A 200,210-nucleotide genomic window follows, 5' to 3' on the forward strand; every position below is an offset into this window, starting at 1 on the left:
CGCGGGACGCGACACGTCGCCGTAGATCACCGGCGGCTTCACGCAACGCGAGCCGTAGCTCTGTACCCAGCCGTTCTTCGTGAAGGCGAAGCCGTCCAGCTGTTCGCCGAAGTATTCCACCATGTCGTTGCGCTCGAATTCGCCGTGCACCAGCACGTCGATGCCGATCGCTTCCTGGATGCGCACGCAGCGCTCGGTCTCCTCGCGCAGGAACACCTCGTAGTCGGCATCGGACAACTTGCCGCCCTTGTTGCGTGCGCGCGCATCGCGCACCTCGTGGGTCTGCGGGAACGAACCGATGGTGGTGGTCGGATACGCGGGCAGCCCCAACAGTTCCGCCTGCGCGATGCGCCGCTGCGGATACGGCGAATCGCGGTCGACGTCGCCCGCCTCCGGCGACGCCAGCCGCGCCGCGACTTCGGGACGATGCACGCGCGCGGACTGTCGACGCGATTCGATGCGGTCGCGGGCCAGCGCGAGTCCGGCATCGGCGGCGCGCGGATCCTGCAACGCGTCGGCCAGCAGGCGCAGTTCTTCGATCTTCTGGCGCGCGAAGGCCAGCCACGACTTCAGGTCGATCGGCAGTGCCTTCTCGCCCGCGAGGTCCACCGGCACGTGCAGCAGCGAGCACGACGGCGCCAGCCACAGGGCGTTGTCGCCCACATGTCCTTGTGCGTACTTCGCCAGGATCAGCGCATTGTCGAGATTGGTCCGCCAGATGTTGCGGCCATCCACCAGCCCCGCCGACAGCACGCGTCCCTTCGGCAGCTGCTTCAGCACCTCGTCCAGCTGTTCCTTGCCGCGCACCAGGTCGACGTGCAGGCCGTCGACCGGCAGCGCGCAGGCCAGCGGCAGGTTGTCGCCGAGGCGGCCGAAGTAGGTGGCGAGCAACAACGACGGCCGCGTGCCTTTCGCGAGCGTGGCGTACGCGCGCAGGTAGGCATCGCGCGCAGCATCGTCCAGGTCGAGCACCAGGCAGGGCTCGTCGATCTGCACCCAGTCGGCACCGGCGTCATGCAGCTTCGCCAGCAGCTCCGTGTACACCGGCAGCAGGCGGTCGAGCAGGGCGAGTCGGTCACTGCCGTCCACCGTCTTCGCCAGCAGCAGGAAGCTCGCCGGCCCCAGCAGGACCGGCCGTGCGGCGTGGCCGGCGGCGCGCGCTTCCAGGAATTCCGCGACCGGCTTGTCGCCGCGCAGGCGGAAGTCCTGGCCGGCGTGCAGTTCCGGTACCAGGTAGTGGTAGTTGGTGTCGAACCACTTGGTCATTTCCAGCGCGCGCAGGTCGGTGCCGTCGCGCTGCACGCCGCGCGCCAGCGCGAAGTAGCTGGCGAGCGGGTCGGCATCCGCCAGCGCGCGATAGGCGTCGGGGATGGCATCGAACAGGAAGGCGGTGTCCAGCACGTGGTCGTACAGCGAGAAGTCGTTGCACGGCACGACGTCGGCGCCGGCGTCGCGCTGCAGCTGCCAGTGGCGATGGCGCAGGTCGCGTGCGGTGGCTTGCAGGTCGTCGGCGGTGGTGTCGCCGCGCCAGTAGCTTTCCACGGCGGATTTCAGTTCGCGCTTCGCGCCGATGCGCGGGAAGCCGAGGGTGGTAACGGTGGTCATGGTGCGTGTCCTCATGCGTGGCGGATGAGGAACGAAGGAACCGCGCGCCGGACCGGAGCCCGCCACGCCAGCGACCTTCGCCCCCGCGGGCGAGCCGGAGTGCCGAAGTCGGGCGCAGGAGGACGCATCCGGGCGGGCGGGCGCGGACACGGGCTCCGGCCACCTCCCCTCGGAAGCTCCAGGTCAGTCGGAGGACGGTCGTGTCCTCCGGCCAGGGCAGGTCTTCGGGCTCATGGACGGGCGCGGGTGCGCGGGCCTACTTCCCGCCGCTTCCCGGTCCGCGTGGACCAGTGCTGTTGGCGAGGTTCGTTTCCAAATACCGCTGCGGGGCAGCGCCGGAATAGGCCCATGGAACAGGCCGCACCGGCTTCCCTTTTAATTCCATCGCTTCATTGGGATGAAGCGATGGAAACCTTGACGGGGCGAACGTTACGCCCGGGCCAGCGGGGCGTCAAGCGACAGGTCGGTGACGGTCTCAGCGTTCGGCGATCGAATAGACGGCAATGATCCGGTAGGGGCCGGGCTCTGCGTTCTTGAACCCACCACCCTCCAATACGTTGACCGCCGCTTCAAACGTCGGCAGCAGGCAGTGCGGATTGGTTGCGATGTCGGCGGCGAGACCATTGCAAGAAAGTGGGGAGCACTCCGGGCCAGCACCCGCCCAGAACGAGATGACATCGAATCCTTCCAAGGTCGCGTTAGCCGGCAGCTCGACGTTGACGTCATCGTGAAAGGGACCGAACGGTTTCCATGTTCCGGTCTCGCCATCGAACTCGAGGTCGTGCGCCTCGTAGTAGAAGAGCCGCAGGCCCTCCAGCGGGATCACCTGCTCGTCCGCCAGTGCGCGCATGATCGCGGGAGCATCGAACAGGAAGTAGCCGTTGTGCTTCCAGAAATCGATGTAGTCGGTGAAGTTGTCGTTGACGCACGCGCCCAGCGAATAGATGTCCGACACACCTGGCAGTTCGAAGCCCACAGGAGCCTCGACCCGCTTGTACATGTAGCCGATGGGTCGCATGAAACACCTGTCATTCCTAGAAGGCGGGAGGATACTTCGGATACCTCGTGTTTCCCTGGGCTGGGCGGGATCGACCTGACTTGTTCGTCCTGAGGGATCAATGCTTCGTCGACGCAGGCCCATGATGACCCTCGTGACACCGCCCGAGTCCCCCTCACGACGTCGTTGGATGGCGACTGCCGCCGCCGCGCCCCTTGCCGCCGCCGCATGGCCACGCCTCGCTTCCGCCGCCGCATGCGACGACGCGGCGAACTGGATCCCGCCCGACGCCTTCCTCGCCGACCTGCCCCGCCTGATGCAGGCATTGCGCGTGCCCGCCATCGGCATGGCCGTGGTCGAGCGTGGCGAAGTGGTGTGGTCGCGCAACCTCGGCGTGACGAATGCGGAAACGCGGAAGCCGGTGGCGGACGACACGCTGTTCGAAGACGCCTCGCTCAGCAAGCCGGTGTTCGCTTACCTGGTGCTGCAACTGGCCGACCAGGGCGTGATCGATCTCGATGCACCGCTGGTGCGCTACCGCAGGATGGATTACCTGGCCGACCACCCGTGGGTGGACCTGGTCACCGCGCGCGACGTGCTGCGCCATTCCACCGGCATGCCGAACTGGCGCAAGGATCCGGCCAACGAAGAGCTCGTGCCGGCGGTGAAGCCAGGCACGCGCATCGACTACTCGGGCGAAGCGATCTTCTGGCTGCAGCTGGTGGTCGAGACGCTCACCGGCGAGAGCCTGGACGCATCGATGCAGCGCCTGCTGTTCGGCCCGGCCGGCCTGCGCGACAGCAGCTACACGTGGAGCAGGGATCTCGCCGCGCGCTCGGTGTACGGCCACCGCGCCGTCGAGGATGAAGAGACCGGCATCCCACCACAGATGCTCCGCGACACCTGGAACGCGGCGCAGATCGTGGCGGACCGCTGGGGCAAGCCGCTCGCCGCGTGGCGATGGGAGGACGCCGTGCGTGCGCTGCCCGAGGTGCAGGCCATCACGCCGAAAGGTCTAGTGAACTGGCCCGGCGACCTCCTCGCCAATGCCGCCGCCAGCCTGCGCACCACGCCGGCCGACTACGCCCGCTTCATGGCGCTGATGGTGCGTACGCCGCGCGCGCCGTGGCAGATCACCGGGGCGACGCGCACCGCGATGCTGACGAAGCAGATCGACGTTCCCGGTCGCTGGACCGACAAGGGCCTGGGCTGGAACCTCGAAGCCACGCCGCGCGGCCCGGTGTTCTACCATTCGGGCAGCAACGGCGGCATCTTCAAGAACTTCGCCCTCGGCGACGCGCGCGGCCAGCGCGCGCTGGTGGCGCTGACCAACGCCGGCAGCGGCAACGTGCTGTACCGGCGCGTGGTGCGCGCCGCCACCGGCCACGACCTGCTGGCGTTCGACCTGTGAACGCCGCAAGCGCGCAGCGCGCTCGTCGGCAGATGTGTTAAACAGCGATCCTGCCCCGCATCAGGATCCGCTGCCATGGCCTTGACCCGTCCCTACTGCCGTCCGTCGCTTCGTTGCCTCGGTATCATCGCCACCACAATCGCGCTCTCCGCCTGCGTCAGCACGCCGGGCCCGCAGGTCGCGGGCAGCGGGACCTGCAAGGACGCCTCGCTGGGCTGGGCCGTGGGGCAACCGGCGGACGAAGCGAACCTGCGGCGGCTGTCGAGCGAAAGCGGCGCCGGACTGGTCAATCCGATCGGCCCGACGACTGCGGTGAAGCACGACGCGCGCAGCGACCGCCTGCGCGTCTACATCGACACGCAGAACCGCATCACCGCCGCCCGCTGCGAATAGTCCCGTCCTCTCCGATGCGTCGCGACCACATCCTCACGCTGTCCTGCCCGGACCGCACCGGCATCGTCTACCGCGTCACCGGCCTGCTATTCGATGCCGGCTGCAACATCCTCGATGCCCAGCAGTTCGGCGACGACGAATCCGGCCGCTTCTTCCTGCGCGTGCACTTCGACCTGCCCGCGACGGTCACCGCCGACGGACTGCGGGCGCTGTTCGCGCCGCTGGCCGACGCGTTCGCGATGGAGTGGCAACTGCACGATGCGCGCCGCAAGGCGCGGCTGATGGTGCTGGTCAGCAAACAGGGCCACTGCCTCAACGACCTGCTGTTCCGCGTGCACAGCCGGCAGCTGCCGGTGGAGATCGCCTGCGTGGCGTCGAACCACGACGACTTCGCGGCGCTGTCGCAGTCCTACGGCGTGGCGTTCCACCATCTGCCGGTGTCGGGCGACAACCGCGGCGAGCAGGAGCAGCGCATCGTCGACCTGGTCGAGCGCGAGAACATCGACCTCGTCGTGCTGGCGCGCTACATGCAGATCCTCTCGCCTGACCTGTGCGATGCGCTGGCCGGCCGCGCCATCAACATCCACCACAGCTTCCTGCCCAGCTTCAAGGGCGCCAAGCCGTACCACCAGGCGCACCAGCGCGGGGTCAAGATCATTGGCGCCACCGCGCACTACGTGACGCGCGACCTCGACGAAGGCCCGATCATCGAGCAGGACGTCGCCCGCGTGGACCACGCGATGACGCCGAAGGACCTGGTGCGCATGGGCAGCGACATCGAATCGCTGGTGCTGGCGCGCGCCGTGCGCCGGCACGTGGAGCACCGCATCCTGTTGAACGGGCACCGCACGGTGGTGTTCCGGTAAGTGGCGCTTGTTGTAGGAGCGACGTGAGTCGCGACCGGATGAATGCCGGACAAGCCAACAAGACATCACCCGCATCAACGATGCCGGCGCGCTCCACCTGAATGCCGCGAGTGCAAGACGTGCGGTCGCGACTCACGTCGCTCCTACAATCAGGCCACCCATCGCTGCCTTGCTCAGGCGCTGCCGCGCCGCCGCAGCCCGACCAGCACCGCGTACACGACCGCCAGCACCACGACGGCCACGCCGATCGCCGTCCATTCGCGCGGGCTCAGCGTGGTGAGGATGGCGAGCATGCCGACGACCGCCAGACCCGGCACCAGCGGACCGCCGCGCAGCACGAACGGCTCGCCGCGCTCGCGCAGGTCGGTGCGCTGTGCGCGCCAGGCCGCAATACCCACCATCACGTAGACCAGGCAGACGGCGCCGCCGGAGATCAGCACCAGCGCTTCGAAATTGCCCAGCACCGCCAGCACGCAGGCGATGCCGGCATGCGCGGCCAGCGACAGCAGCGGCACGCGGTGGGTCGCACTGACCCGCCCGAACGCCTGCGGCAGGTACCCGTCGCGGCCCAGCGCGAACAGCAGCCGCGACGAACCCAGCAGGTTGCCGAGCAGGAAGCCCGCCATCGACAGGCAGGCGGTGACCAGCAGCGCGATGCGCGCGGGGTCCCAGATACGGCCTGCGGCTTCGGCGATCGGCACGCTGCTGCTGGCCAGTGCCGGACCGAGCACGCCCTGGCAGACGATCTGCAGGCCCAGGTACAGCAGCACCACCAGCAGGACGGCGCTCATCGCCGCGCGCGGCACGCTGCGCGAGGGGTCGCGCACTTCGCCACCGGGAATCAGCGCCGTCTCCACGCCGGAATAGGCAAACACCACCATCACCATCGCCGCGCCCAGCGCCGTCCACGACGGTACCCCCGCGAAGGCGAAACTGACCTGGGTGGTATCGACGAAGGCGAGCCCCACGATCACCAGCAGGAACAGCGGCACCAGCTTCAGCGTGGCCAGCGCCATCACCGCGCGCGCGCCCAGCTTCACGCCGAACGCGTTGAGCGCGTAGATGGCGGCGTACACGCCGGCCAGCAGCAGCGCGCGCGGCAGCGGCGCAGCGAAGGCCGGCCACAGGCTGGCGACCTGCAACGACAACGCCGCCGCCACGCCCGCGCTGGAGGCCACGTTGCAGATCCACATCAATGCGCCGGCCAGGAAGCCCGGCAGCGTGCCGAACACCGCGCTGACGTAGGTGTAGGGGCCACCGGTCGCGGACGCGCGACTGCCGATGGCGGCGAAGCACAGCGCCACCGGCACCATCACCACCGCACCGGCGAGCAGGGCCAGCGGCGCGGCCGCACCGACCTGTGCCGACAGCGCGGCCGGCATCTTGAAGATGCCGCCGCCGACGATGATGTTGATGACCGCCGCCGCCAGCGCCAGGCTGCCGACCGCGCGCAGCAGCGCCGCATCGCCCTGCAGCGGGCGGGAAGGAGCGGGGTCGGCGTCGTGGGTCATCGGTGCAAGCATCCTGGAAGGAGTGCGAGCCTGCCACGCGACGACCGCGAAGGCGAGCCGCGGCCCCGCATGCGCTCATGGCGATTCGCCATTGGACGCGCATGCCTCGCGGGCTAGCATCGGCTTCCGCTCCCCGGATACCTCACCCTCGATGCCAACGCGCTCCGTCCGGCCCCTGCGCCACGCCTGCCTGCTCGCCCTGTTCGGCGTCCTCGCCTTGCCCGCCCAGGCCGCCGGGTCATCCGCGTTCGCCGCGCTGGAACAGGCGCAGCCCAAGCTGGTGCAGTGGCGCCGCGACATCCACCAGCACCCCGAACTCGGCGAGCGGGAAACACGCACCGCGAAGCTCGTCGCGGACCACCTGCGCTCGCTCGGCCTGACCGTGCGCACCCGCGTCGGCAAGACCGGCGTGGTCGCGGTGCTGAAGGGCGGCAAGCCCGGTCCGCGCATCGCGCTGCGCGCCGACATGGACGCGCTGCCGGTCACCGAGCAGACCGGCCTGCCGTTCGCGTCGACGGTGAAGGCCGAGTACCGCGGCCAGCCGGTCGGCGTGATGCACGCCTGCGGCCACGACGCGCATGTCGCCATCCTGATGGGCGTGGCGCAGGCGCTGGTCGCCGCGAAGGACGAACTGCCGGGCGAGGTGATGTTCGTGTTCCAGCCGGCCGAGGAAGGCCCGCCGGTCGCCGGCGAAGTGTTCGGCGCGGCGCTGATGCTGAAGGACGGCGTGTTCAAGGACTTCACGCCCGAGGCGGTGTTCGGCCTGCATGTCTGGGCCGGCCTGCCGGTCGGCACGGTGGGTTACCGCAGCGGTCCGCTGATGGCGGCGGCGGACGAATGGACGCTGGTGGTGCGCGGCAAGCAGACGCACGGCTCGCGGCCGTGGGACGGCGTGGACCCGATCACGCTCGGCGCGCAGATCCTGCTGGGCACGCAGAGCATGATCGCCCGGCAGGTGAACATCGCCGCCAATCCCGTCGTCCTGACCGCAGGCCAGTTCAACAGCGGCGTGCGCTTCAACATCATTCCCGACGAAGCGACCCTGGTCGGCACGCTGCGCACCTTCGAGCCCGCCGTCCGCGAGGACGTGATCGCCCGCTTCCGCCGTATCGCCGGCGACTATGCACATGCCAGCGAGGGCAGCGCCGACCTGCACGTGGTCAACAATGCGCCCGCGACCATCAACCAGCCGGCCCTGGCGCAGCGGGTGCGGCCATCGCTGGCGCGCGCGGTCGGCGAAGACAAGGTGGTCGACGTGGCGCCGGTGACCATCGCCGAGGACTTCTCCCAGTTCGCCAATACCGTGCCGGGCTTCTATTTCTTCGTCGGCTCGACCGCGGCCGGCATCGACCCCGCCACCGCGCCGATCAACCACTCGCCGCAGTTCCTGCTCGACGAGCAGGCGCTGGAGACCGGCAGCAAGGCGATGCTGCAGGTGGCGTGGGATTACCTCTCCTCGACGCCTTGAAGCTGATGGCTTCTCTGTAGGAGCGACGTCAGTCGCGACCGCACGAATGCCGCTCGGTCCGGGAGTCTGTGATCGCGCATGAGCGATGGAGGCGCGAGCCCCGGAAGCTTGCGAGTGCAAGCCGTGCGGTCGCGACTCACGTCGCTCCTACAACAGCGCGATCAGAATGACGCGATCCACACCCGCAACGGATGCTGCGGATCCGCCAGCAGGCGGATCGCCAGCGCGATCGACACCGTCACCAGCAGCGGCTTGATGATGCGCGCGCCCTGCTTCATCGCGAAGCGCGAGCCGAGTTGCGCGCCGAGGAACTGGCCGGCGCCCATCAGCAGGCCGACCTTCCACAGCACCGCGCCGTGCGCGAGGAACACCGCGAACGCGCCGAGGTTGGAGCCGAAGTTGAGGAACTTGGTGTGCGCGGTCGCCTTGAGGATGCCGAAGCCCGCCAGCGCCACGAAGCCCAGCATCAGGAACGAGCCGGTGCCCGGGCCGAACACGCCGTCGTAGAAGCCGATCGCCGGCACGAAGGTCAGCGCGAACACCTGCGGGCGCATGCGCTGGTGACGGTCCACGTGGCCGATGTCGGGCTTCAGCCCGAAGTAGATGGCGATGCCGACCAGCAGGAACGGCAGCGCCCACTTCAGCCACTCGACCGGGATCACCGTCGCCAGCAGCGCGCCGCCGACCGCGCCCAGCGCGGCGGTCAGCACCATCGGCAGCTGGCCCTTCAGGTCCACGTGCCCGTGCCGCGCGTACGCCCAGCTCGCCGATCCGGAGCCGAACAGCGATTGCAGTTTGTTGGTGCCGAGCACCTGCAGCGGAGGAATACCCGCCAGCAACATGGCAGGGATCGTCACCATGCCGCCGCCGCCCGCGATGGCGTCGATGAAGCCGGCCAGCATGGCGGCGAGAAACAGCAGCAGGAGCACCTGCAGGGCGAGGTCGGGCATGGGGGGTTCCGGCAGGGAATGAGGCACTTCCGCCGATACGGTGGCGGCTATGAAGCGCGCCTATTCTAGAAGTCACGATGCGGTTGTAGGAGGGGCTTTAGCCCCGACGCTTTGCGAGGAAGCCCGGTCGGGGCTGAAGCCCCTCCTACAGTTCGTGACCATCATCCCGTCGCCATTGCGGTTAGCATCGCCCTATCCCGTCCGGAGTCCGACACGATGCGCCATGCACGCCTGCTCGCCGTTTCCCTGCTGACCACCGCGCTGGCGGCCGCGCTGCCCGCCGCGGCCCAGGACGCCACCGCGCAACGTCCCGAGGTCGCCGCCGCCGGCAAGGCCGCGCAGCAGCAGGTGATCGACTGGCGCCGGCATTTCCACCAGTACCCGGAACTGTCGAACCGCGAGGAGCAGACGGCGAAGCGCGTGGCCGAGGAGCTTCGCAAGCTCGGCCTGCAGCCGCGCACCGGCATCGCGCACCACGGCGTCACCGCCGTCATCAAAGGCGGCAAGCCGGGGCCGCGCATCGCGCTGCGCGCCGACATGGACGCGTTGCCGGTCACCGAGCGCAATAATCTGTCGTTCGCGTCGAAGGCGACGTCGACCTACCGCGGCGAAACCGTCGGCGTCATGCATGCCTGCGGCCACGATGCGCATACCGGCATCCTGCTGGGCGTGGCGAAATCGCTGGTGGCGATGAAGGACCAGCTGCCCGGCGAGGTCTTGCTGGTGTTCCAGCCCGCCGAGGAAGGCGCGCCCGCCGGCGAGGAAGGCGGTGCGGAGCTGATGCTGAAGGAAGGCGTGTTCAAGGACTTCAAGCCGGAAGCGGTGTTCGGCCTGCACGTGTTCTCGTCGATTCCGGTCGGCCAGATCGGCGTGCGCCAAGGGCCGCTGATGGCCGCCTCCGACGCCTTCACCCTGAAGGTCATCGGCCGGCAGACGCACGGCTCGCGGCCGTGGGGCGGCATCGACCCGATCGTGGCGATGGCCGACATCATCGGCACCACCCAGACCATCGTCAGCCGCCGCACCGACATCTCCAAGCTGCCGGCGGTGGTCAGCTTCGGCGCGATCAAGGGCGGCATCCGCTACAACATCATTCCCGACGACGTCGAAGTGGTGGGCACCATCCGCACCTTCGACGACGGCATGCGGCAGAAGATCTTCGCCGACCTGAAGAACGTCGCCACGCACGTGGCCGCCGCGCATGGCGCGAAGGTGGAAGCCAGCGTGCCCGACAACGACGGCAACCCGGTGACCGTCAACAACCCCGAACTCACTGCGCGCATGCTGCCCAGCCTGCAGGCCGTGGTCGGCGCGGACAACGTCATCACGCCGTCGCTGCAGATGGGCGCCGAGGACTTCTCGTTCTACGCGCGCGAAGTGCCGTCGATGTTCTTCTTCGTCGGCAGCACGGCCAAGGGCACCGATCCGGTCACCGCACCGAGCAACCACTCGCCGGAATTCATGCTGGACGAGGGCTCGCTCGACGTCGGCCTGCGCGCGTTGCTTCAGGTCACGCTGGACTATCTGAACGCCCCGCGGGGCTGATCTCCGGCACATTGCCGGCGGTCGGGCGCGGGGCCACAATGCCGCGCGCATGGCCAGCCTTTTCCGACCGTCGTCCATCGCCGAGTACGCCATCGCGGCGTACGGGCGGGGCATGTGCGCTTCTGACGGCCGGACGCCATGAGCCAGGCCTTCGCCCGTGCGCTGGCGCTGTTCGACGACTGCGTGGCGATGCCGCCCGCCGAACGTGCCGCCTACCTGGCCGATCTGGCCGACCGTGATGCGGAGACCCACCGCGCCCTGACGGCGCTGCTGGCATCGGACGGCGCATTGCAGGACGCCGGCGAGCACGATCCGTTGCCGTTCGCATCGCTCGACGCGCTGCATGTGCGGGACATCGCGCCCGACGACCACGACGTCTTCTCGTACGGTGCCGATTCGGACGCGCGGGTCGGCCGCAGGCTGGGTCCATGGCGGATCGACCGGCTGCTCGAGTCCGGTGGCATGGGCTCGGTGTACGAAGCCTGGCGCGACGACGGCCAGTACCAGCAACGCGTCGCGCTGAAGTGCATGCGCAGCGAACTGACCTCGCCGCGCATGATCGAGAGCTTCCGCCGCGAGCGGGAGGCGCTCGCGGCGCTCGACCATCCCGGCATCGCCACGCTGTTCGACGGCGGTATCGAGGCCGACGGACATCCGTGGTTCGCGATGCGCTACGTGCAGGGCGCGCAGATCGATGCCTGGTGCGACGCGCGCCGGACCGGCCTGCGCCAGCGCGTCGAACTGCTGGTGCAGGCCTGCGATGCGCTGGCCTACGCGCATCAGCGGCGGGTGCTGCACCAGGACATCAAGCCCTCCAACCTGATGGTCACCGAGGACGGGCAGCTGCAGGTGCTCGACTTCGGCCTCACCGCATCGCTCGCCGCCACCGAGACGGTGCCGCGGCTCGCCGCGTCCGATGGCTACACGGCGCCCGAAGCGTTGTCCGGCACGCTGCCGGCGGTGACGATGGACGTGTGGTCGATGGGCGTGCTGATGTACCGGCTGCTCGGCGGCGTGCTGCCGCATGCCTCCACGCGCCTGCTGTCGACGGTGCTGACGCAGGATGCAGGCGAGGCGCCGCCGGTTTCGCAATTGGCGGCACGCGGAACACCGGCGCAGGCGCAGTGCCGCGGCTTCGACACGCCACGTGCGCTCTCGCGTGCGCTGTCGGGCGACCTCGACGCCATCGCGGCGCGCTGCATCGCCCGCGACCCCGGGCGGCGCTATCGCTCGATCGCCGCGCTGCGCGACGATCTGAGTGCGTGGCTGCAACGGCGACCGGTCGAGGCCCGCAACGGCGGCGCGGTCTATCGCGGCGTGCGCCTGTTGGCCCGCCATCGCCTGGCCGCATCGCTGATCGCGCTGACGCTGCTGGTGGCCGTGGGCAGCCTGGGCGCGCTGGTCTGGCAGGAACGCCGCGCAGCACGCGAGACGGCATCCCGCCTCGCGCTTTCGCAGGTGTTCGAACGGATGCTCGGCCATGCCACGCTGTCCGGCCTCGGCGATACGCCGATGTCATCGCGCACGCTGCTGCAGGACACCGAGCGGCAGGTCCGCGCCCTGCCACTGCAGGAGCATCCGGCGGTGCTGGCAGGCGGCCTGTCGATGCTGGCCCGCAATTACGCGGTCGTCGGCGATTACGACCGCGCCACCCGGCTGGCGCAGGAAGCCGCCGAGATGCAGGGGGACGACCCGCAGGCCGGGGCCGCAGCACAGGCGACGCTCGCCGCCCTGCTCAACCTGCGAGGCAAGCCCCGCGAGGCCCAGGCCGTCGCGCGCGAAGGGCTGGCCGCGCCGGCGAGCGACGATACCGCGGCGGCCCGCCTGCAATTGCTGACCGAACTGGCACGCAGCCAGTGGGAACTCGCCGATCCGGACGGCGCGCAGCGCACGCTGGATACCGCGCTCGCGCTCGCCGAGCGCAGCGACGCCGACACCGCCATCGCCGAACTGAGATTGCTTCGTGGCCAGTGGTCCGTACGGCGCCTGCGCTTCAAGGACGCGCATGCGGACTTCGACCAGGTGATCGCCGCCACGCGGCACACGCATCCGTTGATCGCCAACGAGGCGCGACAACAGTCGGTCTGGAGCCTGGTCATCGAGAATCGCGTGCCCGAAGGGCTGGCGCTGGCAAACGAGATGCTGACGGCACAACGGGCCACGCAGGGCGACGAACATCCGCAGACCGGCTCGGCCTTGATCACGCTGGCCAGCCTTCAATGCGCGGCCGGAAAGCCGGACGAATGCAGCGCTTCATTGCACCGCGCAGAGCCGCTGATCCGGCGCTACTTCGGTGACGGTCATCCCGAATACGCACGCCTGCTGCAGGTCCGCTCGCTGCTCTCGCCGCTGGGCAACGCGATTTCGCAGGAAGAGGGCATCGCGCTGATGCGGCGCGCGCTGGACATCACGCGTGCGAACTATCCCGATGACCACGAGCGCGTGCTGGTGATGACCTCCATGCTCGCCCGGCGGCTGGTCATCCAGAGCAATCCGCTGGCCCGGCAGACCCCGGGGCCGCGCAGCGACGAGGCCATCGGCATGTTCGAGCGCAGCTTCGCACAGTGGGAACGCGCAAACCTGCCCGTCCCCCCGCACTACCGCATCAGCCTGGCGCAGGCGTATTTCCAGCGCCGTGCCGAGGGCGACGACGCGCGCGCCCGGGTACAGCTGGAAACGAACCTCGTGACGCTGCGCCAGTTCGCACCCACGTTCAACGGCCGCTTCCACAATGCGTTGGGGCTGGCGCAACTGGATGCGCGCGCTGGCGATCTCGGCCGCGCCGCCAGCACGCTGGAATCGATGATGGCCCCGCTGGACAGCGAACGTGCATCGCTCAACAACCGTATCGTCCTGGTCCATGCGATGCTGCTGCGCGCCGCGGTCGCGCAGCGCGCGGGTGACCGCAGGCTGGCGCGCGACTGGCTGTCGCGCGCACTCGCGCAGGCGAAGACCTCGCTCAAGCCAGGCAGCGAACTGTCGAAGATCGCCCAGGCCCGGCTGCAGTCGCTCGACCGTACTGGCCGCTATCGCTCCGAACTCGACTGAGCGGTGGCGTGCCGCTCAGCGGTGTTCGCCATCCACGTAGTACCAGCGACCCTCGATGCGAACGAACCGGCTGCGTTCCTGCATGCGTACCGCGCTGCCGCCGCCGACGCGGTAGCGCGCGACGAACTCGACCTCGGCGGTGTCCGGCCCGGTGATCTTGTGTTCCTTCACGCTCAGGCCCAGCCAGGTGGTGCGCGCTGCGCCCGGCGTATCCAGTCCGAGTTCATCGGGACGCGTGTCCGGATGCCAAGTGGCGCGCAGGTAGCCGGCGTCGCCGAGCACGTAGGCGCTGTAGCGCGAACGCATCAGGGCCTCGGCATCGGGCGCCGCTTCACCGGTGTGGTAACGCCCGCAGCAGGCGGCGTAGTCGCGGCTGTTGCCGCAGGGGCAGGGGCTCATGAGCACGCGCCCCCTGTAGGAGCGACGTCAGTCGCGACCGGAGACTGTACGTGCCGATCCACCGAGGACAGCGCGCGATTCATGACCTCACTCCAGGATGGCATGCGGTCGCGACTGACGTCGCTCCTACAGTCGCCACCACCATCAGCGGCGGTTGTGGCCGGTCTCGATGAACCGCAGGAACTCGGCGCGGGTGCGTGCGTCCTCGCGGAAGGTGCCCAGCATCTTGCTGGTGATCATGCTGACGCCGCGCTTGTGCACGCCGCGCGTGGTCATGCACTCGTGCGCGCCGTCGACCACCACCGCCACACCGCGCGGCTGCAGTACGTCCTGGATGCACTGCGCGATCTGCGCGGTCATCTTCTCCTGCACCTGGAAGCGGCGCGCGTACACGTCGACCACGCGCGCCAGCTTGCTGATGCCGACCACCTTGCCGTCGGGCAGGTAGCCCACGTGCGCGCGGCCGATGATCGGCGCCATGTGGTGCTCGCAATGGCTTTCGAACTCGATGTCGCGCAGCACGATCATCTCGTCGTAGCCGGCGACTTCCTCGAAGGTGCGCGCCAGGTATTCGCGCGGATCCATCTGGTAGCCGCTGAACCAGTCGCGGTAGGCCTTGGCGACGCGCTTGGGCGTATCCAGCAGGCCCTCGCGCGTCGGATCCTCGCCCGCCCATTCGAGCAGCACGCGCACGGCGTCCTCGGCCTGCGCCTGGCTCACCTTGACGGATTTGTCGTCGGACTGGCTCATCGGGGGGATTCCTGCGGGGGGCGTGGAGGATAACGCATCTGTCTTGCCGGCCCTCTACGGCGCAGGTCGCCCTGCGGATGCGGGCCGGGCCTTGCCGGATGCGGCGGATGGCCGCACCGCAGTCGCCCGCCCGCCGTCCGGCACTCGCCAAGCCGCGCGCGCGGGCGCACCCTATGCGCCGGTCCCCCCCGTGACGGGCGCTCCCGTCGAAGTCCCTGTCGTCCCGTTCCGGAGCCTCTCCATGCTGCGTACGCTGTTGCTCTCCTCCGCCATCGCCGTCGCCCTGTCCGCCTGCGGCGACCGCCCCGCTGCCGAATCCGCCATGCCCGCCACCGCCGCCACATCCGCCGAAAGCGCGAATCCCCTGCTCACCGCCAGCGCGCTGCCGTTCCAGGCGCCGCCGTTCGACAAGATCAAGGACGCCGACTACCAGCCGGCCATCGAGGAAGGCATGCGCCAGCACCTCGCCGAGGTGCGCAAGATCGCCGACAACGCCGAACCGGCCACCTTCGCCAACACCTTCGAGGCGCTGGAGCGCAGCGGCGCGCTGCTGACCCGCGCGACCACGGTGTTCTTCGCGATGACCGGCGCCAACACCAATCCCGCGCTGCAGGCCGCCGAAGAGGCGCTGGCACCGAAGCTGGCCGAGCACGGCGACAGCATCCACCTGGATCCCAAGCTGTTCGCCCGCGTGAAGTCGGTCTACGACCAGCGCGACACGCTCGGGCTGACGCCGGAGCAGAAGACCGTCGTCGAGCACACCTACGACGACTTCGTGCGCGCCGGCGCGCAGCTCTCCGACACCGACAAGGCCGAACTGCGCACGCTCAACAGCGAGGAGTCCTCGCTGACCACCGCGTTCGGCAACAAGCTGCTGGCCGCCGGCAATGCCGGTGGCGTGTTCGTCACCGACAAGGCAAAGCTCGACGGCATGGACGAGGGCGCGATCGCTGCCGCGGCCGATGCGGCCAAGGCCGCCGGCAAGGATGGCCAATGGCTGCTGAGCCTGCAGAACACCACCCAGCAGCCGTCGCTGGGCTCGCTGAAGGACCGCGCGCTGCGCGAACAACTGATGGCCGCGTCGCTGGGCCGCGCCGAGAAGGGCGACGCCAACGACACCCGTGCGACCATCCAGCGCCTGGCCGAACTGCGCGCGCGCAAGGCGCAGCTGCTGGGCTTCCCGAACTACGCCGCCTACAGCATCGCCGACCAGATGGCCGGCACGCCCGAGGTCGCGCTGAAGCTGCTCACCGACACCGTGCCCGCCGCCACCGCGCGCGCGCGCGCCGAGCTGGCCAAGATCCAGGGCGTGGTCGATGCGCAGAAGGGCGGCTTCACCGCCGGCGCCGCCGACTGGGACTTCTACGCCGAGCAGGTGCGCAAGGCCGAATTCGACCTGGACGAGTCGCAGATCAAGCCCTACTTCGAGCTGGACCGCGTGCTGAAGGACGGCGTGTTCTTCGCCGCGCACGCGCTGTACGGCATCACCGCGAAGGAGCGCAAGGACATCCCGGTCTACCACCCGGACGTGCGCGTGTTCGACATCATGGATGCCGACGGCAAGCAGCTGGCGCTGTTCTACCTGGATCCGTTCAAGCGCGAGAGCAAGCAGGGCGGCGCGTGGATGGGCAACTTCGTCGAGCAGAACGGCCTGACCGGCGACATCCCGGTGGTCTACAACGTGGAGAACTTCACCAAGCCCGCCGCCGGCCAGCCCGCGCTGCTGAGCTTCGACGACGTGACCACGCTGTTCCACGAGTTCGGCCATGCGCTGCACGGCTTCTTCTCGAAGACGCAGTACCCCAGCGTGGCCGGCACCAACGTGCCGCGCGACTTCGTCGAGTTCCCGTCGCAGTTCAACGAGCACTGGGCGCTGGACCCGAAGGTGTTCGCCAACTACGCCAAGCACCACCAGACCGGCGAGGCGATGCCGCAGGCGCTGGTCGACAAGATCGTCAAGGCGCGCACCTTCAACCAGGGCTATGCGACCACCGAGTACCTGTCCGCCGCGCTGCTCGACCTCGCCTGGCACCTGCAACCCGCGGGCGCCGGCAAGCAGGACGTGGACGCGTTCGAGAAGCAGGCACTGGCGAAGTACAAGGTGGACCTGGCCGCGGTGCCGCCGCGCTACCGCACCAGCTACTTCAGCCACATCTGGGGCGGTGGCTACGCGGCCGGCTACTACGCCTACTTCGGCGCGGAAGTGCTGGACCACGACGCCTTCCAGTGGTTCCGCGAGCACGGCGGCCTGAGCCGCGAGAACGGCCAGATCTTCCGCGACAAGGTGCTGTCGATCGGCCATTCGCGCGACCTGGCGACGGCCTACCGCGAATTCCGCGGCAAGGATCCCAGCGTCGAACCGCTGCTGGAGCATCGCGGCCTGAAGTAGGCCGCACGCGATACCGTCCGAACACGAAGGCCCGCGCATGCGGGCCTTCGTCTTTCCGGGAACCGCGTGGCATCCGGCATCGACACCGCGCACGTATCCTGCACGCATGAAGCTGCTGATCATCACCTACGGCACCGAGGGCGATACCCGCCCGCTGGCCGCGCTGGGCCATGCACTGATGCTGGCCGGACACGTGGTCGAGCTGCTCGGGGACGCCAGCACGCTCGGCATCGCGCGGACGCTCGGCGTGCCGTCACGGGCGCTGGCCGGCGACATCCGCGCGACGATCGCCGCCGATGGCGCGATGCGCGACATCACCCGCAACCTGTCCCGGCTCACCATCGCGCACAGCGCCGACTGGCTGCGCCAGGCCATCGAGGCCGGACGCGGCTGCGATGCGGTCGTCGTCTCCGGGCTGGCCGCCTTCGTCGGCCTGTCGGCAGCCGAAGCGCTGCGCGTGCCGGCGATCGGCGCGATGCTGATCCCGATCTCGCCGACCGCGGCATTCGCCTCGCCGTTCCTGCCGTTCAAGCCGCCGCGCCTGTTCCACCATGCCAGCCACACCCTGTTCGGCACGCTGAGCTGGCAGCTGTTCCGCAAGGCCACCAACCGCGCGCGCACGCAGATCGGCCTGCCGCCACGGCGCGCGCTGTGGACGACGCACCCGATGCTTTACGGCGTCTCGCCCGCGCTGCTGCCGCGCCCGGCGGACTGGCCGGACAATGCGCATGTCTGCGGCCAGTGGGTGCCGCCGCTGGCGTCGACGTTCACGCCCTCCGAGGCGCTGCTCGCCTTCCTCGACGCCGGCGAACCACCGGTCTACGTCGGCTTCGGGAGCATGGCCGGCTTCGACAACGCGCGGCTGGTGGACGCGGTGGTCGGCGCGCTCGGCGAGCGCCGTGCACTGTTCAATGCCGGCTGGAGTGGCATCGACACGGCGCGGCTGCCGCCCAACGTCCATCCCGTCGGCCAGGTGCCGCACGACTGGCTGCTGCCGCGCTGCGCGCTGGCGATCCACCACGGCGGTTCCGGCACTACGCACTCCGCGTGCCGCGCCGGCGTTCCCTCGGTCATCGTGCCGTTCGCCGGCGACCAGTTCTTCTGGAATGCCCGCCTGCGCGACGCAGGCGTGATGGGCCACACGCTGCGAGGCGCCTCGATCACGGCCGGCAAGCTCCGCGAAGCGGTCGCCTTCGCCGGCAGCGACGGCGCGCGCCGCCGATCCGCGGACCTCGGTAGCCAGATGCAGGGTGAAGACGGCTGCGCTAACGCCATCGCCCAGGTGGAACGCTACGCCCGCCGATGACGACGGCGTACGGCCTCAGTCCGCCGCGACCGGCGCGCCCATGTTGCCCTTGCTGTACATGCCGGAGCGGTCGAAGCAGCAGGCGCGGCGCTTGCCGGAGGCGAGCATGTCGCAGGCGGAGGCAATGCGCTTCACGCGCGTCTCGGCCTTCTTGCCCGAGGTCATCCAGTGGATCCAGTCGCGACGCGCCACCGCTGTCAGGCTGGTCCAGACCGCTTTCGCCTCGGGCGCGGCGGTGAGCGCCTTGCGGAGGTCGGGTGGCACCGTGGGCTCGGGTTCTTCCTTCACCGGCGCGATCGCCAGGTCGACCTGGTCGCCGGCGGCGACACCCGCGGCCTCACGCAGCGCCTTCTCGACCTTCAGCCAGTGGCTGCCCTCGCCATCGGGCTCCAGCGTGGCCTGGAACGGATGGCCCGCGAACGTGCCCTCCACCGTCGTCATGCTGCGGGCGGGCAGCTTCGCACTGGCGGTCTTCGGCAGCACCAGGAAGGTCCACGTGGCGGCCTTCGGTTCGGCCGGACGGTGCAGCGTGGCGCTGAAACGGATCGGGGACGTGGTCGGGCTCATGGCGGCCGATGGTAACGCCGACGGGGCGGGCGCGTTGTGCAGGGTTCCGGCTTGTGAACACGGCGCATCGGTAGCCGTCACGCGATGTTTCCGCCCGCCTGCCTAGAACGGACATCTCCCCCGACGAACCGAGGAGCCGGTCATGCCCCAGACCCAGCGGTACGACGACATGCCCCGCCACGTGATCGATGTGGTCGCGGTCGATCCCGCCCTGCTGAACTTCGGCATCGATGTGTTCCAGGCGGTGATGAACGGCGCGATGCCGGTCGGCGAGTACGAAGGGGACGATCTCGCCTGCACCGGCATGAACGTCATCGCGCGCCAGATCGGCGGACACGGCCTGACGCTGGAGGAAGAAGCCTCGGTGGTGTTGCGCGTGGTCGCGTTCGGCGACCTGGTCAGCCAGGCTGAGGGCGACAGCCGCATCGCCGCGCACATCGGCCTCTCGGCCGACGGCTACCAGATCACCCCGGCCTTCCTGCACGCCGCCGCCAGCGCCGACATCGTGCGTCGCCTCGACGGCGGCTTCGGTTACGACCTCGACAGCGTGGCGGCGCGACTGGTGCATTGACGCAGGCTCACGGCCTTCCTGCGGATCGCTCGTCGCCGTCGGCGGTGTAGGCCGGCAGCGAATAGAAGTTCACCGTTTTCAGGGGTGCTCGGCCGGTCGCACGGATCTCGTGCCGCTCGCCGTGCAACACGGGCCCGCGTCGCGAGCGCCATGCAGATACGGTCTTCACGCGCCTGACCACACCATGGGCCTACCCCCACGTCGGCAGGCCAGGTGTCTGATGAGTTCGCGCGCACGGATCGCAAGTCGTTTCCTAGTTCTTTCCGCCTTCGCGTCCGCGGGCGCCTTCGCCGCCGACCAGTGCGAACGCCGCACCGATCTCCCGCCGACGGTCAACTTCCGCGTCGACAACGACCTGTTCGGCAACCAGGACCAGGGCTACAGCAACGGCGTGCAGCTGACGCTGGTCTCGCCCAACCTGACCGACTACACCGACGATCCCTGCCTGCCGCGGCTGGCGCGCTGGGTGAACGGCTATCTCAATGCGCTCACGCCGGAAGGCTTCGAGCAGCAGAACATGGTGGGCACGTTCGCGCATGCCATCTTCACGCCGACCGACTTCACCCGCAGCGACTTGATCGTCGACGATCGACCCTACGCGGCCGCGTTGCTGGTCGGGCTGGGCTACAACGCGCGCAATGGCGACCACCTGCGCACCACCCAGCTGCAGTTCGGCATCGTCGGTCCGTCCGCCCGCGGCGAACAGATCCAGAACGAAGTGCACAAGATGCTCGGCGACGAACCCTTCCAGGGGTGGGACAACCAGCTGCGCGACGAGCCGGTGTTCCGCCTCGTGCACGAACGCATGCGCCGCTTCTCGCCGGAGGAGAAGGGCATCTGGGGCTGGGATGCGATCACGCACTATGGCGGCAGCGTCGGCAACCTGGCCACCTATGCCAACGTCGGCGGTGAAGTGCGCTTCGGCCGCCACCTGCCCGACGACTTCGGCAGCACGCCGTTGCGCCCGGCCGGCGAGAACACCGCGCCCACGCGCAGCCGCTCGCCCGGCGGGCCGCTCGGCGCGCATCTCTTCCTGACCACCGATGCGCGCTGGGTGCTGCGCGACATCACCCTCGACGGCAACACCTGGAAGGACAGCCACCGCGTGGACAAGAAGTCCTTCGTGGGCGAAGTCGGCGTGGGCCTGGCGGTCACCAAGGGCCGCTGGAAGTTCGCGCTGGCGCGCTACTACCGCAGCCGCGAATTCGAAGGCCAGCAGGAAGCGCCCGTGTTCGGCAGCTTCACGATCAGCCGGGCGCTGTAGCGCCGCGACTGGACAGCATCGGCACGGCGGTGGCATCGTCGCCCGCGCCGGTATCGTCCTGTCCACACGGAGGTCGCATGAAGACGAAGCTCGTCGCCCTGTTCGCGCTGCTGGTCCTGCACGCCGCACCGGCCTTCGCGGCCTCGCCGCTGGTCGGTCGCTGGACGCTGGACATCGCCTCGCTGCCGATGCCGCCGGAGGCACGACCGAGAAGCGTCACGCTGACGTTCGCGCAGCCGGACAGCGGCACGTGGCAGACCGACATCGAGATCGTCGCGCCCGATGGCGGAAAGATGGATTCCGCCGCCACACTGTCGCTCGACGGCACGGCGGGCAAGGTCACCGGCAGCTACTGGGCCGACGTGGGCACGGCGAAGATGCCGGCGCCGAACGTGGTGGTGGTGCAGCTCGCCTACCAGGGCACGCCCTCGTCCACCCGCATCTACTCGGTGGACGCCGCCGGTACCACGCTGACCGAAACCAAGGCCTTCTTCAGCAAGGACGGCCAGCCGATGCTGCAGACGACGACGTTCAAGCGGTTGCCTTGAACTGGCGTCGTTTCTTCAGGCGGTCCAAGCCCGCCATCGCGGTGTCCGACCCTCCGAGGTCGACGCTGGAGTCGCGACTGGTTGCGGGCGTGGCATGGCTGACGCCGGCAGGCACGGAACACGGACCAGAAGCGGCCCGTGGCTTCCTTCGCGCCCTGCCGCCGCAAGCACTGTTCGACGTCGACGAACGTCTGCGCTCCTGGGCCAGTCCGGTCTCCCTCGACTGGCCCGACGGGCTGGTCGAGCAACTCGCCTCGGCGGACATCGATGCACCATTGCGGCATGCGTTGCTGTTCCTGTCCGCCGGCCACCACGACGGGCACGTCCGCGAAGTAGCGGTGCGCACCCTGTGCGACCATCCGGGATACCTGACGCTCGCCGCGGCGCTGATCCGCTGCTCGGACTGGGTCGGCCAGGTCAGGGAGGTGGCCGAGGCCGCCACGTCCTATCTGTTGGCGCACACCGATGGCCGTGATGTCGTGGCGTTGTGGCCACTGGTCCTGCGACTGCGCACGCGCGAGCGCGTGTCGGCGACCTGGTTCGCCGCGTGCGTCGAAAGCTGGATGCTGCAACCCTCGTCCAGCGCATGGTTTCGCGAGCTGCTGGACAGCCGCCACGCACCGGTGCGCGCGTGGGCGTTCCAACGCGGGCTGGAGCACGGCATCGATGTCGGCACCGATCTGCTGCCGGCCGCGATACGCGATCCGGACCCCCGCATCGGCCTGCACGCGCTGCGTTTCGCCGCCCGCGAGGGGGATGAGCGCCTGCACGCGCTGGCCACGGCGGGACTGGAGGCGGCGCATCCGGTGATCCGCCGCACATCGCTGTACCTGCTGTCGGAACACGAAGGTGGCGTTTCCCGCGATCAGCTGCGCGGCCGACTATGCGACACCGCTGCCGGGGTCCGCTCTCTGGCGGTCTATCTGTTGCGGGAGCGCCATGCGGAGGATGCCGCCGCCACTTGGCGCGATGCGCTGGATGCCGCGCCCTGCCGTGCGCCCCTCGGCGCCCTGAACGCATTGGCGGACCACGCCCAGCCACAGGACGCAGAGCGCTTCCGGCGCTGGCTCGCCAATGACAACAGCATGGTGCGGGCCTCGGCGCTGCGTGGCCTGCTCAAAGCAGGCGTCGCGCCAAACGATCGCGAGCTCGTGGGCCTCATCGTGCAGGGAGGCAACCGCGTGCGAGTGGTGCTGCGTCGGCATGTAGGCCTTGGCGACATCGAGCTGGATCCCACGCGCATTGCCTGCCTGGTCGCCGATCCTTCGCTCTCGCAACAAGCACGAAACGATATACGCGACCTGATGCTCTCTCTCGGGCATTGGGCATCGCTTACCGGGTTGTTGCAGTTCTCCGATGCGGGCGACGACAGGCTGCGTGCCTGGTGGCATTCCGCTGTAGCTGCCTGGGTGCGCACCAGCAACACCTACGCCCCACTGGGGGCACAGACGGGTGCGAAGCTCCTGTTGGCGCTCGATGCACGCCGTGGCGACCTGTCGGCCGGTGACTACGACACGATCAGGTCCGCGATCGAACGGCACTGAGTGCACCGCCCAGGCTATCTGCCTGCTTCCAGTTCCCTCTGCGTCAGATACAACCGCAGGTCGAACTCCAGCTGGTGGTAGTCCGGTTCCATGTGCGTGCACAGCTGGTAGAAGGCCTTGTTGTGGTCGGCTTCCTTCAGGTGGGCGAGTTCGTGCACAGCGATCATCTTGAGGAAGTCGGCCGGCGCGTCGCGGAACACCGTGGCGATGCGGATCTCGCGGCTGGCCTTGAGCCGGCCGCCATGCACGCGGGAGATCGCCGTGTGCGTGCCCAGCGCGTGCTTCATCACCTGCAGCGTGCTGTCGTAGACCACCTTGCCCAGCGGCACCGAGCGACGCAAGTACTGCTCCTTCAGCCCCTGCACGTACGCGTACAGCTGACCGTCGCTGCGCACCGCGTGCGGCTCGGCGTACTTCTTCGCCAGCATCGGCCGCAGCCCGTCCTGCGCGATCAGCGCACGCACCTGCGCCTGCAGGTGCTCGGGATAACCGGCGAGGTACTTCAGCGGTTCCATCGACTGGCGGGACACGGGCGGTGGCGGGACGGCGGGTATGATGGACCCTCGGACTCCAGCACGAAACCGCGACATGGCGAAGGGAAACCCGCTCCAGGAACAACTGCTCAAGGCCGGCCTGGTCAAGAAATCCAAGCTGGCCGAGGTCGCGCGCGAACAGAACAAGGCCCGCCACGGCAAGGGCCCGGTGGCGCCCAGCGAGAGCCAGCGCGACGCCGAACGCGCCCGCGCCGAGAAGGCCGACCGCGACCGCGCCCTGGACGCCGAGCGCAAGGCGCAGGCCCGGACCGCGGAGCTGCGCGCGCAGGCGCGGCAGATCGTCGCCGACCGCAAGGTCCCGCGCAGCGGCGAGATCGAGTACCGCTTCACCGTCGACGGCGCCATCCGCACCGTGCTGGTCAATGACGACCTGAAGAAGAAGCTGGTCACCGGCGCGCTGGTCATCGCCCGCGTCGACGACCGCTACGAACTGCTGCCGCGCGTGGCCGCCGACAAGGTACGCGAGCGCGATGCCGGCATGATCGTGCTCGACCACGGCCAGGGCACGGACACTGCCGCGACCACCTCCGAGGACGACGACTATTACGCGCAGTTCAAGGTCCCCGACGACCTGATGTGGTGACGGCCGGCCGGGCTTGACGGCTCCTGTAGGGTGGAATGAGACCCCCTGCGGAGACCGCCATGCAGCAGCACGAACTCGATGCCCTCTTCGACCAGCAGGCCGCCGGCTACGACGCCCGCTGGGTGCGCATGGCGCCGATCCGCGAGAGCCTGCTGTTCCTGATGGAGACGGTGTTCGCGGACCTGCCGGAGGACGCGCACCTGCTGTGCGTCGGCGCCGGCACCGGCGCGGAGATCGGGCACCTGGCGCGACGCTTCCCGCGCTGGACCTTCCTCGCCCTCGACCCCTCCACGCAGATGATCGCCGCCTGCCGCGAACGCGCCGAGCGCGAGGGCTTCGCCGACCGCTGCAGCTTCCATGCCGACGTGGTCGACACGCTGCCGGACGCGGCCGCGTTCGATGGCGCCACCTGCCTGCTGGTCTCGCAGTTCCTGCTCGATCCCGCCGTGCGCACCGCGTTCTTCGCGTCGATCGCGCGCCGCCTGCGTCCCGGCGGCACGCTCGCCTGGGCCGACCTCGCCTGGGACACCGAGGCGGCCGACTACCCAGCCATGCTGAAGCTGTGGATGGAAACGATGTCGGGCGCCGGCCTCGATGCCGCCGCGCTCGAGCAGATCCGCGCCAACTACGCCCGCGACGTCGCCATCCTGCCGCCCGACCGCGTCGCCGCGCTGGCGAAGGCCGGCGGCTTCCTGCCGCCGCTGCGCATCCACCAGGCCGGCATGATCCATGGCTGGTGCGCCCGCACGGCGCGGTAGGCTTGCGTCTCCATCCCGTTCCCCGACGCCAAGGAAAACCGCATGCGCCTGACCTGCCTGTCGTTCGCGTTGTGCCTCGCCGTGTCGCCCGTCTTCGCGCAGGACGCCTCCACCGCGGTATCGCCGCCGGTCGAAGACACCGGCACGCTGGCCGGCGCGCCCTACCGCATCGACATCCCGGCCGACTGGAACGGCGAACTCGTCGTGCTGGCGCACGGCTTCGAGCCGGTCGGCGTGCCGCGCGAGACGCCCTGGCCGGCCGATCCCGCCACGCCGATGTTCACCTCGGGACGTTACGCGGTGGCGCAGAGCGGCTACGCCACGCAGGGCTGGGCGGTGCGCGACGGCATCGCCGACAGCGAGCGCCTGCGCGCGCATTTTGTGCAGCGGCACGGGTATCCGAAGAAGACGTGGATGGTCGGCATGTCGATGGGCGGCGGCATCGCCATCGCCAGCCTCGAGCAGCAGGCCGCGCACTACGACGGCGCGCTGTCGCTGTGCGGCGCCAACCTGCCGGGCGAGGTGCTGGCGGAGGAATTGTTCACCTCGCTGGTCGCGTTCGATGCGCTGTTCACCTCGGGCGACGGTGCCGCGGCGCAGCGCCTGTCCGATCCCACGGCACCGGTCCTCGACCAGGGCGTGGTGATGGACCGTGTCGACGCCGCCCTGCCGCGCGATCCGGCGGCGGCGCAGCGGCTCGCGGCCAAGCTGGAAGTACCGGTCGACGCGCTTGCGGGCACGATCAGCCTGCATTACCTGGTCATCCGCGACCTGATGGCGCGCGGCGGCGGCATGCCGGTGGACAACCGGCTGGTGCGCTACACCGGGTTCGGCGACGACGAAGCGTTCAACCGTCGCGTGCCGCGCTATGTCGGGGATGTGGCGGCGATGGATTACGTGGCCGCAGCGCCGGCGCTTTCAGGTCGGCCGCAGAAGCCACTGGTGCTGCAGTACAACGCCGACGACCCGACCATCAACCCGCGCTTCCGCCCGGTGTATGCGCAGAAGGCGCAGGGCGCCGCCGTTGCGCCGCTGACGCTGCCCGACGTGCCCGGCGGGCATTGCCGGTTTTCGGAGGCGCAGGTCCGCGACGCGTTCCGCGTGCTGACGGAGTGGGTGGAGACGGGGACGCGGCCGGGCGGCTGATCGCGACGTCGTGAAGGTCACATCGATGCGTCGATCGACCGCTTTGCACATCGCGGTGACATGGTTACCGCTCTACTGGGCTCCGACTCGCTGCGGAGAGACGACATGCCGGACAGCAACAAGGCGACGCTGGAACAGGCGAACGCCGCCATCGTGAGCGGCGACAACGAAGGCTTTCTCGCGCTCTGCGACGATGACATCGTCTGGACGACGGTGGGCGAAGGCAGCCTGGTCGGCAAGGCCGCCGTTCGTGAGTGGATGCGCACGAACTACGCCGAGCCGCCGACGTTCACCGTCGAACGCATGGTCGTGGACGGCGACTTCGTGGTCGCCCTCGGCACCCTGAACGTCGTGGTGGACGGCGTCGCCATCCCGCACCCCTATAGCGACGTTTGGCGGTTCAAGGACGGCAGAATGATCGAACTGCGCGCCTTCGTCGTTCCCGGAACTAGGAGAGCGGGCTGATTCGCCGAATGTCGTTCGCGAGCGCAGAACGCGCCTAGCCCGCGCTTCGATAGAGGAAGACATCCGTGATGACGACCGTGTAGCTGGGGTCTGCGTCTGAGCTCGGGATGAAGTCCGACGCAGGGTCCAGCAGGAAGATGCCCTTCTGCTCGACGAAGAACTCGTAGGTATAGAGGTAGACGCCCCGTTCGTTACGGTAGACCCGTTCCGGCTTCAACCGGGTCACGGCCTCGGGCCACGCCGCCGGCGCAATGTCGCCGACGGGATGCCGCATCAGATCGTCGCGCACGGCGACAAGCGCCTCGGCTTCTACACGCGAGACCGACGGCGTGCAGCCGCACAGCAGGGTCAGCAGAAGCAGGACGAGGCCCGCTAGCCACGGATGACGTCGCATCCCCATCGCCTTGAGGTGTCTAGGATCGGATCGTACGAGGGCGCGAGGCGTGCGGACAAGCAGTTCATAGGTTGGGGTGAGCCTGCGAAGCCCAACATCACCGCGCCTAGGAGATTGGTGTTGGAGTTCACTTCGTTCATCCAAACCTATGCGCTAAGTCTCGCTCTCGGGGTTACAGAGGATGATGTACGTTTCACCATCCTCTCCCGTGCGATGAAACTTGAGCGAGACGTTGGCGCCACCCAGCTATGAAAACGCAACCAGTGCAACACCGTCTTCATTGCGTTCGATGCGGACATCTATCTCGTACCCCTGCAAACAGGAAACGCAGAGCACCCCCAAAACATCTCCGCTGTCCGCGAGTTGTTCCGCCGCACCATCACCGCCTCGCACTTCGGACAACTCGGCACTTCAGAATTCCTCGTGGCATCGCTGCCCAGAACGGGCTCGACTCTCGGCGAAGCCGACACAGGCGCAGCGCCCTTGGACTGCACCTCCCGGATCATCCCCAGCAACGCCGCGCCATCGATCAACTCGATCGGCTTGCCATCAGCAAATTTTGCGGCATCCGCCGTAAACCCACCCAGTGCTGCGATACGGACCGCATCCGCGCGGTGATGCGCCAGCAGGCCGTACATCTCGCGTACCACGTTGACCGGCACCTTCTCCCTTCGCCACTGCTTGCACTGCACCAGCGTGCGCTTGCTGTCGCGACGCAACACCAAGTCGATGCCGCCATCCGCACCGCCCAGCCCCGTCTCTTCCACCGTATAGCCGCGACGGCGGAACGCCTCGCCGACCAGCCGCTCGAAATCGCGCGAGCCCAGCGCCGCGAGGCTCTCCAGCCCCGAGCGCGTATCCAGCAGGCGACGCCTGCGCCGCGCCGCCAGGAAAGACGCTAGCGCCGCGAACGCGCACAGCCCGAAGAACACCCACGCCAGCGGCATGAACGGATTGGTGTCGCGGAAGGCCGTGCCCAGCGTATCGGCGCGCGAGAACAGCAACGGAATGCCGTGCGCGATGGCGAGATAGCCGCACGCGCCCACGCCCAGGCCGACCGGCCACGGCAGCGCCGCGATGGCATCGAAGAATGTCGTACGACCACGTCCCATGTGGATCCCCTCTCACCCCGTGGCGGACCATAACGCGATCCAAGGGCGATGCGCATGCTGCCCCGCACCGTTCGTCGGCAGCGGCACGTCAGTAGCGCTTACGTTAGCGGTGGCGTGCTTGAGGTCAGCGAGGACATTGCCCTTGTCACGGCCTTTCCGACCGTCGGCCGCTGCACACGGCCCCCACGCGGCTCGACGACATCACCGACGCCTACCAATGGCGGAGCACGCGACAGTTGCCGAAGGCTTGCGTACGAGCATGGCGACGCATCCGGGCGAGCCACGTGGACGATGCCGCTGACGAACCGTGATGCTGCAGGAATCAAGCGCGCGTTGGCTGCTCGGCCACCGCGCGTATCAGCGCCGACTGCCGTTCCAGCATCCAGCGCGTCGCCCAGCCGGTGCCCGCGTCGAGCGAGCGCACTGCCACCTGGTCCTTCCTGACGCCCTTGCCACTGATCAGGATTTTCGCGATCCATCCCTGCCGCTCGGGACCGATCTCCACGATGGGGTGGCCGTGGCAGACCAGCGTCCTGCGCCGGTCGCCGATGTCCCAGACGAAGCCTTCAGGCAGCGGGGCTGGGGTACGTGTGCTCACGGCGAACTCCCACGAAGACGGACTTCACCCTCACACACGCATCGTGCTCGTCGCGTGACGGATGGTGCGATGCTTCGTGCGCTTTCGCGCAATGTTGCGTAGTGCTTAACACGATTCACGCAGATGATCGCCACGCGACGATGACACGCACACTGCACTCACGTGGCGGGGCGCAGCGTGACCTCACCTCGGCATGTGGTCGAGCTGGAGAAGCACCGATGGGCAACAACACCAATCCGCAGAATCAGCAGAATCCGCAGCAGCAGAAGCGCAACCCGCAGCAGGACCAGGAACAGCAGAAACAGCAGACCCAGAACAAGGATCCGGGCCAGCAGCACGACCAGGACCGTCAGCGCGCGCCGCAGCAGGAGCAGGACCGCAAGCAGGACCAGAAGCACTGATCCGCCTGGCGACCTGATGATGGAGAGCCCCGCGAAGGGGCTCTCTTCGTTTGCGGCGCAGGCTGCGCAGCGCGTCGCCTGCGCGGGAAGACTTCAGCGCCAGCTCGCCTTGCGCGACGGCGGTGGCGGCACGGGCGAGGCATCGATCGTGGGTACCAGCAGCGACAGCCGCGTCTTGGTGTAGTCGCCGCTGCCGTCCACGTCCAGCTTGCCTGCACTGTTGGCGTTGATGAGCCCGGTGTCGAGGAACACCTCTTCGCCGACCGCCACCCGATGGCGCGCACTGCACAGCTTCACCGGCACCTGCAGCACGCTGATGCCGTCGCGCTGCCACTTGGTATCCGGCACCAGCCGCCGGACGATGGAACCGTCCACCCACACGTCCACCGAATCAGATTGCACCGACCGGCACTTGCCGATCCCGACATCAAAAGTCATGCACCCTCCTACAGGGCGGTATGCGTCAGCGTGAAAAGAAAGCCCCGTGCTTCGAGCAGTGCGCGAAGGCGTCGTTCGGCCGGTACCCGATGGAACTGGTGACCGGCCAACAGGCTGAAACTGGGACGATGGGTATCGAAGCCGCTCGCCGACGGGCGACGTGCGACCGCGATGTCCACCGACTCGCAGGCCGTCGCCCAGATCACCCGCAGCGTATCGGGACTGATGGACTGCCGCGTCCCCAGATGAAGAATGAAAACCTGCACGTGCCGGTTGGCCACACACATCTCCTGGTCGCGACACCGCGTCGCGTGGATGAAGCCGATAGGAGAGAGGTCGGCCGGCGGAAGCGGCGTGGAAGACTGCCAGTCAGCCGGAACAGGTATACGCGCTTGCGGACGGGACCGCAAACGCGTGGAAGACATCACATCGTGGGGGTGACGACATGACGAGGGTGTCCGACACAGCTCAGCGCGTGAAAGCCGGATCGCGCAAGCGCCAGCCCAGCCCCGACCAGCGGCTCGCATGCCGCGCAAGCGCGTCGCGGATCACCGCGTCGCTACCGGCGATATGCAACTCACGGCGGGCGCGGGTGATGCCGGTGTAGACCAGTTCGCGCGAGAGCACGCGGTTGCCGCGGGCGGGCAGCAGCAGCCATACCGTGTCGAATTCCGAGCCCTGCGCCTTGTGCACGGTCATGGCGAACGCCGACTCGTGCGCGGGCAGCGCGGCGGGATGGAAGGCGCGCGGCTGCAGCGGATCCTCGCCGGGGAACCAGGCGACCAGCGCACCCCGCTCGTCGCGCAGGCAGATGCCGATGTCGCCGTTGAACAGGCGGTGGCGATAACTGTTCTCGGTGACGATCAGCAGCTGCCCGTGGAAATGAGCGGGACCACCGCGCGGCGTACCCGCACCGGTGTCCACCAGCAGGCGCTCGATGCGCGCATTGAGCGTGCGTGCGCCCTGCGGGCCTTCGCGCACGGCGGTAAGCAGGCGCAGGCGCGTGGATTGCGCGAGCGCATCGGCCGGCGTGGCCGCATGGGCGAGCGAACGCCAGTGCGCGAGCAAGGCATCGCGCTGGGTTTCCAGCGGATCGGCGAGGCCTTCGTGGAAGTGCACGTTCGACAGCGTGTCATTGCGCAGCAGGTCGAGCGCGGTGTCGGCATCGCCGTCGCGCACCGCAGCGGCCAGCGGTGCGAGCTGCAGCGCTTCGCTCTGGCGCCAGCCGCGTTGCAGCTGCACGCGGGCGCCCGGGAACATCGTGCGATCCTCCGTGGGCGGGCCGGCATCGTCGGTTGCACCGGAAGGCGCTGGGTCCCCGCCTTCGCGGGGATGACGGCTGGAGGGTTCGCCGAGCAGTGGATGCAGCGCGACCGCGTCGTCGTGCGCGACCACGTCGCCGTCGCCGGCGGCGCCGAGGATCGCGGCCAGCACGTCGCCGGCTTCGACCGACGGCAGCTGGTCGGGATCGCCCAGCAGCACCAGGCGCGTGCCGTCGGCGACGGCGTCGACCAGCTTGGCCATCAGCGGCAGGTCGATCATCGAGGCTTCGTCGACCACCACCACGTCGAACGGCAGCGGGTTGTCGCGCGTGTGGCGGAAGCGCGGCGAATCGGGAATCGTGCCGAGCAGGCGGTGCAGCGTGGTGCCGGTGGCAGGTAGCGCGGCGAGCAGGTCGGCGTCGATGCCGGACGCGGCCAGCGCCTGCGCCGCATGCCGCACGCTTTCGGCCATGCGCTCGGCGGCACGTCCCGTCGGCGCCGCCAGCGCGATGCGCGGCGGTGCACGCCCCGCGTGCCGTGCCTGCGCCGCCAGCAGCACCAGCAGGCGCGCGGTGGTGGTGGTCTTGCCGGTGCCGGGACCGCCGGTGACCAGCAGCAGCGCATGCCGCAGCGCCAGTGCGGCCGCGCGCGCCTGGTGGTCGTCGTGCGTGGCCTGCGGGAACAGCGTGGCGAACAGCGGCGCGAGCAGTTCGATTCCTATTTCCGGCACCGTGCGCCGTGCGATGCGATGCAGGCCCAGCGCCAGCGCGCGTTCGTATTCGCGGTAACGGCGCAGATAGAGCAAGCCGCCCTCGAGCACCAGCGGCTTCTGCGCGTCGGACGTCGCGATGGCGTCGCGCGGCGTGGCGACCCAGCGCGAATCGGCGAGCTGGGCAAGCCAGTCCTCGCCATCAGGCCAGGCGATCTCCGCGTCCGCATCCAGCAGCGCCTGCGGCGATGCCAGCGACACGCCGGCATGGCCCTTGGCCACCGCCAGCGAGGCGAGGGCAGCGGCGGCGAGCACCGTGTCCGGCGTGTCGCGGTCCAGCCGGCGCAGGCTCTGTGCGAGCGCATGGTCCAGTGTGCGCAGATGGCCACCGCGATAGAGCGCGTCGAGCAGGCTCATGCGGCCGCTCCCTGCGCGGCGCCGGCGAACAGCGCGTCCAGCGCATGCACCAGGTCCGGCGCGAAGCGCTGCGCGTGCACGCCCGGCGATGCCTCGCGCGTCAGGTCCAGGCCGCGGCAGAACAGGTAGCGGATGCCGCCGAAGTCGCGTGCGTAGTCGTAGGCATCGCCGAGACGGAAGCGCAGCCAGCGGTGCAGGGCCAGCGTATAGATCAGCGCCTGCAGGTCGTACTCGCTGTGCGCCATCGCACGCTGCATCGCTGCGGCGTCGTAGGCGGGCAACTGGTTCGACTTGTAGTCGAGCACGTACCAGCGACCGTCATGCGCGTAGGTGAGATCGATCAGGCCGGTCATCAGGCCTTCCAGCCGCTGCCGCGCATCGAAGGCGGTGCGATGGCGCAGCAGGCCGTGGCGGTGCAGCAATGCGAGCAGCGCGGGCACGCCAGTCGGCTGCATGGCGAAATGGAACTCGATTTCCGCACGGCGCCATTCCGCCGGCAGGTCGGCCAGGCGCACGCCTTCGGGCAGCACGGTGCCGAGCGTGTGGCCGACCAGCGGCACCAGCACGCCCAGGCCGTCGGCGACCTCGGCGTCCGCATAGCCGCCTTCGCGCAGGGCATCGGCGATGACGAGATCCTGCCCGTCGGGCGCGGCGTCGCCGGGCCGCCAGTCGCGCCACGCGGCGAAGTCGGCGTGCTCCAGCGCCGCGTGCATCACCACGCCGAAACGGCTGCCGGCGAAGCGCGGATCGACGACGACAGGCAGCGCAGCATCGCGTGGCGCCTCGTCGATGTCCGACGCCGGCGCTTCGTCCTCGCCGCCGGGATCGGCCTGGGTAGCCGCAGCCAGCGGATCGGCGCCGCCGTCGGCATGCGCGAGCTGGGTGAAGCTGTAGACCCACCAGTCCGGCGCGATCCGGCGCGTGGCGATGCGCGCGGGCGCGACGGCGGCCTCGCGTTCGGGCGGCAGGCGCGGCGGCGGCGGTTCGGCCGGGCCTTCGATGATGCACACGTCGGCATGCGTGCCGAGCAGGGCGAGGTCGGCGATCAGCGGTGCCAGCCGGCTCTTGCCGAGATCGGCGACATCGCCGGCGGCGATCCACAGCGCGTGTTCGGCGCGGGTCAGGCCGACATAGAGCAGGCGCGCGTCTTCGGCGATGGACTCGCGGCGCGCGGCATCGCCGGCGGCCTTCCAGGCGGGATCGTCCTTGTCGAGCTTCCAGTGCAGCACGCGTCGGGTTCCGTCGTGGACCACGCGATGGCGGCCGCTGTCGGGACGTGAGGTGCCCAGGCCGGCGAACGGCAGGTACACCAGCGGATATTCCAGGCCCTTGCTCTTGTGCAGGGTGACGATCTGCACGCGCAGGGCGTCGGATTCCAGCCGCAGCAGCTGCGTCTCGTCGTCCGCGTCGGCCTCGGCCATGCGCGCCTGCAGCCAGTCGAGCAGCCCGTGCAGGCCCAGCGTGCGGGCAGCGGCTTCCTGCAGCTGCTCGCCGAGCTGCAGGTAATTGGTCAGGCGACGCTCGCCATCGAGCAGGCCGAGCAGGCGTTCGGCCTGCGCGGCGCACAGCTCGGACACCAGCGCGAACGGCCCGCCGCGCTGCCAGCGGTCGCGCCAGTGCAAAAGCCGCGCCTGGTGCTGGCGTTGCGCCTCGCCGTCCTCGTCCAGTGCGGCGAGCGCGGTCGCGTCTTCGCCCAGCAGCACGGTGGCGAGCGCGGTACGCAGGCGGCCGTTGTCGGCGGGATGCAGCAATGCCAGCAGCAGCGTGCGCAGTTCGGCCGCCTCAGGGCTGGCGAACAGGCTCTGCTTGCCGGCCGCGACCGCCGGCACGCCGGCGCGGGCGAGCGCCTGCTGCACGCGCGTGGCTTCCTTGTGGTTGCGCACCAGCACGGCGATGTCGCCGGGGCGCACGGGACGGCCGTCGATGCGCGCGCGGCCGGCACGCGCATCTTTCAGCACGCGATGGATGTCGGCGACGCAGGCAGCGGTGGCGGCTTCGCGCGAGCCATCGGCGTCGAGCGCGCCGCCTGCTTCGTTGCGCAGCAAGCGCAGGGTCAGCGCGGGCGCGGCACCGTCGTCATGGCGATAGTCGTCATCGCCGCGCTTGCCGCCGGGTTCGACCGGTTCGAAGCGGATGTCGGGATGCGCGAAGGCGTCCTGCCCGCTCGCCGACGCGCCTTCGTACAGCGCGCGCACCGCGCGCAGCACCGACGGGCGCGAACGGAAGTTGTGCGCCAGCCGCGGCGCCTCGTCGGCCACGCCGCGCGCGAGCAGATAGGTCGCGACATCGCCGCCACGGAAGCCGTAGATGGCCTGCTTGGGATCGCCGATCAGGAACAGCGCGGGGGTCTCGTCCAGCGCGCGCACCTCGTCGGAATCGCCGAACACGCGCGCGAAGATCCGCCACTGGCGCTCGTCGGTGTCCTGGAATTCGTCCACCAGCGCGACGCGGTACTGCGCTCGCAGGGCGGCGACGAGCGCCTGCCGGCGCGGACCGTCGAGCGCGACGGCGACACGTTCGATCAGATCGTCGTAGGTCTGCACGCGGCGCGTGCGCTTGAGGTCGTCGAGCCGGCGGCGGGCGTCGTCGCGCAGGCGGTGCAGCAGGCCGGCACGCAGGCGCAGCTGCAGCTGCTGCCAGGCGTCGTCGGCCTCGCACCAGTCGCGCCATGCATCGAACAGCGGCGAGACGGGCACGCGCGCGTCGCCGGCATCCTTGCAGAACCCGCGCAGCGCGTCCGGCAACAGCTTCTGTGCGTGCGTCTTGTCGGAGCGTGGCCAGTCGGCGAGCGCCGCACCCGCCTGCAGTTCCTCGAACGCCTTATCGAAGCTCGGGCGACGCGCGCGGCGGCCGTCGAAGACCTTCTGGTCGAACGCGGCGGCGATCGCGGCCTGCGCATCGGCGAGATGCAGGCCGAGGACATCGACCAGGTGCGCGGCGCGACCGGCGCGCGTGGCATGCACGGCGACCTGGCGTTCGCCATCGTCGCCGGCCGGTGCCGGAGGCAGCAGCGGCAAGGGTCCGCAGAGTGCGGGCAGATCGTCGGCCAATGCCTCGGGCCCGCTCCACAGCCCGGTCAAGGCGTCGACCGTCGCCGGATCGACGGCGTAGGTACGCCACAGGTCGGCCGCGAGGTCGGCATACAGCGCGCCCGCGTTGCCGAGCAGCTCGCCGGCCTCGAAGCCCTGCCCCGCCTCCAGCGCATGTTCGCGCAGCACGCGCGCGCAGAAGCCATGGATGGTGAAGATGGCGGCGAGATCGGTTTCCTCGGCGGCGGTACGCAGGCGGCGCGCGAGCTGCGCCGGTGTTTCCTCGCCGAGTGCGAGGTGGCGGTCGATGACGAATCGTGTCAGCGCGGCCTCGTGCGTCTCGTCATCCGGCGACGGCGTGCCGACCAGGCCGGCCGCCAGCGCCAGGCGCTCGCGGATGCGCTTGCGCAGCTCCTGCGTGGCGGCCTCGGTATAGGTCACCGCCAGCACTTCGCCCATGCGCAGGCGCCGTTCGACGATCAGGCGGGTGAACAGCGTGGCCAGCGTGTACGTCTTGCCGGTGCCGGCGCTGGCCTCGATCAGCTGTACGCCGTCGAGCGCGCGCACCACGTAGGGTTCGCGGGTGGGATCGAACGCGCTCATGCCGCGTCCTCCCCGCGTTGTCCCCGCAGTGCCCCGTAGACCTGCAGGCTGGTACCGATGAAGGCGGCGAGGCCGTCGGTATCCGCCAGCGGATCGCGACCGCGGAACGCGAGCTGGATCGCCTCGCCCGTGCTTTCGCCCCAGCGGTAGTCGCCCGGATACCAGGCGTCGCGCGCGGCGGACTCGCGCAGCGCAGGCTCGGCGGTGTGGATGGCCCAACCGGTCGCCGGTGCGAACGGCAGCGGCATGCGCAGGCCGTCGCGGCGCAGCGCCAGCAACGTGCGCAATGCGTCCTGCGCCTCGTCGAGCGGACGCGCGGGGGTGACGTAGGCGCGGATGCCCTCGTCGCCGTCGTGGATCTGCACCAGCGGGATAGACAGGCCCGCCGCATTGAGCAGCAGCGCATCCAGCCCATGGCGGATGACCGCCGCGCCGTTGAGCGCACCGATCTGCACGCGCGCCAGGCCATGCGGATACACGTCGGCGATGCGGCCGTGCACGCGCACGCCATTGATCGTCGCTTCGACGCGCGGCGCGCCGAGGTCGTCGGCCGCGACCAGGCCGCGCCATTCCACCTGCTCGCGCCACTGCGGCTGCAGGCGTGCGTACTGCTCGGCTTCGTGCACCAGCAACATCAGGCGACGCAACTCAGCGTCCGGCCCCGGTGCGCGGCCATGTCCGCGTTGCCACGGAAACAGCCGGTGTTCCACCAGCCGTGCACGCAGCGTGTCGACATCGACGGCCTCGCCTGCCATTACCGCGGCGAGCACCGCCTGGCCATCCGGCTCGGCCAACGCCTCATGCTGGCGATGACGGCGGTCATGGCTGATCCAGTCGGCGAACGCCTGCGCGTAAGGCTCGACCTCGGCGAACACCTGTTCGGCCGCATGTTCGCCCAGCGGCCCGCTCGGCACCTGGCCGCGCGCGCGCAGCCGAGGGTAGAGCGCGGACGGTGTGCGCGCCTCCTGTGGGCGCGCGGTGTCGAGCAGCCAGTCGAACACCTCGCGGCGCAGGCGTGCGCGTTCGCGGCCGCGCACCGGCGCGACCAGCGGCTCGGTGTCCTCGGCGATATCGATCGGGTCGGGCAGGCGCAGGCCGAGGCGATGCGCGAGGAAAGCGCCGGCGGGGTCGAGCAGGAAGCGCCGCAGCGTGTCGAGCGGCAGGTCGTGTTCGTCTTCCGCTGCAGGCAACGGCGCGTCCGCCCATGGCGACAGCGCAACGCGGGCGGCATCCACGCGATCGGCGGCCGGACGCCAGGCCGCGCGGTAGCTGAAGCGGCGCGGTTCATCGGCGCTACCGAACGCGGCCGGCGCGAACGGCTGCAAGGTATGGCGGACGACGAGCGCCGTCTTCGCGGCCGGATCGGCGTGGTAGCGCGCGGCGACGTCGAGCAGTTCGCTGACCAGCACCGACGGTTCGCGCACGCTGCCGTCGCGCGGATCGGCGCCGAGGTAGCTGACGTAGAACACATCCTGCGCGGCGGCGAACAGCTGCAGGAACAGGAAACGGTCGTCCTCGCGCGTGGAGCGGTCGCCGGGCTTGCGCCGGCCGGCGTGCAGCTCGGCGGTCAGCTTGTTGAGGCCGGCGGCGGGATCGCGGCGCGGGAAGTCGCCGTCGTTCATGCCGAGCAGGCAGATGGCGCGGAACGGCAGCAGGCGCATCGGCACCATGCGGCCGACGCTGATGCCGCCGGTCAGCAGCGGCGCGCGCGTGTCGGCCTGCGAGAGCAGGTCGGCGAAATGCGCGCGCACGACCTCGGGCGGCACCGGGCCGTCGTAACCGGCGGCGTCCGCATCGCGGTCGAAGCGGTCGATCAGCGTACGCAGGCGATCCAGCGTGCGTTGCGCGCGCGGCGCGCTGGGCTGTTCCGGCAGCAGCACGGCGATCAGCTGCAGCAGGCGTTCGCGCCACTGCGCGGGCGTCGCCGCCTCGCCGAGCACGCGGCGCTGGCGCGCCAGGTCGCGCAGCAGGCGAACGAGCGTATCCAGCGCATCGAGCGCGCCGCCTTCCAGTTCCGGCCAGGGCGCGACGCCGGCGATGGCGTCGTCGGCGCCGCTGGCATGGCCGAGCAGCAGGCGGTCGAGCGCGAACTGCCAGGTGTAGGCATCGTCGGCGGGCGCATCGGACGCGGCGCGGTGGCTGGCATCCAGGCCCCAGCGCGCGCCGGCCTCGCGCAGCCAGCCGTGCAGCCGGTCGATGGCATCGGTGTCGAGGCCCGCCGCTTCGGCCACGGGCGCGCTGGCGAGCAGGTCCAGTACCTCGTCCAGGCCGAAGCGCGACAGCGGCAGGTCGAGCAGGCGCAGGAACACCTCGACCAGCGGCTCGCTCGCCAGCGGACTGGTATCCGCCAGCGCCCACGGCAGCGCATCGTCGTGGCCGCTGCCGCCGAACACGGCATCCAGATACGGCACGTAAGGGTCGATGTCCGGCGCGAGCACGGCGATGTCGCGCGGCTGCAGCGGCGGATCGAAGCGCGGGTCTTCCAGCAGTGCGCGCAGCTGGTCGTGCAGCACCTGCAGTTCGCGCAGGCGCGTATGGCAGGCGTGTACCTGCAGGCTGGTATCGGCCAGGTCGGGCGTGCGGCGCGGCGGCGGCGATGCGGGCGGGCGGCGATGGAACAGGTCCGATTGCAGCCGGTGCAGCAGCGTGTCGGGGCCGTCGCCGGCGAGCGGATCGGCGTAGACGTCGATCTCGGCGCGCGGGTGCACCACTTCGTAATCGCCGAGCAGCGCCATGAAATCGCGGCCGGCGGCGCCCCAGGCCTGCAGCAGCGGGTTTTCCTGCACGTCGTCGGCGAACAGCTCGGCCTCGCCTTCGCGGCGGCGCTCGCGCAGCGTCTGCAGGTCGCCCCAGTAGCCCTGCGCGGGCGTCGGCAGGTAGAAGTGCAGGGTGCCGACGCGCGCCTGGGTGGCCAGCACGCGCAGCACGTCGGGCGAGATGTTGAGCGTGGCGAAGACGAGCAGGCGTTTCGGCAGGCCCTGCGGTAGCGGGCCGTCGTCGCGGCCGAAGCGCGCGAGGTAGGCGTCGATGCGGCGGGCGCGATAGTCGCGTCCGGCGGCGACGGCGCGCCACAGCCGCGCCTGCGGGTCGTCGCGGTCGGCGCCCGCCTCCCAGCGCAGCAGCCAGTCGCGCCGCCACGCCTGGTACTTCTCGTACACGCCGGCCAGTTCACCGGCCAACTGCCACGGCTTCAGCGGATCGCCATCGGCCAGCCAGCCGTCGAGTGTGGCCAGCGCGGGATCGCGGCGGACGGCGGGTTCGTCGAGTGCTGCATACAGGCGCCACTGCAGCGAGGCGGCATCGAGATCGTCGCCGCCGGCGGGCCCGAGGTTGGCGTCGAGCGCGCGGGCGACGAATTCGCCGGGGGTGAGGAAGTCCAGGTTCGCGGCGATGCCGTATTCGGCGGCCAGCGTGGCCTGCAGCCAGCGGCGCATGGCGACCTGCGGGATCAGCACGATGTCCGGCGCCAGCAGCGCCTGTCCCGGCACCGGCCGGCGCAGTTCGTCGGCCAGCAGCGCGGCCAGCAACTCCAGCGTGTTGGACGGATACAGGCGGAAGTCGGGCGTGGCGGGCGTCGTCATCGTCGCCGGCATTGTGCCGGATACGGGCCGTGGTCCTGCGGCGGCGCCGTTTGGGCCACAGCATCCCGCGCGGATCCCGCACGTGGATACGACATAGGCGCGACATGGGTGCGACAATAATCAAACTGCGCGGTACGGTTTATGTTCAGCCGCCGGCCGCGAAGCTACGTCGTTGTTTTTCCGTTAATCCTCCTGCTGGTCCGCCGACGACGCCCATGACGCCTGCCGACGCCCCTGCCGTGCATCTCTCCGGTCTCCGCCTCGATCGCGGCGGCCGCACGATCCTGCGCGGCATCGACCTGACCGTGCCGCGCGGCAGCATCGCCGCCGTGCTCGGTCCGTCCGGCAGCGGCAAGTCGACCATGCTCGCCGCGCTGACCGGCGAGCTGCCACCGGCGGCGGGCACGGTGGAGGTGTTCGGCCAGCCCGTGCCGCACCGCAGCCGTGCGCTGCTGGAGATGCGCAAGGGCGTCGGCGTGTTGCTGCAGGGCAACGGCCTGCTGACCGACCTGACGGTGGCGGAGAACGTGGCGCTGCCGCTGCGCACGCACACGACGCTGGCCGACGCGCTGATCCGCCGGCTGGTCGAATTCAAGTTGAACGCGGTCGGCCTGCGCGCCGCCGCCGATGCGTATCCGCGCGAGCTCTCCGGCGGCATGGCGCGCCGCGTGGCGCTGGCCCGCGCACTGGCGCTGGACCCGCCGCTGATGATCTACGACGAGCCGCTGACCGGGCTGGACCCGATCGCGTCCGGCGTGATCATGAGCCTGATCCAGCGCCTCAACGACACGCTCGGGCTGACCAGCATCATCGTCACCCACCACGTACACGAGACGCTGCCGATCGCCGACCAGGCGGTCGTCATCGCCAACGGCGGCCTGGTGTTCTCGGGCACGCCGGCGGAACTGGAAGCGTCGTCGGACCCGCTGGTGCAGCAGTTCCTGCGCGGCGAGCCGGATGGCCCGATCGCGTTCGATGCGGTGAAGCGGACGGAGGTGGCCTGATGGGACATGTCGACGCGCTCCCGATGCGCCCCCTCCCCTGCGAAGCGGGGGAGGGCTGGGGTGGGGGCAAGCGCGATGCCCGCGCCTCCGCGCTCGCCCCCCTCCCAACCTCCCCCCGCATGCGGGGGGAGGGGCAGAACACTTCGTGTGGGGAGGCGTGCTGATGCCCTTCGTCGCCGCCACCCGTTCGCTGGGCCGTGCCGGGCTGTTCTCGCTGTCGGTGCTGCGCGCCTCGACGCCGACCCGCGACTTCTTCGCCGAACTGACCCGCGAGATCTACAAGATCGGCGGGCGCTCACTGCCGATCATCGCCGTGGGCGGCGCGTTCGTGGGCCTGGTGCTGACCCTGCAGGGCTATCGCACGCTGACCACGTTCGGCGCCAGCGATGCGCTGTCCACGCTGCTGGGCCTGTCGCTGTATCGCGAACTGGGCCCGGTGCTGACCGCGCTGCTGTTCATCGGCCGCGCCGGCAGCTCCATCGCCGCCGAACTCGGCCTGATGCGCGCCACCGACCAGATCAAGGCGCTGGAACTGATGGCCATCGACCCGGTCGCCAAGGCCGTGGCGCCGCGCTTCTGGGCGGCGGTGCTGACAGTGCCGCTGCTGACCGGCTTCTTCTGCTCGCTGGCGATCAGCGCCAGCTACTTCGAAGCCGTGCACGTGCTCGGCCTCGACAACGGCACGTTCTGGTCGGCGCTGCAGAACAGCGTCGACTTCTGGGACGACTTCGGCGTGGCGCTGCTGAAGTCGGCCGTGTTCGGCGGCACCAGCGCGCTGGTGGCGGCCTACGTGGGCTTCCACGCCGAGCCGACCATCGAAGGCACCTCGGTGGCCACCACCCGCGCGGTGGTGAACGCCTCGCTGCTGGTGCTGATGTTCAATTTCGTCATGTCTGCATTGCTGTTCAGGAGCTGACCCCATGTCCGTCCGTGGACCCCGCCTCGAATTCGCCGTCGGCGCCTTCCTGCTGCTGGCCCTGGCCTCGCTGCTGGTGCTGGCGCTGGCCTCCACCAACAAGCGCTTCGGCGTGGGCGGCGGCAGCTACGAGCTGACCGCGCGCTTCTCCAACCTGGGCCAGCTGCGCAAGCAGGCGCCGGTGAAGATCGGCGGCGTGGTGATCGGGCAGGTGTCCGACATCCGGCTGGACCCGGTGAAGTTCGACTCGCTGGTCACGCTGTCCATCGACAGCCAGTACAAGGACCTGCCGGCCGACACCGCCGCCGGCATCTTCACCAGTGGCCTGCTGGGCGAGAACTATGTCGGGCTGTCGCCGGGCGGCGACCCGGAAGTCCTGAAGCCGGGCGAAGAGATCGCCTTCACCCAGCCGGCGGTGGACCTGCTGCAGCTGGCCGGCAAGTACATGTTCAGCGGCGGCGCCAACAATGCCGACGCAGGCTCCGGGGAGACCCCGGCCAGCGGCGAGACCGCCGCTCCCCCCGTTAAGGAAGAACCCACGCCATGAAGACGCTCAAGCCCTCCCTCCTTTCCGCCGTGCTGTCGGCCGCCCTGCTGGCCGCCGCCCCGCTCGCCGTGTCGGCGCAGACCGCCGCCGCACCGGCCGCCGCGGCCAAGCAGAACAGCGCCAGCCAGGTCGTGCTGGCCAGCAGCACGCGCATCCTGACCACGCTCGACCAGCGCCGCGCCGAGTTCAAGTCGAACCCGGCCGCGCTGCGCCAGTTCGTCACCGGCGAGTTCAACACGCTGTTCGACGGCGACTACGCCGCCCGCCTGGTGCTGGGCGTGCACGGCCGCGGCGCCTCCGATGCCGACGTGAAGCTGTTCGGCCAGGCCCTGACCGAGCGCCTGCTGTCCGCCTACGGCGCGCGCCTGGCAGACTTCAACGCGCGCCTGAAGGTGCGGGTGAAGTCCGAAACCCCGCTGCCTGGCGGCCGTGGCGTGAAGGTCGACACCGAGTTCGTGCAGGCCGACCAGACCGTCACCCCGATCACCTTCTACGCGCGCAACGTGGGCGGCCAGTGGAAGGTGTTCGACGTGCTGCCGGAAGGCGTGTCCTTCGTGCAGACGTTCAAGACCCAGTTCGACACGCCGCTGCGGCAGAAGTCCATCGCCCAGGTGGCGGCGGACCTGAAGTCCGGCAAGCTGCAGGTCAACGGCAGTGCCGGCGGCAACTGACGCCGGCCTCCGCCGCGACGGCGACGCGCTCGTGTTCACGGGCGCGCTGGACCGCGCGGCCGCCGCCGCGCTGTGGCCGCAGGCCTCGGCGCAGCTGGCCGGCGTGCAACGCCTCGTGCTGACCAACGTCACTACCGTCGACAGTGCCGGGCTGGCACTGTTGGCGGAGCTGGCCGCGCGCCTGCGCGCCGCCGGCACCGCGCCCCGTTTCGAAGGACAGCCCGCCGGTCTTGCCGACCTGCAGGCCGCCTACCGTCTGACGCCGGAACTGGATTTCCCGGCGTAACCCCCACCCCCCGCCGTTTCCCAGGAATCAGGATGAATCTGTTCCGCCTCAGCACCGTGGTCCTGCTGGCCGCCTTGGCGACCGCCTGCGCATCGGCGCCCACGCCGTCGGCGAATGCGCCGGCCGAGGCGGTGGTGATCGACAGCACCGCCACCGCCGCGGCTCCGTTGCCGCCCGAGCCGCCGATCGACCCCGCCAGCATCGACGCCCCCGCGCCGGCCACGGACGTCGCCACCGCATCGGAAGGTGAAGACGACTTCGCCGCGATCTATGGCCAGGGCGCCTACGACCCGGTCGCCGATCCGACCCTGCCGGCGCCCGTGCAGGGCCCGATCGCCTACGATCCGTGGGAGAAGTTCAACCGCAAGGTGCACACCTTCAACAACGCGGTCGACCGTGCCGTGGCGCGGCCGCTGGCGCGCGCCTACGTGGCGGTGATTCCGCGGCCGGTGCGGCTGGGCGTGGGCAACTTCTTCGACAACCTGCGCCAGCCGCTGACGATGGTGAACCAGCTGCTGCAGGGACGTCCGCGCGACGCCACGCAGACGTTCGGCCGTTTCCTGCTGAACTCCACGGTGGGCATCGGCGGCATCTTCGACCCCGCCAGCGACCTCAAGATGAAGCGCCGCAGCGAGGATTTCGGGCAGACGCTCGGCACCTGGGGCTGGAAGCGCTCGCGCTACGTGGAACTGCCGTTCTTCGGCCCGCGCACCGTGCGCGACGTGCTCGGCCTGGCCGGCGACATGCCGCTCAGCCCGACCCGTTACGTGGAAGACGACAAGACGCGGATCTTCCTGCAGGGCCTGAACCTGGTGGACACGCGCGCGCAGCTGCTGTCGCTGGACAGCCTGCGCGAAGGCGCGGTGGACGATTACGCGCTGGTCCGCGATTCGTGGCTGCAGCGCCGCAACTACCAGATCGAGAGCCACCGCAGCTCGAAGCAGCAGACCGAAGACGAGCTGCCGGAATACCTGCAGGACGAGAACACCCCGACCGTACCGGCCGACGCCATGCCGATGCCGGAGATCAGCGGCGGCGGTTGAGGCTGCACTGAATCCGCAACCAAAACGGCGCCGCAAGGCGCCGTTTTGCTTTTGGGCTGCCCCCCTCGCCCCGCCTGCGGGGAGAAGGGTTCAGGGCCCGCGATCGTCGAGATTCCGCGTACTCACTCCGCCTCGTCGCCACCCAGCAGTTTCTGGCTTTCCTCGCCCGGCAGCGCTTCGACGCCGCGCAGCTGGCGCTCGATCGCGCGCGTGCGCACGCCGGCCTGCTTGATGCTGTTCTGCACGGTATCCAGCTGCGTGTGCGCCTTCTCCAGCACCGTGGCGAACTTGCCGAACTCGGTCTTCACCGCGCCGAGCAGCACGCGCACCTCGCTGGACCGCTTCTCGATGGCCAGCGTACGGAAGCCCATCTGCAGGCTGTTGAGCAGCGCCGCCAGCGTGGTCGGGCCGGCGACGACGATGCGGTGGTCGCGCTGCAGCGCATCGACCAGGCCGGGACGGCGGATGGCTTCCGCGTAAAGCCCTTCGGTGGCGAGGAACAGCACGGCGAAGTCGGTGGTATGCGGCGGCACCACGTACTTCTCGTTGATCGACTTGGCCTGCACCTTGATCGCCCGTTCCAGCTGCGTGGCGGCCGTGCGCATCGCCTCGGTGTCGCCGCGCTCCTGCGCGTCCAGCAGGCGTTCGTAGTCCTCGCGCGGGAACTTGGCGTCGATCGGCAGCCACACCGGCACGTCGCCGTCCTGGCGACCGGGCAGGCGGATGGCGAAGTCCACCGCCTCGTTGCCGTCCGGACGCACCTTCACGCTGCGCGCGAACTGCTCGGCGGTCAGCACCTGCTCCAGCAGGTTCTCCAGCTGCACTTCGCCCCAGCCGCCCCGGTCCTTGACGTTGGTCAGGACGCGCTTGAGGTCGCCGACGCCGGTGGCGAGCTGCTGCATCTCGCCGAGGCCGCGCTGCACCTGTTCCAGCCGCTCGGAGACCAGTTTGAACGACGCGCCGAGGCGCGCCTCCAGCGTGGTCTGCAGTTTTTCGTCGACGGTGGCGCGCATCTGCTCCAGCTTCTGCGCGTTGTCGGCCTGCAGCTCCTTCAGGCGGCCTTCCAGCGTGGTGCGCATCTCGCCGATGCGCTGCTCGTTGCGCTGGGTCAGTTCGTTGAGCCGCTGGCTGAGCGTGTCGGCGAAACGCTGCTGCGACTCGGCGCCCTCCAGCCGCCCCTTGCGCGCGTCTTCGCTCAGCGTGTCGCGCAGCACGTCCAGGCGCTGGTCGGTGCGCGTGCTCAGGTCGGCGAGATTGCGGGCGAACCCGTCGATACGCGCATCCTGCGCCCGCGACAGGCCTTCCAGCTGCTCGCGCAACTCGCCCCGCCCCTCGCGCTGCTCGTCACGCAGCGCGCGCTCCAGCAGGTCGCCGATGCGCGCCTCCGGCCGGCGCAACACCAGCACCGCCAGCAGCACGACGGCGATGGCCACGAGGATCAGGAGGACGATCAGCAGGGTCTGGGAATCCATGCGGACAGTGTAGCCGCTGGCGTCTCAGCAGCTGAGGCGGCAAGGACGCGAACGGTCTCGCAACGCAAGCGCGCGCGGCGTCACGGATGCGGACATGCGCCTTGACCCCCTACTTCCCACCCGCGCACAGTCACCGCGCACCGACCGCCTGGGGAAAGCCGGCTTGCTGCAACGCCTCCGCACACTGATGGGCGCCGCGCCCGATCCGCTGCCCGCCCTTGCGGCCGCGCGTGCCGCGGCATTGCGCGATGCGCTGGGCGGACCAGAACGCGTCGACCACGACGACGACCGCCGCCATCCCGTCGATGTCCATGTCTATGCCCGCACCTTCCCCGGCGACGACCGGCCCGGCTACGTGCTGGCGACCTGTGGCATGAGCGACCGGCTGATGACGTTGCCGCGCGGCTACGACGGCGACGAGTCGGCGGCGCGCGAGCTGTTCTGGTACGTGCGCGAGCCGGATCCGGCCTTCATCGCGCAACTGCGCTGGCTGGCGAAGCTGCCTTTCGCCGAAGACAGCTGGCTGGGCTACGGCCATACCGTGCCGATGCCGGCGCCTCCGCTGGAGGCGTCGCCGTTCTCGACCTTCCTGCTGCTGCCGCCATCGCTGGCCGGCGACCGCCACCTGTTCGACAACCTGCACCTGCAGGGGCATGGCGTGGAAGCGCTGGTGGTGCACCTGTTGTCGGATGCGGAGTACGACCTGGTGCGCTCGGACGAGGGACTGGACGTGTTCCTCGACCTGCTCGACGTGCACCGCTACCCGCCGGTGTTCGATCCCGCGCGGCCTTCGTATCTCTGAGTTCCGGCACCGTCGCGTGGTGCGCCGCCGATTGCCAGCGCGGGCCCGGGCCGCTTAGGCTGCGGGCGGTCGCGGGCGGCACGCCGCGGATCATTCCCCCATCCCGCCTGCGCTGGCGCATCGCCCGCGCGCTGTTCCGTTGACGCATCCCGAGGAGTTCCCATGACCTGGCTACGGCGTAAATCCATCGACCGGATCACCGAGCACGAAGAAGGCCGGCGACTGGTCCCCACGCTGAGCTGGCCACACCTGGTGGCGCTGGGCATCGGCGCGATCGTCGGTACCGGCATCTACACGCTGATCGGCGTGGGCGCCGAGAAGGCAGGTCCCGCGGTGCTGATCTCGTTCGTCGTCGCCGGCGTGGTCTGCGCCTGCGCAGCGCTGGCGTATGCCGAACTGTCGACGATGATGCCGGCCGCCGGCAGCGCCTATACGTACAGCTACGGCGTACTGGGCGAGTCCATCGCCTGGATCGTCGGCTGGAGCCTGATCCTCGAATACTCACTGGTCGTCAGCACGGTGGCGGTGGGCTGGTCCGGCTATTTCGTCGGCTTCCTGGAATGGGTGCAGCTGACCTTCGGCTGGCACGTCACCCTGCCCGCGGCGCTGTCCGCCGGTCCGCACGCCGGCGGCGTGATCAACCTGCCGGCCATCGTCATCACCTTCGCCGTCGCCGGCCTGCTGATCGCCGGTACCCGCGAGAGCGCCACGCTCAACGCGATCCTGGTGGTGTTCAAGCTGATCGCGCTGGCGGTGTTCATCGCCGTCGCACTGCCCGCGTTCAATGCGGACAACCTGCAGCCGTTCATGCCGTACGGCTTTCCGAAGTCGATCGGGCCCGACGGCGTCGAGCGCGGCGTGATGGCGGCGGCGGCGATCATCTTCTTCGCCTTCTACGGCTTCGATGCGATCTCCACCGCTGCCGAGGAAACCAAGAATCCCGGCCGCGACCTGTCCATCGGCATCATCGGCTCCATGGTCGGCTGCACGCTGATCTACCTGGTAGTCGCGGTGGCCGCCGTCGGCGCGCTGAGCTACACGGTGTTTGGCCAGAGCGCCGAGCCGCTGGCGCTGATCATGCGCGAACTCGGCCACGGCACCGCCGCGCTGGTGATCGGCATCGTGGCGATCGTCGCGCTGCCGACCGTGCTGCTGGCGTTCTTCTACGGACAGAGCCGCATCTTCTTCGTCATGTCGCGCGATGGCCTGTTGCCGCGTGGCCTGTCTAAGGTCAATGCGCGCACCGGCACACCGGTGGCGATCACCGTGTTCACCGCCGTGCTGGTCGCGGCGCTGGCCGGCGTCGCGCGGCTGGACGAAATCGCCGCACTCGCCAATGCCGGCACGCTGGCTGCGTTCGTCGCCGTCGGCGTCTGCCTGCTGGTGCTGCGCACGCGCGAGCCCGACCGTCCGCGCGTGTTCCGTACGCCGATGGCGTGGCTGGTCGGTCCGGTCGCCATCCTCGGCTGCCTGTACCTGTTCTGGAGCCTGCCGCACCGCACGCAGCTGTGGTTCCTCATCTGGAACGTGGTCGGCATCGTCGTCTACCTGGCCTACAGCCGTCGCAACAGCATGCTGGCGAAGGGCGGCGACGCGTAAGCGCGTTGCCATCCGCAGAACGAAGAGGCGGGCTTCGGCCCGCTTCTTCTTTGCCTGCGCGTCACCGCGCCGCGCGCGCCATACGCAGGCGTGTGCAGGTCCGGCGCTTCATTCCCGGCGCCTGCGGCACTAAGATGCCGCGCAGGCACACCATCCCCCGGGTTACGACGTTGATCATCCATCCGAAAGTCCGCGGCTTCATCTGCACCACCACCCATCCGCTCGGCTGCGAGCTCAACGTGCGCGACCAGATCGCCGCGACGCGCGCGCAGGGCACGCGCAGCGATGGGCCGAAGAAGGTGCTGGTGATCGGTGCATCCAGCGGCTACGGCCTGGCGGCGCGCATCAGCGCGGCGTTCGGCTTCGGCGCGGACACCCTGGGCGTGTTCTTCGAAAAGCCCGGCAACGAGAAGAAGGCCGGCACCGCCGGCTGGTACAACTCCGCCGCGTTCGACAAGGCGGCGAAGGACGCCGGCCTGTACAGCCGCTCGATCAACGGCGACGCGTTCTCCGACGAGGCGCGCGCCAAGGTCATCGAGCTGATCAAGGAAGAAATGGGCGGCCAGGTCGACCTGGTGATCTATTCGCTGGCCTCGCCGGTGCGCAAACTGCCGTCGACCGGTGAAGTGAAGCGCTCGGCGCTGAAGCCGATCGGTGCGCCGTACACCTCCACCGCGGTCGACACCAACAAGGACGTCATCACCCACGCCACCATCGAGCCGGCCACCGAGCAGGAGATCAAGGACACGGTCACCGTGATGGGCGGCCAGGACTGGGAACTGTGGATCGACGCGCTGGCCACCGCCGGCGTGCTGGCCGACGGCGCACGCACGGTCGCCTTCAGCTACATCGGCACCGACATCACCTGGCCGATCTACTGGCACGGTGCGCTCGGCCGCGCCAAGGTCGACCTGGACCAGACCGCGCAGCGCCTGGACAAGCGCCTGAAGAAGACCGGCGGCACCGCGAATGTCGCCGTGCTGAAGTCGGTGGTGACGCAGGCCAGCTCCGCGATCCCGGTGATGCCGCTGTACATCAGCATCGTCTTCAAGGTGATGAAGGAACTGGGCCTGCACGAAGGCACCATCGAGCAGCTCGACCGCCTGTTCCGCGACCGCATGTATCGCGCCGACGGCGCGCCGGCCGAGACCGACGACGAGAACCGCCTGCGCCTGGACGACTGGGAACTGAAGCCCGAGGTGCAGGAGCAGGCCAAGGCGCTGTGGCCGCAGGTCACCAGCGAGAACCTGTTCGAGCTGACCGACTACGCCAACTACAAGCACGAGTTCCTGAAGCTGTTCGGCTTCGAACGCAGCGACGTGGACTACGACGCCGACGTGAACCCGGACGTGCAGTTCGACTGCATCGAGCTGTCGCCGGAGGGGTGATCCTCCGAATCGCGCGTTAGAAAGGCGGGCTTCGGCCCGCCTTTTTCATGGATTGCTCATGGGTTGTGGGAGCGACGTAAGTCGCGATGGCAGATCGTTGCGCAGGTTCATCGCGACTTACGTCGCTCCCACAGCGAACCTTACAGGCAACCCGGACCCAGCGCGCGGATACGCATGCCACGGATATGCACGGCATTGCCGTGGTCCTGCAGCGCGAGATGGCCGCGGCGCGCCTTCGCGAACTCCGCCTGTCCGGCGAACTTGCTGGACGCTACGCGGCGCTGCCAGTCGGCGCTGTCCACGTCGTAGGCGGCGACGCGCACGCCATTGAGCCAGTGCTCCACGCGCGGACCGCAGGCGACGATGCGCGCGTGGTTGTACTGGTCGATGGGGCGCAGCACGTCGCGCTCCGGCACGATCAGGTCGTACACCGCACCGGCGCGATGGCTGGGGACGACGCGGTCTTCGGCCTCACGGTCGTCGAGCAACTGGTACTCCACCGCACGCGCCCAGACCGGCGATGCATCGACGGCGCGGTAGAACAGCCCGCTGTTGCCGCCGGGCGGCAGGCGCCATTCCAGTTCCAGCTCGAAATCGCCGTACGTGGCGACGCTGAGGATGTCGCCGCCACCGGCTTCTGTCAGCGCGAGTTCGCCGTCGCGGACCTGCCAGCGCGGATCCAGCGGAGAACCGCCGACACTGCGCCATTGCGATGCATCGACGAGCGATTGCCAGAGCGATGCCGGCGTGGACGCGCAGCCGGCCAGCAACGCGGCGAGCAGGACCGGGACGATCCACCCGCCGCATGCGCGCATGCTCAGTCCACCACGCGGCAGAACACCGCCTTCAGGTAGCGCGATTCCTGTACGTGCGCCATGAACGGATGGTCGGGGCCGGCGCCGGCGACCTTCAGGATCTGGATGGTGCGGCCGGAGAAATAGGCCGCACGGCGCAGCATGTCGAGGAACTGCTCCTCGCTGACCAGGCCGGTGCACGAGAACGTGGCGAACAGGCCACCGGGCTTCACCACGCCCAGCGCCAGCTTGTTCATGTCGAGGTACTTCTTCAGCGCGGCGATCACCTGTTCGCGGTCGCGCGTCATCTTGGCCGGATCGAGGATCACCACGTCGTACTGCTCGCCGCGGTTCGCCGCGTCGCGCAGGTACGGGAAGATGTCGGCCTGCACGAATTTCGGCCGCGCGTTGTTGAGCTTGGCGTTGCCCTTGGCGATCTGGATCACATCCTGGTCGATGTCGACGCCGACCACCTCGCTGGCGCCACGCGCCGCCGCGTACACCGCGAAGCCGCCGGTGTTGCAGCAGAGGTCGAGCACGCTCTTGCCTTCGACCTGCTGGCTCAGCCACTGGCGGTTCTCGCGCTGGTCGGCGAAGAAGCCGGTCTTGTGCGCGCCGGCCGGATCGGCGCGGAACTTCACCCCGTATTCGGTGATGACCGCGGCCTCGGTCGTGGTATTGCCGTGGAACTCGAAGCTCTCCTGCTTCTGCACGTGCTCGTCGGCGAAGCTGTGGAAGCGGCAGCCGGGGAACTGCTCGCGCAGCGCCTCGTAGATCCATTCTCGGTGGCGGAACATGCCGGCGGCGAAGAACTCGACCACGATCAGGTCGCCGTAGCGGTCCACGACCAGGCCCGACAGGCCATCGCCTTCGGCATGCACCACGCGCCAGGCGTCGGTGACGCCGTCCAGCTTCAGCACGTCGCGGCGCAGCGAGACGGCGTCGGCGATCTTGCGCGAGAACCAGCCGGCATCCACCGGGATGTCGGGATGGGTCTCCAGGATGCGCACGGCGATGCGCGAATGCCCGTTGTAGAAGCCGCGGCCGATCCATTCGCCGTCCACGCCGACCACCTCGACGAGGCTGCCGGGCTTGGGCTTCTGGGCGGGTTTCTCGACCAGTTTCTGGAAGATCCACGGGTGGCTGGAACGCCAGGCGTTCTTCAGGCGTACGGTCGGGTTGGGCGTGTTCATGAACGGCATTTTACCTGCGCGGTTGACCCGGCCGCGTGCCATCCGGACAATTCGCGGCAGAAGGGGAGTAGCTCCCAACGTGCCGGCCGTCATTTCGAGCAGCGATGCTCCGGTCCCACGGCAGCCCACCGGGCTGTGAGCGAGACCTTCGCCGCGATGGCGAAGGCATACCCCGGATCCCCGTTTCCCGGTTCCGAGATGTCCGCGCCCGCGGCCGTCCTCCACTTTATTTCGGGAATCTCGATGGAAACGATTGGCAACCCCTGGTTGTGGGCCGGCTTCGGCGGCCTGGTGGTGATCGCGCTGCTGGTGGACCTGGTGCTGATGCGCCACGGCGGGCCGCACAAGGTCACGTTCAAGGAAGCGATGTGGTGGAGCCTGGGCTGGGTGGCCCTGGCCATGGTCTTCAACGGCGCGCTGTGGTGGTACGTCAACGAGACTGCGGGGCTGGTCGAAGCCAACCGCGTGGGCCTGGAGTTCCTGACCGGCTATCTGGTCGAGAAGGCGCTGGCCGTCGACAACATCTTCGTGTTCCTGATGGTGATGACCTATTTCGCCGTGCCGGAGGAACAGCGCCAGCGCGTGCTGGTCATCGGCATCCTGGGCGCGATCGTCCTGCGCAGCATCCTGATCTTCGCCGGTGCGGCGCTGCTGGCGAAGTTCCACTGGCTGCTCTATATCTTCGGCGCGTTCCTGCTGCTGACCGGCATCAAGATGTGGTTCGCCGCCGGCAAGGAGCCGGATCTGGAGAAGAACCCGGCGCTGCGCTGGATGCGCGGGCACCTGAAGCTCACCGATGGCTACCGCGGCGACAAGCTGAGCGTGCGCGAGAACGGCACACGCTGGTTCACCCCGCTGTTCGTGGTGCTGGTGCTGATCGGCGTGACGGACGTGATCTTCGCGGTGGACAGCATCCCGGCGATCTTCGCGATCACCTCGGACCCGTTCATCGTGCTGACCTCGAACGTGTTCGCGGTGCTGGGCCTGCGCGCGATGTTCTTCCTGCTGGCCGGCATGGCCGACCGCTTCCACCTGCTGCCCTACGGCCTGGCGGTGGTGCTGGGCTTCATCGGCATCAAGATGCTGCTGATCGACGTCTACAAGATCCCGGTGCCGTGGGCGCTGGGGACGGTGGCGGCGATCCTGGCGGTGACGGTGGCGCTGAGCCTGGCGCGGCCGCAGAAGACCGATCCGGCCGCCTGACGCAGGCAGCGGCAGACCATCCCGTCCGCGGGATGGTCTGTCCATCCTGGCCCGGGCTTGCATTCGCGCCGGGCGCCGCCAGAACTGGATCATGGACCTGCATCCCGACGATCCGGCGTTCGACCCGGAATCCCAGCAGCGCTACGACCGCAAGCGCCTGCTGCGCGCGCTCAACCTCAGCCTGGCCTTCGTGCTGGTGCTGGCGATGGTGTACTCCGCGCAGAACACGTTCGACGTGCGGCCGTTCACCATCTCGCCGCTGTCGGTGGAGGGCCTGCTCGGCATCCTGACCGCGCCGCTGCTGCACGGGTCGCTCGAGCACATCGCCGCGAACGCGTCGGCGCTGCTGATCCTCGGCACGCTGGCCGGCGCGGTCTACCCGCGCGCGACGCTGTGGGCGATCCCGCTGGTCTGGCTCGGTTCGGGCCTGGGGCCATGGCTGCTGGCCGATCCCGGCACGCATACGCTGGGCGCCAGCGGGCTTACGCACGGCCTGATGTTCATGGTCTTCATGCTCGGCCTGCTGCGCCGCGACCGCGCTGCGATCGCAGCCGGCATGATCGCGTTCCTGTTCTACGGCGGCATGGTGCTGACGGTGCTGCCGCGCGAAGCCGGCGTGTCGTGGCAGGCGCATCTCGGTGGCGCCATCGCAGGCCTGGTCGCCGCCTTCCTGTTCCGTCGCCTCGATCCCGAACTGCCGCGCAAGAAGTACAGCTGGGAGATCGAGGAAGAGGAAGCCGCCGCGCGTGGCGACGACGAGCTCGAACTGCCCGCCCCGCGCGAAGTGCCGCTGCTGTGGGTGCGCCCGGAGCATCCGGAAGAAGAACAGCGCGGTGTGGTGCTGCACTTTACCCGTCGTCCGGCGGATGAAGGTCCACCGCACAAGCCCGAATGAACGCGCGGCTATAGTGGCGGTCCCGCCTGCGTGGCGACGACCGTGGAGTGCCCGTGTCCCGCTTCGCCACCTGCCTGTTGGCGCTGATCGCGCTGTTCCCGTTCGCCGCCGGACACGCTGCACCACCGCCGGCACATCGCCCCATCGTGATCGGCTACGTGATGGACGGGGCGACGCTGCCGGCCATAGACGCGCGCAAGCTGGACGCGATCAATTTCGCCTTCGCGCACGTCGATGAAGCCCACGGCATCTTCCTGCGCGGCGACACCGCGACGGACGCGCTCGCCGGTCTCAATGCGTTGAAGGCAGACAATCCCGATCTGAAGTTGCTGCTCTCGATCGGTGGTTGGGGCTCCGGCAACTTCTCCGAAGCCGCGGCAACCGACGCGGCGCGCACGGCATTCGCCGAGAGCGCCGCGCGCCTCGTCGTGCAGCACAAGCTGGATGGCATCGACATCGACTGGGAGTACCCCACCCTGCCCGGCCCCGGCATCAGCCACAGCCCGGCCGACCGCGACAACTTCACCAAGATGCTGCGGGCCGTGCGCGACCGGCTCGATGCGCTAGGCAAGGCCGATGGACGTCACTACCTGCTGACCATCGCCGCCGCGGACGGCGAAGCCGCGCGCGGGCTCGACCTGCCGCGCATCGCACCGCTGCTGGACTGGATCAACCTGATGACCTACGACTTCTTCGGCAGCCTGACGACGACGACGGGCCATCACGCGGCGCTCGGCACGTCCGCGTCCGCGCCGGCGGATGCGCGCACGACGGTGGCCGCCGTCGACGAGTTCCTCGCGGGTGGCGTGCCGCCGGCCAAGCTCAATGTCGGCGCCGCGTTCTACGGGCGCAAGTTCGTGCGCGTGCAGCGCGCGAATCATGGCCTGCACCAGGCGTATGGCGAACACGCGGCCTTCCTGTCGTGGCGCGACCTGCAGGCGGACTACCTCGGCCGCAACGGCTACGTGCGCCATTGGGACACGGACGCGCAAGCAGCGTGGCTGTGGAACGAGGCCGAAGCGAGTTTCGTCACCTACGAGGACCCACAGGCGCTGCGCGCCAAGGCGGCCTTCGTGCGCGAACGCGGGCTCGGCGGCGTGATGTACTGGGAGCACCGCCAGGACGACGGCACGCTGCTCGACGCCGTGCGCGACGGCCTGTACGGCCACTGACGAAAAAGGCGCCACCCGCGAGGGTGGCGCCTTCCGTGTTGCAGGGTTCCCGCTGACGGGAACCGATGGATCAGAACTTCGCGCTGAACTCCACGCCCACCGTGCGCGGCTCGTTGATGAAGCCGGTCAGGTTGTTGAAGTCGATACCGCCGACGATGCGGGTCTGGTCGGTGATGTTGCGGCCGAACAGCGCCACTTCGTAATCGCCGTAGTTCCACGCATAGCCGATGCGCAGGCCGCCTTCCAGCGACGACTTGCCGCGGAATTCCGGCGACTCGTACAGGAAGAAGTTCACCTCGCTGCGGTAGGCCCAGTCGGTGTAGATGTACAGCTCCGCGCCGTCGCCCATGCCGATGCCGTAGCGCGCGGTCAGGTTGTGCACCCACTTCGGCGCCTGCGGCAGCGGGTTGCCGTCGATCGAGTAGCCGGCCGGCGTGAGCGGATCGGTGACGGTGCAACCGCCGCCGCAACCCGGCACGGTGAGGTTGGCGTCCTTGATCTCGGTGTCGTTGTAGCTGCTTCCCAGCGTCACCAGCAGGCTGTCGGTCAGGTAGGCCTCCAGGTCCAGCTCGAAACCCTGGCCCACGCTCTTGTCGGCGTTGAGCAGGGTGGCGATGTTGGAGCCGCCACCGACGGCGATGATCTGCTGGTCGTCGACGTTGTAGCGGAAGACGTTGAAGCCCAGGCGCGCGCGCTTGTCCCACAGGTCGGCCTTGACGCCCACTTCGTAGGAGATCACTTCTTCCGAATCGGCAGTCGACACGCCGCCGTTCGGCGCGCCCGCGGCCGCGAACAGCAGGCGGCCCTGGATGGACGGCGCCCGGAAACCCTTGGCGACGCGGCCGTAGACGTTGATGTCCTCGTTGAGCGCGTACACCGCGCTCAGGTCCCAGCTGACGTCGTTGACGTCGGTGCTGACGCGGTACGGTCCGCCGACCGGGGCGCCGAACGGCGCGGCTTCCAGCACGCTGGCGCTGAAGTCCTTCTTGTCCTGCGTGTAGCGCACGCCGCCGCGCAGCTTGAGCTGTTCGGTGACGTCATATTCGCCGGACGCGAATGCGGCCCACGCGGTGTTCTCCTGCTCCTGCACGGCGTAGCCGGCGCGCGGGTTGCCCGGCGCCAGCGAGTCGTAGTTGAAGCTGTCGATGGTGATGTCTTCCTTGAAGTAGAAGACGCCCGCCTGCCAGTTGAACTTGCCGGCGTAGTCGGATTCCAGGCGGAACTCCTGGGTGACCTGCTTGTGGTCGGGCAGGCCGTCGGCCGATTCGGACGCGAACGGGATCACGCCGGGGCCGGAGACCGGCAGGAACACCGCGCCGTAGCCGCCGTCGATGTCGCCGCGATTCAGCGATTCGGCGGTCTCGTAGCCGGTGATCGAGTACAGGCTCAGGTCGCCGAAGTCCCAGCTCAGGCGCGCGCTGCCGCCCCAGGTATCCAGCCACGAGAAGTTCTGGCCGTCGACCGAGACCTTGTCCTTATCGAAGCCCGGCACGAAGTTGTTGGTGCCGGGATCGATGATGTTCGCGCGGAACAGGCGCGCGGTGCCGTTGAGGTGGCGCTTGTGCAGGTTGAACAGCGCTTCGAAGCCGTCGCCTTCGTACAGGAACTGCACGCGCGCGGCGGACTCGTCGTAGCCCTCGAAGCCGTCGCTGGTGCCGGCGGTGTAGGTGTTGTCCACCCAGTCGTCCTTGCGCTGGTACAGCGCGGAGACGCGGGCCGACCAGCGCTCGCTCAGCGGACCGCCGACGGCGCCCTCGAAGTTCCACATGTTGTCGGTGCCGTACGCGAGCTGGGCGTAGCCGCTCAGTTCGCGGGTCGGCTTGGCCGATTCGAACTTCACCACACCGGCCGGCGTGTTGCGGCCGAACAGCGTGCCCTGCGGGCCGCGCAGCACTTCGATGCGCTCCAGGTCGAACACCGGGAAGCCCTTCAGCAAGGGGCTTTCCTGCACGACTTCGTCGTAGATCAGCGAGACCGGCTGCGAGGCGTTGAGGTCGAAGTCGGTGTTGCCGAGGCCGCGAATGTAGAAGCGCGGGAACGCACGACCGTAGGAAGATTCGATGTTCAGGCTCGGCACGCGGCCGGACAGGAAGCGCACGTCGTTGCCGCCCGAACCCAGCACGTCCAGCTTCTCGGCGCTGACGCTGGAGATCGACACCGGCACGTCCTGGATGTTCTCGACCTTGCGCTGCGCGGTGACCTGCACGGTGTCGAGCGTGGCGGCCTCCGTGGCCGGGGCGGCATCCTGGGCGAAGGCGGTGCCGAAGGGCAGCAGCGCGGCGATGGCAAAGGCGAGGCGATGCGGCCGGACGGCGGCCGGGCGGACTGGGGACATGGCGGTGGCTTTTCCGAGTGGGTGGGGTTCGGGGCGCCTGGCGGCGCTAGCACGCGAATGTTGCATTACAGCAACAGGGGGAGCAATGGCCGGAAGTCCCGCTTCGGACGAAGGGAACGGCGATTGCCCGAACCGGGTCGGGATTCCGTACCCCGGCCGACCTTCCGGTACGTTCAGCGATAAGCCGCAGCCGTGCTCCGGGCGTTGGCGAGCTCCCCATTCTCAGGGCCGTGGTTGGTCCCGGTTGCGGCAGCGGCCTGTATGCTCCGCCGCTGGTCGCCCCATCCTCCCCTGCCCTCATGCGCCTGATCCGCCGTTCGCGTCCCTTCCTGTTCGCCTGCTGTGCCGTCCTGCTCGCCGCCTGCGGTGGCGACAACGTCAGGCCGACGCCGCCGCCCGTGCCGGTCGCGACGGTGCCGCCGGCGCCGAAGCTCAAGGTCGGCATCGCCCTCGGCGGCGGCGCGGCGAAAGGCTTCGCGCACATCGGCGTGATCAAGATGCTGGAAGCCAACGGCATCGAGCCGGTGGTGGTCTCCGGCACCAGCGCCGGCAGCGTGGTCGGCGCGCTGTACGCCAGCGGCATGGACCCGTTCCAGATGCAGAAGCAGGCGTTTTCGCTGGATGAAGCCAGCATCCGCGACGTGCGCCTGTTCTCGGGCGGCCTGGTGCAGGGCCAGAAGCTGCAGGACTACGTCAACGACCTGGTCGGCAAGCGCACCATCCAGCAACTGAAGAAGCCGTTCGCCGCCGTGTCCACGCAACTGGAGAACGGCGAGCGCGCGGTGTTCGTGCGTGGCAACACCGGCCAGGCGGTGCGCGCGTCCAGCAGCATCCCCGGCGTGTTCGAGCCGGTGGTGATCGGCAAGGCCAGCTACGTGGACGGCGGCGTGGTCAGCCCGGTGCCGGTGGACGCGGCGCGCCAGCTGGGCGCGGACTTCGTCATCGCCGTGGATATCTCCACCAAGGCGCCCGGTACCAAGCCCGGCAGCATGCTCGGCATCGTCAACCAGTCCATCGGCATCATGGGCCAGCGTCTTGGCGAACAGGAGCTGGCGCGCGCGGACATCGTCATCCGGCCGAAGGTCAACGACATCGGCCCGGCCGACTTCGAGCAGAAGAACAACGCCATCCTCGAAGGCGAACGCGCCGCGCTGGCGGCGATGCCGCAGATCAAGGCCAAGCTCGCCGAGCTGCAGCGCACGCGCACCGCCGCGCACGCGGCCAAACACGCGCCGCCGAAACCGGACCCGCGCTGCCTGGAAGAACCGTCGCGACTGGGCAAGCTGTTCGGCCGCGACGTGAAGTGCGATGCCACCGGCCAGCCGGTGAAGCCGTAACCGGCTAGGACGTCACGCGACGCAGGTTGTCGCGCGCCCTCGCCTCCAGCGCGTCGTGGAAGTGCGGCGTGCTGTAGATCGCCGGCCGGTCGAGGAAGCCCTTCAGGATTTCGCGGCGTTTGCGGCGGAACAGGAAGCCCGGCACGTAGGCGTATTCCTGGCGGATCTGCTGCTCGTAGTCGTCGAAGCGCGTTCGCTCGGCCCCGAGGATCGACAGGTCGATGTCGACCAGCAGCTGCTCGTCCTGTCCCGACGGTACGGCGGTATGCCGCGTCGCCATGATCAGGTCATGCACGCGTTGCGCCGGGCTTGCGTCGACACCCGCATCGCGGAGAGCATCGCGCGCCCAGCCCGCGCTGCGCAACTCGTTGTCGTGGCCCTTGATGTCGTAGACGGCGTCATGGAACCACAGCGCGAGTTCCACTTCGTGCGGATGCTCCGCCTGGGCGCGCACCGCGTCGAACGCGGAGAGGCATTCGCCGAGATGTTGCAGCGTGTGGTAATGGCGCTGGGGCTCGGCATAGGCCGCCTTCAGTCGTTCGAACGACGCAGTGCCCTCGCCCGCCGCGCCGATGCCGGCCCAGGCGCGTTGCCAGGAGGTGAGGAAGCTATCCATGGAGGTAGTCCGGGCCGGGGCGATGCTCCCATTGTAGGAGCGACGTAAGTCGCGACCGCACACCCACTCTGTCAGGACGTGTAGGACAGACGCAATCCTGGAGCGACGACTGCATGGTCGCTCATGTGCTTCATGGCGCTCATGCCGTGCGGTCGCGACTTACGTCGCTCCTACAAAGAAGGAGCCAACCCATGCCCGCCCACCGGCACCGTCTCGACATGGCGGTCGAAGCCGGCGATCAGCGGGCGCGCCTTGGCGATGGCCTGCTGCACGGCCGGCAGCGACAGCGAAGCCTGGTGGCTGGCCGCGTCGGTCCAGACTTCGGTGATCCAGATCGCGTCCGCGTCGGCGGGATCCTGCGCGATGACGTAACTCAGGCAGCCGGGCATGGCGTCGGTGCCGTCGAGCAGGATCGCGAGCAGCGCATCGCGCTGGCCCGGTGTGGCGCGCATCTTGCCGATCAGTCCGTACATGGGGTTCATCCGAAAGGGGGCGAGCGCGTTGTAGCACACGACGCGGACAGGCGATGTCCTCGTTCAGGCCTTCGGCAACGGCAGGCCCGCATCGGTCTTCACCGCGCGCAGCACGAAGCTGGAATTCACGTCGGCCACGCCGCTGGCATTGAGCAACCCGTCCAGCAGGAAGCGCGAGAAGTGCTCCAGGTCCTGCACCACCACGTGCAGCAGGTAGTCCATGTCGCCGGTCAGTGCGTAACAGGCCACCACTTCATCCCAGGCCCGCACACCGTCACCGAACAGCTGGACGCTGGCCGGGTCGTGCTTCTCCAGTTGCACACGGACGAACGCCTGCAGGCCCATGCCGATCGCCTTGGGGTCGACGCGGGCCGCGTAACCGGCAATCACCCCAGTCGCCTCCAGCCGCTGGATGCGGCGCAGGCAGGCCGACGGCGACAGGTTCACCTGCGCAGCGATGTCGGCGTTGGTGGCGCGGCCGTCCCGCTGCAGCAGGGCCAGCAGGCGCAGGTCGGTGCGGTCCAGTGTGGTCGATTCGGTCATTTGATGCAGAGCATAGCCTGTTCATGCACGATCATTGCGCCGCAGGTCGGTACAGACGCAACTTTGCAAGCCTGTTGCGCGGGTCTGCAGCTAGCATCGTTCCTTCATCAGTCCGTCGAGGGAATCACCATGAACGAGCCGCGCCGCGTCGAGCACCAGCAGACCGACAAAGGCTATGTGCCGGTCTATACGACCGCCCTCGTGGACCAGCCCGCCGACTACCCGGCCGACGACCACGCCACTTGGGGCGCCCTGTACGAGCGCCAGCGCGCCCTGCTGGGGGGCCGCGCCTGCGACGAGTTCCTGCAGGCGCAGGACGCCATGGGCATGAGCCCGGACCGCATCCCGCGCTTTGACGAATTGAACGAGGTGCTGCGCGCCACGACGGGCTGGACGCTGGTCGGCGTGGAGGGTCTGCTGCCGGAGCTGGAGTTCTTCGACCACCTGGCCAACCGCCGCTTCCCGGTGACCTGGTGGATCCGCCGCCCGGACCAGATCGACTACATCGCCGAACCGGACCTCTTCCACGACCTGTTCGGCCACGTGCCGCTGCTGATGAATCCCGTGTTCGCGGATTACATGGAGGCCTACGGCAAGGGCGGCGTGAAGGCGCACGGCATCGGCGCCGACGCGCTGCAGCACCTGACCCGCCTGTACTGGTACACCGTGGAGTTCGGCCTGATCAACACGCCCGATGGCCTGCGCATCTACGGCGCCGGCATCGTGTCGTCGAAGGGCGAGTCGCTGTACTCGCTGGAATCGGATGCGCCCAACCGCATCGGTTTCGACCTGGAGCGGATCATGCGCACGCGCTACCGCATCGACACGTTCCAGAAGACCTACTTCGTCATCGACAGCTTCGAGCAGCTGATGAACGCGACCGCGCCGGACTTCACGCCGATCTATGCGCGACTGGAACCGCAGGACGCGATCCCGGCCGGCGACGTGCGCGACGACGACACGGTCTACACCCGCGGCACCGGCGAAGGTTGGGCGGACGGCGGCGACGTCTGACGCACCGCTACAATCGCGGGCATCCCCGATCCGCTGGATGCCCATGCTTCGACGCTTGTTGCCGCTGGTCGCGCTCTGCGCGCTGCTCTCCGTCTCCCATGCCGTCTTCGCCCGCAACTGCGCGGTGACGATCGAGGCGACGGACATGATGACCTTCAACCTGAAGACCATCCGCCTACCGGGCGACTGCGCGCAGCTGCGGGTGATACTGAAGCACACAGGCCGCATGCCGGCGCAGGCGATGGGGCACAACTGGGTGCTGACCGAAACGCGGCACCACCGCGAAGTCGGGCTGGCGGGCGGCCGCATGACGCTGGCCGATGCTTACCTGCCGCGCAACGATGCGCGCGTGATCGCGCATACGCCGGTGATCGGTGGCGGACAGACGACCGAGGTAGTGTTCCCGACATCGCGCCTGCGCAAGGGCGGCGACTACACTTTCTTCTGCTCGTTCCCGGGGCACTGGAACATGATGAAGGGCCGCCTCGTCTTCGAGTGAGCCGAGCGACGCGCGCTCGCGGCGGACTGCCGTTGGTATGATGCGCGCCGATTCCGTGACGGAGTTCTCGTGATGGCCTCTGCCGAAGCACTGTGGCGCTGGCTGCGCCAGTGGCGACGCGAACACCTGCAGGTCGACCGGGTCGCGGTGCTCCGCAATGTCGACGAAGGGGGGCAGCTCGGCCCGCGCTACGCGTTCATGACGGTGATGGCCTGCGGCATCGCCACGCTGGGCCTGCTGCAGAACTCGGTGGCCGTCATCATCGGCGCGATGCTGATCTCCCCGCTGATGGGGCCGATCGTCGAACTGGGCATGTCGCTGGCCACGTTCGATTTCCGCAGCCTGCGCGAGTCGCTGAAGACGCTCGCGGTGGGAACCGCGGTCGCCCTGGTCACCGCGACCGCGATCGTGCTGGTCTCACCGCTGCAGGAAGCCACGCCGGAAATCCTGGCACGCACCGAGCCGACCCTGTTCGACCTGCTCGTCGCGGTGTTCTCCGGCCTGGCCGGCGCCTACGCCACCATCACCCGCAAGGGCGAGACCATCGTCGGCGTCGCCATCGCGACCGCGCTGATGCCGCCGCTGGCGGTCGTGGGGTTCGGCATCGCCACCCTCAACGCCAGCATCGCCGGCGGCGCGCTGTTCCTGTTCATGACCAACCTGCTGGCGATCGCGCTGTCGGTCACCATCATGGCCCGCTGGTACAACTTCGGCGGGGCCGATTCGCCCAAGCAGACCGCATGGCAGGCCGCCATGATCGTGGGAACGTTCCTGCTGCTGTCGATCCCGCTGGGACTGGCCCTGCGCGACATCGCGGCGCGCGGCGTCGCCGACCGCACCATCCGCAACGCCATGGACGAAGCCGCCCGGGAGCACGGCGGACAGCTCACCACGTTGCGCGTGGAACGCAACGACGACGTACTCCGCGTCGACGCCGTGATGCTCCTTCCGCAGCACCTGCCGCAGCTGGACCGGCAACTCGAACGCAAGCTCGAATCCGTCCTCGCCAAGCCGGTCGAGGTGTCCCTGCGCGAACTGCTGACCGCCGACGAGGCGGCGCTGGCGAACGAGCAGGCATCGCTCGCCCAGCTCCGCGAAAGCGTGATGCGCCTGCAGAGCGTGGCCGAGCGCGATGCGGCCCAGCGCAGTGCCGGCACGCGCGCGAGCGAAGCGATGCATCAGCGCGTGCTGGCGCATTTCGGGCAGCTGGAAATCCTGGAAGGCGGGCAACGGGCGCGCTGGCAGCTCAGCGGCACGGCAGGACTCGACATCGTCGAGGCGCGCCGCCTCGAACAGGCGCTGGCGACCGACGACCCCGGCGCACTGCAGGTGCAGGTGGTGCCGGCGCTGCAGGCGCTGCCGCCGGTGGCCTTCGGCAACGACCAGTCGGCACTGGATGCCGCGGGTACCGCACAGGTGGAGGCGATCGCGTGGGCACTCCGGCGCTGGGGCGTGAACCAGGTATCCGTCGACGGATACGCCGGCAACGACACCGCCTTGGCGCTCGCCCGCGCCGAAAGCGTCGTCGCCGCGCTCGACGGACAGGAGATCCGAGGGGCCACGGCGCGGGCGGTACCGGGCACCGATGCACGAAGCGTCGCCGCCGCCGAGGGAGCGACGGTGTTGCGCGAAGCCCGCGTCCGGCTCGGGTCGCCCTAGCGGCACCTCTCGCGCGCCATGTGCCTCACCACGGGCGCGCGCATGTTGACGAAGACCGTCAACCGGTCGGGAAAATACGCGGCGATGTCCGGCACGCAGGCGGGTGTGCGCGGATGCGGCGCGCATAATGGCCGTCATCGCGCACATCGCGCCTCGTTCACCGCTGACGGCAGGCCATGAATACCGACTTCCGCACCTCGCTCCCGGGCACCACGCTCGACTACTACGACGCGCGCGCCGCGGTCGACGCCCTGCAGCCGGGCGCCTGGGCGTCGCTGTCGTACACCGCCCGCGTCCACGCCGAGAACATCGTTCGCCGCGCCGATCCCGCGCGCCGCGACGACTACCTGCGCCAGCTGGTCGAGCGTCGCCGCGACCTGGACTTCCCGTGGTTTCCGGCGCGCGTGGTCTGCCACGACATCCTCGGCCAGACGGCCCTGGTGGATCTGGCCGGCCTGCGCGATGCCATCGCCGACCAGGGTGGCGATCCGGCGAAGGTGAACCCGGTCGTGCCGGTGCAGCTGATCGTCGACCACTCGCTGGCGGTGGAATGCGGCGGCTACGACCCGGATGCGTTCGCGAAGAACCGCGCCATCGAGGACCGCCGCAACGAGGACCGGTTCCACTTCATCGACTGGACGAAGCTCGCGTTCAAGAACGTCGACGTGATCCCGCCGGGCAACGGGATCATGCACCAGATCAACCTGGAGAAGATGTCGCCGGTGATCTACACGCAGGACGGCGTCGCGTTCCCCGACACCTGCGTGGGCACCGACAGCCACACACCGCACGTGGATGCGCTGGGCGTCATCGCCGTCGGCGTGGGCGGCCTGGAGGCGGAGAACGTCATGCTCGGCCGCGCGTCGTGGATGCGCACGCCGGACATCGTCGGCGTGGAGCTCGGCGGCAAGCCGCAGCCGGGCATCACCGCGACCGACGTGGTGCTGGCGCTGACCGAATTCCTGCGCAAGGAAAAGGTGGTCGGCGCCTACCTCGAGTTCCGGGGCGAAGGCGCGGCAGCGCTGACCATCGGCGACCGCGCGACGATTTCCAACATGGCGCCCGAATACGGCGCGACCGCGGCGATGTTCTTCATCGACGACAACACGCTGGACTATCTGCGCCTGACCGGCCGCAGCGACGAACAGGTCGCGCTGGTCGAGACCTATGCGAAGACCGCCGGCCTGTGGGCCGACGACCTGGCAACCGCGCAATACGAGCGCACGCTGCACTTCGACCTGTCCACCGTCGTGCGCAACATGGCCGGCCCGTCCAACCCGCACAAGCGCCTGCCGACCAGCGCGCTGGCCGAGCGCGGCATCGCCGACGAGGCCAAGCTGGAAGCCGGCAAGGTCGAGGAAGCGCAAGGCCTGATGCCGGACGGCGCGGTGATCATCGCCGCCATCACCTCGTGCACCAACACCAGCAACCCGCGCAACGTCATCGCCGCTGCACTGCTGGCGCGCAATGCCAATGCGAAGGGCCTGGTGCGCAAGCCGTGGGTGAAGTCGTCGCTCGCGCCCGGTTCCAAGGCCGTGCAGCTGTACCTTGAGGAATCCGGCCTGCTGCCCGACCTGGAGAAGCTCGGCTTCGGCATCGTCGCGTTCGCCTGTACCACCTGCAACGGCATGAGCGGTGCGCTGGATCCGGCGATCCAGCAGGAGATCATCGACCGCGACCTGTATGCGACCGCCGTGCTGTCGGGCAACCGCAACTTCGACGGCCGTATCCATCCGTACGCGAAGCAGGCCTTCCTCGCCTCGCCGCCGCTGGTGATCGCCTATGCGATCGCCGGCACCGTGCGCTTCGACATCGAGAAGGATGCGCTGGGCTTCGATGCCGACGGCAACGCCATCACGCTGAAGGACCTCTGGCCCAGCGACGAGGAGATCGATGCCATCGTCAAGGCCAGCGTGAAGCCGGCGCAGTTCCGCAAGGTCTACGAACCGATGTTCAACGTGCGGGTGGAGCACGGCGGCAAGGTCGATCCGCTGTACGCATGGCGCCCGCAGAGCACCTACATCCGCCGTCCGCCATACTGGGAAGGCGCACTGGCCGGCGAGCGCACGCTGCGCGGCATGCGGCCGCTGGCGGTGCTCGGCGACAACATCACCACCGACCACCTGTCGCCGTCGAACGCGATCCTCGCCTCGAGTGCCGCGGGCGAGTACCTGGCGAAGATGGGCCTGCCCGAAGAGGACTTCAATTCCTACGCGACCCACCGCGGCGACCACCTGACCGCGCAGCGCGCGACCTTCGCCAATCCGCAGCTGCTCAACGAGATGGCGGTGATCGATGGCGAGGTGAAGAAGGGTTCGCTGGCCCGCATCGAGCCGGACGGGCAGGTCGTGCGCATGTGGGAAGCCATCGAGACCTACATGGACCGCAAGCAGCCGCTGGTCATCATCGCCGGCGCCGACTACGGGCAGGGCAGTTCGCGCGACTGGGCGGCGAAGGGCGTGCGGCTGGCCGGCGTGGAAGCGATCGTGGCGGAAGGCTTCGAGCGCATCCACCGCACCAACCTGATCGGCATGGGCGTGCTGCCGCTGGAGTTCAAGACCGGTGAAACCCGCAAGACCTACGCCATCGACGGCACCGAGACGTTCGACGTCATCGGTGAACGCAAGCCGCGCGCCGAGTTGACGCTGGTGATCCACCGCGCCAGCGGCGAGACGGTGCAGGTACCGGTGATCTGCCGCCTGGACTCGGACGAGGAAGTGTCGATCTACGAGGCGGGCGGGGTGCTGCAGCGGTTCGCGCAGGATTTCCTCGACGCGTCGAAAGCGGCCTGACCCGTTCGTCGTATCGGGTCACCCAACCACAGGAGTCCGATCATGTCCGACAAAACGCCCGGTACCGTCCGCCTGCACCGCGTGCTGCGCGCACCGCCGTCGCGGGTCTACCGCGCCTTCCTCGATCCGGACGCGATGGTGAAGTGGCTGCCGCCGCACGGCTTCACCGGCAAGGTCCATTCGATGGACGCCCGCGTGGGCGGCGGCTACACGATGTCGTTCACCAACTTCGGTACCGGCTCCAGCCATTCCTTCGGCGGCACCTACGTGGAACTGGTGGAGAACGAGTTGCTGCGCTACACGGACCAGTTCGACAATCCCGGCCTGCCCGGCCAGATGCAGATCACGGTGACGCTGAAGCAGAGCATCGCCGGCACCGAACTGAATGTCGTGCAGGAAGGCATTCCGGCCGCTATCCCGGTCGACTTCTGTTACCAGGGCTGGCAGGAATCGCTGGAGCTGCTGGCGAAGCTGGTGGAGCCGGAGATTCCGGACGGGGCCTGAGTACATGACCGACGGACTGATCCTGTTGGCTATGCCGGCTCGCGATATCCAAGAGCAGATCTATGGTGAGATCGCATTTCATGGTTTGCCAGATGTTCGCGGTAATGCGTTATGTCCTATGGATCGCCTTCATCAGTCGCTCTCGCACAAGTATCCGCCAGATGCGCTGCAAGCGATGCTGCGTGCGGGCCGATGCATCTCTGCTCCAGGCGTGAAGCTGGTATTCAACCGGATAGTCAGTTCAGGTGAAGTCGCCGGATCAATCCATTGGGTGCTGAAGATAGAAGGATCAGATCCTGAAGACTTCACAGGGCTTGTCAATGCAGCAGCTCTCTGTTTGCGAGCGCATGGCCTCTATGAGCCTTCCGGACATAGCGCGCACATTACGTTGAGCTACTTCGCCGAGATTGGCTTGTCAAAATCGCTTTTCCTGAAGAGGAGGATCGTATGGCCGATTGATCGCATAGTGCTGGCAAGAGCTGGTGGTCGCCCCTACCGCTACGAAGTTATTGAAGAATGGCCACTGTTGCCTCTTCGACAAGCAGAACTATTTCCTTCCTGATACTTATGTTCCGGCAAGTTCGAGAAATCATCCATGAGTAACGTACCCCAGATCCGCATCCCCGCCACCTACATGCGCGGCGGCACGTCGAAAGGCGTGTTCTTCCGTCTGCAGGATCTTCCGGGGCGCGCGCAGTCACCGGGCCCGGTGCGTGATGCGCTGCTGAGCCGTGTGATCGGTTCACCCGACCCGTACGGCAAGCACACCGACGGCATGGGCGGGGCGACGTCGAGCACCAGCAAGGTGGTGATCATCGCGCCGAGCACGCAGCCGGGACATGACGTGGATTACCTGTACGGCCAGGTGCCGATCAACGAGTCCTTCATCGACTGGAGCGGCAACTGCGGCAACCTGTCGTCGGCGGTCGGTCCGTTCGCCATCGCCAATGGCTTCATCGACAAGGCACGCATTCCCGAGAACGGCACGGTGACGGTCCGCATCTGGCAGGCCAATATCCACAAGACCATCGTTGCGCACGTGCAGGTGACCAACGGCGAAGTCCAGGAAACCGGCGACTTCGAGCTGGATGGCGTGACGTTCCCCGCCGCGGAAGTGCAACTCGAGTTCATCGATCCCGCGGATGAGGGCGATGGGGATGGTGGCGGCGCGATGTTCCCGACCGGCCAGCTCGTCGATGAGCTCGACGTCCCGGGCGTGGGCGTGTTCAAGGCCACGCTGATCAACGCCGGCGTGCCGGTGGTGTTCGTCGAGGCGGCCGCGCTGGGCTACGACGGCACCGAACTGCAAGGCGCGATCAACGAGGACAAGGCGGCGCTGGAGAAGCTGGAAGCCATCCGCGCGCATGGCGCCGTGCGCATGGGTCTGGTCCCCGATGTCGCGGCGGCAGCGAAGCGCCCGCTGACGCCGAAGGTGGCCTTCGTCGCGCCGCCGAAGGACTACGTCTCGTCGAGCGGCAAGCCGGTGCAGGCCGGCGACATCGACCTGCTGGCGCGCGCCATGTCGATGGGCAAGCTGCACCACGCGATGATGGGCACGGCGTCGGTCGCCATCGCCACGGCGGCGGCAGTGCCAGGAACGCTGGTGAACGCCGCGGCCGGTGGCGGCACGCGCGAGGTGCTGGTGTTCGGGCATCCGTCCGGCACGCTGCGCGTCGGTGCGGACGTGAAGCAGGTGGACGGAACGTGGGTGGTGACCAAGGCAGTGATGAGCCGTAGCGCGCGTGTGCTGATGGAAGGCGCGGTGCGCATCCCGGGCGACGCGTTCTGACCACCGCCGGCTGACCTGCCGGAAGTCACCACTTTCGCCAGAACCATTGCCTCGGCGCAGCGCGCACGACAGCATGGGCGCATGTGGACGTCCCTGACCCGACTTCGCGAACCCATGACGCTGGCGGGCGTGTTCACGCTCGCCGCCGTCGCACTCGGCCTGCGCTTCCTGCCACCCGACGTATTGCCTGCCGCGGCGGCCGCACTGGCGGGTTACGCGGCCGGCTTCCTGTTCTTCGCCGTCGGACCCGAGAACTGGCACCGCCGCCGCTTGTTGGCCTTGGCCGCCATGGCGGGCCTGTGCCTGCTGCTGGCCTGGCTGACGCCGCGCCTGGGAACGGCGCAGGTGCTGCTGGTCGTCTGGGTCGCCTGCGCCACGAACCTGCTGCCGCCGCGGTGGCTGATCGCTGCGGCCGCGCTGTTGAACGTCGCGTTCTACCTGATGATGGTGCATCACGAATTCGGCGCGCCGTTCACGATGACGCTGATCAACATCGGCTTCCAGGCGCTCGCCGGCCTGTGCGTGCACTACGCCCGCCGGGCCGAGGAGTCCCGCGACGCGCTCGCGCGCGTCAACGCCGACTTGCTGGCCACGCGCGCCCTGCTGGCCGACAGCGCGCGCGATGCAGAACGCTTGCGCGTGGCGCGCGAACTGCATGATGTCGCCGGCCACAAGCTCACCGCGATGAAGCTCAACCTGCGTGCGCTCGCCAGCGATCCGCTGCTGGCGGATCGCGAGGAAGTCCGTATCGCGCAGCAGCTGTCCACCGAACTGCTCGACGACATCCGCAGCGTCGTGCAGGCCATGCGCGACTCGCGGGGACTGGACCTGCAGACCGCGATCCGCGCCCTCGCCGCGCCGCTGCCGCGCCCCGCGCTGGCGCTGCATATCGAGGAAGGCGTGAAGGTCGACGATCCCGTCGTGGCCGAATCGCTGCTGCGCATCGTGCAGGAATGCCTGACCAACGCGGCGCGCCATGCCAGTGCGGAGACGCTGACCGTGTCATTGAAGAACGAGGAGACCGGCATGCACCTGCAGATCGAGGACGATGGACGCATGAAGGGCGGCATGCGGGAAGGCAACGGCATCTCGGGCATCCGCGAGCGCGTCGCGGCGCTGGGCGGTGCGCTGCAGTTCGGCACCAGTGCGACCGGCGGCCTGCGCCTGGACGTGAGGCTGCCCGCATGAGCGTGCGCGTGGCGCTGGCCGATGACCAGGCGCTGGTACGCGCCGGCCTGCGTGCCTTGCTGAAGGCGCAGCAGGTGGAGGTGGTGTTCGAGGCGGACGACGGCGCCGATCTGCTGGCCAAGCTGGAATCCCAACCGGTGGACGTGGTGCTGAGCGACATCCGCATGCCTGGCGTGGACGGCATCGACGCGCTGATCAAGCTGCGCGAACGCGGCGACCGCACGCCGTTCCTGCTGCTCACCACGTTCGACGACAGCGACCTGCTGCTGCGCGCGACCGACGCCGGCGCGCAGGGTTTCCTGCTGAAGGACGCTGCGCCGGAAGACCTGCACGACGCCATCCAGCGCGTCGCCAGTGGCGAAACACTGTTACAGCCGGTCAGCACGGATCCGGTGCGTGCGCGTTTCCGTTTCCGCGACGAAGCACCGCCCACTGACACCTTCAGCGAGCGCGAGGTCGCGATCCTGCGGTTGCTGGCCGGCGGCTATTCGAACAAGGAAATCGCGCGCACGCTGTTCCTGGCCGAAGGCACGGTGAAGAACTACGTCTCCACCATCCTCGACAAGCTCGGCACCCGCGACCGTACCCGCGCCGTACTGAAGGCGATCACGCTGCGGATCATTTGAGGGGACGCTGGCTCTATGTACGAGCGACGTGAGTCGCGACCGCACGCCTCGGTCGCTCGTGCTACGCGACTGATTCCTCTGCGCGACTCTCAAAGCGCAATGGCATGTTGGTCTCATGGTCGCGACTCACGTCGCTCCTACAGAGAAGCGGCGGTCAGAACACCCACACCGTCGCCGCGCCCGCCACCAGCGCCAGCATCAGGCCGGCGGACACGCGCAGCCCGTAGGCCGCACCGCCGCTGACCCAGGCGATCACCGACTTCGCGGTGAGGCTGGCGGCGAGCAGGGCCAGCATCCACCAGCGCGCCTCGGCCGCTTCAAGTCCGCCGCGCGAGAACTGGTTGGCCAGCGTGGCGACGGCGGCATGCAGTTCGGCCATCGCCGACAGCGCCGCGGCCGCCATCGCGCCACGTGGACCGACCCAGGAGGCCAGCGCCGCCGCGACGAAGGTCAGCACGGCGACCAGCAACGCGAAGCCCAGCGCCTGGCCGAACCGGAACATGCGACTCTCCGACGTCGGCGGCTTCACCGTTTCCTCGCGACCCGCGCGCAGGCCGAGCAGGCCACCGCCCAGCAACACCACGCCGATCGCGCACAGCTCCGGCAGTAGGTCACGCACCAGCGGCGGTGACACCGCCCACAGGATCGGCACACACAGCGAGAGCGACGCGAGATTGGACAGCAGGGCCGCGGCGACCGCCGAGCGCATCAGCGCCGGCGTCTCCTTCGCCCGCTGGCCGAAGCCGATCGTCGCCGCGGTCGACGACACGTAGCCGGCGAAGAAGCCCGCCGCCGCCAGGCCCCAGCGGTTGCCGACCACGCGCAGCACGATGTGGCCCAGCGCGCTGACCGCCATCACCAGCACCACCAGTTTCCAGATGGTCGCCAGGTTGATCGCCTCGAACGGACCGATGGGACGGTCCGGCAGGATCGGCAGGATCACCAGCGCGGATGCCAATAGCAGCAGGCCGTCGAAGACCTCGCGCTCGCTGAAGGTCTCGCGGGTCAGCTCATGCAGCGGCTGCTTGGCGTACAGCAGCACGGCGACCACCACCGCCAGGCCGGTGGCCAGCGCCGGAAACCGCAGGGCCAGCGCGCCCAACAGGAAGGTCAGCACCAGCGTCACTTCGCTGGTCAGTCCCGGGTCGTCCTGCTGCGTGGCCCGGTAGGCCATGGCGGCCAGCACACCGACCACGCCCAGCCCGACCAGCACCACCATCGATCCCAGCATCGCCGCGACCGCCGCCATCAACGCCACCAGCGCGTGCGTGCGCAGGCCGGCGATCCGGTGCCCACGGCCGCCGCTGCGTTCGCGCACCAGCCCGATCAGCAGGCCCAGGCCCAGCGCCGAGGACAGGGCCAGCCAGGTCTGCGGGGTCGCTTCGTCCATCCATCCCTCCTCGTCCAGGGCCGCGAGCATAACGAATGGTCTTGCATTGGTCTCGTCAACCCGGACAATGCGCGCCACCTTCGCCGTGGACCCCATCATGCCCGCTCCCGCTCCGTCCGCCGTCTCGCTGAGCCGCTACCTGATCGAGGAACAACGCGCCGGCCGCATCAGCGCCGACCTGCGCCAGCTGATCGCGGTGGTGGCCCGCGCCTGCACCAGCATCTCCATCGCGGTCAGCAAGGGTGCGCTGGGCGGCGTGCTGGGCGACGCCGGCACCGGCAACGTGCAAGGCGAGGCGCAGAAGAAGCTGGACGTGCTGAGCAACGACATCCTGCTGGAAGCCAACGCCTGGGGCGGCCACCTGGCGGCCTGCGCCTCGGAGGAAATGGACCACAGCCAGCCGATCCCGGACGCCTACCCGCGCGGCGGCTTCCTGCTGCTGTTCGATCCGCTGGACGGCAGCTCCAACATCGACGTCAACGTCTCGGTCGGCACCATCTTCTCGGTGCTGCGCTGCCCGGACGGCGTGACGAAGCCGGGCGACGAGCACTTCCTGCAGCCGGGCCGCGAGCAGGTCGCGGCCGGCTACTGCATCTACGGACCCAGCACGATGCTGGTGCTGACGACGGGCAACGGCACCCATGCCTTCACCCTGGACCGCGAGCAGGGCGCGTTCGTCCTGACCCAACGCGACATGCGGATCCCCGAGGAAACGAAGGAGTTCGCCATCAACATGTCCAACCAGCGCCACTGGGAAGCGCCGATGCAGGGCTACGTCACCGACCTGCTCGCCGGCAAGGAAGGACCGCGCGGCAAGGACTTCAACATGCGCTGGATCGCCAGCATGGTCGCCGACGTGCACCGCATCCTGACCCGCGGCGGCATCTTCATCTACCCGTGGGACCGCAAGGACCCGGGCAAGACCGGCAAGCTGCGTCTGATGTACGAAGCCAATCCCATGGGCATGCTGGTGGAGCAGGCCGGCGGCGCCGCCAGCACCGGCCGCGAGGACATCCTGTCGCTGCGCCCCACCCAGCTTCACCAGCGCGTGCCGGTGTTCCTGGGCTCCAAGAAAGAAGTGGAAGCAGCGGTCGGTTACCACCGGGCGCACGACACCGTGGCGGCGTGACGAAGGCGGATCCGGTGGCGGCTAGAATCCTTCGATGACCGCCACCCACGCCGACTTCATCGAGGTCTATCCCGACGCGCTGGACGCGGACACCTGCCGCGCCATCGTCGCACGCTTCGATGCCAGCGGGCAGGACCAGCCCGGTCGCGTCGGCGGCGGCCACTACCCCGAGCTCAAGCACAGCCGCGACATCAGCATCAGCGGCCAGGCCGATTGGCGCGACGTGGAACAGCGCCTCAACCTGGCCGTGCTGGCCGGCCTGCAGCAGTACCTGCGCAAGTATCCCTTCAGCCTGATCGCACCGCTGATGCTGCAGCAGCCTGACGAAGCGGGCATGTTGCGCCGCCTGCGCTACGACGATGTGGCGGGCATGGACGAAGCCGCGCTGATGAAGCTGGTGATGAAGGTCTTCGTGCCCGGGAAGATCAACCTGCAACGCTACGCCGCCGGCGAAGGCGGTTATCCGTACTGGCACTGCGAGCTGTTCCCGAAGGCGCCGGATGCCGAGACGCTGCACCGCCACGTGCTGTGGACGATCTACCTCAACGACGGCTTCGGGGCCGGCGAAACCGAGTTCTTCCACCAGCAGCGCAAGATCGTGCCGCGCACCGGCAGCCTGCTGATCGCCCCGACGGCATTCACCCACACGCACCGCGGCAATCGGCCGCTGCACGGCGACAAGTACATCGCGACGAGCTGGGTGCTGTTCCAGCGGGCGGAACGCTTGTACGCAAGCGGCTGAGCGACTTCAGAACAGTTCGCCCTGCGGCGACGGCGCACGCGGCGGCACGAAACGGGTGCAGTCGAACGGTGGATGCCGCCGGCCCTCAAAGCCGGAGCGCTTCAACGCCAGCGCGAACCGTCGCGCCAGCAGGTCCGCGTACACGCCTTCACCGCGCAGCCGCTGGCCGAAGCGGCTGTCGTAATCCTTGCCGCCGCGCAACTGCTGGATGGTGCTCATCACGTGCGCCGCGCGATCCGGCAGATGCGTCTGCAGCCAGTCGCGGAACAGCGGTGCCACTTCATGCGGCAGGCGCAGCAGCACATAGCCGGCAGCGGTCGCGCCGGCGCCGCGCGCGGCATCAAGCACCGCTTCCAGCTCGTGGTCGTTCACCCACGGGATCACCGGCGCGAACATCACGCCCACCGGCACGCCGGCCTCGCTTAGCTGCTTCACGGCGCGCAACCGGCTGTGCGGCGCCGATGCACGAGGTTCCAACCTGGACGACAGCGCGTTGTCCAGCGTGGTGATGGAGACGTAGACGTGCACCAGGTTCTCGCGCGCCATCGGCGCCAGCAGGTCGAGGTCGCGCTCGATCAGGGCGTTCTTGGTGATCAGCGAGAACGGATGCTTCGTCTCCGCCAGCACCTCGATCAGACGACGGGTCAGCTGCAGCTTCCGCTCCGTCGGCTGGTAGGCGTCGGTGTTGATGCCCAGCGAGATCGGTCTGGGTTCGTAATCCCGCTTCGACAACTCGCGCCGCAATACCTCCGGTGCATTGGTCTTTGCGAAGATCCTGGTTTCGAAATCCAGGCCCGGCGACAGGTCGAGGTAGGCATGCGAGGGACGTGCGAAGCAGTAACTGCACCCGTGCTCGCACCCGCGGTACGGATTCAGCGACTGGTCGAACGGGATGTCGGGCGACTGGTTGCGGGTGATGACGCTGCGTGCGACCTCTTCGATGACGTCGGTCCGCGGCGACGAGATGATGCCGCCTTCGGTGTCGGCCTCGTGCCAGCCGTCGTCGATCGTTTCGGGCGTGGTCACGGCGAACCGGCCCGGCAGGTAGCCGGTGGAGCCTCGTCCCTTGATGCCGGGTCGACCCGTCGTCGTCATGCCGGCAGCTTACGCCCGCGCCGTCGCATGTAACGCGACACCGCATAGAATCCCCCCATGCACGACATGCTTGGCGCCCTGGGCGATCTGTTCTCTTCTCTCCCCCATCTCAAATGGTGGGTAACGCTGGCGTGGCTGCTGTACCTGGTACCGCTGAGCGCCTGGATCGTCCTGCAGAAGCGCGAGCCGGTGGCCACGCTCAGCTGGCTGCTCTCGCTGGCGCTGCTGCCCTATGTGGGCTACCTGATCTACTTCCTGCTCGGCCCGCAACGGATCAAGCGGCACCAGTTGCGCCGCACACGCTCGCGGGAAGGCGTGGAAAGCTACGAGGTCTTCGCGCCCGCCGACGGCAACAGTCCCGAATTGTCCATGCTGGCGCAGAAGACGACCGGACTGCCGCCCTCCACCGCGACGTCGGTGCAGCAACTGGTCGACGGCTGCGCCACGTACCAGGCGATCCTCGACGCCATCGCCGCGGCGGAGAACCACATCCATCTGGAGTACTACATCTTCAACGGTGACCGCACCGGCCAGCGTATTCTCGAAGCGCTCACGCTGAAGGCGTGCGAGGGCGTCAAGGTCCGGCTGTTGCTGGATGCGGTGGGTTCCAACCGGTTGAAGAGCCGCGCACTGCGCGCATTGATCGACGCGGGCGGCGAGCACGCGTGGTTCCACCCCACGCGCTTCCGACCCTTCACCCGTCCTTGGCTGAACCTGCGCACGCACCGCAAGATCGTGGTGGTCGACGGACGCATTGCGTTCACCGGCGGCATCAACGTCACCGACGACGAGGACGAGTCGCTGTGCGACGACGCCTTTCGCGACCTGCATCTGCGCCTGGAAGGCGAGATCGTGCGCAGCGTCCAGCAGGTGTTCGTCGAGGACTGGGTGTATGCGACCGGCCAGCAGCGCAAGGATTTCCAGGGCACGCGCCTGTGGAGTGCGAGCGAGGCGAATGTCCGCGGCGGAATCGCCGTACAGGCGCTCGTATCAGGGCCGGACTCCGCCTGGGAGCCGATCCATCGCGCCAAGGTCGCCGCGATTCACGAAGCGAAGCAGCGCGTGTGGCTGGTGACACCCTACTTCGTCCCCGGCGAGGCCGCCCGGATGGCGCTGACGTCGGCCGCGCTGGGCGGGCTCGACGTGCGGCTGGTGGTGCCCAAGGTCAGCGACTCGCGCCTGGCGACGCTGGCGGCGCGCTCCTATTTCGAGGAACTGCTGGCGGCGGGCGTGAAGGTGTACGAGTACGGGCCGCGGATGATGCACAGCAAGGCGCTGCTGTGCGACGACGCGCTGGCCGTCATTGGCAGCGCGAACTTCGACCACCGCAGCTTCCGCCTGAATTTCGAGATCTCCATGATGTTCCGCGATCGCGGTGTCGCCGGAACGCTGGCGCAATGGCTGGAAGGCGAGATCGCCGCCAGCGAGCCGGTCCGGTTGCAGCTCCACCGCTCACTGTGGCGCCACCGGCTGCCCGAGGCGTTGGCGCGGCTGATGTCGCCGCTGCTGTGAAGCACGGCCGTTTTTGCGCCTGAGGGGAAGCGGTAAGATGCGACCACCAAGCCCCGGGGGTGGACGATGCACTGGCTTTTCCTGTTGATGGCGATCGGCTGCATGTTCATGGCCTTGCGCACGACATCGATGCCGTTGATGGTCGTCCTGATGCTGGCGGCGCTCGGGCTGTTCGTGGCCTGGATCATGGGCCGGCATGCGCGCCGCCTGGGCGAGACCAGCCGCGACCCGTCGATGATGATCGATCCCACCGAACTGCGGCGCCTGCGCGAACTCGCGGAAGCGCGCCGCAACGCCGTACCACCACCGACGGAGCCGCCGGCCCCGTGACCCTGCTCAGCGTCAACGTCAACAAGATCGCGGTCCTGAGGAACTCCCGTGGCGGTGCCGAACCCGATGTCGTCCGTGCCGCGCAGGCCTGCCTGGACGCCGGCGCGCACGGCATCACCGTGCACCCCCGTCCCGACCAGCGCCACATCCGTCCCCACGACGTCCGTGCGCTGTCCTCGCTGGCGCGCGCCCGCGGCGTCGAGCTCAATGTGGAAGGCAATCCGTTCGCACCACCACGGGGTAGCTATCCCGGCTTTCTCGCGTTGTGCGATGAAGTGCGACCGGCACAGGCGACGCTGGTGCCGGATGGCGACGGGCAGATCACCTCGGACCATGGTTTCGATTTTTCACGCGACACCGAGCGCCTGAAGCCACTGGTCGCCGCGCTCAAGGCGATGGGATGCCGCGTCAGCCTGTTCGTCGACGCCGGCTGCGAACGGCTGGACGAAGCCGCGCGCATCGGCGCGGACCGCATCGAGATCTACACCGGACCGTTTGCCGAAGCCGTCGATCATGGCGACGCGTCCGACGCATTGGCACGCTGCGTACGAACTGCGGAGGAAGCCCGGGTGTTGGGTCTGGGCGTCAACGCCGGGCACGACCTGAGCCAGGACAACCTGGGCCTGTTCCTGACGACCGTGCCCGATGTGCTGGAGGTCTCCATCGGTCACGCGCTGGTAGGCGAGGCGCTTTACGCCGGGCTGGAAACCACGGTCGGCCGCTACGTCGATATCCTGGCCTCGTCGACCGTCGGCCGGGGCTGACCGTACAGCCCCGGCCGCGAAGCGATCAGTTGCGCATCACGATATTGCGGATGCCACTGGCATCGGCCTGCGCCAGCGCGCTGACCAGGTGCTGGTAGTCGGCACCGTCCGCCGCTTCCACCTGCAGCACTGTGCGCGGATCGGCGATGCTCGCATCCTCGAGCCGGGCACGCAGCTCGCCCAAGGTGATGGGCCGATCGTCCAATGTGTAGAGGCCTGCCAGCCCGACCTTGAGCACCAGGTCGTTGGGAGGGTCGGTCGGTTGTCCGTCGATGCGCTGCGGCAGCATGGCGTCGATGGGCCGCGACAGGATCGGGGCCGTGACCATGAAGATCACCAGCAGGACCAGCATCACGTCCACCAGCGGGGTGATGTTGATGTCGGCGAGTTGAGAACGGCTTGCGGGAGCGGAGAACGCCATGGCACACCTCCATCTGTCGGAACCGTGAGCCTGACGCTACGCCCGTGCCCGGCACTCCGCAAGCGGCCGGGCGGATCCGCAAAGAAAAACGCCGCCCCTGCGGGCGGCGTTCAAAGGTGTGTTGCGCGTCAGGATTACTGCACGAAACCGATCTTCAGCATCTGCGCGTTCTTGGCGGCGGCCAGGACCTTGGCCATCACCTCGTAGTGCGCTTCCGAGTTCGCCTCGATGCGCAGCTCCGGCTGGTTGGTCGGGTCGCGCTGGACCTCGTTCTCCATCCGGGTCTGCAGGTCCGCCACGTTCACCGGACTGTTGTTCCAGTAGACCGTGCCGTCGGCGTTGATCTTCAACTCGATCGGCGGCGGCGGTTCCTTGATCTGCGGCGGCGGGTTGATCACGCGCTGCGGCAGGGCGACCTCGATCGGATACGTCATGATCGGGGCGGTCACGATGAAGATGATCAGGAGCACCAGCATCACGTCCACGAGGGGCGTGACGTTGATGTCGGCCATGGGGCCCTTGCTACCACCACTGCTGAATGCCATGGCTTACTGCCCCTTCTCTTTCGTGGCCACGTAGCCGATATCCAGCATGCCCTGGCCCTGCGCGATCTTGGTCACGTCGGCAATGACGCCCATCTTGGTCGTCTTGTCGCCACGCAGGTTGAGCTTCGGCTGGGGTTGCAGCTGGGCGGCGCTGGACAGGCGCGACTCGAGGATTTCCTTGCTGACCGGCTCGTCGCCCCAGTACAGGTCACCGTTCTCCTTGACGGAGATGGTGATCGGAGGGCTCTTGGGACCTTCCGGATCTTCCTTGGCGATCTGGACCGTTTCCGGCAGATCGATCTTCACTTTGTGCGACATCAGCGGCGCGGTGATGATGAAGATGATCAGCAGCACCAACATCACGTCCACGAGGGGCGTGACGTTGATCTCGGCCATCGGGCCACCGCTATTACCACTACTGAAAGCCATGACGGGCTCCGTCTAGAACGTTGCGTTGACTGCTTGTACCGCCGGCTCAGCGAACGCGCGAGCCGGTGGCGAAGAAGTCGTGCAGGTCGTGCGCGAACGTGTCGAACTTGGCGATGACGGCCGCGTTCGTCTTGCTGAAGAAGTTGTAGGCGAACACCGCCGGGATGGCGACGAACAGACCGATGGCGGTCATGATCAGCGCTTCGCCCACCGGGCCGGCGACGGCGTCGATCGAGGCCTGGCCGGTCGCGCCGATGCGGATCAGGGCGCCGTAGATGCCCCACACCGTACCCAGCAGACCCACGAACGGCGCGGTCGCACCGACGGTGGCGAGCAGCGTCATGCCGCCCTGCAGGTTGGTGCTCTCACGGGTCACGGCCTGGCGCAGCGCACGGTCCACGAACTCCGAACGGCTCAGGGTCTCGCCCGAACCTTCCGAACGCTGGTGGTGGGCAGCGGCCTGGGCAGCGTCGAGGGCGATCTTGGAGAACGGCTCGTTCTTCGGCTGTTCTTCCATCAGGCGGATGGCATCCTGCGCGTTCGGGGTTTCCCAGAACGAGCTGGTCACGCGGTCGGCCTGGCCCTTGAGACGGCTGCTGCGCAGCACGTTGATGACGGTCCAGTACCAGGACATAGCGGACATGATGACCAGGGTGAGCAGCACGACCCAGGAGACGATGAACTCGCCGGGCTTGCTGACCATCTCGGAGATCATGTGCTCGAAGCCCATCTGCGACAGGGCATTCGCGGCGTTGTTGCCCCCGGCGGCGGCGGCGAAAAGGGTTTCCTGCAGCATGACGCTTACCTTTATATAAGTGTTGATTGAGAGTGTTGCGGGTTACGTTGAAAACGATCGATGCCCGAGGGCATCAGCCGCCCATGTTGAAGTCCACCGGCACGCGGACGCGGCCGGCGGCCTTCTGGCCATTGACGACGGACGCATTGAAGCGCCACTTGCGGGCTGCGTCCATGGCAGCGCGATCGAGATCGCGGTTGCGGCTGGACTTTTCCACGGACACGTTGGTCACGTTGCCGTTGGCGTCCACGTCGATGATCAGGATGACCGTGCCTTCGATACCGGCGCGCGCGGCGGCGGGCGGGTAGCGGGGCGGGTTCATGTTCTTCGACGAGATGTCGACGCTGGCACCGATGTCGGCGATCTGGGCAGGCGGCGACGGCGGCGACGGCGGCGTCACGATGTCGGTCGGACGCGGCTCGGCGATGTCGACCGGCGGGGCCTCCGGCGGCGGCGGCAGCGGCGTGGTACGCGGCGGCGCCAGGTTCTTGACCGGCGGCGGCGGCGTATCCTGCGGCGGCGGCGGCGGCGGCGGCGGGGGAGGCGGCGGCGGGGCATCGACGATGACGACCGAGGTCCGACGCTCCTTTTCCTTTTCAGCCGGAGGAGCGACTGCCGGGATCAACAACGCAAGCAGGGCCGCTGCGTGCAACGCGATCACGAAGGCAATACCGATGATACGCGGCCAGTTGAGGCTGTTGTCCTCTTCCTGTTCCCGGTACCTGTTGATGACCAGTTGTTCAGCCATGCGCCAATTAACTCAAGGTTGATTCGGGCACCGAGGCGCCTCGTTGATTCTGGACCCTGCCGGTGGTTTTTACCGGCGGAACCCCCAGCTTATACCAATCCGACGCCCCGGTGCCATTATCCGTATGGATTTTTGGCCTTCGGTGTCAGCGGATCGCGTTATGGCAGCGCGATGATCTTCTTCGCGTCTTCCGGCTTCTTCAGTCCCTTCTCCAGAGCGGCACGCGCGGCGGTCTTGGCCTCCGGAATACGGTCTTCCTGCCACAGCACGCGCGCGAGGTTGAGGTAGGTGTCGCCGTTGGGCGCCAGCGGCGCAGCCTTCTGCCAGGCCTCGATCGCCTGCGGGATCTGCTCGGAGTAGTAGTACGCCTGCGCCAGCGCCAGCTGGGTCTGGTAATCCGGCTTCAGCACGCCCTTCTGGAGGCCTTCGTTGACGACCGAAATGACCTCCTTCTCCTTGCCATCCATATTGGCGTAGGTGACGTAGAGCTGGCGGTATTCCTTCTCTTCCGAGAGCTGCCCGGCGGCGCGCAGCTTTTCCAACGTTGCGGCTGCCTTGTCGAACTGGTCAGCCTGCTGGTAGGTCGCCACCAGGTTGAGCTGGGCCTTCTTGTCGGCCGGGGTCTTGGCGGCGATCTGCTCCGCGATCTTCACCGCTTCGGCGGGACGGTCGGCGCCGACCAGCGAGGCGAGCAGCAGGCTGTACCAGCTGTCCTTGGGCTCCGGGGTCGCGGCGATGGCCTTTTCCAGTACCGGAATGGCCTCGGCGAACTTCTCCATCTGGTAGAGCGCTTGGCCCTTCTGGATCAGGTCTTCCGGCTTGTTGGACTTGGTCTCGGCCAGGTACCGGTCGAGGTTGGCCATGCCTGGCTGGAACTCGTCGTCCTGCAACTGCAGCTGCGCCAGCATCAGCATCGACTGGTAGTGGCCATTGTTGTCCAGCGCGTTGAGCTCGACGGCCTGCTGCAGCAGTTGCTTGGCGGTCGCCATGTCGTCGAGGTTGTAGGCGGCCTGTGCGCCCAGCTGCGCGGCCATCGCCTTGTCGTATTCGTTCGCGTTGCCGTCGGCCAGCAATTCCTTGGCGAGGGCGAGGGTTTCGGCTTCGTTGTCTTCCTTCTCGTACGCCTTGAACAGCTTGCTCAGCTTGCCCTGCGCCTTGCTGGAACCCTTGGCCTTCGGCTCCTCGCGCGTCGCGTCGGGATAACGCACTTCCGGCTTGCCGCTGTTCTTGCGGCCGCCGCGGTCGGCCGAGCGGGCGTCGTACGCCACGGCATCTGCGACGACGGCGCCACCGAAAGCGGCCAGCAACATCAGGCTGAGAAGGGTCTTCTTGGGCGTACGGTGTTTCATGTCTGAACCTCGTGGGGACATGCAGAAGGAGGTGCGTCCTTCCCGTCTGCGTGCGGGGCCGGCAAAACTAACAGAAACCAGGGGAAGGCGGATACCGTTTCAGGTGCTGCTACGCAGCAATACTTGGGCGTGTGTCAGCCGCATTTCGGTGCATTTCCGGCCTTCCTGGCCGCCTCGTAGGTGGGTACGAGGGAGGGTGCATCACGTTCGAGCTCGCGGATGCGGTTCGCGGGATCGGGATGGGTCGACAGCCATTGCGGTGAACGACCGCCGCTGGCGGCCATCATGTTCTGCCAGAGGCCGACCGCTTGGCGCGGGTCGAAACCCGCCTGCGCCATCAGGCGCTGGCCGACGACATCGGCCTCGCTTTCCTGCGTGCGCGAACCCGGCAGCAGGAACGCCGCCTGCGCGGTCATGCCACCGAGCTGGTTCACCGTGCTGGCGGCACCTTCGCCATACCGCGCGCCAGCCAGCGCACCCAGTACACCGAGGCCAGCCTGCGCGCCCATTTGGCGCGTGATGCGTTCCTCATGGTGGCGCGCGATCACATGGCCGATTTCATGTCCCAGCACTGCCGCCAGCTGATCCTGATTCTTGGCGACGGTGAAGATGCCGGTGTTCACACCGACCTTGCCCCCGGGCAACGCGAACGCATTGGGCTCGTTGTCGGTGAAAACGGCAGTTTCCCACGCGACGCTGCGCTGTTCCGGAGGGAGCTGCCGCACCAGCGCATTGACCACGCAAGTGACGTAGGCATTCTGCTTCGCGTCGCGGTTGAGGGTTTCCTTCGCCTTGGTTTCGGCGAAGGCCTGCGCACCCAGTTGGTCCAGTTGCGCCTGCGAGACGCCGCCCACCATCTGCGTGCGTCCCGTCGGCGAGGTAGTGGTGGCGCAGGCCGTGAGGCCCAGCACCATGGCGGTTCCGAGGATCCGGAGTTTCATGCTCGCCCCCTGCGACATTGCGTGACACCAGAGTCTGGGCAAGCGTGTCTTAAACTTTCGTCAATCACATTAAACCGGCGCGCCGCCGTAAACCTGCAGGACAGCCAGCGCTATCGCATTGTTCAGGATGTGGGCCGCGATGGGCGCCCACAGGGTTCCGGTCCGGCGATAGACCCAGGCAAAGATCCCGCCCATGCCCGCGTAGACCAGGATCAGGAACACCGTGCCGCCGATCGGCTTGCCGTTGAGGCCTGGCAGTTCGTGCACCAGCGCGAATACCAGGCTGCTGAGGACCAGACCCAACACCGGCCAGCCTGCCTGCCACAGACGTCCGAACAGGACGCGCCGGAACAGCAGTTCTTCGTACAGCGGCGCGAGCACGACGGCGAACAGCGTCAGGAACACCGGGAAGCGGGCGAAGCCGTCCCGGATCAGATCCAGATTGCTGGGTTCGAGATCGAGCCCGAGTGCGCGCCCACCGGCGCTCATCATCGAACTGAAAAGGAACGTCACCAGTCCTGCCAGCACCGTCCAGCCCCACGTCCGGGGAAGTCGTAGTCGACGGAGGGAGTCGCGTCGTTCCACCGCTGTCGCACGTCGGCGCCAGACGTACATCACAAGGGCTGTTCCGCCCGTGCTGACCAGTGTCATGACGATCAGGAACAGCACCGGCGGCGTGCCGAGCTGCGCCTCAAGCGCCTGTGCGTCCGGCGCGCCGCCGGCTTGTTGCGCAAGCTGGATACCCCGCCACGCCGCCCACCCGAACAGACCGAGCATCAGTGTCGAGAACGACAGCGTGATCGCAAGCGCGACGTCGATAGCAAAGGCAGGCAGCGCACTGCGCAAGGGCAGGGCAGGCGTCGTCGCGTTCGCGGCGGCGGGCAATGGAGTCGCTTCGCTCATGCCCGCGGCGTCAGACGTCGAGGTTGGATACCTTCAGTGCGTTGTCTTCGATGAACTCGCGTCGCGGTTCGACGACATCGCCCATCAGCGTGCTGAAGATCTGGTCGGCGGCGACCGCGTCCTCGATGCGTACCTGCAACAGGCGGCGCGTATCGGGATTCACCGTGGTGTCCCACAGCTGTTCCGGGTTCATTTCGCCCAAGCCCTTGAAGCGCTGGATGCTTCGGCCCTTCTTGGCCTCTTCCAGCAGCCACGCCTGCGCGTCGGCGAACGTCGCCACCGGCTGCGCCTTGTTGCCACGGACGACCTGCGCGCCATCACGCACCAGGCCGTGCAAAAGCGCCGCCGCTTCGCGCAGCGGGCGAAGTTCGCCGCTCTCGAACGCCGAGAGCGACAGCACCTGCACCAGTTCCTCGCCCATGTGCCGGCGCGTGGCGAGCAGCGCGGCGGGACGCTGTTCCGTCGCGGGCTGCAGCGTCAGCGCGTAGCGCGCACTCCCGAGACTGCCGCGATTGAGCTTGGCTTCCAGTGCATCGAGTTCGTGCCGCTCGTCGATGTTCTGCTCCAGGTGTTCCGCGTCCAGCGGCGTGAAGTCGATCAGCGACTCCAGCAGCACCGGATCGTAGCGGTGCGCGTTGCGCGCGATCGCATCGCGGGCGGTGGTGAACGCCAACAGCAACTTCTCCAACGCCTCGCCTGAAATCGGCGGCTCGCCATCGGCGGGAATCAGCGCCGCGCCTTCCACCGCGTTGTTCGCGAGGTAGACGTTGAGCGCGGCGTCATCCTTCAGGTACAGCTCCTGTTTGCCCTGCTTGAGCTTGTACAGCGGCGGCAGGCCGATGTAGACGTGGCCGCGCTCGATCAGCTCCGGCATCTGCCGGTAGAAGAACGTCAGCAGCAGCGTGCGGATGTGCGAGCCGTCGACGTCGGCGTCGGTCATGATGATGATGCGGTGGTAGCGCAGCTTGTCCGGGTTGTACTCGTCCTTGCCGATGCCGGTGCCGAGCGCGGTGATCAGCGTGCCGACTTCGGCGCTGGCCAGCATGCGGTCGAAGCGCGCGCGTTCCACGTTGAGGATCTTGCCGCGCAGCGGCAGCACCGCCTGGTTCTTGCGGTTGCGACCCTGCTTGGCGGAACCGCCGGCCGAGTCGCCCTCGACGATGAACAGTTCCGACAGCGCCGGATCCTTCTCCTGGCAGTCGGCCAGCTTGCCGGGCAGGCCGGCGATGTCGAGCGCGCCCTTGCGGCGGGTCAGGTCGCGCGCCTTGCGTGCTGCCTCGCGGGCACGGGCCGCGTCGACGATCTTGCTGGCGATGGCGCGGGCTTCATGGGGGTGTTCCTGCAGGAACTCCTCCAAACGTGCACCGAACGTGCTCTCAACGACCGGCCTAACCTCCGAACTGACCAGTTTTTCCTTGGTCTGCGAGGAGAAGCTCGGATCCGGCACCTTCACCGACAGCACGGCGATCATGCCTTCGCGCATGTCGTCGCCGGACAGATTGACCTTCGCCTGCTTGGCGATGCCGTTCTGTTCGATGTAGTTCGTCAGCGTGCGCGTCAGCGCGGCGCGGAAGCCGATCAGATGGGTGCCGCCATCCTTCTGCGGGATGTTGTTGGTGAAGCAGAACATCGTCTCCTGGTAGGCGTCGGTCCACTGCAGCGCGACGTCCACCACGATGCCGCTGGCTTCGCCGGTGACCGAGATGACGTTCGGATGCAGCGGCGTCTTCAATTGGGCCAGATGCTCCACGAAGCTGCGGATACCGCCTTCGTAGTGGAAATCGTCGTGACGGCCTTCGCCACGCTCGTCGGCCAGCACGATCTTGACGCCGGAGTTGAGGAACGACAGCTCGCGCAGGCGACGGGCCAGGATGTCGTAGTGGAACTCGACGTTGCCGTGGAAGGCCGTCACCGAGGGCCAGAAGCGCAGCGTCGTACCGCGCTTCGTGGTGCTTTCGACCTGGGTCAACGGACCGAGGGCCGCGCCATTGCTGTATTCCTGGCGGTAATGGGAACCGCCCTGGAAGATGTCCAGCTGCAGTTTCTCGGACAGCGCGTTGACCACGCTGACGCCCACGCCGTGCAGGCCGCCGGACACCTTGTAGCTGTTGTCGTCGAACTTGCCGCCGGCATGCAGGACGGTCATGACGACTTCCGCTGCGGAGACTTCACGACCCAGCTTGGCGCTCATCTGCGCATGCTTGCCGACCGGAATACCGCGGCCGTTGTCGGAAACGGAGACCGAGCCATCCGCGTGGATCGTCACTGCCACATGGTCGGCGTGGCCGGCCAGGGCTTCGTCGATCGAGTTGTCGACGACTTCGAACACCATGTGGTGCAGGCCCGTGCCGTCGTGCACGTCGCCGATGTACATGCCGGGGCGCTTGCGGACCGCTTCCAGACCTTCCAGGGCGGTGATGCTGTTGGCGTCGTACGTGTTGCCGTTCGGTGCAGAAGAGGTCGTTTCGTCGGTCATTCGCTTCGTGTCGGCTGCATGGCGGACGCCGCGCCACCGGTTCGGTAGGCGCACTGCGCGGGCCAAAGGATCAATGCGGAATTATAGCACTGGTGGGCACTTAGCCCCCGGTTCAGGCATCTGCGACGGGCTGGATCGCCCCCTGTTCCACGTGGAACAGGGTTGGACGGATGCCAGTTTCGGCCAGCCCCACCGGGCGCTCGGTTCCCGTGATGAAGACCTGCGCGCCGCTGGCGAGCAGGCGCTCCAGGATGCGGCGCTGATGATGCCGATCCAGTTCGGACGCCAGATCGTCCAGCGCGACCACCGGCCACTCCCCCCGACGACGGGCGAAATCCTGCGCTTGTGCCAACAGGCATGACAGGGCCGTCAGCTTGGCCTGGCCACGCGACAGGGTCTCGCGCTGCGGCAGGGTGGAGTAGTCGATGCGCCAGTCAGCCCGATGGGGTCCGACGGTCGTGTAACCAGCAGCACGATCACGCTCGCGGGACAGGAGGAGGGCATCCGCCAATGACAGCTCGTGGCGGCGCCATCCCGGCTGGAACTGGAGCGTTGCAGCACCCAGCGATGGAGCGAGTTCGCGGACGACGAGGGCCAGGTCATCCTGGAGCGCGTCCAGGTAGCCCTGGCGATGGCTGCTCAGCGGTTCGCCGGCTTCAGCCAGTTCGTGGTCCCAGGCATCCAGCTGGGCACCGGCGATGCCGGCTTTGAGCAGGCTGTTCCGCTGCTTCAGGGCACGCGCATACCGCCGCCAAAGTGGGAGAAACCCACCTTCACGCCCCTGTTCCACGTGGAACAAGCCCCAATCCATGAACCGGCGACGCGGTTCGCCCCCGCCAGTAACCAGTGCGTGGCTACCCGGCTCGAAGCTGACAACGGCCAATGCGGCACAGAGATCCCCCAGCTGGGCCACGTTTTCGCCGTCGAGCCGTCCCGCCCACGATTGGCCGCTGTGCCGGAGACCGGCTCTGCGGTGGCGCCCCTGCGCCGACTCGCGCCACTCGACGAAAACCTCGACCGCCTCGCTTCCGGTCCGCACCAGTCCATCCCGCACGCGGCCACGAAAACTCCGGCCATACGCCATCAGGTGCAGGGCCTCCAGCAAGCTGGTCTTGCCCGCACCGTTGTCGCCGGTGATCAGGTTCAGGCCGGCTGCCGGCATCAGGGAAACCTGCGGAAAGCGCCGCAGTCCGCTGGCCTCCAGTCGGGTTACCTGCATGGCAGACGCCTCGCGCGCTCGGAAAAGCGCGAGCCAGCACGGGCCAGGATGGAAGCAGGGCAGGGAACCAACGGTTTCATAGGCCAAATTCTAGCGTGCGAGCTATCCACGCCATGGCCTTCGCCATCTAATGGGATCCCAAACGACATCGCCCGGCCGGAGCCGGGCGATGCATCGTGTTCCACGTGGAACCGAAGTGTCAGAGTCGCAGCGGCATCACCACGTGACGGGACTTCTCGCTGCTGGCCTCACGGACCAGTGCCGAGGAGTTGGCGTCGCGCAGCTGCAGAACGATGTGCTCGTCGCGCAGTGCCGAGAGCGCATCCAGCAGGTAGTTCACGTTGAAACCGATCGCCAGGCCATCGACCTTGGTGTCGGCCTCGATCTCTTCCTGCGCCTCTTCCTGCTCCGGATTGTGGGCGCTGATCTTCAACTGACCAGGGGAGACCTCGACGCGGACCCCGCGGTACTTCTCGTTCGACAGAATCGCAGCACGCTGGAGCGCAGCGCGCAGCACTTCACGATCCAGCAGCACTTCGCGGTCTGCGCCGATCGGGATCACCGCCGCATAGTCCGGGAAGCGGCCATCGATCAGCTTGGAGGTGAAGGTGACATCGTCGCGCTTCACGCGGATGTGGCTGCGGCCCACTTCCAGTTCCAGCGCGCGGTCGCCACCTTCCAGCAGGCGCTGCAGCTCGGTTACACCCTTGCGCGGCACGATGATCTGCCGTTTGCCGACCGGAGCGCCTTCCAGCTGCGACTCGCACATCGCCAGGCGGTGACCATCAGTAGCCACGCAGCGCAGGGTCCGCTCGCTCAGGTCGAAAAGAAGACCGTTGAGGTAATAACGGACGTCCTGCTGGGCCATCGCGAACGACGTGCGTTCGATCAGCTCCTTCAGTGTCGCTTCCGGCACCTCGATGCGCTCGGTGGCCTCGACCTCATCCACCGACGGGAAGTCGTTGGCAGGCAACGTCGCCAGCGTGAAACGGCTACGACCTGCCTGCACCGTGACTTTGTCGCCCGTCTGGCTGACCGTGACTTTGCTGCCGTCGGGCAGGGCGCGAATGATATCGAACAGCTTGCGCGCCGGAATGGTGGTTTCCCCGTCCTGAGCGTCGTCGACAGCACTGCGCGAAATCATCTCGACTTCCAGGTCGGTGCCCGTCAGCGAGAGCTGTCCGTTCTGGACCTGCACCAGGAAATTCGCCAGGACCGGCAACGTCTGCCGGCGTTCGACCACGTTGACCACCTGGGCCAAGGGTTTGAGGAAAGCTTCGCGCTGAAGACTGAAACGCATGAGTGTTGGAGCCCCTTCGCTTTGGATTTTTAAGACTAAAAGCTTAAAAGCTGGTGGTGGTGGTAGGCCTGAAAAGCCGGGAAAACCTACTTAACCCCATGAATTCGTTTAATTTTTTCTTCTTCCAACCCGGTGGACAGGGCCGGTCGTAGCTGTGCTGGATCCTGTGGACAACTTTCGAGCCCGAAAACACACACATCTTATCCACAGAAGCGGCGCCCAGTTGCCCACGGAGTTGTCCGTTGCCTGCCGTGAACGCCTTGCCTACAGTAGCCACACAGCTTGCGACGGCGGGCTGAGGCAACGTCACCACAGCAGTGCTGGCGATGCCGCCGCTCGACTACCCGGGCTACGGGAAGCACCGCACCAGAACGGGCGAGTGCGTGCGCTGATGGAAGGCGCGTCGCTTACTCGCTGAGTTTCCGGATCAGCTTGTCCCAGTCCTCGCGCAGCTTGCCGTCCGTTTCCATGAGGGTGCGGATCTGTCGGCACGCGTGCAGCACGGTCGTGTGGTCACGGCCGGCGAACGCATCGCCGATTTCGGGCAGGCTGTGTTCGGTCAGTTCCTTGGCCAAGGCCATCGCCACCTGCCGCGGGCGCGCCAACGAGCGCGTGCGTCGCTTGGACAGCAGGTCCTTGACTTGCAGACCGTAGTAGTCTGCCACGGTCTTCTGGATATTGGGGATGCTGATCGCCTGTTGCTGCGCGCGCAGCAGGTCGCGCAGCGTTTCCTGCGCGAACTCGGTGGTGATGGCGCGTCCGGTGAAGTTGGCGCGGGCGGCCAGCGTGTTGAGTGCGCCTTCCAGGTCGCGCACATTGCTGCGCATCTTCTTGGCCAGCAGGAAGGCCACGTCGTCGGGGATCTGGGCGCCGCGTTCGTGCGCCTTGGCCAGCACGATCGCCGCGCGTGTCTCGAAGTCCGGCGGATCGATCGCCACGCTCAGGCCCCAGGCCAGGCGCGACTTCAACCGGGGCTCCAGGCCCTCCACCTCGCGCGGATAACGGTCGCAGGTCAGGATGATCTGTTGGCGGCCGTCGAACAGCGCATTGAAGGTGTGGAAGAACTCTTCCTGCGTGCGGTCCTTGCCAGCGAAGAACTGGATGTCGTCGATCAGCAGCGCATCGACCTGCTGGAAGCGGCGCTTGAACTGGTCCATCGACTTTTCGATCAGCGCCTTGGTCATGGCACTGAAGAACTGCTCGCTGCGCAGGTACAGCACGCGCGCGCTCGGATTCTGCCGTCGCATCTCGTTGCCGGCGGCGAACATCAGGTGGGTCTTGCCCAGGCCGGTGCCCCCGTACAACAGCAGCGGGTTGTGCGCACGGTCGCCCGGCTTCTGCGCGGCCTGCCAAGCGGCGGCGCGGCCGAGCTGGTTGCTGCGGCCTTCGACGAAGTTGTCGAAGGTGTAATGCGTGTCCATGTTGCCGGCGAACGGCTCGACGGGCGCGGCGGCGCTGGCGGTCGCCGAGGAAGAAACGGTTGCCGTCGCGCCCACCGGCTTGCTGCGCGAGCCGATCTCCAGCGAGACGTCATCGTGGCCGGCGAAGTAGTCCAGCAGTTCGCGGATACGGCCGAGATAGCGCTCGCGGACCTGTTCCACGATGAAGGCGTTGGGTGCGTACAGCACCATCGCGTTGCTGCGCTGCTCCGCCTGCAAGGGCTTCAGCCAGGTGTGTACATCCTCGGCCGGCAATTCGGCTTCCAGGCGTTCGAGGCAACGGGGCCAGGCATCCATCAGGTGGAACGACTCGCGTGTGGGGGGCGACAGGCCATCCCGCATTGCCGGGGGGCAGCGCGGGGCGGAATCCATGGGGTCGGCCAGACTACCACCGGTGCCGGGACCCGCCAACGATCCTGTGCATAAGATGTGGATGAAAGGACGAACGGCAGCGGGATCACCTACTTGCGCGGGAACGCAGATCGAAAGCACGCGGGGAGTTGACCGTAACCCGGCGGTTCCTATAGAATTTCCGGTTCTTTCCACCCGAACACGCCCGAGGGCCCCATGGCCACCAAGCGCACTTACCAACCCAGCAACCTCAAGCGCAAGCGCGATCACGGTTTCCGTGCCCGCATGGCCACGGCCGACGGCCGCAAGATCCTGGCCCGTCGCCGCGCCAAGGGCCGCAAGCGCCTGACCGCCTGATGGCCTGGCCGCATCGCGGCCATGCTTCCATGCGTTCCCTGCATCAAAAGGAGCCCGCCCGTTCACGAGCGGGCTTCTTGCTGAGATGAGCACGGCATTCCCGCGCAGCGCGCGGGTACGCGCAAGCGCCGACTACGCGCGCGTGTTCGAACAGGCGCGCCGCACCTCCGATCCGTTGATGAGCCTGCACTGGCTGCCGGGCGACGGCCCTGCGCGCCTGGGACTGGCGGTGTCCCGCAAGGTCGATACGCGGGCTGTCGGCCGCAACCGCATCAAGCGCCAGCTGCGCGAACACTTCCGTCGCCTGCGCACCACGCTGCCCGGTGGCGACTACGTCGTGGTCGCCCGTCCACCGGCGGCGAAAGCCGATTCCGGGCAGCTGCGCGCGACCTTCGAGCGCGTGCTGACACGTGCCGGCGCATTGCCGGCACCGGCACCGGGCGGCACAATGCCGCCGGGCTTGAATTCCCCCGCGCCGCCTCCCACTCCTTCTTCTCCGACCAAACCGGTTTCCGACGCCGGTTGAGACTGCCTGCCTGATGAACCAGACCCGTGTATTCCTGATCTTCGCCTGGCTGATGGTGGCGACCCTGTTGTGGCTGGAGTGGAACAAGGACAAGGCGGCACCCGCCGCGCCCGCCGTTGCCGCGCAGACGGCCACGGCGCCCGGCAGCACCGTGCCCGCCGCGGTCGCACCGGCCACGCCCTCATCGGGCACGGTCCCCAGCGCGCCGACCGTGGCGCCCATGCCCACCGCGTCCGCGAAGAACGCCGCGACCGCGCGCGTCACCGTGAATACCGACGTGCTGCGCCTGGTGCTGGACGGCGGCAGCGTGCTGCAGGCCGATCTGCTCCACTATCCGCAGAGCAAGACGCCGGGCAGCGGTCCCGTCCGCCTCTTCAGTGAAGAGCCGCAGCATTTCTATGCGGCGGAAAGCGGTTGGGTCAGCAGTGGCTCGAAGGCGCCGGACCACCATTCCTTCGTTCCTGAAAATGGCGCGGGCGACGTGGTGCTGGCGCAGGGCGCCGACAGCGTCAGCGTGCCCTTCGTGTGGCAGGGTCCGGACGGCGTCACCATCCGCCGCATCTACACCTTCAAGCGCGCCAGCTACGAAATCGCCGTCAGCGACCAGGTCGTCAATGCCGGCGCGGGCTTGTGGCAGGGCACGGTGTATCGCCAGCTGCTGCGCACGCCGCCGCAGGTCAAGAGCGGCATGACCAATCCGGAATCCTTCAGCTTCAACGGCGCCACCTGGTGGGACGGCAGCTACCAGCGCCGCAAGTTCAACGAGGACTACCTGGAAGACGGTCGCGTCAACGCGCAGGTGAAGGGTGGCTGGATCGCGATTCCGCAGCACCACTTCTTCAGTGCGTGGATTCCGCAGGCGGACGACACCACCACCATCTCGCTCGACAACCCCGACAACGGCACGCGTGCGCTGATCCGCGAGATGGGCCCGGGCGTCAACGTCGGTCCCGGCCAGCAGGCCACCACCACCGCACGCCTGTGGGTGGGCCCGAAGCTGGTCGACAAGATCCATGCGATCAAGGCGCCGGGCATCGACCGCGTGGTCGACTACAGCCAGTTCGCCATCCTCGCCCTGCTGGGTCAGGGCCTGTTCTGGGTGCTGAACTTCCTGCACGGCTTCATCGGCAACTGGGGCTGGTCGATCATCGGCCTGGTGATCCTGGTGAAGCTGGCGCTATATCCGCTGTCCGCGGCGCAGTACAAGAGCTTCGCCAAGATGCGCAAGTTCCAGCCGCGCATCCAGCAGTTGAAGGAGCGTTACGGCGACGACAAGCAGAAGTTCCAGGTCGCCATGATGGAGCTGTACAAGAAGGAGAAGATCAACCCGATGGGCGGCTGCCTGCCGATCCTCGTGCAGATGCCGGTGTTCCTGGCGCTGTACTGGGTATTGGTGGAAACCGTCGAGCTGCGCCAGGCGCCGTGGTTCGCGTGGATCCAGGACCTGACCGCGCGCGATCCGTACTTCATCCTGCCGGTGCTCAACATGCTGGTGATGTGGCTGACGCAGAAGCTGACGCCGGCGCCGGGCATGGATCCGATGCAGCAGAAGATGATGCAGTTCATGCCGCTGGTGTTCGGCGTGATGATGGCCTTCTTCCCGTCGGGCCTGGTGCTGTACTGGGTCACCAACGGTGCGCTGGGCCTGCTGCAGCAGTGGTGGATGACCAAGCGCCATGGCGAATCCGCCACGCCGCCGAAGGCTGCGACCGCGAAGTAATCCGCACCCGCCGCGACGCCACGAAGCCCGCCCTCCGGCGGGCTTCGTGTTTCCGCTACCCTGAAACCTCTTCCGCGGATCCGCACCCATGACGCCAGCCCAGGACACCATCGTCGCCATCGCCACCGCTTCCGGTGCGGGCGGCGTCGGCATCGTGCGGTTGTCGGGACCGGCGGCGCAGGCGATCGCGAAGATGATCTGCGCACGCGCGCTGTCGCCGCGCCGTGCATACCACGCGCGTTTCCGCGATGCCGAGGGCGGCACGATCGACGACGGCATCGCGCTGTCGTTTCCCGGACCGGCGAGCTTCACCGGCGAGGACGTGGTCGAACTGCAGGCGCATGGCAGTCCCGTCGTGCTGCAGCAGCTGGTCGCGCGCGCCTGCTCGCTCGGTGCACGCATGGCGCGGCCCGGCGAATTCTCCGAGCGCGCCTTCCTCAACCACAAGCTCGACCTCGCCCAGGCCGAGGCCATCGCCGACCTGATCGCCGCCGCCGACGCACGCGCGGCGCGGGCGGCACGACGCTCGCTCGACGGCGTGTTCTCGGAACGCGTCGACAGCATCGGCCAGTCGCTGCTGGCCTTGCGCGTGCACGTCGAAGCGGCGATCGACTTCGCCGACGAATCGATCGACACGCTGGGCGGCGAGCAGGTGCGCGCACGGCTGGCGGATGCGCAACAACGCCTGGATGCGCTGATCGCCGATGCCGAACGCGGACGCAAGCTGCGCGATGGCGTGCACGCGGTCATCGTCGGCCCGCCGAACGCCGGCAAGAGCTCGTTGCTCAATGCGCTGGCCGGCAGCGACCGTGCCATCGTCACCGACGTGGCCGGCACCACGCGCGATACGCTGCGCGAGACGATCCGCCTGGACGGACTGGAACTGCACCTGGTGGATACCGCCGGCCTGCGCGACGGCGGCGACGCGATCGAACGCGAAGGCATGCGTCGTGCGCGTGCCGAGCTTGCCCGCGCCGACGTGGCGCTGGCGGTGGTCGATGCGCGCGATCCGGAAGCAGGGCGTGCGGCGGTCGCCTACGGCATCGAGGGTGTCGACACCCTCCTGTGGATCCACAACAAGGCCGACCTGCTGGCCGACGTGCCGCCGGATGATGGCGACCGGGTGTACGTGTCGGCCGCCCAGGGGTTCGGTCTGGACCGCCTGCATGTGCGCCTGCGGGCGCTGGCAGGGGGGGCCGCCAACGACGGTGGCGACGGCGAGTTCTCCGCGCGCACGCGCCACGTGGACGCGCTGCACCGTGCCGCCGCCCATGCCTCCGTGGCCTGCGACCAGCTGCGCTACGAGCAGCTGGAACTGGCGGCCGAGGAGCTACGGCTGGCGCATGACGCTTTGGGGGAGATCACCGGCCGCCTCAGTGCGGACGACATGCTGGGCCACATCTTTTCCACGTTCTGCATCGGCAAATGACCTCGGCGGCCTCCAGTCCGCTAAAAATGTGACAGCCGTCAAGTGTCGCGCCCGATGCGCCGACGTACTCTGGCGTCCGGGTAGGGGTACCCGGAAGGCATCGCGCCATTCCAGCCCGGACGGGGCCTGGCAGGTGGCGGGCCCGTGCTGATTCGCGACACCCGGTCCCGCGTTGCCACGTGGGTCGACGGGCGGTCGACACCATTAGAAACGTACTTGGGGGAGTTGAAACGATGTCCTTGATCCAGACCACCGGGCGCCTGCGCTACGCCGCACCGCTGCTGCTCATCGTCGCGCTGGCGGCATGCTCCAAGCAGGACGAGGCCGCCGCACCCGCGTCAACGCCTGCCGCCACGCCCGCCGCGCCGCCACCGCCCGCCGTGTCGGCACAGGTCCAGGCGATGGACGCCGACGCACTGCGCGACGCCGCCACCAAGGCGCTGCGCGAAAACCGCATCTATGCGCCGGGTGGCGACAACGCCATGGAGTACTACCTGGCCCTGCGCGACAAGCTGCCGAACGATCCGGGCGTCACCAGCGCACTGACCGATCTGATGCCGTACACGCTGATCGCCGCCGAGCAGAGCATCGCGCGCGAAGAGTTCACCGAGGCCCAGCGCCTGTCGGCGATCATCCAGAAGGCGGATCCGAAGGCGCCGGCGTTGCCGCGCCTGCAGCAGAGCATCGCCGCCGCGCAGCAGGCGGTCGCCCAGCGCAGCGTGACCGACGAAGAGAACAAGACGAAGGCCGCCGAGGATGCACGGCTGAAAGAACAGCAGCGCCTGGCCCAGCAGGCCGAACAGCAGCGCGCCACCGAGGCCGCCGCCGCCCAGCAGCTGGCCCAGCAGCAGGAAGCGGCACGTGCGGAAGCGGCGCGCCAGGAGACCGAGCGCCAGGCCACGGCCCAGCGCGAGGCCGCCGAACGCCAGGCCGCTGCGGCCCGCGCCGCCGTTCCCGCGGCCGCCCAGGCGCAGTCCCTGCGCGCGGTCAGCACGCCGGCACCGCGCTATCCGCCGGAAGCATTGCGTTCGGGCACGAGCGGTGAAGTGCTGGTGGAGATCACCGTCGGCACCGACGGCTCCGTGACCAACGCCCGCGTGGTGCGCGCCAACCCGGCGCGTGTGTTCGATCGCGAGGCGCTCAATGCGGTGCGCCGTTGGCGCTTCGAACCGGTCGATGCACCGGTCACCACGCGCCGTACGATCGGCTTCAGCCCGGGCTGATCGCAGAGAAGCGGGAAGACGCGAAACGCCGGCCTCGTGCCGGCGTTTCCTTTTTGCGTCGGCGATCTCGACTAACAGAAGACGATCAGCACTGGACGTCGGCAGGGACGACGCTTACTGTGCCGCCGCCCGCACGACGGGCGAACACCACAACAACACGGAAGGATTCCATGAAGCGATTCACTGTTGCCGGCGCGGTTGCGCTGGCGTGCCTCAGCCTCTCGTCCACCGCCGCCGCCACCGAGGCGGGTCAATGGTACGGACGCTTCGAGATCGGCCACAGCGATCTGAAGATCGAGGTCGACGGGTTCAGCGCCGACGATACCGATACCGTCTACGGCCTGCGCATCGGCCACTACTTCACCCCCAATGTCGCGATGGAAGGCTTCTATTCCATCCTCGGCGACCGCTCGGTCGAGGGCGTGTCGCACGACATGGACGTCGCCGGCCTCGGCGTCGTCGGCAAGAAGAACTTCGGCGCCGACAACACCGGCTTCTTCATCGCCGGTCGCGCGGGCGCGCAGAGCGTCAACACCAAGCTGAGCGCGGGCGGCTACCGTCTGCGCGAGCGCTCGACCAAGCCGTACGTCGGCGTGGGCGCGGGCTACGACTTCGACCACCACAACGGCCTGAGCCTGAACTACGACTACAACACCGGCGACCTGTTCAACGCCGACGTCACCGCGCATACGCTGACGCTGGGATACGAATACCGCTTCTGAGTGAAAAAAAACGGCCACCGCGAGGTGGCCGTTTCCGTTGTGGCAATCGACGACGGTCAGCCGGCGATGGCCAGCTTCTCCTGGTGGTAGCGGCGCACGGCCGCGAACCACAGCAGCGCCGCCACGCCGAACGCCGCGGCGATGTAGATGCCCCAGGTCTGCGGGCCGATGTACTCGTTGCGGATGACCTTCAGCAGCAGCTGGTTCTGCGCCAGGAACGGCACGGCGAACTGCCACGGCTGGCTCTTCAGCGGATTGGCCATCAGCGCGAAGGTCGGGATCATCGGCAGCAGCATCAACCAGGTCATGTGGCTCTGGGCTTCCTTCATGCTCTTGGCCGACGCCGCCAGGTAGGTCAGCAGCGAGGTGCCGATGAACAGCATCGGCAGCAGGATCAGCAGCATCTTCGCCATCGACAGGAACGACACGTTCAACTGCCGGCCCAGCGTGCCCGCGAACTGCGCGCTGAACTTGAACGCCAGCAGCGTCAGCAGCAGCGTGGTCAGGCCGATCACGCACGCGGCGGCGATCTTGCCGCTGACCACGGCGCTGCGTGGCGCCGGCGTGGCCAGCAACGGCTCCAGCGATTGCCGTTCGCGTTCGCCTGCCGTTGCATCGAGGATCAGGTAGGCGCCACCGATGAAGGACGTCAGGATCAGCAGGTAGGGCAGCAGCACCGACAGCAGCATGCCCTGCTTGGCTTCGGGCGTGGCCAGGTCCTGCATGCCGACGTTCACCGGCCGCGCGACCGACGCATCCACACCGCGCGCGAGCAGGCGCAGCGCGCCGACCTGCTGGCTGTAGGCCGACAGCGCGGCGTTGACGCGCTGGGTGGGGATGTCGGCATCGCGGCGCGTGCTGTCGCGCAGGATCTCGACCAGCGCGGGACGGCCATTGCGCCAGTCGTCCGCGTAGCCGGGATCGATGCGCAGCGCCACGTCGATCTCCTGCGAGCGGATCGCGGCATCCAGGTTGTCCGGCGCCTTGCCGGCGGTGATGCCGTTGGTGGCGAGGAACTTCACCAGGTTCGGCGCGTGTTCGGCGCCCACCATCGGGATCTCCAGCGTCTTGTCGACCTGGGTGCGGATGCGGTTCTCGGTCAGGTAGCCCATGCCCAGCATCAGCGCCGGATAGAGCAGCGGGCCGAGGAACAGCGCCAGTGCCAGCGTGCGGCGGTCGCGCGACAGGTCGCGCAGCTCCTTGCGCATCACCGTGAAGACAGTACGGAACATGTTCATGCCAGCAGGCCCTCCTCCGACCCGATCACCTTGACGAAGGCATCCTCCAGATTGTCCTCGCCCGCCTGCGCACGCAGTTCGTCGGCGGTACCCGCGGCGACCACGGTACCCTTGGCGATGATGACGATGCGGTCACACAGCGCCGCGACCTCCTGCATGATGTGGCTGGAGAAGATCACGCAGCGGCCCTCGTCGCGCAGCTGGCGCAGGAAGCCGCGCATCGCGCGCGTCGTCATCACGTCCAGGCCGTTGGTGGGTTCGTCGAGGATGACGTTGCGCGGGTCGTGCACCAGCGCGCGCGCGATCGCGGTCTTGGTGCGCTGGCCCTGGCTGAAGCCTTCGGTCTGGCGGTCGAGGATGTCGCCCATGTCCAGCGCTTCCGACAGCGCCTTCGTACGGTCGGTGATCTGTTTCGACGACAGCCCGTGCAGCTCGCCGAAGTAGGCGATGTTCTCGCGTGCGGTCAGGCGCTTGTACACGCCGCGCGCGTCGGGCAGCACGCCCAGCGCACGGCGTACCGCGACGGGTTCGCGCGCGGTATCCAGGCCGTCCACGCGGACTTCGCCACGGTCGGGCGTCATCAGCGTGTAGAGCATGCGCATGGTGGTGGTCTTGCCGGCGCCGTTGGGGCCGAGCAGGCCGGTGATCTGGCCGTCGTGGGCGGTGAAGCTGACGCCGTCCACGGCGGTGACCGTTCCGGTCTTGGTCTTGAAGGACTTGTGCAGGTCGTTGGCGATGATCATTCGGTCATGTCCATTGAAAGTGGCGGGCGCGCGGTGCGCGGCTCACGGCTCCCAGCCGTTGAAGCTGGTGAAGGGCGGCACGTAGTCCAGGCTGTCGAGGCAGGTCGCGTCGAGGTCCTTGGCGTTCGCCGTTTCCAGGAAGCGGCCCAGCAGCTTGGGCATGCAACCGACGGCGAACGTGCCGTGGCCCTGGCCCTTCAGCGTCAGATGGCGGCCGTTGGACAGCGTGCGCAACACCTGCTCGCCGTAGCGCGGCGGCGTGACCGGATCCAGCTCGCCGGAGGTGACCAGCGTGGGGATGTCGGACGTCCACGCGGTATGGAAGTCGGCCGGGCGCTTGCCGGTCGGCCACGCGGTGCACTGCGTCTTCAGCGTGTCGCCCAGCAGGCTGCCCAGCACGGTGTCGGTGTCGGCGGGATCGGCCTTCAGCAGGTCGGCATCCTCCGCGCAGATCACAGACAACTGCATGCCATGCATGAACTGGTCGCCGACCTGGGTCTCCAGCAGCTTGGCCAGCGACATCAGCGAACCGTAGCGGCCCTGCTGCGCTTCGTTGAGGACCAGCGGCAACAGCGCCGCGCCCTGCGGGTAGTACGAGTACATGCGGGTGATGCCGGCGACCGTGCCCGCGGTCACCTGGCCGGTGACCAGCTCGCCGGTCGAAGGATCGCGGTACTCGGTGTCCACGGGCGTCGCAGCCAAACGTGTCATCAACGCGCGCAGCTGGCCGCGCAGGTCGTCGCCGAAGCGGTCCTTGCAGGTCGGCGTCGCCTGGCAGCGCTGGAACTGCAAGGCCAGCGCCGCGTCCAGGTTGCGCGCATGCTCGCTGCCGAGCACCAGTTCGTTCGGCACCACGCCATCGATCACCACCGCGCGCGTGCTGTCGGGATGGCGCATCGCGTACTGCTGCGCCACGCGCGTGCCATAGGAACCGCCAACCAGGTTGATCTTCGCCGCGCCCAGCGCCTTGCGCACGCTGTCCAGGTCGCGCACGGCATCGGTGGTGGTGTAGAAGCGCGGATCGGCCTGCAGCGACGCAGCGCAGTCGCGGGCGAACGCGACCGCCGCGGCCTCGCTGGCGTCATCCGCATCCGCGTAGGTATTGCGACCTGCTTCGTCCTTGCACGCCAGCGGGTTCGACTTGCCGGTGCCGCGCTGGTCGACCAGCACGATGTGCCGTGACTTGCGCACCTCGCGGAAGGCCGCGTCGATGGCCGGCCAGACCTGCACGGCCGCCTGTCCCGGGCCGCCGGCGAGGAAGAACACCGGGTCTTCGGTCGCCGCGCCTTCGTTGGTGGCCGGCAGCCACGCGATGTTCAATGCGACCTTGCGGCCCTCGGGCTTGGCCGGATCCTCGGCCACGTCGTAGGTTGCGCACTGCGCTTCCACGGTCGTGGTCAGGTAGGGCGCGGTCAGCGTGCAGGGCTTGAAGGCGATGTCGCCGTAGTGACGCACGGCCTGCTGGTCGGGGCCGGTGGCGGTGCCGTTGCAGCCGGCCAGCAGCAGCGCGCCCAGCGCGGTCGCGAGTGATCGATGAAGAAGTGCCATGTATCAGTTCCGTTGGAGGCGGGTCCCAGCATGCCATGACGATGCTGCGGGACGGATGTGACCAACGGTCTGTATGAGGCGTGGCCCCGAGGCCTATTTGCTGGAGACGTATTTCTCGCGCCGGATCTGGGGCACCGGCAGGCCGTGTCCCTTCAGCGCCTCGAAGCAGGCATCGACCATGTCGGGATTGCCGCACAGGTAGGCGATGTCGCGCGCGGCATCCGGCAAGAATTCGGCCAGGTGCTGCTGCACATAGCCCTGGCGGACGTCGGCATGCGGATCGGCCGGCAGCTCGCGCGACAGGCAGGGCACGTAGCGGAAGCCGGGGTGCGCGTCGGCGAAGGCCCGGAAGTCGTCGCCGTACAGCAGCTCGGTCGGCGTGCGCGCGCCCTGCAGCAGCACGACCTCTACGCCGCGCTCGGCCATCAGTGCTTCCAGTTGCGGCAGCATCGAACGGTATGGCGTGACGCCGGTGCCGGTGGCGATCAGCAGGTAGCGCGCATTGCGGTCGCCCGGCATCAGGCAGAAGCGGCCGAACGGGCCGCTGGCTTCCACGTGGCCGCCGTCGGGCAGGCCCTCGAACAGCGCGGTCGCCGCACCACCGGGCACGTAGCTGACCGCGATCTCCACCGCTTCGCCCGGGCCCATCGCATGGTCGTGGATCGTGGCCAGCGAATAGCTGCGCTTGGTGGCGGTGCCGTCCGCGTAGCTGAAATGCACCTGGATGAACTGGCCGGGGATGAAGTCCAGCGGCAGGCCATCGTCGCGCACGAAGCTGTAGTGACCCACGCTGGGCGCCAGCATGCGGCGGCCGACGAGCTTCAGGGGAAAGGGAGCGATGGCCAAAGCGACTGGAACACTGTGTGGCCCGGGGCGGCCCCGGCGAGGCGCCTATAATAAGCGCTCGCCCTCCCACCGCGCCCCCGCGCGCATCGCAAGGCTCCCATGGCGTCTCCTTCCGCGGCCTCCGCCGCACCCCCCGCGCTGGCCATCACCGACCTGCGCAAGGTCTACGACACCGGCGTGCAGGCCCTCAAGGGCGTGTCGCTGCAGGTCGAACCCGGCGACTTCTTCGCCCTGCTCGGCCCGAATGGCGCCGGCAAGTCCACGCTCATCGGCATCGTCAGCTCGCTGGTCAACAAGAGCAGCGGCCAGGTCGGCGTATTCGGCGTGGACATCGACCAGGACCGCGACGGCGCCATGCGCCTGCTGGGCCTGGTGCCGCAGGAGATCAACTTCAACATGTTCGAGAAGCCGCTGGACATCTGCGTGAACTACGCGGGGTTCTACGGCATCCCGCGCGCCGAGGCGCTGCTGCGCGCCGAAGAGGAGCTCAAGCGCGCGCAGCTGTGGGAAAAGGCCCACGTGATGAGCCGCACGCTCTCCGGCGGCATGAAGCGCCGGCTGATGATCGCCCGCGCCATGATGACCCGGCCGAAGCTGCTGATCCTCGACGAGCCCACCGCCGGCGTCGACATCGAGATCCGCCGCGGCATGTGGAAGACGCTGAAGGACATCAACGCCGCCGGCACCACCATCATCCTGACCACGCATTACCTGGAGGAGGCCGAGAGCCTCTGCCGCAACCTCGCCATCATCGACCACGGCGTGATCGTGGAGCAGGGCCCGATGCGTGCGCTGCTGGCCAAGCTGGACGTGGAAGGCTTCCTGTTCGACATCGACGGCGACCTGCCGGCGCAGCTGCCGGTGATCGAGGGCACGACCTTGGTCGCCAACGACGCGCATACGCTGGACCTGGACATGCCGCGTGCGATGGACCTCAACCGCGTGTTCGCCGCGCTCAACGAGGCCGGCATCCGCGTGCGCTCGATGCGTACCAAGAGCAACCGCCTGGAGGAACTGTTCGTGCGCATGACGGGCAATGGCGACGCCAACAAGGAGAAGGCGGCATGAGTTCCCCGAACATGGTCGCCCTCGGCACCATCGTCCGCCGCGAGGTCGCCCGCATCCTGCGCATCTGGGGCCAGACCCTGGTGCCGCCGGCCATCACCATGACCCTGTACTTCCTGATCTTCGGCGGCCTGATCGGACGGCAGATCGGCGACATGGGCGGCTACACCTACATGGAGTTCATCGTGCCGGGCCTGGTGATGATGAGCATCATCCAGAACAGCTACGGCAACATCTCGTCCTCGTTCTTCGGCGCCAAGTTCGGCCGCCACGTCGAGGAACTGCTGGTCAGCCCGATGCCGAACTGGGTGATCCTGCTCGGCTACGTCACCGGCGCCGTGCTGCGCGGCCTGATGGTCGGCGCCATCGTGCTGGTCATCGCGATGTTCTTCACCCAGGTGCGCATCCCGCATCCGCTGGTGACCATCACCACCGTGCTGCTGGGCGCGACGATCTTCTCGCTGGCCGGCTTCGTCAACGCGGCCTATGCGAAGAAGTTCGACGACATCGCCATCGTGCCGACCTTCATCCTGACCCCGCTGACCTACCTGGGCGGCGTGTTCTATTCGGTCAAGCTGCTGCCGCCATGGGCGGAAGCGCTGACCCACGCCAACCCGATCTTCTACATGGTCAACGCGTTCCGCTACGGCCTGCTGGGCAGCAGCGACGTGCCGCTGTGGATCGCCTACGCGCTGATGCTGGCGTTCGTCGTCGGCCTGGCCGCGCTCGGTCTGTGGCTGCTGAAGAAGGGCGTGGGGCTGCGCAGCTGATGCGGCTGCTCGTGCTGGGCGCCGGTGGCACCGGCGGGTATTTCGGCGGCCGGCTCGCGCAGGCCGGCGCCGACGTGACGTTCCTTGTCCGTCCCGCGCGCGCGGCGCTGCTGCGCGAGCGCGGCCTGCGCATCCGCAGCCCGCTCGGTGATGCCGACCTGCCGGTGCAGATAACGACAGCAGACGAGCTGGCCCAGGCCGCACCGTTCGACCTGGTGCTGCTGAGTGCCAAGGCCTACGACCTGGACAGCGCAATGGACGCCATCGCGCCGGCCGTCGATGCGGGAGCGGCCGTGCTGCCGCTGCTCAACGGCCTGCGCCACTACGACGCGCTGGATGCACGCTTCGGTTTCGACCACGTGTTGGGCGGTCTCTGCTTCATCAGTGCGGCGCTGGGCGCCGACGGCGAAATCCTGCACCTGGGCAAGCCGGCCTCGGTGACGTTCGGCGAACGCGCGGACCAGGCGCCGGACGCGCGCCTGCAGGCGCTGGCCGCGGCTTGTGCGCAGGCCGGCATCGACCACGCGCACACAGCGGACATCGCGCAGGCGCAGTGGGTGAAGTACAGCTTCCTCACCGCGCTGGCGGCGGGCACCTGCGCGATGCGTGCGCCGATCGGCACCATCGTGGCGGGCGAGGGCGGTTCGGAGTTCATGGACGCGCTGTACGGGGAATGCCTGGCCGTGGCGGCCGCATCCGGCCAGCCGGTGCCTGCACCCGCGCAGGCGACCGCGCGCGAGACGCTCACCACCGCCGGCTCGCCGATGAAGGCTTCGATGCTGCGCGACCTGGAAGCCGGCCAGCGCGTCGAAGCCGCGCACATCGTCGGCGACATGTGCCATCGTGCCGCCGCGCACGGGATCGCCACCCCGCGCCTGCGCGCAGCTTGGGTGCATCTGCAGGCGTACGAAGCACAACGCGCAGCGTGACGGGGACGTTCACGCCGCCCTGACGGCGTGTGCCTCCATGCTGCGCCACCTCTCCGGTGGCGCCGCCATGAAGCACCTGCACAAGATCTTCCTCGCCGGCCACCTGGCCATCATCGCCCTGTTCTTCGCCGCCGCCGTCGCGCTGATCGTGCTGGCCGCGAGCGAACTCTGGCATGGCGTCGTGGTCGCCGGCAGCGACGCCGGCCTGCGTGGCCGCTTCGACAACATCCTCGAGAGCATCGGCATGCTGACCATCGCGCTGGTGGCGCTGGAGCTGGCGCAGACGGTGTTCGAGGAAGAGGTGCAGCGCGACGTCAAGGTCAGCGGACCCACCCGCGTGCGCCGCTACCTGTCGCGCTTCCTCGTCGTCATCGTCATCGCACTGTCGATCGAGACGCTGGTCGCGACGTTCGAACTGATGCACGAGGATCCACGCCAGTTGCCGTACGTCATCGCGATCGGCGGTTCGGCCGCCTTGCTGCTGGTGGCCTGGGGCGTGTTCGTCCACCTCAACCGCAGTGCGGAAGAGCTCGAACCGGAGGCCATGCAGCAGGCAAAGTCCGAGGACAGCAAGGTCGAGTGAGCACGCCGGGCCTCAGCCCGCCGCCGGCAGCCGGAAGAACGCGCGCGCCGTCGCCGTCGTCGCTGCGGCGGTGACCTCGATGTCCTCGCCGCGGTCGCGCGCCAGCTCGGCGACGATGTGGGCCAGGTACATCGGCTCGTTGCGGCGGTGCGAGGGCTGCGGCTTCACCGTGCGGGGCAGCAGGTAGGGCGCGTCGGTCTCGATCATCAGCCGGTTGGCCGGGATGTTCTTCACCAGCTCGCGCAGGTGCAGGCCGCGGCGCTCGTCGCACAGCCAGCCGGTGATGCCGATATGCCAGTCCTGGTCGAGACAGTCGAACAGCTCCTTCCTCGTGCCGGTGAAGCAGTGCACGACGGCCGGCCCCAGCTTGCCGTCGAAGTTCTTCATCATCGCCACGAAATCGTCGTGCGCGTCGCGCTGATGCAGGAATAGGGGCTTGCCGGTGTCCACCGCAATCTGCAGCTGACGCTCGAACGCCCTGCGCTGCGCGGGGCGCGGCGAGAAGTCGCGGAAATAGTCCAGCCCGCATTCGCCCACCGCCACGACCTCCGGGTGCGCATGCAACGCGCGCATCTCGGCATCGCATTCGTCGGTGTACTCGGTGGCGTGGTGCGGGTGCACGCCGGCCGTGGCGAACAGCTCGCCCGCATGCGCCTGCGCCAGCCGCAGCGCGGTCGGCGAGTGCTCGCGGCTGGCGCCGGTGACCACCTGCTGGACCACACCGGCCTCGCGTGCGCGCTGAAGCACCGCGTTGCGGTCGTGGTCGAAGCTTTCGTGGGTGAGGTTGGCGCCGATGTCGATCAAGTCCATGCGCGCATTTTACCGTCCGCCCGTTCACTTGTAGGAGCGCCCTCGGGCGCGATGCTCTTGGGGCGGATTCCGTTGAAGAGCATCGCGCCCGACGGCGCTCCTACAAGGATGGGGTGCAAGCTTTATCCTTGCAGGGCATGCCGTCGCCCATCTTCCCGATCACCCCGCTGCTGCCGGACATCGTCCGCAGCCTGTCCGAGCATCCGCGCCTGGTGCTGGAAGCGCCGCCCGGCGCCGGCAAGACCACGCAGGTGCCGCTGGCGCTGCTGGATCAGCCGTGGCTGCAGGGCCGCAAGATCGTGATGCTGGAACCGCGCCGCGTCGCCGCGCGCGCGGCCGCCGGTTTCATGGCGAAGCAGCGCGGCGAGGCCGTCGGCGGCACGGTCGGTTATCGCATCCGCTTCGAGAACAAGATCGGTCCCGATACGCGGATCGAGGTGGTCACCGAGGGCATCCTGACCCGGATGATCCAGGACGATCCGATGCTCGAGGCCGTCGGCGCGATCCTGTTCGACGAATTCCACGAACGCCACCTCGCCGGCGACCTCGGCCTGGCGCTGGCACTGGACGTACAGGCACAGCTGCGCGAGGACCTGCGCCTCGTCGTCATGTCCGCAACGCTCGATGGCGAGAAGCTGGCGCGCTTCCTCGACGCGCCGCGGCTGAGCAGCGAAGGCCGTGGCTTCCCCGTGCAGGTGGCGCATTTCCCGGCGCGCCGCGACGAGACGCTGGAAGTCCAGGTGCGCCGCGCCGTTGAGCATGCGGAGCAGTCGCACCCCGGCGATGTGCTGGTGTTCCTGCCGGGCCAGCGCGAGATCGCGCGCGTGGAGGCGATGCTGGCCGATGCGCTGCCGCGCGATATCGCGTTGCTCGCATTGCACGGCGAACTGCCTGTCGAAAAGCAGTCCGAAGCATTGCAGCCTGATCCGCAGGGCCGGCGCCGCGTGGTGCTGGCCACCAACGTGGCCGAGTCGTCGGTGACCCTGCCTGGGGTGCGCGTGGTGATCGACAGCGGCCTGGCGCGCGAGCCGTCCTACGATCCGAACAGCGGCTTCTCGCGGCTGGAAGTGGCCAACATCTCGCAGGCCTCCGCCGACCAGCGTGCCGGTCGCGCCGGTCGTGTCGCTGATGGCTGGGCCTACCGCTTGTGGCCACAGTCGCAGCGGCTGGACCCGCAACGGCGGCCGGAGATCGCGCTGGTCGAACTCGGTGCGCTGGCGCTGGAACTGGCCGCCTGGGGCAGCGACGCGCTGCGCTTCGTCGACACGCCGCCGCCCGGTGCGATGAACGCGGCCCGAGACCTGCTGCGCCGCCTCGGCGCGCTGACCACGACGAACGCCATCACCCCGCTCGGTAAACGCATGCTCGCCCTGGGCACGCATCCGCGCCTGGCCGCGATGCTGCTGTCGGCAGGCGAGGGCGACGATCGCGCGCTGGCCTGCGATCTCGCTGCCCTGGTCGAAGCGCGCGATCCGCTGCGCATGGGCGGCGACGCACTGGCCGCGCGCTGGCGCGCGCTGGCCGCGTTCCGTACGGGACGCGCGCCGGGCGACGCGAATCGCTCCGGGCTGGCGGCCATCGACGCCGCCGCCAAGCAATGGCGACGCCGCGTGCGTGAGTCCGTATCGCCGCCTTCTTCGGTCGAGGCGCACCGGCTCGGCGACGTGCTGATGCATGCCTTCCCGGACCGCATCGGCTTCCAGCATCCACAGGACGCACGCCGCTATCTGCTGGCGAACGGTCGCAGTGCGCGGCTGTTCGACGACAGCGCACTGGTCGGCGAACCGTGGATCGTCGTCAGCGAGCTGCGCCACGAGAACCGCGACGCGCTGGTGCAACGTGGCGCGCCGGTGGACGAGCAGCGGTTGCGTCGCGAGTTTACCGACAGCTTCGTCACCGAGGACACCGTGCGCTGGGATGCGGCGCGCCGGGCATTGTCCGCGCAGCGCGAATCGCGCTTCGACCAGATCGTGTTCGATGCCCGCCCCGCCGGCCGCGTCGATCCCGCGCTCGCCGCCGCTGCGTTGACCGATGCCGTGCGCGATCTCGGCCTGGACGCGCTGGCATGGCCCGAGTCGCTGCAGCAATGGCGCGAGCGCGTGCGCTGTCTGCGAGAGTGGATGCCGGATCTCGGCCTGCCCGACCTGTCCGACGACGCGCTGATGGCCACGCTCGACGACTGGCTGAAGCCCGCGTTCGCCGGCAAGACCCGGCTGGAGGCGCTGGGCGAGGACGACCTCGCCAATGCGCTGAAGTCGGGCATGGACTGGTCGCTCCGGCAGCGCATCGACCAGCTCGCGCCCGTGCGCATCACCGTGCCGTCGGGCATGGAGCGACGCATCGAATACGCGCACGGGCAGCCGCCGGTGCTGGCGGTGAAGCTGCAGGAGCTGTTCGGCCTGGCCGATACGCCGCGCGTCGCGGACGGCCGCGTGCCGCTGCTGCTGCACCTGCTGTCCCCGGGCGGCAAGCCACTGCAGGTGACCTCGGACCTGCGCAACTTCTGGAACTCGACCTATGCCGAGGTGAAGAAGGAGATGAAGGGACGGTATCCGAGGCATCCGTGGCCCGACGATCCCTGGAGCGCCCAGGCAACGCATCGGGCGAAACCTCGTGGCACGTAGTGCTTCGTCGAGCGTCGTTCAGCCCGCGGCCAGCGCGCGGTCGCGGAACTAACACCACGTAAACATCCCCGCCCGGACACTGACACCCTACCCACATTCCTACAGGGAAGGTCCCATGAGCAAGCTGACCACCATCACCGACCGTGCGCTGGAACTGGCCAGCCAAGCGGGCACCAGCCTCAAGCACGCCGTGCCGAGCGCGGACAAGTTGCTGCAGACCGGTGCGGCGCTGGGCGTGGCCAAGACCGGTGGCCGCCTCGCGGTAGGTTTCGTGCGCCGCAACCCCGCAGTCGCCGTGGCGACGGGTATCGGCGTCGGCCTGCTGGCGCTGGTGGCCTACCGCAAGCGCAAGCGCGATGAAGCGAACGGCACTATCGAAGGCAAGTCGCGCCGCGTGGAGGCCCGCAAGGTCAACGGCAAGGCGTCCAGCACCGCGCGCAAGACCGGCACGCCGCGCAAGCCGCGCAGCACCGCCCGTTCCGCCGAGAGCTGATCGGGTAGAGGCGCGCGCCCTGCGTCAGAGCGCGTGCCATTCGCCGGGCGATAAGTCTGCCAAGCGCGTGTCGCCCATGGCGACGCGCACCAGCCGCAGGGTAGGCAGTCCGACCGCCGCCGTCATTCGACGGACCTGGCGGTTGCGCCCTTCGGTGATCGTCACCGACAGCCACGCATCCGGCACCGTCTTGCGGAAGCGGACCGGCGGATCGCGCGGCCACAGCGCCGGCGCAGGATCCAGCCGTTCCACTGACGCAGGCCGCGTCGGTCCGTCGTTCAACACCACGCCGCGCCGCAGCGCATCCAGTTGCTGATCCGTCGGCGTGCCTTCCACCTGCACCCAGTACGTTTTCGGTTGCTTGTGGCGCGGATCGGTCAGCCGGTTCGCCAGCGATCCGTCGTCGGTCAGCAGCAGCAAGCCTTCGCTGTCGTAGTCCAGCCGCCCCGCCGCGTAAACGTCCGGCGGAAGGCCAAACTCCGCCAGCGTGCGCCGTGGCGGATCGCTGCGGTCGGTGAACTGGCAGAGCACGTTGAACGGCTTGTTGAACGCGATCAGCATGGACGGGCGGTGCGTTGCGCCACGTTCCCTGCGGAACGTGGCGCCGTCGGGCGCAGGATCAGTGGTGCGGCTTCACGAACCGCAGCGTCATGCGGTCACTCTCGCCGATGGCCTGGTACTTGGCGCGCTCGGCTTCCGGGTGGTTGTTCGACGGCGGCAGCGTCCACACGCCGTTCGCGTAATCCTTGGTGTCCTTGGGATTCGCATTGACCTCGCTCTTCGCGTCGAGGCGGAAACCGGCCGATTCCGCCAGCGCGATGACCTGCGCCTCGCTGACGTAGCCGGTGTCGTCGTCGGCCGCGACGTCCTTGTTCGCGCGGTGTTCCACCACGCCCAGTACGCCGCCCGGCTTCAGCACGGCGAAGAAGCCCTTGAACATGCCTTCAGCCTGGCTCGCCTTGCGCCAGTTGTGCACGTTGCGGAACGTCAGCACCACATCGGCGGAGGCCGGCGCACCGAACACCGGCGCCGCGGGGTCGTACTTCACGGTCGTCGCCTTGTCGTACTGCGCGGCACCGTCGGTGAACTTCTTCTGCAGGCCGTCGGCACTGCGCTGGTAATAGTTGCGGCTCTTCTCGGCCACGCTCGCCGGATCGACGACGGCGGCGACGTAGCTGCCGCCGGTCTTCAGGTACGGTGCGAGGACTTCGGCGTACCAGCCGCCACCGGGGGTGATCTCAACCACCGTCTGCGTCGGCTTCACGCCGAAGAACGACAGCGTCTCCTTCGGGTGGCGGTAGACGTCGCGCGCCGTATTCTTCGGATCCCGCCAGCCGCCCTTCAGCGCGGTGTCGAGTGCCGTGGCATCCGCAGCCGACAGTGCGTGGGCGGGTGCGGCCTGCTTGGCCGGCGATGCGGCGAGCACGGGGTGCGCGGCGGCCAGCGCCGCGACGAGTGCCAGGGACAGCGGAATGCGGTTCGTCATGTGTCAGCCCTCCAGAAAGGTGCGCGGAGCCTAGCACGCAGCATGTTCAGCCCGCATGGCGGCTGCCGCATGGCAGGCACGCTTCGTCGCATCCGAGTACTTCGTCGCTAGACTGCAGGTCACTGATGACTCGGGAGCGACGACATGGGCGTCCACGACACAGACCGCAACACCCGCATCGTGCTGGCCGCGCGCCCGCAAGGCGAACCGGAACCCGACGACTTCCTCATCGAGCAGGTGGATCTGCCGGTACCCGCCGACGGCCAGGTACTGCTGCGCAACCGCTACCTGTCGCTGGACCCGTACATGCGTGGGCGCATGAATGCTGGGCGCTCGTATGCGAAACCGGTCGAGATCGGCGAGGTGATGGAGGGCGGCACGGTGTCGGAGGTGATCGACTCGCGCCATCCCGACCTGCAGGTCGGCGACGTCGTGCTGGCGCACGGCGGCTGGCAGACGCATGCCGTCGCTGACGGCCGCACGCTGAAGCGCAAGCTGGACGCGAGCGTCGCGCCGCTGACCACCGCACTGGGCGTGTACGGCATGCCTGGGTTCACCGCCTACGTGGGCCTGCACGAGATCGGCCAGCCGAAGCCCGGCGAAACCGTCGTGGTCGCCGCGGCCAGCGGGCCGGTCGGCGCGACCGTCGGCCAGATCGCGAAGCTGCAGGGTGCGCGCGCCGTCGGCATCGCCGGCGGCGAGCGCAAGCGCGCCTACCTGCAGGACGAACTCGGCTTCGATGTCGCGCTCGACCACCGTGCGCCGGAGTTCGCTGCGCAGCTGCGTGCCGCCTGTCCCGACGGCATCGATGTCTACTTCGAGAATGTCGGTGGCCCCGTATTCGATGCGGTGGTGCCGCTGCTCAACGATTTCGCCCGTGTCCCGGTCTGCGGCCTGGTCGCGCACTACAACGACAGGGCGTTGCCGGCCGGGCCAGATCGTATGGCCTGGCTGATGAGCCAGATCCTCACCCGCCACCTGACGGTACGCGGGTTCATCCAGCATGATTTCATCGCGCTGTATCCGCAGTTCCTGCGCGAGATGGGCGGCTGGCTAAAGGAAGGCAGGATCCGCTGGCGCGAGGATCTCGTCGACGGCCTCGAGAACGCACCGCGCGCGCTGATCGGCCTGCTGCGCGGTGAGAATTTCGGCAAGGTGGTGGTGAAGCTCTGAGCGCGGCGGCTCAGCGCTCGATGCCGTGCTCGGCTTCGTACTTCTGCATCGTCGCGATGGCGTCCAGCATGTACGCGTACCACGCTTCCTCGGTATCGCCGAGCGGACCAATCAGGCGCTCGAAGTCTGGCGTCGATGCGCCACGGGCAAGCAGCTGCTTGTAGGCGGCTGCATGCCTTCCGTTCTGGTAGTGGAACAGGAAGTGGGTCAGGCCCCAGTAGTGCAGGTAGTAGAGGTTGACGTGCCCGTCGATGCCTGGACCGCCACCGTCCAGCAGGTCGCGCAACGGGATGAAGCGAAGGGCGTCGACCTCCGCCTGCCGGTTGCCCGTCAGCTCCATCCGCGACAGCCACCAGATCGGATAGGTCGCCGGATCGCTGCGACCCGGGGTCAGCACGCCGTCCTCCAGCCAGCTCGCACCCAGGTAACCCGCGACACCCTCGTTGGCCCATGCGGGCAATCGCCAGCCGGCGACCTCGGTGTTCAACTGATGCACAGCCTCATGCAGCATCCAGTGGTACGGGTTCGGTCGTCCGTCGCCGTAGTACGCATAGCAGGCCGGGCGCAGGTAGTAAGCCTCCGCCCAGGGGCGGCTGCGGTTGTTGCGCCGAAACTCCTCGCGATCGGCATACAGCACCAGCGTGAGTGGTCGAGGAGAGGGTCGGATATCGTCGGCGAACAGTTGCATGTACGCCGCATGCAGGTTCTCGACCGCGTCCGCGACCTGTCGCGTCTGATCCGGTGTCGCCGTACTGTGGACACGGTAATGCGACGTCTCCAGCAGTGTCGCGCCTGCGGGAATCCGTGCCGCCGATGCTGGTGCAGGAGCGGCCGCAGGCTCGGGGGCGCGAGCGCTGCCACGCCATGCTGCCGGCGACCAGCGCCAGTGCGGCCAGCGCCGCTGAGACCATGACGACACGGCGCGTCATGCCGCCGGCGGCACCGGCAAACGGACATTCATCAGCGTGGGATCGTCGGGATCCAGCTTCACCGCGAAGCCGAGGCTTTCGCACATCGCCAGCATGGTGCGGTTCTCGCGCAGCACCTGGCCTTCGATGATCTTCAGGCCCTGCCACTGCGCGTACTCGATCATGATCTGCATCAGCTTCCAGCCGATGCCGTGGCCCTTGAGGTCGGAGCGCACCAGGATGCCGTACTCGCCCTTCTCGTAGTTGGCGTCGGCGTGCAGGCGCACCGCGCCCAGCATCTCGTGCGTGCCGGGATGCACGGCGACCAGTGCGATCGAGCGTGCGTAGTCCAGCTGGGTGAGGCGGGCGATGAACTCGTGGCTGAAGTGGCGCACCGACTGGAAGAAGCGCAGGCGCAGGTCTTCGTCGGTGATGTGGGTGAAGAACTCGCGGAACATCGCGTCGTCTTCCGGGCGCACCGGGCGCACCAGCGCGGGTTGGCCGTCGCCGAGCAGGATCGTGCGTTCCCACTCGGTCGGATACGGGAAGATCGCGAAGCGCGGATGGCCGCGGCCCTTGTGCAGTGCGCGGCCGCGCGCCACCGCGATGCGCGCATCGACGGCCACCACGCCATCGCGGTCAGCCAGCAGCGGATTGATGTCGAGCTGCTGGATCTCAGGAATGTCGGCGGCGAGCTGCGCCAGCTTCACCAGCACCAGCGCGACCGCGGGCTCGTCGGCCGCCGGCACGTCGCGGTACGCCTTCAGCACGCGCGAGACGCGGGTGCGCGCGATCAGCTCATGCGCCAGTCGCAGATCCAATGGTGGCAGCGCGACCGCTTGGTCGTTGATGACTTCCACGGCTGTGCCGCCGCGCCCGAACGCGATGACCGGGCCGAATACCGGATCGTCGGCGATGCCGACGATCAGTTCACGCGCTTTCGGCCGCAGCAGCGTGGGCTGCACCAGCACGCCTTCGATGCGGGCGTCCGGCCGGCGTTCGCGCGCGCGCTGCAGGATGCCGGCGGCGGCCTCGCGCACGGCGTTCGCATTGGGCAGGTTGAGCCGTACGCCATCGACGTCGGACTTGTGCGGGATGTCGGGCGACAGGATCTTGACCGCCACCGTCGCGCCTTCGGCCAGCAAGGGCGCGGCGATGCGGGCCGCGTCGTCGGCACCCTCCGCGCGCCAGACCGGCGCCATCGGGATGCCGTAGGCCGCCAGCAGCTGCATGGTGGCGAGCGGATCCAGCCAGGTCTGGCCGGCGTCCAAGGCCGCATCGACCAGCGCACGCGCCGTATCGACATCGGGGCTGAAGTCCTCCGGCAGGCTGGGCGGCGTTTCCATCAGCGCGGCCTGCACTTCGCGGTGACGGACCAGGTGCATGAAGCCGGCGACCGCGTCGGATTCGTTCGGATAGCGCGGAATCTGCGCGGCATCGAGCACCGCTTCGGCCTGCGGATCGTTACCCAGCCAGACGGTGAAAACGGGTTTGCGCGCGCCATGCGCGGGCCGTTGCGACAAGACGCGGGTGACCGCATGCGCGGCCTCCGACGACGACGACAGCACGGTCGGCACGTTGACCGCGAGCAGCGCATCGTTCTCAGGATCGGCGAGCAGCGCTTCGATCGTGGCGGCGTAGCGGTCGGCGTCGATGTCGGTCAGCAGGTCGACCGGGTTGGTCCGCGACCAGCCCACGGGCAGGATGCGGTCCAGCGCATCGCGGGTGGTCTCCGACAAGGCCGCGAGCGTGCCGCCCTGTTCGTACAGGTGATCGACCGACAGCGCACCGACGCCGCCACCGTTGGTGAGGATCGCCAGGCGGCGGCCCTGGAATGGTCGCACCTGGCCCAAGGTGCGCGCGGCGGCGAACAGCTCGTGCAGCGAGCGCACGCGCAGCAGGCCGGCGCGCCGGAAGGCGGCGCCGTAGACGGCGTTCGGCTTCGCCAGGTTCTGCGTATGCGTGCTGCCGGCCGGCGTGACCCGGGCCGGCACGCCATGTCCGGACTTCACCACGACGACGGGCTTGGTGCGCGCCGCGGCACGCGCCGCCGACATGAACTTGCGTGCATCGCGGATGGTTTCCACGTACAGCAGGATCGCGCGCGTGCGGTGGTCGGTGGCGAAGTAGTCCAGCAGGTCGGCGAAGTCGACATCCAGCGCATCGCCCAGCGACACCACGGCGGAGAAACCGACCGGCTGGCTCATGCTCCATTCGACCAGGCCACCCGAGATGGCGCCCGACTGCGAGATCAGCGCGAGGTCGCCGGCCTTCGGGAAGCGGCTCGCCAGGCTGGCGTTGAGGCGTGCGTGCGGCGCGATCACGCCCAGGCAGTTCGGGCCGAGCACGCGCAGGCCCTTCTCTCGCGTCAGTGCTTCCAGCTGCGCGGCGGGCGAACCGGGGCCGCTGCCCATCGCGGCGGTCAGTACCACCACTGCGCCAGCGCCTTTCTCCACCGCTTCCGCCGCGAGCTGCGGCACGGTCGCCGCAGGCGTGGCGATGACGACCAGGTCCGGCGTCCACGGCAGGTCGCGCAGCTGGCGCGCGATGGCAACGCCGTCCATCGGCGTCGGATGCCTGTTCACCAGCCCGATCCTTCCATCGAAGCCGGCCGCCAGCAGGTTCTCGATCACCGCGCGGCCGACCGAACGGGGGCGCGACTGGCTGCCTACCACCGCGACGGCGCGTGGACGGAAGATCGAATCGAGGCGGTACGTGCTCATGACGGGACAGCGTTCTCCGGATGCCGGCAAGGGTAGCGCGACGTGCGTTGCGCCCGCATGCGCGCCATCACGCCAGCTTCAACGCATCCGGATACGGGGCAGTATCCGGGTATTCGCCGGCGGCGAGATGCGACTGGAGGTCGCGCCACCACGCCGGCCGGAACAGGTCGCCATGCGCGGCCTTAAGCGCCTTCGCCTGCGCGTCGGGCAAGCCGAGGAACTGCGGGAAACGTTCGGGGAAGACGTCGCCGGCATCCACATGGAACCACGGGCCATCGGCCATCTGCTCCTCGTACGTGGTCGGCTGCGGCCAGTCGCGGAATCGACAGTCGGCGACCAGCCGCAGTTCGTCGTAGTCGTAGAACACGACGCGGCCGTGGCGCGACACGCCGAAGTTCTTCAGCAGCATGTCGCCCGGGAAGATGTTGTTGCGCGCCATGTCCTTGATCGCCTGGCCGTAGTCGAGCGCGGCGGTGCGCGCCGCGTCGGGTTTCTGCTCGCGCAGGTACAGGTTCAGCGGTCGTAGGCGTCGCTGCACGTAGCAGAGGTGGATCACCACGTCGTCGCCGTCCTCGCTGAGGCTCTGTCCGCAGCTCTCGCGCAGTTCCTGCAGCAGTGCTGGCGAGAAACGGGCGCGCGGGAAGCGCAGGAAGCGGAACGCCTGCGTATCCAGCAGCCGGCCGACGCGATCGAGGTGGAACACCAGGTCGTACTTGTCCTCCACGTCCTGCCGGCTCATCGCCTTGGGATAGGCGAAGCGGTCGCGGATCACCTTGAACACCAGCGGATAGCTGGGCAGGGTGAACACCGCCATCACCATGCCGGGCGTGCCCTCGGCATGTACCAGCCGTTCGTCCGGATGCGCGTGGAAGTGGTGGAAGAAGGTGCGGTAACGCTCGGTCTTGCCCTGCTTGGCGCGGCCGAGCACGGTGTAGATCTCGTCGATCGGCTTGCCCGGCAGCAGCGAGCGCAGGAACACCACCGCGTCGCCGACCGTCGCCAGGTCGGCGTGGAAGTAGCTGCGCGAGGTGCCGAACAGGTGCGCGACGTCGCCGCGGTGGGTCAGCACGGCTTCCGCCTTCAGCTGGCCGCCGTCGTTGACCAGGGCGATGACGCAGGGCGAGAACCGGTGCTCGCCGAACACGCGCCCGACCAGGTAGGCACGCCGTTCGCGATAGAACACTGTATCCAGCAGCTCGATGCCGCGGACCGGGTTCGCGCCCCAGTGCGCCAGGTCGTCCTGCAGGCGCACGGCGATGGCCGCGGCGCAGCGGGTGCGGTGGGCGTAGGGCACGTCGAACCCGTAGTCGCCGAGCACGCGCGCGAACGTATCCGTCGGCCGCTGTTCTGACACGGCATAGCTGTGGCGCGCGACCGGATGGGTGATCGCATCCGTAGGCTCGACGTCGAGCGCGACGAACTCCAGCGCGGGGTCCACGCCACGGATACGCAGGAAACGGCGGCAGAGGGTGTTGTAGAACGTCTTGTACAGCTCGCGGTCGATCTGTCCCGCGACCAGCGTTTCGAACGCCGCCCGTGCCGTGACCCACAGCGTCCGGTCGTGAGCCTGGCCCAGCAGCGCCGATTGCAGTCGCAGCGCGCATTCGGCGATGCACTGGTCGTACAGCTCGATGCGTTCGACGGCGTCGGCGCGTGCGCCGGCCCAGTCCATCGTCTCGAACCGGCCCTTCGCGCGCTGCGTGATCTCCGCGAACCGCGCGTGGTAGTCCGCGAAAGCGTCGTGGATCAGGCGGGCGATGGCATCGTCGTGGACCATGCGTCCGATGTTAGCCGGCGCGCGCTGGAGTCATCGCGCCACCGCGATGCCGGCCTGCTCCAGCAGCCAGCCGCGCACCTTGCGGAAGCCGGGGTGCGACAGGCTGCGCTCGGGATAGACCAGGTAATGCGCGAAATCGGCCTGCAGCCGCTTCTTCGTCAGCGTCACCAGCCGGCCGGCCTTCACCAGCGGCTCGGCCAGCGTCCAGCGCGCCAGCGCCACGCCAACGCCCTGCGCCGCGGCCTGGTGCAGGGTCTCGGTGTCGTCGAACTGCGCCACATAGCGTGCCGGTGCTTGTCCGCCGAAATGCTCGAACCAGTCCTTCCAGCGGTTGGCCGGGTCGCCGAGCAGCGGCAGCTTCGCCATCTGGTCCGGGGCCGGCTTGCCGTGCTGCTTCACCAGCGCCGGACTGGCCACCGGCGTGATCCATTCGTGGAACAGGAACTCGGCGTGCACGTTCGGCCAGCGGCCACCGCCGAGGCGGAGCGCCAGGTCGACCGGCTCGCGCTCGAAATCGACGACGTGCGTGCTCGACTGCAGGTTGAGGCCGAGCTCGGGATGCGCGGCGAGGAACGCCGGCAGGCGCGGCACCAGCCAGGCCGTGGCCATCGACGGGATCAGGCTGAGCGTCACGGTGTGGTCGTTGCGCAACGTGGCGCGCCGCAGCGCGTGCTCGATGGTATCGAGCGGACCGGAGATCGCGTCGAACAGGCGCTGGCCGTCCGGGGTCAGCTCCACGCCGCGTGGACCGCGCGCCAGCAGCTTGTGGCCCAGCCGCTGCTCCAGCAGCCGCATGCGGTGGCTCAGCGCGCTGACGGTCAGGTGCATGGCTTCCGCCGCACGCGTCAGGTTGCGCAGGCGGGCGGCGGTGACGAACGCATCCACCTGGTCCAGCGGCAGCCGGCTCATCTTGAATCCACCTCAAGGCTGGGTTGCGGAGCTTTCGCTTTTTCGGGAGGAATGATGCGCCTAGCTTGGTAGTCCTTCAAGCCGGACACCGGCGCAACGGAGCAGTCCCATGCAGACCGAAACCAGGAAGCAGTGGTGGCAGCAGCTGGGTGGCATGAGCCAGGGCATGTTGTTCCTGCACGGCCATGTCGCGCATCCCATCGACGACGCGACGCGGATACGGGAAGAGCGCCGCCACCATGCCCATGACGCGGCAGGCAAGGCCAGGCACCAGCGCGCGGTGCAGCGCCTGGGCGAACGCCGGCTGCGCGCGATGACGTCGTTGTCGCTGTTCCGCTGAGCGGCAACGATGCAACGAGGTCTCCGTGTGGGAGCGACGTCAGTCGCGATCGGCCACCGCGGCGGTTCATCGCGACTGACGTCGCTCCCACATCGGCCTGGATGCTGCCGTCAGGCCTTCACGTAGACCCAGGCGTCGCGGCCGGATTTCAGGCGCACCTGCACCCGCGCGTAGTCGGCGACTTCGTAGCGGTCCGCCGCCGCGAGTTCGTCGGCGCTGATGCGGAACACCGTGCCGGCGACTTCGTCGGACGGATCGTCGCTGGGACTGACGATGGGATGGAAGCGTTCGCCGCTGGCGGCGAGCACGTCGGGATCGGTGATCTCCACCATCGTTCGCGCGTAGCCGGTCATCGCATCGGGTTCGCCGTCGAGCCGGCGGCCGAACGAGGACAGCTGCACGCTTTCCAGCTGCAGCGTGCCGTAGGAGAACAGCAGGATGTCGGTGGCGTCGGCCATGGCGGGAGGAATCGGATAGCGGCGGCACGCACGATGGTCGCCGAAAACACAACGCCCGGCACGAGACCGGGCGTTGGAGTCGGCAGCAAAGCGATCAGCGTCAGGCCGACAGCGTCGCCAATGCGTCGTTGAACGTCTTGCTGGGACGCATCGCGGCCGCGGTCTTCGCCAGGTCCGGATGGTAGTAACCGCCGATATCGAGCGCCTTGCCCTGCGCGCCGTTCAACTCGCCGAGGATGGCGGCTTCGTTGTCGGCCAGCGCCTTCGCCAGCGGCGCGAACGTCGCCTTCAGCTCCGCGTTCTCGTCCTGCGCGGCGAGCGCCTGCGCCCAGTACAGGGCCAGGTAGAAGTGGCTGCCGCGGTTGTCGAGCTCGCCGACCTTGCGCGCGGGCGAGCGGTTCTCATCGAGGATGCGGCCGTTGGCCACGTCCAGCGCGTTGGCCAGCACCTTGGCCGGCGTGTTGAGGTAGCGCTGGCCCAGGTGTTCCAGCGACGCCGCCAGCGCGAGGAACTCGCCCAGCGAATCCCAGCGCAGGTAGTCCTCTTCGAGGAACTGCTGCACGTGCTTCGGCGCGGAACCGCCGGCGCCGGTCTCGAACAGGCCGCCGCCGGCCATCAGCGGCACGATCGACAGCATCTTGGCGCTGGTGCCCAGCTCCATGATCGGGAACAGGTCGGTCAGGTAGTCGCGCAGCACGTTGCCGGTCACCGAAATGGTGTCCTCGCCCTTGCGGATGCGTTCCAGCGACACCTTCATCGCCTCGACCGGCGGCAGGATGCGGATGTCCAGCGCATCGATGGTGTAGTCCTTCAGGTACTGCTCGACCTTCGCGATCACCTGCGCATCGTGCGCGCGATCCTTGTCCAGCCAGAACACCGCCGGCGTCTTGCTCAGGCGCGCGCGGCCGACGGCCAGCTTCACCCAGTCCTGGATCGGCGCGTCCTTGGTCTGGCACATGCGCCAGATATCGCCGGCCTCGACCTGCTGCTCGAACACGACCTTGCCGGCGTCGTCGGTGACGCGCACGGTGCCGTCGGCCGGGATCTGGAACGTCTTGTCGTGGCTGCCGTATTCCTCGGCCTTCTGCGCCATCAGGCCGACGTTGGGCACGCTGCCCATCGTCGCCGGGTCGAATGCGCCGTTCGCCTTGCAGTCCTCGATTACCGCCTGGTAGATGCCGGCGTAGCAGCGGTCCGGAATGACGGCCTTGGTGTCCTGCAGCTTGCCTTCTGCGTTCCACATCTTGCCGGAGTCGCGGATCATCGCCGGCATCGAGGCGTCGACGATTACGTCGCTCGGCACGTGCAGGTTGGTGATGCCCTTGTCGGAGTTCACCATCGCCACCGCGGTGCCGTCGGCGTAGACGGCCTGCAGGTCGGCCTTGATCGCGTCCTGCAGGTCGGCCGGCAGCGAGCCGAGGCGCGCGTACAGGTCGCCGATGCCGTTGTTGGCGTCGAAGCCGATCTGCTCCAGCACGGCGGCATGCTTGGCCAGCGCGGCCTTGTAGAACTCGTTGACCACCACGCCGAACATGATGGGGTCGGAGACCTTCATCATCGTGGCCTTGAGGTGCAGCGAGAACAGCACGCCCTTGGCCTTGGCGTCGGCGATCTCGGCGGCGACGAACGCAGCCAGCGCCTTGCGGCTCATCGAAGCCACGTCGACGATCTCGCCGGCCTTCACCTTCACCTTGTCCTTCAGCACAGTGACCGCGCCGTCGTTGCCGACCAGCTCGATCTTCAGCGCGCCGTCGGCGGCCAGCGTGGCGGACTGTTCGCTGCCGAAGAAATCACCGGCGGCCATGTGCGCGACGTGCGATTTGGAATCCGCGCTCCACGCGCCCATGCGGTGCGGGTGCTTGCGGGCGAAGTTCTTCACCGACAGCGGGGCGCGACGGTCGGAGTTGCCTTCGCGCAGCACCGGGTTCACCGCGCTGCCCTTGACCTTGTCGTAGCGCGCCTTGGCGTCCTTCTCCTTGTCGTCCTTCGGCTCGTCCGGGTAGTCCGGCAGCGGGTAGCCCTGCGCCTGCAGTTCCTTGATGGCAGCCTTCAGCTGCGGCACCGAGGCGCTGATGTTCGGCAGCTTGATGATGTTGGCTTCCGGCTGCGTGGCCAGCTGGCCCAGTTCGGCCAGGTCGTCGCTGATCTTCTGCGACTCGCCCAGGTATTCGGGGAACTGCGACAGGAGGCGGCCGGCCAGCGAGATGTCGCGGGTTTCCACGGCGATGCCGGCGGGAGCGGTGAACGCTTCGACGATCGGCAGCAGCGACTGGGTGGCGAGGAACGGGGCTTCGTCGGTGAGGGTGTAGATGATGCGGGGCGTATCCGACATGGGGATCAGGACTCTCGACAAGGGGCGATGGGGAATTCAGCGCGCCATTGTCGCGCGCCATCGCACGCAGGGCAAAACGAGGGGGTATGGATACGGCTGTCCGGGGACAGGGGCCTGCACGAAGCGCTTGCAGGTGGAACGATCAGCCGGCGGGTGCTGCAAAAAAGCGGGCGTGGATTTCTCCACGCCCGAGCTTGCCCCACACACGTGGGAGAGAGCCTTGGTACTACGGGATTACTTGACCTCGATTTCCTGTGTCATGCCGACCGGCTGGCCATTCAAGGTCACGTCGACTTTGTACTTGCCGGCGGGCCAGTCCTTCGTGTTGGTGAACTCGATGTTGGTGGTGCCGGCATCTTCGGCCTTGATCGCCTGGGTCTTCTGACCGGCCACCTGACCGTCCTGGAAGGTCAGCTTCGCGTCGACAGTGGCGTCAGCGGGCGTCGTGGCGTCGGTCTTCACCGAAACGATGATCTTGTCCTTTACACCGAACATGCCGACGGCAGCGACGGATTTGTCTGCGGCGGCCGTATTGCCGACGGTGACGCTGGTTGCGCTGACCGGCATGGGAGCCGGAACGGGTTCGGCCGGTGCCGGCGCCGGTTCGACCGCAGCCGGCGGTGCGACAACCGGTTCCTCTTTCTTCTTGCAGCCCACCAGAGCAACGGTGCCGACCAGGGCGGCGGCGAGGGCATAGGAAATGCGGGTCTGCTTCATGGTCTCGATCCTTGTCATGGAATGGTGGGGCGATCAGGCGTCGGCAGGCTTTGGCGGCAGCTTGATGACCTGCCCGGGGAATATGCGGTCCGGATCATCGATCGTGTCGCGGTTGGCCTCGAAGATCTGTTTCCACGCGTTCGCGCTGCCAAGCTGTTCCTTGGCGATCTTGGAGAGGGTGTCGCCCTTCTCGACGGTGTATGTCTGCTCGCCGACGAGTTCTTCCGTGCTGTCGACACGGGCCGTGACGCCAGAGAAATCCGCCTTCTCGACAAGTTGCTCCGTCGAGTCGACTTTGGCGGTGACGCCAGAGAAATCCGCTTTCTTTTCTGTGCTCATTGCAACCACCCTTCCTGGCGGGCCGTTGGGATGGGCAAAGCGTTGCACGCGCGCTGTTAAGAAACCATAGCGCGCACGTGAAATCGGCTCTATTGTTACGTGAGTAACCTTACTGTCGTACGTCGCGCTTCATGAGCGGGACATTCATGTCGGCGGTCGCACGCCACGGATTGATGTCCAGGCCGCCGCGACGCGTGTAGCGCGCCTCGACCGACAGCGAGGCAGGACGGCAGTGCGCCAGCAGATCGTGAAAAATCCGTTCGACGCACTGCTCGTGGAACTCGGCGTGGTCACGGAAGCTCACCAGGTAGCGCAACAGCTCGACGCGATCGATGCGCGGGCCTCGGTAATGGATCACGACGGTCGCCCAGTCCGGCTGGCCGGTGACCGGGCAGTTCGACTTCAGCAGTTCGGACGACAGCGTTTCCTCGACGTCCTCTTCCGGATCGGCGGCAAGGAACTCGGCGCGTGGCGGGCCGTAATGGTCGATCTCGACGTCCAGCCCGTCGATCGACTCGCCTTCCGTCGCGTCCGTCATCGGCGGCAGGCCGAACACCACCTGCACGTCCGCGCCGGCGCGCGCCGACAGGTCGGTGGCGATGCGTTCGAGCACGGCGGCATCGCTGTTGAAGCGCGTGCTGTTGAGCGAGTTGAGGTAGAGCTTGAGCGACTTCGATTCGATCAGGCAGGGCGACGTGCAGGGCACGGTCAGCGTGGCCGTGGCGACACGCGGCTTGCCGCGGGCATCCAGCCAGCTCAGCTCGTAGCCGTGCCAGCGGTCGTGGCCGACGAAGGGCAGGGCATCGGCGGCGATGCCGATCTCGTCGCGCGCGCCCTGGCGCGGGATCGGGAACAGCAGGGTCGGGTCGTAGTGCGCGGGATACGCGACCTCGCGACCCAGCGAGGAATCCTGGGGGGTGTTGTTCATGCCGTCATTTTACGGACGGGCCGCAGGGCCTGATACCGCTTATGACCCCTACCGCACCGATCCCGCGTGCGCAGCAAGGAAGAGCGATGGCGGGTATGTCGCTACGCAACGGAGCGATGACGCTGCAGCGCGCGTTCGCAGGATCGGCCCGATGGGTGGCGTTCCGATGGCCGCCATGCGGCGCCGCGTGGCTTGGCCTGACGGCCAGTCAGGCGCTGCGCCACGCAGCACCCCTGACGGCCATCGGAACGCCATGCGGTAGGGGTCATAAGCGGTATCAGGCCCTGAAGCCGGGGTGTATAACGGCGTCGTCTCCAGGGAGGACGCGACCATGCGATCACTGCTGCTGCCCGGCCTGTGCGTGCTGCTGTCGGCCTGCGCCAGTGGCCCCGCCATCGGCAGCGGACCGCCGCCGGCCACCTTGCCGGACGACGGGCTGGTCCGCCCGCAGGGCGAGGGGCCGGTGTCGATGCGCGTGGGCCAGGTGCTGGAGATCGCCCTGATGTCCAACGCCAGCACCGGCTTCCAGTGGGAATTCACCTCGGACGGCGCCCCGGTGCTGGCCCGGACCACCGGCCCGGCGACCCCTCCGCCGATGGACACTCAGCCGCCGATGCCGGGCGCGCCGTCGATCGCGCGCTGGTGGTTCCGTGCAGAGAAGCCGGGCGAGACAACCGTGCGGATGGTCTACCGGCGGTCGTGGGAAACCGTGCCGCCGGCGAAGGTGGTGGAGTATCGAATCCAGGTCGAATGAGGGAGATGACGATGACGGCGGGAAAAGGACTTCTGGCAACGGCCTGTCTGCTGCTGGCGCTTCCGATGTCCGCGTTCGCAGCCGACAGGACGCCGGCAGAATGCGCGGAGACGACGTTGCGAAGTGAATTGTTGCAGCGCCGAGATGCAGATCAGTCCGCGCGCAATGACGTGACGGCATCGCCCGAGTCCGGGGAGGCGTTGGACAAGGTGCTGGAGGTCGATGCCGACAATACGAAGTTCATGCGGAGCATCCTCGCCCAGTGCGGGTGGCCCGAGCGCTCGACGGTGGGCGAAGACGCAGCGAAGGCCGCATGGCTGTTGAGCCAGCATGCCGACATGGATCCGCAGCATCAGGCGATGGCGGCCCAGCACATGAAGCAGGCCGTGCTTGCAGGTGAGGCCGACGCCAGGCAACTGGCGTCACTGGTGGACAGGAACCGGCGCCTGACGGATCAGCCGCAGGTGTATGGCATGCAGTACTTCCGGAGTCCGCAGGGTTTCATCGAGTTCTACGACATCGTGACGCCCGCGAAGCTGGATGAGCGCAGGCAGGAAATCGGGCTGGAACCCTTCTACTGCTGGGTGCAGCAGCTCTCATCAAGCGGCAACGGCGTCAAGTTGGCATGGCCCGCTGGCGTGCTGTTCGCGCCGTCATCGTGCAGGACCGATTGAATGTCCTAGTCGATGCACGTGATCCGTGCCGATGGGGCGCCACCTGCTCCGACTTGGCTTCATCCGTCCCGCGAGGCAAAGTGAGCCCTCCCCCCAAAGGCCAGGGAGGCCACCATGATCCTGCGCGCATCCGTTCTCTGGCTGACCCTGATGGCCGCGATTCCTGCGGCAGCACAGGCTCCATCGACCGCGCCGCCCGTCGTCGCTTCGCCGGTTGCGGCCGACCCCGTCTTCACCACCTGCATGACCAGCCTGCGTGGTGTCGCCGAGAAGCAGGGCGTCGCCACGGCCACGTTCGATACGTACACGAAAGACCTGGTCGCCGACATGAGCGTGCTGGACCTGCTCGACGCGCAGCCCGAATTCACCACGCCGCTGTGGGATTACCTGGCGGCCCTGGTCGACGACCAGCGCGTGAGCGACGGGCAGGCCATGCGGACCACGCATGCCGAGTTGCTGGGCCGGGTATCGCAGGCGTACAGCGTGGATCCCGCCACCGTCGTCGCGGTGTGGGGCGTGGAGAGCGACTACGGGCGTGTGTTCGGCAAGCGGCCGCTGCTGGTGTCGCTATCCACGCTGTCGTGCTTCGGTCGGCGCCAGGCGTTCTTCCGCGGCGAGTTCCTGACCACGCTGAAGCTGCTGCAGGCGGGCGACGTGCGCGTGGACGGTCTGAACGGCTCTTGGGCCGGTGCGTTCGGCCACACCCAGTTCATGCCCAGTACCTACCAGCGCATCGCGGTCGACTTCGATGGCGATGGGCGCCGCAACCTGATCGACAGCATTCCCGATGCGCTGGCCTCGACCGCGAACTACCTGGTGAAGTCCGGCTGGCGCACGGGTGAGCCATGGGGCTACGAGGTGAAGCTGCCGGCCGGCTTCGACCTCGCGCAGGCCGGGCGTACCAACCGCAAGCCTCTGACCCAGTGGGTGTCGCAAGGCATCGCCCGCGTCGACGGCCAACCGTTGCCGACCGACGACCGCAACGCCGCGGTGCTGATGCCGACGGGCGTCAATGGCCCCGCCTTTGTCGTGTTCAAGAACTACGACGCGATCTATTCCTACAACGCCGCCGAGAGTTACGCGCTGGCCATCGCGCTGCTCGCCGATCGCCTGCGTGGCGGCACGGGACTGGTCGCTGCGTGGCCCACCGACGATCCCGGGATCGGGCGCCCGCAGCGACGCGAGCTGCAGACCCTGCTGCTCGCCCGCGGCCATGCCATCGGCACCGCGGACGGCATGATCGGGACGCAGACCCGGCGCGCCATCGTCGTCGAACAGCAACGCCTAGGGTTGCTGCCGGCGGATGGCCGCGCCGGGGCGAAGATCCTCGCCGCCCTGAAGACGGACGGTCCGCCGGTGGCGTTGCCGGAGACGTCCCGGCCATGACGGTCCTGCCCGAAGGTGTGACCCGCGAACGCTGGCGGGACATCGACGTACTGCGCGTGGAAACGCCGTTCTCCGTCGCGCGCATCAGCCTGCACGGCGGGCAGGTGCTGTCGTTCGTGCCGACCGGTTTCGATGACCTGCTATGGGTATCGCCGACGACGTCGATGCCGCCGAAGGCGATCCGCGGCGGTGTTCCCGTCTGCTGGCCGTACTTCGGCAAGCAGGGACAGCCGGACGATGCCGTCCAGCACGGTCACGCACGTATCTCGCGCTGGCCGTTGACCGAGGTGAAGCGTGAAGCCGATGGCACTGCCGTGCTGAAGCTGGCGCTTCCGCTGCGCGACGGCGTGCCGCTGGAGCTGCAGATGTCGCTGCATGTCGGGCGCGAATTGCGGCAGAGCATCGACACGCTGCGTCGTGGCGATGCGCCGTACCGGCTGACACAGGCACTGCATACCTACTTCCGCGTCGCCGACGCCATGCAGGTACGGGTCACCGGCCTGGATGGGCTTCGCTACGACGACAAGTACGACGGCGGCACGCATGTGCAGTCCGGCGACTGGTCGCTGCACGATCCGAGCGATCCCGGCCGCAGCGATCGCATCTATGCGGGCACGGGGCACCGGTTCGACCTGCTCGATCCGGCGGGCGGTCGCCGTATCCGGCTGGACACCTTCGGCAGCCGGTCGCTGGTGGTGTGGAACCCGGGCGAGGCCGGGGCCGCGGCCATTGGTGACATGCCGGACGACGGCTGGCGAAGCTTCGTCTGCCTGGAGGCGGCGAACGCCAGCGGCGATGCGATCGAACTGGAGCCGGGCCAGCGGCACCGGTTAAGCCAGGTGATCTCGGTAAGCTCACTGTAGGAGCGCCCTCGGGCGCGATGCTTCTGGTTCTGAAACATGGCGACAAGAGCATCGCGCCCAAGGGCGCTCCTACAAGGTGGCAGGCGTGGGTGGCCGGCCGATGCCCTACACTTGCGCACCTCTCTGCGGTTCCACGCCTGTGAGCGCCGAAATCCCCGCCATCCCCGGCCGTCGCGCGGCCCTGATCTTCATCTTCATCACGGTGCTGATCGACATCCTGTCGTTCGGCGTGATCATTCCGGTGTTGCCGGGGCTGGTGCGCCAGTTCACCGGGGGCGACTTCGTGCAGGCCGCGTGGTGGGTTGGAACGTTCGGCATGCTGTTCGCCGCCATCCAGTTCGTCTGCACGCCGATCCAGGGCGCGCTGTCGGACCGATTCGGCCGCCGCCCGGTGATCCTGCTGTCGTGCCTGGGCCTGGGCATCGACTTCGTGCTGATGGCGCTGGCGCAGTCGCTGCCGTGGTTGCTGGTCGCGCGCATCTTCTCCGGCGTGTTCTCGGCCAGCTTCACCACGGCCAATGCCTACATCGCCGACATCACCGCGCCGGAAAAGCGCGCGCAGGCGTTCGGCATGATCGGGGCGGCGTTCGGCCTCGGCTTCATCCTCGGCCCGCTGCTTGGCGGCCAGTTGAGCAAGATCGATCCGCGCGCGCCATTCTGGTTCGCGGCAGCTCTGGCGCTGCTCAACTTCCTTTACGGCCTGCTGGTATTGCCGGAATCACTACCGAAGGAACGGCGCAGCGTGCGTTTCGACTGGAAGCACGCCAACCCCATCGGTTCGATGGCCCTGCTCAAGCGCTATCCGCAGGTCTTCGGCCTGGCGACGGTGGTGCTGATCGCCAATCTGGCGCACTACGTCTATCCCAGCGTGTTCGTACTGTTCGCCGAGTACCAGTACCAGTGGGACGCAGACCAGGTCGGCATGGTACTGGCGATGGTCGGCGTCTTCAGCGTGATCGTGCAGGCGGGTCTGGTCGGTCGTGTGGTGCCGAAGTTCGGCGAGCGTCGTGCGCTGCTGTTCGGACTGGCCTGCGGCGTGATCGGCTTCTTCATCTACGGCATCGCCGACGTCGGTTGGGTATTCCTCATTGGCTTGCCGATCAGCGCGCTGTGGGGCCTTGCCGGCCCGGCGACGCAGGCGCTGATCACGCAACAAGTAGGTGCGGACGTGCAGGGCCGCGTGCAGGGCGCGCTGATGAGTCTGGTCAGCCTGGCCGGCATCGTCGGTCCGATGATGTTCGCCGGCATCTTCGCGCTGTTCATCGGCAAGTCCTCGCCGGCCCATGTACCGGGTGCGCCGTGGCTGCTGGCCGCCGTGTTGCTGGCGGTCGGCTGGCTGGTGGGCTGGCGCTTTGCGAGACCGCCTCCCGCTTCGACATCCTGAAAAAAGAAGGCCGCCCAAGGGCGGCCTTCCTCGTTCCGGAACTGGCGCCGTCGATCAGTCGTTCTCGACGTGGATGATCTCGCCGGTGTTGGCGGCCAGGTGGATCTCGACATCGTTGCCGTCTGCGCGCTCGGCCTCGGCCTTCCACACGCCGTCATCGAAGTCGACGTCGTGGATCTTCGAGTAGCCGGCCGCCGCCAGCTTGGCCTTGACGTCGTTCTCGCCGAGGTTCGACACCAGCTTCTCGGCGACGACATCGCCGGTGGCCGGATTGATGCGGACGTCGACGCGCTCGCCGTTGGCGCTGGTGGCGTCGGTTTCCCACTGGCCGTCCTCGAAATCGAGATCGTCGACCTTGGTGTAACCCTTCTCGGTCAGCAGTGCGCGCACCTGCGGTTCTTTCAGTGCGTCCTTGCCGGCCGTCGGCGACGGCGCCTGCGCGAGCGCGGCGCCGGAGAGGGCGGCCAACGTGGCCAGGGTCAACAGGCGATGGCGGAAGCGGATGGTCTGCATGGGAATCTCCTGCGAGGGTGGAGCGCCGATCCTGCCGACGCCCGCATCACCCGCAAGTGAATGCAGCGCGCTGGAACTGAACACTCCACACCGCGTTCACCTGCATGAGCCGTACGCGAATGCAGCTCAGCGGCGGCGCAGCACCAGCAAAGTGACGACGCCCGCCACCAGTCCCCAGAATGCCGACCCGATGCCGCCCAGCGACAGCCCGGACGCGGTGACGAGGAAGGTCACCAGCGCCGGTTCGCGATCGGCCTCCTCGCGCAGCGCCGCGGCCAGGCTGTTGCCGATCGTGCCAAGCAGGGCGATGCCGGCGATCGCGAGGATGAGTTCCTTCGGGAATGCCGCGAACAAGGCCGCCACGGTCGCGCCGAACAGGCCGACGACCACATAGAACACGCCGGCCGCAATGGCCGCGACGTAACGGCGCGACGCGTCTTCGTGCGCCTCGCGGCCCATGCAGATCGCCGCGGTGATCGCGGCGAGGTTGAGCGCGAACGCGCCGAAGGGCGCCAGCAGCAGGTTGGTCACGCCGGTCCAGCCGACGACGGGCGAAATCGGGATCGCGTAGCCCGAGGCCCGGATCACCGCCACGCCGGGTACGTTCTGCGAGGCCATGGTGACGATGAACAGCGGCAGTGCGATGCCGACGATGGCGGCGAACGAGAAGGTCGGCGCGGTGAAGATCGGCTTCGCCAGCTGCAGCGAAAGACCCTCCACATGCAGCAGGCCGAGCCCCGCGGCGAAAGCGATGCCGACCAGCAGCGTCAGGATCACCGCGTAGCGCGGCAGCAGGCGGCGCGCCAGCAGGTAGACCGCAAACATCGTCAGCACCATGCCGAGCTGCGTCTTCATCGCGGCGAACGCGTCGATGCCGAAGCGCAGCAGCACGCCGGCCAGCATGCCCGAGGCCAGCGACACCGGGATGCGGCTGATCATCCGCTCGAAGAAGCCCGAGAAGCCGCAGACCGCGATCAGCAGCGCGGACAGCAGGAACGCGCCGATGGCGTCCGACAGCGGCAGGCCGGCGGCGCTGCTGATCAGCATGGCGGCGCCGGGCGTCGACCACGCGGTCACCACCGGCATGCGGTAGCGCAGCGACAGCCCGATGCAGGTCAGTCCCATGCCCAGGCCGAGCGCCCACATCCACGAACTGATCTCCGCCGGCGACGCACCCAGCGATTGCGCCGCCTGGAACACGATCACCGCCGAACTGGCGAAGCCGACCAGCACGGTGACGAAGCCGGCTGCGATGGCGGACAGCGAGAGGTCTTTCAGCAAGTGGCGGGGTGGAACGTTCATTCGTTTGCTGCTGTTCCTGTAGGAGCGACGTAAGTCGCGACCGCGAGAATCAAACTGCGTTGTCGTGTGGTTCAAGCCTGGGGAAGATCCCGCGGGATGTTGGGCGTGCGGTCGCGACTTACGTCGCTCCTACAAACGCCTGGCGCTTGCCGACGGCCTCGCACCAGCGCTTGGCCACCGCCAGCGACGTCGTGCAGACCGCCTCGTCGGTGACCGTGGTTACCGCGCGCTCCAGCAGCTGGATGTCGGCTTCGTGCTGGCGCGCGACGTGCGGGTCCTCGAAGAAGATCACCCGCTGGCATCGATGCTCCAGCACGCGGTCGGCGATCTGCGCGTCGCCGCCGAGCGGGCCGCTCTGGAAGCGCTCCACCCAGGGCGTGTCCTGCGGCCAGCCGCGGTTCCAGGCCAGTTCGTTGAGGCGCTGGCCGGTGGTGCCGGTGGCCATGCGGTGGGCGAAACGCGACAGCACGTCGAAGTGCTCGTTGGCGAAGGCCAGCATCTGCGGCTTCATCGCGTCGTGCGCGATCAGCGCCAGCGTCTGCGATTCCAGCGTGTGGAATCGGTCCGCGCCGCGGTCCGGCGCGAAGCCGGCGTGGATGCGTTCCATCTCGATCCAGTCGCGCGCCGAGGCCACCGTCGACAGGAAGGGCTTGCCGTGGATCACGCACTGGCGCTTCAGCGCGGTCGCCTCCGGGAAGATCGAGGAGGGATCCACCGGATCGATGAAATAGATCGCGCCGTCCAGGCTGCGCTCGGCGCCCTCCAGTCCCACCACTTCCGCGACCAGTTTCATCAGTCCGCCATCGCGGCCGTAGGGATAGCGCTTCAGCGGCTCGAAGCCGCGCAGCATGCCGGCCGCGGCGATGGCGTCGTGCGTGCGGCCTACCGCATGCAGGCCAAGCCGCAGCTCGCGGATACCGGGCTCGCAGGCGCGCAACCAGCGGAACAGCGCGGCGTCTTCGGTGTGGTGATGCAATCGGTTGGCAGCCAGGCCGAGGCGCATGACAGTGTGGATATCCGGGGCAGAGCGACAGTCTAAGCGAGCGCCGCAGGCAGTTGGGACAGTGAAACCCACGCGGTGCGGGTTGCGCGGTCACCATCGGCGTCTAGAATTTTCGGCCCGTTCCATCCTCCCCGGAGATTCCCCATGAGCCAGGCCCATGGCTATGCCGCGCTGTCGTCCGACCAGCCCTTGACTGCGTTCGCCTTCGAGCGCCGCGAACCCGGCCCGAACGACGTCCGCATCGAGATCCTCTACTGCGGTGTCTGCCATTCCGACCTGCACACCGCGCGCAACGAGTGGCAGAACACCTTGTATCCCTCCGTGCCCGGCCACGAGATCGTCGGTCGCGTCACCGCCGTCGGCGGCAACGTGCAGGCCTTCAAGGTCGGCGACCTCGCCGGCGTCGGCTGCATCGTCGACAGCTGCCGCACCTGCGCTTCCTGCCAGGACGGCGAAGAGCAGTACTGCGAGAACGGCTTCACCGGGACCTACAACGGCCCGCTGTTCGGCTGCGAGAACACCTACGGCGGCTATTCCGACCAGATCGTCGTCGATACCAAGTACGTGCTGAGGATCGCGCACGACGAGTCCCAGCTCGCCGCGGTCGCGCCGCTGCTGTGCGCCGGCATCACCACCTACTCGCCGCTGGCGCACTGGAAGGTCGGACCGGGAAGCAAAGTGGGCGTGGTCGGCCTCGGTGGGCTCGGCCATATGGCGGTGAAGATCGCCAAGGCGATGGGCGCCTACGTGGTGCTGTTCACCACCTCCGAGCGCAAGCGCGAGGACGCGCTGCGCCTGGGTGCCGACGAGGTCGTCGTGTCGAAGGACGACGCGCAGATGGCGGCGCAGGGCAACACGCTCGACTTCATCATCAATACGGTGGCGGCGCCGCACAACCTGGATCCGTTCCTCACCGCCCTGAAGCGCGACGGCACCCTGGCCCTGGTCGGCGCGCCGGACCAGCCGCACCCGTCGCCGGGCGTGTTCAACCTGATCCTCAAGCGCCGCTCGATCGCCGGCTCGCTGATCGGCGGCATCCGCGAGACGCAGGAGATGCTCGATTTCTGCGCGAAGCACGGCATCGTGTCCGACATCGAGACGATCCGCATGGACGAGATCAACGAGGCCTACGAGCGCATGCTGAAGGGCGACGTGAAGTACCGCTTCGTCATCGACATGGCGACGCTGAAGGCCTGATCGGCCCAAGCGAAGAAAGAAGCGCCGGGCATCGCCCGGCGCTTTTTTTTTAGGGCGTCAGCAGCAGCGTCACGATGCTGCCTGCTGCATCGCGTCCCTCGGCCACGGCGGTAACGACGAGGTCCGCGCCACGCACGGCGTCGCCGCCGGCGAACAGCTTGGGGTGCGTGGTCTGGAACGCCAGGCGGTCGCCGCCGCCGGCGACGATGCGGCCGTTCGGCGTGCCTTCCACGCCCGCTTCCGCCAGCCAGTCGGGCAGGTTCGGCGAGAAGCCGAACGCGATGATCACCACGTCCGCTTCGAGCACCGACTCGCTGCCGTCGATCGGCACCGCGTTCTGACGGCCGCGCTCGTCGGGTTCACCGAGCTTCGTCTCCACCACCTGCACACCGGCCACCCGGCCATCATCGCCCGCCACGATGGCGAGCGGCTGCCGGTTGAACAGGAAGCGCACGCCTTCCTCGCGCGCGTTCGCGACTTCGCGCGCGGAGCCGGGCATGTTGGCCTCGTCGCGCCGGTAGGCGCAGGTGACCTTGGCCGCGCCCAGGCGGATCGCGCTGCGCACGCAGTCCATGCCGGTGTCGCCGCCGCCCAGCACGACCACGCGCTTGCCGTGCAGGTCGGGCAGTTGCAGCTGGTCTTCCCAGCCGGCGATGGGCCGGCCCCACGGATCGTTGCCGCCGACGATGCGGCCGTTCTGCACCAGGAAGGGCAGGGCCGGCAGCACGCCCTCCAGGTCCTGGCCGGGCAGACCGCCGTCGGTGTAGCGGTAGGCGCCGGTGCCGAGGAAGACCGCGTCGTACTCCTCGAGCAGTTGCGTCAACGTCAGGTCGCGGCCGATCTCCACGCCCAGGCGGAATTCCACGCCCATGCCTTCCAGCACCTCGCGGCGCTGCGCGATGACGCTCTTGTCGAGCTTGAAGCTGGGGATGCCGAACTGCAGCAGGCCGCCGATCTGTTCGTACCGGTCGTACACCACGGCCTGGATGCCGGCGCGCGCCAGCCGGTCCGCGCAGCCGATGCCGGCCGGTCCCGCGCCGATCACGGCGACGCGCTTGCCGGTCGGCTGCACGTCGCTGAGGTCGGGACGCCAGCCGTTGGCCAGCGCGGTGTCGACGATGTACTTCTCCACCGCGCCGATGGTGACCGCGCCGAATTCCTCCAGCGTGCAGCTGCCCTCGCACAGGCGGTCCTGCGGGCACACGCGGCCGCAGACTTCCGGCAGCGGGTTGGTCGAATGGCACAGCGCCGCGGCTTCCTCGATGCGGTTCTCCTGCACCAGCTGCAGCCACTGCGGGATGGCGTTGTGCACCGGGCACTTCCAGCTGCAGTAGGGATTGCCGCAGTCCAGGCAACGACCGGCCTGGTACTGGGCGTCGTCCTTGCCGAACTTGCCGTACAGCTCGCCCCAGTCGCCGCCGGTGCGCAACTCCAGCGGAATGCGCTGCGGCATCGTCCGCGGCAGGTCGAGGAACTGGAATACCTGCTTCTTGCTCATGGGGACAGTCTCTGCCCCCTCCCCCGTTCACGGGGGAGGGTTGGGGCGGGTTGGGAACCGGAGCCGGGATCGTGGCGAAGCAACGCACGTTTCGAGCGATAGCTTCGTGCTGTATGTCGGGAGCCGAGCGCACCGACTTCGATCTGCCCCCATCCCAGCCTTCCCCCGCATGCGGGGGAAGGGGCGTATCCCGGACGGCGAAGCGCACTCATGCCGCGCGCCTCAAGGTCTCGTTCAACGAGTCGATGCTCGCCGCCTTCGGCTTCACCAGCCAGAACTTGCCGATGTAGTCGCGGAACTCGTCGAGGATCTGCTGCGCCCAGATGCTGCCGGTCAGCTCGCGGTGGCGGCTGATCAGCGTGTGCAGGTGCTGGCGGTGGCTCTCGAAGCCTTCCGGACTGATGCGGTGGATGTCGATCAGCTCGTGGTTGTAGCGGTCGACGAAATCGCGGTCCAGGTCGAGCACATAGGCCAGCCCGCCGGTGAAGCCGGCGCCGAAATTCAGGCCCACCTTGCCCAGCACCAGCACGATGCCGTCGGTCATGTACTCGCAGCAGTGGTCGCCGGCGCCTTCGATCACCGCCAGCGCGCCGGAGTTGCGCACGCCGAAGCGCTCGCCCGCGCGGCCGGCGGCGAACAGCTCGCCGCCCGTCGCGCCGTACAGGCAGGTGTTGCCGATAATCGGCGTGTTGCGGGCCTCGAAGCGCGCGCCACGCGGCGGACGCACCACCAGCCGGCCTCCGGCCATGCCCTTGCCGACGTAGTCGTTGGCCTCGCCTTCCAGCTCCATCTGCAGGCCGCCGGCGTTGAACGCGCCGAAGCTCTGCCCGGCAGTACCGCGGAAGCGCAGGTTCAACGGCGCGTCGGCCATGCCCTGGTTGCCGTGCTGGCGCGCGATGGCGCCGGACAGGCGCGTGCCGATGCTGCGGTCGGTGTTGTGGATCAGGAAGCGGTGGTCGCCGCCGCTCTTCCTGCGGATCGGTTCGGCCAGCAGGCCGTCGAGCTGCGTGGCCAGGCTGTCCGGCGATTCGTACAGGCGCTGCGCCGCGCAGGTGCTGCTGTCGTGCTGCGCGCCCTTCAGCAGGCGCGACAGGTCGACGTTGACGCCGGTGCGCGGCGAGGCGTCGATCTGCTGCAGCAGGTCGGTGCGGCCGACGATCTCGTCCAGCGAGCGTGCGCCCAGGTACGACAGCCACTGCCGCACTTCCTCGCTGAGCAGGCGGAAGAAGTTCTCCACGCGCTCCGGCAGGCCGGTGAAGTACTGCGTGCGCAGGCGTTCGTCCTGCGTGGCCACGCCGGTGGCGCAGTTGTTGAGGTGGCAGATGCGCAGGTACTTGCAGCCCAGCACGATCATCGGGCCGGTGCCGAAACCGAAGCTGTCGGCGCCGAGCAGCGCCGCCTTCACCACGTCGAGGCCGGTCTTCAGGCCGCCGTCGGTCTGCAGCACGGTGCGGTCGCGCAGCTGGTTCACGACGAGCGCGTGGTGCGCTTCGGCCACGCCGAGCTCCCACGGCACGCCGGCATAGCGGATCGAACTGACCGGGCTGGCGCCGGTGCCGCCGTCGTGGCCGGAAATGGTGATCAGGTCCGCGCCGGCCTTCACCACGCCGGCGGCGATGGTGCCGACGCCCGCATGGCTGACCAGCTTCACCGAGACCAGCGCCTGCGGATTGACCTGCTTGAGGTCGTAGATCAGCTGCGCGAGGTCTTCGATCGAATAGATGTCGTGGTGCGGCGGCGGCGAGATCAGGCCGATGCCCGGCTTGGCGTAGCGCAGCCGCGCGATCAGGTCGTTGACCTTGTGGCCTGGCAGCTGGCCGCCTTCGCCGGGCTTGGCGCCCTGCGCGACCTTGATCTGCAGCACTTCGGCGTTGACCAGGTATTCCGGGGTCACGCCGAAGCGGCCGGAGGCGACCTGCTTGATCTTGCTGCGCTTCTCGGTGCCGTAGCGCGCGGGGTCTTCGCCCCCTTCGCCCGAATTGCTGCGTCCGCCCAGGCGGTTCATCGCGATGGCGAGCGCTTCGTGCGCCTCGGGCGACAGCGCGCCCAGGCTGATCGCGGCGGTGTCGAAGCGGCGCAGCAGGTCGGACGCGTCGGCGACCTCGTCGAGCGGGGTCGGCGTATCGGCTTTCTTCAGTTGCAGCAGGTCGCGCAGCGCGGACGGCGGACGCGAGTTCACCACGTCGGCATAGGCCTGCCAGTCGCGGGCGTCGCCGGTGCGCGTCGCGCGCTGCAGCGTCATCACCACGTCCGGGTTGTACATGTGGTACTCGCCGCCGTGCACGTACTTCAGCAGGCCGCCGACCTCCGGCGACTCGCGGTCGTTCCAGGCGCGCGCTTCCAGCTGGCAGGCTTCCAGGTCCAGCCGCTCGAAGCCGACGCCGCCGATGCGCGCCGGGGTTTCGGCGAAGCACAGGTCCACCACGTCCGGGTCCAGGCCGACGATCTCGAACAGCTGCGCGCCGCGGTAGCTGCTGATGGTGCAGATGCCCATCTTCGAGATGATCTTGGACAGGCCCTTGTAGATGCCCTTGCGGTAGCTGCGGCCGATCTGCGCCTGCTCGCCGCCCTTCTTCAGGTGCAGGATGCCGCGGCGGCCCAGGTCGAACAGCGTCTGGTAGGCCAGGTACGGATACACCGCGGTGGCGCCGACGCCGAGCAGGCAGGCGATGTGGTGCGGATCGCGCGCGGTGCCGGTCTCGACGATCAGGTTGACGTCGCAGCGCAGGCCTTCGCGGCACAGGTGGTGGTGCACGGCGCCGGTGGCGAGCAGCGCATGCACCATCGGCCGGCCCTGCAGCGGACGGCGGTCGCTCAGCACCACCATGACCATGCCCTCGCGCGCGGCCTGCGCCACCTCGGCGCTGATGCGCTCGATGGCGGCCTTCATGCCTTCGGCGGGGTCGTACGACAGGTCGACGTAGCGGTGCTTTTGGTCGTACGGCGCCATCTTCACGATCTGCCGCAGCTTGCGCTGGGAAAGCACCGGCGAATTGAGGATGATGTGGTGCACCGTCTCCGGGCCGGCGTGGAAGATGTTGGTCTCCCGGCCCAGCTGGGTGGTCAGCGACATCACGCAGTCTTCGCGCAGCGGATCGATCGGCGGGTTGGTGACCTGTGCGAACGCCTGGCGGAAATAGTCGTACAGCGGACGCGTCTGCCGGCTCAGCACCGCCATCGGCGTGTCGTCGCCCATCGAGCCGGTGGCTTCCTGCTCGGTCTCGGCGAGCGGGCGCAGCACCTGCTCCACTTCCTCGGTCGAGAGCTGGAACAGCTTGTGGTAGCCGCGCAGCGTCTTCTCGTCGAACGGCGCGTCGGTCAGCGACGGGTCGATCAGCTCGGTCTGCAGGTAGGTGACGCCCTGCTGAAGCCACTGCTTGTAGGGCGCGCGGCCGCGGTTGATGCGGTCGACGGCCTCGGTGTCGAGCAGGTCGCCGCGCTTCAGGTCGATCGCCATCATCTCGCCCGGGCCCAGTTTGCCCTTGCGGGTCACGCGCTCGGCCGGCACTTCCCACACGCCGGCTTCGCTGGCGACGATGAAGTGGCGGTCGCTGGTCAGCATCCAGCGCGCGGGGCGCAGGCCGTTGCGGTCCAGCGTGCACGCGGCGTAACGCGCATCCATCGAGACGATGCCGGCCGGACCGTCCCACGGCTCGGTGTTGAGGCCATAGAACTCGTAGAACGCGGCGAGGTCGGCGTCCTTGAACTCCAGCGACTGGGTGGCCGGCGGCACCAGGATGCGCAGCGCCTGGATCAGTTCCATGCCACCGGCGACCAGCAGCTCCAGCATGTTGTCCAGGCTCTGCGAATCAGAGCCGTGCATGGAGATGACCGGGTCGAACTCGGCGATGTCGAAGCGTGGCGTCTTCCACACCTTGCTGCGCGCCTGCGCCCAGCGGCGGTTGCCTTCGATCGTGTTGATCTCGCCGTTGTGCGCCAGCAGGCGGAACGGGTGCGCCAGCGGCCAGCGCGGCAGCGTGTTGGTCGAGAAGCGCTGGTGGAACACCACCGCGCTGCTGGCCAGGTCGGCGCGCTGCAGGTCGGGGAAGAACACCGACAGCTTGTCCGGCAGCACCATGCCCTTGTAGCCGATCGCATGCGGCGACAGCGTCACCACGTAGAAATCCGGCACGGCGCTGCGCAGTTGCTGTTCGCTGCGGCGACGCGCGAGGAACAGCGCCAGGGTGAAGGCGTCGTCGTTCTGGCCGTCGCCGGCCTCGACGAACACCTGCTCGATGCGTGGCAGCGTGTCCTTGGCCAACTGGCCGCAGACGACGTCGTTGGTCGGCGGCACGCGCCAGCCCTTGAGGGTGGCGCCGGCGCGGAACAGTTCGGCTTCCAGTGTGGCGCGGCATTGCGCGGCCTGCGCCTCGTCGTGCGGCAGGAACACCAGGCCGGCGGCGAAGCGCGCGCCGAGCGCGATGTTCGCTTCGGTGGCGAGCGCGCGCAGGAACACATCCGGTTTGCGGATCAGCAGGCCGCAGCCATCGCCGGTGAGTCCGTCGGCGGCGACGCCACCGCGGTGGGTCATGCGCGAGAGCGCGGCAATGGCGGTATCGACCAGCGCGCGCGAGGGCTGGTCGTCGAGTTGCGCGATCATGCCGAAACCGCAGGCGTCGCGTTCGTCGTTGGGGTCGTACAGACCGTTGTCAAAGCCGCCTTGGCGATTGCGAGGGGCCATGTGTTGCCTCAAACCGGAGTGACGGCGACACCGTGCCCTGCCCACGCAGCGGCACTTCGAAATGTCACCGGAAACCCGACTAAATCACAGTTGTTGCGATGCCGCAACAACACCTATTGATAGCCAGTCGTTGGTTGCAGAAGCAACTTTTTGCACGGCGTCCGCGGCGATTCTTCATGCATGAAAAAGCCGCCTGCGCGGGCGCAGGCGGCTCGTCGACGAAACCTGTCGTGTGGCGGTCAGCCGCAGTTGACCGACGTCGCCGTGCCCTTGTCGTCGAGGATGATGTTCAGGCGGTTCGGATTGAAATCCATCGTCGCGGCATCGCCCGGCTTCAGTGCGCGCACGGCTTCCGACTTGCTGTCGGTCTTCGCTTGTTCGATCTCCTTTTCGCCGGCCGTCTTGCCGATGATCCACTGCACCTGGGTGTCGTCGCAGGTGCCGGCGAGTTCGGTCGGCGCCGGTTCCGCGGGTGCCGGCTCGGCGGCTTCGGTGGCGGCGGCCTGCGATTGCTCGGCGGCGGCGGTCTGCTCGTCGGCGTCGGGCGCGGAACAGGCGGCGAGCGACAGGGCAAGCAACAAGGCGGGAATCGCGGCTCGGCTCATGCGGAACTCCGGAAGATGGGTCTGAAGCAGAGATTACGTATCGGACATTCGGGACTCGTTAACCGGTCGCCGGACGACGGCGCTCCAGCCACCACAGCGCACCAGCCGCGAGCAGGAAGCCGAGGAACCAGGGCCACGATGCACCGCGCGGACCGTCCGCGGCCGGCGCGGTTCCGATGGACGCGATCGCCGTGGTCGCGGCCAGTCGCTGCGTCTGTTCGCGCACCATCGTGGCATGCAGCGGCTGGGCATCGTCGTCGGCGCGGACGTGGAACGGCGCCGTCGCATCGCCCGTCGCCAGCCGGTGCCAGCCGGCCATGCGCGGCCAGAAGCCGCCGCAGCGGGCCGTGCCCGTGGCGGGATCGCGCTGCAGCCGGGTGATGCGGCCGTCCGGCGCCGTGATCTCGGCGGCGTCGGCGAGACCGCACAGCGATACGCGCTGCGAAACGCGCGCGTCGTCCGGCATCGCCTGCGCTGTGTCCGTGCCGCTCCGCGCGAGGGTGCCCAGCGCCTGCGACCACAACACGGCATGCGTATCGGCGTGCCCGGCGAGCGCCAGCGCATAGGTGTCGGTCGGCGTCCACGCGCCGATGCGGCCACGCCCTTCCGCGCGCCACCACGCGATCGCGCTGCCATCGGCTGCGCGCAGCAGCGGGATGGCGTCCGGCGACGCCGTGCGCAGCGCCTGCCGCCTCAGCGTCGGCAGTCCGGCCGGTACTGCTTCCGCATCGACCGGCGCGTCCGACGTGCCGGCGCCGCGGCGCGCGCGCCAGGCATCGTCGTCGGGCGCCGGACGCGGCAGCTGGAATTCCGCTTCGCCGTTGCCGGCCAGCGACAGGCCGAGCATCCGCTGCACGCCCGGCGCCAGTGCGCCATCGGTGCGCACCAGCACGCCGAGCCCGTCGCGCATCGCGGCGATGAGCGCCGCGCGCTGACCCTCGCCGAGCGCGGCGGCGCTGCGGGCGTCCAGCAGCACCAGGTCGAAGCGGCGCAGCGTGTCGGCCGTCATCGGCAGCGGCGCATCGCCCAGTTGCAGGCCGCCGCCGAGGCTGATCTGCAGGTGCAGCGGAACGCCGGCGTCGGTCGCCCAGCGGCGCAGGTACTTCCATTCTGCATTCGGCGCACCGGCCAGCGCCCAGACACGTGGCGCGGGTGCGGCCTGCGTCCACACCGGCACCGTCGCCGCATCCACGCTCTTGCGCGTGGCATCGAGCACCTCGATGCGGAACGACGACGGCCCCGGCAGCCGTGCCAGTCCATCGAGGCGGAAGCCGCCCTGGCGGTCGACGGTGGTCGCGGCGATGCGCTGGCCGGCGGGATCGCGCAACACCACCGTCGCCTGCGGCACGCCATGCACGCGGCCTGTGACGGCGAAGGTGGCGCCCGGCACCACGACATCGACCGGCGCCAGTTGCACGATGCCGGTCGGCATCGGCGCCGCCGAAAAGGCGAGGTCGCGATCACCGACAGCGTCGCGATCGCGCGCTTCCAGGCCGGCGCCGACGATGTGCAGCGCATGGACGTCCGGATGACGGCGCAATGCGGTACCCAGGTCGGGCACGCGTTCGGCATCGATGCCGGCCGGTGCTTCCGGCAACGCAACGCGCGGTTGGCCTTGCAGCGTCGCGGGCAGCGCTACGCGGTCCGCCTGCGCGGTCATCACCACCAGCGTGCCGGTGGTGGCCGGCTGACGGGGCGGCAGCAGGGTGAAGTAGAGCAGCAGCGCGATCACCGGCTGCAGTAGGCACAGCAGTGCGAACCGCGCCGGTGAACCGCGCCGATCATCCGGCGCGCTCCGCCGCCACAGTGCGAGCCGCAGCCATGCCACCGCCACGGCGAGCGCCAGCAGCACGGCCAACAGCACGGGCAACGACGCGGCCACGTTCATCGCGCAGGCTCCTGCCGCAATGCGTCCAGGTAACGCCGACCCGCCTCATCCGCCGCGCCGCGCCGCGGTACCTGCGCCGGCGGTTGCGCGGAGGCCGACCACAGCAGCGCGCGCAGGCGCTGCCGGCAGGGCGCGCAGGCGGGATCGCCGCGCACTTCGTCGATGGCGGCGAACAGGTCCAGCGCATCCGGTACGCGCGCTTCGTTGCTGCGCAACCAGGTCTGCAACGCATCGAGATCGCCGAGGTCGGCCGGCACGCTGTCGTTCGCCAGCACCGCCCAGACGCGCGCCGGCGCGGCCTCGTCGTCCTTCGGCTGATCTAGCGCGCCGAGCGTGCGCGGCGCGATGCCGGTGCGGTCGCCGCCGAGGCGGCGCGTCTCGTCGATCGGCGGCAGTTCCGGTCCCACCCGCGCCAGGTAGATGCGCGTGGCCTGCTGTACCTGCTTGATGTACTCCAGCGCCTTGTACGCGAACGGCAGCGCGCGGTCCGGATGACCCTGGCGCAGGTGCAGCTCCGACTGCCACATCTGGTCCAGCGCCTTCTTCAACGTCGCGCGCGTCTCCGGATCGAGCAGCGTCGCCGCTTCGGCATGGTCATGCGTGTGACCGTAGGCTTCCAGCACGTCGGCTTCGCGGCCGAAGCTGGCGCCGGTCGCGCGGGTGGCATCGCCGTGGCCATGGCCATCGTCCGCTTGCGCGGTTTCGCCGGCATGGTCGTGGCCGTCGTCGTCCGAGTGCGCGTCGTCCGCATCGTTGGTCGGCGGCGGTTGCGGCTCGCCTTCGGCTTCCTCGCCGAGGAACTGGCCGTAGCGCAGGCGCAGGATGCGCTGGTCCACGCCGATGGCGTCGGCACGCGTCACGAAGGTGTCGGCCGGCAGGCTGCGCTTCTGCCTCTGCAGCGCTTCGGCGTCGATGATGATCTGGCGCTGGCTGCGGAAATAGGCCGGCATCACCTTCTTCACCAGCCCTTCCAGCCCGGTGCTTTCCTGGCCGAGGTCCGCCGGCCAGCGCAGGATCAGGCCGGGGCTCTGCGCGCGCTGCGGCGACGGGGAGCGCGCGTCCTGCACGGTCAGTTGCGCAATCAGGTCATCGCCCACCGCCATGCCCAGCGCCTTCAGGTCGAGCGAGGCGTTGAAGCGGCGCGCCGTCGCCGGACCGCTGCCGCGCAGTGTCATCACCTGTTCCTTGAACGCGATGTTCTCGCCGCTGCCCTGCGCCAGCGTCAGTTTCAGCGTGGCGGTCGGGGCAATGCCGTAGTCGTCGCGGGCCTCGAAGGCGAGCGGCCACCGCGTCTGTCCCACCGTCACCAGGCTGAGTCCGCGGTCCGGCGCCAGCACCTTCACCTCCGGCGTGCGGTCGGGGATGGCATCAAGGCGTCGAAGCTTCGTAGGCGGCTGGTTTTCCGTGCCGTCTGCGACCACGCGGTACAGCGTCGACTTCGCCAGCAGGTGCGTCGCGCGCCACGTGTCGCCTTCGCGCGTCAGTGCGATGCGTTGGCCGTCGTGGAAGACCAGCGCCGCCGCCGTCGGTTGCGGCTCGAAGCGCAGCGTCCAGGTCAGCCGCGAGCCGACCGGTGCCTTCGCATCCAGTGTGGCCTCCGCATGGGCGGCGATGCCGGTGTAGCCCGGGGCTGCGACATGCAGGCGTTGCGCCACCAGGTGCGGGATGCCGGGCGCGGTCGGCGCCGGTTCGTCCGACGGTGCGAGGGTGCCGGCATCATGCGTCGTGGAGGGCGACAGCAGTGCCGCGACGATCACGACCGCGGCGGCCAGCCACAGCGCCGCGATGCGCGACCACGGCCAAGGCGTGCGCAGGTCCGGCGCCGGCTGTGCGCGCAGGCGCTCACGCACGCGTGCCTGTTGCAGCTGCTGCAGCGGCGACAGCGAGTCGGGCGGCGTCAGCAGCAGGTCGGTGCTGTCGTCGAGATCGGTGCGCCGCGCGTCCAGCTGCCGCACCAGCCACGGCGTATCGAAGGCGCGCGTTCGCCGCCACGCGAGGACGGCGAGCAGTGCGACGCCGACCAAGGCCACCGCGACCGCGACGCCGGACGACGTCGTGCGCCAGAGGACTGCAGCGACGGCGACTGGAATCGCCGCGCCCAGCAGCAACTGCCCGAGCAGCACATGCCGGCGCACCTGCACCAGGCGATCGGTCGCCGAGACCGTCATGGCGCCACGCTCCTTGCACGTCGCGTCGCCATCCAGCGCTCGACCAGCACCAGCAGCGCGATCAGCAGCGCCAGCCAGGGTTGCAGGTCGCGCGGTGCGATCGGATAGGTCGCACCGCCGGTCACCGGCGCGTAGTCGGCGGCGAGCACGCGTGCGGGGGCTGCGGCGGGTGCGTCGAACAGGGCGCGCAGCTGTTGCGGGAAGTCGGCCTCGACCAGCGCCGGCATCGCATCCGGCCGCAGTGGCCGGGTGAAGCGCAGCACGCGACCCTTGCCGCGGGTTGCCGATTCGACCATGGCTGCACCGTCGGCATCGCGCCATGGCGCCGCGTCGGCAGTGAAACCGTCGAGCGTGCTGTCGTTCGCCAGCAGTGCCGTGCCACCGGATTCGATCCACTGCACGACCGGGGCAGGAACCGGTCCAGACACCAGCCAGACCAGCGGCCGGGTGATCGCAGGCAACGCCCCGTCGCGCGTACCGACCTGCAAGGCGGCTGGCGCGTCCGCATTCGGCGACCACGCTCGTGCGGCGGCGCGCAGGTAGCGCAGTCCCGTGTCGTTGCCTGCCTCGTGGCGCACGGCCAGCGACGGCGGTGGCGTCGGGCGTGCGGACGACGCCGGCATCGCGCCCTCGACCACCGTCCACGTCACCGGTCGCGACAGCACCGGCCGCTCCGCATCCGCGCCCTGCAGCGTCGCGGGCACGACGACGGTCAGCGACGTGCCGGCCGGCAGCTCGGCATCCAGCTGGCGCAGCAGGCTGCCGATGGCGACGGGCCCCGTAGGCGTCGTCTCATCCAGCGAAGGGAACCCGGAGGCCAGCCAGCGCTGCTGCGACTCTGTTTCCCCTGTCTGTGCGCGTACGACCGCGGCATCTGCGCCCGGCACGGCGACGATCCACGGACGCGTGTCGTCCACGCCCGACAGCACCGGCTTCGCCAGCCATAGCGCCAGCAACGCGAGCAGCAGCAGACGCAACAGCAGCAGCGGCCATTCGTCGAAGCGGATGCGGTGGCGCGGCTTCGGCTTCTGCCGCAGCCAGCGCAGCGCGGCGAAGTCGGTCGGCGTCTGTTCGTGGCGACGCGCCAGGTGCAGCAGCAACGGCAGCAGCAACGCGGCGAGCGCGGCGAGTCCGGCGGGCAACAGCAGGGCCAGGCTCATGCGTACTCCGCCGCATCGCGCGCGCCGAACAGCCGCCGCAGCGGCAGGTCCAGCGGCTGGTCAGTGTAGTAGCGCGCATGGCGGATGCCGCTGGCATCCAGCCGTGCATCCAGCAGGCGCTGTGCCTCGGCGAAACGCTGCAGGTACTCCGCACGCAACGCGGTGGCATCGCCGAGCAGTTCCTCGCCGGTTTCCGGATCGCGGAAGCGGTGGCCGCCGGTGAACGGGAAGTCGCGCTCCTCCGCCGTCAGCAACTGGATCGCCAGCACCTCGCGGCGCGCTGCGGCCAGACGTTCGATCAGCGCGACCATCGCCTCGTCGAAGCCGTCGCTCAGCGTCATGACCAGGTCGCCGGCGCCGATGCGCTCCCACACCGGCGCCAGCTTGTCCGTGGCCGGAAACACACCGCGCGCGCTCAGTCCATGCAGCGCCAGTAACAACTGGTCGCGCTGGCGCGCGCCGTTGCCGGGCGACACCAGTCGCACGCCGTCGCCGTGCAGCACCAGCAGGCCGAAGCGGTCGCCTTGCCGCAATGCCAGTTCGGCGATGCAGGCGGTGAGCCGGCGCGCGGCGTCGAAGCGCGTGCCGCGTTCGCCATCGCGCTGGTTCATCGACGCGGTGGCGTCGAGCACGATCCACACCGTCAGCGGGCTCTCGCGCTCGGCTTCGCGCACGAAGAAGCGGTCCGAGCGCGCGTACAGCTTCCAGTCGATCTGGCGCAGTTCGTCGCCCGGCTCATAGGCCCGGTATTGCGCGAACTCCAGGCCGGCGCCGCGGCTGCGGCTGTGGTGCACGCCGATCCCCTGCGCGCCGATGGCACGGCGCGCGGTCAGCCGCAGGTCCTTCAACCGGCTGCGGACGTCGGCGGGGATCAGGTCGTGCGCCACGGACGGTCGATCAGGCAGTGAGCGGCACGCCGCGCAGCAGTGCGGCGATCACGTCGTCGGCCGTCACCTGTTCGGCTTCCGCCGCGAACGACAGCAGCAGGCGGTGGCGCATCACCGGCTTGGCAAGCGCGACGATGTCCTCGCGCGTGGCGGCCAGGCGTCCGTGCAGCAGCGCCCGCGCCTTCGCCGCCAGCACCAGCGACTGGCCGGCACGCGGACCCGCCCCCCAGCGCACGTACTTGCGGATCTCGTTGGGCACGCCTTCGCCGGGACGGCTGGTGCGTACCAGTTTCGTGATCCAGCGCAGCAGGTCCTCGCTGACGTGGACGTCGCGCACGTGCTGCTGCAGCGCCAGCACCGCCTCGCCTTCCATCACCCGCGGCACGGCGCCGCCGGCGCGGCCGGTGGTCTGCGCCAGGATGTCGTGCTCTTCCTGCTCGGTCGGATAGTCCACGCGGATGTGCAGCAGGAAGCGGTCCAGCTGGGCTTCGGGCAATGGATACGTGCCGGCCTGCTCGAGCGGATTCTGCGTGGCCAGCACGAAGAACGGTGAGGGCAGGGCATGCGTGGTGCCCGCATAGCTGACCGTGCGCTCCTGCATCGCTTCGAGCAGCGCGGCCTGGGTCTTCGGCGGCGTGCGGTTCAGTTCATCGGCGAGCAGCAGGTTGGTGAAGATGGGGCCGGGCTGGAAGCGGAAATGGCGGTGGCCGGTGCCGTGGTCTTCCTCCAGCAGCTCGGTGCCGAGGATGTCGCTGGGCATCAGGTCCGGGGTGAACTGCACGCGGCGGAACTGCAGGTGTAGCGCTTCGCCCAGCGAGCGCACCAGCAACGTCTTGCCCAGGCCGGGTACGCCCTCCAGCAGGCAGTGGCCGCCGGCCAGCAGGCCGATCAGCAGCTGCTCCACCACGTCCTGCTGGCCGACGATGGCCTGGCCGATGGCGGCGCGGAGTTCGCCGAGTTTCGCGAGCTGCTGCTGGAGGTCGGATTCGGTGATCTGGGTCATGACAGGTCCGCAAGAGGGTGTAGGAGCGCCGCTTGGGCGCGATGCTCTTCTTCGGAAACCAGAGAGAAAGCATCGCGCCCAAGCGGCGCTCCTACATGAGCAAGGAAAAGGGTGAGTTTCATGTCGTCAGCGCATAGATCACGAGGTTCACGCCGAACTTGGTGTTGTCTTCGGCGAGGAAGCGCTTGTTGCGCCAGTCGTAGTCCCACTCGCAGCCGTAGTCCTTGTTGCTGTAGAGCACGCCGAGGCGGCCGTTGATCTCGATGCCCTGCAGGTACTCGTGCACCAGGTCGTCGCCCCAGCCGTTGAGTTCGAAACTGGTGGCGGGCGGGCCGTCGAACTTGAAGAACGAGGAATAGATCGCGTGCGTGTTCGGCAGCTTCTTCATCGCCTTCGCACCGAAGATCGCCGCCATCTGCGCTTCGAAGGACTTGGCGAACAGGCCGTCGATGTCGTGGTTGCAGTCGTCGACGAAGACGAAGCCGCCGTTGCGGACGTAGCGTTCGAAGTTGCGCTTCTCCGCCGGGTTGAAGTCCACCAGCTTGTGCCCGGCCAGGTAGCAGAACGGCGCCGCCAGCATGCGAGGATCGGACAGCGCCAGCACGTGTTCCTTCGGATCCACGCGCAGGCTGGTGTAGTCGATCAGCGAAGTGATCAGGTTGGACGGCATGCGCGCGTCCACGTCCCAGTCGCCGGAGTCGTACTTCAGGCGGGTGAAGCGGAAGTCGTAGTTGCCGGATTGGGCGCGCGCCTGCCTGGGCAATGCAGCCGTCACCACGCCGCCGAGCATCAGGTGGAGGAATTGCGCACGCGTTAGCCGGGAGTGGAGCAAAGCCGGGGTCTCTGAAAGCCCCTCTCCCAACGGGAGAGGGGTTGGGGAGAGGGGCGATGGTGTCCTGATGGTTCAAGCATCATGGACTGCACTCGCCCCTCATCCGCCCTTCGGGCACCTTCTCCCGGAGGGAGAAGGAGAACAGCGTTACACCGCATCCGACAACGAGGTGAAGGTGAAGTCGCGCAGCTTCATCGGCGGGATCATCATCACGAAGCTGGACTCGTCGCCGGCGACGCGCACGGGCTTGCCCAGTTCCTCGATGTTGTTGAGCATGATCACCGGCGACTCGTTGAAGCGGAAATTCTTGACCGGGTGCTTGATCTGGCCGTTCTCGATGTAGAACGTGCCGTCGCGGGTCAGGCCGGTCAGCAGCACGGTCTGCGGATCGACCATGCGGATGTACCACGTACGCGTGACCAGGATGCCCTTCTGCGTGCCGGCGACCAGCTCGGCGGTGGACTTGGTGCCGCCGGCGAACAGCAGGTTGCCCGGCGAACCGACCGCGCGCTTGCCCTGCTTCTGCGCCCAGAAGCGCGAGTACTCCAGGTTGACCACCTTGCCGTTCTCGACGATCGGCATCTTCTCGCGTGGCAGGCCCTCGTTGTCCCACGGCATCACTTCGGCGCCGGGGTGCCACGGATCGGCGCTGATGTTCACGCGCGGGTCGTAGACCTGTTCGCCCAGCTTGTTGCCGCCGCCTTTCTTGGACAGGAAGCTGCGGCCCTCGTCGGCCTGGCGCGCGTCGAAGAAGTTCATCATGAAGGAGATCAGGCCGGCGGCCGCGGCGGGCTCCAGGATGACCGTGTACTTGCCCGGTTCCAGCGCCTTGGCTTCGGCCGACTCGCTGGCCTTGCGCATCGCGGTGCGGATGTCGCTGTCGGCCTTGAACGCGTTCGCATCCTTCAGGTTGCGGCCGACCCAGCCGGAACCGCGGCCGTCCTCGGTACGCACCGTGCAGGTGTAGTTGAACGCAGTGGCCTTCTGGTAGCCGAAATTGCCCTTGCTGTTGGCGAAGGCGACGAAGCTCTGGCCGTCTTCCAGGAAGCCGGCGGCGATCAGCTTCTCGGCCTTGCACGGACCGATCGAATCGGCGGCGACCTGCGCGCGGAATTCCGGCGTGATCGCGGCGGTGGAGTCGCTGAAGGTCGGCGAGGGCTTGTAGGTCTGCTTCTCGACGGCCGGCATGAACTCGGGGTTCTCCGGCGCCAGGCGGGCGAGGTCTTCGGCGCGGCGCACGACGCGCTCCAGCGCGGCATCGTCGAACTCGTTGATCGTCGCCACGCCGGTGCGCTTGCCGAACGCGACCTGCACGGCCAGGTCGGTATTGCTGACGATGCCGCTGGTGGACACGTTGTTCAGCGCGAACCGGATGTTGCCGTCGATCGAGCCGGTGAGGGACGCGGTGCACTCGTCGGCCTTGGATAGCGCGAGGACCTTGTCCAGGATGGCCTTGGCCTGCGCTTCGGTGAGGATGCTCATGTTCTAGGGTCTCCTTGCGCCGGTCAGCCGAGCGAGCGGGCGGTGTTGATGACGTTCATGCCGTTGAAGCGCGCGGTCGAGGAACCGTGCGAGACCGCGGACACCTGGCCGGGCTGGCCCTTGCCGTCGAAGAACGAACCGCCCAGGCGGTAGTCGCTCTCGTCGCAGATCGCGGTGCAGGCGTTCCAGAATTCCGGCGTGCGGATCTGGTAGGCCACGTCCTCGAGCTGCTGGGTGATCTTGCCGTTCTTGATCTCGTAGAACAGCTGGCCGCCGAACTGGGCGTTGTAGCGCTGCTGGTCGATCGAGAACGAGCCGTCGCCGATGATGTAGATGCCGTTCTCGACGTCCTTGATCATGTCGGCGACCGACAGCTTGGTCTTGCCCGCCGCCAGCGACACGTTGGCCATGCGCTGGAACTGCACGCTGCTCCACGAGTCGGCGTAGCAGCAGCCGTCGGATTCGTCCTTGCCCAGGATGTGGGCCTGGTCGCGGATGGTCTGGTAGTCGACCAGCTTGCCTTCCTTCACCAGGTCCCAGCGCTTGGTCTTGACGCCTTCGTCGTCGTAGCCGACCGCGCCCAGGCTGCCGGTCTGCACCTTGTCGGCGAACAGGTTGACGAGGCCGCTGCCGTACTGGAACGCCTCCTTGCGCTTGTCCAGCGTGGCGAAACTGGTGCCGGCGTAGTTGGCCTCGTAGCCGAGCACGCGGTCGAGTTCGAGCGGATGGCCGACGTTCTCGTGGATGGTCAGCCAGGTGTGCGAGGGGTCCAGCACCAGGTCGTACTTGCCCGGTTTCACCGACGGCGCGGTCAGCTTGGCGCGCGCCTGTTTGGCGGACGCGATGGCGTCCTCCTTCATGTCGTAGGACAGGCCGTAGTTGATGACGCCGTTCGGCGTGGTGTACTTCTGCGACGCGTCGCCGTCCAGGTACTCGTAGCCCATGCCGACCGGCGAGGACAGGCCGTCACGGGTGCGGAACTTGCCGCTGGCCTTGTCGATGGCGGTGACCGTCATCGGCACCCAGATGCGGTGCACGTCCTGGTCGATGTAGGAGCCGTCGGTGCTGGCGAAGTACTTCTGCTCGTTGACCACGAACATCATCGAATTGACGAAGTCGGCGCCGGCGTTGATCGCGGCGGCGTTGACGCCCAGCAGCAGGTCGACCTTCTCCTTGATCGGCACCTCCATGGCGTTCTTCTTGATCGGTGTCTTCCAGGACACCTCGCCGAAGCCCGGCGCCTTGGCCAGCTGCACCGGCGCGGTCTGCGTCTTGCTGTTGGCGGTGGCGATCGCGGCGGCCTGGCGCGCGGCGGCGGCCACGCCCTCGGCGGTCAGCGTGTTGGTGGCGGCGAAGCCCCAGGCGCCGTTGGCGATCACGCGGATGCCGGCGCCGGTGGACTCGGTGTTCACCACGTTCTGCACCTTGTCCTCGCGGGTGATCACGAACTGGCGCAGGTAGCGGCCGATGCGCACGTCGCAGTAGCTGGCGCCGGCCTGCTTGGCCGCGGCCAGCGCGGCATCGGCGAGGCGCTTCTTGAACGCGACATCGAGGGTGGAGTGGAGTTGCTCGGCGGCGATCGCCTTGCCGAAGTAGGACGGCACCATCAGGCCGCCCACGGTCAGGCCGGTCAGGGCCAGGAAGTCACGACGTTGCAAGGCTGTTCTCCACCGTTGGGCCTGCGCGGGCAGGCAGGGGACTGACGGACGCGTTGTCCCCGCGCCATGTCCACCGCGCGGGTCGTCCCCGATTCTTGCGCTGGCGCCAAGACAGCGTCAAATGACTTTAGGCATATAAGGCCACGCATTTCCTGTAGGAGCGCCCTCGGGCGCGATGCTTTTCATGCATTCCGGGCACAAGGCATCGCGCCCGAGGGCGCTCCTACAGGGAAGCGGGCAGGCATCGTGCCGGAGGGCGTCCTACAGGCGTCGCGCCTACCCCAGGCTGCGCGCCGTGTTGATGATGTTGATGCCGTTGAAGCGCGTCGTCGCCGAGCCGTGCGAGACCGCCGAGACCTGGCTGGGCTGGCCCTTGCCGTCGAAGAACGAGCCGCCCAGGCGGAAATCGCGCGCGTCGCAGATCGCGGTGCAGGCGTTCCAGAACTCCGGCGTTCGGATCTGGTAGGCCGCATCTTCGATCTGGCGGGTGACCTGGCCGTTCCTGATCTCGAAGTACAGCTGGCCGCCGAACTGCGCGTTGTAGCGCTGCTGGTCGATGGAGTAGGAACCGCGGCCGTGGATGTAGATGCCGTTCTCGACGTCCTTGACCATCTCCGCCACGGTCAGCGGCGCCTTGCCCGGGGCCAGTGAGACGTTGGCCATGCGCTGGAACTGCACGCTGCTCCACGAGTCGGCGTAGCTGCAACCGTGCGAGGCGTCTTCGCCGACGATGTGGACCTCGTCGCGCGTGGCCTGGTAGTTGACCAGCACGCCGTCCTTCACCAGGTCCCAGCGGCGCGTCTTCACGCCTTCGTCGTCGTAGCCCACCGCGCCCAGGCTGCGAGGCTCGGTCTTGTCGGCGGTGAAGTTGACGATCGGGCTGCCCCACTGGAAGCGCTGCTCTCGCTTGTCCAGCGTGGCGAAGCTGGTGCCGGCGTAGTTGGCTTCGTAGCCGAGCACGCGGTCCAGCTCCAGCGGATGGCCGACGTTCTCGTGGATGGTCAGGAACAGGTTGGACGGGTCCAGCACCAGGTCGTACTTGCCGGGCTTCACCGACGGTGCGGTCAGCTTGGCGCGGGCCTGCTTCGCCGCCGCCACGATGTCCTCGCGCAGGTCGTAGGACGCACCGTACGCCACCACGCCGCCGGGCAGCGCGATCTTGTCGGCGGGGTTGGCATCCAGGTATTCGTAGCCCATGCCCAGCGGTGCGGACAGGCCGTCGCGGGTCTTGAACTTGCCGGTCGCCTTGTCCACGACGGTCACCGTGAAGGGCACCCAGATGCGGTGCACGTCCTGGTCGATCCAGGAACCGTCGGTGCTGGCGAAGTACTTCTGCTCGTTGATGACGAACATGCGCGACGCCGCGAAGCTGGCGCCGGCCGCCAGCGCGGTGGCGTTGGCACCGAGCAGCAGGTCGACCTTGTCCTTCACCGGCACCGCCATCGCGTTCTTCACGATCGGCGTCTTCCACGCGACCTCGCCCACGCCGGCCAGCGGCGCCAGCTGCACCGGCTTGCCCTGGATGCGCGCGTTGGCGCGTGCGATGACGACCGCCTGACGTGCCGCCGCCGCGACGCCATCGGGCGTCTGGTCGTTGGTCGCCGCGAAGCCCCAGGCGCCCTGTGCGATCACGCGAACACCGATGCCCGAGGACTCGGTGTTCACCACGTTCTGCACCTTGTCCTCGCGGGTGATCAGCGACTGCCGCAGGTAGCGGCCGATGCGGACGTCGCAGTAGGTCGCGCCCGCCGCGGTCGCCGCGGTCAGTGCGGCCTCGGCCAGGCGCTTCTTCTTCGCCACGTCGCCCGGTTCCAGCAGGGCCTCGGCAGCGATGACGCGCGTGCCGGGCAGGGCCAGGCCGGCGAAGGTCAGGCCACCGAGGGCGAGGAAGTCGCGTCGTTGCATGTCGAAGTCCGGGAACGGCAGCCACCGGACTGTCGTCGGCGCGCGCCGCAGCGTCAAGTGACGCCGGTCATGCTGCGGCGACGTGGTGCACAATGCGCCTCACTCCGCACAGGAATCGGCCCGCATGACATCCCGCCCGGTCGCCCGGCCCGAGAACGACGACGAACAGCCGCGACTGGCGGTGCTGATCGACGCCGACAACGCACAGCCCGCCGTCATCGAAGGCCTGCTGGCGGAAACCGCCAAGTATGGCGTCGCCAGCGTCAAGCGCATCTACGGCGACTTCACCAGCACGCGCATGACCCAATGGAAGCAGGCGCTGCTGAAGCACTCGATCAACCCGGTGCAGCAGTTCGCCTACACCAGCGGCAAGAACGCCACCGACAGTTCGCTGATCATCGACGCGATGGACCTGATGTACACGCGCCGGTTCGACGGCGTCTGCCTGGTCTCCAGCGACAGCGACTTCACCCGCCTGGCGCAGCGCCTGCGCGAGGAAGGACTGACCGTCTACGGCTTCGGCGAGCGCAAGACGCCGGATGCCTTCGTGCAGGCCTGCGACAAGTTCATCTACGTCGAGGTGCTGCGCAGCGAAGTGCCGACACCGCCTGCGCCGGCATCGCCGCCGAAGCCCGCGAAGAAGGCGGCCAAGCCCGCTGCGAAGAAGCCGGCCGCACAGGCCGAACCGACCGCCGCGCCCGTGGTCGAGGCGGGCAAGCACGAATCGCTGCCGCTGCGGCTGATCCGCCAGGCCATCGAGGAGGCCAGCGACGACCAGGGCTGGGCCTTCCTCGGCAGCGTCGGCAGTTACCTCAACAAGGTGCGCCCCGATTTCGATACCCGCCTGTACGGGCACAAGAAACTCAGCGACCTGCTGAAGGCGCATCCGCGCCACTTCACCGTCGAGGAACGGGCAGGCGAGGGCGGTGCGAAACGATTCTATGTGCGGGCCGCGTAGCGTGCGCCATGCGCACGACGTCATGATCCTTCCGGCCATGCGAGGTCGTGCGCGTGGCGCGCGCTACGCGGCATGACCAAGCCCTTCGCGCCGTCGTGCGAACGCAACCGGGGCCCAATCCTGTCGGTGTTGCAGCGCCATCTTGCCGACACACGCCGCGTGCTCGAGGTCGGCAGCGGTACCGGCCAGCACGCCGTGCATTTCGCCTCGGCGATGCCATCGCTCACTTGGCAGTGCAGCGACCGTGCCGAGAACCTGCCGGGCATCGCGTTGTGGCTGGACGATGCGGCATTGCCCAACACGCCGCCGGCCATCGAACTGGATGTCGACGGCCCATGGCCCGACGCCGCGTTCGATGCGGTCTTCACCGCCAACAGCCTGCACATCATGGGCTGGCCGCAGGTCGAAGCCTTCTTCGCCGGCACCGGCGCGTTACTCGAGCCGGGCGGGTTGCTGGTGGTCTACGGCCCGTTCAACTACGGCGGCGAGTTCACCAGCGACAGCAATCGCGCCTTCGAGCAGTGGCTCAAGGATCGCGATCCCGTGTCCGGCATCCGCGACTTCGACGCCGTCGATGCGCTGGCACACGCGATTGGCCTGGCGCTCGTCGAGGACAACGCCATGCCGGCCAACAACCGCTGCCTGGTCTGGCGGCGGACAGGTTGCCCGCCTCTGTAGGAGCGCCCTCGGGCGCGATGCTTTTGGCTCGTTGACAGGTCCAGGGAAAAAGCATCGCGCCCGAGGGCGCTCCTACAGGGGTCATGACCGCCCCCCGACTTGACGAGGTTGTCTTCTTACGCGGCCTGCACGATGTGCAGCGACTTCGGGTTGCGCCACAGGCCGAGCAGTTCCGCCTCGCGCGCCTTGGCCGCGTGCAGGTGCTTTTCCTTGACGTGGCCGTAGCCGCGGATGTGTTCGGGAATGCTGGCGATCTCCACCGCCAGGCCCAGCCGGTCGGCATCCAGCGACGCCAGCAGCTCATCCACGGTGCTGCCGTAGTCGGCGATCAGCTGGCGCTCGCCCTTGCGCTCCTCGGTGTAGCCGAACACGTCGAAGGTGCCGCCGCGCAGGAAGCGCAGCTTCGCCAGCAGGCCGAAGGCCTTGAAGATCCACGGGCCGTATTCCTTCTTCATCAGGCGGCCGTGCGCGTCCTTCTTGGCGAACAGCGGCGGCGCCAGGTGGAAGTGCACCTCGTAGTCGCCGTCGAACTGCTGCTGCAGGCGGCGCTGGAAATCGCCGCTGGTGTACAGGCGCGCGACTTCGTACTCGTCCTTGTACGCCATCAGCTTGAAGCAGTAGCGCGCCACTGCCTCGGTCAGCGCGGTCGAGCCGGGCGCCTTGACGTTCTCGGCCGCACGCACCTTCGCCACCAGGTCGGTGTAGCGGCGCGCATAGGCGGCGTCCTGGTAGTCGGTCAGGAACGAGGTGCGGCGTGCGATCAGTTCGTCCAGCGAGCGCGACAGGCGCAGGTCGTCCAGCGGGAGGAAGGCGACGTTGTCGCCACCACCGCTGGCGCCTTCCGGCAGGCCGCGCAGCTCGCTTTCGTTGCCCGGATTGCGCGGCGCCGAGGTCGCGCCCCACTCGGAGCTTTCCCATTCGCCCGGCGGCAGGACCTGCAGCGTGCCCGGCGTGCGCTCGCTCTCCGTCTGCGTGTTCTGGATCAGTCCGGCCGCTTCCTGCACGGCCAGCGGGTTCACCACGGCCAGGCGGCCCCAGGCGAACGCGGTCTTGTTCATCTCGACGGCGGCGCCGTTGAGTTCGACGGCACGCATGATGGCGTCGTACGAGATCGGCACCAGTCCCTGCTGCCAGGCGTAGCCCAGCATGAAGAGGTTGCTGCCGATCGCGTCGCCGATCAGCGCGGTCGCGATCTGCGTGGCATCGACCAGCATCGGCTCGCGGCCGCCCAGGGCGACCTTCACGCCGGCGACGATGTCGGTGGCGGGGAACTGCATGTCCGGATGCGTGGTGAACGTGCCCGGCATCGCCTCGTAAGTGTTCAGTACCACCTGCGAGCGCTCGCCGCGCACCTTGGACAGCACCCAGTAGTCGTTGACCACCACCATGTCGCAGCCCAGCACCAGGTCGGCCTCGCCGGCGGCGATGCGCACGGCGTGGATGTCTTCCGGCGTGCGCGCGATGCGGATGTGGGTGGTGACCGCGCCGCCCTTCTGCGCCAGGCCGGTCTGGTCGAGCACGCTGGCGCCTTTGCCTTCCAGGTGGCCGGCCATGCCGAGCAGCGCGCCGATCGTCACCACGCCGGTGCCGCCGACGCCGGTGATCAGGATGTTCCAGGGTTCGTCGAGAGCCGACTTGAACGCCGGTGCCGGCAGCGAGGCGAGCAGGTCGGCCGCATTCGCCTTCTTGCCCTTGCGCGGCGTGCCGCCGTGCACGGTGACGAAGCTGGGGCAGAAGCCGTCGACGCAGCGGAAGTCCTTGTTGCAGTTCGACTGGTCGATCTCGCGCTTGCGGCCGAACTCGGTTTCCTTCGGCAGCACCGACACGCAAAAGCTCTTCACGCCGCAGTCGCCGCAGCCTTCGCAGACCAGCGTGTTGACCATCGTGCGCTTGGCCGGGTCCGGCAGCTTGCCGCGCTTGCGGCGTCGGCGCTTCTCGGTGGCGCAGACCTGGTCGTAGATCAGGATCGACACGCCCTTGACCGTGCGCAGGCGGCGCTGCACGTCGTCCAGTTCCTTGCGGTCGAAGAACTCGACGCCGGACGGGAAGATCTCGCGCTTGCTCCACTTGCCCACTTCGTCGCTGACGACAACGATCATGTCCACGCCCTCGGACCGCATCATGTGCGCGATCTGCGGCACCGACAGCGTGCCGTCCACCGGCTGGCCGCCGGTCATCGCCACCGCATCGTTGTAGAGGATCTTGTAGGTGATGTTCACCCCGGTGGCGACCGACTGGCGCACCGCCAGCGAACCGGAGTGGAAGAACGTGCCGTCGCCCAGGTTCTGGAACACGTGCTCCGTCTCGGTGAACGGCGCCTGCCCCGACCACGTCACGCCTTCGCCGCCCATGTGGGTGAAGGTGTCGGTGTCGCGGTCCATCCACGTCACCATGTAGTGGCAGCCGATGCCGCCGAGCGCGCGCGAACCTTCCGGCACCACCGTCGAGGTGTTGTGCGGGCAACCGCTGCAGTAGTGCGGCACGCGCGGGAAGTTGGCGCGCGGCAGCGCCATCTCGGCTTCCTTCTCCTCCATCCAGCGCAGGCGCTGTTCGATGGATTCGGTGGTGAAGAACCGCTGGATGCGGCGGCCGATCACGCCGGCGATCGTCGCCGGGGTCAGTTCGCCGGTGGACGGCAGGATCCACTCCCCGCCCTCGTCGTACTTGCCGACGATGGACGGGCGCGTGCCCGCGCTGGCCGGCCAGTTGTAGAAGTACTCCTTCATCTGCCGCTCGATGAAGGCGCGCTTCTCCTCCACCACGACGATGTCTTCCAGCCCCTTGGCGAATTCGGTGATGCCCACCGGCTCCAGCGGCCAGGTCATGCCGACCTTGTAGACGCGGATGCCGATGTCCGCGCAGGCCTGTTCGTCCAGGCCCAGGTATTCCAGCGCCTGCAGCACGTCCAGGTAGCTCTTGCCGGTGGTGACGATGCCGAGGCGCGCGCGCGGCGAATCCAGCACGATGCGGTCGACCTTGTTCGCCCGCGCGAACGCCTGCGCCGCGGCGACCGCGTACTTGTGCAGGCGCATCTCCTGGTCCAGCGGCGGATTCGGCCAGCGGATGTTGAGGCCGCCGGCCGGCATGGCGAAGTCTTCCGGCAGGATGATCTCGCGCGCGAACGAATCCACCTGCACCGACGCCGACGATTCCACCGTCTCGGCGATCGTCTTGAAGCCGATCCAGCGGCCGGTGTAGCGGCTCATCGCCCAGCCGACCAGGCCGAGGTCGAGGATGTCCTGCACGCCGGCCGGGTTCAGCACCGGCATCATCGCGCTGACGAATTCGTCTTCCGAGCCGTGCGGCAGCGTCGAGCTGCGGCAGTTGTGGTCGTCGGCCGCCAGCGCCAGCACGCCACCGAACTTCGAGGTGCCGGCCGCGTTGCCGTGCTTGAACACGTCGCCGCAGCGGTCCACGCCCGGACCCTTGCCGTACCACATGGAATACACGCCATCGACCTTGGCGCCGGGAAACAGGTTGGTCTGCTGCGTGCCCCACACCATGGTCGCGCCCAGGTCCTCGTTGAGGCCCGGGGTGAACTTCACGCCTGCCGTCTCCAGGTGCTTGCGTGCGCGCCACAGCTCCAGGTCGAAGCCACCCAGCGGCGAGCCGCGGTAACCGCTGATGAAGCCGGCGGTGTTCAGGCCGGCGGCCTGGTCGCGCAGCCGCTGCATCAGCGGCAGCCGCACCAGCGCCTGCACGCCGCTCAGGTAGATGCGGCCGTCGGTGCGCGTGTACTTGTGTTCCAGCGTGTAGTCGCTGTCGATCACCCCGATCTGCGGCGAATTGGCGGACGAGGGCGAGGTGAGTTCGGCGGTGCTGGTCATGGCGGGCCCAAAGCGGCTGGCGTGGCCCGAAAACCCCTCGGGCGTGAAGGCGCGCATTGTAACAGCGGCCTTTTCTGTGACGTCCATCACTCCGTCGTTGTGCATTGCAACGGTTAGGATGCGCCGGGGGGCTGTCGTAGTCCGGGGGAAACGTAGTGAAAGCAGGCAAGTACACACTGCTGGCCATCGTGCTGGCATCGGCGGTCTTTTCCGCGCAGGCACAGACGGTGCCGAAGCCGAAGGAGTTCTACTTCGACGAGGACCGCGCCGCCGCGCCGGTCGTCGCCGTCACCGGCGTGGAAGGGGCCGCGCTGGTGGACCAGCTGGTCAAGGCGCGCGAGCGTGGCCGCAAGATGGTCGAAGCCACCGCGCAACTGGCGCATATCGCGCTGAACGACGGACGTGCCGACCTGGGTCGGCAGCTCTACCAGCAGGCGCTGGGCAGCACGCAGTCCGGCGGCAACCTGTGGCGTGCGATCAGCTGGAACTACGGCTGGGACCTGTATCGCCTGGGCGAACACGAAGCGGCACTGCAGCAATGGACGCCGCTGGTCAGCGCCGTCCGCGGTCCGTCGTGGGTGCCGCCCACGCTGGCGCTGGCGCTGTGGAAGCAGGGTCGCAAGGAAGAGGCGGTGCAGTGGTACGGCGCCGCCGTGCGCACCGAACCGCTGCTGTGGACCGATGCGCGCAACTACGCCACGTTGCTGCCCGGCTGGCGGCAGGAAGACCGCGACACCCTGGCCGAAGTGCTGGGCGCCTGGCAGGCCAATCCGCCGGTCTGGCCGTAACGCGTAAGATCGGCGGATGAAGGCGCGCACCGTGCGCCATCCTCCGTCCACGATGCGCACCCTTGCTTCGCTGTGCCTGGCGACGGCGTTGACCGCCGCCGCCGGTATCCCCGCTTCCGCCGCCGACCGCATCACCGGTCGCGCCTTCGCCACCCGCTCGGACGTCATCGCGCCGCACGCGATGGCGGCCACCTCGCATCCGCTCGCCACGCAGATCGCGCTGGACGTGATGAAGCAGGGCGGCACGGCGATGGATGCGGCCATTGCCGCCAATGCCGCGCTCGGCCTGATGGAGCCCACCGGCAACGGCATCGGCGGCGACCTGTTCGCCATCGTCTGGGATCCGAAGACGAAGAAGCTGCACGGCTACAACGGCTCCGGCCGTTCGCCGAAATCGCTGGCGCTCGACTATTTCAAGCAACAGGGCATCACCGACATCCCGGCGCACGGCCCATTGCCGGTCAGCGTCCCCGGCACGGTCGACGGCTGGTTCGCGCTGCACGGCCGCTTCGGCAAGCTGCCGATGAAGGACCTGCTGGCGCCGACCATCCGCTACGCGCGCGACGGCCATCCGGTGCACCAGACGATCGCCTACTACTGGGAACGCTCGGTGCCGCGGCTGTCGAAGTTCCCCGGCTTCACCGAGCAGTTCACCATCGCTGGCCGTGCCCCGCGCACCGGCGAGATGTGGAAGAACCCGTATCTCGCCGACACGCTGCAGAAGATCGCCGATGGCGGTCGCGACGCGTTCTACAAGGGCGACATCGCACGCACCATCGACACCTACTTCAAGGCCAACGGCGGCTTCCTCTCGTACGAGGACATGGCGGCCCACCACGGCGAGTGGGTCGAACCGGTCAGCACCAACTACCGCGGCTACGACGTGTGGGAACTGCCGCCGAACGGGCAGGGCATCGCCGCGCTGCAGATGCTCAACGTGCTGGAAGGCTACGACTTCAGCAGGATCCCCTACGGCAGTCCCGAGCACGTGCACCTGCTGGTGGAAGCGAAGAAGCTGGCCTTCGCCGACCGCGCGCGCTGGTACGCCGACCCTGCGTTCCAGCCGTTGCCCGTCGCCCGCATGATCTCCAAGCCGTATGCGCGCGAGCGTGCGAAACTCATTTCGCCCGACAAGGTGCTGCGCGAAGTGCAGCCCGGCACGCCGAAGGAACTGGAGGAAGGCGACACCATCTACATGACCGTCGCCGACAAGGACGGCATGATGGTCTCGCTGATCCAGTCCAACTACCGCGGCATGGGCAGCGGCATGACGCCGACCGGCCTGGGCTTCATCCTGCAGGACCGTGGCGAGATGTTCGTGCTGAACGGCTGCGAGGGCGCCACGCCGCATCCCAACTGCTACGCGCCGGGCAAGCGCCCGTTTCAGACCATCATCCCGGCCTTCATCACCAAGGACGGCAAGCCGTGGGTCAGCTTCGGCGTGATGGGCGGCGCGATGCAGCCGCAGGGCCACGTGCAGATCGTGATGAACCTGGTCGACTTCGGCATGACGCTGCAGGAAGCCGGCGACGCGCCGCGCGTGCAGCACGACGGCTCCACCGAACCGGTCGGCAGCGCCAAGGTCATGAGCGACGGCGGCGTGGTGCAGCTGGAATCGGGCTTCCCCTACGAAACCGTGCGCGCGCTGATGGACAAGGGCCACCACGTCGAATGGGCGCTCGGCCCCTATGGCGGCTACCAGGCGATCAAGCGCGACCCGGACACCGGCGTGTATTACGGCGCCAGTGAGAGCCGCAAGGATGGGCAGGCGGCGGGGTATTGAGGGGTTGCGCAAGGGCTTTCATAGGTTGGGCTGAACGGAGTGAACCCCAACATCGCAGTGATGAAACATCTACCTGTTGGGCTTCGCGCGCTCACCCCAATCTATCGCGCTGTCTACGGGTTGAGGCCAGGGCACAAACTCCAACACGTGAATTCGTATAGGTGAGCAAGAATGCTGTATGCCGTGGCCGACGTGGTGGATCGTTCCCTGGCACGAAAAAACGCGCTGGAGCTGGCGATGCTGCTGGGCGCGCGCTCAACTTCGCAACAACGTAACGTTATCGGCGAGCCGCCTTGCCCTTACAAAGTTCGATTTAATACGGACGCGTTCTGGTTTGGTGTTGGCGTATCGGACGCGTCGTATGTTGTCACTGGAAACTGGAGAGGGACGTTTGAAAACGAAGGTTGCTTCGGAGCCTCGTTGAGAACGAATAGGCAGGGGATGAGTCTCCGATTGGAAGGAGCTTCAAGAGATCTCGGCGTGCCGGTGTACGTAGCCAATCATGCTCAGGCCCCCAAGATCGCTGCCGCGCTCTGTTCGCCTACATGCCGGCAGCTCATTCAGCAGGTGAAATGGCCGACGCTGAAGACCCTGTTTCTGAGTCCAGTGCAGATCCATGCGATAGGAGACTTCCGAACGCCAGAGCAATGCGCCGCCCAAGTGACCGTTCTTCGCGAGCTGTTGCTTGCGTTCAGCAGGTCCCATAGGACGTCGAATGGGTGAAGCGAAGTGGCCGTCAGCAGCGACACGGGTCTGCCCATCGCGTCCACCGGGGCGCACGGCCTCAGGCTCGATCTGTCCAGAAGACCCGGGATCAGGGAGGAAGCATTCATGCATACCTGGCTCATGCTTGCAGTGCTTGCGCAGGGCTCAAACGAACCGCCGCGCGCGCCGGCAGCACCGCCTCGGTCGCTGGAGACCCGGGCCTTCTGTACGGCAAGCATCGGAAACGAAGCAAAGACGGTCGATAATCTGCGAGGTGACTACCGCATCGTCGGGCTGTCGCCGAAAGATCGCGCGCCCTATTCGGGCACGATGAAGATCGTGGCGTCCACCACGACCGAGGTCCGCCTCGAAGCAAGGATCGGCACAAAGACGCGGAATGCCACCGCGCGTTACTTGCGCTGCGGCGAAGGTGTGAAACAGCTGTTCGTCACCGTCGACCGCCCTGGTACGCCACAGCAGCTGTATTGCGTCGTGCACCACGATTACGACAACCTGCACCGGGCTACCTGCAGCGGGCAGGCGAGCGATGGGGACGGCGACAAGGGCCTGGAGGCCTGGTTCGAGATCGTGCCGTAGGATGGGTGGAGCGAAGCGGCTTTCAACGGCGAAGCCGGTCTACCCATCATCACGAACCCATAGGCATCTGCGATGGGTATCGCCTACGGCTCCACCCATCCTACGGACTGCGGCTCCACACATCCTGCGAACCACGAACCTGGACACCACCATGGCCACACTCCCCGCCATCCCCGAACTCACGCCCGGCCTCTACCGCCACTACAAGGGCAACGACTACGAAGTCGTCGCGGTGGCGCGGCACAGCGAGACGCTGGAGCCAGTGGTGGTGTACCGCGCGCTGTACGGCGAAGGCGGGTTATGGGTGCGGCCGTATGCGATGTTCTGCGAGGACTTGATCGTGGACGGGCAGCCGGTACGACGCTTCGCACCGGTCAAGTGAGCTTATGAACTGCTCGCAGCTCTACGTTGGCGTGGACAAGCAACTCGACGAGGTGAGAACGAACGACTTCTCTTTGACCCTCGTACCGTCTGCGTCCGCCGAAGCGAAGGCGGTGCGCTCAGTGCTCGGTTCCAAGTACGTGTACTACCTCGAACCGCACACGGGATGTGGCTGTGGCTGGGATGTTCTCGAGATAGACACGCCCGGAGACGACCAGAGCAAGGCTTCGTGCGATGCCCTCGGACGGTTCCTGGGTGCGCTCGAGCGGACCCGTCGCGGCAGCAAGCTCTACAGTGTGTGTATCGAGTCGCTCGGCACGTCGCCGCGCTCCGAAGTGAGCATCGCGGCGGCAGAATTCATGAGGGACATACGAGGCTATAGGGTGTCCTTCGCATCCAAGGGCGCGAAGGTGTATGTGCTCGGTGCCTGATGGCTTGCACAAGGCATCCTCGCCTCGCTGTGAACCGATCATCCTTCGCTCTGGGATATCTGCATGACCACCCACATCGCCCTGCTCCGTGGCATCAACGTCGGCAAGGCCAAGCGCATCGCCATGGCGGACCTGCGCGCGTTGCTGGAAGACCTCGGCTACACCGACGTCGCCACGCTGCTCAACAGCGGCAATGTCGTCTTCAAGGCCGGCAAGGGAACGTCCGCGACGCTGGCGGCCGGCATCTCGAAGGCCATCGCCGACCGACTCGGCATCGAGGTGCCCGTCATCGTGAAATCCGCGAAGGATCTCGCCGCCATCATGGCCGACAACCCGTTCGCCGACACCGCGACGGATCCGTCGCGCCTGCTGGTCGCGTTCACGCCGGACGACGCCACGTTGGCCAACCTCGACGCCATCGCACCGCACGTCGTCGCGCCCGAACAATTCCTGGTCGGCACGCACGCCGCCTACCTGCACTGCGCCAGCGGCATCCTGGAAAGTAAGGCGGCGGAGGCGTTGCTGGGCAAGGCGGGGAAAGCGGCCACGACGCGCAACTGGGGCACAGTGCAGAAACTGCTGGCGCTGGCGGAGAAAGTTGATCGCTGATCCGGCGCGTCAGCACGTTTCGGGCTCGCGCGTCAGACATCTTCCTTGTGGGAGCGACGCCAGTCGCGATGACCTATCGCGGAGGTGACATCGCGACTGACGTCGCTCCCACAGGAACCATTGCCGGCTGTCTTTCCGCCTACAGATCGAAGCCCAGCAGCAGCGGGTCGTGGTCGGAGCTGCGGTAGGGCACGGACGCGTCGCCATCGGCGTAGCCCTGCGCGTCCTGTTCGTCGGCATTGATATGCCACTCTGCCGCGCCTCGCAGCTGCGTCGCCAGCGACGGGCTGAGCAGGGCGTGGTCGAGGCGGCCGGTCAGGCCGTTGTAGACGTAGCTGTAGGGCTGCTCGACCTTGGCCTGCGTGAACGCGTCGATCCAGCCGGCGTCGTCGCGCAGCCAGCGCACCGGGTCTTCCATCGCGTAGGCGTTGAAGTCGCCCAGCATTACGATGCGATCGCTGCGCGTGCGGGTCGGGTCGGTCTTCAACCACGCGTCCAGGCGCTTCGAGGAATCGAGGCGCAACGCATTCCAGCAGCCGGCGCCATCCTTCTGGTCCGCATCCAGGCCGGTGGCTTCGGAGCAGCCCTTCGACTTCAGGTGGTTGGCGACCACGACGAAGGGTTTGCCGTTGCTGCGCACGAAGGCCTGTGCCAGCGGACTGCGGCTGCGTTCGCCGAACGGGCCTTCCTGCAGCGTGGCGGGCTTGCCGGTCGGCTTGACCTTGTCGCTGCGGTAGATCAGGCCGACGCGGATGGTGTCGGGGCCGGGGCCCTGCGTCGCGTCGACGAAACGCCAGGTGCCGCCGCTGGCATTCAGGGCGGCGACCAGCTGCGCCAGGCTGGAATCGGCGCCGTAGCCGTCGTTCTCCAGTTCCATCAGCGCGGCGATGTCGGGGTTCAGGCCGCGGATGGTGGCGGTGAGCTTGGCCATCTGCGCTTTCAATTGGTCGGGCGTCTTGGCGCCGCGCTCGGTGGGAAAGCCGCCGCCCTTGCCGTCGCCGTTGAACAGGTTTTCCAGGTTGAACGCCGCCACGCGCACGTTGCCCGCGACCTGCGGCGCGGCCGAGCGCTGCGGCGCGGCGATGGCCGGTGCGGCGGTGAGTTGCAGGCGCCAGCCGCCAGTGCGCTGGTCGACGATGCCCTGCACGCCGGTCAGCACGGTGCCGGTGCGCAACGGCTGGCCGTCCTTGATGTACCAGACGGTGGCGGGGTCGCGCTTCGTGCTGCCGTCGTCCAGCAGCAGGGTGCGGCGCGCATTGTCGGCGGCAAGGCGCTTGGCGTCCGCGCTGCCGGGCGCGGCGAGTTCGCTGGACTGCCACAGGCGGCCGTCGAAGCTGGCGATCAGTTCGCCGAAGCGTTCCAGCGTGTGGGTGCCGCTGAGCGTGAGCGGGGCATCGATGCGGACGTGCATGCCTTCCAGTGCTTCCCAGTCGGTGGGCTGCGCGGTCAGCACCGTCGGTGCGATGCTGCCCTTGCCGCGCGGCTGGATCACCGGCGCATGCAGTGCGGTCAACGTGTCATGGTTGCCGGCTTTACGTTCGCCGACGATGCCGCGCACGCGCAGGCGGTCACCGACCGCAATCGTCGGCGGCGGCGCGCCTTCTTCCAAGGCGACGAAGAGGGCGTCGGAGGTTTTGGCGTTGCCGTCGCCACTGTCCTGCACGAAGAAGCCGCCGAGGCCGTCTATGAAGGCGCCGGTGACGACGCCTTCGATGGTGACGGTATGACCATCGAGCGGACTGCGTGCGCCTTCGCCCTGCACCTGGCCGATCGGGATGACGCGTTCCTTCGGCGTGGCCGCGCAGGCGGGCAGGGTCAGCGAGGCGAGCAGGGCGAGGGTGAGCAGGGAGCGGGACGACGTCATCGTGGGCAACCGGGAAAGCGAGGCGGCAAGGGTAAACGGATTGGGTGACGGGAGGTTTTCCGCGCGAGGCGGGAGGGCCTGCTTCCCCCCCTCGCCCCGTGACAACGGGAGAGGGGCCCGGAGAGCCTGCCCCGAATCTGATACGGGGGCGGGTGAGGGGCGACGGCGCCGTGGCGTGTTCATTGCGGCGATGTTCCCGGCGTGGCGAACGCTCCTGGACCGAGGGATCGGGATTTCGTTCGCCCCCTCATCCGGCCTTCGGCCACCTTCTCCCCCGCGACGGGGGAGAAGGGGTATCTCCGTTGTGGGCCACGGGACCGCACAAACAAAAACGCCGCCCGGAGGCGGCGTTTTCTGGAAGGCGCTTGGCCTTACTTGCTGTTGGCCAGCATCCAGTCGACGGTGGCGTGGATCTGCTCTTCGGAGATCGCCGGGTTGCCGCCCTTCGGGGGCATGATGCCGCCGTCCGGACCGGTGAAACCTTCGATGGCATGCTTGTACAGGGTGTCCACGCCCTTGCTGGCGCGGGCGCCCATACCGGCGGCGGTCAGCATCGGGGCCTTGCCCACGCCGTTGGTGTGGCAGGCGCCGCAGAGGTTCTTGTAGATCTCGCCACCGTCCAGCGTGCCGCCGTAGGCGACCTGCGAAGCAGCCGCAGCCAGCGCGGCCTGGGCGGCGGCGGCCTGCGCCGCGGCACCGGTTTCGCCGGCGTAGACGGCACCGGCCGGGGCGATGCGGCCCTCGGTGATCTGCACGGCCTTCGGGTTCACTTCCGGCGGAATGCTGTCGTGCAGGAAGTACGCGCCGACGATCAGGCCCGCGGTGACCAGCATCAGGAAGCCGATCACCATCGAGAAATGCTTGAGGAATTCGAGGTCGTAGTTACGCACTTTCCACCTTTGGCAGCACGGCCGCAGGGCCGTGCATGGCTACGAGAACGGGGGCCGGCGGACGCCTGAACGCCGCGGACAAGACCGCATTATAAGCAGGGCGGCCGGTTTTGCCTCAACACCGCGACGGGGAAGCTCAGGCGGTCAGGTAGACCTGCAGCGGCGCACGCAGCGCCTGCAACACCTGGTGCATCGGGTACTGCGCGCCGGGCCCGTGGCCGGAAAGGGCCTGCTGGAGCACCTGCCGCTTCTCGCCGCCTTCGATATGCAGGTACAGATGGCCGGCATCGCGCAGCACGGGCAGGGTCAGGGTGATGCGCGGCTCACCCGCGCCCGGGGCGCGCATCGGCAACACCGTGGCCGCGGTGGCTGGATCCATCGCCTCCGCCAGGCGGTCGCCGCCCGGGAAGAACGAGGCCGTATGCCCGTCCCCGCCCATGCCCAGCACCGCGACATCGAGCGTGGCCGGGAGGCTGGCAGCGACGTCCGCGAGCGCGTCGTCCGGCGTGGCCACCGGGTGGTAGAGCGGCAGGAAGCGGGCGGTGGCCGCCGCGTTGCTCATCAGGTTCTCCCTGACCAGGCGCGCATTCGAGCGGTCGTGATCCTCCGGCACCCAGCGTTCGTCGACCAGGGTGACGGTGACGTTCGCCCAGTCCAGCGGTTGCCGCGACAGTGCCTGCAGGAAGCGACGCGGGGTGGTGCCGCCGGACAGCGCCAGGCTGGCCTGGCCGCGCTGGGCGAGGGCGGCGCGCAGGTCGTCGGCGACGGCCTGGGCCAACGCGGTGGCGACACTGTCGCCATCGGGGAACGGGTGCAGCTGGATCTGCAGCGAGAGATCGGTGGGGGGCATTGCGGGTCTCGGGAGTGGGGGCTTCCCGGGGGAAGGCAGGTCGGCCGGCGGCCGGAATCAGGCCCCGCGGGTGCGGGGCCGGCGGCGTCAGACGGTGTCTTCATGCCAGGTGCGGCCGTCGCGTTCGACCAGGGCCACGGCGGCGCTGGGGCCCCACGAACCGGCGGTGTACGGCTTGGGCGCATCGCGCTGGGTGTCCCAGGCGGCGAGGATCGGGTCGATCCAGGCCCACGCGGCTTCGACTTCATCGCGACGCATGAACAAGGTCTGGTTCCCGCGCACCACATCCATCAGCAGACGCTCGTAGGCTTCCGGCTGGTGCACGCCGAAGGCCTCGGCGAAGCTCATGTCCAGCGGCACGTGCTGCAGGCGCAGGCCGCCCGGACCGGGGTCCTTGATCATCAGCCACAGCTTCACGCCTTCGTCCGGCTGCAGGCGCAGCACCAGCTTGTTGCCCATCACCGGGCCGGCGCTGTCCTCGAAGATCGAGTGCGGGATCTGCTTGAAGGCGATGACGATCTCGGACACGCGCTCGGACAGGCGCTTGCCGGTACGCAGGTAGAACGGCACGCCGGCCCAGCGCCAGTTGTCGACTTCGGCCTTCAGCGCCACGAAGGTCTCGGTGCGCGAATCGGGCTTGCCCAGTTCGTCCAGATAGCCGGGCACGGCGGCGCCGCTGCTGGCGCCGGCGCGGTACTGGCCGCGCACGGACAGGTGGGCGACGTCCTCGCCGCGGATCGGCTTGAGCGAGCGCAGCACCTTGAGTTTCTCGTCGCGCACCGCATCGGCCTGCAGCGCCGCCGGCGGTTCCATCGCCACCATGCACAGCAGCTGCAGCAGGTGGTTCTGCACCATGTCGCGCAACGCGCCGGAGGTGTCGTAATAGCCGGCGCGCTTCTCCAGGCCGACGGTCTCGGCCACCGTGATCTGCACGTGGTCGATGCGGCTGGCGTTCCACAGCGGCTCGAACAGGATGTTGGCGAAGCGCAGCGCCAGCAGGTTCTGCACCGTCTCCTTGCCCAGGTAATGGTCGATGCGGAAGATCTGGTTCTCCGCGAAGGCGCTGCCGACGGCGTCGTTGATGACCGCGGCGCTGGCCGAGTCGTGGCCGATCGGCTTCTCGATCACCACGCGCGCGTTGCCGGTATTCAGGCCATGCGCGCGCAGGCGGTCGCAGATCGCGACGAACAGGGTGGGGCTGGTGGACAGGTAGAACACGCGGATGCGCTCGCCGGTGGTCTGCAGGCGGGCGGCGAACTCGTCCCAGCCCTCGTCCTTGGTGGCATCCAGCGCCAGATAGCCGAGCTTCTGCAGGAAGGCGGGCAGCTTGGCCTTCAAGGCTTCATCGCCGGCGGCGATGCGGGCCAGGGCTTCGCCGACCTTGGCCTGGTATTCGGCATCGCCCTGCTTGTCGCGGGCCACCCCGAGGATGCGGCTGTCCTCGGGAATCTGGCCGTCGGCGTAGCGCCGCAACAGGCCCGGCAGCAGCTTGCGCAGCGCCAGGTCGCCGGTGCCACCGAAAATGACGAGATCGAAGGTGTCGACGGGCAGGGTCTTCGCGGTCACGGGCGTCTCGGTGCAGCAGGAATGAGGGGCCAACAATACCACCGCGTTACCAGGCGATGCCAACAGGTCCGGTGTTCTAAAGGAATTGTTGCGGCATTGGTACCTCACTGGTATCTTGATTCGTATGCAAACGAACCTGCTCGAGGAATACCAGCGGCTGCAGACGGGCGAATCCACTCGCGCCGTGGCCTACCTGCGCCTGCGTCGCGCGCTGCAGAACCTGATGGATGCGGGCGTGCTGCGGCCCGGACAGGCGCTGCCGAGCGAGCGCGACCTGGCGCAGCTGCTGGATCTCTCGCGGGTGACCATCCGCAAGGCACTGGCCGGGCTGATCGAAAGTGGTCTGCTCGTGCAGCGGCAGGGCGCCGGCACCTTCGTGGCCGAGCGCATCCTCCGGCAGTTCTCGCGCCTGACCAGCTTCACCGATGATCTGCGCGAGCGCGGACTGAATCCGCAAGTGAAGTTCCTGGAGCGGTCGGTCGGTGAGGTGACGCCGGAGGAATCCATGGCGCTCAATCTGTCGCCGGGCAGCGGTGTGGTGCGCATGTACCGCCTGCGGCACGTGGACGGGTCGCCGATCGCCATCGAGCGCACCCTGGTGCCGTATTCCCTGTTGCCGGATCCGGACAGCGTGACGACGTCCCTGTATGAAGCGCTGGACGCCTATGGCCATCGGCCACGTCGAGCCCTGCAGCGCCTGCGTGCGGTGGCGCTTGATGAAGAGGCGGCGCGACATCTCGAGCTGCCTACCGGGGCCCCTGGCCTGCTGGTCGAGCGTCGGGCCTTCCTCGAGGACGGCCGCGTGGTCGAATCCACCCGCTCGTACTACCGCGGCGACGCCTACGACTTCGTCGCCGAGCTCCAGAGCGACTGAGCCGCCGGTCGGCAATCCCGACCTTCCTGATCCTTTGCGCTCCCTGCCTGTCCTGACCCGGACCGGCGGGGCGAGCCTTGTTGGGTACGGCCAAGCGGCCGCTGATCCGTCTGGACTGGCCTTTGGTCGGGACCGGCGGCTTTCCGACATCGGCTTAAGATGCTTCTGTGATGAAGTTCACGCACTTACCTATTGACGTCAATGAGTTGACGTTAAATTAAAGTAAATGTGTAATAGACGTCTCACTTACATGTGAAAGATGTCCGCTTTACGGAATGAAGCGCGATTTGTGACGTATGCCCGTTCAGGCAGCCATTGCGGCCTGCCGAACGGGTAATGCGACTTTCAAGACAGCCTTGGGGGAGGCAGTCCCGGCTGGCCTTTCTCCCGATCCAGCGTAAGGGACCACCGTGTACGTCTCGACTCAATTCCGTCGTTTGGCCAAGAAGACCGGCTCCATTTTTGTTTTTGGAGCCTTGTCTCTCTATGGCGCGTTCGCGGCACCGATATTCGCGCAGACCCAGGTCACCAACACCGCTAACGTGACGCTGCCTACGGGCGTAGTCGACACGAACACGGGCAACAACACGTCGAGCGTGACGGTTGATGTGGTGGCGCCGCGTTTGCAGCTGCTCAAGACGGCGAGTGGGTCGAGCTTCACGGTGGGTGTGGCGGCGAGCTACACGCTGCAGGTCTCCAATACCGGCACCAGCGCCACGACGGCGGTGTCGACGGTGAGCGATACGATCCCGACGGGTCTGACGATCGGCGCGCTGCCGTCGGGCTGCTCGGCGTCGGGCCAGACGGTGACCTGTACGGTGGCTGCGGGCCTGGCGGCCGGCGCGAGCACCAGCTTGGTGATCCCGGTGACGCCGCAGGCCAGCATCAACGGCACTTCGGTGACCAATACGGCCACGGTGTCAGGCGGTGGCGACAGCACCTGCCCGGTAGCGTCGCGTTGCACCAGCAGTGTGGGTCCGACGCCGATCACGGCGCCTCAGCTGACGCTGACCAAGACGGCAAGCACGGCCAGCTTCACGGTGGGTACGGCGGCCAGCTACACGCTGTCGGTGCAGAACACGGGCACGGCGGCCACCACGGCGGCGGCCACGATCACTGACACGATCCCGACCGGTCTGGCGATCGGCACGCTGCCGGCCGGCTGCTCGGCTTCGGGCCAGACGGTGACCTGCACCGTGGCCGCCGGTCTGGCGGTCAACGCCACGAGCAGCTTCGTGATCCCGGTGACGCCGACGGCGGCAGCGGCGGCGAGCGTGACCAACACGGCCACGATCAGTGGTGGGGGCGACAGCACCTGCCCAGCCAACGCGCGTTGCACCAGCACGGTGACCAATGCGGTCAACCGTCCGCAGCTGACGCTGCTCAAGACGGCGAGTGCGTCGAGCTTCACAGTGGGTGTGGCGGCGAGCTACACGCTGCAGGTCTCCAATACCGGCACCAGCGCCACGACGGCGGTGTCGACGGTGAGCGATACGATCCCGACGGGTCTGACAATCGGCGCGCTGCCGTCGGGCTGCTCGGCGTCGGGCCAGACGGTGACCTGTACGGTGGCTGCGGGCCTGGCGGCCGGCGCGAGCACCAGCTTGGTGATCCCGGTGACGCCGCAGGCCAGCATCAACGGCACTTCGGTGACCAATACGGCCACGGTGTCAGGCGGTGGCGACAGCACCTGCCCGGCAGCGTCGCGTTGCACCAGCAGTGTGGGTCCGACGCCGATCACGGCGCCGCAGCTGACGCTGACCAAGACGGCAAGCACGGCCAGCTTCACGGTGGGTACGGCGGCCAGCTACACGCTGTCGGTGCAGAACACGGGCACGGCCGCGACGACGGCTGCCGCCACGATCAGCGACACGATCCCGACCGGTCTGGCGATCGGCACGCTGCCGGCCGGCTGCTCGGCTTCGGGCCAGACGGTGACCTGCACGGTGGCCGCCGGTCTGGCTGTCAACGCCACGAGCAGCTTCGTGATCCCGGTGACGCCGCAGAACAGCTCGCACGGTACGACACTGATCAACACTGCCTCGGTCAGTGGCGGTGGTGATGTCGGTTGCCCCACAGCGGCTCGATGCATCAGCACGATTTCCACGCCCGTCCAGGCATTGACTGTCGCCATCGGTGATGCGGCGACAGTGAATGAGGGCGTCAATCTGGTCTATATCGTGACGCTGACTGGCGGCACGGCGACGCAGGACATCGCCATTCCGGTGTCCTATACCGGCACGGCCACCAGCGGCGTCGACTACACGGTGGTGGGCACCGTGACGATTCCGGCCGGTCAGGCGATTGGCACGTTGACGGTGCCGACGCTGGCCGACACGATCGTGGAAGGTGACGAAACGGTCGTGGCTAATCTTGGCGCGCCGTCGCTGGCAGGCGTAGCCGTAAGTGATGCGTCAGGTACCGGCACGATCACGGACGTGGCGCCGACGCTGACGGTGAACATCAGCGGCACGCCGACGATCAACGAAGGCGGCAACCTGGTGTTCCCGGTGACGATGACCGGTGGCACCTCGACGACGGACACCACGGTGACCGTGACCTACACGGGCACGGCGACCAACGGCGTTGACTACACCAATGTGGCGACGGTGGTGATCCCGGCCGGTGCGACGACGGCGGACCTGACGGTGCCGACGCTGACCGACACGATCGTGGAAGGCGACGAGACGGTGATCCCGGCGATCGCCGCGGGCACCGGTTACACGGTGGGCACCTCGACCGCGACGGGCACGATCACGGACGTGGTGGCAGCCCTCACAGTAGCAAAGTCGGTGACGTCGCCTGGTCCGTATTCGCTGGCCTCGACGATCAGCTACAGCGTGGCGGCGACCAACAGCGGCACGGTGACGCTGACCAATGTGGTGGTGAGCGACCCGCTGCTGGCGGCGCCGAACAGCATCACATGCGCGACGCTGGCCCCGGGTGCGGCTTGCACGCTGACGGGCAGCTATGCCGTGCAGCAGGCGGACGTGGACGCGGGCCAGGTGGTGAACACGGGCACGGCTGACTCGGACGAGACCGATCCGGTGACGGGCACGGTGACTACGCCGATCGCGCAGACACCATCGCAGACCCTGGTGAAGGCGCTGACCAACGACAGCACCGGCGGCGCGGTCGTGGTAGGTGATGTGCTGACCTACGTGGTCACGCTGACCAATACAGGCAACACGACGCTGACCGGGGTGATGGTGAACGATGCGCTGACCACGCCGTCGAGCATTACGTGCGCCAGTGTGACGCCGGGCGCGACGTGCCAGCTGGTGGGCAGCTACACGGTGACGCAGGCCGATGCCGACGCAGGGAACATCCGCAATACCGCGTTTGTGACCAGCTCGATCTGTTCGGTAGGCAGCACAGATCCCGCGTGCATAACGACGATCGATACGCCGGTCGCCAATTCGCAAGTGACTTACAGCAAGTCGGTCCTCCTGCCGGTCGGCCAGACTGAAGTGTCGGTGGGTGACACGCTGACCTACACGCTGCAGGTCCAGGTGGCGGACGCGGCCACCACGGCACCGGTGACGCTGACGGATACGCTGGGCACCGGCCTGACGCTGGCCAACGTGACGGCTGGCGCCTTCAGCTGCGGCAACGGCAATCCGCTGGTCTGCACGTTGCCGTCCGGCACGGTGCCGGGCACCTATGTTGTGACCTATACCGCCATCGTCAACGATCTGGCCTCGGGCTTCGTGCGCAATACCGTGGTCGCCACCGGCGACGACGCGCCCACCTGCCAGGGAACCTGCCAGACCGCCACGATCGTGACGGAGCCCCTGCCGGCCATCATCAGCTACGGCAAGACGGCCGTACTGCCGGCGGGCCGGATCCAGGCGGTGGCGGGCGACGTGATCACCTACACGCTGACCACCACGGTGGCGGCGGCGCCGACCTTCGGCGTGCTGACGCTGACCGACACGCTGGGCACGGGCCTGACGTTCGGCGCGGTCACCAGTGCAGGTGCCTACACGTGCACCGGCACCCAGCCGCTGGTCTGCACCCTGCCGAGCGGCACTGCGCCGGGCGTTTACGAGGTCAGCTACACCGCCACGGTCAACGCCCAGGCATCGGGGGTGGTCCGCAACAGCGTGGTCGGTACCAGCGACGATAATCCGGTCTGCGCGACGGACTGCGATGTCGAGACCCCGGTGGCGTCGCCGACGATCCTGGTGAACAAGAGTGCGAACCCGGCCAACGGCACTGCCGTGCAGCCGGGCCAGGCGATCACCTACGTCCTGTCGGTGCAGGTCGGCCAGGCGGCCACCCGTGCGGCAGTGACGCTGGTCGATACGCCCGGCCAGGGCCTGACGCTGGGCGCCATGCCGGCAGGTTGCGTGTACAACGGCACCACGATGACGTGCACCTTGCCGGCGGGTACGGCGGTGGGGACGCATACGTTCACGTACACCGCCACCGTCGCCGCCTCGGCGAACGGTCGGGTGTCGAACGTGGTCGTGGCCACCAGCGACGATACGACCGGTCAACCGCCGACCTGCCAGAGCTGCAGCACCGAGCACCAGGTCGATCTGCCGGAGATCCGCCTCAGCAAGTCGGCGGGTGCGCGCGAAGTGAAGGTGGGCGACCTGGTCCGTTACACGCTGACCGTGGAGAACGTGGGCAGCAGCGATCTGGTCAATGGCCGCATCACCGACACGCCGCCGGCGGGCTTCAGCTACGTCGAAGGTTCGCTGGTGGCCGGCGACGCCGACCAGATGGCGACGGTGTCGGGCAGCCAGCCGATCCGCATCGACGGTGTGGACGTGCGGGCGGGCGAGACCGCCACGCTGGTCTACGTGCTCCGCGTCGGCGCGGGTGTCCGTCCGGGCACGCACGTCAACCAGGCGCAGGCGCGCTCGGTCACCGATGAGCCGGTGTCGAACGTGGCCACGGCCGAGGTGACGCTGACGGCGGATGCGCTGATCGACGACAGCCTGCTGATGGGTACGGTCTTCAACGACCGCGATGGCGACGGTTGGCAGGACAGTGCCGCGCTGAGCGGGGTGAAGGTGCAGGGTGGCTTCGCGCCGGGCGCCTACATCGCCAACTCCACCACGGTGGATCGTGGCGCCGGCCCGCAGCCCGAGGCGGACGCCAGCTCACCGCTACTGCATGGCATCGCCGTGGGCAAGATCGCCGGTCGCCAGTCGGTGGCCGAACCGGTCGGCGCGCACGAGGTCGTGATCCGCCAGCGCCTGAGCGAGGTCAGCTTCACTGACGACTTCGTCCTGACCAACGACCAGGGCATCACCCTGCGCATGGATGCGGCGGGCAATACCCGCGTCGAGAAGTCCGGCGATGCGGCCAAGGGCCTGAATGCCGCCGCGCCGACGGTCGAGCGTCGTGTGTCGCAGGGCGAAGGCGGCTATCTGGTCGACTACGTCATCCGCAACGCCGGCATCGACGAGCGTGGTATCCCCGGCGTGCGCATCGCGTCCGTGGAAGGCCTGCTGATCGAAACCGACCAGTACGGCCGCTACCACCTGGCCGGCGTGTCGGGCGGTGCATGGGAGCGCGGTCGCAACTTCATCCTGAAGGTGGATCCGTCCACGTTGCCGACCGGCGCCGAGTTCACCACCGACAACCCGCTGCTGCGCCGGATCACCCCCGGTGTGCCGGTGCGCTTCGACTTCGGTGTGAAGCTGCCCGAGCAGGTCATCGAGGGCGGTGAATCGCAGGTCGAGCTGGAACTGGGCGACGTGTTCTTCGCCCCGGGCAGCGCCGAGGTGCGTGAGCAGTACCTGCCGGTCATCGACGCGATGGCCGCGCAGGTGCGCAAGCACCAGGGCGGCGAAGTCGTGATCAATGCCAACGGCGACAGCGAAGGGCTGGCCTTCCAGCGCGCCGAGGCCGTCAAGGCGGCGCTGCTCGCGCAGCTGGACGGTCCGGCGGCGAAGTCGCTGGTGGTCAGTGCCCGCGGCAGCGTCGACGACCCGGGTTCGCTGGTTGTCGGTGTGGACGAAGGTGGTGCGCTGCTGGGCACCGTCCTGTTCGATACCGACACGTCGGCGATCCGGCCCGAGTTCGAAGCCCTGCTGGACAGGATCGCGGCGTCGCTGGAGAAGCGCGGTGGCGGCAGTATCGCCATCGTCGGCCATACCGACTTGCGCGGCTCCCATGCCCACAACACGGCCCTCGGCATGCGTCGCGCCAAGGCCGTCTACGAAGCCATTGCCAAACGTCTGAGCCCGGAGGTGCGCGCCAAGGTTCGCGTGGAAGCCAGCAACGATCCGACAGCCCCTGTCGGCGTGCGGAAGTGAGGGGGCGGATCATGAAGAAGCGTATGAAGATGAAGCTGCTGGACTACACGCTGATCGGCCTGCTCGCCGGCGCCGCGCCGCTCGCGGCCGCGCAGACGACGGCCTCCTCCCCCGCTCGGGGTGGTGGCGAGGCGACCAAGCCGGTGGAATGCACGGGCGACGGCTGCAGCAGCGATGAGGGCCTGCTGTTCCGCCTGCGGACGCGCAGCTCCGACAAGCCGGTCACGCACGGTACCGATGCGCGTTCCTCCGCCGATGCCCTGCAGCCCGACCGCCGCGTCAGCGTGGCGACCGAACCGCCGGGCAAGGCGACGGCGATGGGCAAATTCTCCATCGACCTGCCCGGTGGCGGCGTCATCTGGGCGACGGAAGATCCCACACTGGGCCAGCCCGAATTGTCGGTGTCCGCGCCGACCATGGTGGCCTTCGACGGGCAGCGCGTCATCAAGCCCGTGCAGTTCTACGTGCGCGGCAACTACCCCGCCTTCATCAAGCGCCTGGAAATTGCGCTCTACCGCAGCAGCGATGCCGATCTGATCGAACCGATCGCCACCGTGCCGCTCGACGTGGCGGCGGTCAGCCATGCGGAATGGCAGGGCACGCTGCCGTCGAAGTACCCGTTCCGCAAGGGCGACGAACTGGTCTACGTATTGCGCGCATATGGCGAGGGCGACAGCTTCGACGAAACCTATCCGCGGACGCTGCAGCTGGTCTCGCCGGAAGAGGCCGAGCGTGGTACCGACCTGCTCCGCACCAGCATGGAGCGCTCGCTGGGCACCGCGCTCGACAGCGACCAGGCCCAGGCGCAGAGCCTGCTGGATACCGCGTTCGCCGACAACGGCCTGCGCCAGCAGAACATCGCGCTGTACGGTTCGCGCATCCGCATCCAGGGCCGCAACGTCCCCGAGCGTGGCCAGCTGACCATCAATGGCGAAAGCTATCCGGTCGATCTGGAACGCAAGTTCGTGGCCGAGTACCTGGTGCCCGTCGGACGTCATCGGTTCGACATTGGCGTGGCCAGCGGCACGGACACCACATCGGTGAAACCGACGTACACGCTGGACGTCGATGTCACCGGCCGCTACTTCTTCGGCGTCGGCCTGGCTGACGTCACCATCTCGCAGAACAAGGTGAGCGGCTCCGGCGCCGCGTTCGCCAACGACACGCGCTACCAGGACGACGTCATCAGCGACGGCCGCCTGGCGTTCTACGGCAAGGCCAAGTACGCGGGCAAGTACCTGGTCACCGCGCAGGCCGATACCACCCAGCGCGACCTCGAGCGCCTGTTCGACGGCTTCACCGAAGCCGATCCGCAGGACGTGTTCCGCCGCCTCGACCCGGACCTGTACTACCCGGTCTACGGCGACGACTCCACGACGTACCGCGACGTGGACACGATGGGCCGCTTCTACCTGCGCGTGGACTGGGACAAGAATCAGGCGCTGTGGGGCAACTACAGCACCGGCATCACCGGCACCGAGTACGCGCAGTACCAGCGCTCGCTGTACGGCGCGGCGCTGAACTGGCGTTCCAACGCGACCAACCGCTGGGGCGATCCCGGCAGCGAGCTGCGCGTGTTCGGCTCGCAGGCGGAAACCGCACCGGGCCACAACGAATTCATCGGCACCGGCGGCAGCCTGTACTACCTGCGCCACACCGACCTGTTGCCGGGTTCTGACGTGGTGACGCTGGAAATCCGCGACCTGACCACGGGACGCACCGAGAAGCGCGTCGTCCTGCAGCGCGGTACCGACTACGAGATCGACGAGCTGCAGGGCCGCGTGCTGCTGACCCGGCCGCTGGCGCAGATCACCCGCGAGAACATCCCGACGCTGACGCGCGACCTGCCGCTGGACGGCTTCGAACAGCGCCTGATTGTGGACTACGAATGGGTGCCGTCCGGCTTCGATGCCGACGACGTCACCGCCGGCTTCCGTGGCAAGCACTGGTTCGGCAACCATGTCGGCGTCGGTGCGACCTACGTGCAGGAGAACCGCGCCGGCGAGGACTACACGCTCGCCGCCGGCGACCTGACGCTGCAAGCCGGCAAGGGGACTTACGTCAAGGCCGAGTACGCGCAGACCGAATCGTTCGGCGCGCCGGTGTTCTTCTCCGACAACGGCGGCCTGAGCTTCATCCAGCAGAACGACACCGCCCTGTTTCGCGAAGGCGACGCCAAGTCGCTGGAGGCGCGCGCCAACTTCAAGGAACTGGGCTGGACGGAGCAGGACTGGAGCGTGGGCGCCTGGTGGCGCAACACCAGCGCCGGCTATTCCATCTCGCGCTACGACACCGGTCGCCCGGTGACCGAGTACGGCGCCGAACTGTTGGGTCAGTTCACGCCCAACCTCGGCCTGTACACGCGCTACACCCGTGCCGAAAGTGGCGCGGAATCGCTGACGCAGGCGCAGGCCACGCTGGAGTGGCGCGTCAACGACGCCAGCACGTTCAGCGCCGAAGTGCGCCGCGTGGACCAGGAAGGCACGTCGGCCGATGCGGCCGGCACGCTGGGTGCGCTGAAGTATCTGCACCGTTTCGGCAGCACGCTGGAGCTGTACGGCATCGGCCAGGTCACGCTGGACGACGACGGCGGCCAGTACGCCGACAACAACGCGCTGACGCTGGGCGGCAAGTACCTGTACGGCAACCAGTCGTCGGTAGGTGCGGAAGTCACCACGGGCGACCGCGGCGAGGCGGCCACCGTCAACGCCGAGCATCGCCTGACTGCCGAGCATTCCGTCTACGGTGCCTATACCTATTCCACGGATACCACCGACTACGACTCGCTGTTCAACCGCGGCTCGCAGAACGGCTGGACGCTTGGCCAGCGCTGGCGCCTGTCCAATCAGGTGAACCTGTACAACGAAAGCCAGTTCCTGAAGGAACGCAACGAATCCGGCCTGGCGCATACCTTCGGCATGGACTTCTATCCGGCCCAGGGGTGGAACCTCGGCTTCACGCTGTCCGATGGCGAGCTGACCAACTCGGCCGGTGGCGATATCGATCGGCGCGCGATTAGCGTGTCCGGCGGCCGCACGTCGCCGGATACCGACTGGCAGAGCAAGCTGGAATGGCGCGAAGACAACGGCGCGGAACAGCGTGAGCAGTGGGTCAGCACCAACCGCCTGACGCACAAGGTCAACGAGAGCTGGCGCATCGCGGCGCGGTTGAACTATGCCGATACGGACGACGAACGGGATCCGCTGGCGAGCGCGCGCTTCATCGAAGGCAACGTGGGCTTCGCCTACCGCCCCTGGAACAACCAGCGCTGGGGCCTGTTCGGCCGCTACACCTACCTGTACGACTTGGCCACGCTGGGCCAGGTGGGTGGTGCGGACTACGACCAGAAGTCGCAGGTCCTGTCGTTCGAAGGCGTCTACAAGCTGGACCAGCACTGGGAGTTCGCCGGCAAGCTGGCGCGTCGTGAAGGCGAAGTACGCATGGGGCGTGGCACGGGCGTGTGGCTGGACTCTGCCACCACCTTCGCGGCGGCGCAGGTGCGCTACGACCTGCGCACGCAGTGGCATGCACTGGCGGAGTACCGCTGGCTGGACGTGGACGATGGCGGCTCGAAGCAGGGCTTCCTGCTGGGCGTCGATCGCGACCTCAGCAAGAACTTCCGCATCGGCGTGGGCTACAACTTCACCGAGTTCAGCGACGACCTGACCGACTTCGACTACGACCACAAGGGCTGGTTCCTGAACCTGGTCGGCACCTACTGATCCGGCGGTGGGCGAGGAATCGCCCGCCGTCCCTCCGCAAGCGGACTACTGCGGCGAGACTTCCGCCCCTGCGGAACCCGGTGCGGTGTCGGGCCGGTAGTCGCGCACGAGTGCGTCGCGGATCATGGTGGTGGTCGGATGGTCTGCGCCCAGATGGCGGCGGGCTTCCACCAGCGCGTCCTGCAACAGGGTTTCGGCCTGACGCCGCTCAGTGAGCGTTGCGGATCCTGCGGATTGCCGTAATGCCCGTGCCAGCCAGTACTTCGCGGCAGGCGCAGGCCAGTGCCGTTGTCCGTTGGCGTGAACGACTTCCTGCAACAGTCCCCTCGCTTCTCGCAGTAGCGCCTGTTGGTCCGGGGCGGGAGCCGTCGTGGCGACGGCGATCAGGGCGCGCGCCTGCGCTTCTTTCGCGTTCAACGTGGTCGGATGGCGCGGCCCCAACGTGGCTTCGAGCAGTTGGGCGGCCTGTCGCGCCAACGCCAGTTGGCCGCGTGCATCCTTCGTCTTCGCGCGCGCCTCCAGCATCAGCTGGCGTGCGTACTCGGGATGCCGGGTTCCATAGGCGGATACGATGGCATCGCGCGAGGTCTGCAGCGCGGCCGGCGTCAGGATCGTGCCATCGGACGCCTGTTCGGCGACCTCCAGCTGCAGTCGCAGGCTACGTGCGGTATCCGGATGGTCGGCTCCCAGGCGCTGGCGACGCGAGGCGAGCAGTGCGGTGGCCAATCGCGTCGCGTCCGCGGGCCGTTGCTGCATGAGCAGCAACGCGAGCTGTGCCTCGTCGATGTTGTCTTTCAGCGATGCCGCACTGTCGCGGGCCGCCGTGGTGGCTTGTTGCAGGTCACGCCCGGCGTCCGCCAGTTCCATCAGTTGCAGGTGCCATTGCCCCCGCAGCAGAAGCAGTTCGGCACGCGCGTCGCGAGTGGCGCCCGACGCATCGTTGGACGCGCTCTCCTGCGCGAAGGCCAGCGTATCGAACGCAGCGTCGTAGTCCGACAGTCCCCAATGTGCGCGCGCGAGCTCGACCAGCAGCGCGAGCGTGGCGGGGTCGCCGGCGGATCGCGCCGGCGAGGAGCGCTGCAGTGCGTGCGTGGCGACATCCCGTGCCTCGGCATGGCGCGCCTCCAGGTTGAGCAGCATCGCCAGCATGGCCTGGGTGTCGGTCGGATCCGCCTGGTCTCCTGCCATCAGCCGGTTCGCTTCGTTGGCGAGGGCGAGCGCATGCGTGTATTCGCCCAGCGCCGCATAGCTGCGTGCCAACGACGCCATGGCCCTGGCCTTGATGGCGGGACGGGAACGCAGCGGCAACGCACGCAACCGCTGTTCGGTCCGATCGAGCATGTCGCGTGACGATGGACGCGCATCGGCCAGTCCAGACAGCGTCACCGAGCCCAGTGTCTGTTCGAACACGGCGGATACCGCCTGCATGTCCTGCAGCGCCTCGCGGTCCTGGACGTGCAGCCAGCCCAGTACCCCGGCGCTGGTGGCGCAGACCGCGATCACCGCGCCGGCCAGGGTGCTGGCGAGGGCGTTTCGCTGCAGGAAGCGGCGGATCGCGTAGGCACGTCCGCCGCGGCGGGCCCGGACGGGGCGTCGTGCCAGCCAGCGCTCCAGGTCGTCGATCAATGCGTCGACGCTGGCATAGCGGTCCGCAGGCGCCGGTGCGACGGCAGTCAGTGCGATCGCATCCAGGTCGCCGCGGACCGCGTCATGAAGGCGTCGCGCGCTCCGGTACCTGCGTTTCCAGGCGGTGTCGGCCGATGCCGCGTTCGCAAGTGCCGACGGCGCCTGCGCAGCTACGGCGACGGGCAGGCCGATCAGGCCGGCATGCAGGGGCAACAACGGACGCGGCCAATCGTCGACCAGCAGGCGGTACAGCATCACGCCAACCGAATAGATATCGCTGGCGACCGACGCGGTGGTGCCGGCGAGCACGTCCGGCGCGGTGTAGCCATTGGTGACGGCGAGACGCGGCAGGGCGGAGGCGTCCAGGCCGCCGACCATCGCCGACAGGCCGAAATCCACCAGGTGCACGCGGCCATCGGCGGACACCAGCAGGTTGCCGGGCTTGATGTCCTGGTGCAGCACGCCGTGGCCGTGTGCGTAACGCAGTGCCTGGCAGACCTGCAGCAGCAGGCGGATGCGGTCGGGCAACGACAGGCGCTGCCGGTCGGCCCACAGATCCATGGCCGTGCCGTCCACGAGGCGCATCGCGAACCAGGGCCTGCCGTCCGCTTCGATGCCGCCGTCCAGCAGCGGTGCGATGTGCGGATGATCCAGCTGCGCAAGATGATGGCGCTCGCGCATGAAGGCGTCGATCAGTGCCGGCGACGCCATCTCGGCGCGCATGCATTTCAGTGCGACCTGTTTTTCGTACTGCCCATCGACACGGCTGGCTTCGTATACCGTCCCCATGCCGCCCGACTCGAGGACGCGATCGATGCGCCACGGCCCGAGCCGGTTGCCGATGCGCGCTGCGGCCGTCGCGTCTCCGTCGCCGTCCTGCGTCTCGCGCAAGGCGTCGAAGGCGATGTCCTCCAGCCGATGCGCTTCGGCGTCCGCCGCCAGCAACCTGGTCAATGCCTCGTGGAGCGCGGGGTCGCGCGCCTTCAGTCGCGCCAGGGCGGCGATACGCTGCGGCCGCGCCAATTCGACGTACGCGTCGAACAACTGCAGTGCGCGGGCTTCCAGGTCGGACATCGAGCAACGTCGTTAAGGGCAGGACGTCGCCGATGTCGGGGGCGAAGCGGCCACGGGCCCAGTGGCGCGAGGGTATCGCGCTTCGCGCCGATGCGCGCGTGCGTAAGGAAGATGGCGCGCCCGGAGGGATTCGAACCCCCGACCAATGGCTTCGGAAGCCAGACACTTACATAGACATTGAGCTACTTCATTAAATTTCACTCGACGTAATGTGGCGTTATTTTTTCTAAGTTATTGAAATAACGTGTAATGTCTATGATTGCATTGCATCCCTCAAGGGCGCATGACGCAATCTATTCTCTGACGGAATTTGTCACAGATTATTGATTTAGTTATGAGTACTGGCTTATCTTGCGGCACAGTCAGCCACTGGGTTCGCTCGTATGAGAATCAGGTTCGACCGACCCCACCATGTACCCCGTTCGGCATCGGCAGAGGGCAAGTCCCGTCTTGCGTCTGACTGTTCAAGATCGCCCGACACGATACGACTTGGGAACGACCCCGTCGCTCCACAGGCCTGGGTTCATTGATGTCTGTTTTCCTCGACCTGTTCGTTGAACGACCAGAGGACGAGGTCGCGAAGAACTGGGTGGCCAAGGCGTTGCTGCTGGCTTTTCCCGAACCGGCGTCGGAAGGTGAGCTCACGCATGCCCGGGCGGCGCTGGCGCCACTCCGAGAGGAACTTGGTAATCGGACCCAGAAGGTTCAAGGAACGACCCTGCCGATTCGTGGGCGGATGGAAAGCGAGCCCCTGCTCGCCTTGTCAGTGGCGGCCGCGAGGAGCGGCTTTGTGCGGAACAAGGACGTGGAAGGGCGGAAACAGCAGTTCCGCGCTTTGATTGAAGTGGTCGCGGCCAATCCACGATTCGTGAAATCGCCTGCTGTCTGTGACTTCGCCCGCGCTCTTCGCCAGGAAATCGAGGAATTGGAACGGAACCCGAGCGCCCGGGGGCCCATCCCATTGTTCGGTAGCATATGGGACTTGATTCCTTGGGTTGGCGCCCAAGAGAGCCGTTACGAGGGCTATGTCCTCGTACGCTGGAAACGCGAAATTGCGCCGGCGCTGCGGATTGCCCTGCTGAATCCCGCACCTCCTCCGGGTGCCGCGTGGGAGGACGAAAGTGCCGATGAGTTGACGGCGGACATTCCGCAGCCTCATGACGAGGAGAGCGTGGAGCCTGCGTTGCGCCCCGAAAGCCGCTGGCTGTTGTCGGCGCCTTTGGGTGCAGTCGAGACCAAACGCAGTCCTGAACTCCACGATCGCGTTGCGGTCGCCTCGCTGTCAACTTATACGCCACTATCAAAGTTTACAGAGCCATCGACGACATGGCTGTCCGACGACGAGATGACAGTCGAGATGACTCGGCTGTTGAAGGACGCTGATGCCGCTCGGGCCGCCAATGACCCACTCTTGGAATCCAGATTGCTGCTTCGTGCGCTTGCCGGTGCCACATCCACCGCAGCTTCGCGGATCCGTCTCCTACTGTGGGAAGGGCCGCTGACGCCTGACGCCGAGCGGACCTATCCGGGCGGATTGGTCATGGACGGGATGTGGTTGAACCGTCCTGAATTGAACCCGTCCAGACGGGATGCGCCGGCTCTGGGAGTAGTTCCGATTCCGATTCCGCGGGCGCTCGCCGAGCGACTGGCAACGCTCTGCGTTTCGCACAAACCGGGCGAACCGGTTTTTCCTGCACTGAAAGACGACTCGATACGGGTTGGCGATCTGGACTCGGATAACAGGCCGACCCTTACCGCATTGCAGCGCGCTCTGGGCAGCCGCCTCATGCGGCAGGAACCTTATGGACCTAGCGTGGCGCAGTACGTTGCCGGCGATGACTGGGGTATCGACACAGCGCCCCTGCACTACGACCGCATCTGCGCTGCGGACATAGCCGCAAAGATCTCAGCGATCACCTTCCCTTGGTTTGGTGAAAAGCCGGGTACCTATGGCTCACAGCCGACAAACTTGATCGGCTCCAGACGCATTCCTGAGCCGAATCCGATAAAGGAGTTCCTAGCCTCGATCCGTGACGCACACAGTGCCGTAAGGGGAGATCTCGCTGCTGAACTCCGGCAGCGGATGCGGAACACGGTGCATGGACTCGCTGTGTTGGCGGGCCATCGGCCCAACGATCAGCTCGCAAGACTGCGCATCTGGAGCTTCGGCCTTGAGGACGCGGTTGCAATCCTCTCCGACAAGGTGGCGGGCGCGGACTGGCAACACCGGCCAGTCGCGCTAGCCACTCGTTGGCAGGAAGAATTCCGCGCGCTTCTGGCAGATTTGCATCGCGCAAAGTCGCTGTTCGCAGGTCAAGCGCTCGGCGAAGCCGCTGCCAAGGCACTCGATGGTTCCGGACCGGTGTTCCTTGATATCCGTAGTATCGATGATGTCGGTCCATTCGAACTGGAGGCCTACCAGGAGGGGCTCCCGGCGCAGTTGGTCGCGAGCAACAATTTTGCACGCCATTACCTCAACGACCGGCTGGCGGGATTGTTGCCAGAATGCCTGAGGGTGGCACAGATGGGATGGCACGGAACCCGCGGGGGCGCTTGGGAAGACGGCTCGCCTTGGTCGGTGCTGTCGGCCGCGGGAGTCATCGCCAACGCGCTGCATAAGGTGCTGAAGGAGGTGGGCTGGCGGCCGCTGGGGGCGACGGCCGCGTCGATGCCGATGCCTCGTTCTTGGTTATTGGACTGGGTTGCAGCGGAAAAGGAGCATGCCAAGCGCTTTCGCGATGCGATCTCACGCGCAAAACAGGCCATGGCTGCACGGCACGACGAAATTGCCATCAGGCTCCTGCCGAAGCTCGCGATCTACCTGGCGGAACGACATCCAGACCTGAGACTTTGTGAGGCGGGTCAGCTGCAGTGGTCGAACTCATCCAGCACTGAGCCAGTCGCGCTCTCGCATGCCGATCACAACGCCATATTGCGCTTTCTGGCGGGAGGGAACCCACGAAGTCAGGAGGCACACGTTGCGCGTAACGTCCTGAATGACCTGATACGTAGCGCGCGTGAACGCAAGCTTGTTGCTGGTCCGATACCGCGGCGCCTGCACGCGCATTGGCCATCGCGTCCCGGCGTATTTCTGCCTAAGGCCCCGCTGGCGCTTGAACAGGCTCGTGCGCTTGATTTGGCGATGGTACGCAAGGGGGTACCCGAAATTGTACAGACGTCGGTGGCGTTACTCCTGCATGGCGGCTATGCGGACGTGGACACTGTGCTGGCGGTGATGAGGCCGAATGCGAGGATCTCAAGCCTCGTGAACGAACCCGGGGTGTTGTTGGTCGAGCCGCCATCAGTCGATGGAGAGAAGGAGGGTCTTCGCGTGACTGCCGACTGGGGGCGTGGTTGTCTCGCGCTTCATGGACTGGCGGCGATGCATGCGTGGAGCTGGCACCAGCGCAGGCAGGAATCGGCACCTACGGAAGAGGAAATCGATCGATTGCTGCTCAACCTTGACCCGGAGTTGTGGCCTCTAGCTGTTCGCGAAAACCAAGGGCGTGGCGCGCTGCAGGAAGTCGCTGCATTGGCACGCGTCTGCAACTCCCTGCGCATGGATGGCTGGGCCCGGCCCATCGGTACGGGCGTTGTCACGCTGACAGCCACAGCTATCGATCGTGTTGTCGCTGCGAGGGATGGGCATCTACTTGGATATCGTGCGCGCGCGGAGGACCGGGTCAGCCTGCAAGCCGATCCGGTGAGGGCAGATTCGCGTGCCCATCGCACACACTCACTCTTGAATCAGATCTATGGCGCGATCTCCAAAGCCGTGTCCAGCGTCGATGCCGACAGCCGGGGCGAAGAGCAGCTCCGCGACGGCCTGATCATGAAAATCCGGGAGTGGCTGGACACTGGAAATCCGCCTCGCGCCGAGGATCTGGTGGGTCGATTCGCATTGGTACTGCTTGAACGCGGTGGGCGCCGTAGGAAACGCCTCGAACTGCGCACGATCCGGGACTACGTCTACGCCGTGGGCCGTCCACTGGAGCGATTCATGCCGGATGAACCGCTGTCTGCAGACTCAGACGATTGGGAAGCCGCCTATCTCAGCATCGTCGCAGATGACGAGCCGCAGGCAAGGCCTGAACGAGTGCAGGCGCTCGTGAACTTTCACTGGAACCTGTCCCAGGAGTGCGACATTCCGGACGTCAGCTTTGGCGAGATCCATGCCCTGGCCGGAGTTTCAGCCAATCGGGCCGACGCAGGATTTCTTACGGACGCCGAGCTCGCGGCGTTGTTTTGCGGCCTTGCCCTGGATATCGGCTTGGCTGAGGCCGTCTCCGCGCCGCCAGAGGATGCGCATCTGGCCAAGGCCCGGGAACTCGGGGCGCAAATGATCCTGTCGGGCGCGATGCGCCCGGGCGAAGTGGCGCGCCTGCGCTTCGCCGATTTCAGTTCCGAAGGGATACATGATCGCTCGCATGTACGGAAGACATCGATACAGCGGCTCAAGAGCGTCAATTCCCGTCGGCGCCCCAGACTCCTTGAAATTGCGGCCGGCGGTACGGAATCGTTGCTGACGTCCTGGCGGTACGGGGCGCGTGCGAGACTGCGGAATGGCTATATCAAGTCGATGCCACTTTTTCACCATTTTCAAAGCCCGGAGGTACGTATCGACGATAACGCGATGTTTGCCCGCATAGGCGCACTTGCCCGTTGGTCCACGGCGGACATCAACGCTCGCACCTACTGGTTGCGCAAGACCGGCATACGCAAGCGGCTTGAGGCGCACATGCGGGCACCCCAGAAATCGCTATGGCCGACGCGAGATCTCATCGCTGAAGTTGCGCATGGCTCGCTGCTGGTGACCTTGCGCTCGTACACCCACGACCCCGTGACACCGTTCCTGCGCTGGTTCAAGGAGGGCTGGATGACCATCACTGCGGAACGACTCGCCCTTGCATCGGGCCTTTCACTGTCGAGGGTGTCGCGCAGGCAGGGCGACCGCGGGCTGACTACGCGGCAGGGGGACGTGCGAGCAAGGATGGTGGTGTTGATGGCGGGCGTACCTGCCATACAACCAAGCGGAGATTGCACCGCAATAGACCTACCTATCGCGCTTGGAACCGGAAAGGGTGCGCGATGGTCCTTGATCGACATGAGCGGCATTCTGATGCGCGTCGCTGACGGGGACGAACTCGCGAAGGCCGTTGGGGCGTTCCATTGGCCTCCGCACTTCGTTGGTCGGCTGGAGGGCGCGTTGAAACATCTGATGACCGACTACGGTATAGCGTTGGCACCCGTCGATGAGGCCGTACCGGGGTTGGTATCGATTCCCGTACCCAGATGGTTGAGCGATCACGGTGGTATTGCAGATCTGATGGAACTGGAAGGTTCTTCAAATGTCTTGGTGGAGATGGCCGACTGCTGGCTGGGCAGCGTGCAGCAGGGCATGGTGGAAGGCATTCCGGCGACCATAAGCAAATGGAAGGAATGGACGACAGCCGTTCCTGCCTTGAGCCAACTGCCCTGGGACGAACGCCCTCACGGGCGCACTCTGCTTCTGAGGTCTCCGGCAGCAGCGCAGCAGGGCCGGCTCACCCGGTGGCCCATGCTTCGCTGGATTGTTCTCGCCGCCTGGGTCCATCGCGCAGTGCAGGGGTGAAGCGGCGGACTGAGTCACGCCTTGGCCAGTGCCTTGCGCAGGTCGTCATGGTCGAAGGCGCTCGCCATCCGTTCGATCTCCCGCTTGGACGCCGCTGCCCCGCCGGCCACTTCGCGCCATGACGCTGTCGCGCGCGCCACCTCTCCGATGATGGTGTCCGCTTCGCGGATCGCGAGGCCAAAGTATTCGGCAACGGAGCGCACCAGCTCGATGTCGCAAGTCGCTTCGTCCAGCGAGATCCGCGTGGTCAGGATGCGCTGGCGCAGGTCGGTTGGGGTCGGGTTGAGGTCATAGGCTGGTGCGAGCATCCATCCATTTCGGTTGCGCCAGAGGAAGCCATGGTTGCGCAGGTGGTCGTCGACATTGGACACCAGCACGTTGAACACCATTCGCCGGTACAGCTGCGTCTTGTCCATCGCTGCACGCGCACCGTGCTCCAGCAGTACCTCCATCAACTCCGGATAGCTGGCTCGTTCACCATCGCGTAACGCCATCATCGACAATGCGGACAGGAACGGGACGCGTGTGCCTTCGTCGCGATCGAATCGCCATGACAGCAGTACTGGTTTGTTTGCCACACGAACCAACTGGTGCTCTGGAACCTCGATGCCAGCCTGCTGTGCTAGTACCAGCGCGATGTGTTCCCAGAGTTCGACACTATAGTCGTCGGTTTCCTTCGGGAACTTGGCGATCGCGAGCCGACCCTGCGCATCCACGACGGACGCCTTGGGGCGCGCGCCGCCCAGCGAAGAGCCCGGGGCGAAGATCAGTTGCAGGTCCTCGTCGGTGTCTTCATCGCGCAATACACGTTCGGTGACCTGCAGCAGGCGACCGAGCTCAACGAGGCCGGGCACGCCTTGCCTTGAGGGCGCTTGGAACGCTTCGTCGCCTGCACGCTTGAACCGCAGCGCGCCTAGGCGCGACACATCGGATACGCCGAGCAGGTAGTCGGCTTCGAGCAGAGTGCGGACCGCTCGGCCTTCGTGGTCGGCCTGACGTCGCTCTGCCCGTTGCATCAGACGTCGCCCCCACGTGTCTGGCGCCGAATCCCCGATGGAGCCGAACATGCCAAAACCTCGATCCGGTGCGTATACGCCCGGCGTCAATGCCAAGGCTGGCTCAAGCGAGAACCGCGCGGGATCCTGCAGCCAAGCATCGTCGTACTCGAACGTCACGGTTTCACCATCGCGCCGTGGGCTACGACGCAGAAGGCCGACACGCTTGAGTCCCCGCTCAAAGTCGATGTGGACCTCGATGTCCTTGGAACTCATGGGCCAGCCTTTGCTCGACGTGTGCGGGCGCGCTTGGGTAAGGCCGCAGTGGCCATGGCCAGACCTGTTTCGTCGTGACGCGGGTCGGCCAGATCGCCGAGCCCATCTAGCAATCCCAATGACTGCAGGACTGCCGCGTAGATGCCGATGCTTACCCCTGGATCACCCTTCTCGATCCGGCTGAGCGTCGGGCGGGATGTCACCGCCCGTTCCGCGACAACTTCCGCGGGCAGGCTTCGGCGCAGACGCGCCGCCTGAATGTCGTGTCCCAGCTTGCGCAGAACACGCCTGACACTGATTGACGGGCGGTGGGGGGTAGGCATGATGCAATCATCGTGTTGCGCTAACAGGGCTTAATGTAAAGGTATGTTTACATTATTGCAAGTGGCCATTCGGATTCATGAATTGCGGTCAAACCCCCTTGCGGCCAGTGGACTGCCGGATTGAGAATGGCGTACCCGCACAGACCACCGTGACGGTTGCAGAGATGCGACACATCGCGTCCCGGCAACGGCACTTATCCACTAGCAACATCACAACGCCTCGGTCGCCATCGTTCGGCCTTGGATTCAGCCAGATGCCGTCGGCATCTGACGCGAACGATCAGCGGGCAGTGCCCGCCGTAGCGCGAAGAATGCGCTACGACCACTACGGGAAAGGTGCGCCTGCATTCTGGGCTGCTTTCCACGTGAGCGGTTCCACTGCGAACCGGACTCATCAACTTGCGCCCAAGCGGCGCCTCATCTCCAGCGAAACAAGTGACTTGCGCCGTACATGCCGCAGGCCTCTGTTCGTTCACACATCAACGCCTTCGCCGCAACACGACCCTTTTCGTGGCTCCTCGCGCTACCGGTTGAAGACCAAATAGAAAGGCCAAATGGCCAACCTGTCCCTGCGCGGGGAGTCCAGGAGAAGAAAAAATGAAGATCCTCGTGTTGCGCACCGATGGAATCGAAACGCAGGAAGACAGTCTTGAGATCGCATTCACCTCGTTCAATTACACCAAGGCTGCCGCGACCCATCTCGCCCGACTCATCACCGGCAATGGTGTCCAGATCAAGCCAGTCGCATGGGTGAGTACGCACCAAGCTGCTGCGATCATGGAGCTGGTTGAGGGCGACTTGCAGATTGCGGAACCGTTGTGGAAGGCCGTTGCCCAGACCCTCCGCAACTCGCTGGAGGAAGTAATCTCCAGGTACGCGGCAGCGTTCCTGCAGCAGAAGCCCATGCAGCGGATCGGACATGACCTGGCTGCCTTGGCTTTCAACCGGATCGCCCGGGAGGCTCTGGCCGCCGGCGCTGAATTCTGGATGTTCCCTGGCACCGCATTGGAATGGCGCTTCGAGCCGACGGATCCTGCAATGCTGGCCTGCCCCGAGCCGATCGATGTTACGTACGACCGGATTGACAGCGCGCTGGTGTCAGGAGTGCGGGAAGTGAACGGTCCGCAGCGGGAGTTGTTCGACCCTGGCGATGAGGTTGAAGTAGTGATCAGCCTGAGGCACCGTCTCGCCGAAATACGTCACACCACTACTCTGCAGAAAGCGCAGGCGATCTGGCGGGGTGAAACCAGGCTCAGCGCCGACGTCAGGATCCGGCCGGGAGAAATGCCTGAAGTCGTGGGTGATGTCACCCTCACCAGGGGGTGAGGAAACAAGGCCGGCGCCACGCGGCGCCGGCCTTGGCTCATTTCTCCTATGCCTCGCCGCTCAGGTGTCCACCAAACCGTGGGGACGTCGGCGGTGGAGTTACCAGGATTTAGTGGACACCTGAGCGGCGGGACCGATGTGCCGCTTCGAACTCGATGGGACTAACGCCACCGAGGTAGCTGTGCCGACGGATCGGATTGTAGAAGCCTTCGATGTACTCGGATACGTCCAAGGCAGCCGTTTGGCGGTCCGCGTAGATGCGCTTCTTGATGCGCTCCTTCTTCAGGCTTCCGAAGAAAGACTCGGCAACTGCGTTATCCCAGCAGTTCGCCCGCCTGCTCATGCTTGGCTCAAGATGGTTGGCCTTGCAGAAGCGTCGCCACGCGTCGCTTCCATACTGCGTTCCCTGATCCGAGTGGATCAGGGTCTTTCTTGGGCGCCGAGCACGAACGGCCTTCAAGACGGCTTCTAGGACCAGCTCTCGATGAATCGTCGGCTTGACGGCCCAGCCTACGACCTTGCGCGAGAAGAGGTCCACCACGACGGCCAAATAGAGCCATCCTTGCCAGGTACGGATGTAGGTGATGTCCGTAACCCAGGCCTCGTTGGGCCTCGACACCGTGAACTGACGCTGCAGCACGTTAGGGATCAATGCGTGCGGCTTTGCAACGGGATATGACGTATGCGGTAGCCGTGTAACGCCTGGAGGCCGTTCTCGCGCATGAGGCGTGCAACCCTGTGCTTGCTGCATTTCTCACCGCGTTCGCGTAGATCCTGCAGCACCCTGGGGGCGCCATAGATCCCGTGACTTGCGGTGAAAGATGATCGTATGAGACGTAGCAGGCGCGCATCTTCCTGGGCTCGATCGGACACCGGATGATCGAGCCAAGCGTAGTAGCCAGCACGAGCAACTCCAAGCAGCCGACACATCATCTGAACGCTGAACTCATTCCGATGCGACTCAATGAACTGATAAGCCCGCCGAGTCCGGCTTGGAACCTTCTTCGATGACATGATGCTTGCCTCCCGCTGATCGCATGGATGCTAGACCTGTCCACAAGATGCTGATAACTCCACTGATCCTTCAAACCGACCCGAGAATCGGGTCGGTTTTACTTGCGCACTAGCATCCACGCTCAGCGTACTAATGTGCGGGCCAATGTTCTCCTCCGAGACCGACACTGTTTCCAGCATTTGGCAGCAATCTCGCCCTTAGAGATCAAAGCCGATACCGGCACCGATAGTGTTCTCGCTACCGCTGAAGGCTGCACCAAGTGAAAACGAACCCCGCCCGAGCCGTAGACCGTATCCAACCGATAACGCCTTCTCGCCATCGGTATAGCCAACGCCAACCGCCAGGCGCCCGCGATCGCCGCTGCCATTGGCGGCGTTGACCGCCATCTGCGTCATTGCCGTTCCCATTGCACCCACTCGGTTGATGCGGCGGTCGGTCATGTCCATGCGCGACCACACATCATTGCGGAACTCGTCGAACTGCGGCTGCACGATGGCATTCACGCGAGCGTCCGTATAAGCATTTGCAGAGCGCAACGTGGCTGCATCGCCTGCGTCGGCGTGTTGATTGGCAGAGCGCAATGTCGAAGCGTCCCCCGCATCGGCATGCTGATTTGCCGCGCTAAGCGTGACGGCGTCGCCGGCATCGGCATAGTCCATCCCTGCTTCATGCCATTTTCGCGCCGCGGCCAGGACCATCTGGTCGTTGTTCTCCATCTGCTCCACGTTCACCGCATCGGTTGGATCAATACCCATCGCCACATTCCGGATCCGAGTGCCACCGCTGGAGGCGCTGCCTCCCAGAGTCACGCTGTCCCGCATAGGGCCATCGTATTGCACCGCATTCCCGCCGCTGCCACTGCCCAGCGCCGTCAACCGCGAATCAACCGCGGCAAAGGCATCGGCAACGCTGGAATAGCTGCTGCCCTGAATACTGAAGTTGGGCGAGAGAAACGCGCCGCTGCTGTTGTAGCCGGCGCCTCCGCCCAAGGCACTGGCAACGGCCTGCACCTGACCCAAGTTCGCCGCATCCGTACCGACTGTGCCGGCAGCAACGTTGATGAGCTGGCGCTGGAGAGTGGCGTTGCCGAAGGATACGGCGTTGCCGCGGTCTGCCGTCGACCAAGACCCAACGGCCACGGAACCTTCGGTAGTGGCTTGCGCCAAGGTGCCGATAGCCAACGCATCGTTGCCGCTGACAAGATTTCCGCGGCCGAGCGCAACGCCGCCGTGGACCGCAGTCACCTCATTGTTTGAGCCAATGGCTACGCCGCGATCGGCGCTGACCGTGTTCGAGCGACCGATTGCAGTCGCGTAGTTTGCGTTGGCCTCGACCTCGTTGCTGAAGCCCATTGCCAGCGAGCCCACCGTTCGGACGACGTTGCCCCGGCCTACGGCAGTGCTATCCACGGCAAATGCCTCGTTCTGATAGCCCATCGCGGTGCTGCCGGCCGCAGTTGCGTTGTTCTCGTAACCTACAGCCGTCGCATTGCTTGCACAGGTGGTGTTATCGGCACCAGCCTCGTGGCCTTGGTTGGTGCTGCCGGCTACCGCGTTGCCTGCTGTGTCCTTGCAAGGCTGTTCGGCAGCAAACGCAGCGGGAACTGCAAGAGCCAGCAAGAGTGCCGCTGCCAATGTAGCGGGGCGCGGTAAGGACCATGAAGCATGCATCGTAACTCTCCGGGGAAATGACGCCGGAATGGCGTGGCGCAGGGGATACGCGTGGGAGCCGCATATCCTGACAAGCGCTGCGTTCTTCCAGTTGCGCCGGGTCGTTATGTCAGCTGTTTCCTAAAGAATGCGTATTCCGTATGTCTTCAATACGCGGGTTCACCAATGCCACCCATGCTTGCGATTCTCTTCACTTTCATAGTGGCTCTGTCTGTAGTTCCTGTCGAAGAGCAGCCTTTGCCCCATCAGCCGCTGCGTATTGGTCGCATGGACGAGAATGTCCAAGGGAATTTGGTGGCGGCGATCTGTGTAGATCAAGAGCAGCCGGCGTGGACGCTTGTCTACGGCGTGCTGCCGCAGGACGCTGCGCGGCCATGCGCACGCAAGGATATGAAGAAGATAGAAGCCCGCGAGTTCGGCGAACTGCAACGGAATTTGCGAGCTTGGTTACTGCACGAAGTCCAGCCAGAAGCGGATGTGGTCGCGCGCGTGCTTGCGTTGGCACGTCAGCAGCCAGGCATGCCGGTTGGCTTGACGTGGGATGGCGGCATGGCGATTACCGCCAACGACTATACTGCCGCCGAACGCCGGCTGGCGGCGTACCGTGCGGATCCGCAGGGTTATGCGGCGAAGCACTGGTCTCACTGAGGTGAGAAGGGAGCTAACACCCATCGGCTCTCTTGGTGATGTCTGGATTGCGGTAACTCGACCGAAGAGCGTTCACCGTAGTCTGGCTATCGAGCGGGAGAAGAGGTTTCCCTACGCCAGCGTTCAGCGAGCCGTTGTTGCCATGGCATGACGTCGCGGAAGCCCGCAAGTGTCATCCTGCCCGCATTCAACGTATCAGCATCGTGGTCGGCGCGAGCGCAGGCCATTTTCACCAATTGTCCGTGTGCATCCCGTGCCGGTTCGGCGCAGCGAGCACGCAGCTGCGCTCGCACCATGGCGGCCTCCTTTTCCTCGTTTGCAGACACCAGAGCGACCAACAGGACACCTCGCGCATCTGTCACGTAAGGATGTTCGGTGCCGTAGGTGGATACTCCGGAGGCTAGTAACCGGCGCGCGGAGTCTACCGCTGTCTGAGCATTTCCCGACGCCAGTTCAACCAGTGCAAGATTGGTCAGCACCAGGTCGGTGCGCGGATGGCTCTCGCCAAACTGCGCCCGGGTCTCCTCCAGTAGGTCTTGCAGCCGCATGCGCGCCGCGTCCATGCGGCCGGCATGCAAATCCAGCGTGGCTAGATTGGACTCCAGGAAGACGTGGGTGCTTGGGTTGGGGTTAGCCAGTTGCGGGTAAAGACGTGCGCCTTCTTCTAGCCAGGTGCGAGCTTGCGCGAAATCTCCCGAAGCGATGGCGGTGTCACCCGCATTGTTTAGCGCTTGAACGAAGGCCAATCTGCGAACGGCCTGTGGATCGCGGCGAAGCCCATCGATGCTGATTCGCGCATGATGCATGGCCTTGGAATATTCGCCGCGTTCGCGGTATCCCCATGAAAGATCATCGTGTAGCTTGGCTGGCAAGCTGCCGTATTCACTGCGGTATTCGCCCAGTTGCGCCACTGCGTGTAGAGTGGTCTCGAATGCTTCATCGGTGCGCCCCAGCCAGTGCAATGCACCTGAGCGTGCACGCAGGGCCTCAGCCATTGCCACGGGGCTCCCCGCAGTGCGCGCATTTTCTATGGCCTTGTTGGCCAGCTCTAGCGCACGCTGGTGCTCACCCAGATTGCGGTGAACAGCGGCCATCGATCTCCACATAGCCGAGAGTGCCTCCGGCGAACGTTCTCGGCTTGCCTCCACATCGTCTAGCCCCTCGGCGCCGACACTGAGCAGTTGCTTCACTGTGGCCGGCTTGTCACCCTTAATGGCTTCAGGGCCAAGCATGCTGAACATCTTGATAAAGTAATCGGATACGGCGTTGGCGGTGTTTCGTTCTTGCTCGGCGCGGGCCTGTGCTGCTAAAGCGTTCTGCTCAGCCATATGAGCGCGGGCGCGGGCGCGTTCGGTATGCCCCAAGGCGGTTCGAAGGCTATGAACGTGGAAGCCTATGAAGGCAAAGCCGACTAGCAACGCCGCCATTGCAGGCCACCAGCGCCGCACGTGGCGACGCAGGCGGTAGCCGCGTTCATCGGAGCGCGCCTGCACAGGTAGACCGGCTAGCCACAACTTCAGATCATCGGCAAACGCATGGGCGCCTGGATAACGTTCGTCTGGGTCCTGCGCTGTGGCGAGGGCGACGATGCTGTCGAGGTCGCCTTGTAGGTGTCGTTGCAGGGCATCGGCAGAGAGACCACGGCACATGGCGATGGCGTCGGCGCTCGAGGGTGTATCACGACGCAGGCGCGCCACATGGACAGACATGCGCGCGTTGGTATCGTCCCGCGGCAGCCCAGACAATAGCCTTCTCGCCAGAAGGCCGAGTTGGTAAATATCGCTGGCGGTCGTCGCCGGCCTGCCTTGGCGTTGTTCAGGAGTCGCCCAGGCTGGCGTCATCGCTTGGGTTAGCGTGCGTTCGCCCATGTCGTTGTCATCCAGCAGGCGAGCAATGCCGAAATCGAGCAGCTTGGCGCAACTGTCCTCGTCCACGAGGATGTTGGACGGCTTAAGATCACGGTGGACGATCAATTGCCGATGTGCGTAGTCGACCGCGCCGCACACTTGCACAAGAAGTTCGACGCGGCGCGCCAATGGTAGGTTGCGCACATCGCACCAATTGTCGATGTCCTGTCCACGCACAAGCTCCATGGCAAGCCAAGGCTTGCCCGAATCGTCGATACCCCCGTCCAGCAATTGTGCAATATGCGGATGCTGTAACCGCGCCAGTAATTGGCGCTCGCGCACGAAACGCGCGGCCAGCGGAGCGTAACCCGCCCAGATTCGTTTGACTGCCACCTCCTTATCGAATGCGCCGTCAGCACGTCTGGCTAGAAACACTTCCCCCATACCGCCTCGGCCCAGTCTTTCGAGCAATACGTAGGGACCGATGCGCTGACCGGCCGCATCGGTGCTGCCTGAAGACGGTTCCAGGTCATCCTCGACCATGTGCGCAAGTAGCGCCTGCACACGGCCCCGCAGTAGCGGTTCCAATGAGGCTATCAGGTGGGCGCGATCGCCTTCATCTCGATCGAGCAACTCGCGGAAGAGAAGCAGCGCGCGTTGCTCCAGTTGCGGGTCGCTCGATGTCGTCATTCTTATGTGGTGAAGAGGGGATGAGAGGGATACGTGATGCCGCGCGACCGGGTGACAAATGTTCAGGCTATGACGAAGATGTCATGTGCGCCCCACGCTCTTGTATCGCTCAAAGCTGCTGGTGCTGCAGGCGGCTCAGTCGTTGAGTCGATCTTTGAGCCAGGCGCGCGCCGCGGCCCAGTCGCGATAGACAGTGCGCTCTTCAAGCTCCAGCATCGCTGCGACCTCCGCAACGCTCAAGCCGATGAAGTAGCGCAACTCGACTACCTGCGCCATGCGAGGTTCCAGCGCAGCCAACTCGGTAAGCGCTGCATCCAGTTCTGGCAGGCGGGTTTGCTCTGGAATGGGTAGTTCCAGCGCGCGGGTGAACTCGTCGCGAAGCCAGCCGCCGCCGTTCTTTTCGGCCGCAGCGCTGCGGGCGCGGTCCACCAGCATCTGCCGCATCATCTTTGCGGCGGTGTTGTAGAGGTGAGTGCGGCTCTCAAGTGCCTGCGGTGCATCGCGGTCGATAAGCTTGAGTAGCACGTCATTGACCAAAGCGGTGGCCTGCAGGGTGTCATGCCCCTGCTGCCGTCCTAATTGAATACGAGCCAACCGGCGCAGTTCGGCGTAGATCCCCGGTAGCAGTTTGTCCAGAGCGTCGCGATCGCCGGCACTCCAGCGCTGCACCAAGAGGGTGATTTCGTCCGAGGTCTGCATGTGGCGCTGGCGGCAGGAGGAACTGCATGATCCTTTCGGTCGGTCACCAGCGTCAACTCGGATGCTAAATCCGAGACTTATCGGTTCAAGCCAGAGCTACTTCCCGCCGGCTGAACCGTCTTTGCCACCCGCGAAAAGGTATGCCTCAAGAGCCAGGGCCTTCCATTCGGTGCCGTATTCCGACCTGCAGACGACCCACTCCCGCATTGGGCGTCCTGCCATGCGGAAACTTGTCCCCAAGCCAGATTCGATGAGTTCCTTTGCCCGGGCCGGCGAGACCTTGACCACGAATTCCCTGCCGGGCGTCTGCATGCAGAAGATCTTCCCATGCACGTTCAGAGCGTTGCTGCCAAAGCCTCGTTTTCCGTGGCAATGGGACACGCCCGGCCGTGACAGCATTGCATCCAGAATGGCGGCGAAACGCGGGTTCTTGGCTTCGTCGGATGACATAGCAGATAGTGGGGGTGCGGGAGAGTTAGTGCCGCGAATGATGCATCCAGCAGGTCTAGGAAGGGCCGTTTTGCGCAAGGGGCCGCTCCGGAAGTTCCTTGCTATGACGATGGGGATGGTTCCAGCAAACGGTACAGCGTGCAGGCACGATCGCGCCGACGGGTTAAGGACTGGTCCGCGATCACGAGTGAACCGGCACTACCACTGTCTTGCTGCATCGCCAGGTCGCTTACGGCTTCCGCGTCGTCCCATGCCAACCAGGCACGCTGGGCCTGGCGTAAGGCGTCGGCACGCATGTCGCCACCTAGTTGGAGCATCAGCTCGCGGTAAATGCGGTTCAGTTCAGTGTCCCAACCCTCGTAGGCCAGTCCCTGCGCATCCCTCATGTCCGCGGTGACGCCACCACTGCGTTCGATCGCAGCCGCGAAAGCGGCGTCTATCGGGTGGGCTTGCGGCAGATCGCACCAGTTGACTCCCGCAGCATGGGAGGTTGGCGCAAGCACGAGGGTGAACAAAGCAAGGGAACGTAGCATGAAGGTGCAGATGATGAGGGTAGGTTGGTGGAGGTCAGCCTGTAGTTCCCGAGGCAGCTTCAATCGCATCCAGCCGCGACACAGTAGAGCGGGAGTAACACGCAGCGTGTTCTATTCAGGCACGGTTAGCGCAGCCAACACGACGGAGGTCGTAAGCAGGAACACCAGTGCGCCGCCGAGGGCAACGGTGCTGGCTAAAGTTACCGCCAGCGCGGCGTGCCAGCCTTGCCGCCGGGCGCGGCGGCAAAGGTGGATCGCCAGCCATGGGGAAAGCAGCAGCATCAGCAAGCCGGCACCTACGTGGCCGAACAGAAACCGCGCGCCGTTCGCGCCGCTCATGCTATTGCTGCCCAGAAGCCCAAGCAACGCCCAGAACGCGGCCACCGCTACCATCGGTGCGGCGGTGACCACTGCTGCCATGCGTGGCGCCATGTCGGGCAGTGCGTTGGCACCAGCCTTCGTCATTGCGCCAGATCGTAGCTAAGCAGTTCGATCGCCTGAGTATCCTTTGGGTTCGGTGATAGGCCAGATTCGCGGCCAATTAGCACGTAGCGCTGGCCGTTCTTCAATGGGCCGCTTGGCATCAACGACTCGGTGTGGGGGTTTAGGTAGAGCATCACGGTGAGGCCTTCGTCACTGCGCAGGTGAATGGCCTTGGCCGGACGGCCAGCGATTTGGCGCGCATCATCAAACCAGGCGTCCTTGTTGCCTGGCGTCGGCGTGAGGTCCACGACGGTTCCACTGAAGCGCACGATCTTTTGCCAGTAAGCACTTTTGTTGGGATCGGTAAGCGAGACATCTTCTGCCACGAATGCTTTATGCAGATCACCCAAGTTTTGGTAGCGCACCGTCCACTCCCTCTGGTCGGTATCGCGACGGATATGGTCTGCCGCACCCAGAAGATTCTCGGTCCAGCCGCCACAGGCGTTCTTTCTCCGGCATTGCGGCCAAGCCTGCTCCAGTGTGCGGTTCAGCTGCTCGCTCTTATCGTGTGACGCCATCTCCAGGGCCACCCCCGGTCCCATCACTGCTGCAGCTTGACCTTGCTCGGGGGCCAGCACCAATACGGCTCCATTGCCGACGTCCAGCTTGCCGACGCGCAACTGGCGCATCATTGCCCAGCCGTATTCTTCCGCGCTCAGGCCGTGCAGGTCCTTGGTCACGATGGTCACAATTTCGACGCCCCATTGCTTGGCGTGCTCCAACATCTGCTTTTCTACTTGCGCCACGACCTGTGGGTCGAGCAAACCGGTTTCATCGTAGACGAAACGGGTGCCCTTACTTGGTAGCGTTTTGGGATCCGGCGCGGGCAGCACAACCTTAGAGGTTGGGACCGCCGGGGAAGTCACGGATGACGACGCAGGCTGGGACGCCATTGAAGGAGAAGAAGGGGGGGCGACCGGCGCGACAGCGCTGGCCGATCCCGTGTCCTCCACAGGCGTCGGAACGCTACTCGGGGCATCGATGCCCGCGACAGGTGCTCCCGACGCACCGCTGGCGCAGTCACCCCGCCCGGTCTGGCGACAAGCCGAATCCCAGCCATCGCTGATCGCGCCAACGCGCTGCGCACGGCCCGGATGGGTGCTGTCGTGGCGCACCGATTCCGGCACGAGCGTCTGGATGGCCTTCAGCGTGTCTTGTCGGCTAGCGCCCATCTTGTAGAGCACAAAGCCGCTGAACTTGTCCGCTTCCAGCTCAATTGGAGGTTGGCTCCCGCCTGGCTGGATGGTGTGTCCGGCTAAGTGATGGCCTACCTCATGCGCCATGATGCTCACCGCCGCCCAGGGATTGCCTCCCGTCTCGCGGCGCACCAGTTCGATGAAGTCCGGATTGAACGCGATTACCCGCTGCGGGACCTTCTGCTGGTCCAGCAGGATGGCGGCGGCGGCATTAGGCACGTCGGCCTCGGTGACTTGGAAGTTCTGCGGCAGACCGGTGAAGTTCATGACCTGCTCGATCATGTCCCGGCAGTCGCGCGGGGCCTGCCCTCCGATGCCAAAGCGCACGGGCTGACCGTCGTAGGAGCAGGCCTGCAATGTGTCGGCAATCTGCGCCGCGATGCGGTTGGCGTCATCGCTAGCCGCGGCAGTTGGCAGATGCTGCGCTACAGGCAGCGATGGCGCGTTGGTGGTCTCACGACTGCAGCCAGCCAAGGCGACAAGACACAGGGCAAGCGAGGAAAAGCACATGGTTTTCACGATTCGGCATCCCATACGTGGAAGGCAATAAAAGTTAAGCACCGCGTTCTTCGCAGAGTGGCGTCATTGCGATAGGGCGACGTGGTAGACGATTCGACCATAGGCAAGCAGAAGAGCTTTCTTGGCGAGGTAGAAAATTACGACTAGCGCGCCTATTCGCAACACGTCGGCTCGCCAGCGCAGTTGGAAGAACTGTTTGCTCGCTACAGCCACCACCAGCAACTCCAATGGGGTCATGTACCAGGAAGCGGCCTGTCGCCAGGGGACGGCCCATCGACTGGCATCCAGCACGAGTAGCGGAAGCAGATTGAGCGCGTTAGCGGCGATCACCACGAATTGCACATACACCGCCAGAACCAGGTGCTCGACTGCGTTGTATCCGCAGCGTCCCCGGAACAAAATCCAAGTGGCGGTCAGCACAGCTATCAGCCCCAAGCTGAATGACCAGCGCGCCCAAGCGGCAACCACCCGCATGTGTCCTGACAGCTCAGTCTGGCCGGCGGTGAGGTATCCGGTGTGGTCGAGCAGTAGCACCAACGAAGCCACCGCCACCAGCAACAACTTCAGCGGGTGCACGTGGCGCTTTCGTGCGCCAAACACGTAATCGCGCGCCACCTGGCCAGGAGCGCATGCCAAGTGCAGAGCGGCATGCAGTATCGTCAGTTCGAACAATCGCCGGCTTTGCCAGAACTCCTGCCACACGTCGCGGATCGAGAGCCGCTTCGCTGCCTTCTGGCCGCAGGCACCACAATGCGGCATGGGGCGCGGGGCACCACAATTGCGGCATAGGGGAGCCTCGAAGTATTCATCTTCCACCGCCGCCCCAGGCTGCGCACTCTGAATCGCCAGGGGAGGCGGCAACAGTCCGCGAACCACATCGTTCGTAGTCTGGCGGACATGTTGCCCGAGACGGGCGCGGCGACTGGAAGAATGGGACGGCACGGTGGTCTGGGGAGCCCTGCGTGCAGAGGGATACGCCAGGCGAGAAACTTTCCTGACATTCACAGCGTGCTCTAGCGCCTGAAGACTGCCGTTGCGTCAGTCTTGGATACCGTGCTCGCGCAGAAGGCTGGAAATGTCGAAGCGCCACACGTTGCGCGAGCCATTGAGGGGGGTATCCAGGCGGTGCCCCAACCCCTCAATCCCTTGCCGCTGCTTGGGGAAGGCGACTCCGGGAATACGCATGCTGGTAACAAAGAGTTCGCCGAAGGCGCGACCGAGCGTCGGTGCGTTCTCCAGATACATCGTATTCACGTCGCCGGGCAAGCGAATAGGTTTCCCCCATTCCCCAGCGGGCGTGCGGAAGGCGATGTAGATGTCCGCTGAGCCGGCTGAGTCACCTTCGTCACCGGCGAACAGAATGAACCTTTCGCGTGGATCAATGGCAGGATCCATGTGGTTGGCTTGCACGCCCTTCCCGAGAGTCACCTGCTTTGGCACCGACCATCCCGTGCCCTCTGGCCGAGCGAGGTAAATTTGGTAGCCGGGGCCACTGTCCTCTCGATGGGCAGAAAAGTAGAGGTTGCCGCTGGCTGCAACTACTGGGTTGTAGACCATCGGAACCCGTGCAATCTCGCCCCCGATGTGGACGGGCTCGCCCCATCCATTGCCCTGCTGCTCAACGTACCAAAGGTTGGCGCCAGGAAAACTCAGCCGCCCACGGGTGGCCACCAGCGGGGAGCCGCCGGGCGTTACCGGACGGTTGGAGACGAAGTAAAGGCGCTTGCCATCTGGTGAGATGCTTGGCTCAGAGTCCTTCCAAATCCCAGAGAACGGCGCGACGCTTACGTCCTCGTAGCCGCCTGCGCGCCATTGGGCGGACAAAATGACAGTGTCGGCTGAGGCCAAGTCGCCGCGCATGAAATAGAGGCCTTTCCTGTCGTGCGTCAATGTAGCGCTGGTTTCGTTGTGTCGCGTTGATACAACCCCCGGCGCCAGCAGTTCCCCTGAACCAAGTTCGGACGCTAGCGAAGGCAGATGGATGATCAGGAACAGCAGTGCCATGTAGCGACAATTGGACGGCATAACGAACTCCGATGGCAGAGGGTCAGAATGCGACTAGGCCAAGCGCTCAGTGGCCGTGTAGTCAGGGCGAGTTCCCGAGGAGTTACGAAAACCCTTGCGCTCGCCTGACATCGACCTCGGCAGTGGCCTCAAAGTCTTAGTCGGTTGACTCAGTCCATGCGTTCAACGTCCGCTTGTGGTCGCGGATTCATATGATCGATGCAACACACGGATAGCTGCATAGGCAGCAGGAGTGTTGCGAATGAAGCACAGGAAGAGGATCTACTACACCGACACCCAGAAGGCGCTGATGTGGGACCGTTGGCAGCAGGGCGAGTCGCTGCATCAGATCGCTTCCCTGTTTGACCGGCACCATAGCTCAGTGCGGAACATCCTGGCCGAGCATGGCGGCATTCGTCCGCCAGTGAGGCAGCGATCCTCGCGGGT

Annotated in this window: 164 protein-coding genes, 2 pseudogenes and 1 riboswitch (1 of these 167 running past the window's edge); of the genes and pseudogenes, 80 read left to right on the forward strand and 86 right to left on the reverse strand. The window is 67.5% G+C overall.

The window, feature by feature from the left end:
• A protein-coding gene (metE, locus tag AC04MD_RS14630) for a 5-methyltetrahydropteroyltriglutamate--homocysteine S-methyltransferase (RefSeq protein ID WP_475498003.1) crosses the window boundary here: on the reverse strand, positions 1–1,605 show its 5' portion. The gene continues 687 nt to the left of window position 1, outside the view; 1,605 of the gene's 2,292 nt are visible here — the first part of the coding sequence; its start codon is at positions 1,603–1,605; its stop codon lies beyond the left edge, outside the window.
• 198 nt (positions 1,606–1,803) lie between these two features.
• A riboswitch (cobalamin riboswitch) is annotated at positions 1,804–2,037 on the reverse strand.
• Positions 2,038–2,080: 43 nt separating this feature from the next.
• Entirely contained in the window at positions 2,081–2,623 is a 543-nt protein-coding gene (locus AC04MD_RS14635; protein ID WP_475498004.1) for a hypothetical protein, read from the reverse strand.
• Between the two features lie 169 nt (positions 2,624–2,792).
• Between AC04MD_RS14635 and AC04MD_RS14640 the strand changes: the two genes are divergently transcribed.
• From AC04MD_RS14640 to purU, 3 genes are all read left to right on the forward strand, one after another.
• Positions 2,793–4,013, forward strand: coding sequence for a serine hydrolase domain-containing protein (locus AC04MD_RS14640; protein ID WP_475498005.1), 1,221 nt, complete (start codon positions 2,793–2,795; stop codon positions 4,011–4,013).
• 75 nt (positions 4,014–4,088) lie between these two features.
• Positions 4,089–4,406 carry a hypothetical protein gene (locus tag AC04MD_RS14645; RefSeq protein WP_475498006.1) on the forward strand — a complete coding sequence of 106 codons (318 nt, stop codon included), beginning with the start codon at positions 4,089–4,091 and terminating at the stop codon, positions 4,404–4,406.
• Between the two features lie 14 nt (positions 4,407–4,420).
• On the forward strand, positions 4,421–5,272 hold the full coding sequence (gene purU, locus AC04MD_RS14650; RefSeq protein ID WP_475498007.1) for a formyltetrahydrofolate deformylase: 852 nt from the start codon (positions 4,421–4,423) through the stop codon (positions 5,270–5,272).
• 173 nt (positions 5,273–5,445) lie between these two features.
• On the opposite strand, the gene AC04MD_RS14655 is transcribed toward purU, so the two are convergent.
• Entirely contained in the window at positions 5,446–6,783 is a 1,338-nt protein-coding gene (locus AC04MD_RS14655) for an APC family permease (protein WP_475498008.1), read from the reverse strand.
• Positions 6,784–6,958: 175 nt separating this feature from the next.
• Between AC04MD_RS14655 and AC04MD_RS14660 the strand changes: the two genes are divergently transcribed.
• Entirely contained in the window at positions 6,959–8,251 is a 1,293-nt protein-coding gene (locus AC04MD_RS14660; RefSeq protein WP_475498175.1) for an amidohydrolase, read from the forward strand.
• Between the two features lie 161 nt (positions 8,252–8,412).
• Here AC04MD_RS14660 and AC04MD_RS14665 read toward each other — a convergent pair whose 3' ends face one another.
• Positions 8,413–9,201 (reverse strand): TSUP family transporter, encoded by a 789-nt coding sequence (locus tag AC04MD_RS14665; protein WP_475498009.1) that lies wholly within the window; start codon positions 9,199–9,201, stop codon positions 8,413–8,415.
• A gap of 216 nt (positions 9,202–9,417) precedes the next feature.
• Between AC04MD_RS14665 and AC04MD_RS14670 the strand changes: the two genes are divergently transcribed.
• The gene (locus AC04MD_RS14670) at positions 9,418–10,746 is read left to right on the forward strand and encodes a M20 family metallopeptidase (RefSeq protein ID WP_475498010.1); all 1,329 of its coding nucleotides are present in this window, start codon (positions 9,418–9,420) and stop codon (positions 10,744–10,746) included.
• 138 nt (positions 10,747–10,884) lie between these two features.
• Positions 10,885–13,794, forward strand: a complete 2,910-nt coding sequence (locus AC04MD_RS14675; protein ID WP_475498011.1) for a serine/threonine protein kinase — start codon at positions 10,885–10,887, stop codon at positions 13,792–13,794.
• A gap of 15 nt (positions 13,795–13,809) precedes the next feature.
• Here AC04MD_RS14675 and AC04MD_RS14680 read toward each other — a convergent pair whose 3' ends face one another.
• Both AC04MD_RS14680 and folE read right to left on the reverse strand, forming a co-directional pair.
• Positions 13,810–14,193 (reverse strand): YchJ family protein, encoded by a 384-nt coding sequence (locus AC04MD_RS14680; protein WP_475498012.1) that lies wholly within the window; start codon positions 14,191–14,193, stop codon positions 13,810–13,812.
• Between the two features lie 144 nt (positions 14,194–14,337).
• Positions 14,338–14,943 carry a GTP cyclohydrolase I FolE gene (folE, locus tag AC04MD_RS14685; protein ID WP_475498013.1) on the reverse strand — a complete coding sequence of 202 codons (606 nt, stop codon included), beginning with the start codon at positions 14,941–14,943 and terminating at the stop codon, positions 14,338–14,340.
• 241 nt (positions 14,944–15,184) lie between these two features.
• On the opposite strand from folE, the gene dcp reads away from it, so the two are divergent.
• Together dcp and AC04MD_RS14695 are read left to right on the forward strand one after the other, a co-directional pair.
• A complete protein-coding gene (dcp, locus tag AC04MD_RS14690) occupies positions 15,185–17,332 on the forward strand; it encodes a peptidyl-dipeptidase Dcp (RefSeq protein ID WP_475498014.1) in 2,148 nt (715 codons plus the stop codon).
• A gap of 106 nt (positions 17,333–17,438) precedes the next feature.
• Positions 17,439–18,638, forward strand: a complete 1,200-nt coding sequence (locus AC04MD_RS14695; RefSeq protein WP_475498015.1) for a glycosyltransferase — start codon at positions 17,439–17,441, stop codon at positions 18,636–18,638.
• A 15-nt stretch (positions 18,639–18,653) separates the two neighbouring features.
• Here AC04MD_RS14695 and AC04MD_RS14700 read toward each other — a convergent pair whose 3' ends face one another.
• Positions 18,654–19,205, reverse strand: a complete 552-nt coding sequence (locus AC04MD_RS14700) for a DUF1905 domain-containing protein (protein WP_475498016.1) — start codon at positions 19,203–19,205, stop codon at positions 18,654–18,656.
• A 142-nt stretch (positions 19,206–19,347) separates the two neighbouring features.
• Between AC04MD_RS14700 and AC04MD_RS14705 the strand changes: the two genes are divergently transcribed.
• The 4 genes from AC04MD_RS14705 (at position 19,348) to AC04MD_RS14720 (ending at position 23,132) form a co-directional block, all read left to right on the forward strand.
• Complete coding sequence (locus tag AC04MD_RS14705; RefSeq protein WP_475498017.1) at positions 19,348–19,776, forward strand: hypothetical protein; 429 nt, start codon at positions 19,348–19,350, stop codon at positions 19,774–19,776.
• A 217-nt stretch (positions 19,777–19,993) separates the two neighbouring features.
• Positions 19,994–21,040, forward strand: coding sequence for a lipid A deacylase LpxR family protein (locus AC04MD_RS14710; protein WP_475498176.1), 1,047 nt, complete (start codon positions 19,994–19,996; stop codon positions 21,038–21,040).
• A gap of 77 nt (positions 21,041–21,117) precedes the next feature.
• Positions 21,118–21,588 (forward strand): LuxR family transcriptional regulator, encoded by a 471-nt coding sequence (locus tag AC04MD_RS14715; protein WP_475498018.1) that lies wholly within the window; start codon positions 21,118–21,120, stop codon positions 21,586–21,588.
• Positions 21,585–23,132: a hypothetical protein gene (locus tag AC04MD_RS14720; protein ID WP_475498019.1), complete on the forward strand. Its 1,548-nt coding sequence runs from the start codon at positions 21,585–21,587 to the stop codon at positions 23,130–23,132. Before AC04MD_RS14715 ends, AC04MD_RS14720 begins: the two co-directional genes overlap by 4 nt.
• A gap of 14 nt (positions 23,133–23,146) precedes the next feature.
• Here the strand turns inward: AC04MD_RS14720 and AC04MD_RS14725 are convergent, their stop codons facing one another.
• Positions 23,147–23,647 carry a M48 metallopeptidase family protein gene (locus AC04MD_RS14725; protein WP_475498177.1) on the reverse strand — a complete coding sequence of 167 codons (501 nt, stop codon included), beginning with the start codon at positions 23,645–23,647 and terminating at the stop codon, positions 23,147–23,149.
• Between the two features lie 73 nt (positions 23,648–23,720).
• Here AC04MD_RS14725 and AC04MD_RS14730 point away from each other — a divergent pair, with 73 nt between their 5' ends.
• The 4 genes from AC04MD_RS14730 to AC04MD_RS14745 all read left to right on the forward strand — a co-directional run bounded on the left by AC04MD_RS14730 (position 23,721) and on the right by AC04MD_RS14745 (position 26,638).
• A complete protein-coding gene (locus tag AC04MD_RS14730; RefSeq protein ID WP_475498020.1) occupies positions 23,721–24,269 on the forward strand; it encodes a DUF2058 domain-containing protein in 549 nt (182 codons plus the stop codon).
• Positions 24,270–24,328: 59 nt separating this feature from the next.
• The gene (locus AC04MD_RS14735) at positions 24,329–25,027 is read left to right on the forward strand and encodes a class I SAM-dependent methyltransferase (RefSeq protein WP_475498021.1); all 699 of its coding nucleotides are present in this window, start codon (positions 24,329–24,331) and stop codon (positions 25,025–25,027) included.
• 42 nt (positions 25,028–25,069) lie between these two features.
• Entirely contained in the window at positions 25,070–26,173 is a 1,104-nt protein-coding gene (locus AC04MD_RS14740) for a hypothetical protein (protein WP_475498022.1), read from the forward strand.
• Positions 26,174–26,278: 105 nt separating this feature from the next.
• Positions 26,279–26,638 carry a nuclear transport factor 2 family protein gene (locus tag AC04MD_RS14745; protein ID WP_475498023.1) on the forward strand — a complete coding sequence of 120 codons (360 nt, stop codon included), beginning with the start codon at positions 26,279–26,281 and terminating at the stop codon, positions 26,636–26,638.
• Between the two features lie 34 nt (positions 26,639–26,672).
• Here the strand turns inward: AC04MD_RS14745 and AC04MD_RS14750 are convergent, their stop codons facing one another.
• The 3 genes from AC04MD_RS14750 to AC04MD_RS14760 all read right to left on the reverse strand — a co-directional run bounded on the left by AC04MD_RS14750 (position 26,673) and on the right by AC04MD_RS14760 (position 28,742).
• Positions 26,673–27,032, reverse strand: a complete 360-nt coding sequence (locus tag AC04MD_RS14750) for a hypothetical protein (RefSeq protein WP_475498024.1) — start codon at positions 27,030–27,032, stop codon at positions 26,673–26,675.
• Positions 27,033–27,331: 299 nt separating this feature from the next.
• Positions 27,332–28,144, reverse strand: a complete 813-nt coding sequence (locus AC04MD_RS14755) for a restriction endonuclease (RefSeq protein ID WP_475498025.1) — start codon at positions 28,142–28,144, stop codon at positions 27,332–27,334.
• Between the two features lie 322 nt (positions 28,145–28,466).
• A complete protein-coding gene (locus tag AC04MD_RS14760) occupies positions 28,467–28,742 on the reverse strand; it encodes a hypothetical protein (protein ID WP_475498026.1) in 276 nt (91 codons plus the stop codon).
• A gap of 218 nt (positions 28,743–28,960) precedes the next feature.
• On the opposite strand from AC04MD_RS14760, the gene AC04MD_RS14765 reads away from it, so the two are divergent.
• A complete protein-coding gene (locus AC04MD_RS14765; protein WP_475498027.1) occupies positions 28,961–29,143 on the forward strand; it encodes a hypothetical protein in 183 nt (60 codons plus the stop codon).
• Between the two features lie 93 nt (positions 29,144–29,236).
• Here the strand turns inward: AC04MD_RS14765 and AC04MD_RS14770 are convergent, their stop codons facing one another.
• The 5 genes from AC04MD_RS14770 to recC form a co-directional block, all read right to left on the reverse strand.
• Positions 29,237–29,581 (reverse strand): hypothetical protein, encoded by a 345-nt coding sequence (locus AC04MD_RS14770; protein ID WP_475498028.1) that lies wholly within the window; start codon positions 29,579–29,581, stop codon positions 29,237–29,239.
• An 8-nt stretch (positions 29,582–29,589) separates the two neighbouring features.
• Positions 29,590–29,862, reverse strand: a complete 273-nt coding sequence (locus AC04MD_RS14775; protein ID WP_475498029.1) for a hypothetical protein — start codon at positions 29,860–29,862, stop codon at positions 29,590–29,592.
• Between the two features lie 187 nt (positions 29,863–30,049).
• Positions 30,050–31,969, reverse strand: a complete 1,920-nt coding sequence (gene recD, locus AC04MD_RS14780; RefSeq protein WP_475498030.1) for an exodeoxyribonuclease V subunit alpha — start codon at positions 31,967–31,969, stop codon at positions 30,050–30,052.
• On the reverse strand, positions 31,966–35,601 hold the full coding sequence (locus AC04MD_RS14785) for a UvrD-helicase domain-containing protein (protein ID WP_475498031.1): 3,636 nt from the start codon (positions 35,599–35,601) through the stop codon (positions 31,966–31,968). Before AC04MD_RS14785 ends, recD begins: the two co-directional genes overlap by 4 nt.
• Positions 35,598–39,182, reverse strand: a complete 3,585-nt coding sequence (gene recC, locus AC04MD_RS14790; protein ID WP_475498032.1) for an exodeoxyribonuclease V subunit gamma — start codon at positions 39,180–39,182, stop codon at positions 35,598–35,600. The genes AC04MD_RS14785 and recC overlap by 4 nt, the downstream gene beginning before the upstream one ends.
• Before the next feature lie 215 nt (positions 39,183–39,397).
• Between recC and AC04MD_RS14795 the strand changes: the two genes are divergently transcribed.
• From AC04MD_RS14795 to AC04MD_RS14820, 6 genes are all read left to right on the forward strand, one after another.
• Positions 39,398–40,186 carry an ABC transporter ATP-binding protein gene (locus AC04MD_RS14795; protein ID WP_475498033.1) on the forward strand — a complete coding sequence of 263 codons (789 nt, stop codon included), beginning with the start codon at positions 39,398–39,400 and terminating at the stop codon, positions 40,184–40,186.
• Positions 40,187–40,349: 163 nt separating this feature from the next.
• Complete coding sequence (locus tag AC04MD_RS14800; protein WP_475498034.1) at positions 40,350–41,102, forward strand: MlaE family lipid ABC transporter permease subunit; 753 nt, start codon at positions 40,350–40,352, stop codon at positions 41,100–41,102.
• 4 nt (positions 41,103–41,106) lie between these two features.
• Positions 41,107–41,649: an outer membrane lipid asymmetry maintenance protein MlaD gene (mlaD, locus tag AC04MD_RS14805; protein WP_162336112.1), complete on the forward strand. Its 543-nt coding sequence runs from the start codon at positions 41,107–41,109 to the stop codon at positions 41,647–41,649.
• Entirely contained in the window at positions 41,646–42,320 is a 675-nt protein-coding gene (locus AC04MD_RS14810) for an MlaC/ttg2D family ABC transporter substrate-binding protein (protein WP_475498035.1), read from the forward strand. The genes mlaD and AC04MD_RS14810 overlap by 4 nt, the downstream gene beginning before the upstream one ends.
• Positions 42,304–42,606, forward strand: a complete 303-nt coding sequence (locus AC04MD_RS14815) for an STAS domain-containing protein (protein ID WP_475498036.1) — start codon at positions 42,304–42,306, stop codon at positions 42,604–42,606. Before AC04MD_RS14810 ends, AC04MD_RS14815 begins: the two co-directional genes overlap by 17 nt.
• 32 nt (positions 42,607–42,638) lie before the next feature.
• A complete protein-coding gene (locus AC04MD_RS14820) occupies positions 42,639–43,649 on the forward strand; it encodes an MlaA family lipoprotein (protein ID WP_475498037.1) in 1,011 nt (336 codons plus the stop codon).
• Between the two features lie 122 nt (positions 43,650–43,771).
• Here the strand turns inward: AC04MD_RS14820 and AC04MD_RS14825 are convergent, their stop codons facing one another.
• Positions 43,772–45,121 (reverse strand): DNA recombination protein RmuC, encoded by a 1,350-nt coding sequence (locus tag AC04MD_RS14825; RefSeq protein ID WP_475498038.1) that lies wholly within the window; start codon positions 45,119–45,121, stop codon positions 43,772–43,774.
• A 94-nt stretch (positions 45,122–45,215) separates the two neighbouring features.
• Here AC04MD_RS14825 and AC04MD_RS14830 point away from each other — a divergent pair, with 94 nt between their 5' ends.
• From AC04MD_RS14830 to fabV, 3 genes are all read left to right on the forward strand, one after another.
• Positions 45,216–45,923, forward strand: coding sequence for a suppressor of fused domain protein (locus tag AC04MD_RS14830; protein WP_475498039.1), 708 nt, complete (start codon positions 45,216–45,218; stop codon positions 45,921–45,923).
• A gap of 162 nt (positions 45,924–46,085) precedes the next feature.
• On the forward strand, positions 46,086–47,522 hold the full coding sequence (locus AC04MD_RS14835; protein WP_475498040.1) for an amino acid permease: 1,437 nt from the start codon (positions 46,086–46,088) through the stop codon (positions 47,520–47,522).
• A gap of 170 nt (positions 47,523–47,692) precedes the next feature.
• Positions 47,693–48,910 carry an enoyl-ACP reductase FabV gene (fabV, locus tag AC04MD_RS14840; protein ID WP_475498041.1) on the forward strand — a complete coding sequence of 406 codons (1,218 nt, stop codon included), beginning with the start codon at positions 47,693–47,695 and terminating at the stop codon, positions 48,908–48,910.
• 140 nt (positions 48,911–49,050) lie between these two features.
• Here the strand turns inward: fabV and AC04MD_RS14845 are convergent, their stop codons facing one another.
• Positions 49,051–49,725, reverse strand: coding sequence for a 3-keto-disaccharide hydrolase (locus tag AC04MD_RS14845; RefSeq protein ID WP_475498042.1), 675 nt, complete (start codon positions 49,723–49,725; stop codon positions 49,051–49,053).
• 2 nt (positions 49,726–49,727) lie between these two features.
• Positions 49,728–50,897, reverse strand: coding sequence for a class I SAM-dependent rRNA methyltransferase (locus AC04MD_RS14850; RefSeq protein ID WP_475498043.1), 1,170 nt, complete (start codon positions 50,895–50,897; stop codon positions 49,728–49,730).
• Positions 50,898–51,140: 243 nt separating this feature from the next.
• Between AC04MD_RS14850 and AC04MD_RS14855 the strand changes: the two genes are divergently transcribed.
• The 3 genes from AC04MD_RS14855 to AC04MD_RS14865 all read left to right on the forward strand — a co-directional run bounded on the left by AC04MD_RS14855 (position 51,141) and on the right by AC04MD_RS14865 (position 54,167).
• A complete protein-coding gene (locus tag AC04MD_RS14855) occupies positions 51,141–52,100 on the forward strand; it encodes a TerC family protein (RefSeq protein ID WP_475498044.1) in 960 nt (319 codons plus the stop codon).
• Between the two features lie 91 nt (positions 52,101–52,191).
• Positions 52,192–52,995, forward strand: coding sequence for a rhomboid family intramembrane serine protease (locus tag AC04MD_RS14860; RefSeq protein ID WP_475498045.1), 804 nt, complete (start codon positions 52,192–52,194; stop codon positions 52,993–52,995).
• 53 nt (positions 52,996–53,048) lie between these two features.
• Positions 53,049–54,167, forward strand: coding sequence for a glycoside hydrolase family 18 protein (locus AC04MD_RS14865; RefSeq protein WP_475498046.1), 1,119 nt, complete (start codon positions 53,049–53,051; stop codon positions 54,165–54,167).
• A 70-nt stretch (positions 54,168–54,237) separates the two neighbouring features.
• Here the strand turns inward: AC04MD_RS14865 and AC04MD_RS14870 are convergent, their stop codons facing one another.
• Complete coding sequence (locus AC04MD_RS14870; protein WP_475498047.1) at positions 54,238–56,502, reverse strand: TonB-dependent receptor; 2,265 nt, start codon at positions 56,500–56,502, stop codon at positions 54,238–54,240.
• Between the two features lie 299 nt (positions 56,503–56,801).
• Between AC04MD_RS14870 and AC04MD_RS14875 the strand changes: the two genes are divergently transcribed.
• Positions 56,802–57,839, forward strand: coding sequence for a patatin-like phospholipase family protein (locus AC04MD_RS14875; protein WP_475498048.1), 1,038 nt, complete (start codon positions 56,802–56,804; stop codon positions 57,837–57,839).
• 4 nt (positions 57,840–57,843) lie between these two features.
• Here AC04MD_RS14875 and AC04MD_RS14880 read toward each other — a convergent pair whose 3' ends face one another.
• The 3 genes from AC04MD_RS14880 to AC04MD_RS14890 form a co-directional block, all read right to left on the reverse strand.
• A complete protein-coding gene (locus tag AC04MD_RS14880; protein ID WP_475498049.1) occupies positions 57,844–58,455 on the reverse strand; it encodes an HD domain-containing protein in 612 nt (203 codons plus the stop codon).
• A 170-nt stretch (positions 58,456–58,625) separates the two neighbouring features.
• Positions 58,626–58,928, reverse strand: coding sequence for a putative quinol monooxygenase (locus tag AC04MD_RS14885; RefSeq protein WP_475498050.1), 303 nt, complete (start codon positions 58,926–58,928; stop codon positions 58,626–58,628).
• A 63-nt stretch (positions 58,929–58,991) separates the two neighbouring features.
• The gene (locus AC04MD_RS14890; protein ID WP_475498051.1) at positions 58,992–59,471 is read right to left on the reverse strand and encodes an Lrp/AsnC family transcriptional regulator; all 480 of its coding nucleotides are present in this window, start codon (positions 59,469–59,471) and stop codon (positions 58,992–58,994) included.
• Positions 59,472–59,600: 129 nt separating this feature from the next.
• Here AC04MD_RS14890 and phhA point away from each other — a divergent pair, with 129 nt between their 5' ends.
• The 9 genes from phhA (at position 59,601) to AC04MD_RS14935 (ending at position 69,542) form a co-directional block, all read left to right on the forward strand.
• A complete protein-coding gene (gene phhA / locus AC04MD_RS14895) occupies positions 59,601–60,485 on the forward strand; it encodes a phenylalanine 4-monooxygenase (RefSeq protein WP_475498052.1) in 885 nt (294 codons plus the stop codon).
• Positions 60,486–60,528: 43 nt separating this feature from the next.
• Positions 60,529–60,984, forward strand: coding sequence for an azurin (gene azu / locus AC04MD_RS14900; RefSeq protein ID WP_475498053.1), 456 nt, complete (start codon positions 60,529–60,531; stop codon positions 60,982–60,984).
• Positions 60,985–61,056: 72 nt separating this feature from the next.
• On the forward strand, positions 61,057–62,643 hold the full coding sequence (locus tag AC04MD_RS14905; RefSeq protein ID WP_475498054.1) for a TIGR00341 family protein: 1,587 nt from the start codon (positions 61,057–61,059) through the stop codon (positions 62,641–62,643).
• A gap of 176 nt (positions 62,644–62,819) precedes the next feature.
• Positions 62,820–65,435 carry a Fe/S-dependent 2-methylisocitrate dehydratase AcnD gene (gene acnD / locus AC04MD_RS14910; protein ID WP_475498055.1) on the forward strand — a complete coding sequence of 872 codons (2,616 nt, stop codon included), beginning with the start codon at positions 62,820–62,822 and terminating at the stop codon, positions 65,433–65,435.
• A gap of 42 nt (positions 65,436–65,477) precedes the next feature.
• The gene (locus AC04MD_RS14915) at positions 65,478–65,939 is read left to right on the forward strand and encodes an SRPBCC family protein (protein WP_475498056.1); all 462 of its coding nucleotides are present in this window, start codon (positions 65,478–65,480) and stop codon (positions 65,937–65,939) included.
• A 4-nt stretch (positions 65,940–65,943) separates the two neighbouring features.
• The gene (locus AC04MD_RS14920) at positions 65,944–66,501 is read left to right on the forward strand and encodes a hypothetical protein (protein WP_475498057.1); all 558 of its coding nucleotides are present in this window, start codon (positions 65,944–65,946) and stop codon (positions 66,499–66,501) included.
• Positions 66,502–66,534: 33 nt separating this feature from the next.
• Positions 66,535–67,728: a 2-methylaconitate cis-trans isomerase PrpF gene (gene prpF, locus AC04MD_RS14925; protein WP_475498058.1), complete on the forward strand. Its 1,194-nt coding sequence runs from the start codon at positions 66,535–66,537 to the stop codon at positions 67,726–67,728.
• A gap of 81 nt (positions 67,729–67,809) precedes the next feature.
• Positions 67,810–68,916 carry a sensor histidine kinase gene (locus AC04MD_RS14930; protein ID WP_475498059.1) on the forward strand — a complete coding sequence of 369 codons (1,107 nt, stop codon included), beginning with the start codon at positions 67,810–67,812 and terminating at the stop codon, positions 68,914–68,916.
• Complete coding sequence (locus tag AC04MD_RS14935; protein WP_475498060.1) at positions 68,913–69,542, forward strand: response regulator transcription factor; 630 nt, start codon at positions 68,913–68,915, stop codon at positions 69,540–69,542. Before AC04MD_RS14930 ends, AC04MD_RS14935 begins: the two co-directional genes overlap by 4 nt.
• A gap of 154 nt (positions 69,543–69,696) precedes the next feature.
• Here AC04MD_RS14935 and AC04MD_RS14940 read toward each other — a convergent pair whose 3' ends face one another.
• Positions 69,697–70,932, reverse strand: coding sequence for an MgtC/SapB family protein (locus AC04MD_RS14940; protein WP_475498061.1), 1,236 nt, complete (start codon positions 70,930–70,932; stop codon positions 69,697–69,699).
• Between the two features lie 97 nt (positions 70,933–71,029).
• Here AC04MD_RS14940 and AC04MD_RS14945 point away from each other — a divergent pair, with 97 nt between their 5' ends.
• Positions 71,030–72,061, forward strand: a complete 1,032-nt coding sequence (locus AC04MD_RS14945; RefSeq protein ID WP_475498062.1) for a class 1 fructose-bisphosphatase — start codon at positions 71,030–71,032, stop codon at positions 72,059–72,061.
• 34 nt (positions 72,062–72,095) lie between these two features.
• A complete protein-coding gene (locus AC04MD_RS14950; RefSeq protein ID WP_475498063.1) occupies positions 72,096–72,803 on the forward strand; it encodes a 2OG-Fe(II) oxygenase in 708 nt (235 codons plus the stop codon).
• A 6-nt stretch (positions 72,804–72,809) separates the two neighbouring features.
• Here the strand turns inward: AC04MD_RS14950 and AC04MD_RS14955 are convergent, their stop codons facing one another.
• Positions 72,810–73,898 (reverse strand): PA0069 family radical SAM protein, encoded by a 1,089-nt coding sequence (locus AC04MD_RS14955; RefSeq protein ID WP_475498064.1) that lies wholly within the window; start codon positions 73,896–73,898, stop codon positions 72,810–72,812.
• 57 nt (positions 73,899–73,955) lie between these two features.
• Here AC04MD_RS14955 and cls point away from each other — a divergent pair, with 57 nt between their 5' ends.
• The 3 genes from cls to AC04MD_RS14970 all read left to right on the forward strand — a co-directional run bounded on the left by cls (position 73,956) and on the right by AC04MD_RS14970 (position 76,504).
• Entirely contained in the window at positions 73,956–75,410 is a 1,455-nt protein-coding gene (gene cls / locus AC04MD_RS14960) for a cardiolipin synthase (protein ID WP_475498065.1), read from the forward strand.
• A gap of 66 nt (positions 75,411–75,476) precedes the next feature.
• Positions 75,477–75,740, forward strand: coding sequence for a hypothetical protein (locus tag AC04MD_RS14965; protein WP_475498066.1), 264 nt, complete (start codon positions 75,477–75,479; stop codon positions 75,738–75,740).
• A complete protein-coding gene (locus tag AC04MD_RS14970; RefSeq protein WP_475498067.1) occupies positions 75,737–76,504 on the forward strand; it encodes a pyridoxine 5'-phosphate synthase in 768 nt (255 codons plus the stop codon). Before AC04MD_RS14965 ends, AC04MD_RS14970 begins: the two co-directional genes overlap by 4 nt.
• 25 nt (positions 76,505–76,529) lie before the next feature.
• Here the strand turns inward: AC04MD_RS14970 and AC04MD_RS14975 are convergent, their stop codons facing one another.
• The 12 genes from AC04MD_RS14975 to dnaA form a co-directional block, all read right to left on the reverse strand.
• Positions 76,530–76,925 (reverse strand): ExbD/TolR family protein, encoded by a 396-nt coding sequence (locus AC04MD_RS14975; protein WP_475498068.1) that lies wholly within the window; start codon positions 76,923–76,925, stop codon positions 76,530–76,532.
• A gap of 134 nt (positions 76,926–77,059) precedes the next feature.
• Complete coding sequence (locus tag AC04MD_RS14980; RefSeq protein WP_475498069.1) at positions 77,060–77,470, reverse strand: ExbD/TolR family protein; 411 nt, start codon at positions 77,468–77,470, stop codon at positions 77,060–77,062.
• 3 nt (positions 77,471–77,473) lie between these two features.
• Positions 77,474–77,899: an ExbD/TolR family protein gene (locus AC04MD_RS14985; protein WP_475498070.1), complete on the reverse strand. Its 426-nt coding sequence runs from the start codon at positions 77,897–77,899 to the stop codon at positions 77,474–77,476.
• 46 nt (positions 77,900–77,945) lie between these two features.
• A complete protein-coding gene (gene exbB / locus AC04MD_RS14990; protein WP_475498071.1) occupies positions 77,946–78,695 on the reverse strand; it encodes a TonB-system energizer ExbB in 750 nt (249 codons plus the stop codon).
• A 73-nt stretch (positions 78,696–78,768) separates the two neighbouring features.
• On the reverse strand, positions 78,769–79,443 hold the full coding sequence (locus AC04MD_RS14995; RefSeq protein WP_475498072.1) for an energy transducer TonB: 675 nt from the start codon (positions 79,441–79,443) through the stop codon (positions 78,769–78,771).
• A gap of 158 nt (positions 79,444–79,601) precedes the next feature.
• Positions 79,602–80,792 carry a tetratricopeptide repeat protein gene (locus tag AC04MD_RS15000; RefSeq protein WP_475498073.1) on the reverse strand — a complete coding sequence of 397 codons (1,191 nt, stop codon included), beginning with the start codon at positions 80,790–80,792 and terminating at the stop codon, positions 79,602–79,604.
• A 134-nt stretch (positions 80,793–80,926) separates the two neighbouring features.
• A complete protein-coding gene (locus AC04MD_RS15005; RefSeq protein WP_475498074.1) occupies positions 80,927–81,733 on the reverse strand; it encodes a M48 family metallopeptidase in 807 nt (268 codons plus the stop codon).
• Positions 81,734–81,802: 69 nt separating this feature from the next.
• Complete coding sequence (locus tag AC04MD_RS15010; protein WP_475498075.1) at positions 81,803–82,636, reverse strand: lysostaphin resistance A-like protein; 834 nt, start codon at positions 82,634–82,636, stop codon at positions 81,803–81,805.
• Between the two features lie 10 nt (positions 82,637–82,646).
• Entirely contained in the window at positions 82,647–85,112 is a 2,466-nt protein-coding gene (gyrB, locus tag AC04MD_RS15015) for a DNA topoisomerase (ATP-hydrolyzing) subunit B (protein ID WP_475498076.1), read from the reverse strand.
• 112 nt (positions 85,113–85,224) lie between these two features.
• Complete coding sequence (recF, locus tag AC04MD_RS15020) at positions 85,225–86,331, reverse strand: DNA replication/repair protein RecF (protein ID WP_475498077.1); 1,107 nt, start codon at positions 86,329–86,331, stop codon at positions 85,225–85,227.
• A gap of 199 nt (positions 86,332–86,530) precedes the next feature.
• Positions 86,531–87,631 (reverse strand): DNA polymerase III subunit beta, encoded by a 1,101-nt coding sequence (gene dnaN / locus AC04MD_RS15025; RefSeq protein WP_192274048.1) that lies wholly within the window; start codon positions 87,629–87,631, stop codon positions 86,531–86,533.
• Positions 87,632–88,038: 407 nt separating this feature from the next.
• Entirely contained in the window at positions 88,039–89,367 is a 1,329-nt protein-coding gene (dnaA, locus tag AC04MD_RS15030; RefSeq protein ID WP_475498078.1) for a chromosomal replication initiator protein DnaA, read from the reverse strand.
• A gap of 270 nt (positions 89,368–89,637) precedes the next feature.
• Here dnaA and rpmH point away from each other — a divergent pair, with 270 nt between their 5' ends.
• From rpmH to AC04MD_RS15060, 6 genes are all read left to right on the forward strand, one after another.
• A complete protein-coding gene (gene rpmH / locus AC04MD_RS15035; protein ID WP_027083663.1) occupies positions 89,638–89,778 on the forward strand; it encodes a 50S ribosomal protein L34 in 141 nt (46 codons plus the stop codon).
• A gap of 85 nt (positions 89,779–89,863) precedes the next feature.
• Entirely contained in the window at positions 89,864–90,304 is a 441-nt protein-coding gene (gene rnpA / locus AC04MD_RS15040; protein WP_475498080.1) for a ribonuclease P protein component, read from the forward strand.
• A gap of 13 nt (positions 90,305–90,317) precedes the next feature.
• Positions 90,318–92,024, forward strand: a complete 1,707-nt coding sequence (gene yidC / locus AC04MD_RS15045; RefSeq protein WP_475498081.1) for a membrane protein insertase YidC — start codon at positions 90,318–90,320, stop codon at positions 92,022–92,024.
• Positions 92,025–92,112: 88 nt separating this feature from the next.
• Positions 92,113–93,453: a tRNA uridine-5-carboxymethylaminomethyl(34) synthesis GTPase MnmE gene (mnmE, locus tag AC04MD_RS15050; RefSeq protein ID WP_475498082.1), complete on the forward strand. Its 1,341-nt coding sequence runs from the start codon at positions 92,113–92,115 to the stop codon at positions 93,451–93,453.
• A 233-nt stretch (positions 93,454–93,686) separates the two neighbouring features.
• Positions 93,687–94,676 (forward strand): energy transducer TonB, encoded by a 990-nt coding sequence (locus AC04MD_RS15055; protein ID WP_475498083.1) that lies wholly within the window; start codon positions 93,687–93,689, stop codon positions 94,674–94,676.
• 170 nt (positions 94,677–94,846) lie between these two features.
• The gene (locus AC04MD_RS15060) at positions 94,847–95,398 is read left to right on the forward strand and encodes a porin family protein (RefSeq protein ID WP_475498084.1); all 552 of its coding nucleotides are present in this window, start codon (positions 94,847–94,849) and stop codon (positions 95,396–95,398) included.
• Between the two features lie 56 nt (positions 95,399–95,454).
• Here the strand turns inward: AC04MD_RS15060 and AC04MD_RS15065 are convergent, their stop codons facing one another.
• The 4 genes from AC04MD_RS15065 to AC04MD_RS15080 form a co-directional block, all read right to left on the reverse strand.
• A complete protein-coding gene (locus tag AC04MD_RS15065; RefSeq protein WP_475498085.1) occupies positions 95,455–96,636 on the reverse strand; it encodes an ABC transporter permease in 1,182 nt (393 codons plus the stop codon).
• Complete coding sequence (locus AC04MD_RS15070; RefSeq protein ID WP_475498086.1) at positions 96,633–97,379, reverse strand: ABC transporter ATP-binding protein; 747 nt, start codon at positions 97,377–97,379, stop codon at positions 96,633–96,635. The genes AC04MD_RS15065 and AC04MD_RS15070 overlap by 4 nt, the downstream gene beginning before the upstream one ends.
• A 42-nt stretch (positions 97,380–97,421) precedes the next feature.
• Entirely contained in the window at positions 97,422–98,927 is a 1,506-nt protein-coding gene (locus tag AC04MD_RS15075; protein ID WP_475498087.1) for an alpha/beta hydrolase, read from the reverse strand.
• Positions 98,928–99,020: 93 nt separating this feature from the next.
• On the reverse strand, positions 99,021–99,773 hold the full coding sequence (locus AC04MD_RS15080) for a ferredoxin--NADP reductase (RefSeq protein ID WP_475498088.1): 753 nt from the start codon (positions 99,771–99,773) through the stop codon (positions 99,021–99,023).
• Positions 99,774–99,872: 99 nt separating this feature from the next.
• Here AC04MD_RS15080 and AC04MD_RS15085 point away from each other — a divergent pair, with 99 nt between their 5' ends.
• The 4 genes from AC04MD_RS15085 (at position 99,873) to AC04MD_RS15100 (ending at position 103,120) form a co-directional block, all read left to right on the forward strand.
• A complete protein-coding gene (locus AC04MD_RS15085) occupies positions 99,873–100,841 on the forward strand; it encodes an ABC transporter ATP-binding protein (RefSeq protein ID WP_475498089.1) in 969 nt (322 codons plus the stop codon).
• A complete protein-coding gene (locus AC04MD_RS15090; RefSeq protein ID WP_475498090.1) occupies positions 100,838–101,608 on the forward strand; it encodes an ABC transporter permease in 771 nt (256 codons plus the stop codon). Before AC04MD_RS15085 ends, AC04MD_RS15090 begins: the two co-directional genes overlap by 4 nt.
• Positions 101,608–102,537, forward strand: coding sequence for a 2-dehydropantoate 2-reductase (gene panE / locus AC04MD_RS15095; protein ID WP_475498091.1), 930 nt, complete (start codon positions 101,608–101,610; stop codon positions 102,535–102,537). The genes AC04MD_RS15090 and panE overlap by 1 nt, the downstream gene beginning before the upstream one ends.
• 67 nt (positions 102,538–102,604) lie before the next feature.
• The gene (locus AC04MD_RS15100) at positions 102,605–103,120 is read left to right on the forward strand and encodes a hypothetical protein (protein WP_475498178.1); all 516 of its coding nucleotides are present in this window, start codon (positions 102,605–102,607) and stop codon (positions 103,118–103,120) included.
• 12 nt (positions 103,121–103,132) lie between these two features.
• Here AC04MD_RS15100 and AC04MD_RS15105 read toward each other — a convergent pair whose 3' ends face one another.
• Complete coding sequence (locus AC04MD_RS15105; RefSeq protein WP_475498092.1) at positions 103,133–103,930, reverse strand: TatD family hydrolase; 798 nt, start codon at positions 103,928–103,930, stop codon at positions 103,133–103,135.
• 137 nt (positions 103,931–104,067) lie between these two features.
• On the opposite strand from AC04MD_RS15105, the gene hrpB reads away from it, so the two are divergent.
• Positions 104,068–106,554: an ATP-dependent helicase HrpB gene (gene hrpB / locus AC04MD_RS15110; RefSeq protein ID WP_475498093.1), complete on the forward strand. Its 2,487-nt coding sequence runs from the start codon at positions 104,068–104,070 to the stop codon at positions 106,552–106,554.
• Positions 106,555–106,669: 115 nt separating this feature from the next.
• Positions 106,670–107,047, forward strand: coding sequence for a hypothetical protein (locus tag AC04MD_RS15115; protein WP_475498094.1), 378 nt, complete (start codon positions 106,670–106,672; stop codon positions 107,045–107,047).
• A gap of 24 nt (positions 107,048–107,071) precedes the next feature.
• Here AC04MD_RS15115 and AC04MD_RS15120 read toward each other — a convergent pair whose 3' ends face one another.
• Positions 107,072–107,608, reverse strand: coding sequence for a pseudouridine synthase (locus AC04MD_RS15120; protein WP_475498095.1), 537 nt, complete (start codon positions 107,606–107,608; stop codon positions 107,072–107,074).
• Positions 107,609–107,666: 58 nt separating this feature from the next.
• Positions 107,667–108,533 carry a class I SAM-dependent methyltransferase gene (locus AC04MD_RS15125; RefSeq protein ID WP_475498096.1) on the reverse strand — a complete coding sequence of 289 codons (867 nt, stop codon included), beginning with the start codon at positions 108,531–108,533 and terminating at the stop codon, positions 107,667–107,669.
• Between the two features lie 144 nt (positions 108,534–108,677).
• On the opposite strand from AC04MD_RS15125, the gene AC04MD_RS15130 reads away from it, so the two are divergent.
• Positions 108,678–109,706: an NADP-dependent oxidoreductase gene (locus tag AC04MD_RS15130; protein ID WP_475498097.1), complete on the forward strand. Its 1,029-nt coding sequence runs from the start codon at positions 108,678–108,680 to the stop codon at positions 109,704–109,706.
• Positions 109,707–109,716: 10 nt separating this feature from the next.
• On the opposite strand, the gene AC04MD_RS15135 is transcribed toward AC04MD_RS15130, so the two are convergent.
• The 4 genes from AC04MD_RS15135 to AC04MD_RS15150 all read right to left on the reverse strand — a co-directional run bounded on the left by AC04MD_RS15135 (position 109,717) and on the right by AC04MD_RS15150 (position 116,023).
• On the reverse strand, positions 109,717–110,394 hold the full coding sequence (locus AC04MD_RS15135) for a hypothetical protein (protein ID WP_475498098.1): 678 nt from the start codon (positions 110,392–110,394) through the stop codon (positions 109,717–109,719).
• Between the two features lie 237 nt (positions 110,395–110,631).
• Positions 110,632–113,337 (reverse strand): bifunctional acetate--CoA ligase family protein/GNAT family N-acetyltransferase, encoded by a 2,706-nt coding sequence (locus AC04MD_RS15140; protein ID WP_475498099.1) that lies wholly within the window; start codon positions 113,335–113,337, stop codon positions 110,632–110,634.
• A gap of 67 nt (positions 113,338–113,404) precedes the next feature.
• On the reverse strand, positions 113,405–115,114 hold the full coding sequence (gene aceK, locus AC04MD_RS15145) for a bifunctional isocitrate dehydrogenase kinase/phosphatase (protein ID WP_475498100.1): 1,710 nt from the start codon (positions 115,112–115,114) through the stop codon (positions 113,405–113,407).
• Positions 115,115–115,144: 30 nt separating this feature from the next.
• Positions 115,145–116,023 carry a LysR substrate-binding domain-containing protein gene (locus AC04MD_RS15150; protein ID WP_475498101.1) on the reverse strand — a complete coding sequence of 293 codons (879 nt, stop codon included), beginning with the start codon at positions 116,021–116,023 and terminating at the stop codon, positions 115,145–115,147.
• A gap of 109 nt (positions 116,024–116,132) precedes the next feature.
• Here AC04MD_RS15150 and AC04MD_RS15155 point away from each other — a divergent pair, with 109 nt between their 5' ends.
• Positions 116,133–116,363, forward strand: coding sequence for a hypothetical protein (locus AC04MD_RS15155; RefSeq protein WP_475498102.1), 231 nt, complete (start codon positions 116,133–116,135; stop codon positions 116,361–116,363).
• 110 nt (positions 116,364–116,473) lie between these two features.
• Here AC04MD_RS15155 and AC04MD_RS15160 read toward each other — a convergent pair whose 3' ends face one another.
• From AC04MD_RS15160 to queF, 5 genes are all read right to left on the reverse strand, one after another.
• A complete protein-coding gene (locus AC04MD_RS15160) occupies positions 116,474–116,821 on the reverse strand; it encodes a gamma-glutamylcyclotransferase family protein (RefSeq protein ID WP_475498103.1) in 348 nt (115 codons plus the stop codon).
• Between the two features lie 100 nt (positions 116,822–116,921).
• Positions 116,922–119,153 carry an NADP-dependent isocitrate dehydrogenase gene (locus AC04MD_RS15165; RefSeq protein WP_475498104.1) on the reverse strand — a complete coding sequence of 744 codons (2,232 nt, stop codon included), beginning with the start codon at positions 119,151–119,153 and terminating at the stop codon, positions 116,922–116,924.
• Positions 119,154–119,387: 234 nt separating this feature from the next.
• Entirely contained in the window at positions 119,388–119,870 is a 483-nt protein-coding gene (locus AC04MD_RS15170; RefSeq protein ID WP_475498105.1) for a hypothetical protein, read from the reverse strand.
• A gap of 33 nt (positions 119,871–119,903) precedes the next feature.
• Complete coding sequence (locus AC04MD_RS15175; RefSeq protein WP_475498106.1) at positions 119,904–120,209, reverse strand: LysM peptidoglycan-binding domain-containing protein; 306 nt, start codon at positions 120,207–120,209, stop codon at positions 119,904–119,906.
• A 109-nt stretch (positions 120,210–120,318) separates the two neighbouring features.
• A complete protein-coding gene (queF, locus tag AC04MD_RS15180) occupies positions 120,319–121,137 on the reverse strand; it encodes an NADPH-dependent 7-cyano-7-deazaguanine reductase QueF (RefSeq protein ID WP_475498107.1) in 819 nt (272 codons plus the stop codon).
• A gap of 331 nt (positions 121,138–121,468) precedes the next feature.
• Here queF and AC04MD_RS15185 point away from each other — a divergent pair, with 331 nt between their 5' ends.
• The 5 genes from AC04MD_RS15185 to AC04MD_RS15205 all read left to right on the forward strand — a co-directional run bounded on the left by AC04MD_RS15185 (position 121,469) and on the right by AC04MD_RS15205 (position 126,198).
• Entirely contained in the window at positions 121,469–121,891 is a 423-nt protein-coding gene (locus tag AC04MD_RS15185) for a protease inhibitor I42 family protein (protein WP_475498108.1), read from the forward strand.
• A gap of 5 nt (positions 121,892–121,896) precedes the next feature.
• On the forward strand, positions 121,897–122,565 hold the full coding sequence (locus tag AC04MD_RS15190; protein WP_475498109.1) for a DUF6624 domain-containing protein: 669 nt from the start codon (positions 121,897–121,899) through the stop codon (positions 122,563–122,565).
• A 114-nt stretch (positions 122,566–122,679) separates the two neighbouring features.
• Complete coding sequence (locus AC04MD_RS15195) at positions 122,680–123,951, forward strand: lytic murein transglycosylase (protein ID WP_475498110.1); 1,272 nt, start codon at positions 122,680–122,682, stop codon at positions 123,949–123,951.
• On the forward strand, positions 123,948–124,814 hold the full coding sequence (locus AC04MD_RS15200; RefSeq protein WP_475498111.1) for a D-hexose-6-phosphate mutarotase: 867 nt from the start codon (positions 123,948–123,950) through the stop codon (positions 124,812–124,814). The genes AC04MD_RS15195 and AC04MD_RS15200 overlap by 4 nt, the downstream gene beginning before the upstream one ends.
• 100 nt (positions 124,815–124,914) lie before the next feature.
• A complete protein-coding gene (locus AC04MD_RS15205; protein WP_475498112.1) occupies positions 124,915–126,198 on the forward strand; it encodes a TCR/Tet family MFS transporter in 1,284 nt (427 codons plus the stop codon).
• A gap of 54 nt (positions 126,199–126,252) precedes the next feature.
• Here the strand turns inward: AC04MD_RS15205 and AC04MD_RS15210 are convergent, their stop codons facing one another.
• From AC04MD_RS15210 to AC04MD_RS15220, 3 genes are all read right to left on the reverse strand, one after another.
• Positions 126,253–126,711 (reverse strand): PepSY domain-containing protein, encoded by a 459-nt coding sequence (locus AC04MD_RS15210; protein WP_475498113.1) that lies wholly within the window; start codon positions 126,709–126,711, stop codon positions 126,253–126,255.
• A gap of 126 nt (positions 126,712–126,837) precedes the next feature.
• Complete coding sequence (locus AC04MD_RS15215; protein WP_475498114.1) at positions 126,838–128,013, reverse strand: benzoate/H(+) symporter BenE family transporter; 1,176 nt, start codon at positions 128,011–128,013, stop codon at positions 126,838–126,840.
• A gap of 118 nt (positions 128,014–128,131) precedes the next feature.
• Complete coding sequence (locus AC04MD_RS15220; protein WP_475498115.1) at positions 128,132–129,016, reverse strand: methylglyoxal synthase; 885 nt, start codon at positions 129,014–129,016, stop codon at positions 128,132–128,134.
• A 144-nt stretch (positions 129,017–129,160) separates the two neighbouring features.
• Here AC04MD_RS15220 and AC04MD_RS15225 point away from each other — a divergent pair, with 144 nt between their 5' ends.
• Entirely contained in the window at positions 129,161–130,213 is a 1,053-nt protein-coding gene (locus AC04MD_RS15225) for an NAD(P)-dependent alcohol dehydrogenase (RefSeq protein ID WP_475498116.1), read from the forward strand.
• 49 nt (positions 130,214–130,262) lie between these two features.
• On the opposite strand, the gene AC04MD_RS15230 is transcribed toward AC04MD_RS15225, so the two are convergent.
• From AC04MD_RS15230 to AC04MD_RS15285, 12 genes are all read right to left on the reverse strand, one after another.
• A complete protein-coding gene (locus tag AC04MD_RS15230) occupies positions 130,263–131,711 on the reverse strand; it encodes an FAD-dependent oxidoreductase (protein WP_475498117.1) in 1,449 nt (482 codons plus the stop codon).
• 208 nt (positions 131,712–131,919) lie between these two features.
• A complete protein-coding gene (gene gltB / locus AC04MD_RS15235; protein WP_475498118.1) occupies positions 131,920–136,392 on the reverse strand; it encodes a glutamate synthase large subunit in 4,473 nt (1,490 codons plus the stop codon).
• A 239-nt stretch (positions 136,393–136,631) separates the two neighbouring features.
• Positions 136,632–136,997, reverse strand: a complete 366-nt coding sequence (locus tag AC04MD_RS15240; protein ID WP_475498119.1) for an I78 family peptidase inhibitor — start codon at positions 136,995–136,997, stop codon at positions 136,632–136,634.
• A gap of 58 nt (positions 136,998–137,055) precedes the next feature.
• The gene (locus tag AC04MD_RS15245) at positions 137,056–138,885 is read right to left on the reverse strand and encodes a carboxypeptidase regulatory-like domain-containing protein (RefSeq protein ID WP_475498120.1); all 1,830 of its coding nucleotides are present in this window, start codon (positions 138,883–138,885) and stop codon (positions 137,056–137,058) included.
• Positions 138,882–141,053, reverse strand: a complete 2,172-nt coding sequence (locus AC04MD_RS15250; protein WP_475498121.1) for a hypothetical protein — start codon at positions 141,051–141,053, stop codon at positions 138,882–138,884. The genes AC04MD_RS15245 and AC04MD_RS15250 overlap by 4 nt, the downstream gene beginning before the upstream one ends.
• Positions 141,050–142,213: a BatA domain-containing protein gene (locus AC04MD_RS15255; RefSeq protein WP_475498122.1), complete on the reverse strand. Its 1,164-nt coding sequence runs from the start codon at positions 142,211–142,213 to the stop codon at positions 141,050–141,052. Before AC04MD_RS15255 ends, AC04MD_RS15250 begins: the two co-directional genes overlap by 4 nt.
• On the reverse strand, positions 142,210–143,100 hold the full coding sequence (locus AC04MD_RS15260) for a DUF58 domain-containing protein (protein ID WP_475498123.1): 891 nt from the start codon (positions 143,098–143,100) through the stop codon (positions 142,210–142,212). Before AC04MD_RS15260 ends, AC04MD_RS15255 begins: the two co-directional genes overlap by 4 nt.
• A gap of 10 nt (positions 143,101–143,110) precedes the next feature.
• Positions 143,111–144,103: an AAA family ATPase gene (locus AC04MD_RS15265; RefSeq protein ID WP_475498124.1), complete on the reverse strand. Its 993-nt coding sequence runs from the start codon at positions 144,101–144,103 to the stop codon at positions 143,111–143,113.
• A 118-nt stretch (positions 144,104–144,221) separates the two neighbouring features.
• On the reverse strand, positions 144,222–144,893 hold the full coding sequence (locus AC04MD_RS15270) for a DUF4159 domain-containing protein (protein ID WP_475498125.1): 672 nt from the start codon (positions 144,891–144,893) through the stop codon (positions 144,222–144,224).
• A gap of 189 nt (positions 144,894–145,082) precedes the next feature.
• Positions 145,083–146,417: a TldD/PmbA family protein gene (locus AC04MD_RS15275; RefSeq protein ID WP_475498126.1), complete on the reverse strand. Its 1,335-nt coding sequence runs from the start codon at positions 146,415–146,417 to the stop codon at positions 145,083–145,085.
• A 23-nt stretch (positions 146,418–146,440) separates the two neighbouring features.
• A complete protein-coding gene (locus AC04MD_RS15280) occupies positions 146,441–148,075 on the reverse strand; it encodes a TldD/PmbA family protein (protein WP_475498127.1) in 1,635 nt (544 codons plus the stop codon).
• 276 nt (positions 148,076–148,351) lie between these two features.
• Positions 148,352–149,980, reverse strand: coding sequence for a TldD/PmbA family protein (locus AC04MD_RS15285; protein WP_475498128.1), 1,629 nt, complete (start codon positions 149,978–149,980; stop codon positions 148,352–148,354).
• A 124-nt stretch (positions 149,981–150,104) separates the two neighbouring features.
• Here AC04MD_RS15285 and AC04MD_RS15290 point away from each other — a divergent pair, with 124 nt between their 5' ends.
• Positions 150,105–150,938: an NYN domain-containing protein gene (locus AC04MD_RS15290; RefSeq protein ID WP_475498129.1), complete on the forward strand. Its 834-nt coding sequence runs from the start codon at positions 150,105–150,107 to the stop codon at positions 150,936–150,938.
• Between the two features lie 72 nt (positions 150,939–151,010).
• Positions 151,011–151,616, forward strand: a complete 606-nt coding sequence (locus tag AC04MD_RS15295) for a DUF938 domain-containing protein (RefSeq protein ID WP_475498130.1) — start codon at positions 151,011–151,013, stop codon at positions 151,614–151,616.
• A gap of 116 nt (positions 151,617–151,732) precedes the next feature.
• Here the strand turns inward: AC04MD_RS15295 and AC04MD_RS15300 are convergent, their stop codons facing one another.
• Positions 151,733–155,443 carry an indolepyruvate ferredoxin oxidoreductase family protein gene (locus AC04MD_RS15300; protein WP_475498131.1) on the reverse strand — a complete coding sequence of 1,237 codons (3,711 nt, stop codon included), beginning with the start codon at positions 155,441–155,443 and terminating at the stop codon, positions 151,733–151,735.
• A 155-nt stretch (positions 155,444–155,598) separates the two neighbouring features.
• Between AC04MD_RS15300 and AC04MD_RS15305 the strand changes: the two genes are divergently transcribed.
• From AC04MD_RS15305 to AC04MD_RS15335, 7 genes are all read left to right on the forward strand, one after another.
• Complete coding sequence (locus AC04MD_RS15305) at positions 155,599–156,231, forward strand: tetratricopeptide repeat protein (protein ID WP_475498132.1); 633 nt, start codon at positions 155,599–155,601, stop codon at positions 156,229–156,231.
• A 52-nt stretch (positions 156,232–156,283) separates the two neighbouring features.
• Positions 156,284–158,014 (forward strand): gamma-glutamyltransferase, encoded by a 1,731-nt coding sequence (ggt, locus tag AC04MD_RS15310; RefSeq protein ID WP_475498179.1) that lies wholly within the window; start codon positions 156,284–156,286, stop codon positions 158,012–158,014.
• 171 nt (positions 158,015–158,185) lie between these two features.
• Positions 158,186–158,737 (forward strand): hypothetical protein, encoded by a 552-nt coding sequence (locus AC04MD_RS15315; protein WP_475498133.1) that lies wholly within the window; start codon positions 158,186–158,188, stop codon positions 158,735–158,737.
• A gap of 108 nt (positions 158,738–158,845) precedes the next feature.
• Positions 158,846–159,316 carry a hypothetical protein gene (locus AC04MD_RS15320; protein ID WP_475498134.1) on the forward strand — a complete coding sequence of 157 codons (471 nt, stop codon included), beginning with the start codon at positions 158,846–158,848 and terminating at the stop codon, positions 159,314–159,316.
• A gap of 151 nt (positions 159,317–159,467) precedes the next feature.
• Entirely contained in the window at positions 159,468–159,698 is a 231-nt protein-coding gene (locus AC04MD_RS15325) for a DUF1653 domain-containing protein (RefSeq protein WP_475498135.1), read from the forward strand.
• A 4-nt stretch (positions 159,699–159,702) separates the two neighbouring features.
• Complete coding sequence (locus tag AC04MD_RS15330) at positions 159,703–160,128, forward strand: hypothetical protein (protein WP_475498136.1); 426 nt, start codon at positions 159,703–159,705, stop codon at positions 160,126–160,128.
• Positions 160,129–160,191: 63 nt separating this feature from the next.
• Positions 160,192–160,737, forward strand: a complete 546-nt coding sequence (locus tag AC04MD_RS15335; protein ID WP_475498137.1) for a DUF1697 domain-containing protein — start codon at positions 160,192–160,194, stop codon at positions 160,735–160,737.
• Between the two features lie 139 nt (positions 160,738–160,876).
• Here AC04MD_RS15335 and AC04MD_RS15340 read toward each other — a convergent pair whose 3' ends face one another.
• From AC04MD_RS15340 to zwf, 4 genes are all read right to left on the reverse strand, one after another.
• Positions 160,877–162,601 (reverse strand): ExeM/NucH family extracellular endonuclease, encoded by a 1,725-nt coding sequence (locus AC04MD_RS15340; protein ID WP_475498138.1) that lies wholly within the window; start codon positions 162,599–162,601, stop codon positions 160,877–160,879.
• 371 nt (positions 162,602–162,972) lie between these two features.
• Positions 162,973–163,491 carry a c-type cytochrome gene (locus AC04MD_RS15345; RefSeq protein WP_475498139.1) on the reverse strand — a complete coding sequence of 173 codons (519 nt, stop codon included), beginning with the start codon at positions 163,489–163,491 and terminating at the stop codon, positions 162,973–162,975.
• A 136-nt stretch (positions 163,492–163,627) separates the two neighbouring features.
• Positions 163,628–164,341 (reverse strand): 6-phosphogluconolactonase, encoded by a 714-nt coding sequence (gene pgl, locus AC04MD_RS15350; protein ID WP_475498140.1) that lies wholly within the window; start codon positions 164,339–164,341, stop codon positions 163,628–163,630.
• Between the two features lie 87 nt (positions 164,342–164,428).
• The gene (zwf, locus tag AC04MD_RS15355; RefSeq protein ID WP_475498141.1) at positions 164,429–165,907 is read right to left on the reverse strand and encodes a glucose-6-phosphate dehydrogenase; all 1,479 of its coding nucleotides are present in this window, start codon (positions 165,905–165,907) and stop codon (positions 164,429–164,431) included.
• A 124-nt stretch (positions 165,908–166,031) separates the two neighbouring features.
• On the opposite strand from zwf, the gene AC04MD_RS15360 reads away from it, so the two are divergent.
• From AC04MD_RS15360 to AC04MD_RS15370, 3 genes are all read left to right on the forward strand, one after another.
• Positions 166,032–166,781, forward strand: a complete 750-nt coding sequence (locus AC04MD_RS15360) for a GntR family transcriptional regulator (protein ID WP_475498142.1) — start codon at positions 166,032–166,034, stop codon at positions 166,779–166,781.
• A gap of 476 nt (positions 166,782–167,257) precedes the next feature.
• On the forward strand, positions 167,258–173,056 hold the full coding sequence (locus tag AC04MD_RS15365; RefSeq protein ID WP_475498143.1) for a DUF7507 domain-containing protein: 5,799 nt from the start codon (positions 167,258–167,260) through the stop codon (positions 173,054–173,056).
• Positions 173,057–173,067: 11 nt separating this feature from the next.
• Positions 173,068–176,778: a hypothetical protein gene (locus AC04MD_RS15370; protein WP_475498144.1), complete on the forward strand. Its 3,711-nt coding sequence runs from the start codon at positions 173,068–173,070 to the stop codon at positions 176,776–176,778.
• A gap of 45 nt (positions 176,779–176,823) precedes the next feature.
• Here the strand turns inward: AC04MD_RS15370 and AC04MD_RS15375 are convergent, their stop codons facing one another.
• Complete coding sequence (locus tag AC04MD_RS15375; protein ID WP_475498145.1) at positions 176,824–179,478, reverse strand: serine/threonine-protein kinase; 2,655 nt, start codon at positions 179,476–179,478, stop codon at positions 176,824–176,826.
• Between the two features lie 529 nt (positions 179,479–180,007).
• Here AC04MD_RS15375 and AC04MD_RS15380 point away from each other — a divergent pair.
• Entirely contained in the window at positions 180,008–185,089 is a 5,082-nt protein-coding gene (locus AC04MD_RS15380; protein ID WP_475498146.1) for a hypothetical protein, read from the forward strand.
• A gap of 14 nt (positions 185,090–185,103) precedes the next feature.
• Here AC04MD_RS15380 and AC04MD_RS15385 read toward each other — a convergent pair whose 3' ends face one another.
• Entirely contained in the window at positions 185,104–186,360 is a 1,257-nt protein-coding gene (locus AC04MD_RS15385; RefSeq protein WP_475498147.1) for a type II toxin-antitoxin system HipA family toxin, read from the reverse strand.
• Entirely contained in the window at positions 186,357–186,683 is a 327-nt protein-coding gene (locus tag AC04MD_RS15390) for a helix-turn-helix domain-containing protein (RefSeq protein ID WP_475498148.1), read from the reverse strand. The genes AC04MD_RS15385 and AC04MD_RS15390 overlap by 4 nt, the downstream gene beginning before the upstream one ends.
• 597 nt (positions 186,684–187,280) lie before the next feature.
• Here AC04MD_RS15390 and AC04MD_RS15395 point away from each other — a divergent pair.
• A complete protein-coding gene (locus AC04MD_RS15395) occupies positions 187,281–188,009 on the forward strand; it encodes a hypothetical protein (RefSeq protein ID WP_475498149.1) in 729 nt (242 codons plus the stop codon).
• A 109-nt stretch (positions 188,010–188,118) separates the two neighbouring features.
• Here the strand turns inward: AC04MD_RS15395 and AC04MD_RS15400 are convergent.
• Positions 188,119–188,993: pseudogene (locus AC04MD_RS15400) on the reverse strand (IS3 family transposase); the annotation flags it as partial.
• Positions 188,994–189,221: 228 nt separating this feature from the next.
• Complete coding sequence (locus AC04MD_RS15405; protein WP_475498150.1) at positions 189,222–190,643, reverse strand: hypothetical protein; 1,422 nt, start codon at positions 190,641–190,643, stop codon at positions 189,222–189,224.
• A gap of 225 nt (positions 190,644–190,868) precedes the next feature.
• Between AC04MD_RS15405 and AC04MD_RS15410 the strand changes: the two genes are divergently transcribed.
• Positions 190,869–191,342, forward strand: a complete 474-nt coding sequence (locus AC04MD_RS15410) for a hypothetical protein (RefSeq protein WP_475498151.1) — start codon at positions 190,869–190,871, stop codon at positions 191,340–191,342.
• 86 nt (positions 191,343–191,428) lie between these two features.
• On the opposite strand, the gene AC04MD_RS15415 is transcribed toward AC04MD_RS15410, so the two are convergent.
• The 8 genes from AC04MD_RS15415 to AC04MD_RS15450 all read right to left on the reverse strand — a co-directional run bounded on the left by AC04MD_RS15415 (position 191,429) and on the right by AC04MD_RS15450 (position 199,763).
• The gene (locus tag AC04MD_RS15415) at positions 191,429–193,879 is read right to left on the reverse strand and encodes a serine/threonine-protein kinase (RefSeq protein ID WP_475498152.1); all 2,451 of its coding nucleotides are present in this window, start codon (positions 193,877–193,879) and stop codon (positions 191,429–191,431) included.
• Between the two features lie 135 nt (positions 193,880–194,014).
• Positions 194,015–194,578 (reverse strand): ECF-type sigma factor, encoded by a 564-nt coding sequence (locus AC04MD_RS15420; protein WP_475498153.1) that lies wholly within the window; start codon positions 194,576–194,578, stop codon positions 194,015–194,017.
• Positions 194,579–194,674: 96 nt separating this feature from the next.
• On the reverse strand, positions 194,675–195,028 hold the full coding sequence (locus AC04MD_RS15425) for an MmcQ/YjbR family DNA-binding protein (RefSeq protein WP_475498154.1): 354 nt from the start codon (positions 195,026–195,028) through the stop codon (positions 194,675–194,677).
• 101 nt (positions 195,029–195,129) lie between these two features.
• The gene (locus AC04MD_RS15430; RefSeq protein WP_475498155.1) at positions 195,130–195,630 is read right to left on the reverse strand and encodes a lysozyme inhibitor LprI family protein; all 501 of its coding nucleotides are present in this window, start codon (positions 195,628–195,630) and stop codon (positions 195,130–195,132) included.
• A 42-nt stretch (positions 195,631–195,672) separates the two neighbouring features.
• On the reverse strand, positions 195,673–196,026 hold the full coding sequence (locus AC04MD_RS15435; RefSeq protein WP_475498156.1) for a hypothetical protein: 354 nt from the start codon (positions 196,024–196,026) through the stop codon (positions 195,673–195,675).
• Positions 196,023–197,750, reverse strand: coding sequence for a TPM domain-containing protein (locus AC04MD_RS15440; RefSeq protein WP_475498180.1), 1,728 nt, complete (start codon positions 197,748–197,750; stop codon positions 196,023–196,025). The genes AC04MD_RS15435 and AC04MD_RS15440 overlap by 4 nt, the downstream gene beginning before the upstream one ends.
• Before the next feature lie 72 nt (positions 197,751–197,822).
• Complete coding sequence (locus AC04MD_RS15445; RefSeq protein WP_475498157.1) at positions 197,823–198,575, reverse strand: DUF3667 domain-containing protein; 753 nt, start codon at positions 198,573–198,575, stop codon at positions 197,823–197,825.
• A 222-nt stretch (positions 198,576–198,797) separates the two neighbouring features.
• Positions 198,798–199,763: a TolB family protein gene (locus AC04MD_RS15450; RefSeq protein ID WP_475498158.1), complete on the reverse strand. Its 966-nt coding sequence runs from the start codon at positions 199,761–199,763 to the stop codon at positions 198,798–198,800.
• A gap of 262 nt (positions 199,764–200,025) precedes the next feature.
• On the opposite strand from AC04MD_RS15450, the pseudogene AC04MD_RS15455 reads away from it, so the two are divergent.
• Positions 200,026–200,210 (forward strand): annotated as a pseudogene (locus AC04MD_RS15455) (IS30 family transposase); the annotation flags it as partial.

It is taken from the genome of Pseudoxanthomonas sp. LjRoot206 (assembly GCF_056175725.1).

Excerpts from the sequence above, each read along its gene's own strand:
- AC04MD_RS14635 (WP_475498004.1), bottom strand. The coding sequence starts at position 2,623 with ATGCGACCCATCGGCTACATGTACAAGCGGGTCGAGGCTCCTGTGGGC.
- AC04MD_RS14640 (WP_475498005.1), top strand. The coding sequence starts at position 2,793 with ATGGCGACTGCCGCCGCCGCGCCCCTTGCCGCCGCCGCATGGCCACGC.
- AC04MD_RS14645 (WP_475498006.1), top strand. The coding sequence starts at position 4,089 with ATGGCCTTGACCCGTCCCTACTGCCGTCCGTCGCTTCGTTGCCTCGGT.
- purU (WP_475498007.1), top strand. The coding sequence starts at position 4,421 with ATGCGTCGCGACCACATCCTCACGCTGTCCTGCCCGGACCGCACCGGC.
- AC04MD_RS14655 (WP_475498008.1), bottom strand. The coding sequence starts at position 6,783 with ATGACCCACGACGCCGACCCCGCTCCTTCCCGCCCGCTGCAGGGCGAT.
- AC04MD_RS14665 (WP_475498009.1), bottom strand. The coding sequence starts at position 9,201 with ATGCCCGACCTCGCCCTGCAGGTGCTCCTGCTGCTGTTTCTCGCCGCC.
- AC04MD_RS14670 (WP_475498010.1), top strand. The coding sequence starts at position 9,418 with ATGCGCCATGCACGCCTGCTCGCCGTTTCCCTGCTGACCACCGCGCTG.
- AC04MD_RS14675 (WP_475498011.1), top strand. The coding sequence starts at position 10,885 with ATGAGCCAGGCCTTCGCCCGTGCGCTGGCGCTGTTCGACGACTGCGTG.
- AC04MD_RS14680 (WP_475498012.1), bottom strand. The coding sequence starts at position 14,193 with ATGAGCCCCTGCCCCTGCGGCAACAGCCGCGACTACGCCGCCTGCTGC.
- folE (WP_475498013.1), bottom strand. The coding sequence starts at position 14,943 with ATGAGCCAGTCCGACGACAAATCCGTCAAGGTGAGCCAGGCGCAGGCC.
- dcp (WP_475498014.1), top strand. The coding sequence starts at position 15,185 with ATGCTGCGTACGCTGTTGCTCTCCTCCGCCATCGCCGTCGCCCTGTCC.
- AC04MD_RS14695 (WP_475498015.1), top strand. The coding sequence starts at position 17,439 with ATGAAGCTGCTGATCATCACCTACGGCACCGAGGGCGATACCCGCCCG.
- AC04MD_RS14700 (WP_475498016.1), bottom strand. The coding sequence starts at position 19,205 with ATGAGCCCGACCACGTCCCCGATCCGTTTCAGCGCCACGCTGCACCGT.
- AC04MD_RS14705 (WP_475498017.1), top strand. The coding sequence starts at position 19,348 with ATGCCCCAGACCCAGCGGTACGACGACATGCCCCGCCACGTGATCGAT.
- AC04MD_RS14715 (WP_475498018.1), top strand. The coding sequence starts at position 21,118 with ATGAAGACGAAGCTCGTCGCCCTGTTCGCGCTGCTGGTCCTGCACGCC.
- AC04MD_RS14725 (WP_475498177.1), bottom strand. The coding sequence starts at position 23,647 with ATGGAACCGCTGAAGTACCTCGCCGGTTATCCCGAGCACCTGCAGGCG.
- AC04MD_RS14730 (WP_475498020.1), top strand. The coding sequence starts at position 23,721 with ATGGCGAAGGGAAACCCGCTCCAGGAACAACTGCTCAAGGCCGGCCTG.
- AC04MD_RS14735 (WP_475498021.1), top strand. The coding sequence starts at position 24,329 with ATGCAGCAGCACGAACTCGATGCCCTCTTCGACCAGCAGGCCGCCGGC.
- AC04MD_RS14740 (WP_475498022.1), top strand. The coding sequence starts at position 25,070 with ATGCGCCTGACCTGCCTGTCGTTCGCGTTGTGCCTCGCCGTGTCGCCC.
- AC04MD_RS14745 (WP_475498023.1), top strand. The coding sequence starts at position 26,279 with ATGCCGGACAGCAACAAGGCGACGCTGGAACAGGCGAACGCCGCCATC.
- AC04MD_RS14750 (WP_475498024.1), bottom strand. The coding sequence starts at position 27,032 with ATGCGACGTCATCCGTGGCTAGCGGGCCTCGTCCTGCTTCTGCTGACC.
- AC04MD_RS14755 (WP_475498025.1), bottom strand. The coding sequence starts at position 28,144 with ATGGGACGTGGTCGTACGACATTCTTCGATGCCATCGCGGCGCTGCCG.
- AC04MD_RS14765 (WP_475498027.1), top strand. The coding sequence starts at position 28,961 with ATGGGCAACAACACCAATCCGCAGAATCAGCAGAATCCGCAGCAGCAG.
- AC04MD_RS14770 (WP_475498028.1), bottom strand. The coding sequence starts at position 29,581 with ATGACTTTTGATGTCGGGATCGGCAAGTGCCGGTCGGTGCAATCTGAT.
- recD (WP_475498030.1), bottom strand. The coding sequence starts at position 31,969 with ATGAGCCTGCTCGACGCGCTCTATCGCGGTGGCCATCTGCGCACACTG.
- AC04MD_RS14785 (WP_475498031.1), bottom strand. The coding sequence starts at position 35,601 with ATGAGCGCGTTCGATCCCACCCGCGAACCCTACGTGGTGCGCGCGCTC.
- recC (WP_475498032.1), bottom strand. The coding sequence starts at position 39,182 with ATGACGACGCCCGCCACGCCCGACTTCCGCCTGTATCCGTCCAACACG.
- AC04MD_RS14795 (WP_475498033.1), top strand. The coding sequence starts at position 39,398 with ATGACGCCTGCCGACGCCCCTGCCGTGCATCTCTCCGGTCTCCGCCTC.
- AC04MD_RS14800 (WP_475498034.1), top strand. The coding sequence starts at position 40,350 with ATGCCCTTCGTCGCCGCCACCCGTTCGCTGGGCCGTGCCGGGCTGTTC.
- mlaD (WP_162336112.1), top strand. The coding sequence starts at position 41,107 with ATGTCCGTCCGTGGACCCCGCCTCGAATTCGCCGTCGGCGCCTTCCTG.
- AC04MD_RS14810 (WP_475498035.1), top strand. The coding sequence starts at position 41,646 with ATGAAGACGCTCAAGCCCTCCCTCCTTTCCGCCGTGCTGTCGGCCGCC.
- AC04MD_RS14820 (WP_475498037.1), top strand. The coding sequence starts at position 42,639 with ATGAATCTGTTCCGCCTCAGCACCGTGGTCCTGCTGGCCGCCTTGGCG.
- AC04MD_RS14825 (WP_475498038.1), bottom strand. The coding sequence starts at position 45,121 with ATGGATTCCCAGACCCTGCTGATCGTCCTCCTGATCCTCGTGGCCATC.
- AC04MD_RS14830 (WP_475498039.1), top strand. The coding sequence starts at position 45,216 with ATGCGCCTTGACCCCCTACTTCCCACCCGCGCACAGTCACCGCGCACC.
- AC04MD_RS14835 (WP_475498040.1), top strand. The coding sequence starts at position 46,086 with ATGACCTGGCTACGGCGTAAATCCATCGACCGGATCACCGAGCACGAA.
- AC04MD_RS14845 (WP_475498042.1), bottom strand. The coding sequence starts at position 49,725 with ATGCGCGCATGCGGCGGGTGGATCGTCCCGGTCCTGCTCGCCGCGTTG.
- AC04MD_RS14850 (WP_475498043.1), bottom strand. The coding sequence starts at position 50,897 with ATGAACACGCCCAACCCGACCGTACGCCTGAAGAACGCCTGGCGTTCC.
- AC04MD_RS14855 (WP_475498044.1), top strand. The coding sequence starts at position 51,141 with ATGGAAACGATTGGCAACCCCTGGTTGTGGGCCGGCTTCGGCGGCCTG.
- AC04MD_RS14860 (WP_475498045.1), top strand. The coding sequence starts at position 52,192 with ATGGACCTGCATCCCGACGATCCGGCGTTCGACCCGGAATCCCAGCAG.
- AC04MD_RS14870 (WP_475498047.1), bottom strand. The coding sequence starts at position 56,502 with ATGTCCCCAGTCCGCCCGGCCGCCGTCCGGCCGCATCGCCTCGCCTTT.
- AC04MD_RS14875 (WP_475498048.1), top strand. The coding sequence starts at position 56,802 with ATGCGCCTGATCCGCCGTTCGCGTCCCTTCCTGTTCGCCTGCTGTGCC.
- AC04MD_RS14880 (WP_475498049.1), bottom strand. The coding sequence starts at position 58,455 with ATGGATAGCTTCCTCACCTCCTGGCAACGCGCCTGGGCCGGCATCGGC.
- AC04MD_RS14885 (WP_475498050.1), bottom strand. The coding sequence starts at position 58,928 with ATGTACGGACTGATCGGCAAGATGCGCGCCACACCGGGCCAGCGCGAT.
- AC04MD_RS14890 (WP_475498051.1), bottom strand. The coding sequence starts at position 59,471 with ATGACCGAATCGACCACACTGGACCGCACCGACCTGCGCCTGCTGGCC.
- phhA (WP_475498052.1), top strand. The coding sequence starts at position 59,601 with ATGAACGAGCCGCGCCGCGTCGAGCACCAGCAGACCGACAAAGGCTAT.
- azu (WP_475498053.1), top strand. The coding sequence starts at position 60,529 with ATGCTTCGACGCTTGTTGCCGCTGGTCGCGCTCTGCGCGCTGCTCTCC.
- AC04MD_RS14905 (WP_475498054.1), top strand. The coding sequence starts at position 61,057 with ATGGCCTCTGCCGAAGCACTGTGGCGCTGGCTGCGCCAGTGGCGACGC.
- acnD (WP_475498055.1), top strand. The coding sequence starts at position 62,820 with ATGAATACCGACTTCCGCACCTCGCTCCCGGGCACCACGCTCGACTAC.
- AC04MD_RS14915 (WP_475498056.1), top strand. The coding sequence starts at position 65,478 with ATGTCCGACAAAACGCCCGGTACCGTCCGCCTGCACCGCGTGCTGCGC.
- AC04MD_RS14920 (WP_475498057.1), top strand. The coding sequence starts at position 65,944 with ATGACCGACGGACTGATCCTGTTGGCTATGCCGGCTCGCGATATCCAA.
- prpF (WP_475498058.1), top strand. The coding sequence starts at position 66,535 with ATGAGTAACGTACCCCAGATCCGCATCCCCGCCACCTACATGCGCGGC.
- AC04MD_RS14930 (WP_475498059.1), top strand. The coding sequence starts at position 67,810 with ATGTGGACGTCCCTGACCCGACTTCGCGAACCCATGACGCTGGCGGGC.
- AC04MD_RS14935 (WP_475498060.1), top strand. The coding sequence starts at position 68,913 with ATGAGCGTGCGCGTGGCGCTGGCCGATGACCAGGCGCTGGTACGCGCC.
- AC04MD_RS14940 (WP_475498061.1), bottom strand. The coding sequence starts at position 70,932 with ATGGACGAAGCGACCCCGCAGACCTGGCTGGCCCTGTCCTCGGCGCTG.
- AC04MD_RS14945 (WP_475498062.1), top strand. The coding sequence starts at position 71,030 with ATGCCCGCTCCCGCTCCGTCCGCCGTCTCGCTGAGCCGCTACCTGATC.
- AC04MD_RS14950 (WP_475498063.1), top strand. The coding sequence starts at position 72,096 with ATGACCGCCACCCACGCCGACTTCATCGAGGTCTATCCCGACGCGCTG.
- AC04MD_RS14955 (WP_475498064.1), bottom strand. The coding sequence starts at position 73,898 with ATGACGACGACGGGTCGACCCGGCATCAAGGGACGAGGCTCCACCGGC.
- cls (WP_475498065.1), top strand. The coding sequence starts at position 73,956 with ATGCACGACATGCTTGGCGCCCTGGGCGATCTGTTCTCTTCTCTCCCC.
- AC04MD_RS14965 (WP_475498066.1), top strand. The coding sequence starts at position 75,477 with ATGCACTGGCTTTTCCTGTTGATGGCGATCGGCTGCATGTTCATGGCC.
- AC04MD_RS14975 (WP_475498068.1), bottom strand. The coding sequence starts at position 76,925 with ATGGCGTTCTCCGCTCCCGCAAGCCGTTCTCAACTCGCCGACATCAAC.
- AC04MD_RS14980 (WP_475498069.1), bottom strand. The coding sequence starts at position 77,470 with ATGGCATTCAGCAGTGGTGGTAGCAAGGGCCCCATGGCCGACATCAAC.
- AC04MD_RS14985 (WP_475498070.1), bottom strand. The coding sequence starts at position 77,899 with ATGGCTTTCAGTAGTGGTAATAGCGGTGGCCCGATGGCCGAGATCAAC.
- exbB (WP_475498071.1), bottom strand. The coding sequence starts at position 78,695 with ATGCTGCAGGAAACCCTTTTCGCCGCCGCCGCCGGGGGCAACAACGCC.
- AC04MD_RS14995 (WP_475498072.1), bottom strand. The coding sequence starts at position 79,443 with ATGGCTGAACAACTGGTCATCAACAGGTACCGGGAACAGGAAGAGGAC.
- AC04MD_RS15000 (WP_475498073.1), bottom strand. The coding sequence starts at position 80,792 with ATGAAACACCGTACGCCCAAGAAGACCCTTCTCAGCCTGATGTTGCTG.
- AC04MD_RS15005 (WP_475498074.1), bottom strand. The coding sequence starts at position 81,733 with ATGAAACTCCGGATCCTCGGAACCGCCATGGTGCTGGGCCTCACGGCC.
- AC04MD_RS15010 (WP_475498075.1), bottom strand. The coding sequence starts at position 82,636 with ATGAGCGAAGCGACTCCATTGCCCGCCGCCGCGAACGCGACGACGCCT.
- gyrB (WP_475498076.1), bottom strand. The coding sequence starts at position 85,112 with ATGACCGACGAAACGACCTCTTCTGCACCGAACGGCAACACGTACGAC.
- recF (WP_475498077.1), bottom strand. The coding sequence starts at position 86,331 with ATGCAGGTAACCCGACTGGAGGCCAGCGGACTGCGGCGCTTTCCGCAG.
- dnaN (WP_192274048.1), bottom strand. The coding sequence starts at position 87,631 with ATGCGTTTCAGTCTTCAGCGCGAAGCTTTCCTCAAACCCTTGGCCCAG.
- dnaA (WP_475498078.1), bottom strand. The coding sequence starts at position 89,367 with ATGGATGCCTGGCCCCGTTGCCTCGAACGCCTGGAAGCCGAATTGCCG.
- rpmH (WP_027083663.1), top strand. The coding sequence starts at position 89,638 with ATGGCCACCAAGCGCACTTACCAACCCAGCAACCTCAAGCGCAAGCGC.
- rnpA (WP_475498080.1), top strand. The coding sequence starts at position 89,864 with ATGAGCACGGCATTCCCGCGCAGCGCGCGGGTACGCGCAAGCGCCGAC.
- yidC (WP_475498081.1), top strand. The coding sequence starts at position 90,318 with ATGAACCAGACCCGTGTATTCCTGATCTTCGCCTGGCTGATGGTGGCG.
- mnmE (WP_475498082.1), top strand. The coding sequence starts at position 92,113 with ATGACGCCAGCCCAGGACACCATCGTCGCCATCGCCACCGCTTCCGGT.
- AC04MD_RS15055 (WP_475498083.1), top strand. The coding sequence starts at position 93,687 with ATGTCCTTGATCCAGACCACCGGGCGCCTGCGCTACGCCGCACCGCTG.
- AC04MD_RS15060 (WP_475498084.1), top strand. The coding sequence starts at position 94,847 with ATGAAGCGATTCACTGTTGCCGGCGCGGTTGCGCTGGCGTGCCTCAGC.
- AC04MD_RS15065 (WP_475498085.1), bottom strand. The coding sequence starts at position 96,636 with ATGAACATGTTCCGTACTGTCTTCACGGTGATGCGCAAGGAGCTGCGC.
- AC04MD_RS15070 (WP_475498086.1), bottom strand. The coding sequence starts at position 97,379 with ATGATCATCGCCAACGACCTGCACAAGTCCTTCAAGACCAAGACCGGA.
- AC04MD_RS15075 (WP_475498087.1), bottom strand. The coding sequence starts at position 98,927 with ATGGCACTTCTTCATCGATCACTCGCGACCGCGCTGGGCGCGCTGCTG.
- AC04MD_RS15085 (WP_475498089.1), top strand. The coding sequence starts at position 99,873 with ATGGCGTCTCCTTCCGCGGCCTCCGCCGCACCCCCCGCGCTGGCCATC.
- AC04MD_RS15090 (WP_475498090.1), top strand. The coding sequence starts at position 100,838 with ATGAGTTCCCCGAACATGGTCGCCCTCGGCACCATCGTCCGCCGCGAG.
- panE (WP_475498091.1), top strand. The coding sequence starts at position 101,608 with ATGCGGCTGCTCGTGCTGGGCGCCGGTGGCACCGGCGGGTATTTCGGC.
- AC04MD_RS15100 (WP_475498178.1), top strand. The coding sequence starts at position 102,605 with ATGAAGCACCTGCACAAGATCTTCCTCGCCGGCCACCTGGCCATCATC.
- AC04MD_RS15105 (WP_475498092.1), bottom strand. The coding sequence starts at position 103,930 with ATGGACTTGATCGACATCGGCGCCAACCTCACCCACGAAAGCTTCGAC.
- hrpB (WP_475498093.1), top strand. The coding sequence starts at position 104,068 with ATGCCGTCGCCCATCTTCCCGATCACCCCGCTGCTGCCGGACATCGTC.
- AC04MD_RS15115 (WP_475498094.1), top strand. The coding sequence starts at position 106,670 with ATGAGCAAGCTGACCACCATCACCGACCGTGCGCTGGAACTGGCCAGC.
- AC04MD_RS15120 (WP_475498095.1), bottom strand. The coding sequence starts at position 107,608 with ATGCTGATCGCGTTCAACAAGCCGTTCAACGTGCTCTGCCAGTTCACC.
- AC04MD_RS15125 (WP_475498096.1), bottom strand. The coding sequence starts at position 108,533 with ATGACGAACCGCATTCCGCTGTCCCTGGCACTCGTCGCGGCGCTGGCC.
- AC04MD_RS15130 (WP_475498097.1), top strand. The coding sequence starts at position 108,678 with ATGGGCGTCCACGACACAGACCGCAACACCCGCATCGTGCTGGCCGCG.
- AC04MD_RS15135 (WP_475498098.1), bottom strand. The coding sequence starts at position 110,394 with ATGCAACTGTTCGCCGACGATATCCGACCCTCTCCTCGACCACTCACG.
- AC04MD_RS15140 (WP_475498099.1), bottom strand. The coding sequence starts at position 113,337 with ATGAGCACGTACCGCCTCGATTCGATCTTCCGTCCACGCGCCGTCGCG.
- aceK (WP_475498100.1), bottom strand. The coding sequence starts at position 115,114 with ATGGTCCACGACGATGCCATCGCCCGCCTGATCCACGACGCTTTCGCG.
- AC04MD_RS15150 (WP_475498101.1), bottom strand. The coding sequence starts at position 116,023 with ATGAGCCGGCTGCCGCTGGACCAGGTGGATGCGTTCGTCACCGCCGCC.
- AC04MD_RS15155 (WP_475498102.1), top strand. The coding sequence starts at position 116,133 with ATGCAGACCGAAACCAGGAAGCAGTGGTGGCAGCAGCTGGGTGGCATG.
- AC04MD_RS15160 (WP_475498103.1), bottom strand. The coding sequence starts at position 116,821 with ATGGCCGACGCCACCGACATCCTGCTGTTCTCCTACGGCACGCTGCAG.
- AC04MD_RS15165 (WP_475498104.1), bottom strand. The coding sequence starts at position 119,153 with ATGTCGGATACGCCCCGCATCATCTACACCCTCACCGACGAAGCCCCG.
- AC04MD_RS15170 (WP_475498105.1), bottom strand. The coding sequence starts at position 119,870 with ATGAAGCAGACCCGCATTTCCTATGCCCTCGCCGCCGCCCTGGTCGGC.
- AC04MD_RS15175 (WP_475498106.1), bottom strand. The coding sequence starts at position 120,209 with ATGAGCACAGAAAAGAAAGCGGATTTCTCTGGCGTCACCGCCAAAGTC.
- queF (WP_475498107.1), bottom strand. The coding sequence starts at position 121,137 with ATGAACAACACCCCCCAGGATTCCTCGCTGGGTCGCGAGGTCGCGTAT.
- AC04MD_RS15185 (WP_475498108.1), top strand. The coding sequence starts at position 121,469 with ATGCGATCACTGCTGCTGCCCGGCCTGTGCGTGCTGCTGTCGGCCTGC.
- AC04MD_RS15190 (WP_475498109.1), top strand. The coding sequence starts at position 121,897 with ATGACGATGACGGCGGGAAAAGGACTTCTGGCAACGGCCTGTCTGCTG.
- AC04MD_RS15195 (WP_475498110.1), top strand. The coding sequence starts at position 122,680 with ATGATCCTGCGCGCATCCGTTCTCTGGCTGACCCTGATGGCCGCGATT.
- AC04MD_RS15200 (WP_475498111.1), top strand. The coding sequence starts at position 123,948 with ATGACGGTCCTGCCCGAAGGTGTGACCCGCGAACGCTGGCGGGACATC.
- AC04MD_RS15205 (WP_475498112.1), top strand. The coding sequence starts at position 124,915 with ATGCCCTACACTTGCGCACCTCTCTGCGGTTCCACGCCTGTGAGCGCC.
- AC04MD_RS15210 (WP_475498113.1), bottom strand. The coding sequence starts at position 126,711 with ATGCAGACCATCCGCTTCCGCCATCGCCTGTTGACCCTGGCCACGTTG.
- AC04MD_RS15215 (WP_475498114.1), bottom strand. The coding sequence starts at position 128,013 with ATGAACGTTCCACCCCGCCACTTGCTGAAAGACCTCTCGCTGTCCGCC.
- AC04MD_RS15220 (WP_475498115.1), bottom strand. The coding sequence starts at position 129,016 with ATGCGCCTCGGCCTGGCTGCCAACCGATTGCATCACCACACCGAAGAC.
- AC04MD_RS15225 (WP_475498116.1), top strand. The coding sequence starts at position 129,161 with ATGAGCCAGGCCCATGGCTATGCCGCGCTGTCGTCCGACCAGCCCTTG.
- AC04MD_RS15230 (WP_475498117.1), bottom strand. The coding sequence starts at position 131,711 with ATGAGCAAGAAGCAGGTATTCCAGTTCCTCGACCTGCCGCGGACGATG.
- gltB (WP_475498118.1), bottom strand. The coding sequence starts at position 136,392 with ATGGCCCCTCGCAATCGCCAAGGCGGCTTTGACAACGGTCTGTACGAC.
- AC04MD_RS15240 (WP_475498119.1), bottom strand. The coding sequence starts at position 136,997 with ATGAGCCGAGCCGCGATTCCCGCCTTGTTGCTTGCCCTGTCGCTCGCC.
- AC04MD_RS15245 (WP_475498120.1), bottom strand. The coding sequence starts at position 138,885 with ATGAACGTGGCCGCGTCGTTGCCCGTGCTGTTGGCCGTGCTGCTGGCG.
- AC04MD_RS15250 (WP_475498121.1), bottom strand. The coding sequence starts at position 141,053 with ATGACGGTCTCGGCGACCGATCGCCTGGTGCAGGTGCGCCGGCATGTG.
- AC04MD_RS15255 (WP_475498122.1), bottom strand. The coding sequence starts at position 142,213 with ATGAGCCTGGCCCTGCTGTTGCCCGCCGGACTCGCCGCGCTCGCCGCG.
- AC04MD_RS15265 (WP_475498124.1), bottom strand. The coding sequence starts at position 144,103 with ATGACCCAGATCACCGAATCCGACCTCCAGCAGCAGCTCGCGAAACTC.
- AC04MD_RS15270 (WP_475498125.1), bottom strand. The coding sequence starts at position 144,893 with ATGCTCGGCGGCGTGGTGACGGCTGCATTGCCCAGGCAGGCGCGCGCC.
- AC04MD_RS15275 (WP_475498126.1), bottom strand. The coding sequence starts at position 146,417 with ATGAGCATCCTCACCGAAGCGCAGGCCAAGGCCATCCTGGACAAGGTC.
- AC04MD_RS15285 (WP_475498128.1), bottom strand. The coding sequence starts at position 149,980 with ATGCAACGACGCGACTTCCTCGCCCTCGGTGGCCTGACCTTCGCCGGC.
- AC04MD_RS15290 (WP_475498129.1), top strand. The coding sequence starts at position 150,105 with ATGACATCCCGCCCGGTCGCCCGGCCCGAGAACGACGACGAACAGCCG.
- AC04MD_RS15295 (WP_475498130.1), top strand. The coding sequence starts at position 151,011 with ATGACCAAGCCCTTCGCGCCGTCGTGCGAACGCAACCGGGGCCCAATC.
- AC04MD_RS15300 (WP_475498131.1), bottom strand. The coding sequence starts at position 155,443 with ATGACCAGCACCGCCGAACTCACCTCGCCCTCGTCCGCCAATTCGCCG.
- ggt (WP_475498179.1), top strand. The coding sequence starts at position 156,284 with ATGCGCACCCTTGCTTCGCTGTGCCTGGCGACGGCGTTGACCGCCGCC.
- AC04MD_RS15315 (WP_475498133.1), top strand. The coding sequence starts at position 158,186 with ATGCTGTATGCCGTGGCCGACGTGGTGGATCGTTCCCTGGCACGAAAA.
- AC04MD_RS15320 (WP_475498134.1), top strand. The coding sequence starts at position 158,846 with ATGCATACCTGGCTCATGCTTGCAGTGCTTGCGCAGGGCTCAAACGAA.
- AC04MD_RS15325 (WP_475498135.1), top strand. The coding sequence starts at position 159,468 with ATGGCCACACTCCCCGCCATCCCCGAACTCACGCCCGGCCTCTACCGC.
- AC04MD_RS15330 (WP_475498136.1), top strand. The coding sequence starts at position 159,703 with ATGAACTGCTCGCAGCTCTACGTTGGCGTGGACAAGCAACTCGACGAG.
- AC04MD_RS15335 (WP_475498137.1), top strand. The coding sequence starts at position 160,192 with ATGACCACCCACATCGCCCTGCTCCGTGGCATCAACGTCGGCAAGGCC.
- AC04MD_RS15340 (WP_475498138.1), bottom strand. The coding sequence starts at position 162,601 with ATGACGTCGTCCCGCTCCCTGCTCACCCTCGCCCTGCTCGCCTCGCTG.
- pgl (WP_475498140.1), bottom strand. The coding sequence starts at position 164,341 with ATGCCCCCCACCGATCTCTCGCTGCAGATCCAGCTGCACCCGTTCCCC.
- AC04MD_RS15360 (WP_475498142.1), top strand. The coding sequence starts at position 166,032 with ATGCAAACGAACCTGCTCGAGGAATACCAGCGGCTGCAGACGGGCGAA.
- AC04MD_RS15370 (WP_475498144.1), top strand. The coding sequence starts at position 173,068 with ATGAAGAAGCGTATGAAGATGAAGCTGCTGGACTACACGCTGATCGGC.
- AC04MD_RS15375 (WP_475498145.1), bottom strand. The coding sequence starts at position 179,478 with ATGTCCGACCTGGAAGCCCGCGCACTGCAGTTGTTCGACGCGTACGTC.
- AC04MD_RS15380 (WP_475498146.1), top strand. The coding sequence starts at position 180,008 with ATGTCTGTTTTCCTCGACCTGTTCGTTGAACGACCAGAGGACGAGGTC.
- AC04MD_RS15385 (WP_475498147.1), bottom strand. The coding sequence starts at position 186,360 with ATGAGTTCCAAGGACATCGAGGTCCACATCGACTTTGAGCGGGGACTC.
- AC04MD_RS15390 (WP_475498148.1), bottom strand. The coding sequence starts at position 186,683 with ATGCCTACCCCCCACCGCCCGTCAATCAGTGTCAGGCGTGTTCTGCGC.
- AC04MD_RS15395 (WP_475498149.1), top strand. The coding sequence starts at position 187,281 with ATGAAGATCCTCGTGTTGCGCACCGATGGAATCGAAACGCAGGAAGAC.
- AC04MD_RS15410 (WP_475498151.1), top strand. The coding sequence starts at position 190,869 with ATGCTTGCGATTCTCTTCACTTTCATAGTGGCTCTGTCTGTAGTTCCT.
- AC04MD_RS15415 (WP_475498152.1), bottom strand. The coding sequence starts at position 193,879 with ATGACGACATCGAGCGACCCGCAACTGGAGCAACGCGCGCTGCTTCTC.
- AC04MD_RS15420 (WP_475498153.1), bottom strand. The coding sequence starts at position 194,578 with ATGCAGACCTCGGACGAAATCACCCTCTTGGTGCAGCGCTGGAGTGCC.
- AC04MD_RS15425 (WP_475498154.1), bottom strand. The coding sequence starts at position 195,028 with ATGTCATCCGACGAAGCCAAGAACCCGCGTTTCGCCGCCATTCTGGAT.
- AC04MD_RS15430 (WP_475498155.1), bottom strand. The coding sequence starts at position 195,630 with ATGCGATTGAAGCTGCCTCGGGAACTACAGGCTGACCTCCACCAACCT.
- AC04MD_RS15435 (WP_475498156.1), bottom strand. The coding sequence starts at position 196,026 with ATGACGAAGGCTGGTGCCAACGCACTGCCCGACATGGCGCCACGCATG.
- AC04MD_RS15440 (WP_475498180.1), bottom strand. The coding sequence starts at position 197,750 with ATGTGCTTTTCCTCGCTTGCCCTGTGTCTTGTCGCCTTGGCTGGCTGC.
- AC04MD_RS15450 (WP_475498158.1), bottom strand. The coding sequence starts at position 199,763 with ATGGCACTGCTGTTCCTGATCATCCATCTGCCTTCGCTAGCGTCCGAA.